Annotated in this window: 206 protein-coding genes and 5 pseudogenes (2 of these 211 cut by a window edge); 119 read left to right on the forward strand and 92 right to left on the reverse strand. The window is 70.9% G+C overall.

Translation table 11 applies throughout. The annotated features are described in order from the left end of the window. The 5 genes from BM362_RS27740 to BM362_RS27765 all read right to left on the reverse strand — a co-directional run. Positions 1-1543, reverse strand: partial view of a DUF885 family protein gene (locus tag BM362_RS27740; protein ID WP_093575140.1) — the 5' portion only. The gene continues 98 nt to the left of window position 1, outside the view; only the first 1543 of its 1641 coding nucleotides appear in the window; its start codon is at positions 1541-1543; the stop codon falls past the left edge of the window. Between the two features lie 58 nt (positions 1544-1601). Continuing rightward, positions 1602-2858, reverse strand: coding sequence for an ATP-grasp domain-containing protein (locus BM362_RS27745; RefSeq protein WP_093575141.1), 1257 nt, complete (start codon positions 2856-2858; stop codon positions 1602-1604). Between the two features lie 61 nt (positions 2859-2919). Further along, complete coding sequence (locus BM362_RS27750; RefSeq protein ID WP_067580042.1) at positions 2920-3189, reverse strand: hypothetical protein; 270 nt, start codon at positions 3187-3189, stop codon at positions 2920-2922. 920 nt (positions 3190-4109) lie between these two features. Next, a complete protein-coding gene (locus tag BM362_RS27760) occupies positions 4110-4862 on the reverse strand; it encodes a LuxR C-terminal-related transcriptional regulator (protein WP_067580038.1) in 753 nt (250 codons plus the stop codon). Between the two features lie 145 nt (positions 4863-5007). Continuing rightward, positions 5008-6219 (reverse strand): MFS transporter, encoded by a 1212-nt coding sequence (locus tag BM362_RS27765; RefSeq protein ID WP_167545462.1) that lies wholly within the window; start codon positions 6217-6219, stop codon positions 5008-5010. A gap of 1046 nt (positions 6220-7265) precedes the next feature. On the opposite strand from BM362_RS27765, the gene BM362_RS27770 reads away from it, so the two are divergent. After that, the gene (locus tag BM362_RS27770; protein WP_093575143.1) at positions 7266-8147 is read left to right on the forward strand and encodes a nitroreductase/quinone reductase family protein; all 882 of its coding nucleotides are present in this window, start codon (positions 7266-7268) and stop codon (positions 8145-8147) included. Positions 8148-8674: 527 nt separating this feature from the next. Here BM362_RS27770 and BM362_RS47660 read toward each other — a convergent pair. Then, positions 8675-8815, reverse strand: a complete 141-nt coding sequence (locus BM362_RS47660; protein ID WP_157904864.1) for a hypothetical protein — start codon at positions 8813-8815, stop codon at positions 8675-8677. A 486-nt stretch (positions 8816-9301) separates the two neighbouring features. Between BM362_RS47660 and BM362_RS27775 the strand changes: the two genes are divergently transcribed. The 10 genes from BM362_RS27775 to BM362_RS27820 all read left to right on the forward strand — a co-directional run bounded on the left by BM362_RS27775 (position 9302) and on the right by BM362_RS27820 (position 18699). Then, positions 9302-10852: a sugar transferase gene (locus tag BM362_RS27775; RefSeq protein ID WP_244287310.1), complete on the forward strand. Its 1551-nt coding sequence runs from the start codon at positions 9302-9304 to the stop codon at positions 10850-10852. Between the two features lie 122 nt (positions 10853-10974). Continuing rightward, complete coding sequence (locus tag BM362_RS27780) at positions 10975-11586, forward strand: malonic semialdehyde reductase (protein WP_093575144.1); 612 nt, start codon at positions 10975-10977, stop codon at positions 11584-11586. 155 nt (positions 11587-11741) lie between these two features. Continuing rightward, the gene (gene thrS / locus BM362_RS27785; protein ID WP_093575145.1) at positions 11742-13769 is read left to right on the forward strand and encodes a threonine--tRNA ligase; all 2028 of its coding nucleotides are present in this window, start codon (positions 11742-11744) and stop codon (positions 13767-13769) included. Further along, complete coding sequence (locus BM362_RS27790) at positions 13766-14308, forward strand: HIT family protein (protein WP_067580028.1); 543 nt, start codon at positions 13766-13768, stop codon at positions 14306-14308. Before thrS ends, BM362_RS27790 begins: the two co-directional genes overlap by 4 nt. 50 nt (positions 14309-14358) lie before the next feature. Then, positions 14359-14889, forward strand: a complete 531-nt coding sequence (locus BM362_RS27795; protein WP_067580026.1) for a MarR family winged helix-turn-helix transcriptional regulator — start codon at positions 14359-14361, stop codon at positions 14887-14889. A gap of 100 nt (positions 14890-14989) precedes the next feature. Then, positions 14990-15637 (forward strand): phosphatidylinositol phosphate synthase, encoded by a 648-nt coding sequence (gene pgsA / locus BM362_RS27800; RefSeq protein ID WP_067580024.1) that lies wholly within the window; start codon positions 14990-14992, stop codon positions 15635-15637. After that, on the forward strand, positions 15634-16536 hold the full coding sequence (locus BM362_RS27805; protein ID WP_067580022.1) for a phosphatidylinositol mannoside acyltransferase: 903 nt from the start codon (positions 15634-15636) through the stop codon (positions 16534-16536). Before pgsA ends, BM362_RS27805 begins: the two co-directional genes overlap by 4 nt. A gap of 16 nt (positions 16537-16552) precedes the next feature. Continuing rightward, complete coding sequence (locus tag BM362_RS27810) at positions 16553-17689, forward strand: glycosyltransferase family 4 protein (protein ID WP_067580243.1); 1137 nt, start codon at positions 16553-16555, stop codon at positions 17687-17689. After that, on the forward strand, positions 17686-18171 hold the full coding sequence (locus BM362_RS27815; protein ID WP_093575146.1) for a LemA family protein: 486 nt from the start codon (positions 17686-17688) through the stop codon (positions 18169-18171). The genes BM362_RS27810 and BM362_RS27815 overlap by 4 nt, the downstream gene beginning before the upstream one ends. Before the next feature lie 15 nt (positions 18172-18186). Then, positions 18187-18699 (forward strand): XdhC family protein, encoded by a 513-nt coding sequence (locus BM362_RS27820; protein WP_067580018.1) that lies wholly within the window; start codon positions 18187-18189, stop codon positions 18697-18699. A gap of 231 nt (positions 18700-18930) precedes the next feature. On the opposite strand, the gene BM362_RS27825 is transcribed toward BM362_RS27820, so the two are convergent. Further along, a complete protein-coding gene (locus BM362_RS27825) occupies positions 18931-21042 on the reverse strand; it encodes an elongation factor G-like protein EF-G2 (RefSeq protein ID WP_093575147.1) in 2112 nt (703 codons plus the stop codon). Positions 21043-21486: 444 nt separating this feature from the next. Between BM362_RS27825 and BM362_RS27830 the strand changes: the two genes are divergently transcribed. Continuing rightward, positions 21487-23079 (forward strand): M4 family metallopeptidase, encoded by a 1593-nt coding sequence (locus tag BM362_RS27830; protein ID WP_067580014.1) that lies wholly within the window; start codon positions 21487-21489, stop codon positions 23077-23079. A gap of 147 nt (positions 23080-23226) precedes the next feature. On the opposite strand, the gene BM362_RS27835 is transcribed toward BM362_RS27830, so the two are convergent. Beyond that, positions 23227-23547 carry an AzlD domain-containing protein gene (locus BM362_RS27835; RefSeq protein ID WP_067580012.1) on the reverse strand — a complete coding sequence of 107 codons (321 nt, stop codon included), beginning with the start codon at positions 23545-23547 and terminating at the stop codon, positions 23227-23229. Then, the gene (locus tag BM362_RS27840; protein ID WP_067580010.1) at positions 23547-24242 is read right to left on the reverse strand and encodes an AzlC family ABC transporter permease; all 696 of its coding nucleotides are present in this window, start codon (positions 24240-24242) and stop codon (positions 23547-23549) included. The genes BM362_RS27835 and BM362_RS27840 overlap by 1 nt, the downstream gene beginning before the upstream one ends. A 70-nt stretch (positions 24243-24312) precedes the next feature. On the opposite strand from BM362_RS27840, the gene BM362_RS27845 reads away from it, so the two are divergent. The 5 genes and pseudogenes from BM362_RS27845 (at position 24313) to BM362_RS27860 (ending at position 26240) form a co-directional block, all read left to right on the forward strand. Then, positions 24313-24876, forward strand: coding sequence for a helix-turn-helix domain-containing protein (locus BM362_RS27845; protein ID WP_067580008.1), 564 nt, complete (start codon positions 24313-24315; stop codon positions 24874-24876). A 14-nt stretch (positions 24877-24890) separates the two neighbouring features. After that, a complete protein-coding gene (locus BM362_RS49360) occupies positions 24891-25064 on the forward strand; it encodes a hypothetical protein (RefSeq protein WP_157904863.1) in 174 nt (57 codons plus the stop codon). Further along, positions 25064-25424: pseudogene (locus tag BM362_RS50700) on the forward strand (class I SAM-dependent methyltransferase); the annotation flags it as partial. The gene BM362_RS49360 and the pseudogene BM362_RS50700, both read left to right, overlap by 1 nt. Positions 25425-25494: 70 nt before the next feature. After that, complete coding sequence (locus BM362_RS49365; RefSeq protein ID WP_244287311.1) at positions 25495-25653, forward strand: hypothetical protein; 159 nt, start codon at positions 25495-25497, stop codon at positions 25651-25653. A 110-nt stretch (positions 25654-25763) separates the two neighbouring features. Continuing rightward, complete coding sequence (locus BM362_RS27860; RefSeq protein WP_093575149.1) at positions 25764-26240, forward strand: cupin domain-containing protein; 477 nt, start codon at positions 25764-25766, stop codon at positions 26238-26240. Between the two features lie 2 nt (positions 26241-26242). On the opposite strand, the gene BM362_RS27865 is transcribed toward BM362_RS27860, so the two are convergent. Together BM362_RS27865 and BM362_RS27870 are read right to left on the reverse strand one after the other, a co-directional pair. Further along, positions 26243-27484 (reverse strand): flavin-dependent oxidoreductase, encoded by a 1242-nt coding sequence (locus BM362_RS27865; RefSeq protein ID WP_067580004.1) that lies wholly within the window; start codon positions 27482-27484, stop codon positions 26243-26245. Positions 27485-27672: 188 nt separating this feature from the next. After that, a complete protein-coding gene (locus BM362_RS27870) occupies positions 27673-28287 on the reverse strand; it encodes a response regulator transcription factor (protein WP_093575150.1) in 615 nt (204 codons plus the stop codon). Between the two features lie 22 nt (positions 28288-28309). Here BM362_RS27870 and BM362_RS27875 point away from each other — a divergent pair, with 22 nt between their 5' ends. Further along, a complete protein-coding gene (locus tag BM362_RS27875) occupies positions 28310-29401 on the forward strand; it encodes a sensor histidine kinase (protein ID WP_143132497.1) in 1092 nt (363 codons plus the stop codon). On the opposite strand, the gene BM362_RS27880 is transcribed toward BM362_RS27875, so the two are convergent. Both BM362_RS27880 and BM362_RS27890 read right to left on the reverse strand, forming a co-directional pair. Then, positions 29361-30257: a polysaccharide deacetylase family protein gene (locus BM362_RS27880; RefSeq protein WP_244287325.1), complete on the reverse strand. Its 897-nt coding sequence runs from the start codon at positions 30255-30257 to the stop codon at positions 29361-29363. The two genes, BM362_RS27875 and BM362_RS27880, sit on opposite strands and share 41 nt — an antisense overlap. Positions 30258-30323: 66 nt before the next feature. Next, positions 30324-30755, reverse strand: coding sequence for an Hsp20/alpha crystallin family protein (locus BM362_RS27890; RefSeq protein ID WP_067580239.1), 432 nt, complete (start codon positions 30753-30755; stop codon positions 30324-30326). A gap of 881 nt (positions 30756-31636) precedes the next feature. Between BM362_RS27890 and BM362_RS27900 the strand changes: the two genes are divergently transcribed. Then, positions 31637-32527, forward strand: coding sequence for a phosphotransferase (locus BM362_RS27900; RefSeq protein WP_067580237.1), 891 nt, complete (start codon positions 31637-31639; stop codon positions 32525-32527). A gap of 4 nt (positions 32528-32531) precedes the next feature. Here the strand turns inward: BM362_RS27900 and BM362_RS47665 are convergent, their stop codons facing one another. From BM362_RS47665 to BM362_RS27940, 8 genes are all read right to left on the reverse strand, one after another. Next, positions 32532-33005: a hypothetical protein gene (locus tag BM362_RS47665; RefSeq protein ID WP_067579998.1), complete on the reverse strand. Its 474-nt coding sequence runs from the start codon at positions 33003-33005 to the stop codon at positions 32532-32534. A gap of 330 nt (positions 33006-33335) precedes the next feature. Then, the gene (locus BM362_RS27910; protein ID WP_244287312.1) at positions 33336-35303 is read right to left on the reverse strand and encodes a glycoside hydrolase family 31 protein; all 1968 of its coding nucleotides are present in this window, start codon (positions 35301-35303) and stop codon (positions 33336-33338) included. A 203-nt stretch (positions 35304-35506) separates the two neighbouring features. Next, on the reverse strand, positions 35507-36283 hold the full coding sequence (locus tag BM362_RS27915; RefSeq protein WP_067579994.1) for a DeoR/GlpR family DNA-binding transcription regulator: 777 nt from the start codon (positions 36281-36283) through the stop codon (positions 35507-35509). Between the two features lie 80 nt (positions 36284-36363). Then, positions 36364-38244, reverse strand: a complete 1881-nt coding sequence (locus BM362_RS27920) for a DUF5107 domain-containing protein (protein WP_093575153.1) — start codon at positions 38242-38244, stop codon at positions 36364-36366. Further along, complete coding sequence (locus tag BM362_RS27925) at positions 38241-39308, reverse strand: ABC transporter ATP-binding protein (RefSeq protein WP_067579990.1); 1068 nt, start codon at positions 39306-39308, stop codon at positions 38241-38243. The genes BM362_RS27920 and BM362_RS27925 overlap by 4 nt, the downstream gene beginning before the upstream one ends. A gap of 7 nt (positions 39309-39315) precedes the next feature. After that, positions 39316-40245 (reverse strand): carbohydrate ABC transporter permease, encoded by a 930-nt coding sequence (locus BM362_RS27930; protein ID WP_093575154.1) that lies wholly within the window; start codon positions 40243-40245, stop codon positions 39316-39318. Between the two features lie 10 nt (positions 40246-40255). Beyond that, positions 40256-41209: a carbohydrate ABC transporter permease gene (locus BM362_RS27935; protein WP_067579986.1), complete on the reverse strand. Its 954-nt coding sequence runs from the start codon at positions 41207-41209 to the stop codon at positions 40256-40258. Next, positions 41209-42603, reverse strand: coding sequence for an ABC transporter substrate-binding protein (locus BM362_RS27940; RefSeq protein WP_093575155.1), 1395 nt, complete (start codon positions 42601-42603; stop codon positions 41209-41211). Before BM362_RS27940 ends, BM362_RS27935 begins: the two co-directional genes overlap by 1 nt. A 252-nt stretch (positions 42604-42855) precedes the next feature. Between BM362_RS27940 and BM362_RS27945 the strand changes: the two genes are divergently transcribed. After that, on the forward strand, positions 42856-44610 hold the full coding sequence (locus BM362_RS27945; RefSeq protein ID WP_093575156.1) for an RICIN domain-containing protein: 1755 nt from the start codon (positions 42856-42858) through the stop codon (positions 44608-44610). Positions 44611-44677: 67 nt separating this feature from the next. Here BM362_RS27945 and BM362_RS27950 read toward each other — a convergent pair whose 3' ends face one another. From BM362_RS27950 to pdxS, 6 genes are all read right to left on the reverse strand, one after another. Beyond that, positions 44678-47815 carry a TIM-barrel domain-containing protein gene (locus BM362_RS27950; RefSeq protein WP_093575157.1) on the reverse strand — a complete coding sequence of 1046 codons (3138 nt, stop codon included), beginning with the start codon at positions 47813-47815 and terminating at the stop codon, positions 44678-44680. A gap of 269 nt (positions 47816-48084) precedes the next feature. Continuing rightward, positions 48085-48921 carry a class II fructose-bisphosphate aldolase gene (locus tag BM362_RS27955; protein ID WP_067579980.1) on the reverse strand — a complete coding sequence of 279 codons (837 nt, stop codon included), beginning with the start codon at positions 48919-48921 and terminating at the stop codon, positions 48085-48087. Continuing rightward, positions 48918-49805, reverse strand: coding sequence for a 1-phosphofructokinase family hexose kinase (locus tag BM362_RS27960; RefSeq protein ID WP_067579978.1), 888 nt, complete (start codon positions 49803-49805; stop codon positions 48918-48920). Before BM362_RS27960 ends, BM362_RS27955 begins: the two co-directional genes overlap by 4 nt. Continuing rightward, the gene (locus tag BM362_RS27965) at positions 49802-50623 is read right to left on the reverse strand and encodes an ROK family protein (RefSeq protein ID WP_067579976.1); all 822 of its coding nucleotides are present in this window, start codon (positions 50621-50623) and stop codon (positions 49802-49804) included. The genes BM362_RS27960 and BM362_RS27965 overlap by 4 nt, the downstream gene beginning before the upstream one ends. After that, positions 50623-51456, reverse strand: a complete 834-nt coding sequence (locus BM362_RS27970) for an SIS domain-containing protein (RefSeq protein WP_067580234.1) — start codon at positions 51454-51456, stop codon at positions 50623-50625. The genes BM362_RS27965 and BM362_RS27970 overlap by 1 nt, the downstream gene beginning before the upstream one ends. 609 nt (positions 51457-52065) lie before the next feature. Beyond that, positions 52066-52977, reverse strand: coding sequence for a pyridoxal 5'-phosphate synthase lyase subunit PdxS (gene pdxS / locus BM362_RS27975; protein ID WP_067579974.1), 912 nt, complete (start codon positions 52975-52977; stop codon positions 52066-52068). A gap of 415 nt (positions 52978-53392) precedes the next feature. Between pdxS and pdxT the strand changes: the two genes are divergently transcribed. The 3 genes from pdxT (at position 53393) to BM362_RS27990 (ending at position 55518) form a co-directional block, all read left to right on the forward strand. Continuing rightward, entirely contained in the window at positions 53393-54028 is a 636-nt protein-coding gene (pdxT, locus tag BM362_RS27980) for a pyridoxal 5'-phosphate synthase glutaminase subunit PdxT (RefSeq protein ID WP_067579972.1), read from the forward strand. A 59-nt stretch (positions 54029-54087) separates the two neighbouring features. Further along, the gene (locus BM362_RS27985) at positions 54088-54843 is read left to right on the forward strand and encodes a YebC/PmpR family DNA-binding transcriptional regulator (protein WP_067579970.1); all 756 of its coding nucleotides are present in this window, start codon (positions 54088-54090) and stop codon (positions 54841-54843) included. A gap of 153 nt (positions 54844-54996) precedes the next feature. Continuing rightward, positions 54997-55518: a DUF4262 domain-containing protein gene (locus BM362_RS27990; protein ID WP_067579967.1), complete on the forward strand. Its 522-nt coding sequence runs from the start codon at positions 54997-54999 to the stop codon at positions 55516-55518. A gap of 86 nt (positions 55519-55604) precedes the next feature. On the opposite strand, the gene BM362_RS27995 is transcribed toward BM362_RS27990, so the two are convergent. Then, positions 55605-56054, reverse strand: coding sequence for a cupin domain-containing protein (locus BM362_RS27995; protein WP_067579965.1), 450 nt, complete (start codon positions 56052-56054; stop codon positions 55605-55607). Between the two features lie 134 nt (positions 56055-56188). On the opposite strand from BM362_RS27995, the gene ruvC reads away from it, so the two are divergent. The 10 genes from ruvC to BM362_RS28050 all read left to right on the forward strand — a co-directional run bounded on the left by ruvC (position 56189) and on the right by BM362_RS28050 (position 67529). Beyond that, positions 56189-56791 carry a crossover junction endodeoxyribonuclease RuvC gene (gene ruvC, locus BM362_RS28000; protein ID WP_067579963.1) on the forward strand — a complete coding sequence of 201 codons (603 nt, stop codon included), beginning with the start codon at positions 56189-56191 and terminating at the stop codon, positions 56789-56791. Continuing rightward, positions 56788-57384: a Holliday junction branch migration protein RuvA gene (gene ruvA, locus BM362_RS28005; protein ID WP_067579961.1), complete on the forward strand. Its 597-nt coding sequence runs from the start codon at positions 56788-56790 to the stop codon at positions 57382-57384. The genes ruvC and ruvA overlap by 4 nt, the downstream gene beginning before the upstream one ends. A gap of 6 nt (positions 57385-57390) precedes the next feature. Next, a complete protein-coding gene (ruvB, locus tag BM362_RS28010; protein WP_067579959.1) occupies positions 57391-58479 on the forward strand; it encodes a Holliday junction branch migration DNA helicase RuvB in 1089 nt (362 codons plus the stop codon). 118 nt (positions 58480-58597) lie between these two features. Beyond that, a complete protein-coding gene (yajC, locus tag BM362_RS28015; RefSeq protein WP_093575158.1) occupies positions 58598-59026 on the forward strand; it encodes a preprotein translocase subunit YajC in 429 nt (142 codons plus the stop codon). A 218-nt stretch (positions 59027-59244) separates the two neighbouring features. After that, positions 59245-60954 carry a protein translocase subunit SecD gene (gene secD, locus BM362_RS28020; RefSeq protein ID WP_067579955.1) on the forward strand — a complete coding sequence of 570 codons (1710 nt, stop codon included), beginning with the start codon at positions 59245-59247 and terminating at the stop codon, positions 60952-60954. A 1-nt stretch (position 60955) separates the two neighbouring features. After that, a complete protein-coding gene (gene secF, locus BM362_RS28025; protein WP_067579953.1) occupies positions 60956-62191 on the forward strand; it encodes a protein translocase subunit SecF in 1236 nt (411 codons plus the stop codon). Between the two features lie 5 nt (positions 62192-62196). Beyond that, the gene (locus tag BM362_RS28030) at positions 62197-62715 is read left to right on the forward strand and encodes an adenine phosphoribosyltransferase (protein WP_093575159.1); all 519 of its coding nucleotides are present in this window, start codon (positions 62197-62199) and stop codon (positions 62713-62715) included. Positions 62716-63124: 409 nt separating this feature from the next. Then, positions 63125-65485 carry a RelA/SpoT family protein gene (locus BM362_RS28035; protein WP_067580232.1) on the forward strand — a complete coding sequence of 787 codons (2361 nt, stop codon included), beginning with the start codon at positions 63125-63127 and terminating at the stop codon, positions 65483-65485. 480 nt (positions 65486-65965) lie between these two features. After that, positions 65966-66745: an enoyl-CoA hydratase/isomerase family protein gene (locus BM362_RS28045; RefSeq protein ID WP_167545464.1), complete on the forward strand. Its 780-nt coding sequence runs from the start codon at positions 65966-65968 to the stop codon at positions 66743-66745. A gap of 37 nt (positions 66746-66782) precedes the next feature. Then, positions 66783-67529 carry a hypothetical protein gene (locus BM362_RS28050; RefSeq protein ID WP_093575161.1) on the forward strand — a complete coding sequence of 249 codons (747 nt, stop codon included), beginning with the start codon at positions 66783-66785 and terminating at the stop codon, positions 67527-67529. Between the two features lie 7 nt (positions 67530-67536). On the opposite strand, the gene BM362_RS28055 is transcribed toward BM362_RS28050, so the two are convergent. Together BM362_RS28055 and BM362_RS28060 are read right to left on the reverse strand one after the other, a co-directional pair. Further along, positions 67537-68322, reverse strand: a complete 786-nt coding sequence (locus BM362_RS28055; RefSeq protein ID WP_067579947.1) for an aminotransferase class IV — start codon at positions 68320-68322, stop codon at positions 67537-67539. Between the two features lies 1 nt (position 68323). After that, positions 68324-69208: a peptidylprolyl isomerase gene (locus BM362_RS28060; protein WP_067579946.1), complete on the reverse strand. Its 885-nt coding sequence runs from the start codon at positions 69206-69208 to the stop codon at positions 68324-68326. A gap of 136 nt (positions 69209-69344) precedes the next feature. Between BM362_RS28060 and BM362_RS28065 the strand changes: the two genes are divergently transcribed. Both BM362_RS28065 and BM362_RS28070 read left to right on the forward strand, forming a co-directional pair. Further along, the gene (locus BM362_RS28065) at positions 69345-69929 is read left to right on the forward strand and encodes an MBL fold metallo-hydrolase (protein WP_067580228.1); all 585 of its coding nucleotides are present in this window, start codon (positions 69345-69347) and stop codon (positions 69927-69929) included. Next, entirely contained in the window at positions 69926-70564 is a 639-nt protein-coding gene (locus BM362_RS28070; protein WP_067579944.1) for a hypothetical protein, read from the forward strand. The genes BM362_RS28065 and BM362_RS28070 overlap by 4 nt, the downstream gene beginning before the upstream one ends. A gap of 170 nt (positions 70565-70734) precedes the next feature. On the opposite strand, the gene BM362_RS28075 is transcribed toward BM362_RS28070, so the two are convergent. The 3 genes from BM362_RS28075 to BM362_RS28085 all read right to left on the reverse strand — a co-directional run bounded on the left by BM362_RS28075 (position 70735) and on the right by BM362_RS28085 (position 74010). Further along, positions 70735-70995: a hypothetical protein gene (locus tag BM362_RS28075; protein WP_067579942.1), complete on the reverse strand. Its 261-nt coding sequence runs from the start codon at positions 70993-70995 to the stop codon at positions 70735-70737. A gap of 81 nt (positions 70996-71076) precedes the next feature. After that, positions 71077-72648, reverse strand: a complete 1572-nt coding sequence (locus tag BM362_RS28080; RefSeq protein ID WP_244287326.1) for a YibE/F family protein — start codon at positions 72646-72648, stop codon at positions 71077-71079. A gap of 384 nt (positions 72649-73032) precedes the next feature. Further along, positions 73033-74010: a GlxA family transcriptional regulator gene (locus BM362_RS28085; protein WP_067579940.1), complete on the reverse strand. Its 978-nt coding sequence runs from the start codon at positions 74008-74010 to the stop codon at positions 73033-73035. Positions 74011-74108: 98 nt separating this feature from the next. On the opposite strand from BM362_RS28085, the gene BM362_RS28090 reads away from it, so the two are divergent. The 3 genes from BM362_RS28090 to BM362_RS28100 all read left to right on the forward strand — a co-directional run bounded on the left by BM362_RS28090 (position 74109) and on the right by BM362_RS28100 (position 75656). Next, positions 74109-74807 (forward strand): DJ-1/PfpI family protein, encoded by a 699-nt coding sequence (locus BM362_RS28090; RefSeq protein WP_067579938.1) that lies wholly within the window; start codon positions 74109-74111, stop codon positions 74805-74807. Between the two features lie 75 nt (positions 74808-74882). Further along, positions 74883-75227 carry an STAS domain-containing protein gene (locus BM362_RS28095; protein ID WP_067579936.1) on the forward strand — a complete coding sequence of 115 codons (345 nt, stop codon included), beginning with the start codon at positions 74883-74885 and terminating at the stop codon, positions 75225-75227. 60 nt (positions 75228-75287) lie between these two features. Then, positions 75288-75656 carry an SPW repeat protein gene (locus tag BM362_RS28100; RefSeq protein WP_067579933.1) on the forward strand — a complete coding sequence of 123 codons (369 nt, stop codon included), beginning with the start codon at positions 75288-75290 and terminating at the stop codon, positions 75654-75656. Between the two features lie 2 nt (positions 75657-75658). On the opposite strand, the gene BM362_RS28105 is transcribed toward BM362_RS28100, so the two are convergent. Next, positions 75659-76405, reverse strand: coding sequence for an SRPBCC family protein (locus BM362_RS28105; protein WP_093575163.1), 747 nt, complete (start codon positions 76403-76405; stop codon positions 75659-75661). A 121-nt stretch (positions 76406-76526) separates the two neighbouring features. On the opposite strand from BM362_RS28105, the gene BM362_RS28110 reads away from it, so the two are divergent. Next, positions 76527-78275 carry a pyruvate dehydrogenase gene (locus BM362_RS28110; protein WP_093575164.1) on the forward strand — a complete coding sequence of 583 codons (1749 nt, stop codon included), beginning with the start codon at positions 76527-76529 and terminating at the stop codon, positions 78273-78275. A gap of 345 nt (positions 78276-78620) precedes the next feature. Here BM362_RS28110 and BM362_RS28115 read toward each other — a convergent pair whose 3' ends face one another. From BM362_RS28115 to BM362_RS28125, 3 genes are all read right to left on the reverse strand, one after another. Continuing rightward, positions 78621-80525, reverse strand: coding sequence for an ABC transporter ATP-binding protein (locus tag BM362_RS28115; protein WP_198545288.1), 1905 nt, complete (start codon positions 80523-80525; stop codon positions 78621-78623). A gap of 95 nt (positions 80526-80620) precedes the next feature. Beyond that, on the reverse strand, positions 80621-82354 hold the full coding sequence (locus tag BM362_RS28120) for an ABC transporter ATP-binding protein (protein WP_067579925.1): 1734 nt from the start codon (positions 82352-82354) through the stop codon (positions 80621-80623). Positions 82355-82398: 44 nt separating this feature from the next. Beyond that, a complete protein-coding gene (locus BM362_RS28125) occupies positions 82399-83130 on the reverse strand; it encodes a TetR/AcrR family transcriptional regulator (protein ID WP_342029823.1) in 732 nt (243 codons plus the stop codon). 362 nt (positions 83131-83492) lie between these two features. Here BM362_RS28125 and BM362_RS28130 point away from each other — a divergent pair, with 362 nt between their 5' ends. From BM362_RS28130 to BM362_RS28145, 4 genes are all read left to right on the forward strand, one after another. Beyond that, positions 83493-84164, forward strand: coding sequence for a VOC family protein (locus BM362_RS28130; protein ID WP_093575336.1), 672 nt, complete (start codon positions 83493-83495; stop codon positions 84162-84164). 36 nt (positions 84165-84200) lie between these two features. Continuing rightward, positions 84201-84566, forward strand: coding sequence for a VOC family protein (locus BM362_RS28135; RefSeq protein ID WP_093575165.1), 366 nt, complete (start codon positions 84201-84203; stop codon positions 84564-84566). Positions 84567-85059: 493 nt separating this feature from the next. After that, a complete protein-coding gene (gene ku / locus BM362_RS28140) occupies positions 85060-85932 on the forward strand; it encodes a non-homologous end joining protein Ku (RefSeq protein ID WP_067580221.1) in 873 nt (290 codons plus the stop codon). Positions 85933-86185: 253 nt separating this feature from the next. After that, complete coding sequence (locus BM362_RS28145; RefSeq protein ID WP_067579917.1) at positions 86186-86392, forward strand: hypothetical protein; 207 nt, start codon at positions 86186-86188, stop codon at positions 86390-86392. A gap of 175 nt (positions 86393-86567) precedes the next feature. Here the strand turns inward: BM362_RS28145 and ahcY are convergent, their stop codons facing one another. Then, positions 86568-88028, reverse strand: coding sequence for an adenosylhomocysteinase (gene ahcY, locus BM362_RS28150; RefSeq protein ID WP_093575166.1), 1461 nt, complete (start codon positions 88026-88028; stop codon positions 86568-86570). A 105-nt stretch (positions 88029-88133) separates the two neighbouring features. Between ahcY and BM362_RS28155 the strand changes: the two genes are divergently transcribed. Further along, a complete protein-coding gene (locus BM362_RS28155) occupies positions 88134-88892 on the forward strand; it encodes a class I SAM-dependent methyltransferase (RefSeq protein ID WP_067580219.1) in 759 nt (252 codons plus the stop codon). 171 nt (positions 88893-89063) lie between these two features. On the opposite strand, the gene BM362_RS28160 is transcribed toward BM362_RS28155, so the two are convergent. The 3 genes from BM362_RS28160 to BM362_RS28170 form a co-directional block, all read right to left on the reverse strand. Continuing rightward, positions 89064-90125: a DNA polymerase IV gene (locus BM362_RS28160; protein ID WP_093575167.1), complete on the reverse strand. Its 1062-nt coding sequence runs from the start codon at positions 90123-90125 to the stop codon at positions 89064-89066. A gap of 107 nt (positions 90126-90232) precedes the next feature. Then, positions 90233-90496 carry a DUF3040 domain-containing protein gene (locus BM362_RS28165; protein WP_067579911.1) on the reverse strand — a complete coding sequence of 88 codons (264 nt, stop codon included), beginning with the start codon at positions 90494-90496 and terminating at the stop codon, positions 90233-90235. A 158-nt stretch (positions 90497-90654) separates the two neighbouring features. After that, a complete protein-coding gene (locus tag BM362_RS28170; RefSeq protein ID WP_067579909.1) occupies positions 90655-91419 on the reverse strand; it encodes a right-handed parallel beta-helix repeat-containing protein in 765 nt (254 codons plus the stop codon). A gap of 154 nt (positions 91420-91573) precedes the next feature. Between BM362_RS28170 and BM362_RS28175 the strand changes: the two genes are divergently transcribed. The 4 genes from BM362_RS28175 to BM362_RS28190 all read left to right on the forward strand — a co-directional run bounded on the left by BM362_RS28175 (position 91574) and on the right by BM362_RS28190 (position 96022). Beyond that, the gene (locus BM362_RS28175; protein ID WP_167545465.1) at positions 91574-93355 is read left to right on the forward strand and encodes a serine/threonine-protein kinase; all 1782 of its coding nucleotides are present in this window, start codon (positions 91574-91576) and stop codon (positions 93353-93355) included. Continuing rightward, positions 93352-94176, forward strand: coding sequence for a hypothetical protein (locus BM362_RS28180; RefSeq protein WP_093575169.1), 825 nt, complete (start codon positions 93352-93354; stop codon positions 94174-94176). The genes BM362_RS28175 and BM362_RS28180 overlap by 4 nt, the downstream gene beginning before the upstream one ends. Positions 94177-94283: 107 nt before the next feature. Continuing rightward, entirely contained in the window at positions 94284-95015 is a 732-nt protein-coding gene (locus BM362_RS28185; protein ID WP_067579905.1) for an FHA domain-containing protein, read from the forward strand. Between the two features lie 371 nt (positions 95016-95386). Continuing rightward, positions 95387-96022, forward strand: coding sequence for a GTP cyclohydrolase II (locus tag BM362_RS28190; protein ID WP_067579903.1), 636 nt, complete (start codon positions 95387-95389; stop codon positions 96020-96022). Here BM362_RS28190 and BM362_RS28195 read toward each other — a convergent pair. After that, positions 96006-99095, reverse strand: a complete 3090-nt coding sequence (locus BM362_RS28195; RefSeq protein ID WP_093575170.1) for a discoidin domain-containing protein — start codon at positions 99093-99095, stop codon at positions 96006-96008. The genes BM362_RS28190 and BM362_RS28195 overlap by 17 nt on opposite strands. 184 nt (positions 99096-99279) lie before the next feature. On the opposite strand from BM362_RS28195, the gene BM362_RS28200 reads away from it, so the two are divergent. The 10 genes and pseudogenes from BM362_RS28200 (at position 99280) to BM362_RS28245 (ending at position 109710) form a co-directional block, all read left to right on the forward strand. Beyond that, positions 99280-100044 (forward strand): sulfite exporter TauE/SafE family protein, encoded by a 765-nt coding sequence (locus BM362_RS28200; protein WP_067579899.1) that lies wholly within the window; start codon positions 99280-99282, stop codon positions 100042-100044. A 294-nt stretch (positions 100045-100338) separates the two neighbouring features. Beyond that, entirely contained in the window at positions 100339-102591 is a 2253-nt protein-coding gene (locus tag BM362_RS28205) for a xanthine dehydrogenase family protein molybdopterin-binding subunit (protein WP_093575171.1), read from the forward strand. A gap of 1 nt (position 102592) precedes the next feature. After that, positions 102593-103069, forward strand: coding sequence for a (2Fe-2S)-binding protein (locus BM362_RS28210; protein ID WP_067579895.1), 477 nt, complete (start codon positions 102593-102595; stop codon positions 103067-103069). Beyond that, a complete protein-coding gene (locus BM362_RS28215; protein WP_093575172.1) occupies positions 103066-103881 on the forward strand; it encodes an FAD binding domain-containing protein in 816 nt (271 codons plus the stop codon). Before BM362_RS28210 ends, BM362_RS28215 begins: the two co-directional genes overlap by 4 nt. Before the next feature lie 131 nt (positions 103882-104012). Further along, positions 104013-104699 carry a flavin reductase family protein gene (locus BM362_RS28220; protein WP_093575173.1) on the forward strand — a complete coding sequence of 229 codons (687 nt, stop codon included), beginning with the start codon at positions 104013-104015 and terminating at the stop codon, positions 104697-104699. Positions 104700-105071: 372 nt separating this feature from the next. After that, entirely contained in the window at positions 105072-105923 is an 852-nt protein-coding gene (locus tag BM362_RS28225; protein WP_067579891.1) for an ESX secretion-associated protein EspG, read from the forward strand. A 47-nt stretch (positions 105924-105970) separates the two neighbouring features. After that, positions 105971-106411, forward strand: a complete 441-nt coding sequence (locus tag BM362_RS28230; protein WP_067579888.1) for a hypothetical protein — start codon at positions 105971-105973, stop codon at positions 106409-106411. Positions 106412-106422: 11 nt separating this feature from the next. Continuing rightward, a complete protein-coding gene (locus tag BM362_RS28235; protein ID WP_093575174.1) occupies positions 106423-108522 on the forward strand; it encodes a WXG100 family type VII secretion target in 2100 nt (699 codons plus the stop codon). A gap of 7 nt (positions 108523-108529) precedes the next feature. Further along, a pseudogene (locus BM362_RS49370) lies at positions 108530-108829 on the forward strand (type VII secretion target); the annotation flags it as partial. A gap of 293 nt (positions 108830-109122) precedes the next feature. Beyond that, positions 109123-109710 (forward strand): YbaB/EbfC family nucleoid-associated protein, encoded by a 588-nt coding sequence (locus BM362_RS28245; RefSeq protein ID WP_093575175.1) that lies wholly within the window; start codon positions 109123-109125, stop codon positions 109708-109710. A 97-nt stretch (positions 109711-109807) separates the two neighbouring features. On the opposite strand, the gene BM362_RS28250 is transcribed toward BM362_RS28245, so the two are convergent. Beyond that, a complete protein-coding gene (locus BM362_RS28250) occupies positions 109808-109996 on the reverse strand; it encodes a hypothetical protein (protein WP_143132498.1) in 189 nt (62 codons plus the stop codon). 91 nt (positions 109997-110087) lie between these two features. Further along, positions 110088-110429, reverse strand: a complete 342-nt coding sequence (locus tag BM362_RS28255; protein WP_093575177.1) for an MmcQ/YjbR family DNA-binding protein — start codon at positions 110427-110429, stop codon at positions 110088-110090. 88 nt (positions 110430-110517) lie between these two features. Between BM362_RS28255 and ligD the strand changes: the two genes are divergently transcribed. Further along, positions 110518-111507, forward strand: a complete 990-nt coding sequence (ligD, locus tag BM362_RS28260) for a non-homologous end-joining DNA ligase (protein WP_093575178.1) — start codon at positions 110518-110520, stop codon at positions 111505-111507. Positions 111508-111594: 87 nt separating this feature from the next. On the opposite strand, the gene BM362_RS28265 is transcribed toward ligD, so the two are convergent. Next, on the reverse strand, positions 111595-112170 hold the full coding sequence (locus BM362_RS28265; protein ID WP_093575179.1) for a TetR/AcrR family transcriptional regulator: 576 nt from the start codon (positions 112168-112170) through the stop codon (positions 111595-111597). Between the two features lie 147 nt (positions 112171-112317). Between BM362_RS28265 and BM362_RS28270 the strand changes: the two genes are divergently transcribed. The 3 genes from BM362_RS28270 (at position 112318) to BM362_RS28280 (ending at position 115796) form a co-directional block, all read left to right on the forward strand. After that, complete coding sequence (locus tag BM362_RS28270; RefSeq protein ID WP_067579869.1) at positions 112318-113220, forward strand: alpha/beta hydrolase family protein; 903 nt, start codon at positions 112318-112320, stop codon at positions 113218-113220. Positions 113221-113234: 14 nt separating this feature from the next. After that, positions 113235-114104, forward strand: coding sequence for an LLM class flavin-dependent oxidoreductase (locus BM362_RS28275; RefSeq protein WP_067579867.1), 870 nt, complete (start codon positions 113235-113237; stop codon positions 114102-114104). Between the two features lie 393 nt (positions 114105-114497). Next, on the forward strand, positions 114498-115796 hold the full coding sequence (locus BM362_RS28280; protein ID WP_067579865.1) for an MFS transporter: 1299 nt from the start codon (positions 114498-114500) through the stop codon (positions 115794-115796). On the opposite strand, the gene BM362_RS28285 is transcribed toward BM362_RS28280, so the two are convergent. Beyond that, on the reverse strand, positions 115783-116973 hold the full coding sequence (locus BM362_RS28285) for an SGNH/GDSL hydrolase family protein (RefSeq protein ID WP_093575180.1): 1191 nt from the start codon (positions 116971-116973) through the stop codon (positions 115783-115785). The two genes, BM362_RS28280 and BM362_RS28285, sit on opposite strands and share 14 nt — an antisense overlap. A 138-nt stretch (positions 116974-117111) precedes the next feature. Between BM362_RS28285 and BM362_RS28290 the strand changes: the two genes are divergently transcribed. Next, positions 117112-118662, forward strand: a complete 1551-nt coding sequence (locus BM362_RS28290; RefSeq protein ID WP_167545466.1) for a S53 family peptidase — start codon at positions 117112-117114, stop codon at positions 118660-118662. A gap of 25 nt (positions 118663-118687) precedes the next feature. Here BM362_RS28290 and BM362_RS28295 read toward each other — a convergent pair whose 3' ends face one another. Next, positions 118688-118966 (reverse strand): hypothetical protein, encoded by a 279-nt coding sequence (locus BM362_RS28295; RefSeq protein ID WP_067579859.1) that lies wholly within the window; start codon positions 118964-118966, stop codon positions 118688-118690. Positions 118967-119105: 139 nt separating this feature from the next. Between BM362_RS28295 and BM362_RS28300 the strand changes: the two genes are divergently transcribed. Then, positions 119106-119600: a L,D-transpeptidase gene (locus tag BM362_RS28300; RefSeq protein ID WP_093575182.1), complete on the forward strand. Its 495-nt coding sequence runs from the start codon at positions 119106-119108 to the stop codon at positions 119598-119600. Positions 119601-119609: 9 nt separating this feature from the next. Here BM362_RS28300 and BM362_RS28305 read toward each other — a convergent pair whose 3' ends face one another. The 3 genes from BM362_RS28305 to BM362_RS28315 form a co-directional block, all read right to left on the reverse strand. Continuing rightward, complete coding sequence (locus BM362_RS28305; RefSeq protein ID WP_067579855.1) at positions 119610-120023, reverse strand: VOC family protein; 414 nt, start codon at positions 120021-120023, stop codon at positions 119610-119612. Between the two features lie 100 nt (positions 120024-120123). After that, complete coding sequence (locus tag BM362_RS28310; RefSeq protein WP_093575183.1) at positions 120124-120909, reverse strand: SigB/SigF/SigG family RNA polymerase sigma factor; 786 nt, start codon at positions 120907-120909, stop codon at positions 120124-120126. Continuing rightward, entirely contained in the window at positions 120906-121358 is a 453-nt protein-coding gene (locus BM362_RS28315; RefSeq protein WP_167545467.1) for an ATP-binding protein, read from the reverse strand. Before BM362_RS28315 ends, BM362_RS28310 begins: the two co-directional genes overlap by 4 nt. A gap of 207 nt (positions 121359-121565) precedes the next feature. On the opposite strand from BM362_RS28315, the gene BM362_RS28320 reads away from it, so the two are divergent. Beyond that, the gene (locus BM362_RS28320) at positions 121566-122099 is read left to right on the forward strand and encodes a bifunctional nuclease family protein (RefSeq protein ID WP_067579851.1); all 534 of its coding nucleotides are present in this window, start codon (positions 121566-121568) and stop codon (positions 122097-122099) included. Between the two features lie 55 nt (positions 122100-122154). Here the strand turns inward: BM362_RS28320 and BM362_RS28325 are convergent, their stop codons facing one another. Both BM362_RS28325 and BM362_RS28330 read right to left on the reverse strand, forming a co-directional pair. Further along, complete coding sequence (locus tag BM362_RS28325) at positions 122155-122571, reverse strand: STAS domain-containing protein (protein WP_232791591.1); 417 nt, start codon at positions 122569-122571, stop codon at positions 122155-122157. A 1020-nt stretch (positions 122572-123591) separates the two neighbouring features. Next, positions 123592-124419 (reverse strand): LLM class flavin-dependent oxidoreductase, encoded by an 828-nt coding sequence (locus tag BM362_RS28330; protein ID WP_067579847.1) that lies wholly within the window; start codon positions 124417-124419, stop codon positions 123592-123594. A gap of 123 nt (positions 124420-124542) precedes the next feature. Between BM362_RS28330 and BM362_RS28335 the strand changes: the two genes are divergently transcribed. Beyond that, entirely contained in the window at positions 124543-125052 is a 510-nt protein-coding gene (locus BM362_RS28335; RefSeq protein ID WP_093575184.1) for a PadR family transcriptional regulator, read from the forward strand. 17 nt (positions 125053-125069) lie between these two features. Further along, positions 125070-126260 (forward strand): cytochrome P450, encoded by a 1191-nt coding sequence (locus BM362_RS28340; RefSeq protein WP_067579845.1) that lies wholly within the window; start codon positions 125070-125072, stop codon positions 126258-126260. Between the two features lie 42 nt (positions 126261-126302). Here BM362_RS28340 and BM362_RS28345 read toward each other — a convergent pair whose 3' ends face one another. The 3 genes from BM362_RS28345 to BM362_RS28355 all read right to left on the reverse strand — a co-directional run bounded on the left by BM362_RS28345 (position 126303) and on the right by BM362_RS28355 (position 130694). Beyond that, positions 126303-128705 carry a glycoside hydrolase family 2 protein gene (locus tag BM362_RS28345; RefSeq protein ID WP_093575185.1) on the reverse strand — a complete coding sequence of 801 codons (2403 nt, stop codon included), beginning with the start codon at positions 128703-128705 and terminating at the stop codon, positions 126303-126305. A gap of 110 nt (positions 128706-128815) precedes the next feature. Beyond that, positions 128816-129661, reverse strand: coding sequence for an LLM class flavin-dependent oxidoreductase (locus BM362_RS28350; RefSeq protein ID WP_093575186.1), 846 nt, complete (start codon positions 129659-129661; stop codon positions 128816-128818). Positions 129662-129791: 130 nt separating this feature from the next. After that, the gene (locus BM362_RS28355; protein WP_093575187.1) at positions 129792-130694 is read right to left on the reverse strand and encodes an NAD-dependent protein deacetylase; all 903 of its coding nucleotides are present in this window, start codon (positions 130692-130694) and stop codon (positions 129792-129794) included. On the opposite strand from BM362_RS28355, the gene BM362_RS28360 reads away from it, so the two are divergent. Both BM362_RS28360 and BM362_RS28365 read left to right on the forward strand, forming a co-directional pair. Next, the gene (locus BM362_RS28360; RefSeq protein WP_232791590.1) at positions 130687-130956 is read left to right on the forward strand and encodes a hypothetical protein; all 270 of its coding nucleotides are present in this window, start codon (positions 130687-130689) and stop codon (positions 130954-130956) included. The two genes, BM362_RS28355 and BM362_RS28360, sit on opposite strands and share 8 nt — an antisense overlap. Positions 130957-131119: 163 nt before the next feature. Next, a complete protein-coding gene (locus BM362_RS28365) occupies positions 131120-131422 on the forward strand; it encodes a ribosomal protein L7/L12 (protein WP_198545269.1) in 303 nt (100 codons plus the stop codon). A gap of 13 nt (positions 131423-131435) precedes the next feature. On the opposite strand, the gene BM362_RS28370 is transcribed toward BM362_RS28365, so the two are convergent. Continuing rightward, positions 131436-132806: a PI-PLC domain-containing protein gene (locus tag BM362_RS28370; RefSeq protein WP_067579834.1), complete on the reverse strand. Its 1371-nt coding sequence runs from the start codon at positions 132804-132806 to the stop codon at positions 131436-131438. A 74-nt stretch (positions 132807-132880) separates the two neighbouring features. On the opposite strand from BM362_RS28370, the gene BM362_RS28375 reads away from it, so the two are divergent. From BM362_RS28375 to BM362_RS28385, 3 genes are all read left to right on the forward strand, one after another. Further along, positions 132881-133639: a nucleotidyltransferase domain-containing protein gene (locus BM362_RS28375; RefSeq protein ID WP_067579832.1), complete on the forward strand. Its 759-nt coding sequence runs from the start codon at positions 132881-132883 to the stop codon at positions 133637-133639. Between the two features lie 154 nt (positions 133640-133793). Continuing rightward, complete coding sequence (locus BM362_RS28380; RefSeq protein WP_067579830.1) at positions 133794-135035, forward strand: ATP-grasp domain-containing protein; 1242 nt, start codon at positions 133794-133796, stop codon at positions 135033-135035. 37 nt (positions 135036-135072) lie between these two features. Then, entirely contained in the window at positions 135073-137118 is a 2046-nt protein-coding gene (locus BM362_RS28385; protein WP_093575189.1) for a hypothetical protein, read from the forward strand. Between the two features lie 322 nt (positions 137119-137440). Here the strand turns inward: BM362_RS28385 and BM362_RS28390 are convergent, their stop codons facing one another. Beyond that, on the reverse strand, positions 137441-137836 hold the full coding sequence (locus tag BM362_RS28390) for an MBL fold metallo-hydrolase (protein WP_244287313.1): 396 nt from the start codon (positions 137834-137836) through the stop codon (positions 137441-137443). A 588-nt stretch (positions 137837-138424) separates the two neighbouring features. Here BM362_RS28390 and BM362_RS28395 point away from each other — a divergent pair. From BM362_RS28395 to BM362_RS28415, 5 genes are all read left to right on the forward strand, one after another. Further along, entirely contained in the window at positions 138425-141205 is a 2781-nt protein-coding gene (locus BM362_RS28395; protein ID WP_093575190.1) for a glycoside hydrolase family 2 protein, read from the forward strand. A 549-nt stretch (positions 141206-141754) separates the two neighbouring features. After that, entirely contained in the window at positions 141755-142456 is a 702-nt protein-coding gene (locus BM362_RS28400; RefSeq protein WP_232791589.1) for an IclR family transcriptional regulator, read from the forward strand. 95 nt (positions 142457-142551) lie between these two features. Further along, entirely contained in the window at positions 142552-144168 is a 1617-nt protein-coding gene (locus BM362_RS50040; RefSeq protein WP_093575192.1) for a thiamine pyrophosphate-dependent enzyme, read from the forward strand. Beyond that, positions 144165-145625, forward strand: a complete 1461-nt coding sequence (locus BM362_RS28410; protein WP_093575193.1) for an aldehyde dehydrogenase family protein — start codon at positions 144165-144167, stop codon at positions 145623-145625. The genes BM362_RS50040 and BM362_RS28410 overlap by 4 nt, the downstream gene beginning before the upstream one ends. Positions 145626-145667: 42 nt before the next feature. Then, the gene (locus BM362_RS28415; protein ID WP_093575194.1) at positions 145668-146924 is read left to right on the forward strand and encodes an MFS transporter; all 1257 of its coding nucleotides are present in this window, start codon (positions 145668-145670) and stop codon (positions 146922-146924) included. Position 146925: 1 nt separating this feature from the next. On the opposite strand, the gene BM362_RS28420 is transcribed toward BM362_RS28415, so the two are convergent. The 4 genes from BM362_RS28420 to mgtA form a co-directional block, all read right to left on the reverse strand. Continuing rightward, on the reverse strand, positions 146926-148206 hold the full coding sequence (locus BM362_RS28420; RefSeq protein ID WP_093575195.1) for an ABC transporter ATP-binding protein: 1281 nt from the start codon (positions 148204-148206) through the stop codon (positions 146926-146928). 11 nt (positions 148207-148217) lie between these two features. After that, complete coding sequence (locus tag BM362_RS28425) at positions 148218-149951, reverse strand: ABC transporter permease (protein WP_067579813.1); 1734 nt, start codon at positions 149949-149951, stop codon at positions 148218-148220. 3 nt (positions 149952-149954) lie between these two features. Further along, positions 149955-150674 (reverse strand): MgtC/SapB family protein, encoded by a 720-nt coding sequence (locus tag BM362_RS28430; protein ID WP_093575196.1) that lies wholly within the window; start codon positions 150672-150674, stop codon positions 149955-149957. 64 nt (positions 150675-150738) lie between these two features. After that, complete coding sequence (gene mgtA, locus BM362_RS28435) at positions 150739-153306, reverse strand: magnesium-translocating P-type ATPase (protein ID WP_093575197.1); 2568 nt, start codon at positions 153304-153306, stop codon at positions 150739-150741. A gap of 248 nt (positions 153307-153554) precedes the next feature. Here mgtA and BM362_RS28440 point away from each other — a divergent pair, with 248 nt between their 5' ends. The 4 genes from BM362_RS28440 (at position 153555) to BM362_RS28455 (ending at position 156231) form a co-directional block, all read left to right on the forward strand. Continuing rightward, a complete protein-coding gene (locus BM362_RS28440; RefSeq protein ID WP_093575198.1) occupies positions 153555-153914 on the forward strand; it encodes an ArsR/SmtB family transcription factor in 360 nt (119 codons plus the stop codon). A 52-nt stretch (positions 153915-153966) separates the two neighbouring features. Beyond that, positions 153967-154689 carry a DsbA family protein gene (locus tag BM362_RS28445; protein WP_093575199.1) on the forward strand — a complete coding sequence of 241 codons (723 nt, stop codon included), beginning with the start codon at positions 153967-153969 and terminating at the stop codon, positions 154687-154689. Positions 154690-154709: 20 nt separating this feature from the next. Next, positions 154710-155276, forward strand: a complete 567-nt coding sequence (locus BM362_RS28450; protein WP_093575200.1) for an NUDIX domain-containing protein — start codon at positions 154710-154712, stop codon at positions 155274-155276. A 139-nt stretch (positions 155277-155415) separates the two neighbouring features. Then, positions 155416-156231 (forward strand): alpha/beta hydrolase, encoded by an 816-nt coding sequence (locus BM362_RS28455; protein WP_067579801.1) that lies wholly within the window; start codon positions 155416-155418, stop codon positions 156229-156231. A 4-nt stretch (positions 156232-156235) separates the two neighbouring features. On the opposite strand, the gene BM362_RS28460 is transcribed toward BM362_RS28455, so the two are convergent. Further along, positions 156236-157621 carry a helix-turn-helix domain-containing protein gene (locus BM362_RS28460; protein ID WP_067579799.1) on the reverse strand — a complete coding sequence of 462 codons (1386 nt, stop codon included), beginning with the start codon at positions 157619-157621 and terminating at the stop codon, positions 156236-156238. Positions 157622-157805: 184 nt separating this feature from the next. On the opposite strand from BM362_RS28460, the gene BM362_RS28465 reads away from it, so the two are divergent. Beyond that, positions 157806-158165, forward strand: coding sequence for a hypothetical protein (locus BM362_RS28465; RefSeq protein ID WP_067579797.1), 360 nt, complete (start codon positions 157806-157808; stop codon positions 158163-158165). A gap of 956 nt (positions 158166-159121) precedes the next feature. On the opposite strand, the gene BM362_RS28470 is transcribed toward BM362_RS28465, so the two are convergent. Together BM362_RS28470 and BM362_RS28475 are read right to left on the reverse strand one after the other, a co-directional pair. After that, positions 159122-159310 (reverse strand): hypothetical protein, encoded by a 189-nt coding sequence (locus BM362_RS28470; RefSeq protein ID WP_093575202.1) that lies wholly within the window; start codon positions 159308-159310, stop codon positions 159122-159124. 92 nt (positions 159311-159402) lie between these two features. Beyond that, entirely contained in the window at positions 159403-159744 is a 342-nt protein-coding gene (locus BM362_RS28475) for a hypothetical protein (protein ID WP_067579793.1), read from the reverse strand. A gap of 509 nt (positions 159745-160253) precedes the next feature. Between BM362_RS28475 and BM362_RS28480 the strand changes: the two genes are divergently transcribed. Then, positions 160254-161249 (forward strand): AraC family transcriptional regulator, encoded by a 996-nt coding sequence (locus BM362_RS28480; RefSeq protein WP_167545469.1) that lies wholly within the window; start codon positions 160254-160256, stop codon positions 161247-161249. 40 nt (positions 161250-161289) lie between these two features. On the opposite strand, the gene BM362_RS28485 is transcribed toward BM362_RS28480, so the two are convergent. The 4 genes from BM362_RS28485 to BM362_RS28500 form a co-directional block, all read right to left on the reverse strand. Next, positions 161290-162255 (reverse strand): cyclase family protein, encoded by a 966-nt coding sequence (locus tag BM362_RS28485; protein ID WP_093575204.1) that lies wholly within the window; start codon positions 162253-162255, stop codon positions 161290-161292. Positions 162256-162268: 13 nt separating this feature from the next. Next, positions 162269-163810, reverse strand: coding sequence for a flavin-containing monooxygenase (locus BM362_RS28490; protein ID WP_067579788.1), 1542 nt, complete (start codon positions 163808-163810; stop codon positions 162269-162271). Positions 163811-163841: 31 nt separating this feature from the next. Then, positions 163842-164564, reverse strand: a complete 723-nt coding sequence (locus BM362_RS28495; RefSeq protein ID WP_143132499.1) for a maleate cis-trans isomerase family protein — start codon at positions 164562-164564, stop codon at positions 163842-163844. 273 nt (positions 164565-164837) lie between these two features. Beyond that, positions 164838-166229, reverse strand: coding sequence for an MFS transporter (locus BM362_RS28500; RefSeq protein ID WP_067579786.1), 1392 nt, complete (start codon positions 166227-166229; stop codon positions 164838-164840). Positions 166230-166381: 152 nt separating this feature from the next. Between BM362_RS28500 and BM362_RS28505 the strand changes: the two genes are divergently transcribed. Then, entirely contained in the window at positions 166382-167290 is a 909-nt protein-coding gene (locus tag BM362_RS28505) for a LysR family transcriptional regulator (protein WP_202507106.1), read from the forward strand. Here BM362_RS28505 and BM362_RS28510 read toward each other — a convergent pair. Further along, the gene (locus BM362_RS28510) at positions 167284-168039 is read right to left on the reverse strand and encodes an SDR family NAD(P)-dependent oxidoreductase (RefSeq protein ID WP_093575207.1); all 756 of its coding nucleotides are present in this window, start codon (positions 168037-168039) and stop codon (positions 167284-167286) included. The genes BM362_RS28505 and BM362_RS28510 overlap by 7 nt on opposite strands. A gap of 607 nt (positions 168040-168646) precedes the next feature. On the opposite strand from BM362_RS28510, the pseudogene BM362_RS28520 reads away from it, so the two are divergent. The 16 genes and pseudogenes from BM362_RS28520 to BM362_RS28590 all read left to right on the forward strand — a co-directional run. After that, positions 168647-168928 (forward strand): annotated as a pseudogene (locus BM362_RS28520) (ectoine synthase); the annotation flags it as partial. 109 nt (positions 168929-169037) lie between these two features. Then, the gene (locus BM362_RS28525; RefSeq protein ID WP_167545470.1) at positions 169038-170312 is read left to right on the forward strand and encodes a phthiocerol/phthiodiolone dimycocerosyl transferase family protein; all 1275 of its coding nucleotides are present in this window, start codon (positions 169038-169040) and stop codon (positions 170310-170312) included. 1097 nt (positions 170313-171409) lie between these two features. After that, positions 171410-171586 (forward strand): annotated as a pseudogene (locus BM362_RS50915) (hypothetical protein); the annotation flags it as partial. 931 nt (positions 171587-172517) lie between these two features. Continuing rightward, positions 172518-173459 (forward strand): alpha/beta hydrolase, encoded by a 942-nt coding sequence (locus BM362_RS28530; RefSeq protein ID WP_093575210.1) that lies wholly within the window; start codon positions 172518-172520, stop codon positions 173457-173459. Beyond that, positions 173456-174850 (forward strand): dihydroorotase, encoded by a 1395-nt coding sequence (locus BM362_RS28535; protein WP_093575211.1) that lies wholly within the window; start codon positions 173456-173458, stop codon positions 174848-174850. Before BM362_RS28530 ends, BM362_RS28535 begins: the two co-directional genes overlap by 4 nt. Further along, the gene (locus tag BM362_RS28540) at positions 174847-175821 is read left to right on the forward strand and encodes an LLM class flavin-dependent oxidoreductase (RefSeq protein WP_093575212.1); all 975 of its coding nucleotides are present in this window, start codon (positions 174847-174849) and stop codon (positions 175819-175821) included. Before BM362_RS28535 ends, BM362_RS28540 begins: the two co-directional genes overlap by 4 nt. A 6-nt stretch (positions 175822-175827) precedes the next feature. Further along, the gene (locus BM362_RS28545) at positions 175828-177321 is read left to right on the forward strand and encodes an aldehyde dehydrogenase family protein (protein ID WP_093575213.1); all 1494 of its coding nucleotides are present in this window, start codon (positions 175828-175830) and stop codon (positions 177319-177321) included. Next, complete coding sequence (locus tag BM362_RS28550) at positions 177314-179023, forward strand: thiamine pyrophosphate-binding protein (protein WP_167545471.1); 1710 nt, start codon at positions 177314-177316, stop codon at positions 179021-179023. The genes BM362_RS28545 and BM362_RS28550 overlap by 8 nt, the downstream gene beginning before the upstream one ends. Positions 179024-179063: 40 nt before the next feature. Continuing rightward, complete coding sequence (locus BM362_RS28555) at positions 179064-179879, forward strand: ABC transporter ATP-binding protein (protein WP_093575215.1); 816 nt, start codon at positions 179064-179066, stop codon at positions 179877-179879. A 25-nt stretch (positions 179880-179904) separates the two neighbouring features. Next, a complete protein-coding gene (locus BM362_RS28560) occupies positions 179905-180900 on the forward strand; it encodes an ABC transporter substrate-binding protein (protein WP_093575216.1) in 996 nt (331 codons plus the stop codon). A gap of 5 nt (positions 180901-180905) precedes the next feature. After that, positions 180906-181754: an ABC transporter permease gene (locus tag BM362_RS28565; protein WP_093575217.1), complete on the forward strand. Its 849-nt coding sequence runs from the start codon at positions 180906-180908 to the stop codon at positions 181752-181754. Next, positions 181751-182506, forward strand: coding sequence for an ABC transporter permease (locus BM362_RS28570; protein WP_093575218.1), 756 nt, complete (start codon positions 181751-181753; stop codon positions 182504-182506). The genes BM362_RS28565 and BM362_RS28570 overlap by 4 nt, the downstream gene beginning before the upstream one ends. Further along, complete coding sequence (locus tag BM362_RS28575; protein WP_167545472.1) at positions 182503-183228, forward strand: isochorismatase family protein; 726 nt, start codon at positions 182503-182505, stop codon at positions 183226-183228. The genes BM362_RS28570 and BM362_RS28575 overlap by 4 nt, the downstream gene beginning before the upstream one ends. Further along, on the forward strand, positions 183221-183931 hold the full coding sequence (locus BM362_RS28580) for a GntR family transcriptional regulator (RefSeq protein ID WP_093575220.1): 711 nt from the start codon (positions 183221-183223) through the stop codon (positions 183929-183931). Before BM362_RS28575 ends, BM362_RS28580 begins: the two co-directional genes overlap by 8 nt. Then, positions 183928-184926: a glucose-6-phosphate dehydrogenase (coenzyme-F420) gene (gene fgd, locus BM362_RS28585; RefSeq protein ID WP_067592760.1), complete on the forward strand. Its 999-nt coding sequence runs from the start codon at positions 183928-183930 to the stop codon at positions 184924-184926. The genes BM362_RS28580 and fgd overlap by 4 nt, the downstream gene beginning before the upstream one ends. 63 nt (positions 184927-184989) lie before the next feature. Further along, the gene (locus BM362_RS28590) at positions 184990-185676 is read left to right on the forward strand and encodes a GntR family transcriptional regulator (RefSeq protein WP_161269560.1); all 687 of its coding nucleotides are present in this window, start codon (positions 184990-184992) and stop codon (positions 185674-185676) included. A gap of 765 nt (positions 185677-186441) precedes the next feature. On the opposite strand, the gene BM362_RS28600 is transcribed toward BM362_RS28590, so the two are convergent. Beyond that, positions 186442-186714, reverse strand: coding sequence for a hypothetical protein (locus tag BM362_RS28600; protein WP_093575222.1), 273 nt, complete (start codon positions 186712-186714; stop codon positions 186442-186444). A 105-nt stretch (positions 186715-186819) separates the two neighbouring features. Then, positions 186820-187677: a sigma-70 family RNA polymerase sigma factor gene (locus BM362_RS28605; protein ID WP_093575223.1), complete on the reverse strand. Its 858-nt coding sequence runs from the start codon at positions 187675-187677 to the stop codon at positions 186820-186822. A 72-nt stretch (positions 187678-187749) separates the two neighbouring features. Between BM362_RS28605 and BM362_RS28610 the strand changes: the two genes are divergently transcribed. Beyond that, entirely contained in the window at positions 187750-188433 is a 684-nt protein-coding gene (locus BM362_RS28610) for an FMN-dependent NADH-azoreductase (RefSeq protein ID WP_244287314.1), read from the forward strand. On the opposite strand, the gene BM362_RS28615 is transcribed toward BM362_RS28610, so the two are convergent. After that, positions 188423-191062 (reverse strand): glycoside hydrolase family 3 protein, encoded by a 2640-nt coding sequence (locus BM362_RS28615; protein WP_093575224.1) that lies wholly within the window; start codon positions 191060-191062, stop codon positions 188423-188425. The two genes, BM362_RS28610 and BM362_RS28615, sit on opposite strands and share 11 nt — an antisense overlap. A 189-nt stretch (positions 191063-191251) precedes the next feature. Between BM362_RS28615 and BM362_RS28620 the strand changes: the two genes are divergently transcribed. From BM362_RS28620 to BM362_RS28630, 3 genes are all read left to right on the forward strand, one after another. Further along, positions 191252-191995 (forward strand): dienelactone hydrolase family protein, encoded by a 744-nt coding sequence (locus BM362_RS28620; protein ID WP_067592751.1) that lies wholly within the window; start codon positions 191252-191254, stop codon positions 191993-191995. An 88-nt stretch (positions 191996-192083) separates the two neighbouring features. Next, on the forward strand, positions 192084-192440 hold the full coding sequence (locus BM362_RS28625; RefSeq protein ID WP_093575225.1) for a hypothetical protein: 357 nt from the start codon (positions 192084-192086) through the stop codon (positions 192438-192440). A gap of 11 nt (positions 192441-192451) precedes the next feature. Beyond that, complete coding sequence (locus BM362_RS28630; RefSeq protein WP_067592743.1) at positions 192452-193096, forward strand: phosphate signaling complex PhoU family protein; 645 nt, start codon at positions 192452-192454, stop codon at positions 193094-193096. Here BM362_RS28630 and BM362_RS28635 read toward each other — a convergent pair. The 4 genes from BM362_RS28635 to BM362_RS28650 all read right to left on the reverse strand — a co-directional run bounded on the left by BM362_RS28635 (position 193008) and on the right by BM362_RS28650 (position 196530). Next, positions 193008-194198, reverse strand: a complete 1191-nt coding sequence (locus tag BM362_RS28635; RefSeq protein WP_093575226.1) for a phosphatase PAP2 family protein — start codon at positions 194196-194198, stop codon at positions 193008-193010. The two genes, BM362_RS28630 and BM362_RS28635, sit on opposite strands and share 89 nt — an antisense overlap. A gap of 128 nt (positions 194199-194326) precedes the next feature. Next, positions 194327-194713: a hypothetical protein gene (locus BM362_RS28640; protein ID WP_067592737.1), complete on the reverse strand. Its 387-nt coding sequence runs from the start codon at positions 194711-194713 to the stop codon at positions 194327-194329. Then, positions 194710-195918, reverse strand: coding sequence for a putative lipid II flippase FtsW (gene ftsW / locus BM362_RS28645; RefSeq protein ID WP_067592734.1), 1209 nt, complete (start codon positions 195916-195918; stop codon positions 194710-194712). Before ftsW ends, BM362_RS28640 begins: the two co-directional genes overlap by 4 nt. Positions 195919-196158: 240 nt before the next feature. Next, positions 196159-196530, reverse strand: a complete 372-nt coding sequence (locus BM362_RS28650; RefSeq protein ID WP_067592731.1) for a winged helix-turn-helix transcriptional regulator — start codon at positions 196528-196530, stop codon at positions 196159-196161. A gap of 96 nt (positions 196531-196626) precedes the next feature. Between BM362_RS28650 and BM362_RS28655 the strand changes: the two genes are divergently transcribed. Together BM362_RS28655 and BM362_RS28660 are read left to right on the forward strand one after the other, a co-directional pair. After that, complete coding sequence (locus tag BM362_RS28655) at positions 196627-197454, forward strand: alpha/beta fold hydrolase (RefSeq protein WP_093575227.1); 828 nt, start codon at positions 196627-196629, stop codon at positions 197452-197454. Further along, the gene (locus tag BM362_RS28660; protein WP_167545473.1) at positions 197445-198569 is read left to right on the forward strand and encodes a hypothetical protein; all 1125 of its coding nucleotides are present in this window, start codon (positions 197445-197447) and stop codon (positions 198567-198569) included. Before BM362_RS28655 ends, BM362_RS28660 begins: the two co-directional genes overlap by 10 nt. Here BM362_RS28660 and BM362_RS28665 read toward each other — a convergent pair. Then, positions 198494-199492: a DMT family transporter gene (locus BM362_RS28665; protein WP_093575228.1), complete on the reverse strand. Its 999-nt coding sequence runs from the start codon at positions 199490-199492 to the stop codon at positions 198494-198496. The two genes, BM362_RS28660 and BM362_RS28665, sit on opposite strands and share 76 nt — an antisense overlap. A 92-nt stretch (positions 199493-199584) precedes the next feature. Between BM362_RS28665 and BM362_RS28670 the strand changes: the two genes are divergently transcribed. The 4 genes and pseudogenes from BM362_RS28670 (at position 199585) to BM362_RS28685 (ending at position 203093) form a co-directional block, all read left to right on the forward strand. Beyond that, on the forward strand, positions 199585-200475 hold the full coding sequence (locus BM362_RS28670) for a LysR family transcriptional regulator (RefSeq protein ID WP_202505834.1): 891 nt from the start codon (positions 199585-199587) through the stop codon (positions 200473-200475). Between the two features lie 72 nt (positions 200476-200547). Continuing rightward, entirely contained in the window at positions 200548-201861 is a 1314-nt protein-coding gene (locus BM362_RS28675; RefSeq protein WP_093575229.1) for an FAD-binding oxidoreductase, read from the forward strand. A gap of 58 nt (positions 201862-201919) precedes the next feature. Beyond that, positions 201920-202207: pseudogene (locus tag BM362_RS28680) on the forward strand (indolepyruvate ferredoxin oxidoreductase subunit alpha); the annotation flags it as partial. 193 nt (positions 202208-202400) lie between these two features. Next, the gene (locus BM362_RS28685) at positions 202401-203093 is read left to right on the forward strand and encodes a helix-turn-helix transcriptional regulator (RefSeq protein WP_093575230.1); all 693 of its coding nucleotides are present in this window, start codon (positions 202401-202403) and stop codon (positions 203091-203093) included. A 104-nt stretch (positions 203094-203197) separates the two neighbouring features. On the opposite strand, the gene BM362_RS28690 is transcribed toward BM362_RS28685, so the two are convergent. Both BM362_RS28690 and BM362_RS47670 read right to left on the reverse strand, forming a co-directional pair. After that, the gene (locus BM362_RS28690; RefSeq protein ID WP_208865366.1) at positions 203198-203917 is read right to left on the reverse strand and encodes a DUF2249 domain-containing protein; all 720 of its coding nucleotides are present in this window, start codon (positions 203915-203917) and stop codon (positions 203198-203200) included. A 211-nt stretch (positions 203918-204128) separates the two neighbouring features. Next, positions 204129-204293 carry a hypothetical protein gene (locus BM362_RS47670; protein WP_167545474.1) on the reverse strand — a complete coding sequence of 55 codons (165 nt, stop codon included), beginning with the start codon at positions 204291-204293 and terminating at the stop codon, positions 204129-204131. Positions 204294-204666: 373 nt separating this feature from the next. On the opposite strand from BM362_RS47670, the gene BM362_RS28695 reads away from it, so the two are divergent. The 4 genes from BM362_RS28695 to BM362_RS28710 all read left to right on the forward strand — a co-directional run bounded on the left by BM362_RS28695 (position 204667) and on the right by BM362_RS28710 (position 207608). Then, on the forward strand, positions 204667-205665 hold the full coding sequence (locus BM362_RS28695; RefSeq protein ID WP_232791970.1) for a zinc-binding dehydrogenase: 999 nt from the start codon (positions 204667-204669) through the stop codon (positions 205663-205665). 70 nt (positions 205666-205735) lie between these two features. After that, entirely contained in the window at positions 205736-206143 is a 408-nt protein-coding gene (locus BM362_RS28700; RefSeq protein WP_067592699.1) for a RidA family protein, read from the forward strand. A 28-nt stretch (positions 206144-206171) separates the two neighbouring features. After that, positions 206172-207026, forward strand: coding sequence for an MBL fold metallo-hydrolase (locus BM362_RS28705; protein ID WP_093575232.1), 855 nt, complete (start codon positions 206172-206174; stop codon positions 207024-207026). A 54-nt stretch (positions 207027-207080) separates the two neighbouring features. After that, positions 207081-207608: a pyridoxamine 5'-phosphate oxidase family protein gene (locus BM362_RS28710; protein ID WP_093575233.1), complete on the forward strand. Its 528-nt coding sequence runs from the start codon at positions 207081-207083 to the stop codon at positions 207606-207608. Between the two features lie 670 nt (positions 207609-208278). On the opposite strand, the gene BM362_RS28715 is transcribed toward BM362_RS28710, so the two are convergent. Beyond that, positions 208279-208788, reverse strand: a complete 510-nt coding sequence (locus BM362_RS28715; protein WP_067592690.1) for a MarR family winged helix-turn-helix transcriptional regulator — start codon at positions 208786-208788, stop codon at positions 208279-208281. 55 nt (positions 208789-208843) lie between these two features. On the opposite strand from BM362_RS28715, the gene BM362_RS28720 reads away from it, so the two are divergent. Then, positions 208844-210793, forward strand: coding sequence for an MFS transporter (locus BM362_RS28720; protein ID WP_093575234.1), 1950 nt, complete (start codon positions 208844-208846; stop codon positions 210791-210793). Here BM362_RS28720 and BM362_RS28725 read toward each other — a convergent pair. From BM362_RS28725 to BM362_RS28775, 11 genes are all read right to left on the reverse strand, one after another. Continuing rightward, entirely contained in the window at positions 210790-211614 is an 825-nt protein-coding gene (locus BM362_RS28725; protein WP_093575235.1) for an HpcH/HpaI aldolase/citrate lyase family protein, read from the reverse strand. The genes BM362_RS28720 and BM362_RS28725 overlap by 4 nt on opposite strands. Beyond that, positions 211611-212819, reverse strand: coding sequence for a CaiB/BaiF CoA transferase family protein (locus BM362_RS28730; RefSeq protein WP_093575236.1), 1209 nt, complete (start codon positions 212817-212819; stop codon positions 211611-211613). Before BM362_RS28730 ends, BM362_RS28725 begins: the two co-directional genes overlap by 4 nt. Next, positions 212816-214765, reverse strand: coding sequence for an SUMF1/EgtB/PvdO family nonheme iron enzyme (locus BM362_RS28735; protein WP_093575237.1), 1950 nt, complete (start codon positions 214763-214765; stop codon positions 212816-212818). The genes BM362_RS28730 and BM362_RS28735 overlap by 4 nt, the downstream gene beginning before the upstream one ends. Then, positions 214765-215655, reverse strand: coding sequence for a ribokinase (locus BM362_RS28740; protein ID WP_093575238.1), 891 nt, complete (start codon positions 215653-215655; stop codon positions 214765-214767). The genes BM362_RS28735 and BM362_RS28740 overlap by 1 nt, the downstream gene beginning before the upstream one ends. Further along, positions 215652-216971, reverse strand: a complete 1320-nt coding sequence (locus tag BM362_RS28745) for an ADP-ribosylglycohydrolase family protein (protein WP_093575239.1) — start codon at positions 216969-216971, stop codon at positions 215652-215654. The genes BM362_RS28740 and BM362_RS28745 overlap by 4 nt, the downstream gene beginning before the upstream one ends. Further along, positions 216968-218128 carry an ADP-ribosylglycohydrolase family protein gene (locus BM362_RS28750; RefSeq protein WP_067592671.1) on the reverse strand — a complete coding sequence of 387 codons (1161 nt, stop codon included), beginning with the start codon at positions 218126-218128 and terminating at the stop codon, positions 216968-216970. The genes BM362_RS28745 and BM362_RS28750 overlap by 4 nt, the downstream gene beginning before the upstream one ends. 93 nt (positions 218129-218221) lie before the next feature. Continuing rightward, a complete protein-coding gene (locus BM362_RS28755) occupies positions 218222-219499 on the reverse strand; it encodes an ABC transporter substrate-binding protein (protein WP_067592668.1) in 1278 nt (425 codons plus the stop codon). Positions 219500-219537: 38 nt separating this feature from the next. Then, positions 219538-220365 (reverse strand): carbohydrate ABC transporter permease, encoded by an 828-nt coding sequence (locus BM362_RS28760; RefSeq protein WP_093575240.1) that lies wholly within the window; start codon positions 220363-220365, stop codon positions 219538-219540. Positions 220366-220368: 3 nt separating this feature from the next. Next, a complete protein-coding gene (locus tag BM362_RS28765; RefSeq protein ID WP_067592662.1) occupies positions 220369-221319 on the reverse strand; it encodes a carbohydrate ABC transporter permease in 951 nt (316 codons plus the stop codon). Continuing rightward, positions 221316-222353: a LacI family DNA-binding transcriptional regulator gene (locus tag BM362_RS28770; protein WP_067592659.1), complete on the reverse strand. Its 1038-nt coding sequence runs from the start codon at positions 222351-222353 to the stop codon at positions 221316-221318. Before BM362_RS28770 ends, BM362_RS28765 begins: the two co-directional genes overlap by 4 nt. Before the next feature lie 168 nt (positions 222354-222521). Beyond that, a complete protein-coding gene (locus BM362_RS28775) occupies positions 222522-223085 on the reverse strand; it encodes a TetR/AcrR family transcriptional regulator (RefSeq protein ID WP_093575241.1) in 564 nt (187 codons plus the stop codon). A 65-nt stretch (positions 223086-223150) separates the two neighbouring features. Here BM362_RS28775 and BM362_RS28780 point away from each other — a divergent pair, with 65 nt between their 5' ends. The 3 genes from BM362_RS28780 (at position 223151) to BM362_RS28790 (ending at position 225717) form a co-directional block, all read left to right on the forward strand. Next, positions 223151-223912, forward strand: a complete 762-nt coding sequence (locus BM362_RS28780; protein ID WP_093575242.1) for an ABC transporter ATP-binding protein — start codon at positions 223151-223153, stop codon at positions 223910-223912. Positions 223913-224014: 102 nt separating this feature from the next. Beyond that, positions 224015-225343 carry an FtsX-like permease family protein gene (locus BM362_RS28785; protein ID WP_093575243.1) on the forward strand — a complete coding sequence of 443 codons (1329 nt, stop codon included), beginning with the start codon at positions 224015-224017 and terminating at the stop codon, positions 225341-225343. A gap of 47 nt (positions 225344-225390) precedes the next feature. Continuing rightward, entirely contained in the window at positions 225391-225717 is a 327-nt protein-coding gene (locus BM362_RS28790) for a putative quinol monooxygenase (protein ID WP_067592646.1), read from the forward strand. Positions 225718-225787: 70 nt separating this feature from the next. Here BM362_RS28790 and BM362_RS28795 read toward each other — a convergent pair whose 3' ends face one another. Beyond that, a complete protein-coding gene (locus BM362_RS28795) occupies positions 225788-226840 on the reverse strand; it encodes a LacI family DNA-binding transcriptional regulator (RefSeq protein WP_067592643.1) in 1053 nt (350 codons plus the stop codon). 138 nt (positions 226841-226978) lie between these two features. Here BM362_RS28795 and BM362_RS28800 point away from each other — a divergent pair, with 138 nt between their 5' ends. Next, a protein-coding gene (locus BM362_RS28800; RefSeq protein ID WP_208865367.1) for an MFS transporter crosses the window boundary here: on the forward strand, positions 226979-227619 show its start. It continues 694 nt past the right edge of the window; 641 of the gene's 1335 nt are visible here — the first part of the coding sequence; it begins with the start codon at positions 226979-226981; its stop codon lies off the right edge, out of view.

Genomic DNA, 227619 nt, shown 5'->3' on the forward strand with positions numbered 1-227619 from the left:
GTTCGTGGAACGCGCGGAGATCGAAGCTTTCCGACCGGTGCGCGCACGCGGCGAGCAGGCTCAGGATCTGCGCCTTGCCCGCCAGATAGCTGAGGCCCTGGCCCGGAGTGCCCGCGAAGAAGGCAGCCTCCTGCCAGGCGGTCGGCCGGTCCATCGGCACGATGTCGGCGAGCCGGTCCGCGGCCTCGTCGATGGTGAGCGTGCCTTCGGCGAGCCGGATGTCCACCTCGACCCGCAGCGCTCGCAGCCGCATCGAGTTCGCGATGAACACGGCGCTGTCCGGCATGTCGTCGAGGAAACCTGCCTGCAGCAGCAGCTCTTCGTTGTAGAACGCGACGCCCTCGTTCGGGATGGAGTCGTAGAAATGGCGGCGCACCGGGTTGGGATGCCGCCACGACAGCGCCGACTGGAAAGCGTGGACGGCCTCGTGCGTGAGGCCGATGCGCGGATCTCGCGATTTGGCCTTGGCGAAGTAGGACATGCCCTCCCGGGGCGGGTTCAGATAGCAGATCGCGTCCTGGGCGGGACGATCCAGCGAACCGATGTCGTGCGTGACGCCGAGCCAGCTCAACGGCGCGAGGTAGGACGGCATCGCGGCGAAGGTGTAGCGGCGCAGGTCGTCCGGCAGCCTGAGCAGGTCGCGGTCGGCGTAGAAAGCGCGCACGGCGGTCTCGTCGGCCCGCAGCCGCTCGATGATCTCGTCGAGGTTCCCGGGCGGGACGCGTTCGCCGTGCGGCACGCGTTTCCCGAGGATCGCCTCGGCCGCGACCGCGCGGTTGAACTCCTCGCGGGCCAGGTCGCGGAGCTGGTCGCCGGAGTAGGGCAGCAGGGCGACGTTGTGCAGGAAGTACCGCATCGCGGCCGGTCCGACCACGGCGTCGCCGTCGAACGACTGCGAGCCGAGCCAGTCCCGGTACGCGTCGAGAGCGCGGGCGGCCTCTCCGGCCGCGGCGGGCAATTCGGCCGTCTCCGGTCCGGAATTTCCCGCCGCGGCAAGGAAAGCGGCGAGCTCGGCCATCGCGAGTTCGACCTCCGCCGCGGCCGTGGCCAGTCCGCGCAGCGTCTGCTCGGCGAAGGGAGCGGCGGCGTGTCCCGGCAGATTCTCCCGCCCCTGGCCGAGGACGACCGGGACGTGCCGGAGGTTCCGGACGATCTCGGCGACCCGCTCCCGGTCGAACGGCGGCGGCATCAGCAGCAGGTTGAAGATCTGCAGCAGCGCCTGCTCGACGTAGAACCCGGGGTTGCGCTGCCAGCCGCGCAGCAGGTCCAGTTCCCAGTGCACGCGGGCCAGCGCGGAGCCCAGCAGCCGCCCGTCGACCTGGACGGAAACCGGTTCGCCCGACACGTCGACGGCCTGGTGCCGTTCGACGTAGCCGGCCAGCGCCAGGCGGCGCTTGGCGACCGCGCCGGCCGACCAGTCGGCGAGCCAGCCCGCCGGCCGGTCCACGCGCGGGACGTCGTCGCCCGCGTCAGGCTGGGTCTGGGTGCGCCACCCCCGGAATTCCGCGGCCAGTTCCGCGAGCGCGTGGGCTGCCTCGGTCATCCGGTGCCTCCTTTCCGGGCGAGGGCGAACGGGTTTCGTGGCCGGCCGGCGGCGCCGGTCACCGGAGATCAGTTCCCGGAACGGGTTCGAAGCCCACCTTGATCGCGTCGGCCGCGTCCTTCGCGGCGGCCGCGGCGGCCGGTCCGTCCGGGGCGACCGCGATCGTGTAACCGAGGCGGTCGTAGCCCGCGGCCTCTTCCGGAAGGACGGCGCCGGGCTCGACGAACTTGTCCGCTTCCTTCACGTACGGCATCGAACGGGCGTCCTCGACCCCGTCCAGGGAAAGGATCCGGCCGCCGGGGCTCGCCACGAACACGACGGCCGCGCCGCGCTGCGGGGCGGGCGGTTCGCCGGGGTCCGCGCCGAGGTGGATGTCGAGCAGCGCCGCGTGCATGTCGTACCCCGTCGCCATCTTCACCAGCCGGGTGATCTGGTCGCCGGCGAGCCGGCAGTTCACCTCGATCAGCTTCGGCCCGTCGCCGGTGATCATCAGTTCCACGTGCGCCGCGCCGAAGTCGTAGCCGATGGCCTCGAGCGCCTGCACGGCGACCTCGCGGCAGGCGGCCTCCGCCTCGGGGTCGAGGGCCGCCGGGACGGTGTGCCCGATTTCGTAGAAAATGGGCGGGTCGAGCAGCACCTTGTCGGTCATCGCGACGATCCGGGCCCGCGAGTCGGCGACGACCACCTCGACGCTGATCTCCCGGCCGTGCAGGTACTCCTCGACCAGGACCGACGGGAGCTTCGGCTGCCCGACCTCGTTGTGGGTCCAGGCGAGCAGGGCCTTGGCGTGGTCGGCGACCTCGTGCGCGTTCGCGCACAGCTTGACGCCGTAGCTGCCCGAATCGTCCAAAGGCTTGACCACGCAAGGGAATCCGACGTCGGCCGCGGCCGCCTCCTCCGGCGTGGCGGCCAGCACGAACCGGGGGATCGGCACCCCGGCGGCCGCGCTCAGCTCCCGCCCCCGCGACTTGTCCCGGCACGCCCGGACCGCCTCGGGATCCTGTCCCCGCACCTTCAGCAGCCGCCCCGTCCGCGCGGTGGCGAGCATGTGGAACTCGCTCGCGGAGAGCAGCGCGTCCGGGCGGTGCTCGAGCCCGGACAAGGTCGCCGCCACCGCCTCCGGGTCGTCGGTGTCGCAGTTGACGACGTGGTCGAAGACGTCCATGGGGATCTGCTGCTGGCCGGGCTGCCGGTAGAAGTCGAGGTCTTTGGCGACGAGGGTGACCTGGTAGCCGCGCTCCTTGGCGACGCGCATCACCTCGTAGCCGCTGCCCGTCCTGTTGGTCTCAAGGAAGGCGACGTGGACGCTGGTCATTGAAAGTCCTCTCGTTCGGTGGCCTGGCGAGCGTTGCGCGGGCGGGGCGGCGGCATCGGGGTCAACGTCTGTTCCGGAAGCGCCGCGCCGGGCCCGCCGCCGACCGGATGGCTCCCGCCAGCCGCTGCTGCCAGGTGGAGCTCGCGTCGGACGCGGGCACCGTGATCCGGCAGGCCCGGACCAGTCCGTTCCGCTCGGCCGGGTCCAGCACGACGATCCCGATCCGCCGGTGCGTCCACATCAGGCTCAGGTATCCGGCCAGCAAGTCCGGTTCGGGCACCAGCAGTACGTCGACATCGGCGAGATCGGCTCCTTCGCACACGATCGTCATGTCCCGCCACTCTCCTGCAAGTCGCTCGACAATGTCGCGGTCAAGGGTCGCCATGCCGGCGACAAGGACTCGAATCGGGCTCATCGGCGTGCACCGCCTCAGCTATGGCCAGTCTGGTGGTGTTCCGGACCGACGGCATGAATCCCCGGGGTCAACATTGGGCCCAGACGGGATCTGGATCCCCGCCTGATCCCCGGACCGGGGCGCGAACAGGTCATGGTGTTTCGTGCGTCCGCTGTGGTCAGGAGGAAGCGGGACCACGCGGATTCGGCGCTGGGGAAACGGAACCGGCTCGCGGCAGGACGGAGACCGGTGCGTCCGGATCGCGAAGCTGCGCCCGCCGGTGCCGAAAACGGGCGGGGCTCGGGGAGTCTTCGCCCGCATCCGCCCGGCGGGTGCGCGCTCGCCGGCGGCACGGATGTGCGCTCGCCGCAACGGATCCTGGACCGGCGGAGGGCCGGGGAAAGGTCTGGGCCGATCCCGCGGGCACATCGCCGGCCGCGGAGACGGCAATGCCCGGCCCGGCGCGCGATCCTCGGCGGCGCCGGCCCGGTACTCGGTCGCTCTAGCGCGGCGGGCGACTCAAGGCGGCCCGGCGGGGGAGGGCAGGTCCGTGCGGCGGCACCAGTCCACGGCCGGTGCTCCGGCCCGCATCCCGTTGCAGGACATCATGATCGGCTGCACCTCCCGGCCGCTGCCGTCGTCGAAAGCGAACTGTCTCGTGCCGCGGAACGCAGTGACCGGAGGGCTCGCCCGTTGCTGGCCGCCTGCGGTGAAAAGGACGCATTCGTCCACTGTGGACGTACCTGCCCGCGGATGGCTTGCCGCGGCGAAGGCGTTGCCGCGCGCGCCTGTCCTGGGGTGCCTTGTGCGACGTGTGCGAACACCACGGCCTCCGCCTCAACCGGTATCGGTCACAGCTATTCTGCTGACACCCGCGTCGGCGGGCATGAACCTTCCCGATCTGAAATGGATCTCTTCGAGGATCCGGATCCTGTCTCGGCCAGCCGGTGCTCGCGGACCATGGCCGCCGCTTCGGCCCGTCCCCGGACGCCGAGCTTCTCCAGGATCTTGTGCACGTGGTTTTTCACCGTGGTGAGCTGGACGTGCAGCATGCCCGCGATCTGCTTGTTGGACAGGCCGGATTCCAGCAGCACCGCGATCTCCTGTTCGCGCGCGGTGAGCTGCGGCAGGGAAACGGCCCGGCGTTCCCTGGCCAGCGCCGCCAGCCGTTCCACGATCCCGGCGGCGACATTCCCCTTGCACGCGAACTCGCCGCGGGTCGCCGAGCGCAGGGTGTCGAGCAGATCGGTGAACGAGTTCTCCGTGGTGACGTAGCCCGCTATCCCCGCTTCGGCGAAGGACACCACGTCCGCCGTCCGTTCCGGGATTCCCATCACCACACAGGGAACGTCGCTGAGCCCGGCCAGCCGGTGCAGCGTTTCCAGGCCGTGGCTGCCCGCCATGTCGCCGGTCATGTCGAGCAGCAGGACGTCGATCCTGGCCTGCCCGGGCAGTGTCACCGCGGTGTCCGCCTCGGACGTCGCGGCGACCAGTTCGAACCCGTCCTCGACGTCGAGCAGGTGCGCCAGTCCCTGGCGGTAGATCCGTACCTGGGACACCACGACGACTCTGATCGCCTGCTCCGTGCCCGGACCCGCCGTGCCGCTCATCCGCCCCTCCCCGTGTCCAACGTATTCGTTGTACCGCAAACGTTTTCGACGATGAACCCCACTTCGCGCCGGTGGGCGCGTCCGGGCAGCCCGCGGGGCAGTGCGCGCGAGCACGCCACTGGGTGCGCCGCGCCGCCGGTGCGAATCAGCTGTCGAGCGGCTGCCGGTTCCGGTCCGCCGCGCCGGGCATCGACACGGAGGAACCGAAAACGGCGAGGACGGTCAGCGCTCCGCACAGCCACCAGACCCCGGCGGGCCACACGGCCCACAGGGCGACGCCCAGCGCCGGGCCCGCGGCGTAGCCGACCTGGGTCGCGAACTCCGACAGCGCGATGTAGCGCCCGCGCAGCCGCGGCGGTGCGATCCGGCCCGGATACGCCGTGATGGTAGGGGTTCCGACCATCTCGCCCGCGGTCCACACGAGCGTCGCGACCACGAGCACCGCCGCCGACGGCCCGGCCAGGTAGAGCATCATCCCGGCGCCCACCAGGATGTTGCCGAGCGCGACGGTCGCCCGGTCGGTCATCCGCTGGACGAACCTCGTGATCGGCAGTTCCAGGCAGGTGATCACGAACGCGTTGATCGAGAGCAGCGCGGCGTAGAAACCGGGTGCGTGCCCCGCCGCCGTCACTTGCAGCGCCAGCGTCGAAATGCTCTGGATGTACACCATCCCGCCGAGGATCATCGCGATGTTGAACACGATGAAGCGGGTGTCGGTCAGCACGGCCAGATAGGACGCCGGCCGGCCGGCCGTCTCCGGCGATTCCCGGGCGTCCGCGACCTCTTCGGAGTCTCCGGACGGGGACGCGTGCGCGACCTCCGAGTGCTTCGGCAGGCTGAACGCGAGCAGCCCGAACGCCACGAGCGCGATCGCGTTGCAGTAGAACATCGCTTCGTAGGAATAGGTGATCAGCAGCGCGCCGAGCAGCGGACCGGCCACGGTGCCCACGTTGTAGGCGAGCCGGTAGGCGGCGAACACCATGATGTGCCGCTCCGGCGGGGTCAGGTCGATGAGCAGCGCCGACGCGGCCGGGCGGTAGGCCTGCGAGGTGAGGCCGACGGCCCCGACGACGCCGACCACCGCCGCGATGTTCGTCAGATGCGGCAGGACGACCGTGAGCACGCCGGCGACCAGCATGGAGCCGACGATGGTGTGGCGGTAGCCGAGCCGGTCGCTCACCGAACCGCCGATGATGACGCCGACCACGGTGCCGACGCCGAACGCTCCCAGCGCGAATCCGGTGCTCGCCGTCGAGAACCCGCGGTCGGTCAGGTACAGCACCAGGTAGACCTGGAGGAAGCTGCCCAGCCGGTTGATCAGGGTGCCGATCAGGAGCAGCCAGACAGGCCTCGACATTCCCCGGAGCGTCTGAATGACGGAAGGGTGCTCCTCAACGGCCATCGTGGCTCGCGACCTCGCAGGTCACCGGGACCGGTGAGCGCCGAATGCGCACCGGGGCCGTTGCCGCCCTGGCACGGATCGCACGTCGCGGGCTCGCGGAATCATTCGGGTCAAGTGATTGATGCTGACGCATGGTCCCCCAATGGTTGCCTTGCAAGATGTTGCCATGCAAGCTGAGTACGGGTCAATGCTCGGGATTTTCCGCAACGCGCACGACTTTCAGAAGCAGATTTCGCTGATATGTGTCGCAAACAATCATGGTTTCGTGGTTTCCCGGGAGTAGGTGGCGGGTGCGGGCACCGTGGCGGGCCGCCCGTGAGGCAACGGGGGCTGATCGGTTCTGCCGCCGGCCCGGGGGCGCTCTTCCCGATCCGAGTATGTGGGCAGATGCATTGCGGCGCAACGATTTGTGTCCGGAGAGGAAGATGTCGTGCCCGGATTCGTCAGCGTGGAATCGCCAGGCGTCCGGTCTCGGGCAGAGAGAAGATCAAGCCAAGGGCGCGGCGTCGCGGGAACTGTCAGCAACCCCATTCCGGTGCGCCCCGGCAGGCGGCTCTCGAATGGCGAGGGGAGCAGGCTGCTGCGCCGAACGGTCCCGAATCCGCGCAGCCGGTCGTGAATTCGCCGATCGCGAAGTCCTTTTTGTGCCGATCGGTGCTCCAGGCGAAATACCGGGCCCGCCGAATGGCCCGCCGCACTGCGCCGCGTGCCGACGACCTGGCCGGCGCGTCGCGTTCATTTTCCGTTCGGCGGCGGTTGGCCCGGACTGCGGGGGGCTGGTCGAGGGGTTCCCGGCTTGTGCTAACTTGGCCGTGCGCCCCGTATGGGCCTACGCATGGAGGTAGCGGCTAACCAGCCAGCACGGAGATCGGGCTTTCCCCTCTCCCGCGGTTCCGCGGATCCGTCGACCGGATTTTCGCGCCATGCGTGTGCCTGCGGGGTGTTTTCGCGTCCTTTTTCCGTGCTCGACTCCTCCTTTCCGGAAAACCGAAAGGAATTGTGTGAGCGACGTCTTTTCCTCCCGCCTGATCGCCGAGTTCCGAGCGAACCGCGGCGCGCTGGGCGGCAGGTTCGAGGGCTGGCCGCTGGCCGTGCTGACGACGACCGGAGCGAGGACCGGCCTGCGCCGCGAGGTGCTCCTCGGCTGGCTGGAGATCGAGGGAAACGGAGTGGTCGTCGCCTCGGCGAACGGGGCGGACCGCCATCCGGCCTGGTACCACAACATCCGGCGGCACCCGATGGTGACTGTCGAGGCAGGCGGAGACGCCTACCAGGCGATGGCCGCCATTCCGCGGGGGGCCGCTTACGAGAGGCTTTTCGCGCAGGTGGTCGCGAAGGCTCCGGGTTACGGCGATTATCAGGCGAAGACGACCCGGGAAATCCCGGTGGTCGTGTTGCATCGGATCGACAAGCGCGGCAAAGGCATGGGCGATTGGCTTGTCGAGGTGCACCAGTGGTTTCGCGCCGAGTTGCGGGCGCTGCGCGAGCAGGCCGACGACCTGGCCGACGGCAGCGCGACGGCGCTCGTCCGGCCGGAACCGGACTTGGCTCACGAGATGCGGACGCACTGCCTCGGCTTCTGCACCGCGCTGCGCAGGCATCACCTCGGCGAGGACTCGGTGGTGTTCCCGTCGCTGGCCGAGCAGTTCCCCGCGCTCGCTCCGGCGATCGCGCAGCTCGCCGGACAGCACCAGGTGGTGGCGCGGCTGCAGGACGCGATCCGGCAACTGGTCGACGGCTTCGTCCCAGGCGAATCCGACCCGGTGCGGCTGCGTGCCGAACTGGAGCGGCTCGCCGGTGAGGTGGAGGCGCACTTCGAGTTCGAGGAGCAAACGGTGGTGACCGCGCTGAACGCGACGGCTGCCGCTCCGCCGACGGCCTGAGCCGGGGCGCCGGTTCCGCTCTGGGTGATGGCTGCTGTGCATTGAGCCGGGGGTGCCGGTTCCGTTTCGGGAGCTGGCGGCGCAGTGCGCCGAGCCGGGGCGTGCTTCGGTTTGGCGGGCAGGCTGGCGCCGGACGCAGCTGTGGTGCTGCAGACGGCTTGAGCCGGGGCGACGCCGGTTCCGTTTCGGGAGCTGGCTGCTGTGGGCTGAGCCGGGGCGTGCTTCGGTTTGGCGGGCAGGCTGGCGCTGGACGCGGCTGTGGTGCTGCCGACGGCTTGAGCCGGGGCGACGCCGGTTCCGTTTCGGGAGCTGGCTGCTGTGCGCTGAGCCGGGGCGTGCTTCGGTTTCGCGGGCAGGCTGGCACCGGACGTGGCTGTGGTGCCGCCGACGGCCTGAGCCGGGGCGACGCCGGTTCCGTTTCGGGAGCTGGCGGCGCAGTGCGATTTCGAGGGGCGGGTCCGCGCTGGACGCGGCGGCGGTGCCGTCGACGGACTGGCGGCGCTCCGATCTCGCGGGGCCAGCCGCGCTCAACGCGGCGGCTGCCGCTCCGCCGGGATGAGCCCGGACGTCGGCTGGGTGTCCAGTGTGGACTTGATCGCGGCGGGAACACGGCGCCAGTCCGGGAGAAATGTGCGGCGGGGCCCGGCCCCGGTGGCGAGGGTGCCCACGAATGGTTCAGACCACCAGAATAGCCGCAAACCGGGCCCTCCTGCGCATTCCGGCGCGGAGTGCGCAGGAGGGCAAGGGAAATCGGCGAGTCGGCGGAGAGCTTGTGCCCGAACGGCGGTTGGGGCGGGGTGCGGGCGCGGGCGCTGACCCGTGCGGGGGAGCTGATTCGGCTGCGGGCCTGCTGGGCCGTTCGGTGTAGGTAGTGGGAAACTTGACTACTGCGGGTAATTTCGGTTGCCGGGCCGACGTGACCCATCGTGACATTCCCGTTATCTCACCGGTGCTTCCTGACGGGAAAGACGTGCAGGCCGTGGCTGGAAAATCTCTGTAACGCCGCTCGCTGACCACCCGATACCTTGGCCAGTGGCACACCTTCGGCGACATCGGGCCGGACCGCCCCCTGATCACTGATCGTGATCATCGGTCCTGACTCAGCGTGCCGGTGGCGATCAGGTCCGGGGAGCTTGCGTAGCGCGGGAGGACTGATGGAAGAACCGGTGCGGCCATGGCCCGCGGACGGCGTCGCGCCGCCGCGGGTCGACCTGGGGGCGGTCTCCGCACCGCCGGTCGACGTGGCGGCACCGCCGCCCGGCCGTGCCGCCGACGCCCGGCTGGACCCCGCCACGGTCTGTCCGGCGGAGGGAGATCCGCCGAAAACGCACGCCGCGGAGTGGGAAAAGCGCTACCGCAGGACGGTGATCGCTTCGGATCTCGTCGCGGCCTGCGTGGTGATCGCGATCAGCGCGTTCGTCATCGACCGGCTCGCACCGCACGACATGCACGCGTTCGGCACCGCGTTCGCGATCCTCTGCGCGCTTCCGGTCAGCCGGGCCTGGAGCGCCCGCGTGCTGGGGGAGGGGCCCGAGGAGTACCGCACGCTCGGCCGCGCGCTGATCACCGCGGCGGTGCTGGTCGCGTTCGGCGGGCTGTTGTTCGGTGCGCTCGAAGTGCAGCCCTGGGTGTTTTACGTCGTGCCGGCCGTCGCGTCAGTACTGTTCCCCCAGCGATACGTGCTCCGGCAGATTCTGCACCGGAGACGGCGGCGCGGGTTGTGCCTGCTGCCGGTGATGGCGGCCGGCAGCGCGGAAACGGTCGCGGACCTGATCAAGCGGACCCGCGCCGAAGCGCACGTCGGATGGCGGGTCGAGGCGGTCTGCACGTCCACCGGGCACGGGGAGATCGAAGGCGTTCCGGTCGTCGGGCGGCTCGAAGAGCTTTCCCGGCACGTGCGCCGCGGCGGGTACCGGGTCGTGGCGATCACGGCCGACCAGTATTGGAATCCCGAGCGGCTGCAGCGGCTCGCCTGGGATCTCGAAGGCACCTCGTCGGAGATGGTCGTCGCGCCGGTGCTGATGGAGGTCGCCGGGCCGAGGCTGAACGTCAGCGGGGTCCTGGGCATGCCGCTGCTGCGGGTGACCGCGCCAGCGTTCACCGGCGGGCGCCGCCTGGTCAAAGAGGTCGTCGACCGCTGTGGCGCGGCCTTCCTGCTGGCGCTGTTCTCCCCGGTGCTGCTGGCGATCGCGGTAGCGGTGAAGGCGGGCGACCGCGGTCCGGTGATCTACCGGCAGCGGCGCATCGGCAAGGACGGCGAAGCGTTCACCATGCTCAAATTCCGCACCATGGTCGTGAACGCGCATGCGACCCGGCACGACCTGGAGAAGGCGAACGAAGGCGCGGGGCCGCTCTTCAAGATGAAGAAGGACCCCCGGGTCACGAAGGTCGGCGGATTGCTGCGCCGGTACTCGCTCGACGAACTGCCGCAGCTGTTCAACGTCGTCGCCGGGCGGATGTCGCTGGTCGGCCCCCGGCCGCCGCTGCCGGAGGAGACGGCGACCTACGCTCCGGCCGCGCGCCGCAGGCTGCTGGTGAAACCCGGGCTGACCGGGCTGTGGCAGGTGAGCGGGCGCAGCGATCTTTCCTGGGACGAGAGCATCCGGCTCGACCTGCGCTACGTCGAGGACTGGTCGCTGGCGCTGGACCTGGTGATCCTCTGGAAGACCTTGCGCGCTGTCCTCGCCGGGCAGGGCGCCTACTGAGCTGCGAGGATCCCGTCGCCCGCGTGCGCTGAGTCACAACGGCCGGGTTCGGGAAATAGTCAAGCGTTCAACCAGGTTGGTGCCGTGCGTAGGCGACAGCACGGGAAGGAACGCCGAATCCGATGACTACTTTCGCAGAGTCCCAGCAGCTGCAGGTGCCCGCTGAGGTGCAGGACCTGCTGTTCCGCGAGGCGCGCACGGCCAACAGCTTCAGCGCCGAGCCGGTGACCGACGAGCAGGTCCGCGCGATCTACGACCTCGTCAAGTGGGCTCCGACCTCGATGAACACCCAGCCGCTGCGCGCGCTGGTGATCCGCAGCGACGAGGCCAAGCAGCGCCTGCTGCCGCACCTGGCCGAGGGCAACCGCGCCAAGACCGAGGCCGCGCCGCTGACCGTGATCCTGGCCGCGGACGTCGACTTCCACGAGAACATCCCGCAGACCTTCCCGCACAACCCCGGCGTGAAGGACAACTTCGCCGACGAAGCGGGCCGCGTCGAGTTCTCCAAGCTGAACTCGCTGCTGCAGGTCGGCTACTTCATCATCGGCGTGCGCGCCGCCGGACTGGCCGCGGGCCCGATGACCGGCTTCGACGCCGCGGGCGTGGACAAGGAGTTCTTCTCCGGCAACAACTGGCGTTCGCTCGTCGCGGTGAACGTCGGCAAGCCGGGCGACAACCCGTGGTACGACCGCCTGCCGCGGCTCGACTTCGACCAGGTCGTCGACACCCTCTGACCCTTGCCGCGCCGCCGAGAGGCCGCCCCGCACGCCCGGGGCGGCCTCTCGGCGTCCGCGGGCAGGGTTGGCTGACGGCGGTCGAATCGGCGAACCCGCCGCCGACTAGCATCAGCGGGAGTCGTTTCAGTCACTTCTCCCAAAGGAGTCCGATCGTGTCCCAACCGTCGTCAGCTGCCGCCGTACCCGCCCCGCGCGTGGTGGTGCCGGCGGGCACTACGGCGGGCGCCGCGGTGCGCGAAGCCGGGCTGCCCACCAAGGGCCCGGACACGATCGTCGTCGTCCGCGACGCCGACGGGAAACTGCGCGACCTCGCCTGGGCCCCGGAAGCCGAGGCGCAGGTCGAAGCCGTCGCGGCGGACACCGAGGACGGCCGCAGCGTGATCCGGCACTCCGCCGCGCACGTGCTCGCCCAGGCCGTGCAGCAGGAATTCCCGGACGCCAAGCTCGGCATCGGCCCGCCGGTGCGCGACGGCTTCTACTACGACTTCGCCGTCGAAAAGCCGTTCACGCCCGAGGATCTGCAGAAGCTTGAGAAGCGGATGAAGCAGATCGTCAAGGGCGCGCAGCAGTTCTCGCGTCGCGTGTTCGCCTCCACCGGCGAGGCCAAGGAAGAACTGGCGAACGAGCCGTTCAAGCTCGAACTGGTGGACATCAAGTCTGATGTGGACACGACCGAGGTCATGGAGGTCGGCGGCGGAGAGCTGACCATCTACGACAACCTCGACCCGCGCACCAAGGAGCGCGTGTGGAGCGACCTCTGCCGCGGCCCGCACGTGCCCACCACCAAGTTCATCCCGGCCTTCAAGCTCACCCGGGTGGCCGCCGCGTACTGGCGCGGCAACGAGAAAAACCCGCAGCTGCAACGGATCTACGGCACCGCGTGGGAATCGGCCGAGGCGCAGGACGCCCACCTGGAGCGCATCGCCGAGGCCGAGCGCCGCGACCACCGCAAGCTCGGCGCCGAGCTGGACCTGTTCTCCTTCCCCGAGGAGATCGGCTCCGGGCTCCCGGTGTTCCACCCCAAGGGCGGCATCATCCGCCGCGAGCTGGAGAACTACTCGCGCCGCAGGCACGAGGAAGCCGGCTACGAGTTCGTGAACACGCCGCACATCTCCAAGGGCGACCTGTTCCACACCTCCGGGCACCTGCCGTACTACGCGGACACCATGTTCCCGCCGGTGCAGTTCGAGGAAGAGGACTACTACCTCAAGGCGATGAACTGCCCGATGCACAACCTGATCTTCCGCTCGCGCGGGCGGTCCTACCGCGAACTGCCCCTGCGGCTGTTCGAATTCGGCACCGTCTACCGCTACGAGAAGTCCGGCGTCGTGCACGGCCTCACCCGCGTGCGCGGCCTGACGATGGACGATTCGCACATCTACTGCACCAAGGAGCAGATGCCGGGCGAGCTGCGGTCGCTGCTCAAGTTCGTGCTGGACCTGCTGGCCGACTACGGCCTGTCCGACTTCTACCTGGAACTGTCCACCCGAGGGGACTCCGACAAGTTCATCGGCGAGGACTGGGAGTGGGAGGAGGCCACCGAGACGCTGCGCCAGGCCGCCGTCGACTCCGGCCTCGAACTGGTGCCCGACCCGGGCGGCGCGGCCTTCTACGGCCCGAAGATCTCGGTGCAGGCGAAGGACGCCATCGGCCGCACCTGGCAGATGTCGACCATCCAGCTCGACTTCAACCAGAACAAGCGGTTCGGTCTCGAATACACCGCCTCCGACGGCAGCCGCCAGCGGCCGATCATGATCCACCGCGCGCTGTTCGGGTCGATCGAGCGGTTCTTCGGCGTGCTGACCGAGCACTACGCGGGCGCGTTCCCGGCGTGGCTGTCGCCGGTGCAGACGGTCGCCATCCCGATCACCGCCGACCAGGTCGAGTACCTGCGCGGCGTCGAGAAGGCGTTGCGCGCCAAGGGGATCCGCGTCGAGGTCGACGCGAGCGACGACCGGATGCAGAAGAAGATCCGCACGCACACCACGCAGAAGGTGCCGTTCCTGCTGCTGGCGGGCGCGAAGGACGCGGAGGCGGGCGCGGTGTCGTTCCGGTTCCGCGACGGCGGGCAGATCAACGGCGTCCCGGTGGAGCAGGCGGTCGAAGCGATCGCGGAGTGGGTCGAGCGGCGGGAGAACGCGTCGCCCTCGGCCGAGGCCGTGGAGAAGATCCTGAAGTGACCGAGCCGGAACTCGCCGAACAGGACGGGGTCGGGGTCCCGGACGCGCTGCAGCGGCTGTGGACCCCGCACCGGATGGCCTACATCCGGGGCCAGGACAAGCCCGAGGGCGAGGAGTCCGACGGCTGCCCGTTCTGCCGCCTGCCCGGTCTCGGCGACGACAAGCGCGCGCTGATCGTCGCCCGCGGCGAGGCCGTGTTCGCGGTGCTGAACCTGTACCCGTACAACCCGGGGCATCTGATGGTGGTCCCGTACCGGCACGTCGCGGACTACCCCGACCTCACGCCGGAGGAGACGCGCGAGCTGGCGGAGTTCACCCAGCACGCGATGGGCGTGATCCGGGCGGTCTCGGCGGCACACGGGTTCAACATCGGGATGAACCAGGGCGTGATCGCCGGGGCGGGCATCGCCGCGCACCTGCACCAGCACCTGGTGCCGCGCTGGGGCGGCGACGCGAACTTCATGCCGGTGATCGGGCACACGAAGGTGCTGCCGCAATTGCTCGGCGAAACCCGCGACCTGCTCGCGGACGCGTGGTGAGGCCGGTCGCGGGGCGGTAATTGAGTGCTCAACCAGCGTATGATGACGATATGTCCGAACCACGCTGGCTGACCGACGACGAGCAGCGGACCTGGCGCGCTTACGCCCAGGCCAGCTCGCTGCTGCACGCCCACCTCGAAGGACAGCTGCAGCACGAGTCGGGCATGCCGCACACGTACTACGAGGTGCTCGTCTCGCTGTCGGAGGCCGAAGGCAGGCGGCTGCGGATGAGCGAGCTCGCGTCCGTGCGCGGGTCGTCGCGCAGCAGGCTGTCGCACGCGGTGGCGCGGCTGGAGGCGAAGGGCTGGGTCCAGCGCGAGTCGTGCCCCACGGACAAGCGCGGGTCCTGGGCGGTGCTCACCGACACCGGGTTCGCCGCGCTGGAGGAAGCCGCGCCCGGGCACGTCGAGGCGGTCCGCGAGACGCTGTTCGACCAGCTGAGCGCCGAGCAGGTGCGCCAGCTGGGCGAGATTTCCGAGGCGATCCTGGCCGGGCTGCGGCCCAAATGCCAGGCCGTCCGGGAGGCCGAGGAGGCGGCGGAATTCGCCGCGCCGGTCGCCGAACTGCCGAAATCCGGCTGACGTTCCGGCGGGTCGCGGGCGGGCGGGTCCGGTTCGGACAGCGGGGTCGATAGGCTTTCGTCGCCCACCCGCCCCCGAATCAGGTGCACAGACGAGGAAGATGCTCAACATTTTCGCCCGTGCCTCGGTCTCCCGTGTGACGGACCCGATCGGCGCCGCCCTGGTCCGCGCCGGACTGACCCCGAACGCGATGACCGTGCTCGGCACCGCGGGCGCCGTCGCGTGCGCGCTGGCGTTCTTCCCGCAGGGGATGCTGCTGTGGGGCACGTTCACCGTGTGGGGCTTCGCCATGCTCGACCTGCTCGACGGCGCGATGGCCCGCGCCCGCGGCTACGGCACGCCCTTCGGCGCGGTGCTCGACGCGACCTGCGACCGGCTGGTCGACGGCGCGCTGTTCGCGGCGATCGCGTGGTGGTGCTTCGTGCAGGACCACAACAACCGGGCCGCGGCCGCCGCGTTGATCTGCCTCGTGCTGGCCCAGGTCATTTCCTATGTGAAGGCGCGCGCCGAAGCCTCCGGCCTCGAAGCCGACGGCGGGCTGGTGGAACGCGCGGAGCGGCTCATCATCGCCCTCGTCGGCACCGGGCTGCACGGCTTGGGCGTGCCCTACACCGTCGAGATCGCGCTGTGGCTGCTCGCCGTGCTGTCGGTGGTCACGCTGCTGCAGCGGACGGCGGCGGTGGCGAGCGCGGCACGGGCGGCCGCGGCGGAACAGGCCGACTCACCGGCAGGCGGGGCGCAACCGTGAGCACACTGTCCCAGCGGCTCAGCGAGTTCGGCTACGCGACGGGCTGGCGGCTCGTCCGGCGGCTGCCGCGGTCGTTCGGGTCGGCGCTGTTCGCCTTCGGCGCCGACATGGCCGCGCGGCGGGGCGGCGGGGGAGTGCGGCAGCTGCGCGCCAATCTCGCCCGCGTCGTGCCGCAGGCAGGCGAAGCGGAGCTGGACGAGCTGGTCCGGCGCGCGATGCGGTCGTACGCGCGGTACTGGTTCGAGACGTTCCGGCTTCCGGCGATGGACCACGCGGCGGTCGCGAAGCGGGTGACGGTGACCGGCGCGGAGAACATCGACGCCGCGCTCGCCGAGGGCAACGGCGCGGTGATGACGCTGCCGCACAGCGGGAACTGGGACATCGCGGGAGTCTGGCTCGCCAGTTACGCGGGCACCTTCACCACGGTCGCGGAACGGCTCAAACCCGAATCGCTGTACCGCCGGTTCGTGTCGTTCCGGGAATCGCTCGGCTTCGAGATCGTGCCGCTGACCGGCGACAGCGCGGCGATGCGGCTGCTGCTGCGGCGGCTGCGCGAGAACAAGGTGGTGGTCCTGCTGGGGGACCGGGACCTGACCTCGTCCGGGATCCCGGTGCGCTTCTTCGGCGAGCAGACGCACCTGCCGCCCGGTCCCGCGCGGCTCGCCGCCACCACCGGCGCCGCGCTGCTGCCGACCGGCTGCTGGTTCACCGAGGACGGCTGGGAGATCCGGATCCATCCGCGCATCCGCGTCACGCAGCGGGCCGAGGTGCCCGCGGCGACGCAGGCGCTGGCCGACGTGTTCGCCGGCGACATCGCCGCGCATCCGGCCGACTGGCACATGCTGCAGCCGTTCTGGCCCGCCGATTCCGCGGCGACGGCGCTGGAAGAAGCGAGCTGACCCGGTGGCGCGCGGGTTGAAGATCGGGATCGTGTGCCCGTACTCGTTCGACGTTCCCGGCGGGGTCCAGGGGCACGTGAGCGATCTGGCCCGGGCGCTGATCGAGCGCGGGCACCGGGTGTCGGTGCTGGCTCCGGCGGACGAGGACGCGCGGCTGCCGGATTTCGTGCACCCGGCGGGCAAGGCGCTCGGGATTCCGTACAACGGCTCGGTCGCGCGGCTGCAGTTCGGGCCGGTCTCCTACGCCAGGGTGCGGCGGTGGATCCGGGACAACGGCTTCGACGTGCTGCACCTGCACGAGCCTGCCGCGCCGAGCCTGTCGCTGCTGGCGCTGAAGGTCGCGGACGGGCCGATCGTGGCCACCTTCCACACCGCGACGACGCGCTCGCGGACGCTGGCGGCGTTCCAGCCGGTGCTGCGTCCGCTGCTGGAGAAGATCACCGCCCGGATCGCGGTGTCGGCGCTGGCCCGGCGGGTGCAGGTGGAGCACGCGGGCGGTGACGCGGTCGAGATCCCGAACGGCGTGGACGTCGAGTTCTTTTCCCGTGCGCTGCCGCTGGAGGGCTATCCGCGCGCGGGCGGGACGATCGGGTTCGTCGGGCGGTTCACCGAGCCGCGCAAGGGCATGGACGTGCTGCTGGAGGCCGCGCGGCGGCTGCTCCCGGAGTTCGGGGACCTGCGGCTGCTCGTGGTCGGCCGAGGCGAACCGGACCAGCTGCGTCGGATGGCCGGGCCGAAGCTGTGGCCGCACATCGACCTGCTGGGCCAGGTCGACGACGAGACGAAGGCGCGTGCGCTGCGCAGCGTCGACGTCTACTGCGCGCCCAACACCGGCGGCGAGAGCTTCGGGATGATCCTCACCGAGGCGATGGCGGCGGGCACACCGGTGCTGGCCAGCGGCCTCGACTCGTTCCGCCGCGTCCTCGACGACGGCCGCGCCGGAATGCTCACCACGACCGGTGACCCGTCCTCCCTGGCTGACGGCCTGCGCGAACTTCTGGGCGACCCGGCGCACCGGGCGTCGCTCGCCGCCGCGGCAGGCGAGCGGGTGACGGCGTACGACTGGGCGGTCGTGGTGACCCAGGTGCTGCGGGTGTACGAAACGGCCATCGCGGCGGATCCCCGGCTGGTCGCGGCGGGGGAGCTGGCGTGACGGTGCTGGTGTGGCTGCTCGTGGCGGCGGCCGCGATCGTGGTGCTCGGCGGGCTGTTCCTGGTCGCCACCGCGAACCGCCTCGACCGCCTGCACGTCCGGACCGACGCGGGCTGGGCGGCTCTGGAAGCTGCCCTCGCGCGCCGAGCCGTGGTTGCCCGAGCCGTCGCCGCGGTCCTGCACGATGGTGCGGACCTGCACGCCGCGGCCGCGCGCGCCGAAGCTGCCGCGCGGCCGGACCGTGAGGCCGCGGAGAACGAGCTGACGCTGGTCCTGGCCCCGATCGACCGGTCCCGGCTGCCGGTCGTGCTCGCCGGGGAACTGACCGACGCCGAACACCGGGTCGTCATCGCCCGTCGCGTGCACAACGACGCTGTGCGGGACACGCTGGCGCTGCGGCGGCGGCGGAAGGTGCGCTACTTCAAGCTCGCCGGGACCGCGCCGCTGCCGGAGTACTTCGAATTCGCCGAGCCGGACCTCTGAGGCAGACTGAGCAGCATGACGACCGAACCCGATGCCTGCGCCGTCGCACACGGCGAGGTCGAAGAGCCGCCCGCGGAACGGACCCTGGTGGCCGTGTTCGCCTCGCCGGTGGCCCGGTACCTGCTGCGCTACGCGGCCGATCTGGGCTACCGTGCCGTGCTGTTCGAGCCGGACGAAGCGCGGGCCAGCGATGCGCCTGACGGCGTCGAAGTCCGCACCACCGCGCCGGCTCCGGGAGCGGACGCGGACGTCGTGGTGACCGACCACCACCGGCCGGAACTCGGGACGGTCCTGCGGGCCGCACTGGCGACGCCCACGCGGTGGGTGGGCGTGCTGGGCAACCCGCGGCATCCGGGGCCGCACGGGGAAGCCCTGCGGGGGCTGGGCGTTTCGGAACCGGACATCGCCAGGGTGCACCGGCCGGTCGGGCTGAACATCGGCTCGCGCACCCCGGCGGAAATCGCGATCGCGACGCTGGCCGGGCTGGTGGCGGACCGCAACGGGCGACCGGGCGGCTTCGAGTTCTGACCGCCGCGCCCACCGAGGTTCGGCCGTGAGGGGAGCTCTGAGGGACTCAGAGTCTCTCAGAGAGTGTTTCGAAACCCGCGTGGTCAGTCGCTGAATCCGTGTGTTACACGGCAGCTTGCACACAACCGCCCGATAAACGCCACGCCGCCCCGGTATCACAGCTAACGCCCGACCACGCCACCGGGTTTCGAAACACCCCTCTCCGGGTTCCCCTCACGGATTTCGCCCGGGTCAGGTCGGGACCGCCGCCCCCTCCGGCATCGGCTCGAACCGGGCGTGCCGCCGCGTGAACGTCGCCGTCCCCGAGGTCAGCGAGCGCAGGTCCACCGCGTACCGCAGCAGTTCCGCCGCGGGCACCTCGGCGTGCACCACGGCGTGCCCGCCCTCGCTGGATTCCGTGCCCAGCACCCGGCCGCGGCGGGAGGACAGGTCGCCCAGCACCGTGCCCAGGTGTTCGTCCGGCAGGCTCACCTCGACCGTGTCCAGCGGTTCCAGCAGCGAGATCCGGCTGGCCGCCGCGGCTTCCCGCAGGGCCAGCGCGCCCGCGGTCTGGAACGCCGCGTCCGACGAGTCGACGCTGTGCGCCTTCCCGTCGGTCAGGGTCACGCGCACGTCCACCACCGGACAGCCGTCCTGGACGCCGCGTTGCAGTTGCGCTCGCACGCCCTTCTCGACGCTCGGGATGAACTGGTGCGGCACCGCACCGCCGACCACCTTGTCCACGAACTCGAACCCGCCGCCGCGCGGCAGCGGCTCGACCTCGATGTCGCACACCGCGAACTGCCCGTGCCCGCCGGACTGCTTCACGTGCCGTCCGTGGCCGCGGGCGGGTTTCGCGAACGTGGAACGCAGGCTGATCCGCACCGGCTCGGTGCCGACGTCCGCACCGCCCGCGCGCAGCCGCGACAGGACGACCTCGGAATGCGCCTCGCCCATGCACCACAGCACCAGCTGCCCGGTTTCCGCGTTGCGTTCCAAGCGCAGGGTCGGGTCGCCCGCGACGAGCCGGGACAGGTTGCGGGACAACGTGTCCTCGTCGCTGCGGGACTTCGCGACGACGGCGACCGGCAGCAGCGGTTCGGGCATCCGCCACGGCTTGATCAGCAGCGGATCGTCCGGCGACGACACCGTGTCGCCGGTTTCGGCGGAACCCACTTTGGTGAGCGCGCACAGATCGCCCGCGACGCAGAACGGCACCTCGCGCAGGTTCGCGCCGAGCGGCGAGTAGAGGTGGGCGACGCGTTCGTCGGCGTCGTGGTCTTCGTGGCCGCGTTCGGCGAGGCCGTGGCCGGAGACGTGCACCGAATTCTCGGGCCGCAGGGTCCCGGAAAACACCCGGACGAGCGAAACTCGTCCCACATACGAATCGACCGCGGTGCGCACGACCTCGGCGGCGAGCGGCCCGTCCGGATCGGCCGACAGCGCGGTGTGCTCGGCGCCGTCGGGGCTGGTCACGCCGGGCGGGGTGTGCTCCAGCGGCGAGGGGAAGGCCCGCACGATGCCGTCGAGCACCTCGGCGAGCCCGATTCCGCTGGTCGCGCACACCGGGATGACCGGGTGGAACGAACCGCGCGCGACGGCCGTTTCGAGATCGGCGATCAGCACGTCCTCGGCGATCTCCTCGCCGCCGAGGTAGCGGTCCATGAGGGTCTCGTCCTCGCTCTCGGCGATGATGCCCTCGATCAGCTCGTTGCGGGCGGCGGCGAACTCCTCGGCCACGGCCGGGCCCGCGTCGCCCACGCGCGGCGGGTAGCCGGCGGAATAGTCGTAGCGGCGCTGGGTGACGAGCCCGGCCAGGCCGTCCGGCACGGGAAGGTACAGCGGCAGCACGCCCGCGCCGAAGGCGGCTTGGCAGGCGGCGATCTCGGCGAGCGCGTCGGCGCGATGGTGGTCGAGCCGCGACACGACGACGGCGCGCGGCATGCCCACCGACGCGCACTCTTCCCACACGGCGACGGTGGCGGCGTCCACGCCCTCGGCGGCGCAGACCACGAAGAGCGCGGCGTCCGCGGCCCGCAGCCCGGCGCGCAGTTCGCCCACGAAATCGGCGTATCCCGGGGTGTCGATGAGATTGATTTTGTGCCCGGCGTGCAGCACCGGGGCGACCGAAAGCCCGACCGAGCGCTGCTGGCGCACCGCCGCGGGGTCGTGGTCGCACACCGTGGTGCCCTCCACGACCGAACCGGCGCGCGGCACCGTGCCGGACGCGGCGAGCAAAGCCTCGGTGAGCGTGGTCTTCCCGGAACCGGAAGGCCCGACGAGGACGACGTTGCGCACCTTGGCGGGGTCGGCCACAGCGACGGCGGCCCCAGGGTCGGTACTCCTGTTCTGCTTGTCGGCCATGACGGCCTCCTCAGCGACGGCGGATGGTGCGACTGTGTCCCCGATCACACACCCGGGACCCGCCGGGAAGCAAGGCGATCGGCTCGGGACCAGCCGTTCGCTCAGCGCGGGGTCCCGGCGGCCCGGACCGGCCGATTCCACCGCGGACAGCTGTATTCGCACTTTCCACAAAGGATTCGATGGCGCATTCCCGCCGGATTCATCCGGAACGCCGGACTGCTGCCGAGGTGGGCGAGTGGCGATTCTTGGGCGGAAAGAGGAATTTCCGGAAATCGTGCACCGAGAATCGGGACGGAGGCGCCGAAGTTGACAACTTAGCGACCTTCGTCGGTTGTCCGGAGTGGGAAAAAACCCGACTCTTGGCGAGGTTCGATCCCATTCCACTTCCGAATCCGGCCCCCACCCCCGGGTCTGATCCGGCCTGTCCGGAGGAGAACACCGCCGATGAAATCGCGCCGACCGCTCGTGCTGCTCGCAGCCGGGGTCCTGGCCGGGGCCGTCACCACGGCCACCGCCGCCCACGCGCAACCGCTCGAACCGCAGAGCCCGCAGGCCGCCGAAGCCATGGCGGCCACCGCCGCGCAGGAGCTGGTCGCCTCCCGGCCCGCCGCGCTGCACGCAGGCAAGGACGACGTTTTCCAGCAGCACAAGGTGATCTCCTCGACCAACGGCCTGAAGTACGTGCCCTACGACCGCTCGTACCATGGCCTGCCGGTCATCGGCGGCGACTTCGTCGTGGCCACGAACTCCGCCGGGCAGGTGCTCGCCACCTCGGTCGCGCAGACCGCCGCGATCGACCTGCCCAGCACGTCGCCGAAGCTGACCGCCAAGCAGGCCGAAGCGATCGCCCGCACCCAAGTGCCCACTGTGGACAGCGTGCGGCCCGCGACGCTCGCCGCTTACGCTTTGGGCAGCCCGAAACTCGCCTGGACGACCCGGGTGAGCGGGCGGAACGCCGAGGGGCCGAGCAAGCTGGACGTCGTCGTCGACGCGACGACCGGGAAGATCCTGCACACGCAGGAGCACGTGGCCTACGGCGACGCGCAGGGCGTGTGGAACGGCCCGGAGCCGCTGCACCTCGACACGTCCTCGGACGGCGCGGGCGGTTACTCGATGACCGATCCGGCCATCGCGAACCTCAGCTGCCAGGACGCCGACACCCAGCAGACCTTCACCAAGCCGACCGACAGCTGGGGCAACGGCGACGAGACCGACCGGGAAACCGGCTGCGCCGACGCCCTCTACAGCATCCAGCAAGAGAACAAGATGCTGACGCAATGGCTGGGCCGCAACAGCTTCGACGGCAACGGCGGCGCCTGGCCGATCCGCGTCGGCCTCAACGAGCAGAACGCCTACTACGACGGCACCCAGGTCCAGATCGGGAGCAACACCGCGGGCCAGTGGATCGGCTCGCTCGACGTGGTCGGCCACGAGTTCGGCCACGGCATCGACGACCACACCCCGGGCAGCATGTCCGGCGCCGGCACCCAGGAATTCGTCGCGGACGTCTACGGCGCCGCGTCCGAATGGTTCGCCAACGAGCCCGCGCCGTACGCGGTCCCGGACTTCCTGGTCGGCAACCAGGTGAACCTCGTCGGCAGCGGGCCGATCCGCAACATGTACGACCCGTCCCAGCTCGGCCACAAGAACTGCTACGACGACTCGATTCCCGGCACCGAGGTGCACGCCGCGGCCGGCCCCGGCAACCACTGGTTCTACCTCCTCGCCGAGGGGTCGAACCCGGCCAACGGCCAGCCCGCCAGCCCGACGTGCGACAACTCGACGGTGACCGGGCTCGGCGTGCAGACCGCCGTGAAGATCTTCTACAACGCGATGCTGCTCAAGACCAGCGGCAGCTCCTACCAGAGCTACCGGACCTGGACGCTGACCGCGGCGAAGAGCCTCTTCCCGAACAGCTGCACCGAGTTCAACTCCGTGAAGGCGGCCTGGGACGCGGTGAGCGTGTCCGCCCAGCCGGACGAGCCGACCTGCGGCGCGGTCGGTGCGGCCAATTCGCACGCAATTTCCGCTCGATGAGCCAAAGCTGATTTCCCGCCGACGGGAGAGGGCGACGAGCACTCGTCTCCCTCTCCCGGTCGGTATTTTTCCTGCCGGAAGACGTGTCGTTCTTCGATCGCGGAAAATCCCGACCGGGAAATTCGCTGTGCGGTTTTCCCGGAACGGTTACGGCACCCCGGCGAGGCGGAGCAGGGCCGCCGTCGCCGCCGCGGCGAGCACGACCGCCACGAACGGGGCCTTCCGCCACGCGAGCACCCCGCCCACCAGTACTCCGGCCGGCCGGGCGATCCCGGCGAATTCCTGCCCCTGGGTCAACGCGCTGGTCGCGACCAGCGCGGCGAGCAGCACCACCGCCGACAGCGTCATCAGCCGCTCGGCTCGCGGCGACAACCGCACTTTCGCGCGCAGCAGCGGCCCGGCGAGCCGGAACGCGAACGTGCCCGCCGCGAGCACGAGTGTCGCGATGATCAGTTCCGCGCCGTCCATCAGTGCGCTCCTTCCAGGGACTTCGGCTCTTTCGCCGCGGCGCCGGCGACCACCCCGGCCAGCGCCAGCAGCACCGGCAGGCCCGCCGGGAGCAGGGGAGTGGCCGCGAGCGCGACCACCACGCCGATCAGCACCGGCAGCCGGGACGCCCGGTCCTTCAGCGACGGCAGCACGAGCGCCAGCAGCACCGCCGGGAAGGCGGCGTCCAGGCCGAACGCGTCGGTGTCGCTGATCGCGGACCCGGCGAACGCGCCGGCCACGACCCCGAGGTTCCAGCACACGAACAGCCCGGTGCCGCACGCCCAGTACGCCGCCCGCCGCCGGGCCGCGTCGCGCTGGGCGAGCGCGAACGCCACCGATTCGTCGATCATCAGGTGGCTGCCTGCCAGCCGCCCGAGCAGTCCGCGCCCGAGCGCGTCGCCGACCGCGAACCCGAACGGCACGTGCCGCGCGTTCACCAGCAGCCCGGCGGCGACCGCGGCGAGCGGATTGCCGCCCGAGGCGACGATGCCGACGAACATGAACTGCGACGCGCCGGCGAAAACCAGCAGGGACAGCAGCATCGGTGCCCACAGCGGGAAGCCGGAACCCACTGCGATGGCACCGTAGGACACGCCCACGAGGGCGTCGGCCAGGCATACGAGACCGATGTCGCGGGCGAGGCCGCGGTCGAGTGTTCGCCAAATCGAACGCATAGTGTCCTATGCTGAACACGTCGGGGCCTGTTCGTCAAGGCGAACGAGAAGACTGATGGAGCGAACACACATGCCGAACGAGAGCACAGGCGCGCCGCTGGACATCATCGCGGCGTCCCTGCGCCGCGAGCGGGCCCGCGCCGGCCTCTCGCTGACCGAGGTCGCGCGCCGGGCAGGCCTGGCGAAATCCACCCTGTCCCAGCTGGAATCGGGATCGGGCAACCCGAGCGTGGAGACGCTGTGGGCACTCGGCGTCGCGCTGGACGTGCCGTTCTCCCGGCTGGTCGAACCGGAGCGGCAGGAGGTGAAGGTGATCCGCGCGGGCAAGGGCCCGACGGTGTTCGCCGAACACGCCGACTACGCGTGCACGCTGCTGTCCGCGTGCCCGTCCGCCGCGCGCCGCGACATCTACCTGGTCAGCGCGGAGCCCGGCATCCCTCGGCGGTCGGACCCGCACATGAGCGGCGTGGTGGAGCACACCGTGCTGTGCGCGGGCCGCGCGCGGATCGGCATCATGGACGACCCGGTGGAGCTGCTGCCGGGGGACTATATCTGCTATCCGGGCGACGTGCCGCACATCTTCGAGGCGCTGGAGCCGGGGACGTTCGGGGTGGAGATCTCCGAATACAACTGACAGCGGGGCGCGCCATGGCAGGCAAGGCGACGGGAACCGCGGCCGGGCCGATGACGACCGCGGCCGTGGAACGGCACTTCCCGGCCGGGCGGCGGCTGACCGACGACGAACTCGCGGCGCGAATGCGGCCGGCCGGGATGCGTGCCGCGGCCAGGCCGGCCCGCTGGGCGCCGCTGCGGATCGGCTGATCGCCGTCGCGGAGAAGGACAGCTCCGGAATCTGCGCCGGGATCGCGTGCGGCAAACGCTATCTCGACGAGCGGCTTCGCGACGCGCTGCGAGCGGGCGCCGACAGCGTCGTGGTCCTCGGCGCCGGGCTGGACACCCGCCCGGCCCGCATCGCCGTTCCCTCGGGCGTCCCGGCGTTCGAGGTGGACCATCCGGGCCAAGCAGGCGCGGCTGCCCTCGTACCCGGTGACGCAGGTGCCGGTCGACACCGACGACCTCGGCAGCGTCCTGGCCGGGCATGGCTGGCGCCCCAGAGGCCGGACTGTGTTCCTCTGGGAAGGCGTCACCCAGTATCTGGCCGAGGCCGGAGTGCGGGCGACCTTCGACGCGCTGGCCACGGCGGGCGCCAGGAGCACGCTGTTGTCCACATTCGTTCCTCGACGGCACGGAGATGTACGACGCGCGGAAGCTGTACCGGCGGTTTGTGGCCAAGCGGCCGCCGCCGTGGCGCTGCGGGCGGTTTCCCGAAGCGGTCGCCGATATGTCGTTCCCACGGGGCGCGCTGCCGGTCCCGGAGATCGGGCGCTGCGTCGAGGCCGGGAAGGCCTGACCAGGCTTGTCCTGAAGGACTTCCGCTTCCCCGGTCCTGGGGGAGGCTGTACACCGGCGACCGGATAGCGCAGAGTCCCTGTCGGACGAAACCATCGGCCAGGAGGTGTGATGACCGGCGAGGAAATCGTGCTCGGTCCCCTGCCCCAGGGGATCACGCCCGCCCGCGAAGGCATGCGGAACAAGGTGTGGAACGTGCTCGGCCACACCTACTCGATGAAGGCGGCCAGCGAGTCGAGCTTCGCGTTCGAGACCCTCGACCCGCCCGGCACCGGGGTGCCGCCGCACGTCCATCCGACGCAGGACGAGCACATCTACATCCTGGAGGGCGTGTTCACCCTTTACCTCGACGGCCGATGGGAGACCGCCGGTCCCGGCGACACCGTGCGGATGCCGAAGGGGCTCCCGCACGCCTATTACAACCGCGGCGAGGGCATGACCCGGGGGCTGTTCTGGGTGAGCCCGGCCGGGAAGCTGGCGACGCTGTTCGACAAGCTGCACAACCTGACGGACCCGGCCGAGGTGGTCCGGGTGTCGGCGCTGCACGACGTCGACTTCCTGCCGCCCGGTTCGGTGGCGGGCGCCTGAACTCAGGTGCGGTTCACCTGCTGCTGGGACGCCCCGGAAACCTGCGCGTAGCCGCTGACGATCGCGTCGAGCGTCGCCGCGTCGATGACGTCCTCAAGACGGTCGAAGCCCTCCGGCGCGCGCCGTTCGACCTCGTCGATGACGTTTTCCGGGCCGCCCCGGCGGTTGCGCAGCACGATCTCGCCGGTGGCCGCCAGCCGGCCGGCATCGTAGGCGCGCAGCGCCTCGACGGGATCGGCGTGCCGCGTCAGCTGTGCGGCGAGGCTGGACGCGTCGAGAATCGCCTGGCCGGCGCCGTTGGACCCCATCGGGTACATCGGATGGGCGGCGTCGCCGAGCAGCGTCACGCGTCCGTGCGACCAGGCGGGCAGCGGGTCCCGGTCGCACATCGGGAACTCGAAGATCTCCTCGGTGGCCTCGGCCAGCGCGGCGTGGTCGACCTCCGGGCACCGGAACCGCCCGACGTGCCGAGCCAGTTCTGCCCGATCGCCGGGTTTGGCCCAGTCCTGCCGGTCCGGGGGAGGGTCGCCGGGCCGGCCGGTCCGGACGCAGACCGCCCAGTTGGTGAGCCGGGTGCCCGCGCTCCGGCCCGGTCCGATCGGGTAGAGCACCAGCTTGGCCTCGGTGCCGCCGGAGACGATCATCGAAGCGCCGCCGCCGAACTCGGGCCAGTCGGTGGCGCCGCGCCACATCAGGACCCCGTTCCAGCGCGGCGGACCCTCATCGGGAAACAGCAGGGACCGCGCGGCCGAGTGAATCCCGTCGGCCGCCACCAAGACGTCCCCGGCCACGGTCACCGCTTCGCCGCTTTCCCGCTCAGCGAAGTGCGCGCGCACGCCCCGCGTGTCCTGAGCAAACCCGGTCAGCCGGTGTCCGGTCCGCACCGCCTCGGGGCCCAGCCGGGCCTGGACCGCTCGCCGCAGCATGTTCTGCAGCCTGCCCCGGTGCAGGCAGTACTGGGGGAGCGTGAACCCGGCGTCCAGCCCGCACGGCTTGCGCAGGATCACCTGCCCGAGCCGATGGGTGTAGAACAGCTCGCGGGTGCGGATCCCGATTTCGTCCAGCTGGCCGAGCAGCCCGAGCGCGGCGAGTTCCTTGACCGCGTGCGGCAAGGCGTTGATCCCGACGCCGAGCTCGCCGATCCTGGTGCTCTGCTCGTACACCGTGCATTCGATGCCTTCGCGGTGCAGCCGCAGGGCCGCGGTCAGCCCGCCGATGCCCGCTCCGGCGATGACGACCTTCACGTGCTGCCTCCCGTCCTCGACTGCCCAGGGTGGCGGAGAGCGGGGTGGCGCGCTACCGCCGACCAGCGGCGCTGGGTCTGTTGGGCGGGGCCGCATCACCTCGCCGACGTCGCCACAGCACGACCTCCGCAACGCCTGCGAAGGCCGCGAAGCAGCGCCTGAACAGAGGATCGAGCGACGTTCCTTCCTCAGCCGGAAGGCACCGTCCCAGCAGGGTTCCCGAGAATCCCTTCGGCCAGCAACGCGGCCTGCGTCCGGCTCTCCACCTGAAGCTTCGCGAGCAGGTTGCCCACGTGCACCTTCACTGTGCGCTCGGCCAAGCCCAGCTCGGCGGCGATGTCGCGATTGGACAGTCCTCGCCCGAGCAGGAGCAGGACGTCGCGTTCCCTCGGGGTGACTCCCTCGGCCGCCGGCGCGCGGAGGGCCGCGGCGACCGCCGGGCTCATCGCCGTGATTCCCTCGTGCGCGGCGCGGACCGCGGCCGCGAGTTCCGCGCCGGTGCTGTCCTTGAGCACGAATCCGCTCGCTCCCGCGGCCAGGGCGCGGCGGATTTCGCTTGCGCGGCCGATCGTGGTGAGCATGACGACCTTCGGCCCCCGGACCCGGTGCAGGACTTCGATTCCGTCCGTTCCCGGGAGGTAGAGGTCCAGCAGGACGACGTCCGTGGCGGGATCCAGCGCGGAGAGCAGGCCGGCGCCGTCAGCGTGGGCGCCGAGGACGTCGATGTCCGGCTGGGCGCCGAGGATCAGCGCGAGGCCCTCCCGCACCAGCGCGTGGTCGTCGACGACCCGGACCCTGATCACCACGGCAGTCTACGCTCGCTTCGTGCGTTGGTTCCGCGACCGGAAATCGTTGCTCGACCTGGGAACCGCCGTGCTCGTCGCGGTCTTGCTCGCGGTGGGCGGGGCGTGGCCGCCCGCGACGGGGTGGGACGGCGTCGCCCTCGTGTCCGCGCAGGTCCTGCCGCTGGCCTTCCGCCGCCGGTTCCCGGGGTGGGTGCTCGCCCTCGTCACCGCGGCGACGCTTGCCCGGCTGCTGACGACCCAGCCGCACAACATCGACTACGTGCCGGTGCTGATCGCGTTGTACACAGTGCCGAGCGCACGCCGGGCGTCGGTGCGATGGGGGCTCGGCGGGCTTTCCGCCGCTGCTCTCGGCGCCGCCATGACCGTGTCGAGGGGTCCGGTGGACGGTGCGCTGCTTGCGGTCGCGGTCTGCGTCGTGGCGTGGCTGCTCGGGACCGAGCGGCAGCGGCATGCCGCCGAGCGCGCGGAGTTCGCGGCGCAGCGCACGCGGTTCCAGTTGGAGCGCCTGGCCGCCGAACGCCGGGAGCAGACCGCGCGACGGCTGCACGACACGCTCGCGCGCACCACCACGGTGATGCTCGTGCAGGCCGAGGCGCTCCTCGCGGTCGGCGAGCTGACCAGCACGGACCGCGCCAGGGTGGACGCGATGCTCGCCGCCGGACGGGACGCGCTGGGCCAGGTCCGCGAAACCCTGCGCGAACTGCGGGACGACGGGCAGCAGCAGCCAGGACCGGCGGTCGCTGCCGTGCTCGCCGAGCTGACCGCGGCCGGTCTCGTGATCGAAGAAGAGCCCGCGCTGCACCGGATTCCGGACCAGGTCCGGGATCTCGCCGACCGGATCGTCTCCGAAGCGGCCATCAACGCCTTGCGGCACAACGGTCCCGGCGTCCGGCTGCGGGTCGAGGTCGAGGTGGCCCTGGAGTCCGTCCGGATCGTGGTGCGCAACGACCGGATCGGGCATCCGACGACCGGCACCGGGTACGGACTGGACAGCCTGCGCATCCAGCTCGCCGCCCGGGGCGGTTCGCTCGCCGCGGGGCCCGAAGGGGAGGGCTGGTCGGTCACGGCGGTCATCCCTTGCCTCGCAGCGCCAGCAGTTCCGACACGGTGACGAACCGGTAGCCGAGCGCCCGCAACCGGTCGACAGCCGGTCCGATGGCCTGCCGGGTCTGCTCGCGCCCCGGGTACATGGCGTGGAACAACACGATCGACCCGGGGCGCACGTGCGTCACGGTGTAGTCGGCGATCGCCGCGGCGCTGCGGTCGATTTCGGGGAAGGAGTTCGGTTCGACGTCCCAGGTGATCGTCTTCCGGTCGTGCTCGTGCAGGTAGTACGGCAGCGCGAACAGCTTCTTGCCGTTCGGCGGGCGGACGGTGATTTCGCCGGGGTAGCCGGTGGCGCGGATCAGCGCGTCGGTGCGTTCGATCTCGCTCGCCGCGTACCCGGGCGTGATCAGCAGCATGCGTTCGTGCGAGTAGGTGTGGTTGCCGATCTCGTGGCCCGCCGCGGCGATCGCGCGGCCGAGATCCGGATGCGCCGCCAGCTCAGACCCGATGAGGTAGAACGTCGCGTGGACGTCGCGCGCGGCCAGGGTGTCGAGGACCGGTTTCACCCCGGCGGGGCTGGGACCGTCGTCGAAGGTCAGCGCGACCGCTTTCTCCGGCGTCTCCACGCGGGCGGTGAGGCCGCCGAAGAACTGGAACGTCCGGGAATCGGCGATCCGGAACAGGACGTAACCGCCGACGAGGATCAGCACCAGCACGACGGCCACGGCGATCAACCAGCGGCGAGCCCGTCTGGACAGGGAAAAGCGGATCATGCGGCGAGCTTGCCGACGGGGCTGTGGCGCGGGAAGCGGCGAAGGTACTAGTACTTCCAGCACCGGCACCGGCACCGGCACCGGCACCGGCACCGGCACCGGCACCGGCACCGGCACCGGCACCGGCACCGGCACCGGCACCGGCATCGGCACCGGCGCTGCCGGGGGAGCCGTGGCCCCGCCCGCCGCGGGGCGGGGCCGGCGACGAACCGGTCAGGCGCGGATCTGCCTGGCTTGGCCGCTGCCGCCGATGGCGATCTTGCGCGGCTTGGCCTGCTCGGCGATCGGCACCCGCAGGGTGAGCACGCCCGCGTCGTAGTCGGCTTTGATGCTGTCGGTGTCGAGGGTGTCGCCGAGGAACAGCTGCCGGGAGAACACCCCGCGCGGGCGCTCGGAGACCTGGACCTCCGCGTCCTCGCCGTAGCCGGGCCGGCGTTCGGCCTTGACGGTCAGCACGTTGCGCTCGACGTCCAGGTCGATCGACTCCGGTGCGACGCCCGGCAGGTCGAACTGCACCACGTAGTCGTTGCCGGACCGGTAGGCGTCCATCGGCATCACCGCCGGACGGGCCGCGGTGCCGGTGGCGCCGAAGAACTGCTGGGTCAGCCGATCGAGCTCCCGGAACGGGTCAGTTCGCATCAACATGACCATGCGCCTCCCTTTCTCCTTCCTTCGTGTCCCGCCGGCAGGGCGGGTCTTCGCTTTGGGGGTTGTCGCGGGGATCCGGTCCCGCCGGACGCGAACGGCGGGACCGGAACCAGTTCGGGTGAAAAGCAGCTGTGCCGGGCTGGGCGGCCGCGGGACCGCGTCGCGACACGCACTGCCGGGGCCGGGCGAGCCTCCTCGGCCAAGCGTCGTGGCAGACCGCCCCGGCCCGTCGCGCCGGGTTCTCACCTCCCCGGCGATGGCACGGCTTTCGTGCTGCCGCTTGGCCTCGGAGGAGAACGCTCTCGATGCTCCGGGGGCCACGCCCGGCACCAGCACGGCGCACCCGGCCCGGCTGGATCGGCCTGGCGGCTGGTGGTGTCCGGCATCGTCGATCACTCCCCGGCTACGTGGTTTCGGCACCCAGGTCAGCTGTCGCGGCTACTATTTCTATAGCGCTCACTGAAGATTGTGTCAAGCGGAGAGTTCACATAATCTTAAGCCGATCCCGGAGAGAAGGACTGCCCGGCTGGCACGACCGGGCAGGCTGCCGAAATGCCGGGCGTGCAGCGGGCCTTCCCGCGCAGCCTGGACACCGCGGCTGTCGTGCGCTCGGGCGTCGCCGCTGTTCCCGCCGCCAGCTGACCCGGCGGTGCGGCTGCGCGAACAACTGGACGAAGGCCGCTCTCTCGTGTCGGCCGCCCGGATCAGCGGCTTGCCGGACGAACTCGCCGCCGCCCACGACAGCATCGCAGGCCTCCGCGCCCGGCTTGGTGAACGCTGACCGCGCGGGACCTGATTCCCTTGTCCCGCAAAGCAATTACCGGCCGCGACGACCGTCCGCGCGGGCTCCGGCCGTCGCGCCGGTAGTATCGTTCCGCGTGACCGCCACCGAGATCACCGCTGACCTGGTCCGCGACCTGCTCCAGCAGCAGCACCCGGACCTCGCCGGTCTGCCGATCCGCGAGGTGGCGGGCGGCTGGGGCAACCAGATGTGGCGTCTCGGGGACGAACTGGCCGTCCGCATGCAGCGCATGGACCCCACCCCGCAGCCGCAGCTCAAGGAGCGCCGGTGGCTGCCGGTCCTGGCCCCGCGCCTGCCGCTTCCGGTGCCGGTGCCGGTGCGGTACGGCGAACCGTCCGGGCGTTTCCCCAAGTACTGGACCGTGCTGACGTGGGTCCCCGGAGAACCGCTCGACCGCGGCACGATCAGCCGCGGCACGCACGCGGCTGACACTCTGGCGGACTTCCTCCGGGCGCTCCACGCGGAAGCTCCCGCCGACGCGCCGATCGCCGCGGATCGCGGCGCCCATCCCCGGGAGTGCACGAGCGGCTTCGAGAAATTCCTCGGGGCCGTTGCCCTCGACGGCATGGAGGACGACGTCCGGGCAGTCTGGGACGACGCTGTCGCGGCCCGTGCGCGGGAGAGCCCTCCGGTGTGGGTACACGGCGACCTGCATCCGGCGAATGTCGTTGTCTCGGAAGGAACCCTCTCGGGAATCGTGGACTTCGGCGACCTGTCCGCCGGTGATCCGGCGTGGGATCTCGCCGCCGCCTGGGTGGTGCTGCCCGCGGGCACGGCCGCGCGGTTCTTCGAGAGCTACGCGCGGGCGGACGAGCCGGCGATCCGGCGCGCCCGCGGGCTGGCCGCGATGAAAAGCCTCTTCCTGATCCTCCTGGGGCAGAACGGGGAGCAGGGCCTTCCCGGCGGAAAACCGCACTGGGGACCGGCGGGCCGGGCGGCGCTGGATCGGGTGCTGAAGGGTCTGTGACGGGTCAGTCCCACCACCGCGCGACGGCCAGCTCCCGGCGTGCGGCTTCCACGTAGAATTCGCGCGGGACGGTGTGCTGCTCGGCCAGATGTTCAGCCGGATCCCCGAGCGCTTCCCGCGCGAGCGAGCCCAGCCTGGCCTCGATCTGCTCCGGGTCCGGCGGCACGACGGCGCGGACCGCGTCCGGGGTGATGCCGCACACCGCTTCGGCCACCGGATGTCCGTCGATCGAGTAGAGCACATCCCGGCAGGCCGGATTGACTTCCTCGTCGCCGTCGAAGCCCGCCGCGAGGGTCCGGTCATCGGCTCCGGTCAGCTGCCAAGCCGATTTCAGGACGACCGGCCACCAATCCAGGTCGCAGTAGTCCCTTTCCGGAATCGAGGTGAAGGAACACAGCCCGCCGAGCGTTTCCACCGACTGCCGGCAGGCGGCGAGGTGCGCCGCGGGGATGCGGGCGAGCTGCTGGGTCACGGCCATGCGGTGAGGAGGGTCCACGAAGGATCAGTCGCCGGCACCAGACGCCGCGAGGGCTTCGGCCGCGATGCGCAGGGGGCCTTGCCCGCTTCGAGATCCGGATGCGTTGTGCCGGAACCGTTCGCAGCGCAGCGCCTTCCTGACGATGCCGATGTATTCGCGCGTCCGCTGCACCGGTTTTCCGAAAGGGACGCTATGCCGACCTCCGCCACCTGCGGGCCGCGAACGCCGAGCCCGATTTCCCTCGTCGCCGACACCTGACAGGTTCCCGGTGCGCGGGAAGCTCCCTTTCGTCCATTGTGGAGGCAGGTCCCGCCGGACGCCGCCGGCGGCTCAGAGCTTCGCCGCGAGTTCCGTCCAGCCGGGAGCGCCGATCCGGACGAACATCGGCGTCGTGTCCAGCGGAGCCGAGTAGTCGCGCAGCGTCCGGCCGCCGATCTCGACCCGTTTGGTGTGCGGGTCGAACCACAGCCCCTGCGGCAGCGCGATGTCGCGGGAGGCGCCCGCCGTGATCATCGGAGCCGCCAGCAGGGCGGGGCCGAGCAGCCATTCGTCGTCGACGGTGTCGAAGCGGTGGTCGGCGGGGAAGTCGAAGTACACCGGCCGCATGATCGGCGTGCCGTCCGCGACTGCCTGCTGTACCTGGGTTTTCAGGTAGCCCGCCAGCTTCGCGTGGGTGCGGACCGCGTCGGCGTACAGCTTCGCGGTGTCGGCCGGGTAGGCGACCGGCTTGCCGGTCGTGGTGTCGACTGTCGTCACCGGGGACGTCGACGCGTACATCAGCGGCATCAGCGACGCGGCCTGCGCCCAGCGCACGAGCACCTCGCGCGACGGCGGCGGCATGCTGTTCGAGCCGCCGATCATGTCCGTCTCGACGAACGGATAGCCGTTGGCCGAGATCGCCGACGCCCGGCGCAGCGACGTGCGCAGGCCGTCCCACGTGGTGTCCGCGTCGACCGCCCGGATCACGAACCCGTAGCGCTGGTTGCCCCAGTGCGTGCGGATGCCCGCCCCCTGCTGGTCGAACGCGTCGGTCATGTCCGCGCCCAGCTTCTGGTAGTCCTGCGGGGTCAGGTTCCCGGTGGCGGCGCAGCGGTCGTCGAAGAAGCGGGTGTCGAACTTGAAGCCGTCGACGCCGTAGTCCGCCATCAGCTTCCGCAGGTTGCCGGTGTACCAGTCGCGGGCCTGCGGATTGCCGAGGTCGATGATGCCCGCGGTGCCGTTCCACCAGGTCACCGTGCACGGCTGGGCCGGGTTTCCCTTGGCGCGCACCAGATAGCCGTGGTCGCGGGCGTAGGCGTAGTTCGCCGAGTCCAGGTTGATCCAGAACGTGGTCCACAGGCCGAATTTCTGGCCCATGGCGTGGATGTCCTCGGCCAGCTTCTTCGGGTCCGGGAACGTCTTCGGGTCGAAGGTCAGGTTCCCGTAGCCGGATTCCCATTTGTCGTCGAGCTGCACGGTGTGCCCGGCGACGCCCGCCGCCTTCAGGTCCCGCGCCCACGAAAGCACCTTGTCCTGGTCGATGTCGCGGTAGTACTGCGCCCAGGAATTCCACAGTGGACTCGCGTACTCGGCGTCGGTCGCGTCGCTCTTGGCCGGTTTGCCGACCTCGCCGACGTAGTCGTCGTACACCGCGCGGCGGTTCGACTCCACGAACACCGTGCTCGAATATTCCGCGGAGTTCGTCACGGCCAGGTCGGCGCGCCCGCCTGCCATCGCGACCTTCATCGGCTGCGCGGTGCGGACGAAGAGCCCGACCGATTTCGAGGTGAAGAAATAGGGTTCCTGCATCATGTAGCTGGCGGGCGAGAACTCCGGCTCGTCCACCGTTCCGGCGGAAAGCGGGTACGGCTGGGCTTTCCCTTCGCTGGTTTCGCCGCCGCCGTACCAGTGCCCGGACGCCGCCAGGTCGAAGTGGGTCGCGCGCTGCCCGGCGGCCAGCCCGCCGACTGTCCACTTCAGATCGAACCGGTCCGGGTGCGGGGTGATCCGCAGGGTCACCGGGCGGCCCGCGGTGCTGTCGGCGGTGGCGACGACGGTCGCGCCGTCGCGCGAGATCGACCGCACGCGCGTGGCCACGCCGCCGTCGAAGGTGAAAGCGTCGGACGCGGTGCGCAGCAACTGTTCGCCGCCGCGCGAGAGGCTGATGCCCAGGCGGGTGGTGTCGATGCGCAGCTGGTAACCGGGCGAGCCGGGACCGCGCGGCACGGAGATCGACGAGAGCGGTTGCGCCGCGGCGGGAGTCGCGACGGAACCGGTGAGGATGAGCCCGGCCGCCGCGTACGCGAGTCGTCGAGGCACTGGAGCCTCCTATTCTGCGTGAAGATGCTCAAGGTGACGCTCGAACGTGCAGTAGTAAGCACGTTGCGCAGCGAATTTGTCAAGACCCCTCATGCTCGGGCGGGCTTGGGCGCGGCGTGCAGGTCCGTGCGGGGAGCCCTGGGGGAATCAGATTCCCCCAGGGCTCCCCGCACGGACTTCCGAGAGAGTGCAGCCGCGCGGCGTCAGGCGATCTGCACCGGGATCCCGGCGGCTTTGAGAGCGGCGGTGACGTCGGGATCGGCGTCGCTGTCCGTCACGACTTCGTGGACGTCGGAGATGTCGCAGATGCGCGCGAAGGCGCGGCGGCCGAGTTTCGAGCTGTCCGCCACCGCCACCACACGGGCGGCGTTGTTCACCATGAGCCGGTTGATGTCCGCCTCGCCCTCGTGGCAGGCGAACGCGCCCGCGGCGGGGTGCAGCGCGTCCACGCCGAGGAACAGCAGGTCCAGACTGAGCTGGCTGAGCACCAGGGTCGCCAGCGGCCCGCTCAGCTCGAAGGACTGCGGGCGGGCCACCCCTCCGGTGACGACGATCTTCATGTTCGGCCGCACCGCGAGCTCGTGGGCGATGTTGAGCGCGTTGGTCACGATGGTGAGGCCGGGGGCGTCGGCCAGGTCCGCGCGCATGGCCAGCGCCCGGGCCACGCCCGCGGTCGTGGTGCCGCCGTTGAGGCCGACCACCATGCCGTTGGACACCAGCGCCGCCGCCGCGGCGCTGATCCGCTGTTTTTCCGGGGCGTGGCGGGCGGTTTTGTACCGCAGCGGCAGATCGTAGGCCAGGTCGTTCGCGACGGCCCCGCCGTGGGTGCGGGTGAGCAGCTGCTGTTCGGCGAGGTGGTCCAGGTCGCGGCGGATCGTGGCGGCGGAGACGTTCAGCTCCGCGGCCACCTCTTCGACGTCGAGTTTCTCCCGCTTCGCCAAGAGGTCCAACAGTGTGCTCAACCGTTCGTGCCGAGCCATCGGCTGATGCTCCCTTCGAGCCGGTCCCGTCCCTGCGTGCCCGCCGCGGCGCCATTGTTCACCCCGCGGGCCCCTCGCGCTCATCCGGCCCCACCACCGGTTTTCATCCGGAAGTCGTACTCGGCGGGCAGCGGGCCGGCGGAGATCGCGTGCCACACATCGCCCAGCGACGTCTCGCCCTCGCGGATGCCGGGCACGGCGAAGCCGCGCTCGTACACCTCGCGCGCGCCGCCGGGATCGCCGAGCGCGAGCAAGGTCCGCGCTCGCAGCAACGCGAACCGGCCCTCGGCCGGCCACGGTTCGAGCAAGTGCCGTGCGGCGGCGGGATCTCCGGCGGCGAGGTGCGCGGCGACCGCCTCCAGCGCCAGCGGAGCCAGCTTCGGCAGCAAGCCGACCGCCCGCCGGTAGTGTTCCGCGGCACGCGCCGGATCGTCCTGGGCGACGGCGAGATTGCGCCAGGCCCAGCCGTTCGGCTCCGCATCGAGGGACCTGCGCCACGCGGCCGCCGCGCCGTCGCGGTCGCCTGCCGCCCAGCGCGCGATTCCCCGGTGGTACCAGGTGAGCCAGCCGGCGTCGGGCACCGCCTCCAGCAGTTCGGTCCAGTGCCGGTTGACCAGGGTGTCCGGTGGTTCGGCGGCGGGCTCGGCCCGGGGCGCCACGCCGTCGAGCAACTCCAGCCACGGCTGCTGGGCCGCGCCGAGACTGTGCTCGGGAAACGGCGTGCCGGGCAGTTCCGTCAGCATCCGGCGGGTTTCCAGCGCACCCCAGCCGGATCCGGCCGCCAGGAGTTCCCCGGGCGCGGCATCCGCGACCGCGCGCCATTCGCGCCACCGGCGGTCCAGTTCGTCGGCGGCAGGCAGCCCGGCGGCGACCGAAGCGAGCGCGGCGGGCCAGTCCGGTCCGTGCGCGATCTCCGGGTCGGCCGCGACCGGGCCGTAGCTTTCGAGCCAGTCCCACGAGGCGCCCGCGGGCAGCCGCAGGTGTTCGAGCTGCGTCCGGGCCAGCCCGGCCTGGATTTCGAGGTAGCCCTCCATGCCCGGGGCGAGCCAGTCCTGCCACCGCCGTCCGCCCGCGGATTCGCCCCACACGAACAGCTTCCGCCCGCGCAGCCGCGCCGTGGAAGCCTGGCCGAGCCCGTGCCCGCCGGAGTCGACGGCGGCGATCCACGGCGGCCCGTCGACCTCGAAGAAGTAGTCGGCCGCAGCGTCCGCCCGTGCGGGATAGGTGAGATCGCCCGCGACGTCGACGAGGTCGAGCCGCCCGGAGTAGCCGTAGTGCCACGCCTGCGCGGCCGGGGCCAGCACGCGGGTTCCGGCCGTCTGCGCCACCGCGGTGTTGGACCACCAGTACACCGGCACGTCGTGGGCGTGCGGATTGCGGATCCGCACGCCCACGAACAGCTGCCGCGATCCGCCGGGAAGCCAGAAATCCAGCTGGTACGGGAGATCGCGGGTGCGTTCCCACTCCCACAGCCGCAGCACCGGTTCGCCGCCGGGACCGGGCGCCGCGGCGGCGAACATCGGCGCGCAGGTCAGCGTGGTGTGCCCGGTGCTGCCGAGGTTCCACTCGACGCCGCCGGCGAACCACGCGTCGCGCAGCGCCAGGTTCGCCGGCTGGAACACCGGGTTGCGGTACACCAGGTCCCGGCCGGTTTCCTTGTCCAGCAACGAATACAGCCGCCCGCCGAGCCCCGGGAGAATGGTGGCGCGCAGCCGCTCGTTCTCCAGCACCAGCGCGGGCAGCCGCTGTTCGGTCCGGTCGCGGCCGTACCCGTCCTGCATCCGGCACGGCAGCACCGTGTCCAGCCTGCCGTAGGAAAGGTTCGCCGCCAGGTCCGCGGGCAGTTCGTCCACGTTGGACACCGAAGCCGCCGGTTCGGTCCGGAGCAACGGCGGCAACGGGTTCTCCGGGCCCAGTCCGGCCGCGGGGAGCACGAGTTCGGTGCGGGTGATCGTGCTCATGCGTCCGGCAGCCGTTCGCCGGTGGCGGCGTCGAACAAGTGCGCCGTGCCGGTCCGCGGGGCCAGCGAGATCTCCTCGCCGCGTTTCCACGGCGCCATGCCCGGGGTCCGGACGGTCAGCACCCGGTCCCCGGTCCGGCAGTAGAGATACTGGTCGCTGCCGAGTTCCTCGACCACTTCCACGACCGCGCGGTAGCCTGCGCCGCCGATGTCCCAGCCTTCCGGCCGCACGCCGACGACGATCCCCGGCCCGGTCAGCGCGGACCGCTGGGCCGGGGTGAGCGGGAGCGTGCCGTCGCCCGCCGCAGCGCCGGAACTGTCCGCTGTGGTCTCGATGAGGTTCATCGCGGGGGAGCCGATGAAACCCGCGACGAACACGTTGCGCGGCCGCTCGAACAGCCCGACCGGGGAGTCGCACTGCTGCAGCACGCCGTCGCGCAGCACGGCCACCCGGTCGCCCATGGTCATCGCCTCGATCTGGTCGTGCGTGACGTACAGCGTGGTGGTGCCGAGCCGCCGTTGCAGCGACGCGATCTGCGTGCGGGTCTGCACCCGCAGTTTGGCGTCCAGATTGGACAGCGGCTCGTCCATCAGGAACACGCTCGGCTCCCGCACGATCGCCCGGCCCATCGCCACCCGCTGCCGCTGCCCGCCGGAAAGCTTCGCCGGGCGGCGGTCGAGGAATTCGGTCAGGTCCAGGGTGGTCGCGGCTTCGCGAACGCGGCGTTCCCGTTCGTCCTTCGGCATGCGCGCGAGCTTGAGATGGAAGCCGATGTTCTCGGCGACGGTCATGTGCGGATAGAGCGCGTAGTTCTGGAACACCATCGCGATGTCCCGTTCCTTCGGCGGCAGTTCGGTGACGTCCTTCGCGCCGATGTGGATCGAGCCCTCGTCCACGCCCTCCAGCCCGGCGAGCATCCGCAGGGTCGTCGATTTGCCGCAGCCGGACGGGCCGACCAGCACGAGGAATTCGCCGTCGGCGACCTCCAGGTCGAGCCCGTCCACCGCGGGGCGCTCGACCCCGGCGTAGTAGCGGGTGGTGTCGGTGAAGCTCACGGTGGCCATCAGAGTCCTACTTTCCGGCGCCGAGGGTCAGGCCGGTGATGATCCGGCGGGCGAGCACGACGTAGAGCAGCAGCATCGGGAGCACGACGATCGCCACCCCGGCGATCAGCCCGCCGTACTCGGACTGGTAGCTCGCCGCGCCGTAGAAGGTGAACAGCGCGCGCGAGAGCGTGAAGTGGGCCTGGTCTTTGAGGAACACGATCGCCAGCAGGGTTTCGTTCCACAGCCCGATCGCGTTGAGCGTCAGCGCGGTGACCACGCCGCCGCGGGCCAGCGGGAGCACCACCGAGACGAACACCCGCGCCGGCGACGCGCCGTCGAGCACCGCGGCCTCTTCGATCTCCTCGGGCAGCGAGCGGAAGAACCCGGTCAGCAGGAACACCGTGAACGGGATCGACAGCGCGACGTAGAGCACGAACAGCCCGTACTGGTTGTCCAGGTGGATTTCGCTGAACGCCACGAACAGCGGGATGATCACGGTCTGGAACGGCACCCCCATCCCGATCGCGACGCCGTTGGTCAGCACGCCCGAACCGCGCACGCCGAGCCGGGTGAGCGCGTAAGCGCACGGCGCGGAGATCGCGACCGTGACGATCGTCGCCAGTCCCACCAGGACCACTGTGGACAGCACGGCGTCGCCGAATCCGGCGTTGTTCCAGGCGTAGACGAAATTCCGGAACGGCTTCCCGACATGGAACCATTGGTAGGGCAGGGCGAACGGCTTGGTGAAGATCTCCACCGGCGTCTTGAACGACGCGGTGATCAGCCAGTACAGCACCAGCAGGTTGCCCGCGGTGAACAGCCACACGAGCACTGAGCCGAGCAGCCGCAGCGGGCTGAGCCTGCGGCTGCCGGGAGCCGGGCGGGGACGGCGCGGCGGGGTGCGCCGGGGCTTGCCCGGGGCGGAGCCGCGCGACGGCGCTTCCGTGACGGTCACAGGGTCTCCTTCAGAACTGGATGGCGTCACGGCGCATCAACCGGCGCAGGAGCACGACGAGGATCGAGACGAGCGCGATCATCGCGACCGCGCAGGCGCAGGCCGCGCCGAAGTCCGGCGTGCCGTTCGAGCCGAAGGTCCGGTCGAACACGTAGATGCCGAGCGTCCACGCCCGGTTCGGCGGGGCGTAGGTGCCGGGCCCGGCGAGCACGAAGACGAGTTCGAAGATCTTGAGCGCGTTGATCGTCCACAGCACCCCGGCCACGCCCACCACGTCCCAGGTGAGCGGGAGCGTGATGGAGCGGAACTTCTGCCAGGGCGAGGCCCCGCCGAGGTCCGCGTCCTCGTAGAGGTAGGGCGGGATCTGGTCCACCGCGGCCATCAGGATGGTGATGTAGAAGCCGGAACTGGCCCAGATCAGCGACGCGGTCACGACGCCGGTCACGTTCTCCGGCGCGAGGAACTTCGCCGCGTCCGCGCCGAGGTGCTCCAGCACGTAGTTGGCGAGCCCCTGCTTGCCCGGCTGGTACTTGAACACGAAGCCGAGGAACATGCCGAGCGCGACCGGGGCGACGATGTTCGGGAAGAACAGGATCGCCCGCACGATCTTCCCGCCGCGCATGTCCCGCAGCACCATGGTGAACAGGAACGCGAGCAGGAAGGTGCCGACGCCGCCGAGGAAGACGTAGACCAGCGTGTTGCCGAAGGCGTAGCGAAACGTTTCGCTCTGCCACATCCGCACGTAGTTCCCGACCCCCTGCGGCCGCGGCGTGTCGCCCGCCCCGGACCAGCTGGTGAAGCTGAGCACCACGGTCGCGATCGTCGGCAGCACCAGGAACGCGAGGTAGAGCGCCAGCGCCGGGGCGGCGAAGGGCCAGAACAGCTTGCGTTTGCGGCTCAGGTGCGGCCCGAGCGCGGGCCGCCGCCCCGCCCGGGCCCCGGTGACCGTGGTGAGCGCGGCCATCAGTGCTGGTTCTTCCAGAAGGCGGCGGACTTCTGCGCGAGCTGCGCCACGAACGCCTCCGGGGTCAGCTGTCCCTTGAGCAGCGCGGTGTCGGCGGGGTCGAACACGTCGGTCTGCCATTTGCCGCCCGCGATCGCGTCGATGCCGTCGTACTGCAGCACGTGCTCCTTCTTCTGGTCGTCCAGGACGGTCTTGACCGGCTTCAGGTCGTCCGGCACCGCGAGGTCGGGCCGGGGCACCAGGTTGTCGGCCACCGCGGGGATGCCGGCGAGGTTGCCCTTGTTGAGGAAGTAGGCGATGAACGCCTTGGCCGCGGCGGCGTTCTTGGCCTTCTTGGGCACGGCGAAGCCGATCGACATCTGCTCCACGGTGTCGTGCGTGGCGCCGGGCGGCATCGGGAACTGGAACGAGCCGTAGTCGATCTTCGTGCCCGCGCCCTGCTTGTCGAGGTATTCGCGGGTTTCGCTGGGCGCCCAGGTGCCGACGTACAGGAAACGCGCGTCCCCGTCCGCCCAGCGCTGCTGGATCTGCGGGAATTTGGCCGCGTCCCAGCCGTCGATGAAGTACTTCGAGATCCGCGCGGTCTGCGCGGCCGCCTCGCGGAACCCCGGCACGTCGGTCCACGCGCGGCCGGTCGGGTCCTGCGCCGCCTTCGCCAGCCCGCCCGCGCCGACGTAGCGTTCGGCGAGCTGGGTGAAGTAGTACATGTTGTAGAACGGGATGTCGCCGTCCTGGCTGACCGCCGCCTTGCCGTCCGCCTTCGCCTTGTCGAACAGGCCGATCAGCTCGTCCACGGTCTTCGGCTGGCCGAGCGCGCCGCCGGCGGCCTTGTCGTACCACCAGGCGCTGGACTGGATCTCGTAGGGCACGAGGAAGCTGTGCCCCTCGCGGTCCTTGTTCTGCGGGAAGTCGTACGAGGTGGGGGAGAGGACGTCCTTGACCGTCTTGTCTCCTTCGCCGACCTTCATGCCGAACACGTCGTCGAGGCTCTGCGTGCCGCCCGGGGTCATGATCGCCGCGCCGACCTTGCTGACGTCCTGGTCGAACAGGTCGGGCACGGTGCCGGTGTTGAGCGCCGGGACCAGGTTCTGGGTGTAGGCCTTGCGGCCCAGCCACTGCACGTCGACCTTCACGCCGGTCTTGTCCTGGAAGCACTTCAGCGCTTTGTGCAGCACCTTGCCCTGCGGCTCGTCCGCGGTCCACATGGACCAGTAGACGAGCTGCCCGCCGCCGGCCGGTTTCGCCGCCGGTTCCGGACAGGGCGAGGAAAGGAATTCGGCCGCGCCGGGGAGCGCGTTCTCCCCAGTGCCGTCGCCCGCTGCGTCCCCGCTGCCGCACCCGGCGAGCAGCAGCGTCGCCGCTAAGGTCGAGCCCACGAGCTTGTGAAACCGCATCAGCCACCACCTGATCGAGGTCGAAGACCACACACTGAGTGCGTGTTGCTGCGCATTTTTAGCCCTTACCAATCACTTGTCAACATTTTCTCCGAGGTTCGCGGTGGCATCGTGGCCCACGGGCGGACCGGCCCTGTCCTGCGCGAAGGGGGTCGAATGGCGGGTTGACAGCGCAAAATCGAGCATCAAGACTGTGTGAACTTGTTCGTTCTTGTCGATTGTTGATGCCGATCGCCTGCGAGGAACCGAGCCATGTCACGCTTCCGCACTTCCCTGACCGCCGGTGCGGCCCTGGCCCTCACCGCCGGGACCTGCACCGCGCCCCTGGCCGCGCACGCCGACCCCGGCTACACCGTGTCGGTCGGGGCCGTCGCCGAATACCCGTTCCCGACCGACACCCCGGCCGCCCCGTTCCTCGACCGGGACGGCACCTTCCATTTCCAGCAGTCCGCCGCCCTCTACGGCAAGGACGGCCCGCGGGAATGGGAGTTCTACACCGGCGCGGACTTCGACTCGGCGAAGCGCGACGCGGGCCTGAGCGACGCGGTGAACCCGGCCGAGCCGCGCGACCGCAACAACGACACGACCTGGCGGTGCGACACCAGCCCGACCGGCCGCGAGGCGACCGATCCGCCCGCCGGGTCGAGCTACACCCAGAAGAACTTCTGCGATCTCGTCGGGACCTGGGTCGACCCGGACACCGGCGACTGGTACGGCCTGGTGCACAACGAGTTCACTCCCGAACCCTTCGGCGCCTATTCGTTCTCCCACTACGACGCGATCGACTGGGCGGTCTCGGCCGACCAGGGCCGCACCTGGCGGATCGGCGGGCACGCGATCACGTCGCCGTACTCGACGAAACGCGGCGACACGGCGGCGTTCCCGAACCAGACCTTCGACTACGGCGACGGCGATCCGCGGCTGTTCGCCGATCCGAAGTCCGGCTACTTCTACGTCTACTACGGCTCCCGCGTCGTGACGAAGGCCGGACAGGGCGGCGGCGGGTTCAGCGGCCTCGCCCATGTGGCCCGCGCGCCGATGTCCGGGAAGATGGGCACCGGGACGTGGCAGAAGTGGTACGACGGCCACTGGTCGCAGCCGGGCGTCGGCGGCAAGGAAAGCAACCTCGTGCCCACGGACGTCGACCCGAACGGCTACACCCCGCCGGAGAAGGACTACGACCCGGCGCACACCGGCACCGCCGCCCAGCAGGTGGCCGCGGGCACGCTGCCGCGCAAATCCGACCTGTTCGTCATGAACATCGCCTACGACGCGCACCTCGGGCTGTATATCGGCGAGCCGGAGGCAGTCGATTCCGTGGGCCCGCAGCGGTTCTACGCGACCGAGGACTTGGCGAACCCGAAATGGCGGTTGATCGGCGACACCGGCTCTTACCAGGACCAGTCGTGGTACCGCTGGTTCGTCGACTCGGCGACCCGGACCACCGGGACGATCGTGGGCAAGACGTTCCGGTCCTATTGCTCGATCTCGTGCACGGACGGCCGTGACGGCGTCTACGCGGACGTGACCGTCACGTCCGCCGCGCCGGCCGCGTCCCCGGTCGACCCGCGCCGCGCCTACCGGATCGGCTCCGGCCGCGTGCTCGCCCAGTCCGGCCGCACCGGCACCACGTCCGTGTCCTCGTGGCTGGCCGGCGATCGGGCCGGCTGGCGGTTCACCCCGTCCGGTGACGGCTCCTACCGCATCACCAACGCCGCGAGCGGTCTGGCACTGGGCGTTCCGGCGGTCCCCTCCGGCCGCGCCTGGGGGACCGCGCCGAACCTGAGCGCCGGATCCGGCGTTGCCCAGCAATGGTTCCTGGTCCCGGCGGACGGCGGGACCCGGCTGGTCAACCGCTACAGCGGACTGGTGCTGGCGCTGTCGGCGGAGCCGGGGCGGCAGGCTGAAACCACGCCGGTGCGCTCCTGGACCGACGGCAGCGGCAGCCGGATCGGGGACGGCCGTACCGCGGGCGAGCAGATCCTGCGGCTGACTCCGTGCCGCTGACCCCGATCTTCGCGTCGGTGAGGGGAACCCTGAAGATTCAGGGTTCCCCTCACCGACTGCGTGCCGGTCAGGCGATCGCGGCGGTGAAGACGTGCAGTGCCGAGTTCGCCGGCAGGGTGATCGCGACGACTCGTTTGCCCGGGTCGAGCGGGACGGAGTTCGCGAACACCCGGTAGGCCACCGTCGGATAGGCCGGACCGGACTTCGTGTTCTTGCCGGACACCGAGGCGACCGTCGTCGCGCCGTACTGGGCCGGGTCGGCGCAGCACCAGTTCGGGAAGCCGAGCGCGGCCTGGCTCGTGCTGCCGTCGGCGTACCGGACGACGACCTGGCCGTTCGCGGCGGAGCCGGTCCCGGTGCCGGTCAGGACCAGCTTGGCGCCGCTGCCCTGCACGGCGACAGTCTGGCCGCCTGCCACGACATTGTCCGGCTTCCCGGTGCCGGCGTCGGGCCAGGTCGCCTCGGCGCCGTCCGCGGTGAACTGCGCTCCCGGTTTCAAGCCCGCTTCGGCGAGGCCCTCCGCCCGGAAGCTGCTGCCGCTGCCGTCGAGGTCGCCGTTCGCGGCGTGTGCCGCGTCAGTGACACCGACGTTTCCGTATGCCGCGGCCACCGTCGCGTACGGCACCGTGATCATCGCTGACCCGGCCGCTTCGTGCGTACTCAGCCTGGCCTGGTACTTCGCGGTGGCGGTCACTTCATAGTCTGCCGGGTGCAGCCCAGGGTCGGGAGTGAGCCGCACCGGGACTCGCACCGTCTGACCCGGCCACACGAGCGCCGGAGCCTGCGGTACCTCCGCGTGGAAACCGTTGGCCTGCACCGACAATGCCACGTCACGCACGGGCAGCGGGGTGCTGTTGGCGAAGCTGACGGTAGCTGACACCGCTTGGCCCGGAGCCGCCGTCGCGGGGGCGGAAAGCTGCACCGAGGCGTTGTCGTCGGCGGGGAAGAACCCGCCGACCGCGCTCGCCCCGAGCAACCGGATGTCCTGAGCGGCGCCGGAGTCGATCGAGCCGGTCTTCACCCGCACCACGCCGCGTGCGGACGGGTCGTACCACCAGCCGGACGGAGCCTGGTCCAGCTCCGCCTTGCTGGCGTACTGCCGCAGCATGCCGTGGCCGCCCAGGACCGCCGCCGGTTTCGTTCCGGTGTGGACGGTCAGCTGGTAGTTCCGCGCCGCCGGTTTGCCGGGATAGGAACCGGTGCTCGCGCCGATCCCGACGGTCACCGTGCCCGGACCGGACCGCGGCGCGTCCACGGTGAACGTCTGCCGGGCCTGCTCGCCGCGCTGGTAGCCGCGCGTGACGCCGTCGTCCTCGGTGAGTGCGAAGCTGCTCTTGCCCTGCGGGTACACGTCGACGTCCAGCTGGCTCTTGTCACGGGTCTGCCAGGACGTCGTGCCCTCCGCCCACATCGGCACCACAGCGCCGCCGCGGACGAAAAGCGGCAGCTTGTCCAGCGGCGCGTCGTAACCGTCCACAGTGGTCGGACCGGTGTAGGTCTTGCCGCTCCAGTAGTCCGTCCAGGTGCCCTTGGGCAGGTAGATGCCGTTGCGCACGGACGAGTTGTCGTAGACCGGGGCGATCAGGAAGTCCGTGCCGGACAGGAATTCGTACTTCGCCTTGTCGGTCCACGCGTTCGGGTCGTCGGGGTATTCCAGGGCCAGCGGCCGGACCTGGCCGACACCGGTCTGGTGGGCCTGGACGGAGTAGCTGTAGGTGTAGGGCAGCAGCCGTTCCTTGAGCAGCAGGTACTTGCGGTTGATCGAGGTGAAGGGTTCGCCCTGGCGCCAGGGCTGCTTGTCCGCCTTCGCCCAGCCGTCCATGGTCATCGCGACCGGAAGGAAGGACTTCCACTGCAGGTCGCGGACGTAGGTCTGCGGGCTGCCGCCGAAGATGCCGTCGATGTCGCCGGTGTTGTAGGCGATGCCGGACAGCGTCGAGCCGGCGTAGGTCGGGATCTGCCACTTGATGTAGTCGTAGGAGCCGGACTGGTCTCCGCTCCAGAGCACGCCGCATCGTTGCGCGCCCGCCCAGCTCACCGGCTGCCAGACGAATCCGCGCGCGTCGCTGTTGTCCTCGATGCCCTTGTGCGCGGTGTCGCAGGCGTCGAGGGCGAACTGGTAACCGGGGCCGACCCAGGCGACGTCCAGTTTGCGCACGCGGACGCCCGCCTTGACCTCCTCGGCCTGGTTGGGCACGCCGTTCTCGGTCCACAGGCCCAGCTGCATCTTGTTGTCCCGCAAGCCTTCGCCGGTTTGCTGAAGGTTTTCGTAACCGCAGCCGTAGCCGTCGTTGACGAGCATCCAGCCGTTGGGCATGCCGTGTTCGGGATAGCCCTCGGCCACCTTCACCGCGTCGAGGGTGTGCCGTTCGCCGCGGTTCGCGTTGTGCAGGTAGCAGTCGGAATCGCCGGTCTCCAGGCCGTAAACGGGCGGGAGGAAAGGTTTGCCGACCAGGTCGGTGTAGCCGGAGATGACGTCCTTGAGCCCGTCTCCGACGACGTAGGTGGCGTCGAAGCGGCGCTCGTCGTGGGTCGTGCGGACCGGATCGGAGAACGAGTAGCTGCCGGGCGCGAAGGTATTGCGCAGCACGCCGTACCCGGCCGTCGAGGCGTAGAACGGCTGCGAGTTGGGCGCGCCGCCGTCGTTCCAGTTGTCGTCGGCGAAAATCTTGATGGTCTGGTCGCGGTGGCTGAATCGGCCGTTCTGCTCCCCGCCGCCGACGTACTGTTCGGCGCCGCCGCGCGCGAGCGTCTGCGTGGTGGTGTTCCCCGTCCAGGACAGCGGCGCGGACTCGGCCCAGAGCTGCTTGCGGTCCGCTCCGTCGTAGAGGGCGAACTTCAACGGGTGCTTGTAGGCGCGGAGCGTGGCCTTGCCGGTGCCGATGGCCCAGTAGGCGCCTCGGTCGGTGCGCTTCGGTGTCGCGGGCGGGTTTCCGTTCGGCAGCACGATCTTGCTGCCCGCCGGATCGGTGAAGGTCCCGTCCGGCGCGAGCCACACCCGGACCGCGGCCGCTGAGGGGAAGCTGACCCGGACGGCCGCGGTGCCCGCGGTCAGGGTGGTCACCGGACCGTCGGCGGAGACGCCGGTCAAGTCGCCGAGCTGCCCGGCCGGGGCAGCGGCGGCCTGGGCGACGGCGGGGGTCGCGACGGCCAGCAGGACGAGAGTTGTAGTCAGACAGCGAAGGCGTTGCAGATATTTGCTCATTGCATACCTTTCTTGCGCATTAAAATGCACAGCGCGCTCTTGTATAGCGCACTCAGGCAGCGAAGTCACCGGCTGAACCGGTGGAGCAGACTTCCGTCGGTATCGAGATTCCGGGGCGCGCGCCGGCTGCGGGCGTGCTGGACTCCGGGTACGGCGGGCGAGCCCCGGAGACGCGGTCTCCGGCACCTCGTCGCACCCGGATCTGTCCGGCGGCAGGCTGATTCGCGCGGAATCGTCGTCCGGACGCCGCGCTGGGTCAGCCTTGTTGTTTATCCGGCCAGCAGCCGGAGCAGCCGCGCCGTCTCAGCCGCCACCGCGGACCGGCCGAGCCGCACGTACTTGCGCGGGTCGACCGCCTCGGGCTGTTCGTCCAGGAACTGCCGCACCGCTCCGGTGAACAGCCCGTTGAGGTGCGTCGAGATGTTGATTTTCGCCATCCCGCCGGCCACCGCCCCGCGCAGCTCGTCGTCGGAAAGGCCGGAGGACCCGTGCAGCACCAAGGGAACCGGGACGGCGTCCCGCAGCCGCGTCACCAGTCCGCGGTCGACCCTGGCGGTGCGCGACAGCATCGCGTGCGACGTGCCCACCGCCACGGCCAGCGCGTCGACCCCGGTGGCGGCGACGAACTCCGCGGCCTCGGCCGGGTCGGTGCGGGCACCCGGCGCGTGCACGCCGTCCTTGCCGCCGACCTCGCCCAGTTCGGCTTCCACCGCGACTCCCGCCGCGTGGCAGAGGTCGGCCACCGCGCGGGTGCTGCGCACATTGTCCGCATAGGACAGTCGCGAGCCGTCGTACATCACGCTGTGCACGCCCAGCTCGATGCCTTCGCGGACCAGCTCGGTGTCCTCGATGTGGTCGAGATGCACGAGCACCTCGACCGACGCCCGGCGCGCGATCTCCAGCGAAGCCGCGGTGATCGGGGCCAGCCCGCCGTGGTAGGTCACGCAGTTCTCGCTGATCTGCAGGATCACCGGCAGCCGCGCCTGTTCGGCTCCGGAGACGATGGCCTCGGCGTGCTCCAGCAGGATCACGTTGAACGCGCCGGCCGCGCCGCCCCGGTCCTGGGCCGAGGCGAGCAACCGGGCGAAGGCGGGGCGGGTGATCATGTGGACGCTCCGTTCAGGAATCTGCGGTACGCGGACAGGTCGATCTCTCCGGCGACCGGGCGAAGCACGGCTGCCGCACCGGCTGCGGCGGCCTGGCGCAGCGCCTCCTCCAGCGGCAACCCGCGCACGAGTGCCGCGGCCAGGCCAGCGGTCGCCGCGTCCCCGGCGCCGGTGGGATTCCCCTGCACGCCAGGCACGACGGGAGCCGAGACGACTCCGGACGGGGCGTAAGCGGCGATGCCGTCCTCGCCCCGCGACACCACGACCAGCCCGGCTCCGAGCCTGGACAACTCCGCGGCGCCCGAGGTTTCGTCGGCGGCGCCGGTGGCGGAGAGGAGTTCCTCGCGGTTCGGTTTCACGTCGGCTCCGGCGCGGGCGGCGGCCAGCAACGCGGGCCCGGACGAATCGACCAGTGCCCGGACCCCGGCATCCCGGGCCAGCCGGACCCATTCGCCGACCAGTTCCGGTGCGGCGTTCCGGGGCAGGGAACCGGAAATCACGAGCAGATCCGCGTCCCGGATCCGGGTGGCGAGCAACGCCGAGAACCTTTCCCATTCCGCAGCGGACAGCTCAGGTCCCGGCTCGGCGTACACGGTCGGATGGCCGTCGCCGGTGACCGTGACCGTCGATCGGGTCTGGGCTTCGCACGCAGTCGCGTCGAACGGAACCGCCAGCGCCGAACCGAGCCAGCGGCCCGCGTCGCCGCCGAGCGGAAGCACCGCGCGCACGGGAACGTCCAGCGCCGCAAGGACATGGGCGACATTCACGCCTTTGCCGCCGGCGCGGCGCTGCACGTCGAGCACCCGGTTCGTGCCGCCGAGGGTATGGGTGCCGACCCGGTAGGTGAGGTCGACCGCGGGGTTGGGCGTGGCGACGACGATCATCGCAGCGCCAGCAGCGTCGCGCCCACCACGGCGGCCCGATCCCCGTGGTGCGCCTGGACAATCGCGGGCGCCCGCAGCGCGCCGAGCCGATGCGCGACCTCGCGGGCGAGCGGGTCGAGCAGCAGGGCACCAGCCTCGGCGAGGCCGCCGCCGACGACCACGGTGGAACAGCCTGCCACGGCGGTGGCCCAGGCGATCGGCTCCGCGAGCGCGCGGACGCACTCGTCCCACGCCTCGACCGCCGCCGGGTCTCCGTCGCGAACCCTCGCGGCGACGGCGGCCGCGTCCGGGGCTCCGGCGCGGCGCGCGAGCCCGGCCGCCGACGCGACCTCCTCGACGCGGCGGCCGCCGGGCAGCCGGATCTGCCCGACTTCGCCCGCCCACGGGCTCGCGTCGAGGACCTCGCCGCGCACCACCAGCGCGGTCGCGAAACCGGTGCCGACCGGAGCGAACAGCACCGGCCCCGAGGCGTCGGCCGCCGCGCCGGTGCGGGCTTCGGCGAGCGCGCCCGCGCGGACGTCCTGCCCGAACACGAGCGGCACGTCGAGGCGAGCGGAGACGAGGTCGTGGACGGGGACGTCGTCCCAGCCGAGGTTGACCGCCCGCACGCACCGCCCGGCGCGCTCGTCCACGATCCCCGGGACCACCAGCCCCGCGGCGTCGACCGGATAGCGCGCGGCGGCGCGGGCCACCAGGTCGGCGAGCGCCGCGGGATCGCCGAACGGGGTCGGTTCGCGCCATTCGGCGAACACGGCGCGGCCGTCGGTCACGCGCATCTTGACGGTCGTGCCGCCGACGTCGACGCCGAGGACGGCCATCAGGCGAGGATGACCGAGCGGGTCAGCGACCGCGGCCGGTCGGGATCGAGCCCGCGCCGCCGTGCGAGCGCCACCGCGAACCGCTGCGCCACGACCAGCCCGGCGAGCGGGTCGAGGTCGTGGTGCACGAACCGGGCTCCGGTGCGGGCGATGTCGCCGGCCAGCCCGTCCGGGGTCTCGCCGAACGACCACACGAGCCTGCCGGGCTGCGCGATCGCGATCGGGCCGTGCCGGTAGTCCATCGCGGGGTAGGCCTCGGCCCAGAACTGGGCCGCTTCACGGGTTTTGAGCGCGGCCTCGCAACTGATGCCGACCGCGGCCCCGCGCCCGATGAAGGTGACCTGTTCGGCGTCGAGCAGATCGTCGAGCGGTTCCAGCAGCGCACGCCCGGCCTGCCGCGCCAGCTCGCCGATGTCGTCGCCGAGGCCGGCGCGCAACAGCGCGAGCGTGCTCGTGGCGAAGCGGGTCTGCACCACCGAACGCTCGTCGGCGAACGGCAGCTCGACCACCTCCGCCGCGACCGAGGCCGCGGGCCCGTCGCCCACCGCGGTGATCAGCGTGGTGCGCTGCCCGGCCAGCGCGGACAGCAGCTCGATGATTTCGGTGGTGGTGCCGGACCGGGAGATCGCGACCACCCGGTCGTATTCGCGACCAGCCGGGTACTCGGACCCGGCGAACGCGTCGGTGACGCCGAGCCCCCGCTGCTCCCGCGCGGCGGCGTAGCTCATCGCGACGAACCAGCTGGTGCCGCACCCGACCACGGCCACCCGCTCGCCGGGGCGCGGCAGCGCTAAGGCGGCCGGCGCGGCACAGTCGGCCGCGGCGCGCCACATCTGCGGCTGCGAGGCCAGTTCGGCGGCCACGAAGGAACCATGCTCCGGCGCGGCAAGCGCACCGGACGCGTCGGCCGCACCGGACGCGGAGGTTTCGGGCGAGAACGACTCGGGGGAGGACGGCTCTGACATGAAGGCCCTTCGGTCCGTGAACTGAGCGCGGCCCTCAGTGTAGACGATCGTTTGTGATTGAAGTAAGCGATTTGCGTCATCTTCAATCATCACGGGTGGGCTGTTGTGACTGTCCGGCACGGATGGCGGGTGGCCCCCTGCCGCTGGGCTGGCCATCGTGAAGCCCGGCGACGAGGGCGGAGGCGGCCTCGGCGATCTCGCTGAGCGCAATGCTCAGGCGTGCGCCGCCAGAAGTGGGCAAGTGCGGCACGTCAGACGACCGGACAGTGCGGGGCAGATCGCCGAGGGAAGCCTGGTCAAACCTCGGCAGGGGCACACGGGTATCGCGCGGGGACGGGTGAGCCCGGGTCGGAAGCGCAGCCTTGCGAGCGCCCAGCCCGGGGCCGGCTGGCCGAGTGCGGAGCGTAAAAATGCGCGAACGGTGAGGGGCGGGTGCCCCTCACCGTTCGCGCGGGAAGATGAGATGAAGCTGGTACGTCACCAACCGCGCTCAGCGAGGCGGTGCGGCTCCGGCACGTCCTCGACGTTGATTCCCACCATGGCTTCCCCGAGCCCGCGCGAAACCTTCGCCAGCACATCAGGGTCGTCGTGGAACGTCGTAGCCTTCACGATCGCCTCCGCGCGCCGCGCCGGGTTGCCGGACTTGAAGATGCCCGAGCCCACGAACACGCCTTCCGCGCCCAGCTGCATCATCATCGCCGCGTCGGCCGGGGTCGCGATGCCGCCCGCGGTGAACAGGACCACGGGCAGCTTGCCGGCTTCGGCGACCTCGCGAACCAGCTCGTACGGCGCCTGCAGCTCCTTCGCCGCGACGAACAGCTCGTCCTCGGGAAGGGACTGGAGGCGGCGGATCTCGCCGCGGATCTTGCGCATGTGCGTGGTCGCGTTCGAGACGTCGCCGGTGCCCGCCTCGCCCTTCGAGCGGATCATCGCCGCGCCCTCGGTGATCCGGCGGAGCGCTTCGCCGAGGTTGGTCGCGCCGCAGACGAACGGCACGGTGAACGCCCACTTGTCGATGTGGTTGGCGTAGTCGGCGGGGGTGAGCACCTCGGACTCGTCGATGTAGTCGACGCCGAGCGACTGCAGCACCCGCGCCTCGACGAAGTGGCCGATCCGCGCCTTCGCCATGACCGGGATCGACACCGCTTCGATGATGCCGTCGATCAGGTCCGGGTCGCTCATCCGGGCGACGCCGCCCTGGGCGCGGATGTCCGCGGGGACGCGCTCCAGCGCCATGACCGCGACCGCGCCCGCGTCCTCGGCGATCTTCGCCTGGTCGGCGGTCACGACGTCCATGATCACGCCGCCCTTGAGCATCTCCGCCATGCCGCGCTTGACCTTCGCGGTGCCGGTGACGGTCTGGGGTTCGGCGTTCTGCTGCTGCGACACCTTGCGGGCCTTTCTCGGGGGAGCTGAACGGGGTCTTCCCCTCCAGCGTAAGACGACGGTGGACCGCTGAGGCAGGCCATTGCGCGGCTATCTCGGAAGTCCACTTCTCGCGCGGAGAGATCCACTTAGGGCTTGGCTGCTTTTCCGCCGGGAAGCGTTGACCTGGGGCTTCCGGAACGGCCTACCATGGGAGACGGGATCGGCCCGCGGCGGAAGGGCTGGCCCGGCACCAGTGGAGACCACCTTCGAGGTGGCCACTGGCGACAGATTTCAGCAGTCCACTTCACGTCGGCCCGGGACCGGCCGCCGGAGCGCTCCGCGAGTGGGCGGCGGCCCCGGTGCCGCCCGCCTGACCTGCCCGGTTGCGTTCCGGGCGGCCCCCCTAAGCTGATGCGAACGTCTCACGGGAGGTCGGGTGGCGACAGCTACGGGAGCACGGCCGGCGGTCGGCGTGCTCGCCCTGCAAGGCGCCGTGCGCGAGCACGTCGCGATGCTGGAGAGCGCGGGGGCCCGCGCGGTTCCGGTGCGCCGCCCCGCCGAGCTGTCCCGAGTGGACGGCCTGGTGCTGCCCGGCGGGGAGTCCACCGCGATGTCGCGGCTGCTGGAGACCTTCGAACTGCTCGAACCGCTGCGCGAGCGGATCGCCGGCGGCCTGCCGGCGTTCGGCTCGTGCGCCGGGATGATCCTGCTGGCCCGCCAGGTGCTCGACGGGCGCCCGGACCAGCGGCAGCTCGGCGGCCTCGACGTGGTCGTGCGGCGCAACGCGTTCGGCAGGCAGGTCGACTCCTTCGAGGCCGACCTCCCGTTCGCCGGGCTGCCCGGCGGGCCGCTGCACGCGGTGTTCATCCGGGCCCCGTGGGTCGAGAAGGCGGGAGACGGGGTCGAGGTGCTGGCCACCGTGGCGGACCCGGAGGACCCGCCGGACGGGACGCGGGCGGATAGGATCGTCGCCGTCCGGCAGGGGGCGGTGGTGGCCACGGCGTTCCACCCGGAGATCACCCGGGACGAGCGCGTGCACCGGCTGTTCGTCGAGCTCGTGCGGAAAGCCTGAGCAAGGATTGCGGCGGCCGCGCCGGGAGGCACGCGGCCGCGGGAACAGATGGAGGAAAGATGAGCGGCCACTCCAAGTGGGCCACGACGAAGCACAAGAAGGCGAACCTCGACGCCAAGCGGGGCAAGCTCTTCGCGCGGCTGATCAAGAACATCGAGGTCGCCGCCCGCACCGGGACCGGGGGAGGGGACCCGGACGGCAACCCCACGCTGTACGACGCCATCCAGAAGGCGAAGAAGAACTCCGTCCCGCAGGACAACATCGAGCGCGCGCGCAAGCGCGGCGCCGGCGAGGAAGCGGGCGGCGCCGACTGGCAGAACATCACGTACGAGGGCTACGGCCCGAACGGCGTGGCGGTGCTGATCGAGTGCCTCACCGACAACAAGAACCGCGCCGCGATGGAGGTCCGCACCGCGCTCACGCGCAACAACGGCTCGCTCGCCGACCCGGGTTCGGTCGCCTACATGTTCAACCGCAAGGGCGTCGTGCTCATGCCCAAGGCGGACGCGACCGAGGACGACGTCCTCATGGCGGTCCTCGACGCGGGCGCCGAGGAGGTCAACGACCTCGACGAGAGCTTCGAGATCGTCTCCGAGGGCGGCGACCTCGTCCCGGTGCGCAAGGCGCTGCAGGAAGCCGGGTTCGAGTACGAATCGGCCGAACTGACCTTCCTGCCGTCGGTGAGCGTGCCGCTCGACGTCGACGGCGCGAAGAAGGTCTTCAAGCTGATCGACGCACTCGAAGACTGCGACGACGTGCAGAACGTGTACGCGAACTTCGATGTCTCCGACGAGGTCATGGCCGAGGTGGACTGATCCCGGCGCGACACGGCCGCGCCCCGGCGCTCCGGGGACGCGGCCGTTTTCGTTTCGTTTTCCGTTGGCGCGCAACGGAAAACGCGAAAATCCTTGGGGCGGGCGGAAAATGACCGGCGCGGGGACTGGGCTCGGGCGCGCGGGTGGGGCAGAATGTCCGCCGTGACGACCTCCGCCCTCACCGAGCAAGAGCAGAGCCTTATCGCCTGGATCGAGACCCAGGCACGGGAACGGGGCAACGCGGTCATCGCCGTGGCCGCCGACGACCAGGGGGCCGGCTACTGCTTCACCGCGTGCGCGTGGGCGTTGCACAACGTGCCCGAGGCCGTCGTGATCGGCCTGCCCGACCACATGGCCCCGGTGCTGCTCGACGCGTACGTCGACCGCTCCGCCAACGGCGAGATCTTCGAGGTCGGCAAACGCTACGACGATTTCTTCGACGGCGCGCCGGTGATCTTCGAACGCGTCGCGAAAGGCCACTATCCGGAGTACTTCGGGTCCGCGTTCCTGGTCTACCCGGACGGAGACTTCCCGGCGCTGCAGATGATCGTCGCGACGCCGGACGGGCACTTCCCGTGGCACGCCGACGCACCCGAGGGCTTCGCCGCATGGCAGCCGGTGCTCACCGAGAGCGGGGACCCGGAGAGCTGGACGCCCGGGGTCGACGGCCCCTGACCCGCCCGAAGCCGATGCCGGCAGCTTGCGCCGGTGCCGCAAGCGCGTGTGCGGTCCTCACGGACCTGAAGACGTCGGTGACCCGGCTAATCCCGGTTGAGGGCGGCGAGGTCGGCGGCGGCGTCCGGGAAGCGCGCGGCCAGCGTCGCCGGATCCGCGAACTCCACGCAGTCGTCGGCATAAGGCGGCACCACCACGGTGCCGAGCAGGCTCCACGCGCCCAGCGGCACTGTCGCCTGCCACGTTCCCGGGGGCACCACCACCTGCGGGCGTTCCCCGGCCGCCACGTCGCTGCCCAGCACCGGGCGCGTCACCTCGCCATCGGGATGCAGCAGGAGCATCCGCGCGGGCGAGCCGGCGTGATGCACGAACACTTCGACGCGATCGAGCCGGTGGGGCGCGGAGATCTCGGGCGCGGCGAGCAGGTAATAGATCGCCGACCCCGCGTCCGCGCGCCAGCTCTCCGCGAACCGGCCGCCCTCCACCGGCAGCGGTTCCAATCCCAGGTGCTTGACGTAGTCCTCCGGTTCCGGCATGTCGCCAATCGTGCTCGCCGAGCGGATCCGGCGTCCACCTCGGCCGCCGTTAACGCGTGTCCATGCGCGGGGCCGCGCTCGGCGACCGTTAGCCTGCATCTCGAACTAATGTTCGCGCGGGCGAAGGAGAAACGGTGCGGGTGCTCGGGGTCGACCCCGGTCTGACCAGGTGCGGCCTCGGCGTGGTCGACGGCGGCAAGGGCCGGTCGGTGCGCCCGGTCGCGGTCGGGGTCGTGCGCACGCCCGCCGACCAGGATCTCGCGCGGCGGCTGCTCGGCATCGCCGACGAGGTGGAGCGCTGGCTCGACCGGTACCGGCCCGAAGCGGTGGCCGTCGAACGGGTGTTCGCGCAGCACAACGTCCGCACCGCGATGGGCACCGCGCAGGCGGGCGGGGTCGTGGCGTTGTCGGCGGCGCGGCGCGGGCTGCCGGTCGTCTTCCACACGCCCAGCGAGGTCAAGGCCGCCGTCACCGGGTCCGGCCGCGCGGACAAGGCGCAGGTCACCACCATGGTGATGCGGCTGCTCGGGCTTGAGGTCAAACCGCATCCGGCGGACGCGGCCGACGCGCTCGCGCTCGCCATCTGCCACCTCTGGCGCGAGCCGATGCGGGTCCGCCTCGCCGAGGCCGAGGCCCGCGCGGCCGAACTGGTCCGCGCCCACAAGGCCCGGCTCGCGGCCGCGGCCAAGGCGGCCGGAACCACCACGAAGCAGGACGAAACAGGAGCACGACGATGATCTCCTCGGTACGCGGCGAAGTGCTGTCCGTCGGGCTCGACCACGTGGTGGTCGAGGTCGGCGGCGTCGGCCTCGCCGTGCAGGCCACCCCGGCGACGCTGGCCACGCTGCGCCGCGGCGAGCAGACGCGGCTGCACACCGCGCTGGTCGTGCGCGAGGACTCGCTGACCCTCTTCGGATTCGCCGAGGAGGACGCGCGCGAGCTGTTCGGCCTGCTCCAGACGGTGTCCGGGATCGGGCCGCGGCTCGCGCTGGCGACGCTGGCCGTGCTGGAGCCGGACAAGCTGCGCGCGGCGCTCGTCGAAGGCAACATCACCGTGCTCACCCAGGTCCCCGGCATCGGCCGCAAGGGAGCCGAGCGGCTCAGCCTCGAACTGCGGGACAAGGTCACCGCGCTCGGCGGCCCCGCCGACGCCCCCGTGGTGACCGCGCCCGGCGCGCTGCGCGGCGAGGTGGTCGAAGCGCTGGCCGGACTGGGCTTCCCGGCCAAACAAGCCGAGCAGGCGGTGGACAAGGTGCTGTCCGAAGGCGACGGGCACACCACGGCGTCGGTGCTGCGCGCGGCGCTGGCCGCGCTGGGCCGCAAGCGGTAGCCGCCGATGAACCACGAAGTGACCGAGTTCGGCCCCGGCGGCGCCGAGGCGGACGACGAAACCCTCTCCGCGCTCGCGCAGACCGGCGAACGCGACCTGGAAACCTCGCTCCGGCCCCGGAAACTGGACGAGTTCGTCGGCCAGGAACGCGTCCGCGAGCAGCTGGAACTGGTGCTGGAGAGCGCCCGGCGGCGCGACGTCCCGCCGGACCACGTGCTGCTGTCCGGCCCGCCCGGCCTCGGCAAGACGAGCATGGCGATGATCGTCGCCGCCGAACTGGGCGCGGCCATCCGGATCACCTCCGGGCCCGCCCTGGAACGCGCGGGCGACCTCGCCGCGATGCTGTCCAACCTCGCGCCCGGCGACGTCCTGTTCATCGACGAGATCCACCGCATCGCCCGGCCCGCCGAGGAAATGCTGTACCTCGCGATGGAGGACTTCCGGGTCGACGTCGTCGTCGGCAAGGGGCCGGGGGCGACCAGCATCCCGCTGGAGATCGCGCCGTTCACGCTGGTCGGGGCCACCACCCGGTCCGGATCGCTGACCGGGCCGCTGCGCGACCGGTTCGGCTTCACCGGCCAGATGGAGTTCTACTCCGCGGCCGAGCTGGAGCTGGTCGTCCGCCGCGCCGCGACCATCCTCGGCATCGAGATCGACCGCGACGGCTGCGCCGAGATCGCCGGCCGTTCGCGCGGCACCCCGCGCATCGCCAACCGGCTGCTGCGCCGGGTCCGCGACTACGCCGAGGTGCGCGCCGACGGCAAGGTGACCCTGGAGGTCGCGCAGGCCGCACTGAAGGTCTACGACGTCGACGAGCTGGGGCTGGACCGGCTGGACCGGGCCGTGCTCGGCGCGCTGACCCGCTCGTTCGGCGGGGGACCGGTGGGCATTTCGACGCTCGCGGTCGCCGTCGGCGAGGAGGCAGGCACCGTCGAGGAGGTGTGCGAGCCCTACCTGGTCCGGGCCGGTATGCTCGCCCGCACTCCGCGCGGCCGGGTCGCGACCGCGGCCGCGTGGCACCACCTCGGACTCGTGCCGCCGCCGGAAGCGGGACGCCCCGAGGCGGGCGGTCCGACGCTGTTCGACCAGGCCTGACAAGGACCGACAGCGGCCCGGGTGGTGGCGTTTCCGCCGGTACCTGGCACACTCGAACACAGCACATCCGTCGAAACCGGACGCGGGCAGCCGAGAAAGGCGTCCGTCGAGGAGAGTCATGAACCAGTTACTGCTGCCGTTGCTGCTGCTGCTCGTAGTGGCCGTGCCGCTCGTCATGGGCACCCGCAAGCAGAAGAAGCAGCAGGCGGCTCAGCAGGAGATGCAGAACAGCATTTCCGCTGGCGACCGCGTGATGACCACGTCGGGCATGTACGGCACGGTCGCCGACACCAGCAGCGAGACCACGATCGACATCGAGATCGCGCCGGGCGTCGTCACCACCTGGCTGCGGCTCGCGGTGCGCGAGAAGGTCGAGCCTGCCGTCGAGACCGAGGAGAACGAGGACTCGGCCGGGACCGAGGTCGCGGGCATCGAGTCGGCCCCGGCCGCCTCGTCGGAAGCGCCTGCCCAGGAGTCGATCTCCGCCGAGGAGAAGCAGACCTCCGGTGCGCAGGTGGCGCCCCCGCTCGAGCACGGGAAGAAGTAGCCTCCGCGCTTCACCGGGCAGTGATCCGCCCACAGCCTACGAAAGTCGGTACGGGCGAACGCCGGGCTCACGCAGCACCGAGTACTGTCTCGGTGCTGCGTGCGTGTCCGCCGTCATAGTTCACGCCCAGCCGCGTCCGGGGGACCCCCTTCCGGCTCGCGCACCCGAACCACTTGGGGTCCATCCAGTCCGTGCCAGTTCGAGGAGACCGAAGCACCGTGGCACCATCGGCCGGGCATCTCCGCCCGGGACGCTATCTCGCCTTCTTCGCCCTGATCGTGGTCGTGCTGTACGCCTTGGTGTTCTTCACCGGCGGCGGCAAAGCGACGCCGAAGCTCGGCATCGACCTCCAGGGCGGCACCCGGGTCACGCTCACCGCGCGCACGCCCGACGGCGGCCAGCCCACCCGCGACTCGCTGAACCAGGCGCGCCAGATCATCGAGACCCGCGTCAACGGGATCGGCGTCGGCGGCACCGAGGTGGTGCTCGACGGCAACAACATCGTGATCACCGTGCCGGGCGAGCAGGGCGACGAGGCGAAGAACCTGGGCCGGACCGCCAAGCTCGGGATCCGCGAGGTGATCACCTCGGTCCCGAACACCCCGGCCGCGCCGCCCGCCTCGGGAGCCCCGAGCGCCCCGGCGACCGCGCCGGGCAAGCCCGCCGGCGGCGGGGGAGCGGAAGGCGCCCCGGCGCAGCAGCCGCCGAGTTCGGCCCCGCCGGCCCCGGGCGCGAGCAACGGCCAGGACGCGGGCAAGAACCCGATCGAGGAAGCCCGTGCCGTGCGCCAGGCTCCCGCGCTGATGCCGAAGGACCCGAAGAACCAGCAGGAGGCCGCCGCCGCGCAGGCCGCGCAGCAGAAGGCGCTCGCCGCGCTCGCCTGCGCGCCGAACGCCGCGGACCCGCTGGAGGGCAACGACCTGCCGAACCAGCCGCTGGTCACCTGCGGCGACAAGGACGCCACCAAGTACGTGCTCGGCCCGGAGATCATCCCCGGCACCGAGATCGCCAACGCCAACTCCGGCTACGACCAGCAGCGCGGCCAGTGGATCGTCGACCTGGGCTTCAAGAGCGCGGGCGGCAAGACCTGGGGCGACTTCACGTCGGCCAACATCGGCAAGCAGGCGGCGTTCGTGCTCGACACGGACGTGGTGTCCGCGCCGACCGTGCAGAACGCCATCCTCGGCGGCAACACGCAGATCACCGGCAAGTTCACCCAGACCGACGCGAAGAACCTGGCGGACATCCTCAAGTACGGTTCGCTGCCGCTGTCGTTCGACTCGTCCGACGCCACCACGGTCTCCGCGACGCTCGGTTACGCCTCGCTGCAGGCGGGCCTGATCGCCGGCGCCATCGGCCTCGCGGTCGTGTTCATCTACTGCCTGTTCTACTACCGGCTGCTCGGCATCCTCACGATCTGGTCGCTGGTGCTGTCCGGTCTGCTCGTCTACGCGGTGCTGGTGCTGCTCGGCCGCTGGATCGGGTACACGCTCGACCTCGCGGGCGTCGCCGGCCTGATCATCGCGATCGGCATCACCGCGGACTCGTTCGTCATCTACTTCGAACGGCTGAAGGACGAGATCCGCGAGGGCCGGACGTTCCGGTCCGCGGTGCCGCGCGGCTGGTCGAGGGCGCGGCGCACGATTCTGGCCTCGGACGCGGTCAGCTTCCTCGCCGCCGCGATCCTGTACATCATCGCGGTCGGCGACGTGCAGGGCTTCGCGTTCACCCTCGGCATGTCGACGGTGCTCGACCTGGTGGTCGTCTACCTGGTCACGCATCCGCTCGTGGCGATGGTGTCGACCTCGAAGTCGAAGTTCCTGTCCAACCCCCGGAATCTCGGCCTCGGCGCCGTCCAGAAGCTCGGCTCGCAGCGCAAGTCCACGCGCCCCGCTCCCGGCCGTCGCGCGAACGTGAAGGAGGCCTGACGTGAGCGACGAAACCGCAGGCGTCGCGTCGGACAGCCCCGACGGCTCGAACGGCCAGGGCAGCACGGCGGCCAAGCCCGGCAAGAAGGAAAGCTTCTTCCACCGGCTCTACGTCGGCACCGGCGCGGTCGACATCGTCGGCTCGCGCAAGCGCTGGTACCTGTTCTTCGCGCTGCTGCTGCTGGTGTGCATCGGCTCGATGATCTTCCGCGGCTTCAACGTCGGCATCGAGTTCGAGGGCGGCACCCAGATCCAGCTGCCCGCGCACGGTTCGCACGGCCAGATCGCCCAGGACCAGGTGATCAAGTCGTTCAACACCGCGCTCGGCGAGGCCCCGGCCGAGACCCAGACGGTCGGCACCGGCAACGCGGCGACCATCCAGACCCGGTCGGAGGCCCTCACCGCCGACCAGGTCGCGAAGGTCAAGAAGCAGATCTTCGAGGACCTGGGCCCGATCGGCGCCAACGGCACGTCGAGCGAGCAGGCGATCAGCGACAGCGCGGTGAGCGCGTCGTGGGGCAACGAGATCTCGCGGCAGGCCCTGATCGCGCTCGGCGTGTTCCTGGTCGCTGTCGTGATCTTCCTGGCGATCTACTTCGACACCAGGATGGCGTTCGCGGCGCTCATCTCGCTGCTGCACGACATCGTGGTCACCGCGGGCGTGTACTCGCTCGTGGGCTTCGAGGTCACGCCCGCGACGGTGATCGGCCTGCTGACGATTCTCGGGTTCTCGCTGTACGACACCGTGGTGGTCTTCGACAAGGTCCGGGAGAACACCCGCGGCCTGCTCGGCCTGTCGCGGCGGACGTACGCCGAAGCGGCGAACCTGGCGCTGAACCAGACCCTGATGCGGTCGTTCAACACCGCCTTCATCGCGCTGCTGCCGATCCTGGGCCTGCTGATCGTCGGCTACATCCTGCTCGGCTCGGGCACGCTGCAGGACCTGGCGCTGGTGCAGCTCACCGGTACCCTGGTCGGCGTCCTGTCGTCGGTCGCGCTGGCGACGCCGCTGCTGGTCGACTTCAAGATGCGCGACCCGCAGTACCGGCAGCAGGCCGACCGCGTCGCCGCCCGCCGGGCGAAGGCCGCGAAGCGCGAAGCCTCGGAGGACGACTTCGACGCGGGCGACGAGGACCAGCTGGCCGCCGAACTCCGCAAGGAAAAGGCGATGGCCGCCGCGGCCGGAGTCCCGGCGCGGCACCCGAAGCAGCGTCCGTCGGGGAAGAAGAAGCGCTGACCCCGATGAAGCTCGACGAGGCACTGGACCTGATCGCCGAGGTGCCGGATTTCCCGGAACCGGGCGTCCTGTTCCGCGATCTCAGCCCGCTGTTCGCCGACGGCCCCGGCTTCGCCGCCGTCGCCGACGCCCTGGCCGACACCCTCGACCCGGCCGCCGACCTGGTGGCCGGAGTCGAGGCCCGCGGCTTTCTCCTGGCCGCGGCGGTCGGCTACTCCCGAGGCATGGGCGTGGTGCTGGTCCGGAAACCCGGCAAGCTCCCGTCCGTGGCGGGCCGGGTGGACTACTCCCTGGAGTACGGCACCGCGAGCGTCGAACTGCCCGCAGGCGTCGTAAAACCAGGCCAGCGAATCGCCGTCATGGACGATGTCCTCGCCACCGGCGGCACCGTCGCCGCCACCGCGAAACTCCTGGAAGACGCAGGCGCGACAGTCACCGGCGTGTCGGTAGCGCTGGAACTGGCCGCCCTCAACGGCCGCGCCGCCTTGGGCGCCCGCACCGTACACACCCTCCGCACCGTCTGACCTCACGCCTCACGCCCGCCGCCGGCACCCCGTGGCCTTCGCCGAACGCCCCCCAGTGCCACATTGGGGCACTAGCCCCGCCGTCCGCGAGACCGTAAACCCACCACAGCTGCACCCAGCCGCACCAGCGCACCAACGATCCAGGCACCCAGCCCCTCCCGCACACCCCGATACGAAGCCTCCCTGCGGTTCGGGGGTGCTTGTCAAGGCATCTTTCCCGCCTTGACAAGCACCCCCGAACCGTCAGCACACTCAGGGCTTCGGGGTGCCCCACGCAACCCCCACAAGCAATGTCGCCCCCAGGCGACGAGCCGACCGCGACCCCCCGCAACGGCACGTCACCACCCCGCCAAAAGACCAACCGGTTACCCTGAAGGTTCGAGGCCGCACGAAGCAGCTGGAGGTGCGGGTGAGCCAAGAGCTCGACGCCAACGTCCCCGCCAAAGGCGGTGCGACTCCCGCCAAGAACGGGGCCGCCGCCGCGGACGCCGGGACCCGGCCCAACGGAGCCGCGCCGAACCCCTCCGCGACCCGCCGCGTCCGCGCCCGCCTGGCCCGGCGGATCACCGCCCAGCGCGCCGCCCCGGTCAAACAGGTCCTCGAACCGCTGGCGGTCATCCACCGCGAACTGCACCCCAACTCCGACCTTGCCCAGCTGCAACGCGCCTACGACGTCGCCGAAGAGCTCCACCGCGAGCAGCGCCGCAAATCCGGCGACCCGTACATCACCCACCCCCTCGCGGTAGCCACGATCCTCGCCGAACTGGGCATGGACACCACTACCCTCGTCGCGGCGCTCCTGCACGACACCGTCGAGGACACCGGCTATTCGCTGGAGCAGCTGAACGCCGATTTCGGCGACAAGGTGGGCGAGCTGGTCGACGGCGTCACGAAGCTGGACAAGGTCAAGCTCGGCACGTCGGCCGAGGCGGAGACCATCCGCAAAATGGTGATCGCGATGGCGAAGGACCCGCGTGTCCTGGTCATCAAGCTCGCCGACCGGCTGCACAACATGCGCACGATGCGCTTCCTGCCGCCGGAGAAGCAGGCCCGCAAGGCGCGCGAGACGCTGGAGGTGCTCGCCCCGCTGGCGCACCGGCTCGGCATGGCCACGGTGAAGTGGGAGCTGGAAGACCTCGCGTTCGCGATCCTGCAGCCGAAGAAGTACGACGAGATCGTGCGGCTGGTCGCCGACCGCGCGCCCTCGCGCGACACCTACCTGCGCAAGGTGATCGCGGACCTGACGAACAACCTGGTGTCGTCGCGGATCACCGCGAAGGTCGAGGGACGGCCGAAGCACTACTACTCGATCCACCAGAAGATGATCGTCCGCGGCCGCGACCTCGACGACATCCACGACCTGGTCGGCGTGCGGATCCTGGTCGAGGACGTGCGCGACTGCTACGCCGCGATGGGCGTGGTGCACGCGCTGTGGCAGCCGGTTCCCGGGCGGTTCAAGGACTACATCGCGCAGCCGCGGTTCGGCGTGTACCAGTCGCTGCACACCACGGTGATCGGGCCGGACGGCAAGCCGCTTGAGGTGCAGATCCGCACCTACGACATGCACCGCACCGCCGAGTACGGCATCGCCGCGCACTGGCGGTACAAGGAAACCAAGGGCACGCACGCCAGCAACAACGCGATGGAGCTGGACGAGATCGCGTGGATGCGGCAGCTGCTCGACTGGCAGCGCGAGGCCGCGGACCCGGGCGACTTCCTCGAATCTCTGCGCTACGAACTGGCCGCGCGCGAGATCTTCGTGTTCACGCCGAAGGGCGACGTGATCACGCTGCCCGCGGATTCGACGCCGGTGGACTTCGCGTACGCGGTGCACACCGAGGTCGGCCACCGCTGCATCGGCGCCCGGGTGAACGGCAGGCTGGTCGCGCTCGAACGGAAGCTCGAAAACGGCGAGGTCGTCGAGATCTTCACGTCCAAGGCGGAGAGCGCCGGGCCGAGCCGCGACTGGCTGCAGTTCGCCGGTTCGCCGAAGGCGCGCGCGAAGATCCGGCAGTGGTTCGCGAAGGAGCGCCGCGACGAGGCGATCGACGCGGGCAAGGAAGCGATCACCAAGGAGATCCGCAAGGTCGGGCTGCCGATCCAGCGGCTCGTGTCGGCGGAGTCGATGGGCTCGGTCGCCACCGAACTGCGGCATGGCGACATCTCGTCGCTGTACGCGGCCGTCGGCGAGGGCCACACCAGCGCGAAGCACGTGGTGCAGCGGCTGGTCGCGCTGCTCGGCGGGGTCGAAGAGGCCGAGGAGGAGCTGGCCGAACGGGCCACACCGTCCACGGTCACACGCCGCCGCGGCTCGAACGACGTCGGCGTCATCGTGAAGGGCGCGAGCGACGTCTGGGCGAAGCTGGCGCGCTGCTGCACGCCGGTGCCGGGCGACGAGATCCTCGGCTTCGTGACGCGCGGCGGCGGCGTGAGCGTGCACCGGACCGACTGCACGAACGCCGACGACCTGCGGACTCAGCCGGAGCGGCTGGTCGAGGTGGAGTGGGCGCCGTCGTCGTCCTCGGTGTTCCTGGTGGCGATCCAGGTCGAGGCCCTCGACCGGCACCGGCTGCTGTCGGACGTCACGAAGGTGCTGGCGGACGAGAAGGTGAACATCCTGTCGGCCTCGGTGACGACGTCGCGGGACCGGGTGGCGGTGAGCCGGTTCTCGTTCGAGATGGGCGATCCGAAGCACCTCGGGCACGTGCTGAAGGTCGTGCGCGGGGTCGAGGGCGTGTACGACGTGTACCGGGTGACGTCGGCGTCATAGCTGCTCCGGCGGTCGGCTTCGGTGTCCGCCGGACGCGGCGCCGCCGGTGTACTCGCTGAGGCCGGAGACCAGTCCGGCGCGTTCTCGAATCGGCGATCTTCTCGCCGATTTCCGGGGTCCGGGTCGTCGGTGCTGTCGCAGGACACGAATGTGCCGACCAGCGGCAGCCCGATCCGGTCCATGGCGAGGTGCGCCGGGTGGTCTAGGTACTTCTCGTAGCGGTCCTCGGGCGCGGTAGTCGAATTCTCCGCCGGACTCAGGGCCGACGACGCGTGCCCTGACGGACGGGACGGCAGTGAGGTGCTCGCTCATTCGCGCGAGACTGGCTGCCGCGCCGCCCGGTTGCTGCGCGGCGTTGATCGGCCCGCTGAGCAGTCCCCGGTGGCGGCGATCTGGGCGGTCCTGCCTGGACTGTCCACTTCGGACACCGTGAGCCGTCCCACAGCGGGATCGTCGTGCGAGCACATTAGGGTGCTGGGCATGACGGACGGACTCGAGTTCACCCGCGACGGCGCTGTGGCCCGGCTGACGTTCTCCCGCCCGGAGAAGATGAACGCGATCACCCGCGGCATGTGGGCGGCGATCCCGGGCGCGGCGGCCGAGGTCGAGGCCGATCCCGGGCTGAAGGTGCTCGTGCTGACCGGGGCCGGACGGCATTTCTCCGCGGGCGCGGACATCGGCGAGTTCCGCGAGCTGCGCTCGACCGCCGAGGCCGCCGCGAAGTACGACGAGGCCGTGGACAGCGCGGTGGCGGCGCTGACCGCGATGCGCAAGCCGACGGTCGCGATGGTCCAGGGCAACTGCATCGGCGGCGGCTGCCAGATCTCGGTCGCCTGCGACTTCCGCTTCGCGGCGGACGACGCGCGCTTCGGCATCACCCCGGCCAAGCTCGGCATCGTCTACCACTTCGCCTCGACGCGGCAGCTGGTGTCGCTGGTCGGCCCGGCGAACGCCAAGTACTTCCTGCTGTCCGGTGAACTCGTCGACGCGACCCGGGCCCGCGAGATCGGGCTGGTCAACGACGTTTTCCCGGCCGCGGACCTCGAATCCGCGACGGCCCGGTTCACCGAGACGCTGTGCGGACGGTCGCAGGCCTCGGTCCGCGGGATGAACCGGATCATCGAGAAAATCGTCGCGGGCCAGGAAAAGACCGACGACGAGGTCGAGGAGATCCGGCTCGCCGCGCTGCACGGGGAGGACTACGCCGAGGGTGTGGACGCGTTCCTGAACCGGCGCGCGCCGAAGTTCACTTATCGCTGACGGATAAAAAGTTGACTGGCCGGTGAGACTGGGTTCCGTGGCGCTGAAAATCCATCACCGCGGCCAGAACCGGGAGATCTTCCGGACGGTCGACCACGCCGGCTTCGACCGGTCGTGGCCGGTCTTCATGCAGCACAACCCGACCGGGCACCTGTACTACGGCGAACTCGACACGGTCGCCGACTACGTGCTGCTCGCGACCGACGGGGACGAGCCGGTCGCCAAGGCCTACTCGGCGCCGTTCGCGTTCGGCGGCCCCGGACGCGAGGCGCTGCCCGAGGCGGGGTGGGACGAGGTGATCCGGTGGCAGCACGCCGACCGGCTGGCCGGGCGCGAACGCACCGCGGCGACCGCGCTGGAGATCGTCGTCCGCAAGGAACGGCAAGGCAGCGGACTCGCCTCGGTGCTGGTGAACGCGTTGCGGGACAACGCTTTCCGCCTCGGACACGACGTGCTTTACGCCCCGGTGCGGCCGTCGCAGAAGGCGGACGAACCCGAGACCCCGATGAGCGAGTACGCCTTCCGGGTGCGCGACGACGGCCTGCCCTACGACGCGTGGCTGCGGGTGCACGTGCGCGCGGGCGGGCGGATCGTGAAGGTCTGCCCGGTGTCGATGACCATCCCCGGCACGCTCGCGCAGTGGCGGGAGTGGACCGGGCTGCCGTTCGACACGGACGGCCCGGTGAACGTGGAAGGTGCGCTGAGCCCGGTCCTGGTGTCGGTGGCGCAGGACTCCGCCGTTTACGTCGAACCCAACGTCTGGGTGGAGCACCGCCGACCCTGAGACCGGGTCAGATCTCGTCCCAGGGCGCGGCTTCGTAAGCCGCGGTCAGCAGTGCGCTCGCGGTGGGCGAGGTGCGCAGCCGCACGTCGTCCACCGAGGCGACCGGGCGGCCGATCGTCGCCGAATTGGTCAGGAACATCGCGTCGAATTCCGGGAGTTCCGCCGGATAGACCGGCCGCGTCTGCTGCGGCACTCCGGCCGCGCGCAACTGTTCCTCAAGCACCAGGTACGTGATTCCGGGCAGCACCTCGGCTTCCGGCCACACGATCGTCCCGTCGCGCAGGAAGCCGACGTTCCAGATCGTCGCCTCGCTGATCCGGCCGTCGCTGGCCAGGAACACGGCGTCGTCGTAACCGGCGAGGACGGCCGCACGCGAATGGTGCGTGAGACCGAAGCCGCCGAGATGCTTCACGTGCGGCAGATCCCGTTGGTACGCGACGGATCGCAGCCGCATCGGCGCGGGGACGTGGAAGCTGGGCGGTGCGGTGCGCACGAGGATTTCCGGCGCCATCGCGGGATCGTGCGGAGAGGACCGCGAGAAAATGATCACTCGCACCGACAGGTCGCCCTGACCGGCGACGAGCCGCCGGACGCAGCGGCGGACCAGATCGGTGTCCAGCTCGCTGCCGAACACCTCCCGGGTACTCGCCGCGAGCCGGTCGAGGTGGAAGCGGAGGCCGCGCACGCGTCCGTCGCGGACCTGCATCGCGGTGAAATGGCCGTAGCTGGTCGCCGCGGCGGCGAGATCGGCGGCGCTGGGAGCGGCACCGCCGATCTCGACTCGTCCGGTCACGTCAGGAGACCGTGACCGCGGTGAACTTGACCTGCTGCTTGGGCTCGCCGGTCGACCCGTCCGGGCCGACCGTGCCGATGCCGTTCTTCGCGATCTTGTCGAGCACCTTCAGGCCCTCGTCGGAGATGCTGCCGAAGATCGTGTACTGCGGCTGCAGCGGCGCGTTGCCGTAGACCATGAAGAACTGGCTGCCGCCGCTGTTCGGCTGGCCGGTGTTGGCCATCGCGAGGATGCCGCGGCCGTACTTGGAGGTGTCGATGACCTCGTCCGGCACGGTGAAGCCCGGGCCGCCGCGGCCGTCGGTCGTCGCGTCGCCCTTCGCGTCCGGGTCGCCGCACTGCAGCATCTGCAGGTCGGTGACGCCGAGGCGGTGGCAGATCGTGTCGGTGAAGAAACCCTGCTTCGCGAGCGCTTCGAACGCCTGCACGGTGCACGGCGCGAGCGCGCGGTCGAGCGTCATCGGGATGTCGCCCTGGGTGGTCTTCATGGTGATGTTCACGGTCCCGGACGAGGACACGTTCTTGCCCTCCGGCGCGGTCGCCTTCTTGCCCGACGGCGGCTTGCCGCTGGGGTCGGCCGGGTACGAGCACGTCGTCGGGTTCGGCAGCGCCTGGGGGCGCTTGGGGAGCGCGGTGCGCTCGGTGGGGATGTTCGTGACGCTCGGGACCGGCGGCGCGGAACTCGACGGCGGCGTCGCGGCCTGCTGGTCGCCGTCGCTGCCGCCGCTGTTCACGATCCACACCACGAGACCGGCGACGATGAGGACCACACCGCCGACCACTCCAGCGCCCACGATCTTGCGTCGCTTCGCCTGTTCCGCCCGGCGCACGAGCTGCCGCTCGAGTTTGCGCTTTGCGGCTTCTCGGCGCTGCTGGTTGGTCGCCACCCGCCCTCCAGTTTCCGCTCGAAGTCACACGTCTGAGGTAGCGGCAGTGTATGGGCACAGCCTGTGAGGACTCCGTACAGGGGCGGCTAGTCTTCACCGGGTCGTGATCAAGGCCGCTTCCGGGGAGGAGGGTTCGGTGCTCGTCGCCGGGTTCGCCGCGGGTCCGCTGCGCTCGAACTGCTATCTGCTGGCCCCTGCCGCCGGGGGTCCGTGTCTCGTTGTCGACCCGGGCGAGGGGTCCGCCGAGCCACTGGCCGAAGCGCTGGCGGAGCACGGCTTGACGCCGGTCGCGCTGCTCGCCACGCACGGCCATCCGGACCACGCCGGCGCCGCCGCCGAGCTGTCGCGGGCTTGGGCCGCGCCGGTCCGGCTCCATCCGGGCGACGCCGAGTGGTACGACGGGCCCTTCGAACCGCTCGCCCCGGGAGAGATCGAGACGGCCGGGCTGACGGTGGGGGTACTTCCGCTTCCCGGGCACACGCCGGGTTCGGTGGCGTTCACCGTCGAGACCGGCGAGGGTGGCAGGCTGGTGTTCACGGGGGACACGCTTTTCGCCGGATCGGTCGGGCGCGCCGGCGGATCCGGCTCCGACCTGGAGAATTCGTTGCGCACTCTGCTCACGCTCGCCGACGACACCGTCGTGCTGCCCGGCCACGGACCGGCCACGACCATCGGCCGCGAGCGCGCCGCCAACCCCTTCGTGCCGGGAGCCGCGCGGTGACCGACAAACCGGCGGAACGCCTGCCGCTGTTCGCCGACGAACCGAAGCTGCGCCGCCGCCGCGCGGGGTCGGGTGTCTTCGGCGTGCTGATCCTGGCCGCGGCGTTCGGCGGGATCGCCGGGCTGATCGGCGGGCAGCTGCCCGGGCTGATCGTGGCGGCGGTCGTCGCGCTGCCGCTGATCTACGTGGTGCTCTACGCGTATCGCCGCCGGATCTGGCTGGAGGGCACGACGCTGGTGGTGCGCACGTGGGGCGTCCGGCGAGTGGACCTGCTTTCGGCGCCGAGGCTCGACGTGGTGATCAGCGACGTGCGCGGCACCCGGACGGTGGCGCTGCTGGTGAACGCGGGGCACCGGCGGCGTGCGGTGAAGCTCGACCTGGCGGTGTTTTCCGGGACCGGCGGGCGGGAACTGGGAGCGCTGCAGTTGCGGCGGCTGGCGGACGCGGTGCTGAACAACACCGAGGCGAACGGGCTGGTGTTTTCGGAGCTGCTGGTGGCTGAGCTGCGGGCCGAGGCACGGGGGGACGCGGTGGCGGAACGGCCGTTGTACCGGCTGGCTTCGGCGGCTCCGTCAGGGAAGTACTTGCAGCGGTTTCCGATGGAAGCGATCAGCCGGTTCGTCGCCACGCTGTGATGTGGCGTCGGCTTCGCCGACGCGGCGGGATCGCCTTCAAGTCGGCGTCTGGAGGAGCGGTGCGACCGCCTGGGGGCGATCGCACCGCTCCTCCAGACGCCGACGCGATCCCGCGATCCCGCGGTGGGGTTGGGGTGGGGTTGGGTTTCGAGGCGCGTTTTTCTGGCGGGTTACTCGCGTCTGGCGGGGTCGCGGGTGCGTTCTTCCTGGGCGTCGACGCGGGCGCGGATGCGGTCCAGCTGGTCGGCCAGTTCGGGGAGTTCTGCGGCGACGTAGGAGAGCAGCCGTTCCAGGTGGCGCAGCGTCGCGCGGACCTCGTCGAGCGCGGTGGCGATCCGCGGGACCGTTTCGGCCGCTTCCAGCACCGACGCGAACAGGCGGCGGATCAGGTGCACGGTGACTCGGGGTCCGGCCAGGACGGCTGAGAACACAGCCCCTCCTCGGGGTGCGGGGTCGCGGTCTTCGTACCTCATCCGCGACGCCCGCGCCCGACCGGGGCGGCCGGGATGTGGCTAGTGTGATTCAGCGGGGTTGGTGGTGCTGATGAGGTGCTCGACCGGCTCCCGGGCGGCGATGAGCGCGGCCAGGACTGTCGTCACCGGCACCGCCGCGACGATGCCGACCGAACCGGCGAGCGTCCGGATGATCTCCGCGGCGATGTCCTCGCTGCCGAGCAGCGCGCCGAGGCCGACGCCGGAGATCGCGGAGTACAGCATCACCGGCAGCGCGGCCCCGGCGTAGGCCATCACCAGCGTGTTCACCGCGGAGCCGACGTGGTCGCGGCCGATCCGCAGGCCCGAGCTGTACAGCTCGCGCCAGCCGAGCGAGGGGTTCGCGCGCCGCAGTTCCCAGACCGCGCTGGTCTGGGTGATGGTCACGTCGTCGAGCACGCCCAGCGCGCCGATCACGATTCCGGCCAGCAGCAGGCCCCGGGCGTCGATGCCGTGGCCGAGCGAGGCGATCAGCGTCGTGGTGCTGTCGTCGAGGCCGGTGAGCGACGCGGCGGCGGAGAAGATCGCCGACAGGATCCCGATCAGCGCGAGGCTGACCAAGGTGCCCAATACGGCGACCGAGGTTCTCGCGGACAGGCCGTGCGTCAGATACAGCGCGAGAAACATGATCGCGCCCGCTCCGGCGATCGCCACCACGAGCGGGTTCTCCCCGGAGAGGATCGCCGGCAGCACGAACAGCACGATCACCACGAAACTCAGCACCAGCGCGACCAGCGCGGCCAGTCCCTGCCAGCGGCCGAGCACGAGCACGGCGACCGCGAACAGGGCGGCGAGCAGCACCAGCGGCGTGCCGCGCTGGAAATCGACGAGCGTGAACGACTGCGGGTCGAGCGGGCTGCCGCCGTTGTAGGCGAGCACGACCTTGTCGCCTGCGGTGAACCTCGGCGTGCTCGGCTCGATCGGGACGGTCAGCCGCACCGGTTTCCCCGCCGCCGGGCCGTCGGACATCCGCAGGTCGACGGTGAGGCACGGTTTCGCGTCCGGGTCCGGCTGCGAGCCGACCTGGACCTGGCCGGGCTGCAGGCAGGGGCCGGACGTCGCGGTCGTGATCGCCGCCTGGACCGGCGTGCCTTGCGGTACCGCGCTCTTCGGCAGCGAACTGCCCCACGGGTACAGGACGATCATGCCGACGACGGTCGCCAGCGCCAGCGGAGCGAGGAGCCAGACCAGGAGCTTGCGGACCCGGTGCGACGCGGGGGCGGCCGGGCCGTGTCCGTGTCCATGGCCGTGCCCGGTGTGCGGCGGGGTTTCCTTGACCGGCGCGGGATCGGGAGTGTCCTTTTCGGACTGCGGGGGCCGGGCCGGGGGACGGCGGCGGCCGCCGGGAGGCGGGGTGTCGCCGGAGCGGCGAGGCAGGCGCAGTTCGCCGGACGGGGCCCCGCCGCGGGCATCGGCGGAGCGCGGGGCGCCCGGTTGCGCCGAGCGTGCGGCGCCGGGCTGGGGAGGCCTTGGCGCGGCGGCACGCGGACGCCGGGGTTCGCCGGGCCGCTCGGCTCGCCGTCCCGGTTCGCCGGTGCGCCCGGGGTTGCCGGATCGCTCCACTGGTCGCTCGGGGTTGCCGGAGCGCTCCACTGGTCGCTCGGGGTTGCCGGAGCGCTCCACTGGTCGCTCGGGGTTGCCTGATCGCTCCACCGGCCATCCGGGCTCGCCGGAGCGCTCGGGGTTGCCGGACCGCTCGACGGGTCGTGCGGGCTCGGCCGATCGGCCGGTGCGCTCGGCCGGTCGCCCGGGTTCGGCACGGCGCGCCCGGCGCGGCCCGTCCGGCCGGGCGCGCGGCGGAGCGGCAGGGGGTGGCACGGCGGAGGACGGGGACGCGGATTCGCCCGGCACTCGCGGCAGCGGGCCGGTGTCGTCGGGGTCCTGATCGGGGTAGTCGTGCGGTGCCACGGCGGACATCCTGCCCTCCCGGCCCGCGGTTCGCGCGTACCGGGTGGGGGGAGGAAGCGGGCGTTTCGTTCAGGCGTGCGCAGAACGCAGGTGGACCCGCCGATACGCCGAAGGCGGGGTGTCGAAATGGTCCAGAAACGCTTGCCGGAGCGTCTCCGTGGAACCGAATCCGCAGCGTCGCGCGATCGCGGCGAGCGGGAGGTCGGTGCCGGACAGCAGCCGGGCGGCGTGTTCCGCGCGCACGGTTCGCACGTATTTCCCCGGGGTGGTGCCGAGATGGGCGTCGAACAGCCGGGTCAGCTGGCGGGTGCTGATGCCGGCCTGGTTCGCGAGCGCGTGGGTGCCGAGGTCGTCGGCGAGATGTTCGGCGACGTATGCGGTGAGGTCGCGGACCTGCCGGTGCTCCGGCGGCGGACCGGCGAGGAACATGCTGACCTGCGCCTGGTTTCCGGGCCGCTGCAGGTAGGTGACCAGCGACCGGGCGGCCTCGCGGGCGAGCGTCGGGCCGTGGTCCTCTTCGACGAAGGCGAGGGTGAGGTCGAGCCCGCTGGTGACGCCCGCGGAGGTGTAGACGTCGCCGTGCCGCACGAAAAGCGGCACCGGGTCCACGGTCACCGACGGGTATTGCTCGGCGAGCCGCGACGCGTGCGACCAGTGCGTGGTGGCGCGGCGGCCGCTCAGCAGCCCGGCGGCGGCGAGCACGGTCGCCCCGGTGCAGACCGACGCGGTGCGTCTGCTCCGCGGCGAAAGCCGCCGCACGTGAGCGAGCAGCCGCTCGTCCTTGGCGGCGGCGAGGTGGCCCAGCCCGCCCGCGACGACGAACGTGTCGAGCGGCCCGCGGATCTGGTCGATCCGGACGTGCGGGACGAGCGTGAGCCCGGACTGGCAGGCGAAGGGGAGCCCGTCGACGCTGGCGAGCCGGACCTCGTACGGCCGGGCCGCGCCGAGCCGGGTGGCGGCGTCGAAAACGTCGGACACGCAGGCGATGTCGAGCAGTTCGGCGTCGGGGTACCCGAGGATCACGACCTGCCGGGCGGTACTCGGCATGGCCGCACCGTAGCAGCTCGCCCGGCCGGATCAACCGGGTTCGCAGGATTCCGGACACGCGTGTCCCGTCCTGCCCGCGCGCCCGGGAGGGTGGCGGCATGACCCAGAAAACCTTCGCGTTCGTCGTCTACCCCGGCCTGACGCTGCTCGACCTGGCGGGACCGCTGCAGGTGATCACCGGTCACGCGGCGGCCGACCCCTCGGTCCGCGTGGCGGTCGTGGGCGAAACCCTGGAAACCACCGAAACCGACACGCCGTTGCGGATCGCGCCGAGCCACACCTTCGACCAGGTTCCGGACCCGTCCTGGGTGCTGGTCCCCGGCGGCGGCGCGCCGACGCTGCGCGCGCTCGGCGACGAGAAGCTCATCGGCTATCTCCGCCGCGCCGCGACCACCGCCGAGCTGATGACCTCTGTGTGCACCGGTTCGCTGCTGCTGGGCCAAGCTGGGCTGCTCGAAGGCCGCGAGGCGACGACGCACTGGACGTTCCTGGAGACGTTGCGCGCGTTCGGGGCCACGCCGGTCCGGCAGCGCTGGGCGGACACCGGTTCGGTGATCACCGCCGCCGGGGTCTCGGCGGGCATCGACCTCGCGTTGCACCTGGTGGAGCGGATGCGCGGGGAGGACGCCGCGCGGCTCGTCCAGTTCGGCATCGAATACGACCCGCGGCCGCCGCTCGGCCCGCTCGACTGGTCGCTCGCTCCTCGCGAGCGGATGCGGCCGTTCGTCGACCACACGGTCCGGGAAGGTCTCGCCGGCCGGCCGGAGCTGCGGGACAAGCTCCTCGCCCAGCGGTGACGTTCCGGTGAATTCCCCCACCCGGCTGAGGCGGGACGGTTTGCCAGGGCCGCGCGGGCGCGTACCGTTCCGCCAATGGGTTCTCGCGGGGCGGCCGGTCTCACCGTCTTCACCAGCCGGAGGGACGGGGACACGGTGCTGGTCACGGCCGCGGGGGAGATCGACATCGCGTCGGTGGGGCAGTTCCGCTCCGCGCTGACGGCCGCCTCCGGAGCCGGCGGCAAACTGGTGGTCGACCTGTCGCGGGTCGGCTATCTCAGCTGCGCCGGGCTCCGCGCGCTCGAAGAGACGAGCCGCGCCCGGCCCGCGCTTTCGATCGTGGCGACCGGGCCGCTCGTGCTGCGCGCTTTCGCGGTGTCCGGGATCGAGGCTCCGGTGCGCAGCGGCCTGCGCGAGGCGTGCGCCGCCGCGGGCGCGTGATCTCCGGCCGGAATCTGGGTACCCGTGGGGTGGAACCGAGATCTGCTGAGGTGATCCCAGATGTCCACCAGCACGATGTCCGGCAGGACCGCGGTCTCCGGGGGTGCGGCGGGCCTCGCTGTCCTGGCCGGGCTGTACCTGATCGCCGCGCCCTGGCTGCTGCGCTTCGGCGGGGCCGCCGAACTCGCGGTGAGCAACACGGTCGCCGGGCTGGCGATCGTCGTTTTCGCTGCCATGCGGGCGCGGGATTCCGGCGCGCAGGCGTTGACCTGGGTGCTGCCGGTGCTCGGGGCGTGGGCCGCGGTGTCGCCGTTCCTGTTGCGGTACGGCGACGAGACAGTGCCGTCGGCCGGTGCGGTGACCGGCAACGTGATCGCCGGGGTCGTCGTGGCGGCCGGCGGCGCGGCGTTGCTGCTGCGCCGCCGCTGACCTCAGCTGAGCGCGTGGGCGAGCCAGCGGCTCCAGGCCGCGCTTTCGGCGGTCTCGTCGACGTCCGGCCGGAACAGGTGATGTCCGGCCGCGACCGGCATGCCGAGCAGCGACCGTTCGTGGAACCGGTAGAGGGCGTCCTCGGTGCGGACTCCGGCGTAGTTCGGGGTCGAGTAGTCGAAGATGCCCTCTACCACTTCGTCGCCCACGGTGAACTGGACTTCTTGCCCCGCTGAGGGTTCGGCGGGCAGGCCGAGCGCCGCGAGCAGCTTCGGCCAGGCGTCCCGGCTCGCCGAGGAGGCCGGGCCGTCCGCGGTCACGTAGGTCGCGAACCGGCCGGGGAAGTGGGCCAGCAGCTGGGCGAGCGTGTGCAGGTACATCTCCCAGCCGACGGCGAAGGACTCGTGGTATTCGTCGTCCCAGCCGTCCTGGGCGAACCCGCGGTGGACGAACCGCAGTACAGAAGTGCCGCCTTCGGCCGCTTCCACGAGGAACTCCATCGCGTCGAACGTGCCGTCCTCGGCCGCTTCGCCCCGGTAGGCGAACCTGCGCGGGGGATCCCACGCGGTGATTTCCGCCTCGGTGCGCATTCCGCCGAGACTGAACCGGATCCGCTTCGCCGCGGCGTCGACCTCGTGGCGGCCCATGAACCACGAGTCGATGCCCGGCCCGGTCGCGACGGCCTCCCACACGGCGTCGGGTTCCGCGGGCAGCTGAACCTCTTTGCGCACCTCGAACTCGCGTGGCATCTGCGGCTTCCCTCCTCTGTCCCGATCACCGTGCCATTGACAACAATACCTGTCAATGCGGTGGCGGTTCGCCCGATCGGCGCCAGACTTGGAAGGGACTCTCACGAAGGGACGCAAGAGCATGGCGACGGTGGCCGACCAGTTGATCGACGTTCTGGTGCAATCCGGGGTGCGCCGGATCTACGGGGTGGTGGGCGACAGCCTCAACCCCGTGGTGGACGCGGTGCGCCGCACCGGGGGCTCGGAACGTGGCGGGATCGACTGGGTGCACGTGCGCAACGAGGAGGCCGGCGCGTTCGCCGCCGCGGCCGAGGCACAGCTCACCGGACGGCTCGCGGTGTGCGCGGGCAGCTGCGGGCCGGGCAACCTGCATCTGCTGCAAGGGGTCTACGACGCGCACCGGTCGGGGGCGCCGGTGCTCGCGATCGCGTCGCACATTCCGTCCGCGCAGACCGGGACCGGGTTCTTCCAGGAGACGCATCCGCAGCAGCTGTTCGCCGAGTGCTCGCACTACTGCGAGATGGTGAGTTCGCCGGAGCAGATGCCGCGACTCGGGCGGATCGCGGTGCAGAACGCGGTCGGGCGGCGCGGGGCCGCGGTGCTGGTGCTTCCTGGTGATGTGTCGCAGGAGCCTGCCGCGCACGCCACCGGGGAGTCGGCGTCGCTGGGGAGCCCGCCTGCCGTGGTGCCTGCCGAAGCCGACATCGCTCGTCTCGCCGACCGGATCGATCGGGCGGAGAAAGTGATGATCATGGCCGGTGCGGGGTGCCGGGACGCGCACGATGACGTGCTCGCGCTTGCCGAAGCGGTCGGAGCGCCGGTGGGGCATTCGTTGCGGGGCAAGGAGTTCGTGCAGTACTCGAATCCCTTCGATGTGGGGATGAGCGGGTTGCTCGGGTACGGGGCCTGCTACGAGGCGATGCACGAGGCCGATCTCGTGTTGCTGCTGGGCACGGACTTCCCGTACGACAACTTCCTGCCGCAGCGGAACACCGTGCAGGTCGACATCGATCCGTCGCGGATGGGGCGCCGGTCGGTGCTGGAGTTCGGGGTGCAGGGGGACGTCGGGGCGACGATCCGGGCCGTGGTGCCGCGGTTGCGCGAGCGTGCTGACCGGTCGTTCCTGCATGCCATGCTGCGCAAGCACGAGCGGGGGCTGCAGCGGGTGGTGGACGCCTATACCAACGAGGTGTCGAAGCACATTCCGTTGCATCCGGAGTATGTCGCCGACGTGCTCGACGAGGAAGCCGCTGAGGACGCGGTGTTCACTGTGGACACCGGGATGTGCAATGTCTGGGCGGCGCGGTACATCACGCCCAACGGGCGACGGCGGATTCTCGGTTCGTTCGTGCACGGGAGCATGGCTAACGCGTTGCCGCATGCGATCGGGGCGCAGGCCGCGGAGCCCGGGCGGCAGGTGATCGCCATGTGCGGGGACGGCGGGCTGGCCATGTTGATGGGGGAGTTGCTGACGCTCAAGACGCATGCCTTGCCGGTCAAGGCCGTGGTGTTCAACAACTCTTCGCTGGGGATGGTGAAGCTGGAGATGCTCGTGGACGGGCTGCCGGAGTTCGGTACCGACCACGATCAGGTGGATTTCGCCGGGATCGCCCGGGCGGCCGGGCTGTATGCGCGGCGGGTGGAGAAACCCGGGGAGGTCCGGGACGGGATTCGGGACATCCTGGGGCACGACGGGCCCGCGGTGCTGGATGTGGTCACGGATCCCAATGCGTTGTCTATTCCGCCCAGTATCACTGCGGCACAGGTCAAGGGGTTTGCGTTGGCGGCCAGCAAGACTGTGCTGAGCGGGGGAGTGGGGAAGATGCTGGAGTTGGCCAAGTCCAATTTGCGGAATATTCCTCGGCTGTGATCTTCGGGGGCGGCTCGTCGCCTGGGGGCGACATTGCGCCCGGTGGGTGCGTGGGGCACCCCGAAGGGTGAGTGTGACGACGGCGCGGGGGTGCTTGTCAAGGCGGGAAAGATGCCTTGACAAGCACCCCCGCGCCGTGTTTTTGGCTTTGTATCGGGGGCGGGGGGGAGTGTGGCTGCCTGGGCGGTTGGGTGCGGTGGCTGCGGTGGGGTGGTGGGTACGCGGCTTGGGCGGTTGGTCGCGGTGGGGTTCGCGGGTGGCGGTGCGGCGGCGGGCGTTGGTCGTGAGGGGAACCCTGAGGGAATCTGATTCCCCAGGGTTCCCCTCACGTACGTTTGGTTGCGGTTATTCGGTTTCCGCCATGGCTTCCGCGAATTGGGCCGCGTACAGGCGGGAGTAGGCGCCGCCCGCGTTGATGAGCGTTTCGTGGTTGCCTTGTTCTACGATGTTGCCGTTTTCCATCACCAGGATCACGTCCGCGTCCCTGATCGTGGACAGGCGGTGGGCGATCACGAAGCTCGTGCGGCCGGTGCGCAGGGAGTTCATGGCGTGCTGGATCAGGACCTCGGTGCGGGTGTCCACCGAGCTGGTGGCCTCGTCCAGGATCAGGATCGCCGGCCTCGCCAGGAAGGCGCGGGCGACGGTGATCAGCTGCTTCTCGCCTGCGCTGACGGTGCCGCCCTCGTCGTCCAGGACTGTGTCGTAGCCGTCGGGCAGCGTGCGGACGAAGCGGTCCACATAGGTTGCCTTCGCGGCTTCGATGACCTGTTCGCGGGTCACGTCGTCCGCGCCGTACGCGATGTTCTCCGCGATCGTGCCGCCGAACAGCCAGGCGTCTTGCAGGACCATGCCGGTCTTCGAGCGCAGTTCCTCGCGGTCCATCGCCTTGATGTCGACGCCGTCCAGGGTGATCCGGCCGCCGTCGATTTCGTAGAACCGCATCAGGAGGTTGACCAGCGTGGTTTTGCCCGCGCCGGTCGGGCCGACGATCGCGACGGTGTGGCCGGGGTCGACCGACAGCGACAGGTCTTCGATGAGGGGCGTGTCCTTCAGGTAGCGGAACGACACGTGCTCGAACTCGACCTGCCCGCGCACGACCTCGGGGCGCTGCGGGTGCTCCGGCTCCGGTTCCTGTTCCTTGGCGTCCAGCAGCGCGAACACCCGCTCGGCCGAGGCGACGCCGGACTGCAGCAGGTTCGCCATGCTCGCGATCTGGGTGACCGGCTGGCTGAACTGGCGCGAGTACTGGATGAACGCCTGCACGTCGCCCAGGGTCAGGGTGCCCGAGGCGACCCGCAGGGCGCCGACGACGGCGACCAGCACGTAGCTCAGGTTGCCGATGAACATCATGCCCGGCTGGATCGTGCCGGAGATGAACGACGCCTTGAAGCTCGCCTCGTACAGTGCCTCGTTCTGCTGCCGGAAGACCTCCTCGGCCTCCTTGCCGCGGCCGAAGACGCGCACCAGCGAGTGGCCCGAGTACATCTCCTCGATGTGCGCGTTGAGCTTCCCGGTCGTCGACCACTGCCGGATGAACTGCGGCTGCGCGCGTTTGCCGATCTTGGCCGCGACGAACACCGACACCGGCACCGTCAGCAGCACGATCGCGCCCAGCAGCGGCGAGATGACGAACATCATCACCAGCACGCCCAGCACGGTGAACAGCGACGTGACGATCTGCGACAGCGTCTGCTGCAGCGACTGCGCCAGGTTGTCGATGTCGTTGGTGACCCGGCTCAGCACCTCGCCGCGCGGCTGGCGGTCGAAGTAGCGCAGCGGCAGCCGCGCGAACTTCTCCTCGATGTCCTGGCGCAGCCGGAACACCGCGCCCTGCACGAGGTTCGTCGTGAGCCGCGCCTGGATGACGCCCAGGAACGACGCGAAGACGTACAGCGCCAGCACGATCATCAGCACCTGGCCGACCGCGGTGAAGTCGACGCCGTGGCCGGGCGTCAGGTCGACGCTGGTGAACATGTCGGCCAGGGTGTTCTGCCCCCGCGCCCGCAGGCCCTCGATCACCTGCTCCTTGGTCGCGCCCGCGGGCAGACTCCTGCTGTTCACGCCGGCGAAGATCAGGTCCGTCGCGCGGGCCAGCACCTTCGGCCCGATCACGGTCAGCGCGACGCCGACCGCGCCGAGCACCAGGACTCCGGTCAGCGCCGCTCGTTGCGGGCGCAGCAGCCGGAGCAACCGGGCGAGCGAGCCTGTGAAGTCGAGCGCCTTCTCGGCGGGCATGCCCGCGGACATCATCCGGCCGGGTCCCGCCGCCGGTTGCGGCCGGGTCTTGTCGCGCGCGGCGGCGGCGGGTTCGTCGTCGTGCGCGGCGGCGGGTTTCGTTTCCTCGCTCACGCCGCCTCCTGCTCGGTCAGCTGCGAAAGCACGATTTCCCGGTAGGTTGCGTTGGTGTCCATCAGCTCGTGGTGGGTTCCGGTGCCGACGACGCGGCCGTCGTCGAGCACGATGATCCGGTTCGCGCCGCGGATCGTGCTGACCCGCTGCGCGACGATGACGACGGTCGCGTCGCGGGTTTCGCCGGCGAGCGCGCGGCGCAGCGCGGCGTCGGTGGCGTAGTCGAGCGCGCTGAACGAGTCGTCGAACAGGTAGATCTCCGGCCGGTGCACCAGCATCCGCGCGATCGCGAGCCGCTGCCGCTGCCCGCCCGAGACGTTCGTGCCGCCCTGGGCGATGGGGGAGTCGAGGCCCTGCTCCATCCGTTCCACGAAGTCCTTGCCCTGCGCGACTTCCAGCGCGTGCCAGAGCTGTTCGTCCGTCGCGTCCGGATTGCCGTAGCGGAGGTTGCTGGCGACCGTTCCGGCGAACAGGTACGGCTTCTGCGGCACCATGCTGACCACCGACGAGAGCACCGCCGGGTCGAGCCTGCGCACGTCCACGCCGTCCACCCGGACCGAGCCCTCGGTGGCGTCCATCAGCCGCGGGATCAGGTTGAGCAGCGTCGTCTTCCCGCTGCCCGTGCTGCCGATGATCGCGGTGGTCTCCCCGGGCCGGGCGAACAGCGAAACGTCCTGCAGCACCGGTTTTTCCGCGCCGGGGTAGCGGAATTCGACGCCGGTCAGGTCGAGGTGCCCGTGCTCGGCTCCGGCCGCGACCGGCTCGTCCGGCGGGCGCACGCTCGACTCGGTGTCCAGCACCTCGGTGATCCGCTCGGCGCTGACCTCCGCGCGCGGCACCATCATGAACATGAAGGTGGCCATCATGACCGCCATCAGGATCTGCAGCAGATAGGCCAGGAACGCGGTGAGCGCGCCGATCTGCATGGCCCCGCTGTCGACCCGCTGCCCGCCGAACCACAGCACGGCGACGCTCGACACGTTCACCACCAGCATCACGGTGGGGAACATCAGCGCGATCAGCCTGCCGACCCGCAGCGACACGGTGAACAGCTCGTCGTTGGCGCGGCCGAAACGCTCGCGCTCGTGCTTGTCCCGCACGAACGCGCGGATCACCCGGATGCCCATGATCTGCTCGCGCATGACCTGGTTGATCCGGTCGAGGCGCACCTGCATGAGCCGGAAGGCCGAGCGCATCCGCATGACGATGAGCCCGATCGCGACGCCCAGCACCGGCACGATGACGACGAGCAGCGACGACAGCGGGACGTCCTGCTGCAGCGCGAGCAGGATGCCGCCGACGCACATGATCGGCGCGGACACCATCAGCGTGAAGGTGAGCCCGGCGAGCAGCTGGATCTGCTGGACGTCGTTGGTGGTGCGGGTGATCAGCGACGGCGTGCCGAAGGTGCCGATCTCGCGGGCGGAGAAATCCTGCACCCGGTGGAAGACTCCGGCGCGGATGTCACGGCCGACGGCGGCGGCGGTGCGGGAACCGTAGTAGACGGCCCCGATCGACCCGGCGATCTGCACCAGCGTGATCAGCAGCATCACGCCGCCGATCTTCACGATGTAGCCGGTGTCGCCTTTGACCAGGCCGCCGTCGATGATGTCGGCGTTGAGCGTGGGCAGGTACAGCGCGGCGATCGTCTGCACCAGTTGCAGCGCGACGACGAGCCACAGCACGGCCCGGTACGGGCGCAGGTAACTGCGCAACAGTTTGACCAGCACGGTCGGGTACTCCCCCAAAAAAAGTGAATGGCGTCGGTTCGGGTCTAGCGTGCCGCGCCGGACGCGGCCAGGGCCGGCATACCGGCGGCTGCCTCCCGCAGGAGGCCGGTGAAGGCCGATACGAACTCTTCGTCGTCGGAGTCCGAATTGAGCCAGGTTTCGAAGGCGATGCGCGAAGCGTTCTGCACAATGCTCGCCATCAGCCGGGCGTGCAACGGATTTGCGTGCTCGCCCGCTCGTTCGGCGATGGCGTCGGCCAGCACGCGCTCGACGGTGGCGAACGCGCGCAGCATTTCGGCGAACAGGGCGCCGTTCTCCAGCAACGCGCGCACCCGCCGCACATTTTCGCGATCCGGACGGTCGTCCTCGGCGAACCGGGTGATCGAGGCGTTGACGACCGCGTCCCACAGCGGCTCGTCGGCGGGCCTCGCCAGGAGTGCTTCGCGCACGCGCTCCTGCCGTTCGACGATGAACGCGCAGACAGCTTCCTCCTTGCTGGAAAAATAGTTGTTGAAGGTGCGCGGGGACACGCCCACCTCGTTGGCGATGTCCTCCACCCGCAACTGGTCGACACCCCGCTCGACCGCGAGCCGGAGCGCGGCTTCGGCGAGCGCCCTTCGCGCGGCTCGTTTCTTGCGCTCGCGCAGGCCCAGGGGTGCGGTGGAGGTCACCGGGACGAGAGTAGCAGCGAAAGTTGCGTGGCGCGAAAAATTATGCGGACCGCGAAAAGTTGCGTTCTCGCAGGGGGTGGTCCCGGTTAGAACCGGGATCAACACCCACGACCCCCTGTCCAGGCGAGCGAACGCACTGGCGCGTCGACCGGCTCTCCGCCCCGGGCGCATGCCGGAAGAGCCCCACGTCCGCGCATGCGCGGACGGTGGGGAGGGCGAGCTTTCGCGCACCCCGACGCGGACGCCGTGGCGGCGTTCGCCGACGAGTTCGGTTCGCTCGTTTTCGCCGGAAACGCAACGGCTTCTCCGGTTCGTCCTCCTCGTCGCGATCTTGATCAAGAGGGTGGACAGGCGCTTCCGGGGCTCCCTAATGTGTGTTCGGCACGTATCTGACCATTCGGTCGGCAACTTTCCGCACTGAGGGCGCACGAACTCGCCGCCCCGTGACGCATCCGGAAAGGATCGGCATGTTCCACCTTGACCATTTCTGCCTCGGCGTCCGCGATCTGGGCGAGGGCGTCCGCGGAGTGCGGGAGGAGACCGGGCTCGCCTGCTACGACGGGGGCGCCTTCGCGGCGGGCATCGCGAACACGATCTTCCCGCTCGGCGGGGACGTGTACCTGGAAGTCGAGGCGGTGACCGCCCCGGCGGCCGAGCGGGACGAGGGAGTCGCGTGGTTCGACCGCGTCGTCTCGGACGGCGACCGGTGGATGTTCTGGAGCCTGCGCGCCGACACCCTCGACGAGCTGGCCGAGGTCGCGCACCGGCTCGGCGGCGAGGTGGCCCGGCTTCCGGGGCGCGTTCAGCCCGACGGCACCCAGCGCGTCATCACCACCGCGCCCGGCCCCGGCCGCGCGCTCGACACGTGCTGGCGGCGGGGGCTGCCGAACTGGTTCTACCGCGAGGACCCGGCCACCAATCCGGATCGCGGTGCGGCGGGGGACGGTGAGCGCGGGGTGGCGGTGACCGGACTGGAGATCGGCGCGGACGCTGGGGAGCTGCGGGAGCACATCGGTGCCGAGACTTTCGACCGCTTGCCGCTGACGGTCGTGTCCGGACAGCCGGGCGTGCGGGCGGTCACGGTGCGCACCGCTTCCGGGCGCGAGGTCACGCTGCGCAGGCACCCGGCCGGCTTGTAGGGACGCGTTCCCGGGCAGCTGTGCCAGGATGAACACATGTTCGATGGATTGCGCACGATCGTGTATCCGGCCGCCGATCTGGCCGCGGCCAAGGGTTGGTGGACCCGGGTGCTCGGGGTGCCGCCGTACTTCGACGAGCCGTTCTATGTCGGGTACCGCGTGCACGGCTACGAACTGGCACTCGATCCGAACGGCCGCGCGGAGAACGGCGACGGGCCGGTGACCTACTGGGGAGTGCCCGACGTGGAAGCCGCGGTGGCGAAGCTGGTCGGGGAGGGCGCGGCCGAACACTCGGCGGTGACCGATTTCGGCGGCGGGATCCGCGCCGCGCTGGTGCGCGCGCCGGACGGGAACCTGGTCGGGGTGATCGAGAACCCGCATTTCCCGGGCGCTCCGGCTTGAGAAGAGCGCTGGCCGCGGTCGTCGTTCTGGTTCTGCTCGGCGCCGGACTGGTCGTGGTCCACCCTGTCCGGCGATCCAGGCGGTGATCTCCGAACTGGGCAGTCAGCACACCGAACTGCTCAGTTCCGGGCGAGCCAAGGCGCCGGGTCGAAGCACGGGCCTCGTGCGGATGGATCGTCGATCTCCGCGCCGACACGCGGCCGATGCTGACCGTGCTGGCCTCGTTGCCGGGAAACGGCGTCGCGGGTTCGTTCGCCGGGCCGGGGCTGGTTCCGGAGTTCTGGTCCGTCCGCCGGGCGAGAGCCCGGGCACGGACGAGGCCGATCCGGTCCGGCCGACCGCGCCCGGCACCGGACCCGGAGGCCGCCGCCGGTGAGCGGCTGCGCACGCGCGTAGCCCCCGGACCTGCGCGGACTGTCGGAATCGGACGATCGCGGCTACGGTGGTCACCGAGCGTGAATACGTACCGGGGAACTCGGCGGAGGTGCGCGGCATGCGGTCGATGTGGAAGGGCTCGGTGTCGTTCGGGCTGGTCAGCATCCCGATCCAGCTGTACGCGGCGACCGAGAACAAGAACGTGTCGCTGCGCCAGGTGCACGTCGCCGACGGCGGGCGGATCCAGTACAAGCGGTTCTGCTCGGTCGACGGCGAGGAGGTGCCCTACTCCGACATCGCCAAGGGCTACGAGCTGCCCGACGGCGAGATGGTGGTGATCACCGACGCCGACCTCGCCGAGCTGCCGCTGCCCACCCAGCATTCGATCGACGTGCTCGAATTCGTGCCGCTGGAGTCGATCGACCCGATCCGGTTCGACCGCACCTACTACCTGGAGCCGCAGAAGAACGCGGTGAAGCCGTACGTGGTGCTGCGCGACGCGCTGCAGAAGGCGAGCCACGTGGCGATCGCGAAGGTCGCGGTGCGCCAGCGGGAGAGCCTGGCGCTGCTGCGCGTCGTGGACGACGTGCTCGTGATGACCACGATGCTGTGGGCCGACGAGGTCCGGGTCCCGGATTTCCCGTTCCTGCACGAGGATCCGCCGCAGGTCCGCGCGCAGGAGGTGACCATGGCGGGGTCGCTGATCGACTCGCTGTCGGAGCCGGTGTTCGAACCGGAGAAATACTCGGACTCCTACCGGGAGGCGCTTGAGGCGATGATCGAGGCGAAGGCGGGCGGCGGCCGGACGGCCGGCGCGCCGAAACAGGGGGAGAAGGCCGAGGTCGTCGACCTGATGGCGGCGCTGGAGGCGAGCGTGTCGGCGGCGAAGAAGACCCGCGGGCCCGCCAAGGAGACGAAAAAAGCCGCCGGCGACGGCAAAGCGGCGGCGAAGAAACCGGCGTCGCGGGCTCGGCGGCCGAAGAGCGCCTGATCGGGGATTTCGCCGGTACGCGGCTGGCGCGGCGGATGTTCCGCGCCGCGGAACAGGGAAATTTCACTGCTGCCGTCCGGAAAACGCCGGTCGTCACGCCGGGTGAGCGAGTGCGGCGGACTTCACCGGACCGGGGCGCCGACACGCCGCCGGGTATCCTGCGACGGCGAGATTTCCAGTGGTACCAAAGAGGAGTCCGGCCCGGAGCAACCGGCGCCGGGGACTCGAATACCTGAGCGGAAGGCGGCTGAGCATGGAGTGCGCGTTCTGCACGAGCGGCATCGACCACTGTCACGGCACCCTGGTGGTCCACCCGGACCGCGGGTTCGCCGAGTGCACCGATCCGTCCTGCCTCGACCTGGACCGGGTCCGGCACGGCCTGATCATCGACTGTCACACCCTCGACGCCGGGTGCGCCTGCACCGGAGCCGAGAAACCCCTGCTGCGGCAGGCTTCCTGACCTCCGGCGGCGCCCCGGCCGGCACCCCGCGTGGCCGGGGCGGCTTTACCCGATCGGGTAGCTTGCCGTGTACAAGCTGCTTGGCGATGTGCTAACACTACCGGGGGTCCTTCGGCTCTCCCTCCCCCTCGGAGCCGGAGGACCCCTTCTCCCGCGGCCGTGCCCGGCGGCGCGGTCAGTAGCGGTAGTGGTCCAGTTTGTACGGCCCGTCCACGTCGACGCCGATGTACTCCGCCTGTTCCTTGCTCAGCTTGGTCAGCCGGACGCCGAGCGCGTCCAGGTGCAGCCGCGCGACCTTCTCGTCCAGGTGCTTCGGCAGCCGGTACACGTCGTTCGCGTAGTCGCCCGGCTTGCCGAACAGCTCGATCTGCGCGAGCACCTGGTTCGCGAACGACGCGGACATCACGAACGAGGGATGCCCGGTCGCGTTGCCGAGGTTCATCAGCCTGCCCTCCGACAGCACGATGATCGCGTGCCCGTCCGGGAAGCGCCATGTGTGCACCTGCGGTTTGACCTCGGTCTTGACGATGCCCGGGATCTTCGCCAGCCCGGCCATGTCGATCTCGTTGTCGAAGTGGCCGACGTTCGCGACGATCGCCTGGTGCTTCATCCGCGCCATCTGCGCCGCGGAAACGATGCCGAAGTTGCCGGTGGTGGTGAGGAAAATGTCGGCGCGCTCCACGACGTCGTCGAGTTCGACCACGTCGAGCCCGTCCATCGCGGCCTGCAGCGCGCAGATCGGGTCGACCTCGGTCACCACGACGCGCGCGCCCTGTCCGCGCAGCGCCTCGACCGCACCCTTGCCGACGTCGCCGTACCCGCACACGACGGCGTACTTTCCGCCGATCATCACGTCGGTGCCGCGGTTGAGGCCGTCCGGGAGCGAATGGCGGATTCCGTACCTGTTGTCGAACTTCGACTTCGTGACCGAGTCGTTGACATTCATCGCCGGGAACAGCAGCTCGCCGTTGGCCGCGAGCTGGTACAGCCGGTTCACGCCCGCCGTGGTCTCCTCGGTGACCCCGCGCATCGCGCCGGCGATCCGGGTGAACCGCCGCGGGTCCTGCGCGAGGCTGGCCGCGAGAGTGCGCAGCAGGATCCGGTAGTCCTCCGGGTCGTCCTCGTGCGCGGCGGGCACCGCGCCCGCCTTCTCGAACTCGGCTCCCTTGTGGACGAGCAGGGTCGCGTCGCCGCCGTCGTCCAGGATCATGTTCGGCAGCGCGCCGCCGGGAAAACGGAACAGCTGGTCGGTGCACCACCAGTATTCGTCGAGGGTTTCGCCCTTCCACGCGAATACCGCGGTGCCCTCGGGCCGCTCCGGCGTTCCGTCCGGGCCGACCACGACCGCCGCGGCCGCCTCGTCCTGGGTGGAGAAGATGTTGCAGGACACCCAGCGCACCTCGGCGCCGAGCGCGACGAGCGTTTCGATCAGCACCGCGGTCTGCACGGTCATGTGCAGCGAGCCCGCGATGCGCGCGCCCTTGAGCGGCTGGGAGTCCGCGAACTCGCGGCGCAGCGCCATCAGGCCGGGCATTTCGTGCTCGGCGAGGTCGAGCTGGATGCGTCCGGCCGCGGCGAGCGACAGGTCGGCGACCGCGAATTCCACGGCGCCGGCGGTGCGCAGGGTGGGCGACATTTTTTCCGTTCCTTTCGGGGTTTTCGGGCATAACGGAGCACCGGCGCCTGGCCGGTGCCGGAAAAGGGAGGCGCGCGCGGTGCGGATCAGGCCAGAATGGCGGGCATGGCAGAACGCGCGTTGAGTTTCGGGGCGGTGGCGGAGGCGTACGAGCGGTACCGTCCGGGATATCCCGCCGAGCTAGCGGAAAAGGTGCTGGACTACGCGGGCGCGCCGGTGGCCGAAGCCCTCGAAATCGGGGCTGGGACGGGGAAAGCGACCCGGCTCTTCGCGGGACGGGGGATCGCGGTCACCGCGACCGATCCGGATCCGGCGATGCTCGCCGAACTGCGCAAGCACCTGCCCGCCGGCGTCGAGACCCGCCGCGGCGCGCTGGAAGACCTGCGGCCGGACCGGCGGTACGGGCTGGTGTACTCGGCCGCGGCGCTGCACTGGACGGACCCGGCCGGGCGGTGGCCGCGGATCGCCGCCCTGCTCGCGCCGGGCGGGGTGTTCGCGTCGTTCGGCGGACCGGTCGACCTCGCGGATCCCGTTGTGCAGAAAGCGATCGACGAGGCTCAAGCGCCGTTTCTGGAGAGCGCGGAGTTCCCGTCGCCGGACGGCACGCCGCCGGGGAACGCACTGCAGTGGCCCGGCACGGAACTTGAGCAGTCCGAGTTGTTCGCCGACGTCCGGCAGGTCGTCGTCCGGCAGCGGACGAGGCTGAGCGCGGACGAGCTGATCGGGCTGCTGGCCACGGTCTCGGCGTACCTGATTCTGCCGGTTTCGGTGCGGGAGCGGGTTTTCCGGCGGATCCGGCAGGTGCTTCCGGAGACGGTCGAACTGGTCGCCGACCACACGGCCCACCTCGCGCGACGGCGCTGAGACGGCCGAAATCGCCAGTGGCACGCGGCACCTCCTGAACCAGGAGGCGCCCTTCGCTCGAAGTCCCGCGGGCCGAGCGTGGCGGGGAAACCCCGTCGCAGCGCCTCTCGGCCCGGAGCCGCGCCCCAGCGGGCGCGTCCGTTCCACCTTGGCAAGCCCGGCCGGGGCCTGTCAAGCGCGCGGGAATTCGGCGCGGACGCCGAGCAGCCGCACCGGTTTGCCGAAGGCGAAGCGGTCCAGCAGGTCTTGCGCCGCCGCGGCGAGCACGGCCGGATCCGAGGACGGTGCGGGCAGCGTCACGCTGTGGGTGTGGGTGTGGAACGGCGCGAACCGCACTTTGACCGCGACGCGCGCCGCGGGACGTCCCTCGTCGGCGACGTCCCGCGCGACGCGTCCGGCCAGGGTCGCGGTCTCCCTGGCGATGGCGTCGGGGTCGGTGAGGTCTTGCTGGAATGTCGTTTCCCTGCTTCGGGAACGCGCGACGTACGGGGTCGCGCTCACCTCGGCGTCGCCGATGCCGCCTGCCAGCAGGCGGTACCACGGACCCAGCTTCGGCCCGAACCGCGCGGCGAGTGCGTCCGGGTCGGCGGCGGCGAGGCCGAGAATGGTGGTGTACCCGGCTTCGGCGAGTTTCTTCGCGGTTTTCCGGCCGATTCCCCATAACGCGTCGGTGCGCCGTTCCGCCATGACCTCCCACCAGTTTTCCTGGGTGAGCCGGTAGATTCCGGCCGGTTTCGCGAACCCGGTGGCGAGTTTGGCGCGCAGCTTGTTGTCGCCGATTCCGACCGAGGACGAGAGCCCGGTTTCTTCCTCGACGCCGCGCCGGATTTCCGCGGCGAGCGCCTCGGGATCGTCGGCGGTCGCGCCGAGGAAAGCCTCGTCCCAGCCGAGCACCTCGACGACCACCGGGAATTCCCGCAGCCGGGCCATGACCCGGTCGGAGACCTCCTGATACGCCGGGGCGTCGACGGGGAGGAGGACCGCGTCCGGACACCGCTTGACGGCCAGCCGCAGCGGCAGGCCGGAATCGACGCCGAACTCGCGCGCCTCGTAGGACGCGGTCGCCACGACGGCGCGCTCGGCCGGATCGCCGTTCCCGCCGACGATCACCGGCCGCCCCCGCAACTCCGGCCGCCGCGCGACCTCGACGGCGGCGATGAACTGGTCGAGGTCGACGTGCAGCACCCAATCGGACACCGGACCAGTGTGCGGTGCGCGGGGCGGGCGGCGCATCCTGTGGAGAGTGCGTGCGGAGAACCCTGACGGAATCAGATTCCCGGAGGGCGGCCCTCACGGACCTGTGGCGTCGCGTGCAGGTGCGATGGGCGAGGTCTGTGCGCTCACCCGCGGCGGCGGGCGACGTGCGCCGCGACCCCGCCCGCCGCGGCGAAGAGGGCGCAGACCGTCAGCGCGGGGCTCGAAGCGGCGATCCCGGCGACCAGAAGGCCGCACGCGGCGACGTCCAGCAGGATCGCGAACGCGGTCAGCAGCGCGGCGGAACGGGCCGGTTTGCCGCGGCGCAGGGCGGCGGCCAGTTCCGGGTCGCTGGTTTCGAACCAGCGCTCGATCTTGTCCAGCTCGACGCGTTCGTGGTGACTGAGCATGGAGGTCTCCTTCGGCGGCCCGCGTGCCGTCCCGGAGGAAGTACCCGTCCCGTCCGCTGGTGAACCGCGTCACCCTCGATTCACCCGGCTGCCCGAACCCCGCGCGAAATCCGGCGGTTCCGGTCACCGTGCGCGGTCGGCCGGACCGTCCACAAAGGTCACGGAGCGCAAGCGGGTTCCGGTCCGGTGTAGCCCTTCCGTGACGAATCGTCGATGCCGACCTCGCACGGGATCGACGGGTCCACGCGGTTGCCTTCGACCTGGGCGCCGGTGGAGTGGATCGCCAGGCCGATCGCGTGGTCCGGGCCCGCCGCGAAGGTATTGCCGGTGACGACGGCCTGCTGGACGTCCTCGAACATCAGCGTCTGCGAGGCCGCGAGAGTTTCGCAGAAGTTGTCCTTGATCAGGAAATCCGTGGTGTGGCCCTTTCCGTCGCCCTCGCCGTCGTTCGGGCCTTCGGCCATCAGGCACATGTTGGCGATTTTCTCGCAGCGGTTTCCTTCGATCCGGACGTGGTTGCTCGGCGGGCTGTCGCTGGAGAAGGTCTGCATGCAGTCGGCGTGCGCGCCGTCGCGGTTCGAGGTCCGGCTGATCGTGTTGTGCTCGATGGCGAGGTAGTCGCCGAAGAACCGGATGCCGTCGCCGTCGCCGCCTTGCGGGGCGGTGATCCTGGTGTTCTTCAAGGTCACGTGATCGCCGCGGATTTCCACGCCGGGCGCCGGCGGTCTGTCGAGAGTGAATCCGTCGACGACGACCCAGTTGGCGTCGACGTCGATGCCGGGGACGGACCTCCCGCCGCCGGAATACACGCGCGGGTGGCCCGGGGTGCCGCCGGCGGTGATGTGCAGCCGGGAACCGGCGTGCGCGGGCGGGGCGAAGGCAACGGCCAGTACCGCGGCGCCGGCCAGGACGAGGGTGCGCAAGGGTCTCCTCTTTTTCGCTCGGACGGGGGTACGCGGCGAAGATAGGGCCGGACGGCGGGAGGGGTCCCCGGGCCGCTTTCTGCGGACGCGCGTGATGCAGTACCGTTACTGCGAGTTACCTCACAGGGGTCGGACCACGCCGAGGGGAGCGTCGGTGCACGCGGACCAGCTCATCGCGGATCGGTACCGGCTGCTGGAGCGCGTCGGCAGCGGCGGCATGGGAGTCGTCTGGCGGGCGCACGACGACCGGCTCGACCGCGAGGTGGCGCTCAAGCAGGCCCGGCTGTCCGACGTGGTGAGCGGGCGGACGCTGCGCCGCGAGGCCCGGCTGGCGGCAGGCGTGCTGCACCCGAACGTGGTCACCTTTTTCGACGTCGCCGCCGACGGGGACGAGCTGTGGCTGGTGATGGAGTACGTCCCGTCGCGCAGCCTCGCCGAAATCCTCGCGGCGGAAGGAAGGCTGCCCGCGCGCACGGTCGCCGAGATCGGCGTGCAGATCGCGGCGGCGCTCGGCGCGGTGCACGGGCACGGCATCGTGCACCGCGACGTCAAGCCGGGCAACGTCCTGATCGCCTCGGACGGTCGCGCGAAGCTCACCGATTTCGGCATCTCCCGTTCGGTCCGCACGGACGAGACGGTCACCGATTCGCCGCTCATCGGCGGCACGCCGGACTACCTCGCCCCGGAGGTCGCGCAAGGGCATCCGCCCACCGCGGCGTCGGATGTGTTCGCCTTGGGGGCAACGCTTTTCGCCGCCGTCGAGGGCACGCCGCCGTTCTCCGGCGGCAACGAGTACGCCACCATCCGCCGGGTCGCCGAGGGCGCGGTACCGCGTGCACGGCACGCGGACGGTCTCGCGCCGACGCTGGAACTGCTGATGCGGCGCGAACCCGCCGAACGCCCGACCGCGGTGTCGGCGGGGGAACTGCTGGCCGAGGGGATCGACGCGCTGCCGGTCGACGTGCCGTCGCGGCGGCGCAACCGGCGCGGACTGCTGATCGCCGGGGTGGCGGCCGCGGCGGTCGCGGTCGTGGTCGCCGCGTATTTCGTGACGCGTCCGGCCAGGACGGACGCGACTCCGCCGGTGGAACAGGCGAAGCTCGGAATCGGTCCCGACCCGCGGGCCGCCGACCCGTGCCGGCTGGTCGACCCCGCGCCGCTGAAGCCGTTCGGCGACCCGGAAGTGGTTTCGGACTACGGGAACTTCAACCGCTGCGACGTGCTCCTGCATCGCGGCGACCGCCAAGCGGACGTCCTGGTGGAGCTGAACGATCCGCCCGGTTCCGCGCTGGAAGGCACGCAGTCGAAATCCGGGCCGTTCCCGGTTTTCGCCGCTTCGTCGCCGGATCAGTGCGAGCGGACGATCCAGTTGCAGGACCGGTTCGCGGTGAAGGTGACGGCCAGGCAGGACGACGGCTACCAGCTCGACCTGTGCCAGGCCGCCGACACGGCGGTCGCTTCGGCGGCGAAAGCGATGACAGCGGCCGGGGTTCCTCCGCGCGCGCGGGCGTTCCCGGCGGGTTCGCTCGCGGATGTGGACGCGTGCTCGCTGCTGGACTCGATCGGGGTCTCCGCGACGGCCGGGGTCGCGGCGCCGGTCCGGATCGAGCGCGGCTTCGGCGGCTGGTGGTGCGACTGGACGAGCCCGGCGAGCGACCGTTCGGTCACCGTCATGTTCGACCGGGACCAGCCGCCGGGCAGCGAGACCGGCCAGCTCGTGCAGATCGGCGGGCACGACGCCTATGTCATGACCGACGATTTCGCCGAGAACACCTGCCAGGCGGTCCTCGTCTACCGTTCCTACACCGACGCGCACGGGGACCCGAGAGTGGAACAGCTGCGGGTCGTGGTGCGGGGAAAGCCGCCCTCGGACCGGCTGTGCGCGCCAGTGTCCACTTTGGCCGGTTCGCTGGCCGGAAAGCTGCCGAAGACATGACCGCGTTTCCCGGCGGCCCGCCGGAAGAGCTGGGCCCGGACCACGGCAGCCTCGCGCACGGCGTCCCGCCCTCCCCGCCGGGCACGATCTTCGCCCTCGCGGTGACCGGCGGCGTGCGGATGCCGCCGCGCGAAGGCAGGCAGCTGTTGTTCGGGCGCAACCGCGACGACGTGCACGTGTGCGTCGGCGAGGACGACCGGAAGGTCAGCCGGAAACAGGGATTCCTGGTGCGCCGCCGGGGTTCCTGGTGGATCCACAACACCGGGAAGCTGCCGATCCGGCTGCCCGGCTCGCGGCTGCTGTTCCCCGAAGAGGAGCCGGTGCCGCTGGCCGAGGGCTACACCGCGGCGTTCGTGCGCGGTTCGGCCGGGCGCGAGCATCTGCTGGAGGTGTACGTCGCGGGCGCGGACGGCCGCCGCCCGGATTCGCGGCCGCAGGACGTCACCGAACCGCCGCGGATGTGGCGGCTGACGCCGGACGAACGGCTCGTCCTCGTCTCGCTCGCGCAGCGGTATCTGCTGCAGGACCAGTATCCGCAGCCGCTCGCGTGGCGGCAGGTGGCGGAGCAGTTGTCCGAGCTGAAACCGGAGGCGCGCTGGAGCGGCAAGCGCGTCGAGCACCTCGTCGGCGCGGTGCGCGCCCGGCTGGCGCGCGCCGGGGTGGCCGGGCTGACCAGGGAAGAGGTCGGCGAACCGGTCGGGAACGCGCTCAACGACAACCTGATCAAGGAACTCCTGCTGTCGACGACGCTGATCCCGCCGGACCTGGCGCTGCTCGAACCCGGGGACGATCCGGGAGGGGTCCCGGCTCCTCCTGCTTGACTCGCGGTGCGCGGCGGATGCGCCCCCGCGCCCCCGGCGGGCCGTCGCGGCCGCCCGGCCGGGGTCCGGCAGCGGCTTCGCGGGGGGTGTCCGTGGCAGGGGAGGCGATGCGGACGCTGCCCGCGGGACACCCGAGCCTCGCGCTCGGGTTCGCGTCGCCGCCGGGCACGCTGGCGGTGCTGGGACGCGCGGGGGGCGTCCTGGTGCCGCCGGCGGCGCGGGAGCCGGTCACGTTCGGGCGGAACACCGCCGAGGTGACGGTGCCGCTCGGCGAGGACGACCGCCAGGTCAGCCGCCGCCACGGCGTGCTGGAGCGGCACGCGGGCCGGTGGTGGGTGCGGGCGACCGGCAAGGTGCCGCTGCGGCTGCCGCGGTCGCGGCTGGTGTTCGCCGGGGCCGCGCCGGTTCCGCTGCCGCCCGGCTATCTCCCGGTGTACGCGCGCGGTTCGGGGGACCGCGAGCACGTGCTGGAGATCCGGATCGCCGACGGGACGCCGTCGCCGGTCCCGGCCGGGCGGCTGCGGCCGGACGAACGGCTCGTGCTCGCGATGGTGGCGCGGGGGTTCCTGCGGCGGGAGGAGCGGCCGCGCCCGGTGCCGGTTCCGCTGGCCGCGCGCCGGTTGTCCGTGCTCGATCCGGACGGCGGGTGGACCGCGGAAGCGGTGGCGGGGGTGCTGGATTCGGTGCGGTTCCGGTTCCGGCCGGGGTCGCCGGACGAGGATCTGGTGGCGGCGCTGGTTTCGGCGGCGGTGCTGGTGCCGCCGGATCTGGCGTTGCTGTCGCCGGAGCTGCCGCCGGCGGGCGAGACCGGGCGGATGCCGTCCACGTGGGGGAGCTAGGCGGTCGCCGTATGCTTGCCGCGGCCGCGATCCCGGTGCGGCCAAGACGGGCGACCGGGTGCCGGGCACCGGGAGTTCCCGTCGCCCGCGCCCGTACCAGGCGTTGTCCCTCCCGGAGCGGGCGGAAGAAGTCGCGGAGTTCCCGGGCGTACCGCTCAGGCTCCTCGAACGGCGCGAAGTGCCCGCCGCCCTCCGGCTCGGTGGCGCGGACAGTCCGGCCGTGGTGCGGGCGGGATCGGTTCGGCGGCGAACAATTCCGGACGGCAGGCCATGCCCGCGAGCCTGCGTGAGCTTGGCCGCACTCCGGGACCGCGGTCGTGCCGGTGGTTCTGGGTAGGGTCGGAATCACCGAGGGGGAGAGGAGTTGCCCGATGACGACAGTTCCACAGGTGCGCACGCGAGTACGGATCCCGTTGCGGTTCGGCGACGGGCCCGCGGCCGAGTCCGAGGCGGTCACGTTCGCCGGGCTGTCCGACGGGCTCGAGCATCTTGCCTTCGTGCTGGGAAAACCCGGTCCGGTGCCGTTGGTGCGGCTGCATTCGGAATGCCTCACCGGCGACGTCTTCGGATCCGCTCGCTGCGATTGCGGCCCGCAGCTGGCGGAGTCGGTCGCGCGGATTTCCGAGGCGGGCGGGTACCTGCTCTACTTGCGCCAGGAGGGCCGCGGAATCGGGCTGTACAACAAGCTCGACGCGTACGCGCTGCAGGATTCCGGGTTGGACACCTACGCGGCGAATTCCGCGCTCGGCCTGCCCGAGGACGCGCGCGACTACACCGCGGCCGCGCAAATGCTCACCCTGTTCGGCGTTCAGCAGCTGGATCTGCTGTCGAACAACCCGGACAAGGCGGCGCAGCTGGCGCGGCACGGCATCGACGTGCGCGAACGCGTCCGTACCGGGGTTTTCGCGAACGAGGACAACGTGCGGTACCTGCGCGCGAAAGCCGAGCAGACCGGGCACACGCTCGCGTTGCCGTTCGAGGAGCGGCCGGCTAGTTCGGCGGTGTGAGGGCGGAGATCCGGGCGAGGCTGGCGTCGCCTCGTCGCCAGTCCAGGGTGCGGAGGGCGAGGTAGCGGACTGGCCGGGCGAGCGCGACGGAGGCGGTGCGTTTTCGGCCGGGGCGGGCAGCTTCGGCGTAGGTGACGCCGTCGGTGCTGGTCTCGACGGCGGTGGCGGGTACTCGTCCGGTGGTCCAGGCGAGCTCGACGGTCGCGATCTGCAGCGGTGCGCCGAGGTCCGCCACCAACCGGCCGCCGGGACCGGGTTGCCACGCTGTCGCCGGGTTGTCGTCGACGGCGGCGTCCGGGCTGGTCATCCCGGGTGGCAGCGGTTCGGCCGGGAAGGTCACGGCCCCGAGCGCGCGGTCGTTCAGCGGGTACGGCCGGGCGTCGGCGAAGACGACCGGCACGGTGCGGCGTGGCGGCAGCGCGACGGTGCGCGGGCGGCCGCTGGCCGGGGTCACGGTCACCACCGCCGGGAGCAGTCCAGACGGGGCGGTCAGGTCGACTCGGCTGGCGTCGTGCACTACCGCGGTCAGGCCGGGCGGGACGGCGCTGCCGAACAGGCCGCGCACGGTGAATCGGGGCGGTTCGATCCGGCCTTCGCCGGGGGCTAGTTCGCAGCCGAACGAGCTGCCGGACGGGGTGACTTTCTGCGTGCCTCGGTACAGGAGCAGCGCGGTGCGATCCTGGGGCAGGGAAGCGGTTCCGGTCGCGGTGCGGCCGGAAAGATTGGCCAGCACCAGGAAATCGTCGGTGACGCTCGCGTGGACTCCGGTGGCGGTGGCGCGAGCGCGCCGGGCGAGCTTCGGCAGGTCCGGGCGGCCGGGGTACAGCTCGGCCAGCAGCGGCGCGGGCGGACCGGCGGAGAGCGTGACGTGGTCGTTGGTGACGGTGAGCGGACGGGGGCTGGTGACGACGATTCCGGCCCGGCCGTCGATGTCGAGCCAGCCGCCGGTGCTGTGCAGCGCGGGCACCGGATAGGTCGCGACGGACGTCCAGGCGACGCCGTCGGGCGACGTTTCGATCCGGTACTTCCGTCCGGCGGCGGCCTCCCAGCTCAGGCGGACCCGATCAACCCGTTGCGGTGCGCCGAGATCGACGGCGAGCCAGCTGTCCGCGCGCGGACGGTCCGATGTGGACACTGCCCAGCGGGTGGCGGAATCGCCGTCGGTGGCGTACTTGGCCTCCTTGCCCGGCGCGGCCGACGACGCGGACGCAGTTCCGGCCGGGGCGAGATCGGGACCTTCGCCGTCGTGGACTTCGAAGGACCAGAGCGAGTAGCCGTACTGCGGATCCGGCTGGACGCCGAGCATCCGCACATGCCGCGCTGTCACCGGGGAGAAGGTCAGGTCGTCGGTGCGCGCGCCGACCGGCCCGGACTGTGCCGGGAGCGTCACCGATCCCTCGGCAGCGGTGTAGGTGCGTTTGCCGTCGAGGCCGGGAACGCCTGGCATGGCCAGGTTGTAGACGTTGAGCACGCCCTCGTCCGACGCGACACCGGTGCTGGCGTAGACCGCGGTGCCGGTGGGGAGCGTGGCGAGCGCGGCGTACCCGGCGTCGAACCGCAGGACGCCGACGGTACCGTCGAATCCGTCGCGGACCTTGCGGTAGGTCGTGGCGTGGCGTTCGCGCACGGCGATGTTCGTGGCGGGCAGCAGCATCGGGTTGGCTCCGCCGAGGACGAACAGCCAGTCGTCGTGGTTGGGCTGCCAGGCGAATTTCACGAAGCCGGGTTTGGTGACGGTCGCGGCCCACGCGGCGGGGGAGCGCTGCGCCAGGAGGCCCGGTCCGGTGCCGAAGTCGGCGGCGCGAGCGGCGCGGGCGTCGAACTCTTCCCTGCGCACCGCACGGATCGGGCCGCCGTGCCCGGCGCGCCATTCGTGCAGCAGGTAGCTGATGGCGAGTTCGGCGCGGGCTTCCGGCTCGTACTTGGGTTCGCCGGAGAACTTCGTGATCCGGTCGACCGGCGGGTAGGCCTGGTACGGCTCCAGCCGCGCGGCCAGCTGGGCCTCGGCGTAGGCGGCGTGGCGGTCGCCGAGCACTTGCGCGCGGAAGGCCAGCGGGATGACGTCCCGGCCGTAGAGGTGTTCGCGGTCGGCGACCATCGGCATCAGCGGTTCGCCCGCGTCGCTGGTCATCAGGAGCATGGTGCGCCACAGCAGTTCGCCGTTCGGCTGCGCGGTGAGGACCTCGGGCAGCGGGACGCCGGCGGCGAGGAAGTGCATCGCGTTGCGGCCGGACGTGCGCCAGAGTTCTTCCTGGTAGTGCGGGCCGAACGAACCGTGGTTCTCGACGAGGAACGTGTCGTACAGGTTGGTCGCGGTGTTGCCGCTGACCGGCTTTCCGTCGACGAGCCGGGGATTCGCCAGATCCGCCGCGGGCAGGCCGCCTTCGTTGCGGCTCCAGGAACCGAAGGCCGCGCGCCATTCCGGAGCGCGCGGATCGTTCGGCGCCCAGGCGAGCGCGGGGGCGAGCGACTGCGCGTAGACGCCCATCTCTTCCAGCTTCGTGTCGCCGACGTAGCCGCCGCGCAGGCCGTTGGGCGTCCAGTCGCCGGAGGCGGGATCGTTGCCGGTGCCGAGGCCGGCCGTGTAGGCGGCCTGTTCGGTGGCGATGCGCTCGACGTTGCGGCGCGTCGCCGCGTCCAGCTCTGTCCACAAGAGACGCGCGGCGAGCTGGAAGTAGGACTGGAAAGTGGTGTCGAAGAACAGTGTTCGGCCCCACTCGGTGCCGCCGGTGAGCCGGTTCGAGGCAGCGAAGTGCTTGATGGTGGCGAGGGTGTGCGCGCGGAGGGTTTCGCGGTCGGTTCCGGCGACGGCGGCGTCGTAGCCGTCGCGGGTCAGCAGCAGCGCGTTGCCGAGGACGACCGCGAAGGTGAAGTCGCGGGCCGGGTAGATCCCCGTAGCCTGGTCGAACTGCTGCTCGGCCCAGCGGGTGTGCCGGAGCAGGACCCGCAGATAGGTCGCGGCGACGGGATCCGGAGCGGGCCGGGACGCCGCTCGCGCTGGTCCCGAGGCCAGCAGGACCACGGCTCCGGCGCCCGCGAAACCGAGCGCCTGCCGCCGGGTGAACCCGTCCATCCCGTGTCCTCCCGAGTGCTGACAACCTTGTCAGCGCGGATTCTCTGCGGCGGCCGGGCGGCCGGGCAACCCTCCCGGCCGATCCCGTCCGGTTTCGGACAATGTCGTATAACGACCTATACGTTTCGCCGGCGGGCTTCGGCCCGGCCTGAAGACGCCGGGACCGGCGTGCTGAGATGACAACGTGATCACTGGCCCCGGCGGATTCCTGCTGCTCGTGCTGGCCGGGGCCGGGGCCGGGCTGACCGGCGCGACCGCGGGCCTCGCGTCGCTGGTGTCGTACCCGGCGCTGCTCGCCGCCGGGCTGCCGCCGGTCGTCGCCAACATGACCAACACCGTCGCGATGCTGGGCACGACCGCCGGCGCCGCGGTCGGCGCGCGTCCGGAGCTGAAGGGGCAAGGCCGCCGGCTGCTCCCGTTGTGCCTGATCACCACGGCAGGCGGGGCGTGCGGCGGGCTCGTGCTGCTGGTCAGCGCGCCGGACGCGTTCACCGTCGTCGTGCCGTGGCTGATCGGCGGCGCGTCGGTCGTGCTGATGGCCGGTCCGAGGCTGCGGAGGATGGCCGAGCACAGTGAACACCGCGGAATCGGCCCGCTCACCGGAATCGCCGCCTTCCTGACCGGGGTGTACGGCGGGTACTTCGGGGCCGCGGCCGGGGTGCTGATGCTCGCGCTGCTGACGACGGTGTGGAGCCAGTCGCTGGCTCGCACGAACGCGGCGAAGAACATCGCGACCGGCACCGCGAACCTGATCGCCGCGCTGGTGTTCGCCTTCACCGGGAAAGTCTTCTGGCCCGCGGCGATCGCGGTGTGCCTCGGCTCGGTGGCGGGCTCCTGGCTGGGCTCGGTCCTGGTGCGCTACCTGCCCGCGACCCCGCTGCGGATCGCGATCGGGCTGGGCGGGCTTTCGCTGGCGGTGGTGCTGGGTTGGCAGGCTTACTCGGGCTGAGGCGGGTTTTCTCCTCGACAGCGGAGCGATCGAGGTGCTCGTTCGGGTACGAGGCCTTGGCGCACCTCGCCGGTCAGGACATCGCGGGCATGCTGAAGTCGCTCCGGACATGGTTCGAGGAGCGAATCCCAGCGGCGGAGACGCCGAGAACTCGCCGGATCCCCCCTGCGCGCTGTCTTCGGCCGCGGCGCCGCAGGCTCTCCCGCGCCGGGTTCCGGCGTGGCAGAACCGTTCGGGCTGACGCGGGGCGGTACCTGCGGGCATAGTCGGCGAGGTACCCGAGCAGGAGGACAGATGAGCATTGTCGGCACCCGGGTGGTGCGCGTCGAAGACGAGAAGCTGATTACCACTGGCGGAACATACGTCGACGACCTCAAGGAAGAAGCGCTGGACGGCGCCGTGCACGCGGTCTTCGTGCGCAGCCCGATCGCGCACGCGCGGATCACCGGCATCGACGTGGCGCAAGCCCGCACGGCACCGGGCGTGGCCGGGGTCTACACCGCGGCCGATCTCGATCTCGATCCGGGCAAGGCCGGGCCCGTCGCCGAGCCGTTCCTGGCGGAAGACGTCGTGCGGTACGTCGGCGAGCCGGTCGCGCTGGTGCTCGCCGATCAGCGGTACCAGCTCGCCGACGCGGCCGAACTGGTCGACGTGGACTACGACCCGCTCGCCGCGGTCGCCGACTTCGACACCGCGCTCGCCGACGAGACGCTGGTGTTCCCGGACCACGGCACCAACGTGGTCCACACGCACGGCTCGGAGGAGTTCGACGACTCGGTGTTCGAGGACTGCGAAGTCGTCGTCACCGAGGAGATCCTCAACCAGCGCGTGGCCCCGGCCCCGGTCGAGCCGCGCGGGGCGGCCGTCGCGTGGGGCGAGGACGGGCGGGTCACGCTGTGGCTTTCCACGCAGAACGCGCAGACCGGCCGGCGCACGGTGGCTGGCGGCCTCGGCATCGGCGAGGACCTGGTGCGGGTGATCACGCCGGACGTCGGCGGCGGGTTCGGCGCGAAGATCGGCGCGGATCCGGAAGCGATCCTGCTCGCCTGGGCGGCGAAGCAAGCCGGGCGCGCGGTGCGGTGGGCCGAATCGCGCAGCGAGAACCTCACCTCGATGACGCACGGCCGCGCGCAGCGCAACATCGTCACCATCGGCGGCAAGCGCGACGGAACGGTGCTGGCCTACCGGCTCGACGTCCTCCAAGACACCGGTGCCTACCCGCGGGCGCTGTTCCTGCCGACGCTCACCGAGATGATGGCCCCGGGTGTCTACCGGTTCCCGGTCGTGCAGACGCGCAGCCGCGGCGTGGTCACCACGACCACGCCGATCGCGGCCTACCGCGGCGCGGGCCGTCCCGAGGCGACCGCCGCGGTCGAGCGGGCGATCGACCTGTTCGCCGCGGAAATCGGCATGGATCCGGCCGACGTCCGGCGGGTCAACTTCATCCGTCCCGGGGAATTCCCTTACCGGACGCCGACTGGCGGCTCCTACGACACCGGCGAGTACGCCGCGGCGCTCGACAAGGTCCTCGACGCGGCGGGATACGCGCAGCTGCGCGAGGAACAGCGGAAGCGCCGCGACGCCGGGGATCCGGTGGCGCTGGGCCTCGGCATCGCCGCTTACGTGGAGATCACCGGCGCCGACGCGTCGGGCGAGAGCGGACGGGTCGACGTGCACCCGGACGGTTCGGTCACCGCGTGGACCGGCAGTTCCCCGCACGGGCAGGGGCTCGGGACGTCGCTGGCGATGCTGCTGTCGGACCAGCTGGGCGTGCCGCTGGACAAGATCACCGTCCGGCACGGCGACACCGACGAGGTCCCGCGCGCGATCGGCACGTTCGGTTCGCGGTCGCTGCAGCTCGGCGGTTCGGCGATCCGGCAGGCGGCCGAGGAGGTCGTGGCGCAGGCCCGCCGGGTCGCGGCGGAACTGCTCGAAGCCGGGCCGGACGACCTGGAGCTGGACGTCCAACGCGGCGTCTGGCAGGTCCGCGGCGCGCCGTCCGCCGCGACGCTGGACTGGGCCCGCGTCGCCGCCGAGGCGGACGGGTTCACCGCGGACGTCTGGTTCGGCGACGGCGCGCCGACGTTCCCGTTCGGCGCGCACCTCGCGGTCGTCGAGGTCGACACCGAAACCGGCAAGGTCGAGGTCCGCAGGCTGGTCGCGCTCGACGACGCGGGCCCGATCGTGAACCCGCTGACCTTCCGCGGCCAGCGGCACGGCGGGCTCGGCCAGGGCATCGCGCAGGCGCTGCTCGAGGTGATGAGCTACGACGCGGACGGCAACCCGACCACGGCGACGCTGGCCGACTACTCGTTCGTCACCGCGCCCGAGCTGCCCGATTTCGAACTGGTGGACATGGAGACGCCGACGACCCGGAACCTGCTGGGGGTCAAGGGGATCGGCGAGGCGGCGACCATCGGGTCGACGCCCGCGGTGCACAACGCGGTGGTGGACGCGCTCGCCCACCTCGGCGTGACGCACCTGGACATGCCGACCACCCCGCTGCGGGTGTGGACGGCCCTGAACGACGCCAGGAAGGCGAACTGACGTGCGGGTCTCGATCGAGGTGAACGGGAAGACGATCGCGCGGGAGGTGCCCGACCGCACCCTGCTCGTGCACTACCTGCGGGACACCGCGGGCCTCACCGGCACGAACATCGGCTGCGACACCACGTCCTGCGGGGCGTGCACGGTGCTGCTCGACGGCGAATCGGTGAAATCCTGCACGGTGCTGGCCGCGCAGGCGGACGGGCACGAAGTGACCACTGTGGAGGGTCTGGCCTCCGGATCGGGCACAGACGGCCTGCACCCGGTGCAGCGCGCGTTCCGCGAGCAGCACGGCCTGCAGTGCGGGTTCTGCACGCCCGGCATGATGATGGCGACCGTGTCGCTGCTGAAGGAAAACCCGAAGCCGACGCGCGACGAGGTCCGCGCGGCGCTGGAGGGCAACCTCTGCCGCTGCACCGGGTACCACAACATCGTCAGCGCCGTGATCGACGCGTCCGGGCAGGAGGTGGCGCAGTGATCCCGGCCGGGTTCGCCTACCGGCGCGCGTCCACTGTGGACGAGGCGCTCGCACTGCTCGCCGAGCACGGCGAAGACGCGAAGCTGCTCGCGGGCGGGCATTCGCTGCTGCCGCTGATGAAACTCCGGTTCGCCGCGCCGGAGGTCGTGGTGGACATCGCGCCGCTGCGGGAGCTGAAGTTCGTCCGGGCCGAGGGCCGCGAGGTGGTGATCGGGGCGTTGTCCCGCTACCACGACCTCGAACACGACCCGGTGCTCGCCGAGCACGCGCCGCTGCTCGCGCACGTGTCCGGGTCGGTCGGCGACCCGCAGGTGCGCCATCGCGGGACCATCGGCGGGTCGCTGGTGCACGCGGACCCGGCGGCCGACCTGCCCGCGGCGGTCCTCGCGGCGGACGGGACGCTCGTCGCGCGCGGGCCGCGAGGGGAGCGGCGGATTCCGGCCGCGGAGTTCTTCCTCGGGCCGTTCACCACGCCGCTGGAGCCGGACGAACTGCTCACCGAGATCCGGCTGCCGAGCCAGGCCGGGCTGGGCTGGGGGTTCGAGAAGTTCACCCGCCGGGCCATCGACTGGGCGATCGTGGGCGTCGCGGTCACCGGGCGTTCGGTCGGCCTGATCACCATGGGCGGCACGCCGCTGCGCGCGTCGGCCACCGAACGCGCGCTGGCCGACGGGGCGACTGCGGCGGAGGCGGCGAAACTGGCCGCGGAGGACACTTCGCCGCCGGAGGAACCGCACGCCACAGCCGAGTACCGCCGGCATCTCGCCCGGGTCCTCACCGCCCGCGCCCTCACCGCCGCCGGCATCGCCTGACCGACCGTCCGTGAGGGGAACCCTCATTGACTCTGATTCCCCGAGGGTTCCCCTCACGGCGTTTCCGGGGCCGAGAGCGACGGCTGATTTCCGCCAGCGGGGCGCGGCCGGCGGTGGCCAGACTGGGCGGGGTGAACACGACTTTTCCCGCGCACACGGCAATCGAGCCCGGCATTCTCTACTTCGGCACCCCGGTGGTGCTGCTCTCGACGTCCAATGAGGACGGTTCGGCCAACCTGGCCCCGATGTCGTCGGCGTTCTGGCTCGGCTGGCGCGCGATGCTCGGCCTCGGCGCGCGCTCGAAGACCGCGCTCAACCTCCTGCGCACGCGCGAATGCGTGCTGAACCTGCCGTCCTCGGCGCTGGCCGCCGCGGTGGACCGGCTGGCGCTGACCACCGGATCCGATCCGGTGCCGCCGCGCAAGCAAGAGCGCGGCTACTTCCACGTCGCGGACAAGTTCGCCCGTGCGGGGCTCACGCCGGTGCCGTCCGAGACGGTCGCGCCGCCCCGGGTCGCCGAGTGCCCGGTCGCGATGGAAGCGGTGCTGGAATCCGTGCACCCGTTCGCCGAGGACGACGAGGCGCAGCGCGGCGGCGTCGTCGGGCTGGAAGTGCGCGTGCAGCGGGTGTTCGTGCACGACGACATCCGGCTGCCGGGCGCCGACGACCACGTCGACCCGGACGCGTGGCGGCCGCTGATCATGAGCTTCCAGAAGCTCTACGGGCTCGGGCCGCAGGTGCGCGAATCGACGCTCGCGCGCATCCCGGAGCGGATGTACCGCTCGCCGGACATCGAACGGGCGCGCGGCGTCTCCTGACCCCCTGTCCACTGTGGAGCGACAAACCGGCGAAACGACGGCGAAGGACAGGGGAACAACTCGGTAAAACCGGGCATCGCAAGGGGCCGCCGCGATCCGCGGCGGCCTTGTGCCAGTTTTCTCGCACCGAGGAATTTCCGCCGCTTCCGGGCCGCGCGTCAAGCGGCACGCGCGGCGAAACCGCAGGTCGTGTCTCTTCGGACACGGCCCTCGGTACATTGGGGCAGCTGTCCCCGTGGTGATCACCGGCCGCTGGCGGACTGATAGTCTTTCCCCATTGCGAATCCCTGGCACGGCAACGCAATTCGGTGTCACTCACACGGGTGTCGGAGCGACCGTGCCCGATCCGGCTGCGGGAAGGATGCCCTCGGGATGGCGGACAGGTTCGAGTTCGTTCTCGACGTCGTCGAAGCTTTGGTGATCGGGGAGGCGACCGGCGGGAACATCCGCCAGTTCCCGCTGCGGATCGGCTCCGTGCCCGCGGAACCGGACCGGTACGTCCAGGTCGCGAAGGTGGTCAACGACGCGATCGAGGCGCGCAGGCTCTCCAGCGGCGACGAGCTGAGCCCCTTCGTGCGCACCGCCTTCGAGCTGCTCGCGAAGCCGCGGGTGTCGGTCGCGGTCAGCGGGATCGACGGGCTCGGCGCGGACATCGCGGTGGTCGCGCTCACCGACGGCAGGCAGGCGCTCGGGATCACCCAGGACCCGAAGACCGACAAGCTGCTGTTCTCGCTCTTCGACGACGAGGATCTCGTCGAGGTGGTAGCCGGCGTGCTGCCCCAGGCGCGCCCGGCCAGCACCGGCGCGCACACGATCCGGCAGGCGGCCTCGCCGGAGGTGTCCGCGATGACCGCGCGCCGCAGGGCCGAGGCGGCCGAGGACGAGGAAGAGACCGACGCGTTCGGGATGATCGAGGTCAGCGGGCGCGTGCAGCCGCGCCGCCCGGACCCGCGGGTCTCCCGCGCCGCCCCCGGCGGGGTCGAGGTGCTCGAACGCGTGCTGGCGCAGCCCCGGCTCGGCGGCGGGCACATCGCGGTGAGCGGCTGGGGCCGCCACGGCGAGCGGCGCGGCGGCAACCCGATCGGGTGGCTCGACACCGCCGACGGCCGCTACCTGATCACCTCGACCGTCAGCGAGGCGGGCGACCTGACCGCGGAATACGTGCCCGCCGGGCGCCGCGAGCTCAAGCGCGCCGTGCAGCAGGCGGTTTCCGAGGTTTACTGATCATTGCACTGCAGGCGGCGACAGTTCACGAGGAGAACGAGGTCCCGATGACCGACGAGGCACCGATGACGCCGGTGGACGCCAAGAGGGCGACCGTGACCGCGGCGCGGACCGATTTCCTGCCCGCGAAGCAGCTGAAGACGCTGGCCGAGCGCGGATCGTTCGCGGTCGACGACAGCACCGGCGACAAAATGATCGCCGCGCTCCAGGGCGTGCTCGACGCCTTGGAGGCGCACGTGCGGCTGATCGAGAAGATCGCCGGGGTGCCGGCGATGTCGAAGAGCCCGGCCGGGATGTTCGTCAGCAAGCACATGGCCGAGACCGCGCGCGACCAGCAGGGCCTGGTCACCCAGCTGCAGGCGGCGAACCGGGAGTTCCCGACCTACGTCGAGGCGATCAAGCTCGCGAAGAAGAACTACAAGGAGCGGGAGCACAGCTCGCGGGAAGCCTTCGAGCGCATCCACCGCACCGCCGAAGAACAGGGCTGAAGGGGAGACCAGTGGCCGAGAAGAAAGCACCGACCGCCGAGTCCGTCTCCGATCCGTCCTCGACGGATTACGACCCGGGCAACACCGCGCTGTACAACCCGACGCTGGACCCCTCGTCGAAGTACTACATCGGGCCGGTGCGCCCGGACGACGTGGCCTCGGGCGACCAGTTGCGCGAGGACGCGACGACGAAGATCGACGCCGTTTTCAACGGCTGGCTGCTGCCGAACGTCCAGGGGAAGGCGCGCGACCAGCTGATCCAGGCGATGTACCAGCGGAACCTGGACGAATCGAAGAAGCATCTCGGCAAAGACCTCGAGATGCGCGATCCCGGCGCCGCCCCGCACACCGACTGGAAGAACGCGACGCACGAGCAGATGGTCGACGCCATCACCACGCACGCGGACCCGGCCGCGGTGGCCGAGTCGTCGGAGGCCTGGGTGAGCCTCGGCAACGAGCTGGCGACGCACCAGAAGAATCTCGGCGACGCGATCAACGCGAGCACCTCGAACTGGAAGGGCGACGCGGGCGACGCGGCGCGCGTGCACCTGGCCAACGTGGGCAAGTGGCTCGGCACCACCGCGCAGGGCGCGTCGCTCACCGGGCGCCAGCAGGAGGTCCACTCGCAGGCGCTCAACGAGACGCAGAAGGCGATGAACGCCAACCCGCCGGTGCAGTTCTCGGCGCAGGACGCGAACAAGGTCCTGATGACGATCAAGGATCCGGCCGCCTACGTCGTGGCCTACTCCTCGGCCATGAAGACCTTCACCGACCAGCAGGCCGCCCGTGAGCAGGCCGCGCAGATCATGACGCGGTACGACCAGACGATCGGCGGCGCGGTGGCGACGCCGCGGTTCGCCGAGCCGCCGAAGCTGCCCACCGAGACGGCCCGGTTGCAGCCCACGCTCAAGGGCACCCCGATGAACAAGGGCGGCGGCGCGGGCGCGCCGGGCGGGGTGCGGGTCGGCCCGGACGGCCGCCCGATCGGTCCCGACGGCAAGCCGATCGGCCCGCCCGGGACCACGGTCGGGCCGAACGGCCAGCTCATCGGCCCGGACGGACGGCCGCTGGGTCCCGACGGCAAGCCGATCGGCCCGGCGGGGACCACCGTGGGCCCGAACGGGCAGCCGATCGGTCCGGACGGACGGCCGCTGGGTCCCGACGGAAGGCCGATCGGCCCGGACGGCAAACCGTACGGCGACGGCCCGGGCGGCGTCACCGGCGGCCCCGGCGGGCAGCAGCCCGACCGCAGGTTCGACCCGGCGTCGCTGAAGATCCCGGACGGCGGGCCCGGCGGCGGCAACCCGGGCGGCGGAAGCCCGGGCGGTGGCGGGCCCGGCGGCTCGTTCCCGCCCATCCCGGGTTCGGGCGACCCGGGTTCGACGAAGGCGCAAGGCTTCACCCCGCCGACCATCCCGCCCATCCCGGGCGGCAACCCCGGCGGCAGCGGTCCGACCTTCACGCCGCCGAACATCCCGCCCGTCCCGGGCGGCAACCCCGGCGGCAGCGGTCCGACCTTCACCCCGCCGTCCATTCCGCCCATCCCCGGCGGCAAGAGCGGCGACCCGTACAAGTCGAACCCGTACAAGCCGCAGCCGTTCAAACCCTCGATCCCCGAGGGTCCCGGCGGGCTCAAGCCCTACGAGCCGAAGCCGTTCAACCCCGGCAAGATCGGCCCGGACGGCAAGCCGCTGTTCCCGGGCGGCGGCACCGGGCCGAGCGGGGAGAAGCTCGGCGGCATCGGCAAGGGCGGCGGCGTCAACGGCGAGAGCATCAGCAGCAGGCTCGGCGGCGGCGCGGGCGGCCTCGGCGGCGGCAAAGGCGGCACTGGCTCCGGCGGCGGGGGCGCGTTCAGCGGTGCGGGCGGTTCCGGCCCGGCCGAGGAGGGCGTCGCCGGGCGCGGCGGTTCCGGCTCGGGCGCGGGCGGCAAGGGCGCGGCCGGCGCTCCCGGCATGGGAGCCATGGGCGGCGGCAAGGGCGGCAAGGGCCCGGAGGACAAGGAACACAAGATCGCGAGCTTCGTCGAGTCGGACGATCCGTCGTTCTTCGCGCCGGACGAGGTCGTCGCCCCGCCGGTGATCGGCGACTGGAAGAACAAGGACTGGAAGTGAGGCGGCGATGAGCGGAGGCGCACAGGGGTTCCGAGTAGAACCCGACGACCTCGTGGCGCACGCGAGCCACCTGGACGGGTTGGTGGACCGGCTGAACACCGCGGCGCAGGCGGCGAACTACGCGATGTCCGACGACGCGTACGGGCTGCTGTGCGCCTTCCTCCCGCCGATCATCAACCCGACCGGCGAGAAGGCGAAGGAAGCGATCAGCGGCGCGATCGAGGGCGTCCAGGCGACCGCGGACAACGTGCGGACCGCCGCGAAGTCCTACCAGGAGGGCGACGAGGGACAGTCGGAGCCGTTCAAGAAGGTGGTGACCGAGGGGATGCTCAGCAAGACCGACAGCGGGGAGCTCAAGGAGCGGTTCCGGGTCGGCGGGGTGCAGGCCCCGACCGGGCAGAACGTGCCGTTCAACCGGGACGCCACGCCCGTGGAGCCCTTGCGGCCGACGGAGCGGGCCGAGGAGACGTAGCGAGGCGGCGCCGCCCTCGCGGCGCGGCGGCGGACGGGTACCGTCAACGGACGACGGCGCCCGTCGCGGCGAGGACTAGACCCGCCCGCAGGCGGCGCGGGTGACGGGATTCGAGGAGAACGAAAAGCATGACCAGCGCGGGTGGGCTGGGCGACCTGATCAGGGACCCCGACGACGCAATCCGGCGAATGGACGAATGGGCGGCCGGGTTCGCCCGCAAGGCGGAGCGCTACGCGGCGGCCCAGCAGGAAACCGAGCAGCTGCGGCTGACCGCGACGAGCCCGGACGGGACCGTCAAGGTCACCGTCGGGGCCGACGGGGTCGTGTCGGACCTGGTGTTCAGTTCCCGCACGCGCACCATCCCGCCGGAGGAGCTCTCCAGGATGGTGCTCGAGACGATGCGCAAGGCGCAGTCGGGCATCACCGACCGCGTGGCCGAGGTCATGGGCCGCAGCCTCGGCGACGAGGACCCGGACACGCGCGCGGTCATGCTCGATTCCCTCCGCAGCCGCTTCCCGGACCCCGACCCGGACCCCGCCGACCAGCCGGACGCCCCGGACGAGGAGCCGGAGCCGCCCGCCAAGACGCCGCCGCCGGCAGGCGGTGCGGCCCGTCCGCCCGCTTCGCCGCCCGCACCGGGCGGGCCCGCTGCGCCGCCGCCGGGCCGCCGTCCGGGCGGCATCGACCCGGACGAGCAGGACAACAACCCCTGGTGAGACCCGTCCGGGGTGGCTCCGCGCCCCGGCCTGCCTCGCTCGCACGGCGCCGGGCCGCGGCGCAGTCGTTTGTGGACTGTCCGATGTGGACGCCGGGTCAGCGAACCTGTGTGCGGTCGGCCAGATAGCGCAGGTGCAGCAGTGCCAGCAGCGCGCCGCCGACCAGCACCCTGCCCCACTCCGCCGGGTTGGCGCAGGCCGGGCCGCACGACGGGGGCGGGTCCGGGAAGCCCGCGCGACCGGGTCCGGCGGCGAACAGCGGCTGCCACCCGAGGGACACCCCCACGGCCAGCACCCCGAACGCCGCAGGCCTCCTCCGCCTGAACACGAAGAAGATCGCCGCGACCCGGCGCCTCCTTACCGGTTGTGCCGGATCGTCAGAGCTGCGGCAGCGGAACCTCGGCCGCCAGGTCCTCCGGGGCCGACAGCCGCCACGCCTCGTACACCAGCTCGGCCAGTTCGTCGGCCTCGATGCCGCCCAGCTGCACCACCACCCAGCCGAACCCGCCGGAGGTGAACTGTTCCTCGAACACGTCCGGCCGTTCCGCGACGAGCGCCTGCTGCTCCGCGATGGTCTGCTTGAGCCCGACCGTGTCGGTGCGCGGCCAGTGGTAACCGAAGCGTTTCCCGCGCACGCTGAACGACGTGTAGTCGCGGCCGCTGCCGCGTTCGACCTCGCGCAGCTTGCGGACGATCCGTTCGAAATCCTTGCTCGGCACCGGTCCTGGCCCCTTCGTCGTGGACCCGGCCATCTTACGGCGGCGGATCCGGCGGGTTCGGCTTACGGTGGTGCGCGGAGGTGCCCGAATGTCCGAAGTGGCCGGCGGCATGCCGCCCGCGATCGAGCCGATGCTGGCCTCGCCCGACGGCGGCGCGCTGCGCGACGATCCGGCGTACGCGTACGAGTTCAAATGGGACGGTTACCGGGCGACCATGCGCGTCGCACCGGACGGAAGCACCCTGCTGACCAGCCGCAACGACAACGACTTCACCGTCAGGTTCCCGCAGCTGTCCGGCGCGCTCGGCGGCGCGCTCGAAGGACGGCCTGCGGTGCTGGACGGCGAGATCGTCGCGCTCGACGAGCACGGCCGTCCCGACTTCGGGCTCCTGCAGAACCGCACCTGGCAGGCGGTCGCGTACTTCGCCTTCGACCTCCTGAGCCTGGGCGGCGAAAGCCTGCTCGACGCGCCGTACGAGGAACGCCGCGAGCGGCTCGCCGAAATCGAACCGCCGGACCGGCAGCTGGTCGCGATCACGCCCTGGTACCGGTACCGCGACCTCGCCGACGAGGGCATGACCCCGGCCGGTCTGCTGGACGTCGCGCGGAAAATGATGCTCGAAGGCTTGATGGTGAAGGCCCGCTCGTCGCGGTACCACCCGGGACGGCGCAGCCCGGAATGGCTCAAACACCCGCTGGTGCAGACGACCGAAGTGATCCTGGGCGGCTGGCGCCCGGGCCAGGGCAGGCGCGAGGGCACGATCGGCGCGCTGCTGCTGGGCGCGCACGACCTGGAGTCGGGGGAGCTGCGGTACCTGGGCGACGTCGGCACCGGCTTCACCGACGCGATGCTCAAAGACCTTCAGGCGCAGCTGGTTCCCTTGGAGCGCAAGACAAGCCCGTTCGCCGGCCAGGTGCCGCGCGAGCGGGCGCGCGGCGCGCACTGGCTGAACCCGGAGGTGGTCGGCGAGGTGGTGTACCGCCGCCTCACCCCGGGGGACGGGCGGCTGCGGCATACGGCTTGGCGGGGGTTGCGGCCGGAACGGCGTCCTGACGAGGTCATTGTTCCGGCGCGGTGAAGGATTCTCCTGGCAACGCCCGACGCGGACAGCTCGCGGCCGCTCCGTCCGGGAACGCGCGGTCGGAATCCCGGCGCCCAGGCGTCCTCAGCCAGTCTCCCGCAACCCGGTGATCAGCAGCCCGGCCAGCCGGCGCGCGTCGTAGCTGTCGTCGGCTTCCGCGCCGATGCAGAGGTTCCCGACGCCGCGCATCAGGTGCACCGCCTCCAGGTCAGTCCGGATTTCCCCGGCCTTCGCGGCGGCGTCGAGCAGGTCGGTGCACACCGGGACCAGCCGCTCAAGGAAGTACGCGTGCAGTGCCTCGAACCCGCTGTGGTCGGACTGCATGATCCCCGCCAGCCCGTGCTTCGTGACGAGGAAGTCGACGAACAGGTCGATCCACTGCGCGAGCGCGGCGTGCGGGGATTCGTTGTCCGCCAGCAGCTTCGGGCCCGCGTCGGCGCACGCTTCGACCTGGTGCCGGTACACCGCGATGATCAGGTCCGCGCGGGTGGGGAAGTGCCGGTAGATCGTGCCCACGCCGACGCCCGCCCTGGTCGCGACGTCGCGCACCGGCGCGTCCACCCCGGACTCGACGAACACCGCCGCCGCCGCGTCGAGCAGGGTTTTCTCGTTGCGCCGGGCGTCCGCTCGTTTCGTCCGGGCCCCCGCGTTCTCACCCACGTGCCACTCCCTCCGCGTGCCGCCGGTAGACAAGCGGAACCGTGTTCCGTATAGTTACCGGAGCAACGTTCCGTTTGCCTATGATGCCAGACCGGGCCGCCGGCCACCACACCCTCGCGCGCCCGGACGGCGAAAGAAGGTGCTCCTATGTCCGCAGGACAGCTCGCGGCTCCGGTCGTCTCGGTGAAGCCGGTGCGGCTCGACGCGCCGGGCCGCGGCGAGGACCTGCCGGTGCGCGTGTCCGCCCCGGCCGCCGGGCAGGACCTGCCGGTGATCGTGTTCTCGCACGGGTTCGGCTCGTCCCTGGACGGTTACGGCCCGCTCGCCGACTACTGGGCCGCGCACGGATTCGTTGTCGTGCAACCGACTCACCTCGATTCGCGGACCCGCGCCCTGCCCCAGCAGGACCCGCGCACGCCGAACATCTGGCGGTTGCGGGTCGAGGATCTGCGGCACGTCGTCGACCAGCTCGACGCTGTTGAGGCGGCTCTGCCCGGGCTGAGCGGGCGAGTCGGCCGCGGCCGGATCGCCGTCGCCGGGCACTCCTGGGGCGCGCAGTCGGCGAGCATGCTGCTGGGCGCGCGCATCGTCGAGGCGGACGGCAGCGTCGGCGAGGACCTGTCCGATTCGCGGGTGTCCGCCGGGGTGCTGTTCGCCGTCACCGGCATCGGCGGGGCCGGCCTGTCGCCGTTCGCTGCCGAGCATTTCCCGTTCATGAGCCCGAATTTCGCCGATCTGAAGACGCCTGCGCTGATCGTCGCGGGGGACCGGGACGACTCGATGCTGTCCGTGCGCGGCCCGGACTGGTTCACCGACGCGTACCGGCTCAGCCCGGGGGAGAAGAGCCTGCTGACGCTCTTCGGCGCGGAGCACTCGCTCGGCGGCATCTCGGGATACGAGGCCAAGGAAACCACCGATGAAAGCCCCGGACGCGTCGCGCTGCAACAACGGCTGTCCACGGCCTATCTCCGCAGTGCGCTCATTCCGGGCGACGACAGCTGGGCCGGGATCGAAGACAGCCCGTTCGGCCGCGTCGAATCGCACGAGTGAAAGGACTTCCCGCGATGACCACGAAACCGCGGTTCGGCATCATGACCGCGCCGATGCAGACCAGCTACGCCGCGCTGCGGCAGGTCTGGCACGAGGCGGACGCGATCCCGGCCATCGAGCACGCCTGGCTGTTCGACCATCTCCTGCCGATCGCCGGAGAACCGGACGGCCCGATTTTCGAAGGCTGGACGCTGCTGTCCGCCCTGGCCGCGCGAACCGAACGGCTCCGGCTCGGGCTTTTGGTGACCAGCAACCGGTTCCGCCCGCCTGCGATGCTGGCGAAGATCGCCGCGACCGTCGACGTCGTGTCCGGCGGACGGCTCGACTTCGGCATCGGAGTCGGCTCCCGGCCGAGTCATCCGCTGGCTCGCCGGGAGTACGAGGCGCACGGCCTGCCGTACCTGGAAACCGCCGACGCGGTGGGCCGGTTCGCCGAAGCGTGCACCGTGATCCGGAAGTTGTGGACCGAGGACGAGCCATTCGATTTCGCGGGCAGGCACGTCCAGTTGACCGGCGCGTCCGGCAACCCGAAGCCGGTGCAGCGCCCGCATCCGCCGTTCGTCATCGGCGGCCGGGCCCGCGCGACGCTGCGGGTGGTCGCCGAGCACGCCGACGTCTGGAACATCCCCGGCGGGGACATCGCGGACGCCGTCGAACGCAACGCGATCCTGGACGGGTACTGCGCGGAAATCGGCCGCGACCCGGAGGAGATCACGCGCTCGATCCACCTGCCGGTGTCCTGCGACCGGCCTGCTCTGACGCGGGCGGCGATCGGGGAGGCGCTGGAAGCCGGGTTCAGCCACGTCGTGCTCGGGCTGCCCGCGCCGTACCCGGCCGGGATCGCGCAGTGGGTCGCGGACGAGGTGATCGCCAAGGCGGGCTAGGCGGCTCCGGGTGCGGCTCGTTGCGGCCGAAGCCGCGAAGTGGCTTCGTTCCCGCGGTTCACGGCCGCAGATCTGGGCACTGGCGGCACCCCGCGACCCGCCGATTCGCCAGTTCGGCCAGGCGGCCGTGGACACCGGAACGGGCTCCCGGCCGTCCCTCGCGCACCGGAAGGCACGGGAGGAACCGAGTTTCCGCGGGAATGGCCCGGTGAGCGAAACCGGACCGAAGGCGATCGGCGATCTGCTGACCCTCGTCCCGGTCGCGGCCGGAAAGCTGGGCCACCACCCGGTGCTCACCGCCGCCGGGCGGCTGAAGCGCCCGCCTTCCGGTGGTCGACCGGAAGGGACCCGCCGTGCCAAGATGACGCGCCGGAACGAGAAGGGGGCTCGGCAGTGGTGCTTGAGCAGGAAACGAACACGGCGGGGCGGATCCGGCGGGTGGCGCTCGCCAGTGCGATCGGGACGACCATCGAGTGGTACGACTACTTCGCCTACAGCACGGCGACCGCCCTGGTCTTCAACAAGTTGTTCTTCCCGTCGCTTTCCCCGGCGTCCGGCACGCTCGCCGCGTTCGCGACGCTCGGGGTCGGGTTCGTCGCGCGGCCGCTGGGCGGAATCGTCTGGGGTCACTTCGGCGATCGCGTGGGGCGCAAGGCGATGCTGGTCGCCTCGCTGGTGCTGATGGGGCTCGCGACCGCGGGCGTCGGCGCGTTGCCGACCTACCACCAGGCCGGGGTGATCGCGCCGGTGCTGCTCGTCGTTCTCCGGGTGCTGCAAGGGATCTCGGCGGGCGGCGAATGGGGCGGCGCGGCGCTGATGGCGGTCGAGCACGCGCCGGAAGGCAAACGCGGCCGGTACGGCTCCTTCTCGCAGATCGGGGTCCCGGCCGGGCTCATCCTGGCGCAGCTGGTGTTCTTCGCGGTGAACAACTCGCTGTCGCCAGAGGACTTCCGGTCGTGGGGCTGGCGGATCCCGTTCCTGGTCAGCCTCGTGCTGGTGGCGGTCGGGCTGGTGATCCGGTTGCGCGTGGAGGAAAGCCCGGTGTTCGCGAAACTGCGCAGCACCGGCGAGCGCAGCCGGCTGCCGATCGTGGAGGTGCTGCGCGCGCGGCCGAAGCAGGTGCTCGCGGCGGCGGTCAGCTTCATCGCGAACACCGCGCTGGGCTACATCTTCTTCGCCTACCTGCTGTCGTACGGCACTTCGGTGCTGAAGCTGTCCAGCACGACGATGCTGGTCGTGGTGATCGTCGGCAGCGTCGTGTGGCTGGTGAGCATCGTCGCGGCGGCGATCTGGTCGGACTCGGCCGGGCGGAAACCCGTCTACCTCGCGGGTTCCGTGCTGCTGGTCGTGTGGTCGGTCCCGTTCTTCCTGCTCGTGGACACCGCGCAGCCGTGGCTGCTGATCGTCGCGGTGGTCGTGCTGAACATCGGCCTCGGCGCGACGTACGGACCGCAGTCGGCGCTGTTCTCGGAGCTGTTCGAATCCCGGTTCCGCTACAGCGGATCGTCGTTCGCCTACGCCGTGGGCGCGGTGCTGGGCGGCGGGTTCGCCCCGCTGATCGCAGCCGCGCTGCAGAGTTCGACCGGGACGTCGTTGTCGGTGTCGCTCTACATGGTGGGCGTCGGCGTGCTCAGTCTCCTTGCCGTGCTGGCGTTCCCGCGCAAGCCGCTCGTGGCGGTCACAGCAGCGTGAGCGGCACCGCGTCGGCCATCCGCTGGTATCCGGCGTCGTTCGGGTGCAGGTGGTCGCCCGAGTCGTAGGCGGGAAGCATCGCGAGCGGATCGGCGGGATCGCGCACGGCGGCGTCGAAGTCGACGACTCCGTCGTAGATTCCGCTGGTCCGGATGAAGGAGTTCACCGCCTGGCGGGTTTTCTCCAGCGTCGGGTCGTAGATCTTCCAGCCCTTGAACGGCGTCAGCGTGCCGCCGACGACCCGGATGCCCTGCGCCTTGGCCTGTGCGACGATCTGCCGCAGCGCGGAGACGATCATCGCCGGATCGGTCTGGTGCGGGTTCTGCTGGATGTCGTTGATGCCTTCGAGCACGATCAGCGTGCGGACGTCGCCGCTGGTCAGCACGTCGTCGGCGAGCCGGGCGAGCGCGTTGCGGCCCGAGGCGCCGCCGTCGAGGAGCAGCCGGTTGCCGCTGATCCCGGCGTTGAGCACGCCGAGCCGTCCGTGCAGCCGGTCGCTCAGCCGGTCCGGCCAGCGCCGGTTCGCGCCGGGCGTGGAGTGCGCTCCGTCGGTGATCGAATCGCCGAGCGTCACGACGGTGCCGCGCGCCGGCCCGCGGACATCGACCTCGCTGACGTAGTGCCACACCGCGGTTTGCTCGGTGAACGACGCGCCGGACTCCTCGCCCGCGAAATCGCCGGCGCGGGTGAAGAACGACGTCTGCCGGGCGAGCGGATGGTAGGTGACCGGGCCGGACGGCGTCGGCACGTACGTGGTCACGAGGAGGTCGGCGTCGGCCGGAACGCGCAGCCAAGCCGGGTCGCTCAGCACCTCGCCGCCTGCCGGAACGACCACAGTGGACTGTCCGCCGAACGTCAGCGTGCGCATCGTGCCGCCGGCCGCGCGCGGACCGTCGGCGGCGACGGCGAGCGTCACGTGGCCGAAGGTGAGCGGTGCGGTGCCGAAGGTGTTGGAAAGCCTTACCCTGGCCTGATTTCCGCCCGCGCTGGTGTGCACTACATTGCGGATCGAGTAGTTCGGATACCCCTGCGGCGTGTTCGCCACCGCGGCCGCGGGCGACGCCGCCCAGGTGCCGGCCCAGCCGTGCGCGGCCAGGTCGCCCTCGGCGCTGCCGGACGCGGTGACCGCGCCCAGCGTGAGCACGGCGGCCGTGCCCAGAGTCAGGATCCGTTTCATGGAGACACTGTGCGCGCGCCCGCACGGCACGGCATCCGCGGTCCCGGTCATCGGGCCGACAGAAAACCGGACAGGTTTTGCCGCCGGACGGGGGATACGACGGTGGTGGACCGGCGGCCCAGGGTTCACCATAGAGTGATGACGGAATCACAATGGGTATCACTGTCCGGAAGTCTGCGTCCGGCACTGGCCGAGGCCGAGGTGCTCGGCCCGCTCGACGCGGACGTCACTGTCACCGCGACCGTCGTCCTGCGGCGGCGCGCCGAACTGGATGTGGCCGCGCTGAGCGAGCCGCTCGCCCCGGAGGAATTCGCCGACCGCTACGGGGCCACCGCCGACGATCTCGACCTGGTGCGCACTGTCCTCACCGACGCCGGGCTCACCGTCACCGGCACGCACGCCGGATCGCGCCGCGTCTCGGTTCGTGGCCCGGCGCGGGCGATGACGGCCGCGTTCAAGACCGAGCTCAACCGGGTCCGCCACGGAGAAACCGGCGAATTCGCCGCACGCACCGGGGAACTGGAGCTGCCCGCCTCGCTCGGGGACGTCGTGGTCGCCGTGCTCGGTCTCGACGAACGGCCGCAGGCGCGGGCGATGTTCCGGCTGCACAAGGAAGCCGCCGGACAGGGCTACACCCCGGATCAAGTCGGCCGGCTGTACGGGTTCCCGGCCGGGGCCGACGGCGCCGGGCAGACCGTCGCGGTGATCGAACTCGGCGGCGGGTACCAGCCGGAAGATCTCCAGAAGTACTTCGCCGGCTTGAAGATCACCGAACCGAAGGTGACCGCGGCCGGGGTCGACGGCGGCAAGAACGCGCCGACCGGCGACCCGAATTCGGCCGACGGGGAAGTGCTGCTCGACATCGAGGTGATCGGCGCGCTGGCGCCGGGAGCCGCGCAGATCGTGTACTTCGCGCCGAACACCGACCAGGGCTTCCTGGACGCGGTGAGCACCGCGGTGCACGCCACGCCGGCCCCGGTCGCGGTCAGCATCAGCTGGGGCCAGTCCGAGGACCAGTGGACGCCGCAGGCCCGCACCGCGATGGACCAGGCGTTCGCCGACGCCGCGGCGCTCGGCGTGACGGTGTGCTGCGCGTCCGGCGACAACGGCAGTGCCGACGGGCAGAAAGACGGGGCGCAGCACGTCGATTTCCCCGCGTCGAGCCCGCACGCGCTCGCCTGCGGCGGCACCACACTCGACGGCACCCCACCGTCGACAGTGAACTCCGAGACGGTCTGGAACACCTCCGGCGGCGGGTCGACCGGCGGCGGGGTGAGCGACGCGTTCCCGGTGCCGGACTACCAGCAGTCCGCCGGGGTGCCCGCTCGGGCCGGGGAGGGAAAGCCCGGTCGCGGCGTCCCGGACGTCGCGGGCAACGCGGATCCGGCGACGGGGTACCAGGTCCTGGTCGACGGACAGCAGATCGTCGTCGGCGGCACGAGCGCGGTTTCGCCGCTGTGGGCGGCGTTGCTGGCCAGGCTGGCGCAGTCGGCCGGACGCGGATTCGGGCTGGTGCACAGCAAGCTGTACGCCGGAGCCGGCGCGGGCAGGGCGCAGCCGGGGTTCCGCGACATCACCGAGGGCGGCAACGGCGCGTACTCGGCCGCCGCCGGATGGGACGCGTGCACCGGGCTCGGGGTGCCCGACGGTGCGGCGCTGCAGAAGGTTCTCGGAGGTAAAGCGTCCTGAATGGACAGTCGAGGCCGGTCAGCCGCTACTGGCTGTCGCGGTCCAGGAGTTCGATGATCCGGCCGAGCGAGGCGTTCGCCGAGGCGAAGCCCGTTCGCATCTCCTCTCGGAGGTCGACCTGGTCTTCGCGGAGCGCGTTGAGCGTGCCCGTGTGAGCGCGCAGCTCGGCACGGACTTCCGCGACGTCCCGGTCGGCTCCGGCGGCGAGGACGCGTGCCGCCCCAGCGTCGGCCGAACGTGCACGGAGGTCGGCAACCTGGCGTTCGAGCCGGGCCACGCGCTCGCTCAGGTCTTCGTCAGGCATGTCGTCGATACTACGGGTCCGGCACCGGCGGCTCACCGTGGACCGGGGCAGGCGGTCCGGTGCCGTCCGGCGCGGGCTCGCAACCTTTCGCCCCGCTCGCCCGTAGAGGAAGGGGGGAGCGAGAGGCGGGAGCGGACGGATGCGCGGGAAGATCGTCGCGATGGTGCTGGCCGGGTTGGTCGCGGCCGGGTGCGGAGCGCCGGCGGAACCGGCGGCCGAGGCGGCCGGGATGCCGCTGGCCCCGTCGCCGGAACTGCCGGCGCCGCCGGTGCGGCACACTCCGCCGGGCCCGTCGTGCGCAGTGGTCACCGGCGCGTGTGCGAGCCTTTCGCTGCGGCGGGCGTGGCTGATGGAGAACGGCGTGGCGGTGCGGTCGGTCCCGATGGAGCCGGGCGGCCCTGGCCAGCCGACTCCGGTCGGGACGTTCCGGGTGGCGTGGAAGGACCGCGTCCACCGCAGCGACGAGTACGGCGACGAGATGCCGAACTCGGTGTTCTTCGCCCCGGGCGGCATCGCGTTCCACGCCGGGCCGCTCGACCGTCCGTCGCACGGCTGCATCCACCTGACCGAGGAGGATTCGGCGCTGGTGTTCGACCGGCTGCCGGTGGGGGCCGAGGTCGAGGTGGACCGCTGACGGACCGGCTCAGCCGGGCCGGCCGATGTTGACCATCCAGGAGACGCCGAACCGGTCGGTGCAGGCGCCGAATTCGTCGCCCCACATCTGCTTTTCCAGCGGAACCGCCACCGTTCCGCCGTCGGACAGCTTTTCCCAGCAGCGGCGCAGCAGGTCGCCGTCGTCGCCGCTGAGGCTGACCGAGATGGTCGTGCCCGGGTTGTGCTCCATGCCGGGCGGCACGTCGGAGGCCATGAGCGTGAAGCCGTTCTCGCCCTCCAGCATCGCGTGCATGACGTTGTCCGCGTTGCCTGCCTCCGCGGGTGCGCCTGCCTCCCCGTAGGTGTTCAGCGCGAGGTCCCCGCCGAACAGGTCGTGGTAGTACTCCATCGCCTCCCGGGCGTTGCCCGCGAAGCTGATGTACGGGTTGAGTTTCGAGGCCATCGGGCCCTCCTCAGCTGATGGACGGGCCCGAATCGTCGCAGATCCGCGGGGTGCGACAACGGGATCGAGCCCGGTCGGGCGACCCCCGTCGCGGGCCTGCTCAGGGGTCGCCGGTGAGTTTGCCGCGCAGTTGTTCGAGGGTCTGCGACAGCAGCCGGGACACGTGCATCTGCGAGATGCCGACCTGCTCGGCGATCTGGGTCTGGGTGAGACCGCCGAAGAACCGCATCACCAGGATCGCGCGCTCCCGTTTGGGCAGTTCGCGCAGCAGCGGCTGCAGGGCCTCGTGGTTCTCGATGTGCTCGATCTCCGGGTCGTCGCTGCCGAGCGTGTCGGCGAGCAGCAGCGGTTCGGCGTCGTCGTGGACCGGCTTGTCCACCGACAAGGTCTGGTACGCGTGGCCCGCGACCAGCCCTTCGTGGACCTCGGAGAGTTCGAGCCCGAGGTGCTCGGCGAGCTCGGTGGGCGTCGGCGCGCGGCCGAGCGTCTGCGACAGGGTGGCCGAACCGCGGCTGAGCGCGAGATGCAGTTCCTTGAGCCGCCGCGGCACGCGGACCGACCAGCCGGTGTCGCGGAAGTACCGGCGGATCTCGCCCATGATCGTGGGCACGGCGAAGGACAGGAAGTCCGGGCCGCGGTCGGGGGTGAACCGGTCGATCGCGTTGATCAGGCCGATCCGGGCGACCTGGACGAGGTCCTCGCGGGGTTCGCCGCGTCCGGTGAACCGGGTCGCGATGTGCTCGGCGACCGGCAGGAATTCGGTGACGAGCTGTTCGCGCAGCCGTGGCCGCTGCCCGTCGCCTGCGGGCAGCGCGGCGAGCTCTTCGAACAGCGGCGCGGTGTGCGCGTATTCGTCACGGTGGCGGGTGACGGGCTGCTGGTTCACCCGCTCGCCTCCCGGTGCAGGTCGAGGTCGAGGGTCAGCGCGTACCCGTCTTCGGCGGGGTCCGGCACGCTGCGCGCGGACACGTTCGCGGCCAGCGTGGTCAGCACGTGCCAGCCGAAACTTCGCTCGCTCGGCGGTTCCGGCTGCCCGGTGCGGGTCTTGACGGTGAACCGGATCCCCTCGGGCGAGACGGTGAACTGGCAGGTCATCGCCGCCCCGGGGGCGGCCGTCGAGACGACCTGGGCGCACGCCTCGTCGACGGCCATCTTGGCGTCGGCGATCGCGTCGAGCCCGTAATCGGCCCGCGCGGCGACAGCCTGCGCGAGCATGCGGACAAGCGGGATCTGGTAAGTCTCCGCCGGAAGCCGCAGCTCGATCACCTCGTCGAGCAAACGGTCCACGGCTGGCATGCCGCCGCTGGCGCGGCTGCCGGGGCCCTCGTCGTTCATGGCTCCCGCATACCCAGGCGGGGCCCGATCGACACGTGCGGCCGGGATCCCGGTTTGTGCGCAGCGGCACGTTTACCGCGGGCCCGGGCCGGTTCGCGGCGGCATCCCGGGTGAATCCGGCGGGCGGCGGGCGGCGATTTCGCGTGACAAATCGCCGGAGGTTGGGTAGTCAGCAGGGAGAACCTTTTCGGAAGCGGGGTGACCCCCATGGTGCAGGTGCGAGTGCAGGGGCTGGCCGTGGTGGCGCAGGAGTCGGCGCCGGTCGTGCTGCTGCGCGAGGAGTCCGGCTCGCGCCGGTGGCTCGCCATCACCATCGGCGCGCCGGAGGCGCAGGAACTGGCCGCCGCGCAGGAACACGTCGTGTCCGCGCGGCCGGGGACGGTCGAGCTGATCATCGAGGTGCTGGCGGCGCTGGGCCAGCGCGTGGAACGGGTCGAGATCACCCAGCTGCTGGACAGCATCTTCCACGCGGACCTCGTCCTGTCCGGCGGCGAGCGCGTGTCGGCCCGCCCGAGCGACGCGATCGCGATCGGGCTGCGCACGCAGGCCCCGCTGGAAGTCGCGGAGGCGGTGCTCGACGAGGCGGCGGTCGACGTGACGGTGGCGGCGGGCGACGAAACCGCTCTCGACGCCGCTGCCGACCTGGAGGAACCGGCCGAGGCGGCCGAGGACGAGATCCGCCGGTTCCGGGATCTGCTGGACGACGTGAGCCCGGAGGATTTCCGCGACCCGGACGCGTGAGCCTCGTGCCGGTTCGCTTTCCGGTCGCAGCGTTCTCAGTGTCCTCAGTGGAGGATCAAGCCTGTTCCGCGGGCCGGGGCAGCGGGATCTCGGTGAGCCCCTCGGCGGCGCCGGACCGTACGCAGTCCAGGGGGAAGAGCGAGAACAGCCGCCGGATCGCGGGCGCGGCGCCCGGGTCGACGTAGAAATCCGTGTCCGCTCCGGCGGCCAGCAGCTTCAACCGGATCAGGACGCGCAGCCCCGCGACGCCGAGGAAGGTCGTCCGGCGCAGGTCGACGATCACCAGGCTGACGGTGCTGCGCAGCCGCGCCTCGACGACCTCGGCCAGCCGGGGCGCGGTGGCCAGGTCGACCTCCCCGGAGACCTCGACGACGGCGGTGCCCGGGGCGGGGTGGCGGACGCGCAGCCGGAGCATCCCCGCCGGGTCCGGCGACGGCAGTGCGGGCAGTCGGGCACTGTGCGGGGCGGTCATCACGGCACTTTCTCTGAGCCGCGCACAGGGCTGCGGCGGAATGCCGGCCCGGCCGGGCACCGGGCATCCCGGCGCGCGGGACGAATCACACGGTGGCTGGAGGCTCAACCACTCTCCACCGTAGCTCTCCCGAGCCGCCCAGGGAAGCCGCCGAAGGGGGACGAACGGCGACCGGGTGGTTGTTGAACGATCAGGCGACCGCGGGGAGATCGCCGCCGCGCGCGCCGGAAACGGTGGCGGGAAAGACAATCCGGTGGCCGAGGGAGAGTTTCCCGCTGGCGGTGGCGGAGTTCGGGTGCGCGTGACGGCGGGGTGAGCGGATTTCGTTGCCGCAGGCGAGGACTCTCGCTGCCGGACTCGGACCTGCCCTGATCCGGTGGGGCAGGTGGAGTTGCGCCTCGGCAGGGCGGCGACCGCTGCCGCGTCCCCGCTGGCTCGGTGGCCTCGCTGGCTCGGTGGCCCCGAACTGGCGCGGCGGGCTCGGGCATTCCCAGGCGGCACGGATTCGCCTGCCGCGCGCCAGCCCGGTTGGCCCGGCCACGCCTCGATCCGGCAGTTGTGGACCGGCGGCGATGCTGCTGTTGCGCACAAGCCGCCGCCGGGTCGGCGATGCCTCGACCCGGCGGGATCTGGGCAAGTTGTCCCCGGCAGGGTGGAGGATGCCGGGCACGCAATGCCCCCACCATGACTCGGCCGCGCCTCGATTCGCGGTGGCCTGCGGAGGTGTTCCGGCCAGCGAGGATTCCGCCGTCGTGCGCAAACTGCCAGCTGGCTCGGCCGCGCCTCGATCCGACAGTCGTGCTCGGGCTGCGTGCGTGGGTCCTGCCGTCGTGCGCAAGCCCCCTCCTGGCTCGGCTACGCCTCGGCGTGGGGCTCGCGCAGTCGTCCCCGGCAGCGGGAACCCTGCCGCGCAAGCAACCTCCTCCCGCTGGGTTCGGCTGTGCCTCGATCCGAGGCGGCCCACGCAGGCGTCCCGGACAACACGGACTCTGCTGCAACAAACCCCCCCGACGAGTCCGGCTAACCCCCGATCCGAGGCGGTCCGGCGTCCACGACCGTCAGCGAAAGGTCCAGCGGATCGAAGTGGATCAGCGATTCCATCCACCACGTCATCCCCGCCTCGGCGAGCGCCGCGAGATCCACCGTGCCCGGGTCGTCCCACGCCGGGCTCGCGTTGCCCGACACCGCGACCTCGTACGGGCGATCCGGCGGCCGCACGCGAGCAACCAGGCTGGCCAGCTCCGCGGGCGGCAACGGCCGAGGCCCGGGCAGCGGGAAAATCCCGTCGCTCGCCGCGGCCCGCCGGAGAACCCGTTCATGCCGGGTCGTGCTGGCCGTCCACACCGGAAGGGGATACGGCTCCGGGCCGGCCGCGTCCAGGCTCACCCGATAGTGCGGCCCCTCGTGCCGCACCGCCTCCCCGGCCCACATCGCGCGGACGATCTCCAGCGCCTCGTCGGTCCGCGACGACAGTTCGGCAGGCGAGGACGGATCGCCGAACCGGCTGAAATCGCCGGTTTCGTCGGAGCCGATGCCGGTTCCCAGGATCAACCGGCCGCGGGACAGGCGGGAGAGCGTCGCGGCTTGCCGGGCCAGGAGCCACGGACGGCGGCGGCTCGGCGGCGTGACCATCGGGCCCAGCAGCACCGTGCTGGTCGCCTGTGCGATGGCGGCCAGCGTGGTCCAGGTGTCGGCGATCGGCGGCATCGCGGGCACCACGTGGTCCCACAGGAACACGCCGTCCCAGCCGGCGGCTTCGGCTCGGACTGCCAGGTCGGCCAGGGCGGCTGGATCGCCGAACGGGCCGAACGGCGGCAGGTAGAGGCCGTAGCGAACGTGGCCGGTCATGCGGGAACCCCCTCCGGATCGGTCGAACGGAACCGTATCGGGAGGGACCGACAAAAACGGGCCGAGATCTTTTCCCGGCATCCGCCGTCCGGACGTTGCCCCCTCACCGGACCCTAGGTTACGGTGACCTATGTGTGGACCGACGTGCTCCTGCTCGCCAAGCTCGCCGAGCGGCCGTGGCACGGCTACGAGCTGCGCAAGCAGGTCGAGGAATCCAGCGGCCGCGCGCTGTCGAACAACTCGCTCTACCCGGCGCTGCGGCGGTTCGCCGAGGCGGGCGCGGTGACCCGGACCGCCGAGCCGCAGGAAGGCCGCCCGCCGCGGCACGTGTACACGATCACCGACGTCGGGCGGGAGCTGCTGCACGATCTGCTCGCCGACCTGCCGCCGGAACTGGCCGGGGATCCGGCCGAGTTCCTGGCGCGGCTGGCGGGGTTCGGCAGGCTCACCCCGGAGGAACGGCTGCGCGTGCTGGACGCCCGCCAGACCGCCGTCGCGGCGCAGCGGGACCGGCTGGCCAAGCTCGGCGCCGGGCAGGCCGACCCGTGGAGCAGGCTCGTGCTGGCCGAGGTCCAGCGCCGCGCGGAGAACGAACAGGACTGGCTCGCGTCGTTGCGCACGCGGGCGGGCTGACCCGAGGAGGACCCGGAATGCCGACCCCCACCCAGCTGCCGTTCGCGAGGCCGAACGTGCTGGACATCGCGCCGCTGTACGAAGTGCTGCGCCGCGAAGGCCCGATCGTCCCGGTGACGACCCCGGCGGGCGACCCGGCCTGGCTCGTCACCGCGCACGAGCAGGCGCGGGAGGTGTTCGCGGACACCCGGTTCGGCCGTTCCCATCCGCACCCCGAGGACGCCTCGACGGTCTCCGACGCCGCGGTGCTGAACGGGCCGCAGGGCGATTTCGAGACCGAGCAGCAGGAGCACGCCCGGCTGCGCCGCCTGCTGGTCCCGGCGTTCTCGGCGAACCGGATGCGCCGCCTCGGCAGCCGGATCCAGGAACTCGCCGACCGGTGCCTCGACGGGATGGAAGCCGCGGGCTCGCCGGCGAATCTGCACGAGCACCTGTCGTTTCCCCTGCCCGTGCTGGTGATCTGCGAACTCCTCGGCGTCCCGTACGAGGACCGCGAGAAGTTCCGCGGCCTTTCCGACCGCATCGGCGTGCTCGACAGCGGCGGCGACGCCGAGGTGGCGATGACCGAGTTCACCGCCTACATGTCCGGCCTCGCCGACGCGAAACGCGCGACCCCGGGCCAGGACGTGGTCTCGGACCTGGTCGCCGCGCAGGCCGAGGACCCGACCTTCACCGACGACGACCTCGGCAGGCTCGCCGCCGGACTGCTGTTCGCCGGCCACGAGACCACGTCGAACCGGATCGACCTCGGCGTGCTGTTCCTGCTCGCCGACCTCGCCCGCCGCGACGCGCTGGCCGCCGACCCGGAAGGGCGCGTGCACGCCGCTGTCGAGGAGATCCTGCGGATGTCCGCGCCCGGCGGGCTCGGGCTGCTCCGGTACGCGCACGAGGACGTGGAGATCGGCGGCGTCCGGATCCCGCGCGGCGACGCGGTGATGATCTCGACCGCCTCGGCCAACCGCGATCCGTCGGTGTTCGCCGGCGCGCACGAGTTCGACGCGGACCGCAAACCCAACTCCCACCTCGCTTTCGGCTACGGCGGCTACTTCTGCATCGGAGCCAGCCTGGCGCGGACGGAGCTGCGCGTGGTGTTCACGACGTTGTTCCGCCGCTTCCCGGACCTCCGGCTGGCCGTGCCCGCCGACGAGCTGGAAGTGCGGGCGAATCGGCTGACGGGCGGGGTGTCGCGGGTGCCGGTCGTGTGGTGAGGGGGTCGTGAGCGGCGTTGCCGGGGAGAACCGGCGCGGCACTCACGAGGACTCGATCGTGGCGGTTCCGGTGTTGACGAACGGATGCGTGGCACTCACGGTGATCGTGCCGGGAGCGCCGCGCATCGAGCGGACCCACACCGCGGCCGCGCCGCCGAGCGCGCCGAAATCCAGGTAGGGATCGCCGATCAGCACGCCGGGCCCCTTCGCCGAGACGGCCAGCACCCCGCGGGCATGCGGCCGCGGAGCGCCGTACCGGTCGAGCAAGCGCAGCGCGACCCGGGTGGTGTCCGCGCCGTCGGCGATGATCTGGTCGTCGTCGGCGGTCACCGCGATCGTGTCGTAGGCCGGATCCGCGCTGAATCGCCTGCGCAGCACGGTTTGCCCGCCGATCCGGCCTTCGATGCTCAGCTCCGGGCGCGCTCGGCCGTTCACCCGCAGATCCACCGGGAACGGCGGATACGCCAGGTGCGGAAACCGTGCGCGATCAGGGCGCACGGTGACCGGGTGCTTGCCCGCGACAGTCACCACCAGCACCTCGCAGTTCGACCAGATGATCGCGTCGCGACCCGGCCCGCCCGGCGGGGAGCCGGGGCCGAAATCCCAGTAGAAAGCCGGTTCGATCACCGCGCCGCGGGACGGATCGCGCTGCGCCCGGTAGAACGCCGCGCCCAGTTTGGGGATGCGGAAGAAATCCATCACGCCGGGGTATTTCACGCCGCGATAGTGGTGATACCAGCCGGAGGGATAGTCGAAACCGCACCAGCCGAGCAGGCCGCTGTAGCGCGGATCGGACGCGGCGCGGTCGTGCACCCAGGCGTGCAGCATGCTCTGTTCCCGCTGCACCGCTAGGGAATCCGTCCGCCGGAAATACGGGGAGCCGACGAGCGTGCCGATCGCTTCGCTGACCAGGTACGGAACTCCGCGCCGCGGCGGGCGCAGCGGAGGCGGCGAGCCGGGCGGACGCGGGCGGCTGTAGTCGTTGAACGAGAACACTCCGCCGCCCGCTTTCACCGGGTACAGCGGGGAAACGTAACCGCGTTCGCCCGCGACGGCGCCGGTGCACGGCCGCATCGGGTCGAGTTCCGCGGCGAGCTGGTCGGTTCGCCCGTACAGCGTGTATTGGCCGAGCGTCTCGTTCACCCGGGTGCCCCACACGACGATCGACGGATGGTTGCGGTCGCGCACGATCATGTCGTGCACGTCTCGCACCGCCAGCTCCTGCCACGCGGTGTCGCCGACGTGGTCCCAGCCCGGCAGCTCCTCCCACACCAGGACGCCGAGTTCGTCGCAGGCGTCGAGGAACGCCGTCGCCTGCGGATAGTGCGAGCAGCGCACCATCGTGCAGTTCAGCTCTTCTTTCAGCAGCTGAGCGTCCCGGCGCTGCACCCGGTCCGGCATCGCGCCGCCGACGAACGGGTACCACTGGTGGCGGTTGAGCCCGAACAGCTTGAGCGGCCGCCCGTTCAGCCGGAAACCGTCCACAGTGAACTGAGCGTCGCGCAGTCCGGTGCGCAGCGGGTAGGTGTGCACTTTGCGGCCGTCGACCGCGAGGGTGACTAGGATGTCGCACAAGGCCGGGTCGTCCAGGTCCCACAGCTGCACCGTGTCGAGGCCCTGCAACGACACCGTGACCTGGGTGCCGCCCTTCGGCAGGCCGGTGAGATCAGTGTAGGAGGACGCGACCTCCGCATCGTGCTGGCTGAGCGTGGCGGTGAGCCGAACAGGGCCTTGCACGGCCTTCGCCGAGTCCACTGTGCAATGCAGCAGCACCTCGCGGTTCGGCGTCAGCACGGCGATCTGCTGCGCGTACACATCGGACAGATACGTCTGGGGCACGCCAGTCAGCCGGACTTCGCGGTACATCCCGGCGGGCTGGTAGAAGTCGATGGCCGTCGGGTTGGGGAATTCCGGCAGGTCCGGCGGCGTGTTCTGCTGCCAGCGGCCGTCGACGACCACCGCGAGCACGTTGTCCTTGCCGGTCAGCAGACCGGTGACCTCGCAGCGCAGCGGCAGGTAACCGCCGCTGCGCAGGGCGACGCGGCGGCCGTTGAGATACACGGTCGCCGCGCTGAGCACCCCGTCGAACTGGAGGAACGCCCGGTTCCGGCGCAGCTGCGCGGGCGCGAGGAAGTGCTGCCGGTACACCCAGACGCGCTGCCAGTCCGACGGGTCCCAGTCCCGCCAGGACAGCGGGACGACGCAGTGCGGCACCGAGACCAGCGCCATCCCGCTGTCGTCGAAGTCCGGATCGGTGCTGCCCGGGACGAACGGCCCGAAAAGCCAGTCCGCGCCGAACCCGTCCCGCGCCGCCGGGGGCGCGGGACGGGAAAGCGCGGCCGCGAGCGCGCCCGAACCGACGAGCACCGCGCCGGCGCCGAGCAGGAAACCTCGGCGGGGCTGCGCGGCGAGCCAGCGGACCCGCTCGGAAGGCTCGCCCGTCATCCTCGCCGGCGGGCGGTTCCGGGACGGGGCGCGGAAGATCCGCCGGAAAGCGTCGAGGACTGCATGAGCGAGAGCTTACTTCCAGCGTTGTTCAGCAGAGGTCAGCTGAATCAGCAGAGGTCGGCGAGCCGGTCGACCTGCCCGGGATCGCTGCCCCAGCAGTAGAGCATTACCTCGTCCGCGCCGAGATCGCGGTACGCGCGAATCGCGGCGCGGATGTCGCCGGGCGCGGTGAGCATTCCGCGCACCATGTGCTCCGCCATATCGGTGAACGCGTAGTACGCGCGCATGGCCGCTTTCGCTTCGTGCGCGACGGAATCCGGGCCGAGCGCGACGTTCACCTGCGCGACGAGCCGCGGCTCGCCCTTGCGGCCGTGTTCCCGCCAGTCGCGGCGCACGGTGTCGAACAGCCCGCCGACCCAGGACGGGGGAGCGGCGGCGAGCAGCCCGTCGCCCCAGCGGGCGACGCGGGCCAGCGCCTTGGGTTTGAACGCGCCGATCAGCAGCTCCGGACCGCCTTCGCGGGCCGGCGCCGGGCCGATCGGACCGGCTTCGGCGCTGTAGGGCTCGCCGGACCAGAGCCGGCACAGGTCGGCGAGCTGCTGGTCGAGACGGCGGCCGCGCTCGCGCAGCGGGGTTCCGGCGACGTGGTGGTCGTCCTCGCGGCCGCCGACGCCGACGCCGAGCACGAACCGGCCGCCGCTCATCCGGTCGAGGGTGGCGGCCTGCTTGGCGAGCAGCGCGGTCTCGCGCAGCGGAGCGAGCAGGACCTCGGTCTGCAGCCGGACGCGGGTGGTCGCGCCGGCCAGGACGGCGAGCGCGGTGAGCGGTTCGGGATTGTCGTAGACGAGGCGGTCGAGCAGCCCGAGCGTGCTGAACGGGCCGGCGTCCGCGCGCCGTGCCCAGCCGAGCAGGGCGGCGGGGTCGCTGATGGGCAGGCCAATGCCGATGGACATCGGAGAACCTCCGGGAAAAGGGGTCGGCAACTACGGGGTTGCCGCCCGCTCCTGGGCCTGGATGTCGTCAGGCTGGCCGGTCCGCTCTGCGGCGTGTTTCCGGGGACCGTTCCATCGGAGTGCCCGCAGCCTATCCGGCGGTGCTCGGGCTGAGCAACGCGTTTTCCAGCACAGCCAGCAGTTCGGTGAGCGCGGGGCCGAGCGGCAGGTCGGCGCGGACGGCCGCGTGCTCGTCGCCGCGGGTCTGGCCGCGGTTGACGATCGCCACGGGCTTGCCGGATTTCGCGGCCCGCCGGACGAACCGCAGGCCGGACATGACGGTGAGCGAAGATCCCAGCACCAGCACCGCGGAAGCCTCGTCGACCATCCGGTAGCACCGCTGCACGCGGGAGCGCGGCACGTTCTCGCCGAAGAACACCACATCCGGTTTCAGCACGCCGGAGCAGCTCGTGCAGGGCACGGTGCGGAAGGTCCGCACGACGTCCCCGGCCAGTTCGACGTCGCCGTCCGGGTTGATCCGCGTTGCCACGGCGGCGAAATCCGGGTTGGCCGCGCGCAGCCGGGCGTCGAGGTCCTCGCGCGCGGTGGTGCGGCGGCAGCCGAGGCAGACGACGCGGTCGAGGTTGCCGTGCAGTTCGACCACGCCGGGAGTGCCGGCCGCGCGGTGCAGGCCGTCGACGTTCTGGGTGATCACGCCGGAGACCCAGCCGCCCGCGCGCAGCGCGGAAACGGCGCGGTGCCCGTCGTTCGGCGCGGCCCGCGCGATGGTGCGCCAGCCGAGGTGGCTGCGGGCCCAGTAGTGCTGGCGGCCCGCCTCGCTGGCGACGAATTCGCCGTACGTCATGGGCTGGCGGGCGCGGAGGCTGCCGGTTTCGCCTCGGTAATCGGGTATGCCGGATTCGGTGGAGAGGCCCGCGCCGCTGAGCACGAGCACCCGCCGCCCGGCGACGATCTCGGCCACGTCGGGGACCGTGCCGGTGCGCGGCAGCGGTTCGCCGGGTCCGGCCCAGGTCAGCGTCGGTCGCGTGCGCACGCCGCCAGTCTACCGGCCACCCGCCGGGAAACCGGGCGATTGGTTTTCCGGGCGGCTGGGTACCAAAGGCCACATGTGGTTCGCGCTGGCTACGCCCTTGGTCGTGATGGTCGCCGCCGTGCTGATGGAATCCGTGGAGCGATATTGCCTGCGGAGTCCGAACGGGACGGTCCGGCGGCCGGTCGAACGGGCGGCGCTGCGGGAAGCGGCGATGCCGGTCGTAGCCGTCGGGGCGGCTCGGCTCAGGCGGCGGACCGCCTGAGGCGCCCACGGGCCGGAGGGGCCGGTGTTCTTGGGAGGAACACCGACCCTCCAGCCTGCGGGCGAGGCCCGCGCTCTCCCCGTCGGGGTGGGAGGGCGCGGGCCCTTTTTCCGGCCTGGCCCCGTGGATCCCGCGGCACCGCGCCGATGCCTAGGCTGGACGGGTGAACATCGAACTGTTGTGGGTGATCGTCGCGCTGCTGCTCCTGGGAATCCTGATGAGCACCGGCTGGGGTTCGAGCACCCGATCGCTCGAGCGCAGGCTGGGCCGGGTGGAGCGCAAGCTGGATCTGGTGCTCGGCCATCTCGGCGTCCGGGAGCCGGACGGCGCTCTCGTCGCGGAACTGGAGCCGTTGCTGCGGCAGGGCAAGAAGATCGCCGCGGTCAAACGCTACCGGGAAGTCACCGCGGCCGGTTTGAAGGAAGCCAAAGACGCGGTGGACCGGATGAGCGACAGCATCCGGTGAGCCGCCGCCGGACCTAGCGCGCGGCGTCCGTGGTGAGCTGCCGGTACCAGTCGTCGTAGGGATGGTTGGTCGCCGGGTAGTTGACCAGCGGATCGGTGGCCAGCCCGGCGTTGTCGAAGTCCCAGCCGCGGACCACGTGTCCGCTCTTGCGCGCAGCGACCAAAAACGCTGAATCCTTCGCCGGAGCACCGTAGAACAGCCCGTCCTTCAGTTCAGCCGGATCGCCCTGCTGGTATTCGTCGAACGCGACCTGCTGGTACTGCACGCGGCCGCCGGTGACGAGATCCGTGGAGTACCGCAGGGTTTGCACCGGCGTGGACCCGTCGGCGCCGGTGGCGACGGAGATTCGCCCCGCGTTTGCCTTGTCGTAACGCGGATCGGACGTCTTCGCGTTTCCGGTCCAGGTCACTGCCTCGCCGGAGAGCGTGCCGCGCCACTGCCAGTTCTGGTCGCTCGACTGGCTGCGGTGGATTTCGCGGAGCCCGGAACTGGTGAACGCGACCGTCGGCAGCACGCCGTTGTCGTACTGATGGCTTGCCGACCAGGCGATTTCGCCATCCGCGCCCCACTGTCCGGTGCGGTACCAGAGCGTGGCGGCGCTCGGCGACTGGTGCACCTCGACGATCCGGCCGGAGTCGTCGAGGGCGACCGCCGGGGTCTGGCCGCTGTCGTAACGGCCGTGGCGCTGCCAGGCGACGCGTCCGTCGGCGCCGAGCTGCCCGGTCCAGTACCAGAGCGCGCCGCCGCCGGAGTCGTGCACCTCCACGACCTGGCCGCGGCTGTTGACCGCGACCGCCGGGTGGTACCCGACGTCCCGGCGGTACGCGGCGCGTGTGCCGCCGTCGCCCGACAGCAGCGGGAGGACCTTGCCGCGCAGGGAATCCGTGGTCGCGCCGGTGCGGTAGGCGGCGGGGGAGAGCAGCCGCGGCCCGAACGCGGCGCTCAGCTCGGCGTTGACCGCGGCCAGGTTTCCGGCGGCGAACGAGTCGTTGTCGGCGAGGTCGTCCTTCAGATCGAGCATGACGACGATCGGCGCCGCGTCCGGGTGCGCGGCCGACCAGGTGTTCACCGCGGCGAGCCAGTCGCGGAGGCTGTCGGACGCGGGGTTGCCCGCGTGGTCGACCAGGTCGCCGGGCGAGCTGTGGCCGATTCCGTAGTCGTGGCGGGTGGCGTAACCGTTGTCGTGGATGTCGAATTCGATGAACCGGACACCGTGGTCGAGCTGGTAGGGGATGGACCCCTTCGCTCCGTCGACGTTGCCGGAGTAGCTGTTGTGCGTCGCGGCGAAGACGGTGCCGGAGAAGGGCTGCGCGGCGTTCGCGGGCGCGACGCCGAGCGCGGTGACGGCAGCGGCAGCGAGCGCGATGGTGCGGAATCGGTGCATTCGGACCCCCAGGTCGGCTGGACAACCGGCGAAATACTGGCGATCTTGGCAGAGATTCATGGCATGTTCTCCTGATGCGGGAAAACGACGAGGAAACGTTCGCCGGGCACGTCGCCGAGCTGCTGTCCGGTTTGCCCGGAGTCGAGGCGGTGGCACTGGGCGGTTCGCGGGCGCGCGGCACCCACCGTCCGGACAGCGACTGGGACTACGCGGTGTACTACCGGGGCGCGTTCGACCCGGACGACCTGCGCGCGCTCAACCTGCCGGGCGAGGTCTCCGGGCTGGGGGAGTGGGGCGGCGGGGTCTTCAACGGCGGTGCGTGGCTGACCGTCGAGGGACAGCCGGTGGACGTGCACTACCGGGATCTGGACGTGGTCGAGCACGAGCTGGCCGAGGCGGAGAAGGGCCGGTTCCATTGGGAGCCGCTGGCGTTCCACCTGGCCGGGATCCCGAGTTACCTGGTGGTGGCGGAGCTGGCGGTGAACCGGGTGCTGCGCGGGGAGCTGCCGCGGCCGGAGTATCCGGAGCTGTTGCGGGAGAACGCGCCCAGGTTCTGGCGCTCTTCGGCGGCGCGGACGATGCACTACGCGAAGTCGGCGTATGTGCGGCACGGGCGGGTGGCGGAGAGCGCGGCTTCGGCCGGGGTGGCGGCGATGCAGGCCGGGCACGCGGTGCTGGCCGCGCGGGGGGAGTGGGTGACGAACGAGAAAACCCTGCTGGAACGGGCGGGGTTGCGCGGGCTGGACGACGTGGTGGCGGGGATGGGGCACGATCTGCCGGGGGCGTTCGCCATGGCGTGCGCGCTGATCGGCCGGGCGGCCGGATCCGAGTAACCCGGAATCTCCGACGGCGCAACGGTTTCCGCTCGTCAAACCTCATCGGAGGGCACGGATCCGTTTCATTTCGCCGGTTTCGGGTATATGACCTCGGCACGGCTGTGGCCGCCGCGCCGTGGCGAGCCGCACGTGCTGAACGGAGGAACGCCCTATGCCACAGTCCGAGCCGGTCGCGAAGGATCCGGACAAGGGATACGTAGCGCTGCTCGGCTGGTCGCTCAACGCGGTCGAGGCGCTCGACCGGTTCGACCGGCGCTACGTCGTGGTCGCCCCGGATTGGGCGGAGAAGTACTGCGTCGAGCACGACATCCCTTACGTGTCGTGGAACTTCGAGCGGCTCAACGACCGGTCGATGGAGATCGCCGAGATGCTGCACGAGGAAGGCGTCGACGTCGCCATCCCGCTGTTCGAGGAGACCGTCGAGTGGGCCGGGGCGATCAACTCGGTGCTGATGGACAACCCGCGCCTGTTCGGCCAGGCGATGCTGCTGCGGGACAAGGCGCTGATGAAGCGGCGCGCGCAGCTCGGCGGCATCCGGGTCGGGATCTTCGAGGAGGCGCACGACCGCGACGACGTCGTCCGGTTCCTCAAGCGGGTCAACCAGACGCTGCTCAAGCTCGACGGCGACCCGAACGATCCCATCCACCTCAAGGCGTTCGACAAGGCCGGCTGCCTCGGCCACCGCGTCATCCGCACCCCGGACGAGATCGACTCGATCCCGGACGAGGAGTTCCCGGTCCTGATGGAATCGCATCTCGACGGCTGGGAGTTCGCCGTCGAGGCGTGGATCCACGGCGGCAAGGTCAAGTTCCTGAACATCTCGGAGTACGTCACGCTCGGGTACTCGGTGTTCGTCCCGGCCACCCCCGAACTGGAGCGGTACCGGCCGCAGATCACCGCGCAGATCGAAAAGCTCGTCAAGACCTTCGACATCGAGTTCGGCTTTGTGCACCCGGAGTATTTCGTCACCAGCGACGGCGAGATGTACTTCGGCGAGGTCGCCTACCGCCCGCCGGGCTTCAAGGTCTTCGAACTGCTCGAACGGGCCTACGGCTTCAACGCCTACCAGGCGCTGGTGCTGTCCTTCGACCCGAAGACGACCGAGGAGGAGATCGACGCGTTCTTCCCGAGGGAGGTCGTGGACGCGAACGGGGTCGCCGGCTGCTTCGGCGTCTATCCTCGACGCCGGGTGGTCAGCGAACTTCAGATCCCGCAGCAGACCGAGGACGACGACTACTACGAGTCACACGACCTGAGCGCGCCGCTGGAAGAGACGGTGACGAAGAGGACCGCGTTCGGCACGCACTGGGGTCTGCTGTACTTCTTCGGGGACGACCCCTACCGGATGCGTGACCTGCTGAAGGAACAGGAACAACTGGATTTCTACGTCTGAGCACGGACGTGTCCGCCACCCCGACCGAAGGACGCACTTGCAGCCGAACGCCGACGTCACAGGCGCGACCACGACGCTGGCCAAACGCGTGGCCTCGCTAGACGATGCCGTCCGGGCCATGGCCGAAGCCCGCGACTTCGGCAAGCACGCGAAGCTGCGGCGGGTGCTGGAGGCGCTGCGACGGGTGCTGCTCCAGCCGGACGGCGCGGCCGCGGTCCGGGCCAGGGCACGGGCGCTGGAGGAGGCCGGGGTCTTCCAGGGCACCGACTGGGACTCCCCGGAGATCCTGATCCCCGCGCTGGTCGGCCCCGGTCTGCACAGCGGGAACTCCGACACCGTGGTGATCGAGGCGACCAGCGAACTGCGGATGCTCGCGGTCGCGTGCGGCGACTACGAGCATCCGACGCTGCCCGCCGACGACGCCCGCGAGTTCCTGTCGCAGGTGCTCGGGGCGAACCTGGAGCTGCTGTTCACGCCGCCCAGCGAGGCCGAGCGGACGAGGCAGGGCCGCACCGCGCAGCTGATCCGGGACCTCCTGCGGTACCTCGCCGACCAGATCGGCTACGACAGCATCCTGGACAAGGTGGTCGAGGAGATCTGGCGGATCCTGCGCCAGCGCCCGATCCAGGTCGACCAGGTCAAATCGCTGATCACCCGGATCTCGATCTACCGCGGCGACCCGGACGTCGACCTGGGCGGTTCGTCGGTGCAGGGGCTGGACCGGCTGATCACCAGCCTGTTCGGGACCACCGAGGCCTGCCGCGAGGACCCGGGCGTCGACGTCTTCCGGGCCCGGCTCGAGGCGATGGACCCGGCGAGCCTGCAGTACGAGGCGGCCGGGTTCGCCCGGGCCATGCACGACACCGGCCTGGTGTCGCCGTACCACGCCGAATTGCTGCGGTACCTCGCGCACGAGAGCGACTACCTCCTCGGCGAGGCGCTCGGCCTGTCCGACGTGGGCCGGAACTGCCTCATGCGCTACCACGACCTGGTCCACCGGCTGATCGAAGAGGCCGTGCATCCGCAGACCGCGCAGTGCGTCTACGGGCTGGCGCTGCTGCTCGACCGCGGCATCCTGTACGAACCGCCGGTCGTGCCCGCGCTGTGGCGGCAGCTGGCGCTGGAGCTGTCCACCGCCTCCCGGGAACGGCTCGCGCTCGTGTTCGGCGACCAGCCGCGGCCCGAGGCGCGGCTGCTCGCGGGCGTGCTGTCGATGCTGGGCCAGCCGCTCGGCGTCGGGCAGGGCGACAACCCGACCTGCCAGTCGGCGCGGGCGCTGTCGATGTGGGCCTACAACGACCCGGACTACCTGCTGCAGGTCGTGGTCTGGGCGGCCCGCGACGACGAGGTCGTCATGCACTTCGAAGGACAGCCGGTCTCGTCGAAGGAGGTCGGCGCCGGGCTGTCCGCCCAGTTGCCCGTCGACCTGGACCCGGTGTCGTCGCTCGTCGTGCCCCATCTCGACCGGATCTACGCCGAGATGGGCCGCCGCTGCGCCGACCGGCCGGGCGACCCGCACCGCTGGGTCAACCCCGAGTTCCACGGCTGGTGGGCCTCGCGGGGTTTCCGGATCAACGTGGACGTCGCCACCGGGAAGCTGATCGACCTCGACGATTTCCTGCGGCAGTTCCACGCGAGCTACCACCCGTCCTACAACGGCGAGCAGCCGCTGATCCACCCGCAGCCGGCCGGGATCGCGGTCACCGACAGCGCCGCCCGCTACGTCGGCTGGCACGCGATCACGATCCTGCGCACCGCCCCGGATCCCGACGACGTCATGCGGGTGTACTTCTACAACCCGAACAACGACAGCGGCCAGGACTGGGGCGACGGCGTCGTGGTCTCCACCGCGGGCAACGGCGAGCGGTTCGGCGAGGCCTCGCTGCCGTTCGACCAGTTCGCGTCCCGGCTCTACATCTTCCACGTCGACCCGAACGAGCACGGCGAGCCGGAGAAGGTGCCCGCCGAGGACGTCGCGCGGATCATCGGCTACCTCGAGCGGAGCTGGGGCGCGGACCGGCTGCCTGCCGGAACGTTGCAGGCGGTGCCGCCGGTCGCCATGGCCGAACCCGAACAGCCGTGAGGGGGAACCCTGAGGGAATCAGATTCCCTGAGAGGGTGTTTCGAAACCCGGTGGCGTGGTCGGGCGTTAGCTGTGATACCGGGGCGGCGTGGCGTTTATCGGGCGGTTGTGTGCAAGCTGCCGTGTAACACACGGATTCAGCGACTGACCACGCGGGTTTCGAAACACTCTCTCAGGGTTCCCCTCACGACCGGCTCGCACGCGGAGCGTGCGGTCTCGGGTTGGAGGGCGAATTCCGTTCCGAGCGGCGGCAGTTCCGCTCCGGCCTGCAGCGCTGCGGCGTGTTCCGGGCCAGTGGGGTCCATGACGGGGTTCGTGTTGTTCAGGTGTGTGTGGGCCCAGCGGGTGGTGCCTGGGTGGTTGGTGAGTGTCGGCAGCGTCGTGGTGATCGGCGTGTGGCCCATCGCCTGCCGGTCGCGGTCGTGAATTCGCTGCCGTGGTAGAAGGTGCCGTCCAGCAGGACGAGGCTCGCGCCGCCCGCGAACTCGTCGAAGGCGGCGGCCAGGTGCGCAGGCAAGGCGCGTGGACGAGCGTGCTGCCGGGGGTCGTGGATGGGGAGGGAAGTGATCACCAGGCCGTCGAGGGTGGTTTCGGTGGAGGGGTGCCAGGTCCAGTCGTGGTACTCGCCGATGATGGAGCGGGCGGGGAAGTGGTCGGTCAGCGCGTGCAGAGCGGCAGCCGGGGCGTGGACGGTGAGCGCCGTCGCCTCGCGGAGCATGAGCAGGCCGAGGGTGTGGTCCAGTTCGGCGTCGGTGAGCAGGGACGTCTCTGGTGGAACGGATGGCTGCCCCCATGCCGGTGCGCGAGGCCCTGGTGAATTCCACCCGGCTCATCGGGTGCACAGTGGACATTCGCGTACTCCGGGATTCTCGCTCAGCGGTACCGTTTTCGGGAACGGACGGGACCGCGGCGGACCGGCCCGGTCCGGCGGGTCATTCCTCGGCGTTTCGTACTCGACGAAGCCGGGCACGGTCCAGATCTCGACGGGTTCGGGCATGGGGAACTCGCTTTCCTCGGGTGGCGCACCGGTGAGCGGGGCAGTCTTCCCGCCCCGACCGCCGTGACCCTCAACGCGCAAAGGCGGCCGGTCGCCAGAGGCGCGCCGAGTTCCCGCTCAGTTTGTAAAGATTCCTTCCGATGGCGCAGCGAGTGATCGCCCCGGGGAGCCGGACGCCGGTTGTCCGCCCGACAGAAACCTTGCGGGGGTGCGGAAACCTCCGGACGCCGCTTGACATCGGGACCGCGGGCGGCCGAATAATAGGGTTCAGGCGCGGTTGACAACGATGTCAGAGGCTATGGGGGCGACGTGACCCAGGTGAATCGCAGGCGGTTTCTGTCCGGCGGTATTGCGGTCGCGGGCGGTGGTGTGCTCGGTGCGTTCGGGGTTTCCGGCGCCGCCGAGGCAGCCCCCGGCGCACGTCCGACTCAGGTCGGCGGCGGCGAGATCGGCAGCGGCTGGACCTTTGTCGCGGCCGACGGCACGGCTGCGGACGGGAGTGTGCTGGCCAGCGCGGAGAACGTCGCTGGGCTCAAGCCCGCCGTGGTCCCGGGGACGTCGCTGACGAGCATGATCGCCAACGGCGAGTATCCCGATCCGTTGTACGGCCACATCGTGACGGACACCGTTCCGGACAGCCTCAAGGACACCGGCTACTGGTACCGGGTCGCGTTCCGGGTGCCGAGGCTGGTTCCGGGGCAGCGGTTCTGGCTGCAGTTCGACGGGATCAACTACCTCGGGACCGTGTGGCTCAACGGGACCAGGGCCGGCACGGTCGAGGGCGCGTTCAAGCGCGCGGTCTTCGAGGTCACCGACATCGTGGCCAAGGCGGACGGGGTGGCTTGGCTGGCGGTGCTGGTCGGGAAACTCGATTACACCGATCCGCCCGCGTTGCCGAGTTACGCCAGCGGGGTGACGCGGGGCGGGCGCAACGGCGGTCCGACCGGGATCACGCTGAAGAACGGGCCGACGTTCTTCTGCACCGCTGGGTGGGACTGGCTGCCTACCGTTCCGGACCGGGATCTGGGGATCTGGCAGCCGGTCACCTGGCGTACCACGGGGCCGGTCCGGGTGGCTGACGTGCAGGTCACTTCGACGCTGTCGCAGGATTTGCGGACCGCCGAGGTCTCGGTCACGCTCGCCCTGGACAGTGCTGCCGCGGAATCCGTCGTGGTGACGGGGTCCCTCGACGGGCGGCCGTTCCGGCGGACGGTCGGTGTTCCCGCTGGGGTGTCGTCGGTGAAGTTGACGTCGAAGGAGATCGCCTGTCTGCGGGTGGACCGGCCGAAGCTGTGGTGGCCCAACGGGTATGGGGAGCCGTACCGGTATCGGCTGGCTGTCGGGGCCGGGACCGGCGGCCAGGTCCACGACGAGCGGACGGTGGACTTCGGGATCCGGCGGATCGAGTACACGACGCCGATGCGGTCGCCGTCCGGGGCGGTGAGCCAGTGCCTGGCCATTACCGTCAACAATCAGCCGATTCTGGTGATGGGCGGGAACTGGGGGCTGGACGAGGCGCTGAAGCGGATTCCCCGGGAGCGGTTGCGGGCGCAGGTCCGGTTGCATCGGGACGCCAATCTCAATGTGATCCGCAATTGGAACGGGCAGAGCAGTACCGAGGACTTCTTCGCCGCCTGCGACGAGTACGGCATCCTGGTCTGGCAGGACTTCTTCTGCTCGACCGAAGGACCGCCCGCGGAGAACATCGCGCGGGATCTCGCCAACATCCGCGATTGCATCGTGCGGTTCCGCAATCATCCGTCGATCTTGCTGTGGTGCGGCGGGAACGAGGGGCCGCCGCCGCAGCCGTTGATCGACGGGCTGGACGCGCTGGTCGCCGAACTGGATCCGCAGCGGGTGGTGCTGACCAGTTCCGCCGGGGACACCGGGGCGAATCCGGTCGACGGGTACCGGTCCGGCGGGCCGTATCACTGGGTGCCGCCCGCTCAGCATTTCTCTCTGAATGACGGTACGCAGTGGCCGCCGTTCCATAACGAGGTCGGATCCTATTCGATTCCTACGCTGGAGTTCATGCGGAAGATGCTTCCGGAGGCTTCGTGGGAGCGGCCGGATGATTTCTGGGCTGATCGGGACGTGAACGGCAACGGCGGCAACGGGGGTGGTGCGGGGTATCTTCGGCTGACGGGCGAGCGGTACGGCGAGGTGCGGAATCTCGCGGATTTCGCACGTAAGTCGCAGTTGATGAATTACGAGTGCATCAGGGCGATTTACGAGGCTCCGGCGGCTCATATGCGGAGTGCGGGGCCTTATCCGCGCACGGGGGTCATCATGTGGATGACCAATCCCGCGCAGCCTAGTTTTGTGTGGCAGATGTACAGCCATGATTTGGAGGCGCATTCGTCGTTCTACGCGGTTCAGCATGCTTGCCGGCGGGTGAATGTGGTGCTGGATGCGCGGAGTTTCGAGGTGATTGTGGCGAATCATTCGCGGGCGATGGTGCGGGGGAGCGTTGAAGCCGCGTTCTACGGGCTGGACGGTGCGGAATTCGCCAGTGCCTCGATGCGGGTGGGCGGAGTGCCCGGTTCTGATCGTGCTGTGGCCGGGAGTGTCGCTTCGCAGGTCGGTGGCGCGCCGTCGGAGATCGCTTTTGTCCGGCTGGTGCTCAGGGATTCGCGTGGCTCGGAGGTGGTGCGGAGTTTTTACTGGGTGGAGAGTCCTGGCCGGGAGGCTGGGTTCTCCGGTTTGGACGGGATGCCCGGGGCGGCCGTTTCGGTGATCGCCGGAGTTTCGCGGGGGCGGGACGGGGCCGAGGTGGCGGTGGACGTGCGGAATATCGGCGAGTCCGTGGCGTTGATGCTGCACTTGCAGGTGTATGACGTGCGGACGGGGGAGCGGGTTCTCCCTGCGACGTTCAGTGACAATTATCTGAATCTGGTCGGCGGGGAAGGGACGAGTGTCCGGGTTCGGCTGGACGAGGGGCAGGTTCGGCGGCATCCGCGGGTCGGGGTTCGGGTGGATGGGTGGAAGCTTGATCAGGGGGCGTCCCGGGTGCGGGGGCGGGGGGTGGAGGTGACGTTCAATCGGGACGCGCTGGATGTGCGTCCGGTGGTTCGGACGTTTGGGGGGTGAGGGGTGGCTCGTCGCCTGGGGGCGACATCGCTTGTGGGGGTTGCGTGGGGCACCCCGAAGCTTGAGTGTGCTGACGGTTCGGGGGTGCTTGTCAAGGCGGGAAAGATGCCTTGACAAGCACCCCCGAACCGCAGGGAGGCTTCGTATCGGGGTTGGGGGAGGGCTGGGCGCCTCGATGGGTGGGTGCGTTGGCTGCGGTGGGTGTGCGGGGGTTCTCGTGCGCGGAGCGTGCTGGTGGCGGTGGGGATTCGCGGGGTGCGGGTGGCGCCCCGATGCGACATTGGGGCGCATCGCGGGCTGCGGCGGACCGGTGGAGGGTCGTGAGGGAATCAGAGTCAATGAGGGTGGCCCTCACGGACCTCGGGCGGGGGCGGGGCGGTGGGTGATCGTCCAGTGTGGACGGTCGGAGGGAGGGCGGGTTGCCGTGTTCGCGGGACTGGCGGATGATGGGCGGCCAGTCCCCGTCCTGTTCCACCGCAGCCCCGGAGGCACGCGATCGCCGGCAACGCCGCCGAACCCGGGCGCACGGTCCTGAGCCGCGCGTTCGCGGTGCTGGATTCCTTCCTGTCCGGCCGGCCCGAGCAGACTCACGGCGAGATCACCCGGGCGACCGGGCTCGCGCCTGCCACGGTGCATCGGCTGCTGGCCGAACTGACCGGCTGGGGCGCGTTGGAGCGCACCGGCAGAGGCCGGTACCGGATCGGGCTCCGGCTGTGGCAGCTCGGGGCGCAGGCGCCGGGCGGGCGCGAGCTGCGGGACGTCGCGTTGCCGTTTCTGCAGGATCTGCTGCAGGTGACGCACGAGGTCGTCCACCTGGTCGTGCTGGACGGGGACCGGGCGCTGTATCTGGAAAAGCTTGAGGCGCATCCGGATGTCGTGGTGACCTCGCGGGTCGGACTGCGGCTTCCGCTGCACGCGGCGGGACCGGGCAAGGTGCTGCTCGCGCACGCGCCGCCGGAATGCCTTGAGAAGATTCTGTCCGGCGGGCTGGAGCGCAGGGCCAGCGGGACGATCACGGATCCCGCGCGGCTGCGGCAGGTGCTGGCGGAGGTCCGGCTGCAAGGGTTCTGCATCTCCCGCAACGAGATGACCGAGGGCGCGTCGTCGGTCGCGGCTCCGGTGCGCGGGCCCGGCGATCAGGTCGTGGCGGCGATTTCCGTGGTGGTGCCCAGTTGCACGCCGAATCTGTCTCCGCTCGTGCCGGTGGTGCGGATGGCCGCGCTGGGGGTCACGCGGGCATTGCAAGGCTGAGGAACTTTTCCGCTGAGTGGAAGAGGGGCTGGGCGGCCGGGGATCGGGCAGGGAGACTCCGGACCGCCCGTTGCCGCGCTGCCGAGGAGAAGTCCGTGAGTCCTGCCCCGACCGTTCGCGACGCCGCGTTCGACGTGCTGCGCCGGTTCGGCGCCACGACGGTGTTCGCCAATCCAGGGTCGACCGAGATCGCGCTGCTCACCGACCTGCCCGACGACCTCGAGTTCGTGCTGGCGCTGCACGAGGGTTCGGTGGTCGGCATGGCGACCGGCTGGGCACTCGCGAACGACCGGCCCGCGGTCGCGATCCTGCACACCACCGCGGGGCTCGGGAACGCGGTCGGCGCGCTCGCGACCGCGCGGGTGAACCGCGCGCCGCTGGTCGTCCTCGTCGGGCAGCAGGACCGCCGCCACCTCGCGCTGGAGCCGTTCCTCACCGGCCACCGGCTCGACGACCTCGCCCGGCCCACGCCGGTGTGGATCGCGGAACCGCCGCGTCCGCAGGACGTTCCGGGCGCGCTCGCCCGCGCCTGGCACGAGGCCCGCGAACACCGCGGCCCGGCGCTGGTGATCGTGCCGATGGACGACTGGTCGGAGCCGGCGGCCACGGACGAGCCGCTGCCCGCCCCGGCCGCGCTGCTCCGCGCGAACGCCGCCGAGCCCGCGGTGCTGGTCGAGCTGGCGAAATTCCTGGGCACGGCAAGCAATCCGGTGCTGGTGGTGGGCGCCGGGGCCGACGACGCCGAATCGTGGCGCGGGCTGACCGCGCTGGCCGAGACGCTCGCGTGCCCGGTGTGGCAGGAGGCGTTCGGCGCCCGCGCCGGATTCCCGCAGGACCACCCGCAGTTCGCCGGACATCTGCCGCCGGGCCGGGAAGAGCTGCGGAAAGCGTTGTCCGGGCACGACGCGGTGCTCTCGGTCGGCGCACCGGTTTTCCGCCAGTACCCGCGGGAACCTGGGCAGCTGACCGAGCCCGGCACGCGCGTCGCGGTGGTCACCGACGATCCGGACGAGGCGCACCGCAGCCCGGCCGATCTCGCGGTGCTGGCGAAGCCGTCGGCGGTGTGCGGTCCGCTGGCGGAGCTGATTCCGGCGCTGGAGCCGGGCGGGGGAAAGATCGGCCGGACGGTCGAGTTGCCCGCGGCGCCGGAGGAGGGCGCGCCGCTCGGGCCGGAGCATGTGTTCGGTCTGCTCGCGCGCCAGCTGCCCAAGGACACGGTGCTGGTCGAGGAATCGCCGTCGAGCCGCCCGTTGCTGCACGCGCTCGTGCCGGCGCGCGAACCGCTCGGGTTCCTCAGCGCGGCCATGGGCGGGCTGGGCTTCGGCATTCCGGCGGCGATCGGGTTGCGGATGGGCGGGCTCAAACGTCCGGTGGTGGCGGTGATCGGGGACGGCTCGTCGCTGTACTCGATCCAGTCGCTGTGGAGCGCCGCGCATTACAGCGTCGGCGTCCTCGTGATCGTGTTGTCCAACGGCGGCTACGCGATCATGGACAAACTCGCCGTGCGGCACGGCGAACGCACGGCCATGGGCGGGAAAGCGCCGTGGCCCGGATTCGACGAGGTCAGCGTGAGCGGGCTCGCGAAATCGCTCGGCTGCCCGGCGCGGCGCGCGGAAACCTACGAAGAACTGGAGTCGGTGTTGAACGAAGTGCTGCCGACGTTGGCCGCGCGCACGGAGCCGCTGGTGCTGGAAGTGGCGGTGAGGGCATGACGCTGCTCGGAACCGGATGGCAGGGCCGGATCTTCTCCGGCGGCTGGATCCCCGGCGCGGGCGGAGAATACGACGCGGTCGAGCCTGCCACTGGGGCGACGCTCGCTCGGGTCGGCGCGGCGGCTCCGGAAGATGTCGCCAGTGCGGCCGCCGCTGCGCAGGAAGCGCAGCGGGCGTGGGCCGCTCTGCCCTACGACCAGCGGGCGCGGGTGTTGCGTCGCGCGGCGCGGCTTTTCGAGGACCACGGCGACGAGATCGACGAGTGGCTCATCCGGGAATCCGGTGCTACGCGGGGGTTCGCGCAGTTCCAGACCCGCGCGGTCGCGGCCGAGGAATGCCACGAAGCCGCGGCGCTCGCCGCCCATCCGTACGGGGAACTGTTGCGTTCCAGCCAGCCCCGGCTGTCGATGGCGCGCCGGGTTCCGGCCGGGGTGGTCGGGGTGATCTCGCCGTTCAACGCCCCGGTGATCCTCTCCATCCGCGCGATCGCGCCCGCCTTGGCGCTCGGCAACGCTGTTCTGGCGAAGCCCGACCCGCGCACGGCGGTGTGCGGCGGTGTCGTGCTGGCCAGGATCTTCGAGGAAGCCGGTCTGCCCGAAGGACTGTTCCACCTCTTGCCCGGCGGCGCGGAGGTCGGTGCGGCGCTGGTCGAGGACCCGCTGGTGCGCGTCATCGCGTTCACCGGTTCGACGAACGCGGGCCGCGCAATCGCCGCCGCGGCGGGGGAGCGGCTCAAGCGCGTGCATCTCGAACTCGGCGGCAACTCGGCGCTGGTCGTGCTCGCCGACGCGGACGTCGAGCAGGCCGCGTCGGTCGGCGCGTTCGGTTCGTTCAACCACTCCGGGCAGATCTGCATGGCGACCGGACGGCACCTGGTCGCGGCCGAAATCGCCGACGACTACGCGGCCGCGCTCGCCGAGCACGCGGCCAAGCTGACCGTCGGCGACCCGGCGAACGGCGACGTCGCGCTCGGCCCGCTGATCGACGCGGGACAGCGCGACCGGGTCCACTCGGTGGTCACCGGCAGCGCGGAGGCCGGCGCGAAGATCGCCACCGGCGGCACCTACGAGGACCTGTTCTACCGCCCGACCGTGCTCACCGACGTCCCGCTCGCCGCGCCCGCCTACGCCCAGGAGGTGTTCGGCCCGGTCGCGCCGGTCGTGCCGTTCTCCACAGTGGACGAAGCGGTGCGCCTGGCCGCTGGTACCGAGTACGGGCTGTCGCTGGGCATCCTGACCCGGGACGCCGCGCGGGGGCTGGCGCTGGCCGAGCGGATCCCGTCCGGTCTGGTGCACATCAACGACCAGACGGTGAACGACGAAGCCCTCGCGCCGTTCGGCGGGGTGGGGGATTCGGGAACCGGCTCCCGGCACGGCGGCGCGCAGGCCAACCTGGAGGCGTTCACCGAAACCCAGTGGGTCACCGTACGCGGGGACCTTCCGCAGTACCCGTTCTGAAAGCAATTCGGCCAGGTCCCCTCCGACGACGCAGGTGATGACATGACGGTCTCGACTGATCCCCGGGCGCGCCACGCCCGCTGGGTGGCCCCGCTGTGCTGGACGGCGGTGGCGCTCGAAGGGTTCGACCTGGTGGTGCTGGGCGTCGTGCTGCCCGCGCTGCTCAAGGACAAAGCGTGGGGGCTCGACCCCAACACGGCGTCGCTGATCTCCGCGGTCGGGCTGCTCGGCGTGGCGGTCGGCGCGTTCGCGATCGGCCCGCTCAGCGACCTGTTCGGCCGGCGCGGGATGATGCTGCTGACCGTGGCCAGCTTCTCGGTCTGCACGCTGCTGTGCGCGTTCGCGAACGGGCCGTGGCTGTTCGGCGTGCTGCGGTTCCTGGCCGGGCTTGGGCTCGGCGGCGTGCTCCCGACGGCGTTGGCGCTGATCACCGAGTACGCGCGGATCGGCCGCGGCGGCAGCGCGACCACCGTGCTGATGACCGGCTACCACGTCGGCGCGGTGCTCACCGCGCTGCTGGGAATCCTGGTGCTGCAACGGTTCGGCTGGCAGTGGATGTTCGTCATCGGGGCCGCGCCCGCGCTGATCCTGGTGCCGCTCATGCTGAAGTTCCTGCCCGAGTCGAAGGCGCTGGAACGGGCGAAGGAAGCGCGGCGGAACCGCAACCCGCTCGGTGTCCTGTTCCGGCACGGCTACGGCCGCGCGACGATCGCGTTCTGGGTGACGTCGTTCATGGGGCTGCTGCTGGTGTACGGCCTGAACACCTGGCTGCCGCAGATCATGCGCGCGGCGGGCTACGAACTCGGCGCGGCGCTGGCGCTGCTGCTGGTGCTGAACGTCGGCGCGGTCCTCGGCCTGCTGGTCGGCGGCCGGGTCGCGGACAAGATCGGCTACCGCCGTTCCACCATCCTGTGGTTCGCCGCGGCGGCGGTGTTCCTGGCGCTGCTGAGCATCAAGCTGCCCGGGGCGAGCGTGTACGCCGGCGTGCTGCTGGCGGGGATCTTCACCTTCAGTTCGCAGGTGCTGGTTTACGTGTACATCGCCCGCGTGTACCCCGCCGAGGCACGCGGCACCGGGCTGGGCGCGGCGAGCGGGATCGGCCGGTTCGGCGCGATGTCCGGGCCGCTGGTGACCGGGCTGCTGCTGTCGGCGGGGCTGGCGTATCCGTGGGGGTTCTATCTGTTCGCGGTGGTGGCGGTGATCGGGGCGCTCGCGATCGCGGCGGTGAACCGGGATCCGGCTCCGGACGCTCCGGCGGACAGCCCGGTGCCGGACGCGGTTCCGGCCCCGGAGAGCTGAGTCATTCGGCGGTCGTCTGGGCGATCCGGTCGCTGTCGGTGTCGTAGTCGAACAGTTCCGCGTACCGGCCCCAGTCGATCGCCGTGTCCAGCTGCTGGCGGGCGTCGGTGGTGGAGAAGCCGCGGCGGAGGAGGTCGAGGAAGAACTCCGCGCGCAGCGTGCCGTCCGAGCTGGCGGTGAGCGCGTTGACGATCGTGCGCACCAGCGGCGCCCGGTCGCGGACCTGACCGGCGAAGATCTTCTTGCTGGTCTGGATGTCCGCGGTGGTGAAGGCGGTGCCGACCGGGGTCAGGTGCAGGTCGCCGCCCGCCACGAAGAGAAGATCCAGCAGGGCGGCGGCGTCCACGAGCGGCAGCAGGTCGTCGACCTCGAAACTCAGCTCGGCGGCGAGATCCGGCAGGTCGGCGTGCCCGCCGCGGGCGTAGACGAGTTCGACCAGCCCGGCGAGCCCGCCGACCGACGCGGGCGGCAGCGGCCGGGCGGTGGGCGTGGCCTGCGCGGGTTCGACGGCGGCCGGGTCGCGTCCGGTCAGCAGGTCGTAGAGGCGATCGACCAGCGCGGCGAACGCGGGGGATGTGCGGTCGCGCGGCCGGGCGAGATCGACCTCCACTTCCGCGCGCAGGTTTCCGGGGTTGGAACCGAGGACCAGCACCCGGTCGGCGAGCAGCACGGCCTCCTCGATGTTGTGCGTGACGATGCAGACCGCCTTGGTCGGGAAATCTTCGCGCTGCCACAGGCTCATCAGCTCGGTGCGGAGGTTTTCCGCGGTCAGCACGTCGAGCGCGGAGAACGGTTCGTCCATCAGCAGGACGTCCGGTTCGAGCACGAGCGCGCGGGCGAAACCGACGCGCTGCCGCATCCCGCCGGAGAGTTCCTTGGGATAAGCGGATTCGAAGCCGTCGAGACCGATGAGGTCGATCGCTTGCAACGCACGGTCCCGGCGGGCTCTCGGCGGGATCCCGCGCGCGGCGAGGCCGAGTTCGACGTTGTCCTGCACGGTCAGCCACGGCATCAGGGCGAAGGTCTGGAACACCATCGCGGTGCCCGGGTTGGCCCCGTCGAGTTCGTCGCCGCGGTAGCGCACGATGCCGCGGGTCGGGCCGATCAGCCCGGCGATCGTGCGCAGCAGCGTCGACTTCCCGCTGCCGGACCGGCCGAGCAACGCGACGATCTCGCCGGCGCGCAGGTCGAGGGTGATGTCGTCGAGGACGCGCAGTTCGTCGCCCGCCGAACCGGGGAAGCTTTTGCTGACCTGCTCGACGGACACGAGGACTTCGGACATGAGAATACCTTTCAGGACAGGGAGAACCGGCGTTCGGCGAGGCGGTACAGCCGCCGCCAGAAGAGCCGGTTGAGACCGACGACGTACAGGCTCATCACCGCGACGCCGAGCAGGATCCGCCCGGAATCGCCGGAGCCGGTCGCGTCGGCGATGTAGGCGCCGAGGCCGGTCGCGGTGAGCGTGACCCCGTTGTAGGACACGATTTCCGCGACGATGGAGGCGTTCCACGCGCCGCCCGCCGCGGTGATCCCGCCGGTGACGTAGCCCGGGAAAATGGCGGGCAGCACGAGGCGGCGCCACCACAGCGCGCGCGGCAGCCGCAGGTTCGCGGCGGCCTCGCGCAGGTCGTGCGGGATGGCCGAGGCCCCCGCGATGACGTTGAACAGGATGTACCACTGCGCGCCGAGACTCATCAGCAGGATGCCGCCCCAGTCCAGGGAAATCCCGGTCGCCACGAGCACGGCGGTGATCAGCGGGAACAGGAAGTTCGCCGGGAACGACGCGAGCACCTGCACGACCGGCTGGGCGAGCCGCGACACCCGCGGGTTCATCCCGATCCACACGCCGATCGGCACCCACACTAGTGTCCCGGCGACCACCAGCGTCACCACCCGCGCGAACGTGATCAGGCCGAGCAGCAGCACGTGGCCGATCTCGCCGTATCCGGTGGTCTCGCCGATGAACAGCACCATGCGCACGGCACCGCAGAGGATCAGCCCGAAGACGACGACACTGAACACGATGTCCGCGGCGCGCCGGCGGGCGGGGGAGAACCGCAGCGGGTACTCGGCGAGCCCGAACACCGCCAGCGCCCGGTCGAGCGGGAACACCAGCTTGCCGAGCACCCGGCCGAGCAGCGCCGGGATCCGCGAGCGGCGCAGCAGATCGAGCACCAGGCTGCGGGGTGCTTCGGCGGCTTCGGAGTTCTCGATGCGGAACCGCTCCGACCACGCGGTGAGCGGACGCCAGAACAGCACATTCACTCCGACGACCAGGACCACCATCACGCCGACAGCCAGCAGCACCTTGCCGAGGTCGCCCTCTTCGGAAGCTGCCGCGACGTACGCGCCGATGCCGGGCAGCGCGAACTTCTGGTTGTTGACGCTGAGCGCTTCGGAGGCGGTGAGGAAGAACCAGCCGCCGCCGAAGCTCATCATCCCGTTCCAGACCAGCGGGATCATGCCGCTCGGCACGTCGACGCGCCAGAATCGCTGCCAGCGGGACAGCCGCAGCAACCGCGACGCCTCGTCGAGATCGCGCGGTTGCGACACCAGCGAGTGGTGGAACGCGAACGTCATGTTCCACGCCTGCGAGGTGAAGATCGCGAAGATCGACGCGCATTCCAGGCCGAGTTGCGAGCCGGGGAACAGCGCGATGAACCCGGTGATCGTCACCGACAGGAAGCCGAGCACCGGCACCGACTGGAGGATGTCGAGCGCGGGCAAGAGGATCTTTTCGGTGCGCCGCAGCCGGGCCGCCGCAGTCGCGTAGACGAAGGTGAACCCGACCGACAGCACGAGCGCGACGAACATCCGCAGCAGCGAGCGTCCGGCGTAGTAGGGGAGTTCGGCCGGATCAGTGGACACTGTGGACGGTGCGGTCGCCGGAGTCCACGCCGTGGCGGTGCCGTGCGCGAGCCGCACGATCAGCCACAACGCCGCGGCGGCGCCGAGGAACACCGCCACGTCGGCGGCCGTGCGGCGGGGCCGGACGAGCGCGCCGCGGGTGGGGAAGGTGGGAAGCATGGTCTAGTTCTCGCTGTCTCGCTCGGAGTAAGAGAGTTCGGCCTGCCAGCGCACGCTGGTCACCGACGGCTCCATGGACAGCCGGCTCACCGCCGACTCCATCTGCTTGTCGTCGCGCTGGTCGGCGCACAGTTCGGCGCGGACCTGCACCTGCCCGTCAGTGTCGGTATTGGTGCTGGTGACCGATTGCAGGGCGAAATCGGTACGCGCCAGCGCCTGCACGAGCAACGCGCGCACGTGTGCTTCGGAATCGTCCTTGGTCACCGCCAGGAAGGTGTAGGAGGTCGGGGTTTCGCGGCCGGTCGCCGGACGGCGGTCGACCGCCCGGCCGAGCGGCCGCAGCGCGATGTTCACCGCCATCACCACGGCAGTGCCCGCGCCCGCGGCCGTGTACAGCCCGGCTCCGGCGAGCGCGCCCACCGCGGCGGAACACCACAGCGTCGCTGCCGTGTTGAGCCCGCGCACGGTCAGTCCTTCGCGCAGAATCACGCCCGCGCCGAGGAAACCGATTCCGGAAACAATTTGCGCGGCGACCCGGGTGGGGTCGGCGCTCGCTCCGCTGAAACCGTGCGCGGACAGCAGCACGAACAGCGTCGACCCGGCCGCGACCAGCGCGTTCGTGCGCAGTCCTGCCATCCGGGCGCGGTATTGGCGTTCAAATCCGATCACCGTGCCGAGGCCCACTCCGGCGCCAAGGCGCAGCAACATCTCCGCAGTCGTCATCTGCGCTCCCACTGATTGGTGCGAAAAATTCAGAAATAGTCGGGAAAAGCCGGAAAAAGGACGGTTACCACCACGCCCGCCGGCGTGCGTAGCCGCGTTTCGCTATGTGGGCCGCCAGCGCGTACCCGGCCAGCACGAGCACCAGCCACAGCAGGTAGCCGGCGGGCAGCGCCTGCATCCGCAACGGTCCGGCGAGCGGCGACAGCGGCACCAGCAAACCGACGAGCGCGGCGGCTGCCGTGGCCAGCACGACCGGGCGGCTGGCGCGCGGGGAAGTGCCGCGCCCGCGCAGCACGAGCACGACCAGCAGCTGCGAGAGCAGACCCTCGACGAACCAGCCGGTCTGGAACAGCAACGGGTCCGCGCCCGCACCGAAGACGTGCCACAGCACAGCGAACGTCGCGAGGTCGAACAGCGACGACAACGGGCCGAAGACGAGCATGAAACCGGTCAGCCCGCGGGCGTCCCAGCGGCGCGGACGGCTGAGGTATTCGTCGTCCACCCGATCCCACGCCAGCGCGAGCTGGGCCAGGTCGTAGAGCAGGTTCGACACCACGAGCTGGATCGGCAGGATGGGCAGGAACGGCAGAAACGCGCTGGCCGCGAGCACCGACAGCACGTTGCCGAAGTTCGACGCGGCGGTGATGCTGACATACTTCAGCGTGTTGCCGAGCGCCCGCCGTCCTTCGGCCACGCCGCGAGCGAGCACGCCCAGGTCGCGGTCCAGCAGCACCAGGTCCGCCGCCTCCTTCGCCGCGTCGGTGGCGGTGTCCGGAGCGATCCCGACGTCGGCGGTGCGCAGCGCGGTGACGTCGTTGACGCCGTCGCCGACAAAGCCGACCGCACAGCCGTTCTCGCGCAACGCGGTGACCACGCGGGCCTTGTGCGCCGGTGTGAGCTTCGCGAAGACGGTGGTGTCCTTGACGATCTCGCGCAATTCAGCGTCGTCCGCCGCTTCGACCCGGCGGCCGAGCACGACCTCGCCGACCGGGATGCCCGCCGAATCCGCGACGCGCGCGGCGACATGCCGGTTGTCGCCGGTCAGCACTTTCAGCGCGACGCCTTGCTCGCCAAGGGCTTTCGCCGCGTTGACGACGCCGTCGCGGACCGGGTCGACGAATCCCACGAAACCGACGAGGATCATCTCGTTCTCGTCAGTTTCGTCGAATCCGCCGAGCCCGGCGCTGACTTCCCGGGCGGCTACCGCGAGCACCCGCATGCCGTGCTCGGCGTACGCGCGCACCAGTTCTTCCGCGCCGATCCGGGCCGCGTCGTCGAATTCGGTGACGACGCCGTCGCGGCGCGCGTGGCCGCAGCGCGGCAGGATCTCGTCCGGGTCGCCCTTGCTGATCAGCAGGTGTTCGCTCCCGCGCCGGACCACGACGCTGGCCCGGCGGCGCGCGTGGTCGAAACCGATCTCGGCGACGCCGGTGAACAGCGCGTCGGCGACCAGGTCGTCCTCGCCGTCGAACAGGGTCTCGATCGCCTCGTCCAGCCGGTCGTGCCGGTCGGTCTGGAACCGCACCGCCAGCCCGGCGTATTCGGCTGCTTCGCCGTCCGGGCTGCCGGAGTAGTCGACGCTGTGCGCGTAGGCGATCCGGTCCTCGGTGAGCGTGCCGGTCTTGTCGACGCACAGCACGTCCATCGCGGCGAGGTCCTGAATGGCGTTGAGCCGCTTGACAATCACCTGCCGCCGGGACAGCGCGGCCGCGCCCCGGGCGAGGTTCGTGGTGACGATGACCGGCAGCATTTCCGGCGTGAGACCGACCGCGACGGCGACCGCGAACATCCCGGCTTGCGCCCAGTCTCCGGTGACCGTGCCGTTGACGACGAGCACGATCGGGACCATCACCAGCATGAACCGCACGAGCGTCCAGCCGACGCGGCGTACCCCGGCGTCGAAGCTGGATTCCGCGCGCGGCTCGGCGGATTGCTTGGCCAGCGCGCCGAAGTAGGTCTCGCTGCCGGTCGCGGCTACTACCGCGGTAGCCGTTCCGCCGACCACCGAGGTCCCCGCGAAGCCGAGCGCGGGCGTCTCGACGAGTTCGTGCTCCTCGTGCTTGCCGGGCTGGGGCGCGCGCTTCGCGACCGGCAATGCCTCGCCCGACAGCGCGGACTGGTCGACCACGAAGTCTTTCGCGGCGACAATGCGCACATCAGCCGGGATCACGTCGCCGGGTCCGAGCAGCACGACGTCGCCGGGCACGAGGTCTGCCGTGGGCACTTCACGCTCGCTGCCGGGAAACTCCGCCGCCGCGCGCCGACGCACGGTGACAGTGGTGGTGATCTGGTCGCGGACCGCGCTGATCGCGCGCTCGGACCGGGATTGCTGCCAGAAGCGGAGGCCGATGCTGAGCGCGACCATCACGCCGACGGTCACCGCGCCGCGAATGTCGCCGACGCCGGCGAAGACCACGCCGAGCGCGGTCAGCAACGCGACGAACGGGCTTCGCGCGGCGGCCCAGACGCGGACGGGCGCACGGTCCGTTCCGTCGATGCGGTTGTCGCCGAAGCGGCGCAACCGTTCGGCCGCTTCGTTCTCGGTGAGGCCTTTGGGCGAGCTGCCGAGATTCCGGAAGAGAGTGAGCACCGGCGCGTCGCCGTGGGCGCGCAGGGCGGGAAAGCGGGTCATGGTCGTCCCCTCGAGGTCTGCTGGGCGGCAGCGGACCGCGCGGGGGCCCCGGCCCTACCTGGCGGCCCGGCTTCCCGCGCGGTCGCGGCACCTACTTCCTTCGCCGGTCACCCGGCTCACCTCCTCCGCAAGACTCATCGACCGGCGGTTCGCGCCGGCCGGGGACCAGTAGAGCGCAGATCACGGAAACAGTCAAACACTTGTGCAACTGATGGGGGCTAAGTCACCCTGGAGGCCCACCCGAGAGGATGTCCGTCGTGTCCACCCCACCCCAGCCCCCGCCGGAACCGCTCCCCGCCGACCTGCTGCAGGACGCGGCCGCGACGTTCGGCCTGCTGTCCGCGACCGTGCGGCTGCACCTGCTCTGGCTGCTGTCGCACGGGGAGCGCGACGTCGGCACGCTCGCCGAGGAGACCGGCCAGACCGTGCCGACCGCCAGCCACCACCTGGGCAAACTGAAACTCGCCGGGCTGGTGCGCGCCCGTCGCGAGGGAAAACGGCAGGTGTACGTGCTCGACGATCCGCACGTGCGCCACATCGTCCAGCTGGCGGTGCAGCATCACCAGGAACTGACCGGCGAGGTCGGGCGGCGCAGCAAGGGCGCTTGATCTCGGCCTCGTGGCGCGACGCGGAGGGGGTGTGGATCGTAGGCTCGCGGTCATGGCCGAGCTGAACTTCTACTTCGATCCGGTGTGCCCGTTCGCGTGGATGACCGGCAAGTGGGTCCGCCAGGTGGCCCGCCAGCGCTCGTACGAGGTGGACTGGCGGTTCATCTCGCTGCGGCTGCTGAACGCGCATCTGGACTACTCGGCGCACTTCCCGCCGGAGTACGACGCTTCGCACACGTCCGGACTCCGGCTGCTGCGCGTGGCGGCCGCGGTGCGCGCCTCACACGGCCGGGAGGCGGTCGGCCCGCTGTACGAGGCGCTGGGGGAGCAGAACTTCGAGAGCGCTCTGGTCGAGGACACTGCCGAGGCTCGGGCCGCGCAGGGCACTCGCTCGGCTGCTGCGACGGCGCTTTCGCGCGCCGGCCTTCCGGCGGACCTTGCCGACGCGGTCGACGATGCTCAGCGGGACGCGGAGATCCAGCGGGAGACTGATGAAGCCCTTTCGCTGACCGGCAAGGACGTCGGGACGCCGATCCTGCACTTCCAGCCGCCGGAGGGGGTCGCGTTCTTCGGCCCGGTGATCAGCCGGCTGCCCTCGGACGAGGAGGCGGTGGAGCTGTGGGATCACGTGGCGGGGTTGGCCGCGTTCCCGGGATTCGCCGAGCTGAAGCGGAGTGTGCGGGAGATGCCGCAGTTGCCGTCGTTCGGGGTCGGGGCGGGGGAGACCGGGCGGGAACAGGATTGGCACGGCGGGAGCCGGCGGCTGAAGAAGTAGGAGTCGGGCAGAGCCGCGTCATGGATCCCGATCGGCCGCCCGAGGCCACCAAGTGGACGATCCACGGCGAACGCGTAGTCGACGACACGCGACGCTTGCGGCTCAGCGTCGCCTCGGTCGAATTGCCGGATGGCGTGACCTTCGAGCAGTACGTCGTGCGGATGCCGAAGGCCGCGATGATGGTGGTCCTCGACGATTCCGGCAGGTCGGTGCTGATGCTGTGGCGGCATCGCTGGATCTTCGACCGGTGGGTGTGGGAACTGCCCGGGGGATACGTCGACCCGGACGAGAACCCGGCGATCACGGCGGCGCGCGAGGTCGAAGAGGAGACGGGGTGGCGGCACCGCACCAGCGAGCCGTTGGCTTCGCTTCAGCCGAACGTCGGCATCGCGGACAACGAAAACCTGCTTTTCCTGTCCAGGGGCGCGGAGTACATCGGCGGCGAGACCGACATCAACGAGGCGGAGCGGGTGGCGTGGGTGCCGTTGCCGGCTGTGCGCGAGCGGATCGCGAGAGGCGAGATTCTCGGCGCTTCGTCGCTGGTCGGTCTGCTTCATGTGATCGCGTTTCCACCGGACCCGCGCTGAAACGGAGGAACTGCTCCGGCCGCGTGGTCGTCGCATCTGGTCGCGGCGACTGTCGACTTCGTTACACCGTCGGAGAATTTCGTCCCCCGAACGCGCGAACCTGACACACTGGGAGTTGACGACGACTCCGGGAGTGTCCATGTCGCGCGACAGCTATCGGACAGTTCGCACACCGGACGGCCTCGATCTGGCCGGCACCCTGACCGAGCCGGACGGCAGAGCCCGCCGGGCGGTGCTGCTCGTGCAAGGGGCGAGCGTCACCCGTGAGGAAGGCGGCTTCTTCACCCGGCTCGCCGCAGGCCTGGCCGAGGCCGACATCGCCTCGCTGAGAGCCGACCTGCCCGGTCACGGCGAAAGCGAAGGCCGTCAGGAGGATCTGACGCTTTTCGCGCTGCTCAACGTGATCCGAGCCGGCATCGAGCAGCTGTCCGGCGCTGTCCCGGGCGTGCGCACGTCGCTCGCGGCGGCCAGTTTCTCCGGCGGCGTCGCGGCGTACTACGCGGCCAAGCGACCGGCGGACGTCGAGCGGCTTGTCCTGTTCAACCCCCTCATCGACTACCGCGGGCGGTTCATCGAAGAGAAGTCCGCGTGGTCGCCGGAGGGCTACCTCGACGACGAGGGCGCCGCCGACCTCAAGCGCCAGGGCTATCTCGGCCACGGGCCGGGCTTCCGGCTCGGCCGGGCGCTGCTCAACGAGGCGTTCTGGTTCGAGGCCCGCGAAAACCTGCCGCACATCGCCGCGCCGACGCTTGTCGTGCACGGCAGCGCGGACACGTTCGTCCCCGTCGAGTCGTCGCAGGCGGCTGATCGGGAGCTCGTCTGCGAACACCGGCTGCTTCAGCTCGACGGCGCACAGCACGGTTTCGCGGTTCACGACGATCCCGAGTACGCCGATCCGCGGACGCGAGCATGGCAACAGCAGGTGATCCGCGAGGTCCGGGAATGGCTTCGATAACGGGTCAGCCGTTCAGCGCCGCGCGCAGTTCCCGGACGTCCGGGCGGTTGTGCCATGGCTTGAGCACTTCGACGACCCGGCGGAGTTCTTCGTTGGTGCGGCGGGAGTTCGTTTCCGCGGCTCGACGGGCCGAGATGAGGCCGGTTCTGGCTGCCTGGTCCGGTTCGCCGGAGAGGGCCAGCGAGTTCGCCATGAGGGACAAGAAGAAGCCGTAGTCGCGACGGGAGAAGTGGGTTTCCTTCAACGTTTTCTCGTACAGCTCCACCGACCGGCGCGGTTCGCCCGCTTCGGTGTAGCAGATGGCTGTCTGCATGGTCAGGAGAGTCGCGTTGAAATGCGCGCCCAGCGGCGATTCGACCGGTCCGGCGTCGTCCAGCAGTTTCCAGGCGACGTCGAGTGTGCGGTTGACCTGATCGGGCGACGCGCCGAGCATCGCCTCCGCGCGGGCTTCCTGCTGGGCGGCCTCGGCCTGGAGCCGCTGGGGGAGCGACCAGGGGCCGTTGCGCACCGCCCGGGTGAGGACGAGCATTCGCCGCGGATCGCGTTCGTCGTAGGCGACCTGGGCTTTCTTGAGCAGAATGTAGCCCTGCATCGTGCTGTCGCCGGCCGCCTGCGCCCATTCCATCGCGCGGTCGTGCCAGTACAGCGAGTCTTCCCGCTGCCTGCGGTCCCGGTAAAGCCATCCGGCGAACTCCGCGCCCTCCGAACCGATTCGCAGCAGGTCCCGCTGATCGTCGGGAGCCGCGTCGCGGGCGATGCGGTCGATGATGTCCAGCACGCCGAGCGTCATCGGAAGCGTTTTGGCCGGACCGCGTTCGCCGTCCTCGTGTTTGTACTGGTCGAGCTGCCTGCGGAGATAGTGCGTGACGGTTTTGTCCATGTACCGCCGGGGATTCTCCAGCGCTCGCGCGACATGCTCGGCGCTGCCTATCCCCAGCGCGGGCAAAGCCGCGACCGGCAGGCCGTTTTTGAGCAGTGAGCGGCGACTGAGCGGGCTCATGGCGTCCCATTCTGTGGTCGGAACCGCTGGCTGGGCCGCGTCGCCGAGCGCGGGCACGAGCCGGGCGAGGACGCTGGCCGCGACGGTCGCCCGGTCCAGCGGCAGCGCGACCGGACGCCCGTCCACGACGACGGGCAGCAGGACGCTCGGCGCTCCCGGCGGCCTGCGGAGGTCCGCCGGGGTGCCTTCCCGGAGCAGTTCCTCGAGCCGGGCGGGGCTGATGCGCAGCAGCCGGGCGAGCCGGTCGCGCCGGTGCGGACGCGGCTCGGAGCGGCCGGATTCCCAGGCGCGGATGCTTTTTTCGTCGGCGGGCAGCAGCGCGGCGAGCTTTTCTTGCGTCAGGTTCGCCGCTTTGCGTGCCCGGACAAGTCCCTCTCGCCGTTCGCCCATGGGCGACACCCCTTCGCAACAACGCGGGGTCACTAGGTTACCGCAGGTCACCGTGTGCGAGGCAAGGCGATTCCCTCGGTTGCCGCCCGCTTTTCGCCCGGTTTGCTGGCTGGTCCAGGCCACTGGCCGGCCCCATGGTGGTGGGGCACCGCGAAGACACTTCCGAAGCCGAGAGGTGGATCGCATGAAGGCGGCAGCGACGCTCGGCGAGGCGACCCGCACCGGCCATCCGGCAGTGGTCATCGTGTGTTGCGCGCTCTTGCTGCTGGTACTGCTCTCGATGTGGCTCTGGCACGCACGCCGGCCGATCCCGCCCCCGCGCGGAAAGCTGACCGTCCGCGACCTCCAGGCGCGGCTGGACTACGAGGTCCAGGCCGAGATCGAACAAGCCCGGCTGGCCGAGTTCCGCCGGACGGCCGAGGAGGCCGCCGCCGAACGAGCCGGCGAGGACACCGAAGTCCTCCCGAAAGTCGAGGACACCGTCTTCCCGGAGGCCGAAAGCCCGCGAAAAGGGGAGAAGCCCGATAAGGCTCGGTGCGGTTAGGAGCGTCCCGCCCTTCGCTCACCGCACCGTTATGCCTGCCCCAGCCTGGCGCGGCACGCCACCTCCCCTGGGCTGGGGCAGGCCTCAAACTTGCCCGATCGGGACGAGCCCGTGAGTTTGCCGGTAAGAGCACGTCTCACGACGCGTGCAGCCGTTGCCTGATGTGCTGGACCAACGGTAGACCGCGTCGAAGGTGCGGCAGCCGTTGTCAGATTGTGGACATGCCTGAGCGTGCGGAGCCAGAAAGCCTCGCGGGTCAGGTCGGGGTGCAGGGGCCTGACAAGGCTCTCGCACTGGTCCGCGAGCCGATGGACAACAGCGGCCACGGTGCCTGAGCCGCGGCTTCGCGCAGGCCGAAAGGGGTTGCTGGTTCGCGCGGACGGACTCTGCGAGCTTGGTTCACTGGTCAACCACCGGATCGCCCGAGACACCTTGTTGAGCCACGTCGACGTGATCCCAGGTCTTTGCGAAGCGGCCGGCACTGTTACCGGGGACCTCGGCCAGCCTGGCGGCTTCCGTCGCCGCCTCCGCCGCGAGCGTTCGCTTGTTCGGTTGCCAGATCGGCCGGGAGCAGGGCGATACGGTGCAAGCTGCCGACCGGTTTCGTGTCGATATGCACTCAGAGAGGCGGCGACTGGCGGCTTCGCTGCTCCTGAACTTGATGCGGTCGGAATGGCTGGGGCCGCGAGCGCGCTGCCGTGAACAAAACAGTCGCAGACCATGCCCTCCGGCACTGCGGCAGTCGACTCGGTCTACGACTGCGAAACCTACTTGCGGCACCAGCATCACTTGGTCGGAGTAATCCTCTTGACGGGACGCAAAGCAGGCGAGGAGGGCAGATTTACCTCTTGCTTTAACATTATCGACGGTGCTATCCATAATGCTTCTCAGGCGCGGAAAGCGTGCAGGTGAGCAATGGTTCCTGTTTTGGGGCGGGGGTTCCCGCGCTATCTGCCCTAAAACCCCCGCCAATACTCGTCGGTTCCGGCGGCGACGTTCTCCGGCTTCGCGGCGGCGCTGCTGGCGTGGGTCCGCGTCGCGATCCAGAGCGTTTCCTCGACGAGGTCGCATCGGGGACCGTGCCGGCGCAGCACGTGGGCGAGGCCGACATCGGCCGTCTCCTCGCGCTTGTTCCAAGTCGGCAACCCGGTCGGTTCTCGCGGGCAGGAAACGCGAGTCCGGCAGGAGTTTCAGTCTGTCCGGGAATGACTGCGTGGTCAGCGCCGTTCGGGGATGATCACCGGGTTGTCGTCTGAATGTCGATCTCGCCGGCGAGCGTCCACTTCGCGTTGTCCTTGCGGCACAGGAAACTCAACCGCAGGACCGTGCCGCGCGCGCGTCGCCGGTCGTGCCTGGTCTGGCCTTCCGGCCAGGTCGGCGGCGTTGTGGGCTCAAGGACGAACGGCAGCATCTCGCCGACGGGCATTCCGCTGGTCGGCGTGGTGCGGCCGGTGGCGTCTGCGCAGGGCACGCCGGACGCTGGGTCGGCTCCGGGGCCGGCGCCCCGCACGAACTTCAGCGGGCTCCACAGGTGCGCGGCCGCCGCCTCCGGGGGACGGGCCGCCGGCGAGAGGAGCACCCTGACCTCGCCACGGGTTGTCGTTCCGAATGGCCACGACCGAGCTCGTCCAGTCCGCCGAGCTCGGGCGGGCCGCGGAGTTCCACCGTGAACTCGGAGTCCGGGGAGCCGGCGTTGGCCGGGGCGCGCCGAATCCGCAACTGCGGGGTGAGTTCGAAGTGCCGCCGGTCGCGCTCCAGCGCGGCGGTGGTCTAGTCGGCGACCGCCGAGCGCGTAGTTGCCCGCGCCGCCATCCGGGCGTGGCCGGCGCTGGCGAGCGAGACGAGCGCCACGATCAACGCTGCCTGGTCCATGCGCGCGGACTCTGGCCCTGCCGCGGCGACCTGCGGGGAGACAGCCTGCGCCGTGCTGTTCACATGTTCATTTCGCAGCACGGGATTCGGGCCCCGAATGGAGGTATCGTGCTCTCGCAGGGGACATAGAGAATGTGGCAAAGGCGTAACGGATCAGCTTCGATGTCGGGGGACGGTCGGCCGAGGGTTCAATGCCAGCGATGCCAAGGGACACCGATGACCAGAGGACTTGCACTCGAACCGTTGTCGCTCCTGAGGGGAAACGAACTGTTCCGTTCGGGCGACCTTGACTATGTGCGCGACCAAGTGGGGCGTGTCTTCTGTCCGCACCGCCTGGAGTTGGTCGGCCACGGCGCGCGCCTGGACGCGCGGATGCGTACGAAGTGGCTGCGCACCATCGGCATCAACCTCGTCGGCTATGGCGGCGAGGTGCTTGTCGGACCGGGGCTGCTCAACGATTTTCTCGTCATCATGATCCCGCTGACGGGCCACGCGCTGGTGCGATCCGGCAATGAGGATATCGAATCGCATCCCGGTCTCGCCACTATTCCGCACCCCGACCGGCCGCTGACCATGCGCTGGAGCGCAGACTGCGTGAAGCTGATCGTGCGGATCGAGCGCTCATGCTTGGAAGCCAACGTGCGAGAGCATTTCGGCCACGCTCTTGACGAGAGGCCGATAGATTTCCGCCCCGACATGGACGTTGCCTCGGGCTACGGGGCGGGGTGGGCCAACCTCGCGCTGACCATCGCGCACGACCTCGATGATGAGCCCAGCCTGTTCGACGACACGCTGTTGGCGCGTACCTGGGAGCAGATCCTCATGCTGAGTCTGTTCCGGGCGCAGTCCGGTTTCGGTGAGCCCGAGTCGCCCGCTCGGTCGCAGATCGCGTCGCGTCGCCATGTCAACGCCGCACTCGCGGCGATCCGGCACCGTGTGGACGAACCGTGGACGATCGAACGTCTCGCGCGTGAGGTCGGGACCGGCAAGCGCAGCCTCCAGTCCGCGTTCCAGGACGCTGGCAGCACCTTCACCGGCGAACTCCGTGACGCGCGGCTGCGCAAAGCGCGGGACATCCTTCGGGTTTCCGCGCCGGGCTCGGTGAATGTCGCGAGTGTTTTCGCCCGGTGCGGGCTGCAGCATCACGGGCGCGCATCGGGTCGGTACCGGGCGCTCTTCGGGGAACGCCCCACGGACACGCTGCAGCGATGACGAGCAATGCGTTCCGGGGCGGGGCATCCGGCGGCTGTGGCTAGGTGATGGCGAGGGCGTTCGCGGGTGAGCCGACGGTGGTGCCGTGGTGCCAGGGCGCGCTGGTGACGAATGCCTGGTGGCGGTCGATGCTTCGGCAGTGCGGGGCAAGGTCGGCCAGCCACCAGAGTTCGCCGATGGCGATGCCGAGGCCGGCGAGCAGGACTCGGTGCAGGTAGCCCCAGGGCCAGGCGGCGCGGGTTTTGTCGGGCGGCCAGACCTCGAGGGCAGGGGTGTCGGTGGCGACTGCAGCGCAGCCGGTGTTCCACAGATAGCGGGCCATGTCTTCGGTGTGCGCGAGTCCGATCCAACGCGGGAACGGCGACTCCGCCAGCGCGTGCCGTGTGCGGGCGGGTTGTCCGAGGTACCAGCGGAGGAAACCTGTGTGCAGCAGAAGGATGTCGCCGGTGGCGTAGTCGAGCCCGGTGTTCGCGCGGCAGCGTTCGAGGTCCTCGACGGTGATCGCACGAGAGGTCGTGGGGTCGAAGCCGGCGCCTGCAACGCCCCAGACGGGCTCGAGGTCGAGTACCAGGCCGCGGCCGGCGATGCCTCGCTGCGCCCAATGCCGGATGGTTCCCGACCGGCCGGCGTCGACGTCGCTGCGGGTCGCTCCGCCGTGGAAAAGGTCGGGCAGGATGCCGGCGTGCCCGAGGGCGTCCCAGTGGCTGCCCGCTTGGGGATGGCAGTCGTCGAGGACGTCGTCGAGGACGATGCCGTGGTCGAATTGCACCCGCCGGTGGCGTGCTGGGCGCCGTCCGAACAAGGGCGGGTCCAGCACAGCGGGGTCGATGCCGAGCGGGAAGACGTCCCCGGTTTCGACGAGGCGGGCGGCGTCGGCGACACCCGGGGGTGTCTGGTGGAGCGCTCGCCCGAGGACGGAGGCACCCGGCGCGTAGTCCCAGGCGGTGGGGACTCCGTGCTTTCGGGGCAGGTCGTCGAAGGCCGGGTAGCCGGTTGGCGGGATCACGGTTTCGCCGTGCCTAGGTCTCGGCCGGAACGTGGGGAGCGGCGGGCGGTTTCCGGGTTTGGTTCGGGCTTTCGAGCGGAGTGATGTCGTAGTCCTGCCATCGGGGGGTGGCGAGTTCCTGGGCGAATTCGGCGCGGGTGGAGGGGTTGTTCACGGGCACGCCGTGCCGGTCGAGGTACCAGCTGTGGCAGCCGCCGGTGCCCCAGACGGTGCGGCGCGCGCGGTCGCGGACCCGCTCGACCCAGTCGATGCTGACGTCGAGCCGCGGGGCGAGAGCGATGCGGTCTGCGCGGATGCGGTCGAGGCACTGCATGACGTAGCCGACGTCGATTTCGAGGATGGGGACGACGGAGCCGCTGGAGGCCGGGGTGTAGGGGCCGTTGAGCATGAAGAAGTTCGGCATGCACGGCAGGGCGACGGTGCGGTAGGTGGTGTAGCCCTCGCGCCAGAGCTCGTCGAGGGTGACCCCGTCCGCGCCGGTGAGGGAGAGGGGGCGCAGGAACGCGTGTGCTTGGAAGCCGGTGGCGAGCACGAGCACGTCGAGGGGATGGTGCCGGCCGTCGGTCGTGGTGATTCCGGTGGAGCTGACGCGGTCGAGGGGGCTGGTGACGACGGTGACGTTCCGGCGTTGCACGGTCCGGTAGAAGGCGGGCGAGTTGACCATGCGTTTGCACCCGGGTGCGTAGTCGGGGGTGAGCTGTCGTTTGAGGGCAGGGTCGGCGACGGCGTCGAGGCTGGCCTGTGCGCGCCGGTTGTAGGCGGTGCGGTCGCCGCTGGTGAGGACCCGGGTGGCTTTGGCGGTGGCGCGGGACAGGTGGCGGTAGTAGGCGCGCCCGGCGCAGGGGACGTGCGCCAGCGCCCAGCGAAGCCAGGTCGGCACGGGTTGGTTGGGCACGGTGAGAACCCATTGCGGGGTGCGCTGGAACAGGACGAGCTGGCGCGCGGCCGGGGCGAGGGCGGCGGTGATCTGGGTGGCGCTGGAGCCGGTGCCGACGATGCCGATGCGCCTGTCGGCGGTCGGGGTGTCGTGGCGCCATTCGGCGCTGTGGAACGCGGGACCGGCGAAGCTGGCGAGGCCTGGGATGTCGGGTGTGCGGGGGTGGTGGAGACGTCCGACGGCGGAGATCACGGCGTCGGTGTCGATGCTCGCGCCGTCGTCGAGATCGATCCGCCAGCGGTCCCCGAGCCAGCGCAGGCCGGTGACATGCGCGTGGTAGCGGATGTGGTGCGTGATGCCGTGCTTCTCGGCGACGCCGCGGTAGTAGGCGAGGATGTCGGCTCCGCTGGCGAAGCGATGCGTCCAGCCGGGGTTGGGCTCGAAACTGTAGGAGTACAGGTGGGCGGGGTCGTCGCAGGCGACGCCGGGATAGGTGTTGTCGCGCCAGGTTCCGCCCAGGGAAGCGGCTTTCTCCAGGACGGTGAACGCGATGCCGCGTTCGCGGAGCTTGATGGCGGCGAGAATGCCGGCGATCCCGGCGCCGATGACGACGACGCGGGGGGACGGTGTCTCGGTGCGGGCGGGTTCGGTGCGGTTGTGGGCAGCGTGCGGGGTCACGGGCGGCAAGGAACCTTTCGTGCGCGGACGGTCAGGACGCGAGCGGGGCGGCGGTCTGCCCGAGGCAGCCGATACCGGTGGAGGCGCGGGATCCGGCCAGGTGTGCGGCGTGCCAGACGGTGGCGTGGATCGCACTGATCACCGGTTTGCCCAGCGTGGCTTCCAGGTGCGGGATCGCGGTGCTGGTGTGGATGTTGGTTTCGGGGATCAGGACGGCCTGTGCGGCGCGCCGATCGCAGGCGAGGGCCATTCGGTGCAGGTCGGCCCCGGTGAGACGGTGGTCGTCGTCGGGCTGGCGGTCCCACCCTTCGCTGGTGTGGGCGGCAGTGCCGATGCCTGCCGCGTCGAGGAAGGCGACGAACCTGTCGGTGAGCTCGGCCCGGTAGACCGACGCGATCGAGACCCGGTCGACGCCGAGCGCATGGCAGGCGGCGACGAAGGCGGTGGCGGCGGTGGACACCGGGGCCGCGGTGCCGCGGCGGAGGGCGGCGAGCACAGGCTGGTCGCCGCCGGGGCCGCCGGCGAAGCTCACCGCGGTGCAGGCGTAGGCCACCGCGGCCGGGGCGATCTGCACGAACAGCCGTGCCGCGCTCGTGATGGCGGGATCGTTCGCGAGGCCGGCCGTCCGCTCGGCTCGGTCGGGCCGGAACCAGTCCGGATCGGGCCAGGGGAGCCGGGTGAGGTGCACGGACACGTCGGGAGGGGCGAAGCGGGCGAATTCTGCGTCGTAGACGCCGTTTTCGGGGTAGATCACGCCGATCCGCCGCGGTGCAGGGCGCCGGCGACCGTCTGGTTCGGGGGCCCGCGCGCCGGCGTCGGACGGCATGGCAGCTGCGCGTCTCGGGTGGTGGGAGTTCATGCTCTCAGCACAGCGCGGCTCTGCGTCGGTGTCCAAAACACAGTCTCCATCATGTGATTGGCGAGGCCTATGGCCGCTCGTCGCGGACCCGGCCCGGTTCGGAGCAGGTCTCGGCGCCGGTTCCCCGCCCCGAGGCGGAGACGAGGAACCGGCCGCAGGACGGGAGGTTCAGACGATTCCGGACTCGACGTGGGCGTGCCCGCTCCGAGCGTTGGGTTGGGGCTGGGCGGGGACGCCGGGCACGGAGCGGCCGCGGAGGGAGGATCCGACCGTTTCGGGGACGCGGAACAGCGCGATGCCGCCGACGACGCAGGCGGCCATCAGATAGAACGCGGGCATGAGGCTGTTCCCGGTGGCCTGTACGAGCGCGGAAGCGACGAACGGGGCGGTGCCGCCGAAAGCCGCAGTGGCCACGTTGTAGGAGGTGGCCATTCCGGCGTAGCGGACGTGCGTGGGGAACATGGCGGGGAAGGTCGCCGAGATGGTGCCCAGCTGCAGTACGTAGACCAGTCCCAGCACGGTGAATCCGACGACGGCGAGGCCGAATCCTTTGCCCATGAGCCAGAACATCGGCGTGGCGAGCACGAACATCCCGCCGAGGGAGATCCACCAGCTGGGTTTGCGGCCGATGCGGTCGGACAACGCGCCGGCGAAGGGGATGACGACCAGCATGCAGGCCTGGCCGATGGTCATGAGGGTCGAGGTCTGCCCGCTGGTCAGGCCGATGGTCTTGCGCAGGTAGGTGGGCATGTAGGAGATGTAGGTGTAGGCGGTGATGTTGAGCGCGATTACGATGCCGGCCATGCGCAGCATGGTTTTCCAGTGGTGGCGCAGCAGTCCGGGCAGGACCTGCCGCGCGTTCTCCTCGCGCTCGCCCGCCTCGGCCAGTTCCCGGAAGACCGGGGTGTCTTCGACGCGGCGGCGCAGATACAGCCCGACCAGGCCGAGGGGCAGGGCGAGGAAGAACGGGATCCGCCAGCCCCAGGCCAGCATCGCTGCGGACCCGAGCGTCTCGTTCAGGATCAGCGTGAACAGCACGCCGACGGTGATCCCGGACAGGGTGCCGAATTCGAGGAAGCTGCCCCAGAATCCGCGCTTTTTGTCGGGGGCGTACTCGGCCATGAAGGTGGCCGCGCCGCCGTATTCTCCGCCGGTCGAGAAGCCTTGGACCACGCGCAGCGCGACCAGCGCGATCGGCGCCCAGACGCCGGCGGTGGCGTGAGTGGGCAGCACCCCGATCAGGAATGTCGCAACGCTCATCAGCACGATCGTCGTCGACAGCACGCGATTGCGGCCGATCCGGTCGCCCAGCGGCCCCCAGATCATGCCCCCGAGGGGACGCAGCACGAACGACACCGCGAAGACCAGCAGCGTCGCCGCGGTGGCGTAGGGCCCGGGGAAGAAGTTCTTGCCGATTTCCACGGCGACGTAGCCGTAGACGGCGTAGTCGTACCATTCGGTGGCGTTGCCGATCGCTGCGGCGGCGACCGCGCGCCGCAGGGCTTTCCGGTCGACGGCGTCGGGATGCGGACCGGAGCGGGGGCCGGTGGCGTTGTCCATGGGAACCTCCTGTGACGACGGTGTCACGTGAGTGAGCGACGTAGGCTTGTGCCGGTGGTGACCAACGGTGATGGCTAAGCACAACAGGCGGGCGGGTCACAGGTCCAAGACAGCGGCTGCATCGCAGCATTGGTTTGTCCTATAGTCCCTGTATGCGTCCAGCCGTGGATCTCAGGCGATGGTGGTATTTCGCGGTTCTGGCCGAGGAAATGAACTTCACCCGGGCAGCCCAGCGGCTGTTCATTTCGCAGCCGTCGCTGAGCCAGCAGATACGGGTGCTGGAGCGGGAGTTCGACACCGCGCTGCTGGACCGCGACGGCCCGCGGTTCCGGCTGACGGAGGCCGGGCGGGTGGCCGCGGAGGAGGCACGGCGCCTGCTGGAGAAGGTTGACCGTGCGCAGGCGAAGGTCCGCGCCGCCGGGCGGGGCGAGACCGGCCGGTTGCGGGTGGCCCACACCCGCTCGGCGCCGGGGCCGCGGGCGAGTGCGCTGGTGGCGGCGTTCCGGCGGTGCCATCCCGAGGTCGCGATCGAGGCGGAGACCGGCTGGACCAGCCGCAACGTCGAACAGCTGGAGTCCGGTGAGATCGACGTGGCGTTCGTGCGCCCCCCGATCGACAGCGCGCTGCTGGAGGAGGTGATCGTCGACGAGGAGGAAATCCTCATCGCGCTGCCCGCCGCCCACCCGCTCGCGGAGTTCGAGCGGCTGGAGCGGCGGCAGCTCGCGGGCGAGCCGGTGGTGTTCTGGTCGCGTGACAACGGCCCCGGTTGGTACGACCAGATCCGCGAGCAGGTTTGGCCCGGGCATCAGCCCACGGTCGTGTGGGAGGAACCGGATGACGAGCAGTTGCTGCATTCCGTCGCCGCGGCGGCCGGAATCGCGGCGGTGCCCGAACACCGCGCCCGGGGCTTGAACGTGGCCGGGGTGGCCTTGCTGCGGCTGGCCGATCCGGTGCCGCGCACCCATCTGGCGCTGGCCTATCGACGCGGCGAGCACAACCCGCTGGTGGCCAACTTCGTCGCGCTGGCCCGTCGCGAGCCGGCCGTGCCGCCGGGTCAGTAGGTCGCGCGGCCGCCGGAGAAGTCGAAAACGAACCCGGCGGTGTAGGAGCAGGCGTCGGAGGCGACGAACGCGACCAGTTCCGCCAGTTCCGCCAGCTCTCCGGGCCGGCCCGCGGGGGTGCGGGCCAGCAGGGCCTCGACCAGAGCGGGGTCGGCGGCGCTCGTCCGCATGGGCGTGGCCATGATGCCGGGCGCGACCGCGTTGACCAGCACGCCGCTGGCCGCGGCTTCCTTGCCCAGCGCCTTGGTCAGCCCGATGACGCCGGCTTTGGCCGCCGAATAGGCCGTCTCCCCGGGGTTGCCTTCCTTGCCGGCCATCGAGGCGATGTTGACCACGCGGCCGCGGCCGCGGGAAATCATCCCCGGCAGGACCGCGCGGCAGCAGTGGAACGTCCCGCAGAGGTCGACCTGGACGACGTCGTGCCAGACCCGGAGGTCGTAGTCGGCGATCGCCATCGGCGGGCACGTGATGCCGGCGCTGTTGACCAGCACGTCGATCTCGCCTGCCCGATCGGCGGCGTCGCGGACCGCGGCCCAGTCGGTGACGTCGACGACGGCGATGGTCACGTTCCCGCGCGGCAGAAGGCGATCGAGCGCGTCCTTGAGCAGTTCCTCGGATCGGTCCCAGATCTCGACGCGCGCGCCGCCGGCCAAAAGCCGCGCGGCGACGGCGAAGCCGAGCCCGCTCGCCCCGCCGGTCACTACCGCGGCAGTGCCGCGCGGTCCGGTGCCGGACATTTTCCCGCTCATGTTGTTGCCTTCCGCACGGCCGCCTGATCGGGCAGGCGGCGACTACACGCATCGTGCGCGACGCGGCCGCGGCACGCCATGCCCTCGCAGGCGCTCGGCCAGAGCGATATCCGCTGATGCCATAGGAAGCGCTTATCGTGACCGGGACCCCGCTATCCGAAAAGTGCAAGACCCACCATTTTCGAAATGGTGCGAAAACCTAGTCGGACCCTCGCCGGGTTTTGCGGAATGCGATGGCTTTTCGCGGTTCTGCCGTCGATCCCGTGGCGCGAGCGGAGCTGTCTCGTCCACCTTGCGCAGACGTGGCACGGTCCTGCTCGCTTGCCGAAAGCGCAGGTGAAAGGCGGATTCCCGGCGAGCTGGATGCCTGAACCCAGGAAATGCAAATTGCAGATCGCAATTTTCACCCGGATGGAGGTGGGAGAGCGCGGGTTTCGCGGGCAGACTGCACTTATCTCGATTTAGGCAATGGATATCGAGTCGAAGTGTCTCCGGGATTACGACGTGGGAGTTTTCGGGTGAATCCTGCAATTGCTCAGGCCGACGTGATCGTCGACGAGCTCGTCCGATGCGGGGTCCGGCAGATGGTCCTGTGCCCGGGCGGGCGCACGCAAACCACATCGAGGCGGTCTTCATCACCTCGGGCGAGGGCGAGATCGAAGACCTCGCCACCGGTGAGGTGCACCAGCTCAAGCCGGGCACGCTGTACCTGCTGAACGACCACGACAAGCACCAGGTCCGCCCGAAGACCGAGATCAAGTGCGTGTGCGTGTTCAACCCGCCGGTCACCGGCCGCGAGGTGCACGACGAGAACGGGGCCTACCCGCTCGCTGCTGGATCCGGGTGGCACGACGCGGCCGCGCGGCAGCCAGTAGACCGGGGACTATAGGCAACTGTGATCGCCCGATCCGCGAGAGGTATTGGACACGGGACCGACCGACCTGATGCTCTTCCGAAGCTACGTCGACGCAACCACCACCTCCACTTGCGAGCGAGACATGAACCATGAGCGCCGCCTCGATCCGCGCGAGGTCAACCTTCGACACCTGGAACCGGCCTGCGCCGTCGAGTACGAGGGAGAACTGGACACCCGGCTGCTTCGCCAGGCGTTCCGGATCCTGAGCGGCCGCTACCTGGTCCTGCGCAGCTGCATACGTGACGACGGGCACGCTCACGCCATGCACGTTCCGGCGGGCCACTATCCCTCACTGGTCACGCTGACCGGATCGCGGGACGACCTGCTCGCGATGGTGCGTTATCCGAACAGGATCGAGCACGGCACGAGCCGCCTGATAGCGGCAGCCCGGCCAGGCGCCGAATCCACCGGATGGATCGCACTGCAGGTCAACCACGCGGTCATGGACGGCCGCACGGTCCAGAAATTCCTCGCCGAACTGTGGGAGATCTACTCCGCGCTGGCCGAAGGCCGGCACGTTCAGCCGGGCCCCGGCACAGGCCTTCCCCGCGCTCCCTCGGAATTTCTCGCGTCCCATCATGCAATCGTCAACGATTTGCTCAACGGGGCGCCGAACCCGTTCACGGCCCCGGAAGCACACCCCGAGGTCGGCGATTTCCCTCGTGAGAAATGGCTGATGTTGACGGAGGAGGAGACCGGGCAGCTGGTCGCCGCATCGCGGATATTCGGAACGTCGGTCCACGCGCTCGTCTGCGGGGCGATACTCGGCAGCACCCGCCGACGCATCCCCATCCCGGGGCTGGCGCCCATGACGTGCAGTTCCATCGTCGACCTCCGCACCCGAGCCAATCCGCCGCTGGACCCCGTCGACACGGCAAACTTCTCGCTGTGGACCGACGTTGCCGTCGGCGTGGCTCCCGACGACGACCCGGTCGCCGTCGGGAAGAGCATGAAGAAGACGCTCCAGTCGGCCCGCGCAAAGCCTCGCCACGGAGACGCGGTCGCGCATACTGGCCGGGACACAGCCTTCGGCCGTTATGCTCATCTGCTGACTGTGGCCATCACCAACCCGGGGGTGATCCCTCCGTACGCGACACCGCCCGGGCTGTCGTTTGTCCGGCTGCAGTGGCTCAACTCGGTGGCGAACCAGTTCCCGGTGAAATCTCCGCACGCGGTGTACGCCGCCTACACATTCAACGGCTGTATCACGGTCAACGGAATCTTTCCCCGCGAACTGTTCTCTGGAGAGGACATCGAATCCATCGACAACGACCTGCGGACCAATCTCCGTCGAATGTGTCAATCGGGACGTGACATCACGGAGTCGACCAATCGGGATTTCACGACGCAGCTCTGACGAGACTGCGCATGCATCGCGACCGAACGAATGCGATCGCTTGGCCCCGGCGATTACCGAAACTCTCGGTGCCGCCTCGCCGACTGCAACGGCGGACGAGGTCAGGTCAAGCCCGCTTTCGCGGGCGGCCTGGTCGGTCAGCAGGCGGGGCTCGGCGATCGAGCAGCAGGGCGTTGAGCTGGGCCGCGGCGCTGCCGAGGCGAGGCGGATCGCCGGCTGGATCGGACCAGCGATTCGACGGGGCCGCGAAGACGTCGCGGCGCGCCAGCGCGATGCGGTAGCTCCAGCACGCACACCACGTAGGCGTCGCGGTCCACCCGGCCTTCGGGCAACGCAGAGTTGGCGAACACTGCCGGGCGCCACGCCCTCGGTACCAGGCCACCGTCGATGTCGCGCGGCAGCAGCGGGCGACGGCTGGGTTTGCGCGCGGCCAGCGCAGGCAGTTTCCGCACCGCCGGGAGGATCCTCTTGCCGCCCTGAGCCGCGGACAGCGCGGAGGACTCGCCGAGCAGGGTGCGGAACGGGCGGACGGTGTTGTACCGGACGGCCGGCGCCTTGCGCAGCGCGGTGGTCGCTGAAGGGCGTCAGGCGCGGTGTCCGGTACGACTCGTTCTCGGCGGCGAGCTCGGTCGGGCCCTCGGCAGAACTGACGTGGGAATCAGCGGTCGGATCAACGCGGATCACGGTCACGGCTCCTCTGGCTTGTCGGGAGTGAGCAAAGCGATCTTGGCACTGCGGGACGATTCGATGAGACAGCGGTCGATCCTGCTTCCTTCGCGCAGAAACGCAGCAGTGCTCGGACATTCAGGTCATAAATCGGATTAGGGCATGAATGGCCTCTGCTGTCGACGAATCTTGATGCAAAACCGTTGTGGTACAACAGGATCCAGCACTTTTGGAACCTGTTGTAAACAAACGCGTGGAGGATTCTCGCGGCTCAAAAAGTGTTCGTTTCGCTAGTGGACGACCTCGCCGGCGCGGAGACTATCGCGGGACAGCTTGTACCAGTACCGCGAGAATGCCCGCAGGGTCAGCGGACGCAAATCCGAGCGCGGTCCTGGCGGACCGGTGGCTGATCGGCCGGGAATCGCGAGCGGGCCAAGGAGATCCGGGAGTGGGCTCGGGCCAACGGCTTCAACTCGGTGGCCGCCCGCGGGCGGAGGCCGTCGCGGCCTTCGATGAGCGCGTCGAGGAACAGTCGGAGCGGCCTGTTGCGAGGAAGGCCGTCGCGGCTGCGCCGACGGCGCGCTCCGCGCAAGAGCCGGACAAAGTAGCAGGCTGCGGCGCGTGCTCACGGAAGCGTGAGATGGCCGGGCGCCGAATATCCGTTTGGAACCAGGGCGGGTCTTCCGCGTCGCTTGTTCCCAGCGCCTCCCGGCTTTCGAGGGCTCGTGTTCAGACCCGCAGCGTGTCTGTGGGCGTGTGCAGGCGGGGCGACCAGGCCGCCCTGCCTGACGACTACCTGAAGTACTCCGATGAGCGTGCCGCGGCGACGAGCTCCAGTGCACCCCCGATACCTGTCCTGCCGACCGCATCCGCACGTAAGCGCGGATGCGGTCGTCGGAGAACACGCTCGCCGGCGTCTGGTCCAGGTCAATCCACGCTGGCTGCTGACCGCTTTCGCCGCCAGCGGCACACCGCGACCGGCGACGGCGGCGTAGGGCAGGCTCAAGGTCGGTGCCCACCTCGGCGGGGTGCTCGGCAAGCTCGTGGTCGTCGAATACGGCTGGCGTGTCACCCGCTGCGCGAATCCCGGTGCACTTGGGCGATCTTCACCTCCAGCAGCCGCGCCATCCGCCGGACCGAGAACTGGCTGCGCACGAGTGCGGTCGCCTTCACACACGGGCGGTCAGGCTCGATGCCGGGGACCAGGCAGTGCGGAAGGAGCGAACGGCGGCCCCGGGCATCCGATCCCCGGCGCTCGCACCTCCATCGGGAAGACCTCCGACATCGGCATGCCGCCCGAGGCGGCGGCTGGTCTCTTTTCGGCGGCGCACCGCGGCTGGACAGCGCGTGACCGAGATCGCGGCGGTGCTCCGCCCGCGGCCGGCGGGGAGCGGGGTCTTGACATCCCGCGAACAACCCATCAGATTGTAACCAGTATCCAATCTGGACCAAGTTTGAGGCATCGCGGTCGGCATAAGTGCAGTTAGAAACCTTTCTGTGTGGCCAACTTGTATCCATTATCCAACTTGAGGAGTGCCCGTGAGAACCGTCCCCGTCTCGTGGTACTGCGAAGGAGACGTCCTCGACGGTCTGTGGCGGACGCCCGGCACGCCCGGGCCCTACCGCGTGGTGGTGCAGGGGCCGGGCTGGCTGGGGCTCAAGGACGCGAAGCTCTACGTGCGCTATCACGAAGCACTCGTCGAAGCCGGTTTCGCGGTGCTCGTCTTCGATTACCGCGGCTTCGGCGGCTCGGGCGGCGATCCCGAACTGCTCTCGCCCCGGCGGCAGCTGGAAGACCTGCAGAGCGCGGTGACCTACCTGCTCAGCCGCGACGACGTCGTCCGCGACGGCATCGGCGTGTTCGGCAGCGGCGGCACCGGCGGCGGCAACGCCGTCCTGCTGGCGGCCACCGACCCTCGGGTCCGCGCCGTGGTGAGCCAGCTCCCGGTCGCCGACGGCGCCGACTGGCTGCACCGGATGCGCAGCGAGTACGAGTGGCTCGACTTCCTGGCGGCGCTGGAAGCCGACCGCCGGGACCAGGTGCGCACCGGCGTCGGCCGGCTGGTCGATCCCCGCGAAGAGATCATGGTCCCCACCGCCGAGCGGCGAGCCAGCAAGATGAAGGCCGACGTCGACGGGCGTACGCCCACCAAGGTCCGGCTGTCCGCCGCGGCTGAGATCCTCGGTTACCGCCCGGCCGAAGCCGCGGCCGGGCTCCGCACGCCGTTGCTGGTCATCGCGGTGGAGAACGACGCCACCACGCCGGCCGACCACGCCGAGCGGATCTACGAAGCGGCCCGCGGCCCCAAGGCGTTGCTGATCCAGCGGCACACCAGCCACTACGCGGCCTACGACCGTTACTGGGAACAGGTAACGCCAAGGATCGTCGCCTGGTTCGAAACCCACCTTCGCGGAGCCGATCTGGTTCTCCGCGCGAGTCACCCCACCGATCCCGAGGAGTCCTTCGAGGTGCAGGCATGAGTGTGCAGTTGCGAGTCACGGGCGGCCGGATCCACCTGCCGGGCGGAGCGGTGAGCGCCGACCTGCTGGTCGCCGGCGGCAAGGTCGCCGGGCTGGTCAGCCAGGACACCCCGGTGACCGGGGTGGACCAGGTCGTCGACGCCACGGGCAAGGTCGTGCTGCCGGGCATGGTCGACGTCCACGTCCACACGCGTGAACCCGGTGTCACGCACAAGGAAGACATCCACACCACCACCCTGCAGGCCGCGGCCGGCGGCGTGACGACGATCTTCGGGATGCCCAACCTGATCCCGCCCACCACGTCGGTGGCCACGCTGCGGCAGGTGTTCGGCCTCTACGCGGAGAAGTCCATTGTGGACTGGAACCACAACCCGGCGGCGACCGAGGCGGACCAGATCGCGCCGATGGCCGCGATGGGCGTCAACGCGTACAAGATCTACATGGTCGTCGACACCGGGCGCACCTACCCGCACCCCGCGGGAACCGGGATGCACGGCCACGGCGACCTGCTCCGCATGATGGAGCTGATCCGCGACACCGGCAAACGGTTCATCATCCACCCGCACGACCAGTCGCTGATGGACTACATCGAAGGCGAGTACCTGGCCCGCGGCGAGAACACCCCGGCCGGTTACGCCTCCGCCTACGCCTCGCGCGACGGGGTCATCTGGGACACCGCCATCGACGTCGTACTCCGGCTCGCCGAAGCCTCGGGCTGTCCCGTGCACCTGGCCCACATGCAGACCCGCCGGTCCGTCGAAGCGGTCCGCCGCGCCAAGGCCAACGGCGTCGACGTCACCTGCGAGGTCAACCACTGGCTGCCTTTTCTGTCCACTTGGGAGGATGTCGAAAAGCTGGGCCCGTACGCCCTTTCCTACTGGGTGCCGGACGAAGGACGCGAAGCGGTCTGGCAGGGCCTGCGCGACGGCACGATCGACATGTTCTCCTCGGACCACGCACCGCACACGCGGGAAGAGAAGGACATCGGCTGGACGAAGATGTGGAGCGCGCACACCGGCACGCCCGGCATCCAGTACTTCTACCCGCTCGCGCTCGACGCCGTGAACAAAGGGCAGCTGACCCTCGACCGTGTCGTCGAGCTGATGGCCTGGGCGCCCGCGCAGAAGTTCGGCCTGGCCGGCAAGAAGGGCGCGCTGACCCCCGGGCACGACGCGGACTTCGTAGTGGCGGACATGGATTCGCCGTGGACCATCCGCGAGGCCGACGTGCTCTCGCGCTCCGGCTGGACCTGCTACGAGGGCCGCGAACTGAGCGCGGCCATCGAACGGACCCACGTGCGCGGGACCGAGGTCTTCGCGCACGGCGTGGTCACCGGCAAGCCCGGCCACGGGAAGCTCGCGGCCGTGACGGAAAAGGCGGTCTCCGCATGAAGTTCGGACTGCTGCTGCCTCATTTCGGCGAACACGCCTCGCGCGAGAACGTCATCGAGGGCGCCAAGCTCGCGGAACGGGCCGGGTTCGATTCGGTCTGGGTCCGCGACCACCTGGTCTTCGAACCGCACGGCGAGATGGAGAAGCCGAACCGCACGTTCTACGACGCGCTGACCGTGCTGACCGCCGTCGGCGCGGTCACCGAACGCCTCGAACTCGGCACCGGTTCGCTGATCCCGTTCCGCCATCCGCTGGTCACCGCGCTGATGGCGGGCACGATCACGCAACTGGTCGGACCGCGGCTCGTGCTCGGCTTCGGGGCGGGAACCTTCGACCACGAATTCGAGGCGATCGAATGGGGCGGGCGCGACCGCGTGGAACTGGTGCGCTCCAACGCCGAAATCCTCCGCCGCGTCTTCGCCGAGAACGACGTCTCCTACCGGGACGCGAACTTCGCCTTCGAGAACGTGACCATCGAACCGAAGCCGGCCGGCGGCGCGGTGCCGTTCTGGTACTGCGGTGCGACCCCCCGTTCGGCGCGGCTGGCCGTCGAGTTCTGCGACGGCTGGATGCCGGGCCGGATCTCGATGGACACGCTGGCCAAACGGGTGTCCACTATGGACGATCTGGCGGCCGCCGCGGGGCGGAAACGGCCCACCGTCGCGGTGATCCCGCCGACCTCGATCGAGCGCACCCGCGAGGAGGCGCTGCGGCAGGTGAACGTGCCGGGGCTGCTCGCGTGGGCGAACAAGGCCAAGTTCGCGGTGAAACCGCCGTCCGGCCGGTTCGAAACCGTCGAGGATCTCTCCGGTCAGCTGATCGCCGGCACTCCCGGGGACGCGATCGCCGAGATCGAACGGTTCGCGAGCGTGGGGGTCGAGCACCTGGTGTTCGACTTCCGCTTCAAGTTCGACCGCTGGTTCGAGCAGATCGAACTGCTCGGCGGCGACGTCATCGGAAACTTCCGGTAGGCCGCGGTGACCACGACCTCCGCCGACGTCGCGCTCTTGGCCGACGTCCGGAACGAAAGCACGGCCGTACCGGCGCGGATGCTGATCGGGGGAAACCTGGTCGAAGCCGGCGGAGGTCGTCGTTACGACGTCAGAGCACCGGCGGACGGCAAGGTGCTCGCTTCGGCCCCCGACGCGACCGGATCCGACGTCGAGTCCGCCATCGGCGCCCAGCTCCGGGCCGGGCCGGAGTGGGCGGCGCTGGCTCCGGCCGACCGGGCCGAGACGGTGCGGCGGCTGGCCGCCACGGCCGAACGGCACGCCGGCGAACTGGCGGCGCTGGACAGCCTGGACACCGGCGTGCCCCTGTGGATGACGCGGGCCGACGTCCGCACCGGGATCCAGCGGATGCGGATGTTCGCGGACTGGGCGCTGCGGCTGACCGGGGAGACCGTTCCCGCGAGCGGCACCCACCTCAGCTATACCGAGCAGGTGCCGTTCGGGGCGGTGGCCCGGATCATCGCCTACAACCATCCCGCGATGTTCGCGCTCTCGAAGGTCGCGGCACCGCTCGTGGCCGGAAACACGGTGATCCTGAAGCCTTCGGAGCTCACGCCGCTGTCCGCGCTCCGGCTCGGCGCGCTGTGGGCGGACTCGGTGCCGCCCGGCGTCTTCTCGGTCCTCAGCGGTGCCACGCCCGCACCGAGCATCCAGCTGGTCGAGGACCCGCGGGTGCGACGGATCGCGTTCACCGGCAGCCCGCGGACCGGGCGCGCGATCCAGCGGGCCGCGGCCGAACACGCGGTCAAGTCCGTTTCGCTGGAGCTCGGCGGGAAAAACGCCTTGGTGGTGCTGCCCGACGCCGATCTCGACGCGGTGGTGGCCGGCGCGGTCCGCGGGATGAACCTGGCGTTCGCCGGGCAGTCCTGCGGATCGACCTCGCGGCTGCTGGTGCCGCGGCGGCTGGCCGGAGGGCTGGTCGACGCGCTGGCCGCGGAGTTCGCCGCCGTCCGGCTCGGCCCGCCCGAACTGCCCGGAGCCGGAATGGGCCCGCTGATCACCCGGCAGCACCGCGACCGGGTGCTGGACCGGATCGCGCACTCCCGGTCCCGCGCGGCCCGGGTGGTGACCGGTGGCGGCGTGCCCGGGCGCCTCGCCGACGGGTTCTTCGCGGAGCCGACGCTGGTGCTGGAGCCCGATCCGGCCTCGGCGCTCGCGACCGAGGAGATCTTCGGCCCGGTGCTCACCGTCATCCCGGTCGAGGACACCGCGCAGGCCGTGACCGTCGCCAACTCCGTGCGGTTCGGCCTCAGCGCGAGCGTCTACGGCCGTGATCTCGCCAGGACGCTGGGGGTGGCCAGGCAGATGGAGGCGGGGTATGTGTGGGTCAACGACACCTCGACCCACTTTCCCGGCGTCCCGTTCGGCGGCCAGAAGGACTCCGGTGTCGGCCGCGAGGAATCCTTCGAGGAACTGCTGGGCTACACCCAGCCCCGGGCGACGAGCGTGCGCCGTGGGTGAGCCGGAGTACGGCTCCGACGTCGTCGCCGATCTGCTGGCCGGACTGGGCATCGAGTACCTGGCCTGCAATCCCGGCGCGACCTTCCGCGGGCTGCACGACTCGCTGGTCAACTACCGGGCCGAGCCGCGTCTCGTCGAGTGCGCGCACGAGGAGATCGCCGTCGCCATCGCGCACGGCTACGCCAAGGCGTCGGGCCGGATGATGGCCGTGGCGCTGCACGACGTCGTCGGCCTCCAGCACGCGTCCATGGCCGTCTACAACGCCTGGTGCGACCGGGTCCCGGTGCTGCTGCTCGGCGGCACCGGCCCGGTCGACGCGGCCCGGCGGCGGCCGTGGATCGACTGGATCCACACCGCGCTCCCGCAGGCCGCGCAGATCCGCGACTACACCAAGTGGGACGATCAGCCCGCCTCGATCGAGGCGGTCCCCGAATCCCTGGTGCGCGCGCACCGCATCGCGGCGGCGGCACCGGCCGGACCGGTGTACGTGTGCTTGGACAGCGACGTCCAGGAACAGCCGGTCGGCCCGGATTTCCGCTACCGGCCGGCGGCGGACTACGCGGTACCGCGGCCGCTCGTGCCCGAACCCGCCGCGATCACCACGGCGGTGGACTGGCTGGCCGAAGCCGTCCGGCCCGTGATCGCCGTCGAGTCCGTGGACTTCTCCGCGCAGGCGACGGCCGACCTGGCCGTCATCGCCGAGACGCTCGGCACCGCCGTGGTCGAGCCGGCGCGGGACTACGGCCGGCCGGCCCTCTGCCTGCCCTTCGCCCACCCGATGAACGCGACCGGCGCGCTGGACGGTCTCGGCCCCGCGGACGTGGTGGTCTCGCTCGAAGTCCGGGACCTGGCGACCACCCCGGTCGCGATCGGGCCCGGCGCGCGGATCGCCCAGTTCGGCACCGCGCCGCTGGGCGCCCGGGCCTGGGCCGCGGACCTGCAGCGCATCCAGCACAGCGCGCTGACCGTGCACGCCTCGCCCGCCCCGACCCTGGCCGCCCTGCGCGCGGAGATCGAGCGCCGCGCGCTTCCGCGCGACGATCGCGCGGCGCGGCTCGCGGCCCACACCCGGGCGGCCCGGACACGCTGGGCCACCACCGCCCGGACCCCGGGTCCCGGCGGAGCGATCACCCAGGCCAACCTGGCCGCCGCCGTGTGGGCCGCCGTTCGCGAGCACGAACCGGTCCTCGCGAACGGGTCGCTGTCGGACTGGGCCCACCGCACGTGGGAGCTGAGCGCGCCGCGGGACTACCTCGGCAGTTCCGGCGGCGCGGGCCTCGGCTACGGACTGGGCGCCTCGATCGGCGCGGCGCTGGCCCACCGCGACGACGACCGGCTGGTGGTGGACCTGCAGTCCGACGGCGATCTGCTGATGACGCCGGGGGCACTGTGGACCGCGGCCCACGAGAAGCTGCCGCTGCTGATCGTGACCGATAACAACCGGGCCTACCAGAACTCGGTGCACCACGCGCGGATCGTCGCCGGCCACCGCGACCGCGATCCGGCCAACGCGGTGGCCGGGACCACCCTCACCGACCCCCCGGTCGACATCGCCGCGCTGGCCCGCTCACTGGGGGTGCGCGCACTGGGCCCGATCAGCCGGGCCGAGGACCTCGCCACCGCGCTCGGCGAAGCCGTCACCACCGTGATCCGCGAACGCCGGACCGTGCTCGTCGACGTCCTCACCGCCACCGGAACCTGAACCCGGTCCCCTTCCGCACCGGAACCACGGGAGAACAGAAATGTCCCCTTCGCCCTCGCCCGCCGACCGCGCCGACCCCGCCGACCCCGTAGCCCTCCGGCTGGCCGGGGTCTCGCTCACCTTCCCCGGCCGGGACGAGCCGGTCGTCGACGGCCTCGACCTCGACGTCCGCACCGGCGAGTTCCTCGCGGTGATCGGTCCCAGCGGCAGCGGGAAGACCACTCTGCTGCGGCTGGCGCACGGCCTGCTCCGGCCGGATCGCGGGCTCATCACCGCCGGTGCCGAGCACATCGTGAAACCCAGCACCAGCCGGGGTTTCGTGTTCCAGAGCGATTGCCTGCTGCCCTGGCGGCGGATCGTGGACAACGTCGCGTTCCCGCTCGAACTCGCCGGCGCCGCGCGCGCCGCGGCGCGGACGAAGGCGATGGAACTGCTGGAACTGACCGGGCTCGCCGCTTCCGCGAACCAGTACCCCGCCCAGCTTTCCGGGGGCATGCGCCAGCGGGTGAACCTCGCCCGTGCCCTCGCGATCGATCCCGAGGTGCTGCTCATGGACGAGCCGTTCGCCGCGCTCGACGCCCAGACCCGGGAAGTCCTGCAGACCGAGTTGCTCACGATCTGGGCCCGCGACCGCAAAACCGTCCTGTTCGTCACGCACCAGCTCGACGAGGCGGTGTTCCTCGCCGACCGCGTCGTGGTCCTGCAGCCCAACCCGGGCCGGGTCCGCGAGATCGTGCCGATCGCCCTGCCCCGGCCCCGTGCCCTCGAGATCAAGCGCACCGCCGAATTCAACGGGCTCGTCGACCGCCTGTGGCACCTGATCAAGTCCGACGTCCTCGCCGAACAGCTCATCTGAGCCGCTCCCCGCCCCGGAGGCTGCCATGCGACGCTCCACCCCGATCGCGACCCGCCTGCTCGCCCTGCTCGCCGTCCCGGCGGTGCTCGCCGGGTGTTCGCCGTCCCCGGGCGGCGAAGGCAAGACGACCCTGAACTTCTCCTACTCCAACGCCGTGCAGCAGACGGAGAAAGTCCCGCTCCACTTCGCGCTGGAGAACCTCAAATCCCAGGGCATCGCCACCACCGAGGCGTTCCACCAGTCCGGGGACGACGCGGTGCAGGCTGTCGTGCGCGGCGAGTCGGACTTCGGCACGGCGAACGCCAGCACCGTGTTCGCGGCCGTCCGCAAGGGGGTGCCGATCAAGGCGGTGATGACCGCCTACCGGCCGGCCTACCTCCTGGTCGCTCCCGCCTCCGTCGCCGATCCGGGCGGCCTCGGCGGCAAGCGGGTGGGGCTGCAGTCGAAGATCTCCTCCACCACGCTCTACACCAACCTCGCGCTCAAGGACTTCCCGGCCGCGAAGCCGCAGCTGCTGATCATTCCCGGCTCGGCGAACCGGGTCCAGGCGATGATCGCCGGCCAGCTCGACGCCTCGGTGGTGCAGTTCAGCGACTGGCTGACGCTGCGGAAGAAGGCCCCTGGCCAGTTCCACGTCATCTACGACGTGGCCGAACGCAACCCCGACATCATCGACTCGGTCATCTTCACCACGAGCCAGACCGCGGACTCGGCGCCGGAGTACGTGAAGAAGTTCCTCGCCGCGGTGCAGACGGAGTACGCGAGCACCTACCGGGACGCCGGCAAGCTCGCGGCCTCGATCGCGAGCACTGTGCCCAAGACCGATCCCGCCGCCGCCAAGGAGCTGGCCGAGGAGTCGCTCAAGGCGAAGATCTGGCCCGCGGACGGCGGATTCTCGCCCGTTGCCGTCAAGGCCACCCTCGACGCCCTGCGCACCTCGGGCATCCTCGACGCCGGCTCCCTGCCGGACGCGGACCAGTGCTGCCGGGCGGACCTGCTCACCGCCGGGATCGGGGGCTGAGGCGCATGGTGTCGTCACCGCGCACGCCGGCGGTGCTGGACCGGGAACGGACCCCCGCGACCCCGCCGGCCGAACCGGCCCGGCGGCGGGCGACGCGTCCGCGCGTGCTCGTCTGGACCTTCCGGCTCGCGATCCTGGCCGTCGCGCTGGGCGGATGGCAGTGGTACGGCGCGACCAGCGGCGGCGTCTTCGTGCCGTCGATGACCCAGACCCTCGCGCAACTGCCGGAGCTGGCCTCGTCGGGAGTGCTCGCCCCCGCGCTCTGGTCGAGCAACACCTCCCTGCTCGTCGGCTACCCCCTCTCGGCGGTCTTCGGCCTGGCCATCGGATTCCTCGTGGGACGGCGGCGAACGGCGGACCGCGCGCTCTCCTACTGGCTCGACGTCGCGATGGTCGTGCCGATCATCGCGACCGTGCCGGTGGTGATCGTCGCGCTGGGACTGACCTTCACCGCGCGGGTCGCGGTGGTCGTGCTGTTCGCGCTGCCGGTCATCGCGATGAACGCGCGCGCCGCGGTCCGGGTCCTCGACCCGCACCTGATCGAGATGGCCCGCGGCTTCGGCGCCACGAACCGGCAGCTCTGGACCGGCGTGATCCTCCCGGCGGCGGCCCCGCACCTGTTCACCGCGCTGCGGATCGGCCTCGGCCGGGCGATCTCCGGGATGGTCGTCGTCGAACTGACCCTGGTGCCGGTCGGCCTCGGCGGGCTGCTGCTGGACTACAAGTCCTCGTTCGCCGGTCCCTCGCTCTACGCCGTGACCCTGGTGATCATCGCCGAAGGGGTGCTGCTGGTGAGCCTGAGCCAGGCCGGGGAACGGTGGCTGATCCGCCGGATGCGGGGTGAGCGGCGATGAAGGCCCGGTCCAGGAGATTCCCCGGCATCCGGGCCGACGTGGCCAGCGGGGTGGCCGTGCTCGCCGCCTGGCAGATCGTGGCGGTCACGGTGCGGCCGCAGTGGCTGCCGGAACTGCCCGCGGTGCTGACGCAGGTGTGGGCGCTCGTGACCTCCGGCGCGCTCTCCGTGCTCGGCACGACCGCCGTGACGCTGCTGCTCGGCCTGCTGGTCACCTTCGTGCTCGCGGGTGCCGCCGCGGGCCTGATGGCGGCCGGGGACGTCGCGGAGCGGTCGCTGATGCCCTACGTCACCGGTTTCCTGTCGGTGCCGCACATCGCGCTCGTCCCGCTGTTCACCTTCCTGTGGGGCAACGGCGAACTGACCCGCGTGGTCACGACGGTCGCGTTCGCGGTGTCACCGGTGGCCCTCACCTGGACCAGCGCGCTGAAGCAGTCGCCGCGCGAGCTGGTCGAGATGGCCGCGTCCTTCGGCGCCGGGCCCAGCGCGGTCGCCCGCCACGTGCGGCTGCCCGCGGCGGCGGCGCCGCTGGTGGCCGGTGTCCGGATCGGCGTGGTGCAAGGCATCAAGGGCACGGTCAGCGCGGAGATCCTGATCGGCATCGTCGGCGTCGGAAAGCTCGTCACGACCGCGTCCCAGACCTTCGACATCGCCCGGCTGTACGCGATCGTCCTGGTGATCATCGCCTTGTCGATCGTGTTCTACCTGCTGCTCAACTTCGTGGAGGACCGGATGACCAGGTGGACCTCGTGACCGCGCCGCAGCCGTGGGACCGGTACCTCACCGCGCGGGACCACCGGGTGCGGGAGCTGGCCGGGCTCGGCCGCCGCCAGGGCCTCGGCCGGCGTCCCGCGCTTCTCGTCATCGACGTGACCACCAACTTCTGCGGCGAGAAGCGCGAGCCCCTGCTCGATTCGATCCGCCGCTGGCGCAACAGCTGCGGCGAAGCCGCCTGGGACGCCGTCGACCGGATCGCCGGCCTGCTCGCGCTCGCCAGGACGCTGGAGGTGCCCGTGCTGTATTCGGCAGGACTGGACACCGGCGGCAACCCGGTCCTGTCCGGCCGCTGGCGGGACAAGAACAGCCGGCGGGACGAGGACTCGGATCCCGGCCGCGCGGGCGGCCACGACATCGTCGCGCCGATCGCCCCGCGACCGGGCGAGATCGTCGTGCGCAAGACGAAGCCGAGCGTCTTCCACGGCACGCCGCTGGCCTCGTTCCTCGTCGATCTCGGCGTCGACTCGCTGGTCGTGTGCGGCGGCTCGACCAGCGGGTGCGTCCGCGCGACCGTGGTCGACGCCTTCTCCGCCAACTACCGGGTGACCGTCGCCGGGGACGCCTGCTTCGACCGCTTCGATGCCTCGCACGCGATGACGCTGTTCGACCTCGACCAGAAATACGCGGACGTGACGACCGCGGCGCGAGCGGGCGAAGCCCTGCAGTCCGTCCACGGCGGGGCCCCGGCCGATGACTGAGCTGCCCGGCGGGTCCTCGGCGGCCCTGGAGGAGCTGGCCCAGCGCATGCGCGGCCAGTACCGGACGGTGGGGGAGACGGTGCTTCAGGTGCTGCGCCAGAGCATCCTCAACGGGGTCTTCGAGCCTGGAGAACACCTTCGCCAGGAGGAGCTGTCCCGGCACATCGGCGTCTCGCGGATCCCGGTGCGCACCGCACTGATGCGACTGGAGGCCGAAGGGCTGGTCACCGTGCAGCCGCACCGCGGCGCCACGGTGCGCACGCTCACCGCGGAACGGATCCACGAGATCTACCGCCTGCGCCTGCTGCTGGAGACCCACGCGTTGCGCGCGGCGGCGAAATCCCTTTCGCCCGGGGAAAAAACCGCGCTGGTGGCCGAGGCCCGGCGGCTTGACCAGGCTCACGAGGGCGCGGATTTCCTCGACGAACGAATCGCCTTCTACCGGCGTCTCTACGACGCCGGAGGGAATCCCGTGACCATCGGGGTCATCGAACAGCTGCGGGTCTCGCTGGGACGGCACCGGCTCGGCATCCGCTTGGTCGTCACGGACTTCAGCCACGAGGCGCTCGCGCAGGCGGTGCGCCGGGACGACGTGGACACGGCCGAACGGATGCTGCGCGAGCACCTGATCCAGGTCCGCGACGGCATGGTCGCGACGGCACTGCCGCCGCGGGAAACGACGAGAGGGAGCAGGCAAAAGTGAAAATCGGCTACAAGGCATCGGCGGAGCAGTTCGGCCCGCGCGACCTCGTCGAGTACGCGGTCCGCGCGGAGGAACTGGGGCTCGACAGCGTGTGGGTGTCCGACCATTTCCTCCCGTGGCGCCACCGGGGCGGGCACGCGCCCTCGGCGCTGACCTGGATGGCGGCCGTCGGCGAGCGCACCCGCCGGGTCCTGATCGGCACCAGCGTGACCACCCCGACCTTCCGCTACCACCCGGCGGTCATGGCGCAGACCTTCGCGACGCTCGCCCTGCTCACCGGGAACCGCGTCGTCCTCGGCGTGGGCACGGGCGAAGCGCTCAACGAGATCGCGGTGTCCGGCAGGCAGTGGCCCGGGTTCAAGGAGCGGTTCGCGCGCCTGCGCGAGGCCGTCCGCCTGATGCGGGCGCTCTGGACCGAGGACGAGGTCTCGTTCGAGGGGGAGTACTACACGCTCGTCGGCGCGAAGATCTACGACCGGCCCGGCACCCCCGTCCCGGTGTACATCGCGGCCGGCGGCCCGGTGGTCGCCAAGTACGCCGGCCGCGAGGGCGACGGGTTCATCTGCACCTCGGGCAAGGGCATGGAACTCTACACCGGCAAGCTGATGCCCGCGGTGGCCGAGGGCGCGGCCGGTGCGGGCAAGGATCCGGCGACGGTCGGCCGCACCATCGAAATCAAGCTCGCCTACGACCGCGATCCCGCCGCGGCGCTGGAAAGCACCCGGTTCTGGGCGCCTCTTTCGCTCAGCGCGGAGCAGAAGCACACTGTCGGGTCCGCGGCGGAGATGGAGCGGCTGGCCGACGAGCTGCCGCTCGATCAGGTCGCCCGGCGCTGGATCGTGGCCTCCGGCCCGGACGAGGCCCTCGCCGGGATCAAACCCTATCTCGACGCCGGGTTCGACCACCTGGTGTTCCACGGTCCCGGGCACGACCAGGACCGTTTCCTCGCCCAGTTCACCGAGGACGTCGTGCCGCGGCTGCGCGAACTCGGCTGAACGGCAGTGCCCGCGCCGGCTCCGGGTTTCGGATCCAGGATCCCGCCGGTTACGCTGCTCGACGTGACCCGTCCCGCCGCCGCGCGGCTGCCCGCCCCGTCGCTGAACGATATCGTGGACCGCTTGTCGGGCGGCTACAAGTCCGTCGGCGAGCTGGTCTACACCATCCTCCGGGAGGCGATCCTCTCCGGCGCCCTCGCGCCGGGCGAGAAGCTCCGGCAGGAGGCGATCGCCGAGACGATCGGCGTCTCCCGGATTCCCGTCCGCAGCGCGCTGATGCAGCTGGAGGCCGAAGGTCTGGTCACGGTCGTGCCGCACCGCGGCGCGATGGTCACGATGCTGAGCGCGGCCAAGGTCCGGGAGACCTTCGCGATCCGCTCGCTGCTCGAAAGCCAGGCCATCAAACTCGCGATCAAATCCCTGACCCCGCAGCGCGCGCGGCAACTGGCCGAACTCGCCGACCGGCTCGACGACCCCGGGCGGACCGGCGATTTCCTCACCGAACGGGTGGCCTTCTACCGGCTGCTCTACGCCGCGGACGAGAACCCGGTGCTGGTCGACCTGATCGAGCAGCTGCGCAGCAGCGTCGGGCGCGACCTGCTGGGCCTGCGGGTGCGCGACCACGACCACCGCCACCGCGGCCTGGTCGATCTCGTCGTGGCGAAGGATCTTCCCGGTGCGCGCCGGTGGATCAAGTCCCACCTCGACACCGTGTGCACGGCTCTGCTCGCCGAACTCAAGCCCGGCTGAGCGACCGCGGAGTAGTGGCGGCCCTCCGCGGGGCCTGTCCCGGCAGGACGCGGTCCTCGGCCAGCCAGACCAGCTGGCGCGCTCCACGACCCCGCGGTCGGTCCCGCGCTCGCGCTCGTGCACGACGACCCCGGAAGACCCTGGACCGTGGAGGCGCTCGCGCACGCCGTCGCCGTCCCGCGTGCCCGGTTCGGCCGCCGGTTCACGTCGACGACCGGGCACACCCCGATGGAGTGCCTCGGCATCTGGCGGATGACCGTGGCCGCCCGCCTGCTGCGCGAGAGCCAACGCCCCCGCGGCAGATCGCCCGGAAGGTCGGTTACGAGGCGGAATTCGCGTTCGCCCGCGCCTTCAACCAGGTCGCCGGGCACGCTCCCGGTCGCTATCGCGCGATGCATTGCCGCGACGAGGGCGCCGCTGATCCGCGGCGATGACTCGTGGCGTTTTGCCGGAGCGGCTGCTTTGCCATCAGATCCCGCCCGGCGGCACTTCGCTGGCCAGGGTCAGCGGCCGCCGGGAGCGGCAGCGGGACACCGGCGAGAGCCCTCTCGGGGAATGCCGCGTCCTTCACGGACGGGCAAGCCTTTCGTGCCGGCCCTGGCCTGGGGCAGGCGCACATCGCACCGCGCCCGAGACGCCAGCTTAAGTGTCCTGGTGCGCTGCTGATCGCCAGTGTCGTATGCCGGAGGAGTTCGCGAGCGTGCTTGCTTATTCGCTTGGCAGGGCGACGCGCGGTCACATCCGCGGTTCCACCTGTAGCCAGAGCTAGCCGGGTCGCTTCGGCAGCGTCCTTGCCAGCCGCTCGTCCAGTTGCTGTCGGATCCGGCGGCTGTCGTCGACGAGCCGCCAACCGCGGTCGGTGAGCTGGGCGCGCCGACTCGGCTGCCGGCGGGGTCCGACACCCCGTGGGGCGCAGCCGGGCCGCTCCAGTTCGAAAAGGTGCTTCGAAGCTGCCTGCCGGGTGATGCCGAGAAGGTCGGAGACCGTGGGCACCCGGTCGATCAGGTGCTGGACCACGTACCCGTGGGAGTTGCGCACGCCGGTGATCGCGCGTGACGCAGGCCTTCCCCGCGGCGACGAACTCGTCGCGCACAGCGCCCAGTTCGCCGAGACCTCCGACGGCCGGCCAAGATGTATAACGTCCTATACGTCACCGTGGGAAAGCGTCGCGATCTCCGTCCTCGCCAGCCGCTCGGCGCTCACCACTACCTCATACGCCTGGAGCAACCCCCCGCGAACCTCGATCCTGAGCACCCCCGCCAGCCGTCCGGCCGGAGCGAGCACCAGCCCGGCATCCCCGTCGACCAGCGCGAGTTCGGCCAGCCGCGCGTTCCCCGCGAACAGTTTCGTCCCCTGCGCGACCTCGTCCGCCCCGCGCAACACCGCAGCAGCCCCGGGCGGCAGCATCGCCGGATCGGTGTGCCGGACGACATCCGGAGCCAGCACGGTTAGCAACGTCGCCATGTCCCCGCCGCGGGCCGCCGACAAGAACGCCGTCACCACTTCCCGGTGCTCAGCCAGTTCCGCGACCGGCACGGCCGGTTCCCCGCGTACCCGCGACCGCGCGCGGCTGGCGAGTTTCTTGGCGGTCGCGGGCGTCCGGTCGAGGATCGGGCCGACCGCGTCGAACGGCACCGCGAACAGGTCGTGCAGCACGAATGCCACTCGTTCGGGCGGGGCCAGCCGGTCCAGGACCACCAGCAGCGCGCGGCCGACCTCGCCGGCCAGCAGGATCTCGTCCTCGGGAACAGCGCCGCCGGCGGCGTCGGGTACCGCGGAGACCGGCGTTTCGCGGCGGGCGCGCAGGGCGTCCAGGCAGAGCCGGGACACCGCAGTCGTGAGCCAGCCGCCGAGGTTGTCGACGCCGGACGTGCGATTCAGCCGCAGCCACGATTCCTGCACGACGTCCTCGGCCTCGGCCGCGGAACCCAGCATGCGGTAGGCCAGCGCGTGCAGCCGCGGGCGTTCGTCCTCGAAGCGCCGCGCGAGTGCGTCGTCCATCGGTCACCTTTTCCCGTCTCGATCCGTCATGGGAGTGCCGGCCCGAGGACCAAGGACGAGAAGAGGAACCGGATGACTGTCATGCTAGCGCCTCTGCTGCACGTCGATTCGAGCGCCGATCGCGAGGCGTCGGCAAGCAGGCAGCTGGGCACGCTGTTCGCCGACGAGTGGCGGAGAGGCGGCGGGACCGTGCGGCACCGCGACGTGTCCGCCGAACCGGTGCCGCCGCTGCGCGAGGCGTACGCGCGGCTCGGCCGCCGGGTGGAACGCAAGGGGGCGCTGTCGCTGGACGACATCGCGGCGCTGATCGCGGACGACGACGAACAGCGCGAGTGGGACCTGACCCGGCCGCTGGTGAACGAGGTGCGGGAAGCCCGCGCCGTGCTGCTCGGGGTGCCGATGTACAACTTCGGCGTGCCCGCGACGCTCAAGGCGTGGATCGACCGGATCAGCTTTCCGGGCGTCTTCGCCGACCCGGCGACTGGCCGGAAACTGCTGGCGGACAAGGACTTCGTGATCGTCAACGCCCGCGGCGGCGGATACGGCCCCGGCACGCCGCGCGAGACGTTCGAGTTCCAGGAGTCGTATCTGCGCGCCTATCTCGGCGACAAAGGCGTGGAGCGGCTGACGTTCGTGTCCCAGGAGTTCACCCGGGTCGGCGACGTCCCGGCGCTGGACGGGCTCGGGGACCTGGCCGCCGCGTCGCGCGAGGCGGCCAGGTCCCGGGTCGTCGAGCTGGCGCGGGCTATCCGGTGAGGTCGGAGCACTTCCGCGCGTCCGGATCCTTCGCGCCGCCGGGCGACCACCGCACGTTCGCGAACGACGCGGAGAACGGGCCGTCGGTGTAGACGAGGAACGGCGTGTCGATGCTTTCGAAGTCCAGCCCGCTCGCGAAGCAGGACAACGGGATCTTGACCGTCGACTTCTGCCCGGCGGGCAGGTCGCCGAACAGCTTCGTCGCGTTGACCTCCGACGAGCACGGGTAGACGCAGTGCAGGCTCACGACCGTCCGGTTCGCCGGCGGCGAATGCACGATCACGTCGAACTCGAGCGCGCCGTCGGCGTTGGGGTATCCGCGCAGGTCGTCAGTGCCGCCGGGGTGCTGCGAGTACAGCTGTGCCGCGCCGGTGCCGGTCCACGTCGCTTTCAGGCCGTCGCCCTGGACGTTGACGTCGGCCGGCGCCACGGTGATCTCCGGATGCGAAGCGGTGCCGTCCGGGCCGATTTCGGTGCCGCCCCAGTTCGACGCCGAGCCGATGAAGCTCTTGTACGGCGCGACGTCCGTGCGGTCGTAGATCGGCAGGTCCTCGGTGGCGGTACCGCCTCCGTCGGTCGCCCCGCAGCGGGCCGGGCCTTCGGCCTCGTCGAGTTCGCCGACGGTGGTCCGCTGGTTCGAGGTGAGCCCGTAGCCGAGCTTGAACAGCGGGTCGTAGCCGGGACTCCACGGGTTGAGCGGCGTCTGGCAGGCGCTCTTCGGCCACGAATAGGACAGCTTGCCGCGGTATCCGCCGTGGTCCTTGCCGCGCACCAGCATGTCGGCGACGCCGCCGCCTTCGGTGCCGGGCAGCCAAGCGGCGACGAACGCGTCGGAACGGTTGAGTTCCTTGTTGACGTACAGCGGGCGGCCGCTGACGTACACCGTCACCACCGGAGTTCCCTTGCCGCTCACTTTGTCCAGCAGCGCAAGGTCTTCCGGATACAGCTTCGCGGCTTCGAGGCTCTTACGTTGCAGATCGCCGACGCCTTCGGCGTACGGAGTCTCGCCGACAACTGCGACGACGGCGTCGTAACCCTTCGGATCGGCGGTGCCAGTGGGGTCGAAGGTGACGTTGGCGAGATCCTCCTTGAGCCCGGCGAGGATCGAGGTCGCGCCGGGGAAGTCCGCGTTGGTGTTCCCGGTGCCCTGCCAGGTCAGCGTCCAGCCGCCGGTCTGGTTCGAGATGCTGTCCGCGCTCTTGCCGACCACGAGCACCTTCGCCTTGCGCGCCAGGGGAAGCACGTTGCCGTTGTTCTTCAGCAGGGTCTGCGACCTGCGCACCGCTTCGCGCGCGAGTGCCTTGGCCGTCAGCGCGTCCGGCGAACCGGCGTACCAACGCTGCGAAGGTTTGCGCTCCTCGAACAGCCCGGCACGCATCTTGACCCGCAGGATCCGGGTGACCGCGTCGTCGATCCGGGACATCGGGATCTCGCCGCCGCGCACCTGCGCGACCGTGTTGGCGATGAAGGCTTTCCAGTCGTTGGGGACCATCACGACGTCGATGCCCGCGTTGATCGCGCGCGGGCAGCTGGAGTTGGTGCAGCCGGTCACCTGGCCGATGCCGTTCCAGTCCGACACGACCAGTCCGTCGAAGCCCATCTTGCCCTTGAGGATCTGGTCGAGGACCTTGTCGCTGCCGTGGATCTTGCCCTCGTTGATGCCGAGGTCCGGGTTGGTCCAGCTGTTGAACGACGCCATGACCGTCTGCGCGCCCGCGGCGAGCGCGCCGTAATACCCCTGGCCGTGCAGGTTGATCAGGTCCGCTTCGGACGAGGCGTTGACGCCCTGGTCCTGGCCGTCGGTCGTGCCGCCGTCGCCGATGAAGTGCTTGGCGGTGCCGATCACGCCGTTCGGCCCGATGCGCAGCCGCGCGCCGGCTTGCAGACCGTTCATGGCCTCGTAGCCGTAGGCGCGGGTGATGCGCGGGTCCTCGGAGAAGCCTTCGTAGGTGCGGCCCCAGCGGTCGTCCTGCACGACGGCGAGAGTCGGCGCGAAGGCCCAGTCCTGGCCGGTCGCCCGGATCTGCCGTGCGGTGGAGTTCTCGACATCGCGCACCAGGCACGGGTCGTGCGCCGCGCCGAGCGCGATGTTCTGCGGGAACACAGTGGAGCCGTACACATTGTTGTTCCCGTGCACGGCATCTATGCCCCAAATCACCGGAATCTTTGTCCTCGTGGCCCTGGCCGCGTCCCAATAGGAATCCGCGAGCTTCAGCCAGTCCTGCTGGCCGGCGTGCTTGTTCCCGCCCGGCCACGAGCCGCCGCCGTTGAGCACCGACCCGATCGAGTACCGGGTCACCTCGGCCGGCGTGATCGCGGCGATCTCGGGCTGGGTCATCTGCCCGACTTTCTCCTCCAGCGACATGCCGGAGACGAGCTGTGTGATCCGCCGTTCGTCGGCCGGGTTCTTCGGCATCGCGCTGCGCACCTTCGGCCAGTCCGGCAGCGTGGGCAGCGAGTTTTCGACGCGGGCGCAACCGTTCCGGTCGAGCGCGGGACGGCCGATCTCCGGCTGGCGCGGGGGAGCGGCGGCCTGAGCGGCTTGGGCGGGGACGAGCCCGCCAAGCAGGACGAGCGCGGCGAGCGCGACCCGGTTCCGGGCGCGCGGGGAACGTGGAGGTCTGGCCATCGACAGTCCGTTCTGCGGAGGGCGGCCCGGAGCGGGCCCGGTGATCCTGACCGGGCAAACCGGACTCCGTCAATCCGCCGACCGCAGTGGTTCAGTCCATTAACCGGACAAGAAACACGACATCCGACCGGTGCGGGGACGGGGATAGATTGATCTCCTACGCACTGAATTCACGGGAGGACAAAGCGGATGCGCAAGGAAAAGCCAGACGTTCCGGCCGCTGACGGGACCGCGGACGCGTACTTGGCCGTGCCGGACGGCGGGCCGCATCCCGGGGTGCTGCTCTTCCCGGACGCGTTCGGGCTGCGGCCGCGGATCGAGGAGATGGCCGACCGCGTCGCCGAGCGGGGCTACGCCGTGCTGGCGCCGAACCTGCTCTACCGCGGCGGCCGGACGCCGCTGGTGGACTTCGCCGCGCTGGAGGACCCGGAGCGGCGCGGCGAGGTCTTCGGCAAGCTGATGCCGCTGATCGAGGCCCTGGACACCGAGGCGATGACCCGCGACGCGGAGAAGTACCTCGACTGGTTCGCCGCGCAGGACGGCGTCGCCGAAGGCCCGGTCGTGATCACCGGCTACTGCATGGGCGGCACGAACGCGCTGCGCGTGATCGAGGCGTTCCCGGACCGGGTCAAGGCGATCGCGTCGTTCCACGGCGGACGTCTCGCGACCGACCAGCCGGACAGCCCGCACCTGCGGGTCGGCTCGATCACCGGCGAGGTGTACTTCGGGCACGCCGACCAGGACCCGTCGGCCACCGCCGAGCAGATCAGGACGCTGGAAGACGCCCTCGACGAGGCCGGGGTGACCTACCGGTCGGAGGTCTACGAGGGCGCGGGCCACGGTTACACCATGTCGGACACGGCCGCGTATCACGAGGAGGCCGAGAAGCGGCACTGGGAGAACCTGTTCGCGCTCCTGGAGCGGGTGCGCTGACCTGCGAAAACCCGGGGGTCGGCACGCGGGACGCGCTCGCGGCCGGGCCCTGCGCGCGGAATCGGCGGCGGCCGTTTACGCTGGCCGCATGGCCGAAGGTGCGCTGTGCCGCGAACCGGTGGAGCTGACCGGGCGCGAGCGCTCGGTCCTGCGGAGCGTCGCGGTCCGTGGGACGGAGCCCGAGCTGTTCTGCGAGCTGGAGGCCGGGCACGGCCACGAGCACGCGACCCCGGTCGGCGGACGCGGCGAGGAGCCGCTGATGTGGCTGCGCTGGTGGCCCGGCCGCCGCGTGCTGGAGACCCGCGCGTGCTGCGGTGCGGAGTCCGACGACGGCGTTTTCTGCCGGGTGCCCGGCGGGCACGAGGGCAGCCACAGCTACGAGCTGGCCGAGCCCGGACAGGCCTGGCCGCTGGCCGGCGCTGGGCTGTTCGCCGGCCGCCGGTAAAGTCGCCCGACATGCGCGAAGGCTTCCAGGACGACCTGAAACAGCTCGACGGGCGTCTGGCGGCGATGGCCGAGGCGGCGGCGGAGGCGATGCGCCGGGCCACCCGGGCGCTGCTGACCATGGACCTGCCGCTGGCCGAGCAGGTGCTCAGCGGCGACGCCGATCTCGACGACGAGCGCGCCACCTGCGAGGACGAGGCGTATTCGCTGCTCGCCCTGCAAGCCCCGGTGGCCGGCGACCTGCGCGCCGTGCTGGCCGCGGTGTACTGCGCGGAGAAGCTTGAGCGGATGGGCGACCTCGCCGCGCACATCGCGGGCACCGCGCGCCGCGGCCACCCGGAGCCGACCGTTCCCGCCGACCTCGAGCCGGTGTTCGCCGAACTCGGCGAGGTCACCTCGGCGATGGCGGAACGGCTCGCCGACCTCGTGCACGGAGAGGCCCGCGGCGGCTATGCCGAACTGAGCCGCGCCGACGAGCGCGTGGACGAGCTGCACGCCCGCGTGATGGCGACTGTGACCGCTTCGGGCTGGACGCAGGACCAGCGGATCGCGGTCGCGCTGAGCCTGCTCACGCGTTTCTACGAGCGTTTCGCCGACCAGGCGGTGTCGGTCGCGAAGCGCCTGGAGTTCGCCGCGACGGGCGATCTCCCGGGCTGACCTCCGGCGGCGGACCGGCCTGCGCCTGGTTCGACGGACGCGGCGACGGCGAACCCGCGGTGCGGCCTTGCGGCGGACCGGCCGGACGCGGCTGCGGGGAGCGCGCCGGACGGGCTGGCGGCTGCGCGGGCGGACGGCCCGGGTTCGGCGGCGGCGCGTCGGCGGGACGGGGCTGGGGTTCCGCGGTGCGCATCGGCTGCGAATTCTGCCGCGGGCGTGCCGGACGGGGCTGAGGCTCGGCGGTGGGGAGCGGTTGCGAACTCTGCCTCCGCGGCGGCGGACCGCCTGCGGCCCGGCCGTCCGGCTGCGGGTTCCGCGGACGGACCGGGCGGCCGCTGGCGTCCCGAGGCGCTGAGTCGGCGGGACGAACCGGCCGCGGCCCACGCGGCGGCAGAGAACCGGCGGGCGCGTCCTCGGCGCGAACCGGCGCGGCTCCGCGAGGCCGCCGCGGCTTCTCCTCGGCCGGGGCAAGCACAGTCGTAGCCGCCGCCCCTCCCGGCGCGGCACCCAGCAGCCCGAACGGCACCTTCCCCGCGAACCGCCGCACGAGCCCGGCAGCCGGACCCAGCGCGTACCGCTGCGACAGCAACGCCATTCCGGCCCCGAGTGCGAGCCCGATCAGCACGTCGTGCGGATAGTGCGCGCCCACGAACACCCGCGAGAAGCCCATCGTCGCCGCGAAGGCCGTGAGCCACGGCGCGCTCTTGCGCCAAGCGAAAGCCCCGCCGAGTGCGACGGCGGCCGCGATGGTGGAGTGGTTGCTCGGGAACGACCAGTCGCCCGGCGGCGGGCAGGCGCCGACGATCGCCTCCGGCGGGAGTCCACGGCAGGGCCGCTGCTCGTGGACGAACGCTTTGATGATCTCGCTGAGCACGTAGGCGACCACTGTGGCCGCCGGGACGAGCAGCGCCGCGGCCATCCGCTCGGGCGAGCCGGTCCCGCGGGCCCGCCACCAGAGCCAGGCGAAGAACGGGGCCACGAGGACCAGGCCGTAGTGCGTGTACGCCAGCACGAGAGACTGCACCCAGCCCGGCATCGCCAGGCCGAAATGGGTGATCGCGTCGTACGTCTCGCTGCTGGACGCTCCGGCCGTGGTCGCCATACAACCCCTCTCCGGTCCGCCGGTTCGCCTGGCGGCCATCTCGCGTTCACCCGAAGGTCACGAGCGTACCGAGCGGCGGAGAGGAGTCCGCGACGCCCCGCGAGTCCGCGGGGACTCGCCGGAACGGGTCAGGAGTCGGTGGTGTGCTTGCAGGTCACCGGCTTGCCGGGGCCGGGAGCGCTCGCCTTGGCGAGTTCCTTCGTCTTGTCCAGCAGGATCCGGCAGCGCAGCGTCGCGGCGGTCGAGGGCGTGGCGGTGACCGAGGCGTCCTGTCCGGCGCTGACCACGACGTCCTGTTTCCACGGCAGCCCGAGCGGGCCGGTGAGCTGGTGCGCCGCGACCTTGTCCTCGTAGCGGTTGCCGGACTCGCCGTAGGTGACGCCGGTGGCCGTGGTCTGCTGGTCGGAGGTGACCTCGTAGGTGATCGCCCACGACTTGCCGGTCGGGTTGGAGCACGCGGCCAGGCCGGCGAGCGCGACAGCGGCGCAGGTAGCGGAGAGTGCCTTCTTGATCACGCTGGGACTGTACCGGAGCCCGTCCTCCGCAGCCCGGCGAGGAACGTCCGCGCGGCCGGTTCCTCCCGCGCGGCCTGGGCGAGGATGCCGAACTGCAGCATGGTGACCACGAGCGACGTCCCGCCCGCGGACACCAGCGGCAGCGTCACTCCGGTCACCGGCAGTGCGCCCGCCACGTAGCCGATGTTGATCAGCGCCTGCGCCACCAGCAGCAGGGTGGTCGCCCCGGCGACCAGCCGCACCCACGGATCGGCGACCCGCGCCGCGGTGCGCAGGCCGATCACCGCGAGGCAGCCGAACAGCCCCAGCACCACGAGACAGCCGGCGAACCCGAGTTCCTCGCCGACGAGCGCGAAGACGAAGTCGTTCTGGACGTCCGGGAGGTAGCTCCACTTCGCCGCGCCGCGGCCGAGCCCGACTCCGAACCACCCGCCGTCGGCGAGGGCGTACTGCGCCTGCTGCGCCTGGTAGCCGTTGCCGCTCGCGTCGGGATTCGGCGAAAGAAAAGAAAGGATGCGCGCGAGACGATAACTGGCGAAGGGGGCGAGCACGACGATTCCGGCGACCCCGCCGGCGAGAACGGCGGCGAACAACCGCTTCGGCGCGTCGGCGAACCACAGCAGGCCCAAGGTGATCAGCGCGAGCGTGACCGTGCCGCTGAGATTCGGCTGGGCCAGCAGCAGCGCGCACAACGCGAGCGTCACCGGGATCAGCGGCACCAGCAGATGCCGCCAATGGTGCAGCACCTTCTGTTTCGACACCAGCAGATGCGCGCCCCAGAACACGAGGGCGACCTTCGCGATTTCCACTGGCTGCAAGGTGAACGGCCCGGCCGGCAGCCAGCGTTGCGCGCCGCCGTGGTCGGAACCCAGCGGGGTCAGCACCAGAAGCAGCAGCACGACAGCGGCGGCGAGGGCCGGGGTGGCGGCCTTGCGCAGCCGGGAAAACGGGATGCGCAGGCCGAGCACGAAGGCGGCCGAGCCGAGTGCGACGAACGTCAAATGCCGGAAAAAGGCTTGGTACACCCCGGTTCCGGCGGCCGGGTCGGCCGCGGCGGCCGAGGACGACAGCGCCATCACCGCGCCGAGCAGCGTCAGCAGCGCCCAAATCGCGACGATGATCCGGAACGACGCGAGCGGATGCGCGAAGAACTGCCCGATTGCGTGCCGTGCGGGTTTGCTGTCCCGTTCGGTTGGCGACTCCACAGGGGAAGAGTGTGTGCTGTTTTCGCTTCGCGGTGGCTGACCGACTCGCCCGTGCGCGGGATTTTCTCGGCGGCGCGGCGGCGTCGCAGGTGCTCGGGTGAGATGTCACAGACGACGGGCCCGCCGCTCCGGCCTGGGCGGGCAGGTCTCACCGGGTTGCCTCGCGGGCGGCGTCGCCTGCCGGGCGGAACCCGCGCACCGGGCAGCCTGGCCGCCGCCGGGAGATCCCGAGCGCGGAAATTACCGCTCGGATTTCTGATTGGCCTCGTCGACCTCGGCCATGTGCTCTTCCGCCCAGGTGCGCAATACCGCGAGCGCGGATTCCAGCGACGTGCCCAGGCCGGTGAGCCGGTAATGCACCCGCGGCGGCACCGTGTCCTCGACCCGCCGCGTGACGAGGCCGTCCCGGACGAGGCTTTGCAGCGTCACCGAGAGCATTTTCTGCGACACCCCGGGGATGCGGCGGCGAAGATCGGCGAACCGCACCTCGTCCGGCGCGGCCTCGGCGAGGATCTTGACCGTCATCGAGGTCCACTTCGTCCCTATCCGGTCGAGCAGCCGCCGCGTCGGGCAGGCCGGGTCGAACAGATCGCCGCGGGCGGAGGGGGTCACCTCGGGCTCACCACCTGTCTGGAAAGTGCCGTCTTGGCGGCACCCCTGGAGTTACCTACCGTGTGCTGGTAACCAATGGTAACCACGGGAGGTCCGATGAACGCGGTGCGGCAGGTCGAAGCGAACGGGGTCCGGCTGGCCATCGCCGTCGCCGGGAGCGGTCCGGCGCTGGTGCTGCTGCACGGATTCCCGCACACCTGGCAGCTGTGGAGCAAGGTCGTCCCGACGCTCGCCGAGCGGTACCGGGTGCTCGCGCCGGACCTTCGCGGGCTGGGCGCGAGCAGCCGTCCGGAGACCGGCTTCGACGCTGGGACGATCGCCGCGGACATCGCGGGCCTGCTCGACGTGCTGGAGGAGCCGGACGCCGAGGTGGTGGCCATCGATCTGGCGGTGTCGAGTGCGTTGCTGCTGGCGTTGCGGCAGCCGGAGCGAGTACGCCGCCTGGTGCTGATGGAGTCGCTGCCCTGGGGGTTCCCGGCCAGCCCGCCGTGGTGGTTCGGCTTCCACGCGGTGCCGGGACTGGCCGAGACTGTCCTCAACGGACACGAGGCGGAGTACGTCGGCTGGTTCCTCGACCAGGGCACGCTCGGCCGCGGCGTTCCGGAGGAGATCCAAGCGGCCTTCGCCGGGGCGTATACCGGCACCGACACGCTCCGTTGCGCCTTCGAGTACTACCGGGCGATGCCGGAAAGCGCCCGGCAGCTGACCGAAGCGGCGGAGAAGCGGCTGACCGTCCCGACGATGGCGATCGGCGCGAACCCCGTGGGCGACGCGCTGGAGCGGCAACTGCGCCCGATCGCCGACGACCTGACCGGCCACGTGCTGCCGGACTGCGGGCACCTGATCCCGCTGGACCGTCCGCGCGAGTTCCTCGATCTCCTGCTGCCGTTCCTGTCCCGGGAGATACTGGCCGGGTGTCGTTGACGTCCGAGCTGGCTGACCCGCGCGGGAAGCTCGCGCGCTGGTGCGCCCGGGTCTTCACCGGCACGACCGCGGCCGCGCGCCGGATCGAGGAGGCGACGAACGGCGTCCGCCCGATCCGCCCGGCGCTCGCGCGGCCGCCGCGGCAGCACTGGGCCGAGATCGGCGGTGCGTTCGGCCAGCGGATCGCGGACCTCGTGCAGCCCGCGCCGCCGTACTACGCGCTGCTCGGCATGGTGCGGGCGCAGTGGGGCAGCGGCCCGTGGGCGCACGCGCAAGCCGCCGGGTACCCGACGCACGACGAGCTTCCGCCGGAGTACCGGGCGCGGGCGCTCGGCATCCGCCCGGCGGCGGCGACCTGGCTCGACCTCGGCGACGGGCTGCCGGACGACGGGGCGATCCCGGGCGCCGAGGAGCTGTGGGGCGAATTGCTGGGACGGGCTCGCCGCTACCAGGCGCGCCACGCTCCGCCCGGCGCGCTCGGCGGACCGGGCGCGGAAGCCGGACTGGCACGGACGAACTGGGTGCTGTCGGCGTGCGAGGACATCTACCGCTCCGGCCGCATCGACCCCCGGCTCGCCCGGGTCGTCGACGGCGGCGGCACGATCGCGGAGCTGCGCGCGCTGCCCGCCGACGCACAGGTGACCGAGTTGGCGGAACTCGCGAAACGCTTGCACGACAACGGTGCGCTGTGGGAACTGCGGCGGCTCGGCGGTACTCCGCCGGAAGGCTGCCCGCTCGGGATCGCCGGGCCGACCATCGTGCCCGGCTGGGCGGACGGCGACCTCCTGCTCGGGAAGCTCGACCCCGAAGCGGGGATCGCCGAGGGCACGCTGCTGGACGTGAAGACCGTGCTGACCGCCGGCGATCCGGACCGGGCCGGGCGCTGGCTGTGGCAGATCCTGCTGTACGCCTGGCTCGACGTCGCCGACCTGTACCGGATCCGGGAGGTCGGGCTGCTGCTCGGGCGGCACGGCACGCTGGTCTGCTGGCCGGTCGGCGAGCTGGCCGCGGACCTGCTCGGCGGGGACGGCCTGGTCGATCATCGCCGCGACGAGTTCAGGGATATCGCGCGCGGGCTGCTCGACGCGGCCGGGCTGAGCTTGGCCGACGGCTGAACCGCGGGCTTCTTCCCCGCGCCGCGGCCGGCGAAGCACACCGCGCCGAGCACGATCACGCAGCCGGCGAGCTGCAGCGCGCCCGGCCGTTCGCTCAGCAGCAGGACGCCGAAGGCGACCGCGCCGACCGGCTGCAGCAGCATCATCGTCGCGCCGGTCGAGGCCGCCAGCCGGGGCAGCGCCCCGGCGATCAGCAGCCACCCGATGACCTGGCCGACGAGGGCCAGTGCGGCGAACCAGCCGAGCGAGGGCAGGCTCGGCGCCAGGTCGAGGCGGCCGGACGGCAGTCCGAGCACGACGGAGACGAAGCCCGCCGACACGGTGGCCAGCGACAGCGAGCGGACCTGCGTCGCCGGGGTGCTGCTGAGCCGGAGCAACAGCAGGTACCCCGAGTAGCCCGCTCCGGCGGCGAGCGCGAAAACCATGCCCAGCACCGGGTTCGAGCCGGTCATCGACGAACCGAACACGCCGCCGGCGAGCACGATGCCCCCGACGAGCGTCGGCGCGACGAACTTGAACCGCGGGTCCGGCCGCTCCTTGAGGAAGACGAACGCCAGCAGCGGCACGATCACCACCTGTACCGAAAGCAGCATGGTCGCGACGCCCGCGCCGACGCGCGGAATCGCCTCGCCCCACAGGACGAAGTCGAGACCGAGGCCGAGCCCGGCCAGCAACGGCAGCAGGATCTTCGCGCGCACGCGGGTCCGCCGCGCCTCGCTGAAGGCCAGGATCGCGAGCAGCGGCAGCGCGAGGGCGCAGCGCCAGAACGCGCTGGTCGCCCCGCTGGCCCCGGAAACCTTGATGAGCACCGAGGTCAGCGCGATGCAGAGGCAGCCCGCCGCGGCCAGCAGCCGGGGGTCGGCGCGGCCGGTGAGCGCGGCGATCGGGCCGGCGGCGGGCAACGGGGCGGATTCGCTGGTCATGCCCTCAATGGTGGGGGCGCTAACTATCAAGGACAAGTGAATGTTCCTGCGGGAAATCCGGTAGCATCACTACCGTGTTCAGTGTGGATCGGATGCGCGCCCTGCACGCGGTCGCGCAGCACGGCTCGGTCGCTCGCGCGGCGGCTGCGCTGCACGTCACGCCGTCCGGGGTGTCGCAGCAACTGGCGAAACTGGAACGGGAAGCGGGGCTTGCGCTGTTGGAGCCGCGCGGGCGGACTGTGCGGCTCACGCGCGCCGGGCAGGTGCTGGTCGGGCATGCCGAACGCGTGCTGGCTCAGCTGGCCGAAGCGCGCACGGATCTCGAACGGCTGCGCGAGGACGTCTTCGGGCCGTTGCGGATCGGGTCGATCGCGACGTGCGTGCACGCCCTGCTGCCGCCCGCGCTCGCCGTGCTCACCGAACAACACCCGCGGCTGAACGTGACGCTGGGCGAGGGCGAAGCCGAACAGACGTTGCCGAAGGTGCTCGCCGGGGACCTCGACGTGGCGGTGTTCGAAAGCTGGGCCGACCGGCCGACCGTGGTGCCCGCGGGGATCACGCAGGTCACGCTGTTCTCCGACGTCGCCGATCTCGCGCTGCCCGCCGGGCACCGGCTCGCGCACCGCCGCACGGTCGATCTCTCCGAGGTGGACGACGTGTCGTGGATCAGCTGGACCGGCCGTTCCGGCTGCTACGAATGGCTCGTGCACGTGCTCCGTTCGCAGGACCTGGAGCCGCGGATCAGTTGCACCATCGGGAGTTACGTGACGCAGCTGGCGCTCGTCGCCGGCAACGTCGGAGCCGCGCTCGTCCCGCGGCTCGCCCGCGGACCGGTGCCGGACGGCGTCCGGATGCTCGCGACGCGGCCGGTCCTGAACCGCACGATCATCGCCGCGTGCCGATCCGGGGAAGAGGCGCACGGCGGGGTGCGGGCGGCGCTGGAGGCGCTCGGCGAGGCATCGGCGGCTTATCTGAATCACTGAATCTTGTTGCGCGGCTGCCTTTTCCGGCTGGTTCGGCCCTAGAGTCGGAATCGACGAGCAGGGGAGCCGCCCATGACTGCCGAGGATGCCGCCCGCGCGTTGCGGGCTCGACTGCCTGCCGGGCAGGTGCACACGTCCGGCCCCCAGTACGCGTCGGCGGCGGCGGTCTGGAACGCCGCCGTCCTCGCGCGTCCGGCGGTGGTGGTCGAATGCCGGAGCACGGCGGATGTCCAGGCTTCGGTGCGTGCCGCGCGCGAGCTGGGTTTGCCGCTGTCGGTGCGCAGCGGCGGGCACGACTGGGCCGGACGCGCGATCGCGGACGGCGGGATCACGCTCGATCTGCGTCCGCTGAACCGGGTCGCGGTCGATTCCGGGCGGCGCGCCGCGGTGGTCGGCGGCGGCGCCCGGGCCAACGCTGTGCTTGCGGGAGCGGAGGCGCACGGCCTGACCGCCGCGGTCGGGACGATCGGCACGGTCGGGTTCGCCGGGCTCGCGCTCGGCGGCGGATACGGTCCGTTCCTGGGCGAATACGGGCTCGCCGCGGACAATCTGCTCGGTGCCGAGATCGTCCTCGCGGACGGCGAGGTCGTGCTCGCCAACGCTGCCCGGCTGCCGGACCTGTGGTGGGCGCTGCGGGGCGGCGGCGGGAATTTCGGCGTGGTGACCGCGCTCGGCGTGCGCCTGCACGAGGCACGGCCGATCACGACTGGCCCGGCCTGGTATCCGGCGTCGGAGGCGGCCCGGGTTTTCGCTGCGGTAGCCGAAATCCAGGCCGACGCGCCGGACGAACTCACCGTGCAGACCGGTGTACTCGCCGGCGCCGGCGGTTCGCTGTGCGTGCTGGTCTGGCCGACCTGGTGCGGCCCCGCTGATCCCGACGGCTTCCTCGCCCGCGTCGGGCACCCTCTCGCTTCACAAATCGAGACCGTCTCGTCTTACGCGGCGGAGATCGCCCGCCGGGACGCGATGTTCCCCAGCGGCCGCTCGGTCGCCATCCGCACGCGGTCGCTTCCGTCGTTCACTCCGGAGGCCGTGTCGGTGCTGGCTTCGGCCGCGGAAACCCGGACCTCGCCGTTGTCCGGCCTGTCGATCCACCACTTCCACGGCTCGGCCGCACGGGTTTCGGCCACGGCGACGGCGTTTCCGCTGCGGGAGGACCATCTGATGGTCGAGATCCTCGGACTGGGGGAGGGCAACGACGACCGAGCCTGGGCGGAGACCACCTCGGCGGCGCTGGTGCCCCATGCCTTGCCCGGCGCGTACGCGAACCTGCTGGGGCCGGATGTCCCCGAGGCGGACCCTTTCGGCCGCAACACCGGACGGTTGCGGGACATCAAACACCGCTACGACCCGGATGGGGTTTTCCGCGCCATTCCGCTGGGATGACCTTTTTGCCGAGTACATTGGTGAAAAAGACGGCGGAAGGAGGCGGGCCGTGGCGTAGGTGATCGCGGAGCCGTGCGTGGACGAATGCCCGGTGGACTGCATCTACGTCGGCGAACGCTCGCTCTGCATTCATCCGGACGACTGCGGCGCGTGCGAACCGGTGTGCCCGGTCGAGGCGATCTATTACGAGGACGACCTCCCGGACCGCTGGCGGATCCACGCCGAGGACAACGCCCGGTTCTTCAGCGAAACCCTGCCCCGCCGCGACGCGCCCCTCGACACTCCCGCCGGCGCGGCGAAACTCGGCGACCTCGGGGTGGACACGCCGCTGGTCGCCGAGCAGCCGCGGCCGGACATTCCCGCGCAGCGGCAGTGTGCCCCAGCCGGGGGCCCGTCGCGCGATGCCGAAGTGCGTGAGGGCCACCCTGAGGGAATCAGATTGGCCCGCACGTACTTCCACCGGAGCGGGGTCGCGCCGCGAACCCGCCGCGCAGCGCACTGCGGAGAAAACCTCATCCGGCTCGGTTAAACTGGCCGGCATGAGCGAGCAGACGCTGACCGATCCGCCGGCCTCCCGCGCGCTGGGCGAAAGCCGGGCCCGCGTGCTGGCCGCGCTGCGGTCGGCGGGCGGCCCGGTCGCGGTGCGGGACGTCGCCGGGCAGGTCGGCTTGCATGCCAACACCGCGCGATTCCACCTGGACGGCCTCGTCGAATCCGGCCTCGCCGAACGTCGCGCGGAAGACCGCACCCGCCCCGGCCGCCCGCGGACGGTCTACGTCGCGATCGCCGAGGAAGTCGCCGAGGGACGGCGAAGCTACCGGCTGCTCGCGGAAATGCTGACCGGCTTGATCGCGGAAAACGTGGCCGAGCCCGGGAAAGCCGCGGAATCCGCCGGAGAAGCGTGGGGGCGGTACCTGACCGACCGCCCGCCGCCGACCCGGTGCGTCGACGAGGCCGAGGGGATCCGCCGACTGTCCACTGTGCTGAGCGACGCCGGATTCGCCCCGGATCCGTCCGGTTCTCCGGAGCGGCCGGTCATCCGGGTGCGGCACTGCCCCTTCCGCGAGATCGCGGAGGAACGCCGGGATGTGGTGTGCGGCCTGCATCTCGGGCTGATGCGCGGGGTGCTGGACGAGGTGCGCGCACCGTTGACGGCGGAGCGGCTGGAGGCGTTTGTCGAGCCGTCGTTGTGTTTGGCGCACTTGAGGCGGACTGGCAACCGCCGCCGCTGACGGTCGTTTTCGTGGCCCTGGCGGCCATGCTCGCCGCTTGCCGGTCCGATCGGGATTTTCGCGGTGCCGTGCCGGATCGGCGCGAGGGCGCGGATTCGCGGCGTCTAGCGGAGTTTCGTCCGCGGAACGCGGTGGTGGGGCAGCGTTTCCGGCGGCCGGATCAGGCGCGGCGGCGCTGATTTGCGGTGCCCGACGGAGTTCCCCCGCGAAGTGCAGTGGCTGTGTGAGCGTTCCTGCTGCACGGCAAGCCGGTCCGCGGCGGCCGGGGCGGGGCGGCTAGCCGCCGCGGTATCGGGGTCAGGCCGGGACTGCGGCGCGGCCGATCCGGGCCCGCCACTTCTCCGCCCGGATTCCACGTACTCCCAGGTGAAATCCTCGCCGTGCGCGGCGGTGAACTCGCGGCGCAGCGGCTTCGGATCGTGGTTGTTGACGAGCACGAACGATTCCCCGGGGGCGAGCCGCGCGGAGCGGCCGAAAATGCGCGGATGCCGGGTGCCGTGCGGGATTGGGCGGACGTCGAGGACTTCCGCGCGGTCCAATTCGCCGCTGTCGAGGAGCGTGCGGAGGTCGTTGACCAGGACGGGACGTCGGCACCGCGCGGGCGGCAGGACGCTGGGTTCGGTGTCCAGACAGGCGCCGAGGAGCACGTCCAATGCCTGCGCGGCGTGGCTGACCTGGGCCGAGGTGTCGGATTCCCGCAGTTCCTCGACGGTGCGAAGCACGGCGTCCTGGATCCGCCGCAGGGCGCGGACCTGCAGGCGCGTAGCGGGGGTGCCGGCGGCGGTCGTGTTGAGGACGCGGTCGGCGGACAGGTACTCGGTCAACCGGCCCGACGCGAACTCGATCAGCCGGGCGTTGGCCTCCTCGCGGGAGCTGCCATCGAGCTGGAGGTTCCGTGACCACGGCGGCTTTGTCCCGGTACTCGGCCGGATTCGGCGCGGAACGCGGGGTCGGTGCTGGGAACCTTTCGGAAAGAGTAGTTACGATAGTAATAGTGCAAAAGAGCAAGCTGGCGCGCGTGGCGTCGGACTCGGGTCAGGCCAGTCCGCGCGAGGACGAGCCCGCCGGGATGCTGACGAGCAGCACGACGAGTGCCTGAAAGCCGTGTCGCGCTCCACGTCCGCGACCGTCCGGCGAGCTGTCGCGCACTGCGAGAACCAACAGCGCCGAGCCGACGATCAGAATCGCGCCGCCGCCCATCGCGGGGATCGTCGCGGAAAGTGTTCCGCCTGGCACGGCCGCATTTCCGAGATTCCCAGCCGCGTCCTGAGCGACGACCAGCCGGCGGGCAGGCAGTGCCGGGGAGAGCAATGCCTTTCCGATCCCGAGGCCGGCCGGGACGAGTTACGCGACCGCTCGCGCGCCATGCGGGTCGGCCGCGGGGCGATGACCGCGGACGCCCCCCCGCCTGCGGCGAACGAGGCCGCGGCGGCGGGGCGAGGAGTCATATATACAATTAGATTAGTGAAAAAGATCGGACGGCGTGACGGTGTCCCGGAGCGGAAAATTCCCTGCTGTGACGGGATTCGCGCCAGGTCGGCAAGGGACCGGCGCGGCTGTTAGGTTCGCGGACGTGACAACAAAAGCGATGCGGGCAGTGGTTCACGAAGGCACGGCGGGAGTCGGCGGGGTGCGGGTCGCGGAGGTTCCGGCCCCGCGGCCCGGCCCGGGCGAAGTGCTGGTCCGGCTGAAGGCGGCCGGGCTGAACCACCGGGACCTGTTCATCGTGGACAGTCGCGGTCCGGCCGACCCCTGGACGGTGCTGGGCTCGGACGGTGCCGGAGTGGTCGCAGCGGCGGGAGCGGACGCCGCCGTCGAGGTCGGTGCCGAGGTCGTCGTCAACCCGTCCCTCGACTGGGCCGAGCCGGGCGCGGTGCCGGAGGTTCCCGCCATTCTCGGGGTGCCGGCGAACGGCACGCTGGCCGAGTACGTCGTCGTTCCGGCGGGCAACGTCGTGCCGAAACCGGCGCACCTGAGCTGGACCGAAGCCGCCGCGCTCCCGTTGGCCGCGCTCACCGCGTACCGGGCGCTGTTCACTCGCGGCGGCCTCGCCGCAGGGGAACACGTGCTGCTGCCGGGCATCGGCAGCGGAGTCGCGACGTTCGCCCTCGCCATGGCGAAAGCCGTCGGCGCGACGGTCAGCGTCACTTCGCGCAGCCCCGAAAAGCTCGCGAGGGCAACGGAACTGGGCGCCGACCGTGCGATCGGCAGCGGCGGCGACTGGGCCGCCGAACTCGGCGAGCCGGTGGACCTGGTCGTGGACAGCATCGGCTCGGCGACCTTCGACGCCTGTCTCTCCGTACTCCGCTCCGGCGGCCGGATGGTGACGCTCGGCGCGACCGCCGGCCCGGATGTCGAGCTGTCGCTGCGCGATCTTTTCTTCCGGCAGATCAGCCTGCTGGGCACGTCGATGGGCAGCGCGCGGGAGTTCTCGCAGATGGTCGCGCTGGTGACGGAACACCGTGTGCGGTCGGTGGTGCACGAGGTCTACGACCTGGCCGACGGGCCTCGCGCGCTGGCCGAACTGGCGTCGGGGGACCAGTTCGGCAAGCTGGTGGTCGCGATCGGCTGACCCGGCCTTGATTTTTTTGTCGGTGCCTCGTGGTGAACTGTGGGCACGAACCCAAGGAGGGGAACACCTGATGAGCAAGCGCTGGAATCCCGGGACGGTCGCGGGGCCGGTCGGCCGCTACAGCCACCTCGCGCAGATTCCCGCTGATCACGAGCTGGTCGTGGTGGCCGGGCAGATCGGCGCACGACCGGACGGCACGCTCGCCGGGCCGGACGCGGAAGCACAGACCCGGGAGGCACTGGCCAACATCGAACGCCTGCTCGCCGCGGCCGGTGCCGGGCCGGAGCACCTGGTGAAGGTGTTCAGCATGGTCGCGGGCACCGAGCACCTGGCCGGTTTCCGCGCCGCGAGCGGCGACGTGCTCAGCCGGTGGTTCCCGGAGAGCGACTGGCCGCCGCAGTCGTTGATCGTGGTGTCCGCGCTCGCGAAACCGGAGCTGGCCGTGGAAATCGAGGCGATGGCCGCGGTGCCGCGATGATCCAGTTCCCCGAACGGCAGGAAGCCCGATGACCGTCACGCTCGGGCCGCTGCGGATCGACCCGGTGACCGAACTGGAGCACTGGCCCTTCGCCCCCGCCGACCTGTTCCCCGCGGTCACGCCCGCGCAACTGGGGGACCACCGCGGCGAGCTCGACCTGTCGATCACCACGTACCTGGTGCGCACGCCGGACCAGACCGTGCTGCTCGACGCCGGGAACGGCAACGCGAAGGAACGTCCGGTCCTGCTGGCACACCACCAGTTCGACACGCCGTACCTGGACCGCCTGGCCGCGGCGGGCGTCGTGCCGGAGGACGTCGACATCGTCGTGGCGACCCACCTGCACCCGGACCACTGCGGCGGCTTCACCCAACTGGTCGACGGTTCGTGGGACCCGACTTTCCCGCGCGCCCGGTACCTGATCCCGGCCGAGGAATACGCCTGGCTTCAAGAGGTGCACGCCGCGGCACCCGAAGGCGGGGCGGCGGCCGACCTGGCGAGGACATTCGAAGACAGCGTCCTCCCAGTCGTCGAGGCGGGCCTGGTCGAACTCATCGACCTCCCGTACGAGGTAACGGACGGCATCACCCTGCGCGCCCTGCCCGGCCACACCACCGCCCACCTGATCGCCGAACTCGCCGGCGGCGGTCAACACGCGTTGGTGAGCGGAGATGTGCTGCACCACCCGTTCCAGTTCGCGGACCTGACACTCGCCCAAGGCGGCGACGCAGACCCCGCCACCGCCGCGGAGTCCCGGCGGATTCTGTGCGAACTAGCCGTCGAACGGGACGCCCTACTCCTGCCCGCGCACTTCGGAGCCGGACGAATCGACCGAGACGGCGACGGTTTCCGCTACCGCCCCGTCTCGTTAGGAGCCGCCTGACCCTCTGCCCGCGGGGCCGTGTCGATTCGACGTCGCCCCGTTCGAGGCAGAGGCATGACTGATGACGAACCGACCTCGACCCGGAACCTCGACCGCTACGGGAACGCCCCGCTGCCGTGGAGCCGCGCCCGCGATGTCCTGGCTGCCGACACCCCGACCGCCGATCTGACGTTCTTCGTCGCGACCGTCCGCCCAGACGGCCGCCCCCACTCGGCGGGCGCAGGCGCGGTCTGGGTGGCCAACGCCCTGTATGTCGTCGGCGGCCCGGGTACGCGCCGTTCACGGAACCTCGCGGCGAACCCGGCATGCAGCATTTCGGTGCGCCTGCGCGGCCTGGACCTGATCCTGGAGGGCGACGCCCGCCGAGTCGCGGACAGCGGCACAGCGGCGCGCCTAGCCGAGGTGTACCGCTCCGGCGGCTGGCCAGCGACGGCGTCCGGTGCCGCGCTCACGGCACCCTTCAGCGCCCCGAGCGCGGGCCCGCCGCCGTGGCACCTGTACCGGCTTGCCCTGCGACGCGCGGCGGGAGTCGCTTCGGCGGAACCGCATGGGGCGACTTGCTGGGAGTTCGCCGAGGCTTAAACACGTGGCCTGATTCCGGCGCGGGGGCCGAGCTGGCTGCCGGGAATGCGCGAGCGCCGACGCGGCCTGCCGGGGGACGAGCGGTGGCGGATTTGGCTCTTGCCGCGTGCGGGGAGTCGGGCGGGCGGGGAGGTGTGCCGTGACGGGGTTGGCTGCCGTTGCGTGTGGGGGAGTCCGCCGGGCGGCGAAGTGCGCTGTGGCGGGGTTGACTGCTGCGGCGTGCGGAAGGCTGCCGGGTGTCGAGGTTTGCCGTGGCGGAGCTGGCTGCCGGGAATGCGTGAGCGCCGACGCGGTCTGCCGGGGGACGAGCGGTGGCGGATTTGGCTCTTGCCGCGTGCGGGGAGTCGGGCGGGCGGGGAGGTGTGCCGTGGCGGTGTGGGCTGGTGCTGTGCGGGGAGTCCGCGGGGCGGGAAGTGCGCCGTGGCGGTGTGGGCTGGTGCCGTGCGGGGAGTCCGCCGGGCGGCGAAGTGCGCTGTGGCGGCGTTGGCTGCTGCGGCGCGCGGAAGTCTTCCGAGTGCCGGGTTCTGCCGAGTGCCGGGGTCTGCCGAGTGCCGGGGTCTGCCGTGGCGGAGCTGCCGGGCAGCCGCGGCCGGGAGTTCGCGGGGCGTAGCGCGGGGCGGTCCGATTTGCCGCGGGAGCGGGCGTGGCGGAATTGCCGCCCGCCGTGCGGTCAAGCCCGTCTGTCCGGCCCTTCCCAGTCCAGCAGCAGCTCCCGCAGATCGGCGTTCATCCGGTCCTGTTCCGCGTGCGACAAAACTCCCAGCAGCCGGGCCTCGGTCTGGGTCTTCATCCCGAACACCTCCTGCGCCCGTGCCAGCCCCTCGTCGGTGAGGCTCACCAGGATCTGGCGCCGGTCGCCGGGGGCGATGTCGCGGCGGACCCAGCCTTTGCGTTCCAGTCCGGCGACGCGTTTGGTCACCCCGCCGGAGGTCAGGCGCATGCTGTCCAGCAGCTGCCCGGCCGAAAGCCGGTGCGGGGGACCGGCTCGTTTGAGCGCGCCCAGCAGTTCCACTTCCCACAGGCCGACCCCGAAGGCGTCGAATTCGCGGCGCAGTTCCGTTTCCAGCAGCCGGGCGGCGCGCAGCAGGCGGAAGCTCAGCGCCTTGCTGACCCGGTCTTCCGCGCGCACGCCGGTGATCTGCGCCATGACTCCGTCGACGTGGTCCCGCTCCGCTGGCATGGGCGAGTATTCTAACACCAGTAATTATCTTACCGGTCTCGAATCAGGACGGTCCGTGCACTCTTCCCCTTCAGCCGAGCCCGATCCGCAGCGCTGGCGCGCCTTGTGGGTGTGCCTCATCGCGGGGTTCATGACGCTGCTCGACGTCAGCATCGTCAACGTCGCGCTGCCCTCGATGGAGCACGGGATCGGCGCGACGCCCGCGGACGTCTCGTGGGTCGTCTCCGGCTACGCGCTCACGTTCGGGCTCGCGCTGGTGCCGTCGGGGCGGCTCGGCGACGACTACGGGCGCCGCCGGATGTTCCTGCTCGGGCTGGCGTTGTTCGTGGCGGCCAGCGTGCTGTGCGGCGCGGCGCCGAACGCGACGTGGCTCGTCGTCGCGCGGCTGGGCCAGGGCGTCGCGGGCGGGTTGCTGAACCCGCAGATCATCGGCCTGATGCAGCAGCTGTTCTCCGGCCGCGAGCGGGGCAAGGCATTCGGCGCGTTCGGGGCGACGGTCGGGCTGTCCACCGCGATCGGGCCGGTGCTGGGCGGGTTGCTGATCCAGGGCATCGGCGTCGACCAGGGGTGGCGCTGGGTGTTCTACGTCAACCTGCCGATCGGCATCCTCGCGATCCTGTTCGGGCTGCGCCTGCTGCCGAAGGACGCGCGCAGCGGCCGGAAGCGGACGCCGGACCTGGTCGGCAGCGTGCTGCTCGGCGTGGCGGTCGTGCTGGTGATGCTGCCGTTGATCGAGGAAGAAGAGCAGGCGACGGCGCCGCGCTGGTGGCTGATGGGCGTCGCGGCCGGGTTGCTCGTGCTGTTCGTGCTGTGGGAGCGCTGGCTCGGCAACCGCGGCAAGCAGCCGCTGGTGAACCTGAAGCTGCTGACCGTGCGCAGCTACTCGATGGGTTCCGCGCTCGGCATGGTCTATTTCGCCGGATTCACCGGGATTTTCCTGGTCCTGACGCTCTTCTTCCAGCAGGGCCTCGGCTACACGGCGCTGCAGGCCGGCGCGGCGATGCTCGCGTTCGCGATCGGTTCGGCGATCTCGCCGACCATCGGCGGGCGGCTCGTGCACCGGTTCGGCAGGCCGATGGTCGTGCTCGGGACGCTGCTCGTGGCGATCGGGCTCGCCGCGACCGCGTGGCTCGTCCGCGAGTACTCCGGCGCGAACACCGCGTTCGTGCTGGCCGGGCCGTTGTTCGTCGGCGGGTTCGGCAGCGGGCTGGTGATTTCGCCGAACTCGACGCTCGCCTTGGAAGAAGTCCCGCCCGCGGAAGGCGGCACCGCGGCCGGCGTGCTGCAGACCGGTCAGCGGATCGGCTCGGCGGTCGGCACCGCGCTCGGCGGGTCGCTGTTCTTCGGCGAACTCGGGCGTTCGCACGGGGATTACCACTCCGCGACCGCCCTCGGGCTGATCGGGTCGACCGCGCTGGTCGTGCTCGCGTTGCTGTTCGGCGTCGTCGATGTGCTGCTGTCGCGGACACGCAAACGCCGCAGCACAACGCAAAGCGCGCCACCCGCGGCGGTTTCCGGCTCGGTGAGCGGCCTCGCTCCCGCGGAAACCGCGTCTGTCTCGTTGACGTCTCTGGAGACCCACGAAGTACGCCGCACCACCACCGGCGCGGACAACACGTTCGCCCTGGACGCCCCGGCGGGCACCTATCTGCTGCTGGTCCAGGCGGGCGGCCGGGAGCCGGTGGCCCGTCATGTCCAGGTGGGCGCCGAGCCGGTGCGCGAGGACGTCGGACTGGCGCGGTCGGTCCGGCTCACCGGCACCGTGCACGCGATCCGGGGTCCGTTCCCCGGCGCGCAGGTCGCGGTGCTGGACGCGAAGGGCCAGGTCCAGCGGGTGACGGTCACGGACGAGGCGGGCCATTACACCGTCGACGATCTGTTCCCCGGCGAGTACACCGTCGTCGTGACGGGATACCAGCCGGTCGCGGAACCGGTGCAGCTGACGGCCGAAGGACCGGCCCGCTTCGACCCGTTGCTGCGCTTGGTTTCCGCGGACAAGGCCTAGTCGGAGACGAGCGCCAGCACCGCCAGGGCCTGGTCCCGCATCGCGACGTCCAGGAACGTCCCGTCGGCGAGCGCGAGCGCGCCCACCCCGGCCTGAGTGGCACCGTCCATTCGGGACAGGACCTCCCGCGCCCGCGCGATCTCCTCCGCCGTCGGCAGGAACGCCGCGCGGATCGTCGGCAGCTGCGTCGGGTGGATCGCGCTCCGGCCGCGGAAGCCGAGCGCCCGCCCGGCCCGGCAGCTCTCCGCCAGGCCGTCGAGGTCGCGGACGTTCGCGTACACCGACATCGCGGGCGGGGGCAGCCGCGCGGCGCGGGCGGCGTTCACGATCCGGCTGCGCGCCCAGGTGAGTCCGGCTTCGTCGGCGAGCCGCAGGTCAGAACGCAGATCCGCCTCGCCGAGCCCGAGCGACGCCGTCCGCGGAGACGCGAGTGCGATCTCCAACGCCCGCTCCACCCCGAGTGCCGACTCGATCAGCGGGTGCAATTCCCGCCCCGGCAAGGCATCGGCGTGCGATCGGACGTCGAGCGAACTCTCGACCTTCGGCAGCCGTGCGCCCACCCAGGCCGGGAGCGCGGCCAGCGCGGCCAGGTCGGCCGCGTGCCACGGCGTGTCCGGGTGGTTGATCCGCACCTGCACCGGCCGCGCCGCGGGCACGTCGGCCAACAGCCGCATCGCGTTGTCTCGTGCGGCATCCTTGTGTGCGGGCGCGACGGCGTCTTCGAGGTCGACCAGCACGACGTCGGCGTCCGAGGCGAGCGCTTTGCCCACGCGGTCGGGTCGGTCGGCCGGGACGTAGAGCAGGGTCAGCGCGGGCGTCATACCGCTCCCTCCGCCCGAAGCTCCGCGATCCGCGACGCCGTGAAGCCCAGCGAACCGAGCACCTCGTCGGTGTCCGCGCCGTGCGGGCGTCCGGTGAAGCCGATGACGCCGTCGTTGTCCGACAACCGGAACAGCGGTCCTTGCATCAATGTCGTGCCCAGCTCCGGGTCCTCGATCTCGTGGATCGTGCCCAGCGCACGGAACTGCGGGTCCGCGACGATGTCGGCCGCGTCGTAAATCGGCGCGACCGCCGCCTGCGCCTCCTCGAAGGCCGCCACGACCTCGTCCCGTGTGTGCCGCGCGATCCAACCGCCGACGGCCTCGTCCAGTTCGTCCGCGTGCACCGCCCGGTCCGCGCCGGTCGCGAACCACGGCTCGGCAGCGAGTTCTGGCCGTCCGACCAGCCGCACCACGCGTTCCGCGATCGACTGGGCCGACGTCGACACCGCCACCCATTGTCCGTCGCTCGTGCGGTAGGTGTTGCGCGGCGCGTTGTTCGTGGAGCGGTTGCCGGTGCGCGGCTGGACCGTGCCGAGCTGGTCCCATCGCGTGATCTGCGGTCCGAGCATGGCGAGAATCGGCTCGATGATCGCGACGTCCACGACCTGGCCGCGCCCGCGGGCAGCGCGCCCGGCGAGCGCGACCATGATCGCGTACGCGGTGGCCAGCGACGCGACCCCGTCGGCGAGCCCGAACGGCGGCAGCGTCGGCGGGCCGTCCGGTTCGCCGGTGGCCGCGGCGAATCCGCTCATCGCCTCGGCGAGCGTGCCGAAACCGGGCCGCGGGGAGTACGGCCCGAACTGGCCGAATCCGGTTACCCGCGCGAGAACGAGACCCGGGTTCCGTGCGGACAGTTCCGGGTAACCGAGCCCCCAGCGTTCCAGGGTGCCCGGCCGGAAGTTCTCGATCACCACGTCCGCGGTTTCGGCGAGCGCCAGGAACACCTCGCGCCCGCCGTCGCTGCCCAGATTCGCCGTGACGGTGCGCTTGTTGCGCCCCAACGTCTTCCACCACAGGTTGACGTCGCCCTTGGCCACCCCGTGCGTGCGCGACGGGTCCGGTCGCGCCGGATGCTCGACCTTGATCACCTCGGCGCCCATGTCGCCGAGGTGCATCGCGGCCATCGGCCCGGCGAACAAGGTCGACGCGTCCACGACCCGCAGCCCGGCCAGTGCGCCCGCGGAAGCTTCCCTCGACACGGTCATCGCGTCACGTCCCACGCACAGCGGAACCCGACGGTCGCCCCGCGCGCCAGCCCGAACCCGGGCAGCAGCAGCTTCACGCTGTAGTCCGGCGCGTGCCGGCCGCCCTCGACGTACCACTCGGAACCCTCGGCGCGGTAGTCGCTGCCGCCCTTGAGCATCACGAACCGGGTCCTCCCGTCGGAGTGTTCGCTTTCGGTCCAGTTCCACACCGCGGGTGTGCCGCGCCGCAGACCGCCGGTCTCCCCGGCGAGCTGCCATTCGTCCTCGGTCGGCAACCGGCCGCCGCGCCACGCGCAGTACGCCCGGGCGTCGTCGAGGTCCACGAAGGTCACCGGCTCGTCCTCGGCAGCAGGCTGACCGTCGGCCCAGTGCGCGAGGAACCGATGCGCCTCGACCGGCTCATATCCCGTAGTGGCAAGGAATTCCGCGAACTCGCCGTTCGTCACCTCGGCTGCGGCGACCGCGACCGGCGACGCCAGCGAACCGTCGCGTTGCAGCGTCCGGGCGTCGTGCAGCCGAGGCGGCAGCGGCTTCCACTCGTCCACATACGGCGCGCCCTGGTACATCCCGGTCTCGCGCCCGCGGTACCGGACTGTCAGCACATACGGCCCGGCAGGCACCATGACCGCGTCGTCCTCGGGCGTACCGCTCGTCGGCTGAGGCTGGACCCGCGTCGCGAGCCGATGCGGGAAACGAGCGTCCGGATCATGCGGCAGAGTCGCCACCTGGGACAGCCACGACGGTTCCGCCGCGCCGTCGGCGACCCGCAGCAACGCCGAAATCCCGCGCGCGGGCACCCGCCCGTCGGCGAACAGATCGATCACCGGCCCGTCCACGACCGGCCCGAGATAGTCCGAATCGCCCCGGTTCACGACTGTCCACAGTGTCCAGTCGCCGAGTTCCCAGCGCGACGCGTAGACCCCGGCGGCTTCGGCTTCCGGCGTCAGCGGAGCCAACGGCGTCCACTCGCCCTCGCGCAGCAGCTCACCCGCCGCACGCTGCACAGACACCATCCGGCGCACCGTCGCCGCGTCCCGCTGCGACCAGCCGACCCACACGCCGAACACGACTTCCCACACCATCACGCCGACGCCGTTCAGCCACGCCGAATGCAGTTCCTCGGTGTGGTCGCGGTGCCATCGCCGCACGTGGTGCTGCATGTGCCGCCGCTCGTACCAGTGCGAACGCAGCACGCCCGGCACCGGCGAATCGGCGAAGAACTGCGCCCACGACGCCGAGTGGTCCTCGATCCGCTCCACCGGCAGCTTCGATTCGCCCTCCAGCACGACCCCGGGCCGCGCGCGTTCGAGTTGCTCGACCAGCGCCGGGTCGGCCTTCTTCAGGGTGTCCAGGAAGACGCCGTCCGCGCCGGAATCGGCCAGTACCGCGGACAGCTCCGCAGCGTCGTCCTCGCCCCGGCGCGTGCCGACGTCCCACGGGTTGTAGTCCACGAACACCCGCGTGCCTGCCGAATGGAATGTCTCGGCCAGCTCGCGGAGACCGGGCACATCGCGGTAGAAATCCCACTGGTTGCGGTCGTCGAGGCCGATCACCGGGTACGCGTGCCACAGCACGACCGCGTCGAGGCCGCCGAACCGCTGGTGCGCGTCGGCGAGGAACCGCTCCGGCGTGAACCGGTGCTCCTCGAACGAATACAGCAACTCGTCCCACAGCCAGACCTGCGCGACCGTGTGGCATCCGGCGGCCCACGCGGCTTCCGTCCGGTCGTAGGCGCGACCGTGGTAGCCGTGCCGTTCGTGCGCGTCGGCACGCCATTGCCGCAGCCGAGCCCGCCATTCCGGACGGTCGGCGGGGTCCGCCGGGCCGACGAAGATCTTGGCCTCGTCCAGCGCCGCGAGCTGCTCGGGGGAGAGGGGCGCGCCGAGCGGGACCTCGGTGGGCTGGTCGATCGGGCGCGGGACGAGCGGGTCGAACACGTAGGTCATCAGGTGTTTCCTCCGGCCGCGAACTCGGCGACCTCTGCGACGGTCGGGACAGCGGATTGCGCACCGGGCCGGGTGACGGCGAGCGCCGCGGCGGCCCCAGCGCGTTCGGCGGCCTCGCGGAGCGGACGGCCCTCGGCCAACGCCGCCGCGAGCACGCCGCAGAACGTGTCCCCGGCACCGGTGGTGTCCACTGGGGACACCCGGAAGCCGGGCAGGTGCGCGACTTCCCGCTCCGCGACGACACAACCGGCCGCCCCGAGCGTGATCACCACCGCGGGTGCGCGCCGCTGCAGAATCCGGGCCAATTCCTCCGGCGCGGCGGACGCGCCCGCCAGGTCGGCCGCCTCGTGCTCGTTGACGATCAGCACGTCCGCATCGATCTCCGGCAGCGGCCGGGACGGCGCGGCATTGAGCACCATCCGGGCCCCGGGCCGCCGGGCCGCGGCGGCAGCGGTCACCGCTTCGAGCGGAATCTCCAGCTGCGCGAGCACGACGTCCGCCGCGGCGATCCGCTCCAGCTGCTCCCCGGCGAGCGAGAGCCGCGAGTTGGCCCCGGGCGCGACCACGATGGAGTTCTCGCCGTCCGGCGACACCATGATGAACGCGGTCCCGGTCGCACTGTCCACTCGCGACACCAGATCCGTCCGCACCCCGGCCTTCGCCAGCGACGCCAGCAGAAAGCCCGCGCCGTCGCCGGGACCGAACGCGCCGAGGAACGTCGTCTCCGCGCCGCCCGCGAGCGCCGCGGCGACTGCCTGGTTGGCTCCCTTGCCGCCGGGACTGCGCCGCAGGTCGCCGCCGAGGACGGTCTCGCCCGCGCCCGGGTGCCGCGGAACGCCGACCACCAGATCGACATTCGCCGAGCCGACGACGACAACTCGCCCGGTCATCGCGCCACCCTGGCCGTCCGCGCGGCGAGATCGGTGATCCGCTGCTCGCCGCCGGGCAACGAGGTCGCGATCCGGTTGTCGAGCGGTTTCGTCCACTGCTCGCCGATCCCGTCCGCCCCTGCCAGCGCACCGACCACGCCGCCGACCGTCGCGGCCGCCGAGTCCGTGTCCCAGCCAGCCGTGACGGCGAGCGAGATGCTCTGCCCGAAGTCGCCATCGCCGCGGGCCAGCGCGTACGCGATCACCGCCGCGTTGTTCAGCACATGCACCCAATGCAGGTCGCCGTAGCGGGCGTGCAATCGGTCCAGCCCGTCGTCGTAAGCAGCGGCCGCCCGCCCGAATCGCACCGCCGAGGCCAGCCGGCTGCTAGGCGGAAGAACGGTTTCCGCCGCGTCGAGGACACTGTGGACGGAATCGCACACCATCGCCGCCGACGCGAGCGCAGCCGCCCACATCGCGCCGTAAATGCCGTTCCGGGTGTGGCTGAGCCGCGCGTCGACCCACGCGAGGCGCGCGGCGGCGCGGACGTCGCCGGGGGAGACCCAGCCGAAGACGTCGGTCCGGATCAGCGCGCCGATCCATTCGCGGAACGGGTTGAGGTGCGTCGCCGTTTCCGGCACCGGGCGCGCGTCCAGCAGGTTCCGGTACGCGGCGCGCTCGGCGGTGAACACCCGCCCGGCAGGCAGCTGTTCCAGCCAGAGCTGCGCGACATCGTCGGCGGTGAACTCGCGGTCGTGCCGTTCCAGCAGCGTGAGCGCGAGGATCGGGTAGTTGAGATCGTCGTCCTCCGGCATCCCGGAGATGTTCTCCTCCAGGGAAGCCGGTGCCGACCGGCGGTTCCACGGCCACCGCGCCGCGACGTCGTCCGGCAGCCCGACCGCGGTGAACCAGCGGTCCAGCGGCCAGCGTCCGGTCGCGCGCAGGATCTCCTCGATGCCCTCGCGCGGGATCTTCTCGACCGGCTTTCCGAGCAGGCATCCCGCCGCCCGGCCGGTCCACGCGCCGAGCGTGCGGTCCGCGCCGGGCCGGGGGAGGACCGGCGCGGCCGGGAGCAGCGCGGCGATCTCGTCCCATCCGTCCGGCTCGTGCGGCGCGGCCGGGCAGGGGAGCGCGGCCAGTTCGTCCAGCAGCGTCCGGGCCAGCGCCCGCAACGCTGGGGGCGCCGGCCGCGGTCCTGCCCCGCTCACGGCGGGTGCCGGATCGCCGCCGGCGGCGATCCAGCGCTCCCGCACCGAGGTCACGTCCTTGCCCTCCGCAGCGGACTGGACGAACTCGTGCGCGAGCAGGTCTTCGGGCTGAGCCCAGGTGAGCCTCATGCCGCGTCCAGCGCGTCGAGCGCGGCGAGGCGTGCCTTCGCCCGCGCGCGGTCGGCCTTCACGATGTCGGTTGCGGCCGACGCGAGCAGCCACCCGGTCTCGCGCAGGTCCGTCTTGCTGGCCTCGCCGACCGGATCGATCCACTCGTCCGGCACCGAGGCCGCCCCGCCGAGACCGGCGCAGAGCGCACCCGCCATCGACGCGATCGAGTCGGCGTCCCGGCCGTAGTTCACCGAGGCCAGCACGGCACCGCGGTAATCGCCCTGATGGCCCAGCACAAACCCCAGCGCGGCAGGCAATTCCTCGATCGCCTTGGTCCGCGACGGCCGCCGCGCGTCCATCGACATCTGCCGGTACTCCGGCCCGACCGAATCGAACGGCGCGACCACTTCGCGGATCTTCCGCGCGAGCGCACGCTCCGCGTCGTCGGTCTCGGGCGCGGCGTTCCATCCCTGGAAGGCGTCGACCACAGCCTGCATCGCCGCCAAAGTCCCGTCGTGCGACACCGCGAGCGCCGCCTGCACGACGTCGTCGATCGAGGCACCCGGCGCGACCGAAGCGGCGACCATCGCGGCCAGCACCCCGGCGGCCTCCCGGCCGTAGCTCGACTGGTGCGGCGCGGTCAGGTCGATCGCCTCGGCATACGCTGCCTGCGGATCACCTGGGTTCACGACGCCGACCGGCGCGATGTACATCGCCGCGCCGCAGTTCACGATGTTGCCGACGCCTGCCTCCCGCGGGTCCACATGCCCGTAGTGCAGCTTCGCGACGATCCACTTCTCGGCGAGGAACACCCGCTGCAGCAACAGCGCCGTCGACTCCAGCTCCGGCACCCAGCGCGGTTCGCCGATCATCAGCGGAACCAGGTCCTCGGCCATCGAGTACGCGTCGAGGTGCGTGCGGCGCTTCGCGTACACCTCCACGATCGCGCGGGTCATCAAGGTGTCGTCGGTGATGTGCCCGTCGCCCTTGTGGTACGGCGCGATCGGGCGCGCGTCCCGCCAGTTCGGGTACCACGGCGGAACGATCCCGGTCACCCGGCCGCCGTGCCGCTCCTCGATCTGCTCGGGCGTCCACCCTTCGGTCGCGCCGCCGAGCGCGTCCCCCACTGCCGCGCCGGTGATCACTGCCACCGCGCGGTCCTCCAGCCAGGTCACCGGCTTGCGTCCCTTCGTTCCCCGGCGCGGGCAGGCCGCCCGCGCCTGTTGTGCGCGCCGGGACCGGACGTGTGCCCGGCCCCGGCGCGGCGGTCACTTGCCGACGCTCGTCCAGCCGTCCTTCAGCTGCTGCGCCAGCGTGTTCGCGTCGATCTGGTTCGCCAGGAAGCGCTGGTAGGCGGGCGTCGCGACAGTGTCCTTCCACTGCGCGTACTTGCCGGCGAACAGATACGGCGCCGAGGTCAGGTACTTGCCCGAGGCCAGGATCGTGCTCCAGCCCTTCTTGGCGCTGAGCTTCTTGTCGAGCGCTTCCCGAGCGGAGTTGCTCGCCGGGATCAGCGTGTCGGCCTCGTTGAGCGCGGCGAGGTTCTCCGTGTTGGTGAAGAAGTCCAGGAACTTCGCGGCCTGCTCGACGTGCTTGGAGTCCTTGTTGACCGACAGCGTCTGCGGGTTCGCCGCCTGCGCCGGTCCGGCCGGGCCGGCGATCGGCGGCAGCGCGATCCAGTCGAGGTCCTTCGGCGCGTCCTTCTCGATGTTCGCCGCCTGATACGAGCCCTGCACGGTCATCGCGACCTGGCCCGCGTAGAACGGGGCCAGCGCCTTGCCGCCGGACTGGGTCAGCGTCACCGGCAGGATCGAGTGGTCGGTCGCGTTCATGTCGCGCACCAGCTGCGGCAGCGCCATTTCGCCCTGGCCGACGGTGATCTGCGCCTGGTCGCCGGTGCCCTCGAAGTACTTGCCGCCGAACGCCGGGGCCATCGCCACGAACGTCGCGGCCGGGCTCGACAGGCCCCAGCCGAGACCGTACTTGCCGTCCTTCGTGGCGGTCTTGGCCAGCTGGCGCAGCTGGTCCCAGGTCATCGTTTCGCCGGTCGGGATCTGCGCGCCGGACTGCTCAAGCAGCTTCTTGTTCGCGAAGACCACATAGGACTGCAGTTCGGTCGGGTAGGCGACGACCTTGCTGTCGACCGTCACTGAGTCGAGCACGCCCTTCGGGATGTCCGCGCGCTTCTGCTCGGACAGGTAGGGGGAGAGGTCGGCGAGGTAGCCGTCGGTCGCGAACGGACCGATCCCGGCCGCCTCGTAGTGCACGATGTCCGGCGCGGTGCCCGCGTTGAACTGGGTGATCAGCTTGTCGTAGGCGCTGTCCCAGCCGGCCTGGACGACCTTCACCTGAGTGTCGGGATGCGCCTGGTTCCACGCTCCGACGATCTTGTTCGTGGCCGCGATCGCGGCGGGCTGGTCCGACAGGGACTGGAACGTGAGGGTGACCGGACCGCCGTCCCCGCTGTCACCGCCGCTGCCGCACGCGGCGGCGAGCAGGCTGGTGAGAGCGAGGCTGGCGGCGACGGCCGCGCGTCGTGTCTTCATCGACCGACCTTTCGAAGGTGTTTCCGATGGGGTGGGGCTCATCCCTTCACCGCCCCGGCCATGAGGCCGCCGGTGAGTTTCTTCCGCAGGAGGCTGAAGAAGGCGATGCTCGGGATCGCCGCGAGCACCGCGCCCGCGGCCAGCGGGCCGAGGGCGACTTTGCCCTCGCCGCCGATGAACATGGTGAGCGTGATCGGCAGCGTGTAGTTCTCCGGCGACTGCAGCAGCACCAGCGCGAAGAAGAACTCGTTCCACGAGGACACGAAGCTGAACATCGCCGTCGCGACCACGCCGGGGGCCAGCAGCGGGAACACGATGGTGCGCAGCACGGTGAACCGGTTCGCGCCGTCCATCGCCCCGGCCTCCTCCAGCTCGACCGGGATCGCCGCGACGTAGCCCTGCAGCATCCACAACGCGAACGGGAGGATGTAGGTGGTGTGCACGAGCGTCAGCCCGACGAGGCTGTCGGCGAGGCCGAGCGTCCGCAGCACGAGGAACAGCGGCAGGATCACCAGCACCACCGGGAACACCTGGCTGACCAGGATCCAGGTGACGCCCGCGACGCGCAGCTTGCCCTTGAGCCGGGCCAGCACGTAGGCCGCCGGCACCGAGATCAGGACCGCCAGCACGGTGCTGGCCAGCGCGACCAGCAGGCTGTTGACCGCCGAATGCAGCAGGCCCTGGCGGGAGAGCGCTTCGCCGTAGTTGTCCCAGTGCCATTCGCCCGGGACCAGGTTGACCGACAGCGAGTTCAGCTCCGCCGACGACTTCACCGACGCGGAAATCAGCCACAGCAGCGGAAAACCGAGGAACAGCAGGTACAGCACGAGAGCCAGGTACTGCGCGGGGCGCACGGACCAGCGCATGGATCACCGCCCCCTTTCCGGGCGGTCGCCGCGGAACTGCGACCGCAGGTAGATCGCGAGCAGCGCGACGACCACGATCACGAGGACCAGCCCCATCGCGGCGGCGTAGCCGATTTCGCGGTTCTTGAACGCTTCGAGGTAGACGAACAGCACCGGGACCATGGTTTTGCCGCCCGGTCCGCCCGCGGTGAGCACGTAGACGAGCGAGAAGGAATTGAAATTCCAGATGAAGTTCAGGGAGGTGATGGAACTGACGATCGGGCGCATGCTCGGCCAGGTCACCGCGGCGAACCGCCGCCACGCACCGGCGCCGTCCACCGCTGCCGCCTCGTGCAGTTCGGCCGGGATCTGTTGCAGGCCGGCCAGAAGCGTCACCGTGGTTTGCGGCATGCCGACCCAGACGCCGACCACGATCACCGCGGGCAAGGCGGTGGTGAAATCGCCGAGCCAGTTGATTCCGTCCGGCAATCCGATACTGCCGAGGAACGCGTTGAGCGGACCGCCGTTGGCCGAGTAGATCATTTGCCACATAATCGCGACGACCACCGGTGGCATCGCCCACGGGATCAGCGCGAGCACCCGCGTGAGGCCCTGGAGTTTGAGTCCGGAGTTGAGCAGCAGCGCGAGCCCCATCGCGGCGGCCAGCTGCAGGACGGTCACCCCGACCGTCCAGATCAGACCGATCCGGAGCGAGTCCCAGAACAGCGAGTTCCCGCCGAGGCGGACGAAGTTGTCGATCCCGGCGAAGCCGAAGTCCGGATGCCGCACCAGCCGGGTGTCGGTGAAGGCCAGCACGACGGCGATCACCAGCGGGGCGACCGACAGCACCAGGATCGGGATCAGCGACGGCATCACCAGCGCGATCGCCTCGCGCCGGCGGGTGCGGGCCTGAGTGGTCTTCTTCGGGCGCGGCGGGGGAGCGGGAGCGACCCGCGGCCGCGTCGCGGTGGTCATTCTGCGTCCTCCGCGGTCTGGTCCGGAGTGGAGTCCCGGGTGGATTCCCGGACGAACAGCTCGGTCCCGACCGAGATCTGCCGCGCCGGAGCCTCCGCGTCGTCGGTCAGCCCGAGCATGAGCCGGGCGGCGGCGCGCCCGCGCTCGGCCGAACCGAGGGACACGCTGGTCAGCCGGGGCAGGAAAACCTGCCCGAGTTCGGTGTCGTCCATCCCGGTCACGGCGACGTCGTGCGGGATGCTCAGCCCGAGCTCCCGGGCGGCGCGGATGGCGCCGATGGCGAGCAGGTCGTTGGCCGCCACGATCGCGTCCGGCCGGTGCGGACGGTCGAGCAGCTTCCGTGCCGCCTCGATCCCCGCCGCGACGGTGAAATCGGCCGCGACCTCGACGTCGGTCTGCGCGGCGAAGTCCTTCGCGGACACCGCCTCGTCGAATCCGCGCTGGCGCGAGGAGCCCGGCGTGGTGTCGAGCGGCCCGTTGAGGAACCCGATCCGGCGGCGGCCCAGCGAAACCACGTGCTGCACCGCCGCGCCGATCCCGGCCGCGGAATCGGTGGAGACCGAACTGATCCCGCGGTCGCTCATCGCCCGGCCGATCACCACGACCGGCACCGGGGCCCGGCCGATCTGCTCGATCAGCTCGTCGTCGGTGCGCAGCGGGATCACGATCATCCCGTCGGCGAACCCGCCGTGCAGGCTGTGCAAGAGTTCGGCGGTCGACGCCGCGGTGTCCCCGGTGGACATCACCACGACCCGGTACCCGTGCGGCGCGAGGACTTCGTGGATGCCGCGCATGATCTCGACGTAGACCGGGTTGCCGATGTCCGCCACCGCGAACGCGATCTGCGACGTCTTCTTCAGCCGCAGCGACCGCCCGATCGCGTCCGCGCTGTACCCGAGTTCCGCCGCGGCGGCCCGCACGCGCTCGACCATCGCCTTGCTCGCGCCGGTCCCGTGCAGCGCGCGCGAGGTCGAAGCCAGCGACACGCCGGCGCGCTCGGCCACCTGGATCAGCGTGGCTCGGGTTGACGTCATCGTCCCTCCCAGTCGGACACAGCACCAAGCGGTGCGGAAACCGTGCGTGGAAACGTTTCCAATCGACGTTCCAGCAGATCTGGAAACGTTTCCAAGCGGTGTCCGAATAATGTCACCCGGATGGCGGACGTGTCAACGGAGCTGCCGCGGGGCCGGGGATCCGTGACGTCAGCGTGATGTGTGCCGAGTTAGCCGGTCCGCGCGGACGACGTCCGCGGCCGAGGGAGCCTCGTCCGGGTCGGTCAGCCACTGCAGTGCGGTCCCGACCAGCAGCGAGTAGTAGTGCGCGCCGACCGCGTGGACGTCCTTCGGGTCGGCGTCCGGTCCGAGGTCGCCGAAGGCGTTCGCGAGCGCGACGCGCGCCTGCCGCTGGCCTTCCGCGTTGATCTTCCGGATCGTCTCGTCGTGCTGTAAGTAGCTGACGCTCTCGAAGTTCACGAACCACAGTTCGCGGTGCTCCTGGATCGACTCGATGATCCGCGCCCAGCGCCGCTCCGGCCCGGCTTTCTCGTCGGCGGGATCGGCGAGAACGGCGAACAACATGTCGCCCCACTCCGTGTTGAGGTCGAACAACGCCTGGGTGAGCAGCTGTTCTTTCGAGCCGAAGTGGTAGTTGATCGACGCCTGGTTCGCTCCGGACGCGGCGACGAGGTCCCGCACTGTAGTGCGCGCGTAACCGGCCTTGAGGAGGCATTCCCGGGCGGCGGTGATCAGGTTCTCGCGGTGTCCCACACGTGCTACCGTATCATGTAAACGTTCGTTTTAAACGATCGTTCATGACCCTGGGAGGACTTGAGATGACCGCACCCGCGATCCGCACCCGGCGGCTGTGTTGCCGCTTCGACGGCGAAGGCGGTCCGGTCGACGCACTGCGGGGCGTGGACCTGGACGTTCCGCGCGGTGCTTTCGCCGCGATCATGGGCCCGTCGGGCTCGGGGAAAACCACGTTGCTGCATTGCGCGGCCGGTCTGCGCGCCCCGGCCGAGGGGACCGTCGAACTGGACGGCACCGATCTGTCCGCTTTGGATGAACCACGGCTGGCCGGACTGCGCCGGCAGCGGATCGGTTTCGTGTTCCAGCAGTTCAACCTGCTGCCCGCGCTGACCGCGCGGGAGAACATCGAACTGCCGTTGCGCTTGGACGGTCGAGACCCGGACCCGCGGCGCACCGCGGCCTTGCTGGCGCAGGTCGGTCTCGCGCAGCGCGGGGGACACCGGCCGGGCCAGCTTTCCGGCGGCCAGCAGCAGCGGGTGGCGGTGGCCCGGGCGCTGGTGACGGACCCGGAGGTCGTGTTCGCCGACGAACCGACCGGCGCGCTGGACATCCGCAGCGCGCGGGAAGTGCTGGGCTTGCTGCGGCAATTGGCGGACCGAGGCCAGACGATCGTGATGGTGACCCACGACCCGGTGGCCGCGTCTTACGCCGACGCGGTCCTGTTCCTGGCCGACGGCCTGGTGGTCGATCAGCTGACCCGGCCGGCCGCGGCGGCGGTGGCGAACCGGATGGCTGTGCTGGTCGAGTCGGCCGAGCGGGCGGCGAATGCCGTGGGCGCCCGATGAGGTGGCGTGGCCGGGAGCCCGAAGCGGACCTCCTGCCTGGCCAATCGCGGAGCGGCAGACAGGTTCTGTGTGCCTGGCAAGTGAATCCGACGGGAGACTGACATGCTGAGACTGGCTCTGCGGCTCTTCGGCCACCACCGCGCCGCCGCGGTGGCCACCGGGCTGGTCGCGCTCGCCGGAATGGCACTGGTGGTCGCGATGACCGCCCTGCTCGGAACCGGCCTCTCCGGCGGCGCCGCCCCGGCCGACCGGGGATTCCTCACCCAGTTCCCGCTCATCCTGGGCGGCTGGGTGGTGGCGATCGTCGTGTTCGCGATGGTGTCGACCATCGGCGTCACGCTCGCCGCGCGGTCCGGCGAGATCGGCGGGTTGCGGCTGATCGGTGCGGCGCCGCGGCACATCCGCGTGCTCGTTTCGGCCGAAACCCTCGCGATCGCCGCCGTGGCCGCGCTGCCCGGCCTGGGGCTCGGCTACCTGCTCGGGCTCCTGCTCCTGACCGGCGTGCGGTCGACCGGCCTCACCTCGCCGAGCACGTCGTACGCGCCCGGCATCGTGCTGCCGATGATCGGCGTCGCGGTGGTGCTGCTGGCCGGAGTTCTCGCGGCGTGGATCGGGAGTCGCGGTCCGGCTCGGCGAAGTCCGGTGGAAGAAGCGTCGTCCGGTCCGCGCCGGGCCGGGTCGGCGCGGCCGCGACGGATTGCCGCGAGTGTGTTGCTGGCAACGGGTTTCGGGTCGGCAAGCGCGGTGCTCGCCCTGCCTGCCGACGCCATCGCGACCACCGGCCTGACTGGTCCCGCCGTGGTGCTGTGCTCGATCGGGTTCGCGATTCTGGCACCGGAACTGCTCGCGGCGGCCAACCGGATCGTCGGCCGGCTTTCGCGCGGTGCGAAGAGCGCCGAGGCGCATCTGGCGGGCGTGAACCTGCGCGCCGCTCCGGAACGCGCCCGTCCGATCGTCACCTTCCTGACGCTGCTGGTCGGCGTTTCCGCGGGCACGCTGGCCATGCAGGGCATCGAAAACCAGCACAGCGTCCCGGGCAGCACCGCCGAGGTGCTGGCGTCGATCAACTACCTGGTGGTCGCCCTGATCTCGCTCTTCATGGCGATCGCGCTGACCAACAACCTGGTGGCCGCGATCGGCGACCGCCGGACGGAGTTCGCGACGCTGTCGCTGATCGGCTCGACCGTCCGGCAGGTCCGCGGCATGCTCCTGTGCGAGACCGCCGCCGCCACCCTGCTGGCGATTGCCGTCGCGATCGTGGGCTCGGTGCTGTGCGTGCTGCCGTTCTCGATCGGCAAAACGGGCAGTCCGGCGGCCGCGTTCAGCATCTGGCCGTTCGCGGCGAGCGCGGTTTTCGGGGGAGGAGTGGCGCTGCTCGTGACGGCTTTGGCCGGGGCACGGGTGATCCGCGCCGCGGCGGTGGCCGCCTAGCGGTCGCGGCTCTGCGGAATCGGGGAGGTTCCTGCGATACTCGGCGCATGATCTTGATTGTCCTCAAAGCACAGATCCGCCCCGGCAAGCGCGCCGAATGGCTCGAAGGAATCCAGCGCTACACCGAGCAGGTGCGCGGCGAACCGGGCAATGTGTCGTTCGACTATTACCAGAACGGCGGCGACGAGAACGAGTTCGTCCTCGTCGAGGTCTTCGCCGACAGCGCCGCCGGGGACGCGCACGTCGCCACCGCGCACGCGCGGGAGTTCTTCCCGTTCATGTCGACGGTCGTGGCGAAGAAGCCCGAGATCAACTACCAGAACCTCGACGGCGCGGCCTGGTCGGAAATGGCCGAGGTCACGCCGGTGGAATAGCGGCTTGGCTCCGCACTCCGGATGTAGGTGAGGGGAGCCCTGAGGGAATCTGATTCCCTCAGGGCTCCCCTCACGTACTTTTCGGTCGTGTGGTGCGCGGGACTGTTCGCTGAGTCGACTCCCGCAGCCGCAGCTCCGGAGTCAAGAACACCGGACCCGCCGGCGTCTCAGCACCGGACAGCCGCGCCAGCATCAAGTCCACCGCGCGCTCGGCCAGCGCTTCGTGCGTCAGGTCCATCGCGGTGATCGGCGGGGTGCTCGTGCGGGCGTGTTCGCTGTCGGTCAGCGCGGCGAGCAGCAGATCGTCCGGGATGCGCAGGCCCTGTGCGGCGGCGGCTTCGACGATGAGCGGGGCGAAATCGCTGGTCGCGACCACGATCGCGGCGGGCCGGTCCGGGCCGGACAGCAGGGGCTGCACCAGTTCGGGTACGTCGCCTGGGGTCAGGCCCTCGCTGAGCAAGGCGGTCCGCGGCGGCAGCGCGCGCCGTTCGCACCACGCGAGATAGGTTTCGCGCGGTCGCCGGTTCCAGGCGTTGTCCTCGGTGCCGGACAGCAGCAGCACGTCGCGCGCGCCCTGGTCGTAGAGGTGGTCCAGCAGCGCCTCGACCACCGGCGGATAGTCCAGCCGCACCGACCACGGCAGGTCCGGCTGCTCGGGGTCCTCCTCGACGGTCACCACTGGCAGGCCGCGGCCGAGCAGTTCGGCCAGCGCGGTGTCGCCGCCGTAGGGGTGGGCCACGATGCAGCCGTCCATCGGCACGCTCGCCACCGCCGGGTCGTGCAGGTCGGGCACGTGGATCAGGCCGGTTTTGTGCCGCAGCATCTCGGTCGCGATCGACCCGACGAGCCGGTTGAACGTCTCGGCGCGGTCGGGCGTGCCCGCCACCGCGTAGCGCGGCCGCAGGATGAGCCCGACCAGCCCGGACCGGCCGGTGCGCAGCGAGCGCGCGTTCGGGTTCGGGTCGTAGCCCAGCTCCGCCGCGGCCTCGCGCACCCGCGCCTTGGTCGCCGCCGAAATGGGCCTGCGCCCGGAAAGCGCGTGCGAAACCGTGCTGATCGAAACCCCGGCGCGCTCGGCGACCTCTCGGATCGTCACCGGCCGTTTGCCGCCCTCCGTGTCCACCGTCGTTCCCCTTCGCCCTGCCTCCGGACGGCCCAGTATCGCCCACCGGCCGGCCCTGGAGGTCTTGACACCGCACCGGCGCGCGGGTTTGATGCCGCGAAAGCTCATCAAAACGTTTTGATGATGATAGGAGCCGCCATGGCCGCCGCGCACGAGCCCGCCCCGCCCACCGCCGCCGCGCCGACTGTCGGCGACGTCTGCACCGGGATGGGGCTGACCCGACGGCATTGGCTCGCCGGCTCGGTGCTGTTTTTCGCGTTCGTCGTCGAAGCCTGGGAACAGGTCGGGCTCGTCTACGTTTCGAACGGGATCTCGGGCGAATTCGGGGTGGACAACACGAAACTGGGCTGGGCCTTGTCCGCGGTCGCGTTCGGCATGGTGCCCGGCGCGCTGCTGTGGGGCGGGCTGATCGACCGGCTCGGCCGCCGTCGCGTGACGGTCGCGAGCCTGCTGATCTACGCGGTGCTCGCGCTGGCCGCGGGGCTTTCGCCGGCGTTCTGGCCGTTTGTCGCGCTGCGGTTCCTCTCCGGCGTCGCGTTCGGCGGGGTTTACGCGGTCACGTTCCCGTACTTCCTCGAACTGCTGCCCACCGCTCGCCGCGGCCAGGGCGCGGTCGCGCTCAGCATCGGGTTTCCGATCGGCACGCTTCTGTGCATCGGCGTGAGCCAGTCGCTCGGGACGATCAGCTGGCGTGCGGTCGCCGTTGTCGCCGCGCTGGCCGGGCTGTGGGCGTTCGCCGTGCTGCGCTGGGTGCCCGAATCGCCGTACTGGCTCGCGCG

The sequence above is a fragment of the Amycolatopsis rubida genome, assembly GCF_900115345.1.
Lineage (GTDB): Bacteria > Actinomycetota > Actinomycetes > Mycobacteriales > Pseudonocardiaceae > Amycolatopsis > Amycolatopsis rubida.

What these genes read in the sequence shown, in the direction of transcription:
- BM362_RS28320 (WP_067579851.1), top strand. Translation starts at nt 121,566, where the DNA reads ATGGTGCAGGTGCGAGTGCAGGGGCTGGCCGTGGTGGCGCAGGAGTCG.
- BM362_RS49365 (WP_244287311.1), top strand. Translation starts at nt 25,495, where the DNA reads ATGTACGACGCGCGGAAGCTGTACCGGCGGTTTGTGGCCAAGCGGCCG.
- BM362_RS27960 (WP_067579978.1), bottom strand. Translation starts at nt 49,805, where the DNA reads ATGATCGTCGTCGCCACGCCCAACCCCGCGGTCGACCTCACCTACCGG.
- BM362_RS28460 (WP_067579799.1), bottom strand. Translation starts at nt 157,621, where the DNA reads ATGGGCGAACGGCGAGAGGGACTTGTCCGGGCACGCAAAGCGGCGAAC.
- BM362_RS28525 (WP_167545470.1), top strand. Translation starts at nt 169,038, where the DNA reads ATGAACCATGAGCGCCGCCTCGATCCGCGCGAGGTCAACCTTCGACAC.
- BM362_RS28705 (WP_093575232.1), top strand. Translation starts at nt 206,172, where the DNA reads ATGACCGTCACGCTCGGGCCGCTGCGGATCGACCCGGTGACCGAACTG.
- BM362_RS28755 (WP_067592668.1), bottom strand. Translation starts at nt 219,499, where the DNA reads ATGAAGACACGACGCGCGGCCGTCGCCGCCAGCCTCGCTCTCACCAGC.
- yajC (WP_093575158.1), top strand. Translation starts at nt 58,598, where the DNA reads ATGAACCAGTTACTGCTGCCGTTGCTGCTGCTGCTCGTAGTGGCCGTG.
- BM362_RS28315 (WP_167545467.1), bottom strand. Translation starts at nt 121,358, where the DNA reads ATGAACGACGAGGGCCCCGGCAGCCGCGCCAGCGGCGGCATGCCAGCC.
- BM362_RS28345 (WP_093575185.1), bottom strand. Translation starts at nt 128,705, where the DNA reads ATGACGGGCGAGCCTTCCGAGCGGGTCCGCTGGCTCGCCGCGCAGCCC.
- BM362_RS28225 (WP_067579891.1), top strand. Translation starts at nt 105,072, where the DNA reads ATGGCGGACAGGTTCGAGTTCGTTCTCGACGTCGTCGAAGCTTTGGTG.
- BM362_RS28110 (WP_093575164.1), top strand. Translation starts at nt 76,527, where the DNA reads ATGGCGACGGTGGCCGACCAGTTGATCGACGTTCTGGTGCAATCCGGG.
- BM362_RS27890 (WP_067580239.1), bottom strand. Translation starts at nt 30,755, where the DNA reads ATGTTGATGCGAACTGACCCGTTCCGGGAGCTCGATCGGCTGACCCAG.
- BM362_RS28095 (WP_067579936.1), top strand. Translation starts at nt 74,883, where the DNA reads ATGGGTTCTCGCGGGGCGGCCGGTCTCACCGTCTTCACCAGCCGGAGG.
- BM362_RS28085 (WP_067579940.1), bottom strand. Translation starts at nt 74,010, where the DNA reads ATGCCGAGTACCGCCCGGCAGGTCGTGATCCTCGGGTACCCCGACGCC.
- BM362_RS28565 (WP_093575217.1), top strand. Translation starts at nt 180,906, where the DNA reads ATGGTGTCGTCACCGCGCACGCCGGCGGTGCTGGACCGGGAACGGACC.
- BM362_RS27970 (WP_067580234.1), bottom strand. Translation starts at nt 51,456, where the DNA reads ATGTGGCGCGCCGCGGCCGACTGTGCCGCGCCGGCCGCCTTAGCGCTG.
- BM362_RS27990 (WP_067579967.1), top strand. Translation starts at nt 54,997, where the DNA reads ATGTCCGCCGTGACGACCTCCGCCCTCACCGAGCAAGAGCAGAGCCTT.
- mgtA (WP_093575197.1), bottom strand. Translation starts at nt 153,306, where the DNA reads ATGACCCGCTTTCCCGCCCTGCGCGCCCACGGCGACGCGCCGGTGCTC.
- BM362_RS28555 (WP_093575215.1), top strand. Translation starts at nt 179,064, where the DNA reads ATGTCCCCTTCGCCCTCGCCCGCCGACCGCGCCGACCCCGCCGACCCC.
- BM362_RS28430 (WP_093575196.1), bottom strand. Translation starts at nt 150,674, where the DNA reads ATGACGACTGCGGAGATGTTGCTGCGCCTTGGCGCCGGAGTGGGCCTC.
- BM362_RS27825 (WP_093575147.1), bottom strand. Translation starts at nt 21,042, where the DNA reads ATGGCCGACAAGCAGAACAGGAGTACCGACCCTGGGGCCGCCGTCGCT.
- BM362_RS28115 (WP_198545288.1), bottom strand. Translation starts at nt 80,525, where the DNA reads ATGATGTCCGCGGGCATGCCCGCCGAGAAGGCGCTCGACTTCACAGGC.
- BM362_RS28330 (WP_067579847.1), bottom strand. Translation starts at nt 124,419, where the DNA reads ATGACCGGCCACGTTCGCTACGGCCTCTACCTGCCGCCGTTCGGCCCG.
- BM362_RS28295 (WP_067579859.1), bottom strand. Translation starts at nt 118,966, where the DNA reads ATGCCTGACGAAGACCTGAGCGAGCGCGTGGCCCGGCTCGAACGCCAG.
- BM362_RS28380 (WP_067579830.1), top strand. Translation starts at nt 133,794, where the DNA reads ATGCCACAGTCCGAGCCGGTCGCGAAGGATCCGGACAAGGGATACGTA.
- BM362_RS28535 (WP_093575211.1), top strand. Translation starts at nt 173,456, where the DNA reads ATGAGTGTGCAGTTGCGAGTCACGGGCGGCCGGATCCACCTGCCGGGC.
- BM362_RS27780 (WP_093575144.1), top strand. Translation starts at nt 10,975, where the DNA reads ATGACTACTTTCGCAGAGTCCCAGCAGCTGCAGGTGCCCGCTGAGGTG.
- BM362_RS28325 (WP_232791591.1), bottom strand. Translation starts at nt 122,571, where the DNA reads ATGACCGCCCCGCACAGTGCCCGACTGCCCGCACTGCCGTCGCCGGAC.
- BM362_RS28130 (WP_093575336.1), top strand. Translation starts at nt 83,493, where the DNA reads ATGTTCCACCTTGACCATTTCTGCCTCGGCGTCCGCGATCTGGGCGAG.
- BM362_RS27745 (WP_093575141.1), bottom strand. Translation starts at nt 2,858, where the DNA reads ATGACCAGCGTCCACGTCGCCTTCCTTGAGACCAACAGGACGGGCAGC.
- BM362_RS27965 (WP_067579976.1), bottom strand. Translation starts at nt 50,623, where the DNA reads ATGGCCGTCCTCGGCGTCGACGTCGGCGGCACGACCGTCAAGATGCGC.
- BM362_RS28710 (WP_093575233.1), top strand. Translation starts at nt 207,081, where the DNA reads ATGACTGATGACGAACCGACCTCGACCCGGAACCTCGACCGCTACGGG.
- ligD (WP_093575178.1), top strand. Translation starts at nt 110,518, where the DNA reads ATGTCCGAAGTGGCCGGCGGCATGCCGCCCGCGATCGAGCCGATGCTG.
- BM362_RS27835 (WP_067580012.1), bottom strand. Translation starts at nt 23,547, where the DNA reads ATGGACGGCGCGGAACTGATCATCGCGACACTCGTGCTCGCGGCGGGC.
- BM362_RS28415 (WP_093575194.1), top strand. Translation starts at nt 145,668, where the DNA reads ATGACGGTCTCGACTGATCCCCGGGCGCGCCACGCCCGCTGGGTGGCC.
- BM362_RS28725 (WP_093575235.1), bottom strand. Translation starts at nt 211,614, where the DNA reads ATGACGCCCGCGCTGACCCTGCTCTACGTCCCGGCCGACCGACCCGAC.
- BM362_RS28540 (WP_093575212.1), top strand. Translation starts at nt 174,847, where the DNA reads ATGAAGTTCGGACTGCTGCTGCCTCATTTCGGCGAACACGCCTCGCGC.
- BM362_RS28745 (WP_093575239.1), bottom strand. Translation starts at nt 216,971, where the DNA reads ATGAGGCTCACCTGGGCTCAGCCCGAAGACCTGCTCGCGCACGAGTTC.
- BM362_RS28440 (WP_093575198.1), top strand. Translation starts at nt 153,555, where the DNA reads ATGTCCGTCGTGTCCACCCCACCCCAGCCCCCGCCGGAACCGCTCCCC.
- BM362_RS28630 (WP_067592743.1), top strand. Translation starts at nt 192,452, where the DNA reads ATGCGCGAAGGCTTCCAGGACGACCTGAAACAGCTCGACGGGCGTCTG.
- BM362_RS28655 (WP_093575227.1), top strand. Translation starts at nt 196,627, where the DNA reads ATGAACGCGGTGCGGCAGGTCGAAGCGAACGGGGTCCGGCTGGCCATC.
- BM362_RS28390 (WP_244287313.1), bottom strand. Translation starts at nt 137,836, where the DNA reads ATGCTCCGCGAGGCGACGGCGCTCACCGTCCACGCCCCGGCTGCCGCT.
- BM362_RS28625 (WP_093575225.1), top strand. Translation starts at nt 192,084, where the DNA reads ATGGCCGAAGGTGCGCTGTGCCGCGAACCGGTGGAGCTGACCGGGCGC.
- BM362_RS47665 (WP_067579998.1), bottom strand. Translation starts at nt 33,005, where the DNA reads ATGGCCGTGACCCAGCAGCTCGCCCGCATCCCCGCGGCGCACCTCGCC.
- BM362_RS28245 (WP_093575175.1), top strand. Translation starts at nt 109,123, where the DNA reads ATGACCAGCGCGGGTGGGCTGGGCGACCTGATCAGGGACCCCGACGAC.
- BM362_RS27860 (WP_093575149.1), top strand. Translation starts at nt 25,764, where the DNA reads ATGACCGGCGAGGAAATCGTGCTCGGTCCCCTGCCCCAGGGGATCACG.
- BM362_RS28185 (WP_067579905.1), top strand. Translation starts at nt 94,284, where the DNA reads ATGCGGACGCTGCCCGCGGGACACCCGAGCCTCGCGCTCGGGTTCGCG.
- BM362_RS47670 (WP_167545474.1), bottom strand. Translation starts at nt 204,293, where the DNA reads ATGGGCGGCGGCGCGATTCTGATCGTCGGCTCGGCGCTGTTGGTTCTC.
- BM362_RS28300 (WP_093575182.1), top strand. Translation starts at nt 119,106, where the DNA reads ATGCGCGGGAAGATCGTCGCGATGGTGCTGGCCGGGTTGGTCGCGGCC.
- BM362_RS28230 (WP_067579888.1), top strand. Translation starts at nt 105,971, where the DNA reads ATGACCGACGAGGCACCGATGACGCCGGTGGACGCCAAGAGGGCGACC.
- BM362_RS27845 (WP_067580008.1), top strand. Translation starts at nt 24,313, where the DNA reads ATGCCGAACGAGAGCACAGGCGCGCCGCTGGACATCATCGCGGCGTCC.
- pgsA (WP_067580024.1), top strand. Translation starts at nt 14,990, where the DNA reads ATGCTCAACATTTTCGCCCGTGCCTCGGTCTCCCGTGTGACGGACCCG.
- BM362_RS28190 (WP_067579903.1), top strand. Translation starts at nt 95,387, where the DNA reads ATGACGACAGTTCCACAGGTGCGCACGCGAGTACGGATCCCGTTGCGG.
- BM362_RS28165 (WP_067579911.1), bottom strand. Translation starts at nt 90,496, where the DNA reads ATGCTCAGTCACCACGAACGCGTCGAGCTGGACAAGATCGAGCGCTGG.
- BM362_RS28195 (WP_093575170.1), bottom strand. Translation starts at nt 99,095, where the DNA reads ATGGACGGGTTCACCCGGCGGCAGGCGCTCGGTTTCGCGGGCGCCGGA.
- BM362_RS28100 (WP_067579933.1), top strand. Translation starts at nt 75,288, where the DNA reads ATGTCCACCAGCACGATGTCCGGCAGGACCGCGGTCTCCGGGGGTGCG.
- ruvA (WP_067579961.1), top strand. Translation starts at nt 56,788, where the DNA reads ATGATCTCCTCGGTACGCGGCGAAGTGCTGTCCGTCGGGCTCGACCAC.
- BM362_RS28290 (WP_167545466.1), top strand. Translation starts at nt 117,112, where the DNA reads ATGACGGAATCACAATGGGTATCACTGTCCGGAAGTCTGCGTCCGGCA.
- BM362_RS27880 (WP_244287325.1), bottom strand. Translation starts at nt 30,257, where the DNA reads ATGCCGGTGCCGGTGCCGGTGCCGGTGCCGGTGCCGGTGCCGGTGCCG.
- BM362_RS27830 (WP_067580014.1), top strand. Translation starts at nt 21,487, where the DNA reads ATGAAATCGCGCCGACCGCTCGTGCTGCTCGCAGCCGGGGTCCTGGCC.
- BM362_RS27985 (WP_067579970.1), top strand. Translation starts at nt 54,088, where the DNA reads ATGAGCGGCCACTCCAAGTGGGCCACGACGAAGCACAAGAAGGCGAAC.
- BM362_RS28605 (WP_093575223.1), bottom strand. Translation starts at nt 187,677, where the DNA reads ATGGACGACGCACTCGCGCGGCGCTTCGAGGACGAACGCCCGCGGCTG.
- ku (WP_067580221.1), top strand. Translation starts at nt 85,060, where the DNA reads ATGCGGTCGATGTGGAAGGGCTCGGTGTCGTTCGGGCTGGTCAGCATC.
- BM362_RS28740 (WP_093575238.1), bottom strand. Translation starts at nt 215,655, where the DNA reads ATGACCGGGCGAGTTGTCGTCGTCGGCTCGGCGAATGTCGATCTGGTG.
- BM362_RS28045 (WP_167545464.1), top strand. Translation starts at nt 65,966, where the DNA reads ATGACGGACGGACTCGAGTTCACCCGCGACGGCGCTGTGGCCCGGCTG.
- BM362_RS27820 (WP_067580018.1), top strand. Translation starts at nt 18,187, where the DNA reads ATGACGACCGAACCCGATGCCTGCGCCGTCGCACACGGCGAGGTCGAA.
- BM362_RS27795 (WP_067580026.1), top strand. Translation starts at nt 14,359, where the DNA reads ATGTCCGAACCACGCTGGCTGACCGACGACGAGCAGCGGACCTGGCGC.
- BM362_RS28030 (WP_093575159.1), top strand. Translation starts at nt 62,197, where the DNA reads ATGAAGCTCGACGAGGCACTGGACCTGATCGCCGAGGTGCCGGATTTC.
- BM362_RS28160 (WP_093575167.1), bottom strand. Translation starts at nt 90,125, where the DNA reads ATGCGCCGCCCGCCCCGCGCACCGCACACTGGTCCGGTGTCCGATTGG.
- BM362_RS28765 (WP_067592662.1), bottom strand. Translation starts at nt 221,319, where the DNA reads ATGACCACCGCGACGCGGCCGCGGGTCGCTCCCGCTCCCCCGCCGCGC.
- BM362_RS28780 (WP_093575242.1), top strand. Translation starts at nt 223,151, where the DNA reads ATGACCGCACCCGCGATCCGCACCCGGCGGCTGTGTTGCCGCTTCGAC.
- BM362_RS27750 (WP_067580042.1), bottom strand. Translation starts at nt 3,189, where the DNA reads ATGACGATCGTGTGCGAAGGAGCCGATCTCGCCGATGTCGACGTACTG.
- BM362_RS27945 (WP_093575156.1), top strand. Translation starts at nt 42,856, where the DNA reads ATGTCACGCTTCCGCACTTCCCTGACCGCCGGTGCGGCCCTGGCCCTC.
- BM362_RS28450 (WP_093575200.1), top strand. Translation starts at nt 154,710, where the DNA reads ATGGATCCCGATCGGCCGCCCGAGGCCACCAAGTGGACGATCCACGGC.
- BM362_RS27765 (WP_167545462.1), bottom strand. Translation starts at nt 6,219, where the DNA reads ATGTCGAGGCCTGTCTGGCTGCTCCTGATCGGCACCCTGATCAACCGG.
- BM362_RS27935 (WP_067579986.1), bottom strand. Translation starts at nt 41,209, where the DNA reads ATGGCCGCGCTCACCACGGTCACCGGGGCCCGGGCGGGGCGGCGGCCC.
- BM362_RS28445 (WP_093575199.1), top strand. Translation starts at nt 153,967, where the DNA reads ATGGCCGAGCTGAACTTCTACTTCGATCCGGTGTGCCCGTTCGCGTGG.
- BM362_RS49360 (WP_157904863.1), top strand. Translation starts at nt 24,891, where the DNA reads ATGGCAGGCAAGGCGACGGGAACCGCGGCCGGGCCGATGACGACCGCG.
- BM362_RS28205 (WP_093575171.1), top strand. Translation starts at nt 100,339, where the DNA reads ATGAGCATTGTCGGCACCCGGGTGGTGCGCGTCGAAGACGAGAAGCTG.
- BM362_RS27915 (WP_067579994.1), bottom strand. Translation starts at nt 36,283, where the DNA reads ATGGCTCGGCACGAACGGTTGAGCACACTGTTGGACCTCTTGGCGAAG.
- BM362_RS28570 (WP_093575218.1), top strand. Translation starts at nt 181,751, where the DNA reads ATGAAGGCCCGGTCCAGGAGATTCCCCGGCATCCGGGCCGACGTGGCC.
- BM362_RS28730 (WP_093575236.1), bottom strand. Translation starts at nt 212,819, where the DNA reads ATGACCGTGTCGAGGGAAGCTTCCGCGGGCGCACTGGCCGGGCTGCGG.
- BM362_RS28180 (WP_093575169.1), top strand. Translation starts at nt 93,352, where the DNA reads ATGACCGCGTTTCCCGGCGGCCCGCCGGAAGAGCTGGGCCCGGACCAC.
- BM362_RS28735 (WP_093575237.1), bottom strand. Translation starts at nt 214,765, where the DNA reads ATGACCTACGTGTTCGACCCGCTCGTCCCGCGCCCGATCGACCAGCCC.
- BM362_RS28135 (WP_093575165.1), top strand. Translation starts at nt 84,201, where the DNA reads ATGTTCGATGGATTGCGCACGATCGTGTATCCGGCCGCCGATCTGGCC.
- BM362_RS28155 (WP_067580219.1), top strand. Translation starts at nt 88,134, where the DNA reads ATGGCAGAACGCGCGTTGAGTTTCGGGGCGGTGGCGGAGGCGTACGAG.
- BM362_RS27840 (WP_067580010.1), bottom strand. Translation starts at nt 24,242, where the DNA reads ATGCGTTCGATTTGGCGAACACTCGACCGCGGCCTCGCCCGCGACATC.
- BM362_RS28350 (WP_093575186.1), bottom strand. Translation starts at nt 129,661, where the DNA reads ATGTCCATCGGCATTGGCCTGCCCATCAGCGACCCCGCCGCCCTGCTC.
- BM362_RS28670 (WP_202505834.1), top strand. Translation starts at nt 199,585, where the DNA reads ATGCGCGCCCTGCACGCGGTCGCGCAGCACGGCTCGGTCGCTCGCGCG.
- BM362_RS28270 (WP_067579869.1), top strand. Translation starts at nt 112,318, where the DNA reads ATGTCCGCAGGACAGCTCGCGGCTCCGGTCGTCTCGGTGAAGCCGGTG.
- BM362_RS28510 (WP_093575207.1), bottom strand. Translation starts at nt 168,039, where the DNA reads ATGAGCGGGAAAATGTCCGGCACCGGACCGCGCGGCACTGCCGCGGTA.
- BM362_RS28610 (WP_244287314.1), top strand. Translation starts at nt 187,750, where the DNA reads ATGACTGTCATGCTAGCGCCTCTGCTGCACGTCGATTCGAGCGCCGAT.
- BM362_RS27920 (WP_093575153.1), bottom strand. Translation starts at nt 38,244, where the DNA reads ATGAGCACGATCACCCGCACCGAACTCGTGCTCCCCGCGGCCGGACTG.
- BM362_RS28340 (WP_067579845.1), top strand. Translation starts at nt 125,070, where the DNA reads ATGCCGACCCCCACCCAGCTGCCGTTCGCGAGGCCGAACGTGCTGGAC.
- BM362_RS28285 (WP_093575180.1), bottom strand. Translation starts at nt 116,973, where the DNA reads ATGAAACGGATCCTGACTCTGGGCACGGCCGCCGTGCTCACGCTGGGC.
- BM362_RS28090 (WP_067579938.1), top strand. Translation starts at nt 74,109, where the DNA reads ATGACCCAGAAAACCTTCGCGTTCGTCGTCTACCCCGGCCTGACGCTG.
- BM362_RS28500 (WP_067579786.1), bottom strand. Translation starts at nt 166,229, where the DNA reads ATGGACAACGCCACCGGCCCCCGCTCCGGTCCGCATCCCGACGCCGTC.
- BM362_RS27995 (WP_067579965.1), bottom strand. Translation starts at nt 56,054, where the DNA reads ATGCCGGAACCGGAGGACTACGTCAAGCACCTGGGATTGGAACCGCTG.
- BM362_RS27925 (WP_067579990.1), bottom strand. Translation starts at nt 39,308, where the DNA reads ATGGCCACCGTGAGCTTCACCGACACCACCCGCTACTACGCCGGGGTC.
- BM362_RS28675 (WP_093575229.1), top strand. Translation starts at nt 200,548, where the DNA reads ATGACTGCCGAGGATGCCGCCCGCGCGTTGCGGGCTCGACTGCCTGCC.
- BM362_RS28715 (WP_067592690.1), bottom strand. Translation starts at nt 208,788, where the DNA reads ATGCCAGCGGAGCGGGACCACGTCGACGGAGTCATGGCGCAGATCACC.
- BM362_RS28620 (WP_067592751.1), top strand. Translation starts at nt 191,252, where the DNA reads ATGCGCAAGGAAAAGCCAGACGTTCCGGCCGCTGACGGGACCGCGGAC.
- BM362_RS28480 (WP_167545469.1), top strand. Translation starts at nt 160,254, where the DNA reads ATGACCAGAGGACTTGCACTCGAACCGTTGTCGCTCCTGAGGGGAAAC.
- BM362_RS28105 (WP_093575163.1), bottom strand. Translation starts at nt 76,405, where the DNA reads ATGCCACGCGAGTTCGAGGTGCGCAAAGAGGTTCAGCTGCCCGCGGAA.
- BM362_RS28790 (WP_067592646.1), top strand. Translation starts at nt 225,391, where the DNA reads ATGATCTTGATTGTCCTCAAAGCACAGATCCGCCCCGGCAAGCGCGCC.
- BM362_RS28785 (WP_093575243.1), top strand. Translation starts at nt 224,015, where the DNA reads ATGCTGAGACTGGCTCTGCGGCTCTTCGGCCACCACCGCGCCGCCGCG.
- BM362_RS28700 (WP_067592699.1), top strand. Translation starts at nt 205,736, where the DNA reads ATGAGCAAGCGCTGGAATCCCGGGACGGTCGCGGGGCCGGTCGGCCGC.
- BM362_RS27950 (WP_093575157.1), bottom strand. Translation starts at nt 47,815, where the DNA reads ATGAGCAAATATCTGCAACGCCTTCGCTGTCTGACTACAACTCTCGTC.
- BM362_RS27775 (WP_244287310.1), top strand. Translation starts at nt 9,302, where the DNA reads ATGGAAGAACCGGTGCGGCCATGGCCCGCGGACGGCGTCGCGCCGCCG.
- BM362_RS28580 (WP_093575220.1), top strand. Translation starts at nt 183,221, where the DNA reads ATGACTGAGCTGCCCGGCGGGTCCTCGGCGGCCCTGGAGGAGCTGGCC.
- BM362_RS28275 (WP_067579867.1), top strand. Translation starts at nt 113,235, where the DNA reads ATGACCACGAAACCGCGGTTCGGCATCATGACCGCGCCGATGCAGACC.
- BM362_RS28375 (WP_067579832.1), top strand. Translation starts at nt 132,881, where the DNA reads ATGCGGGAAAACGACGAGGAAACGTTCGCCGGGCACGTCGCCGAGCTG.
- ruvB (WP_067579959.1), top strand. Translation starts at nt 57,391, where the DNA reads ATGAACCACGAAGTGACCGAGTTCGGCCCCGGCGGCGCCGAGGCGGAC.
- BM362_RS28465 (WP_067579797.1), top strand. Translation starts at nt 157,806, where the DNA reads ATGAAGGCGGCAGCGACGCTCGGCGAGGCGACCCGCACCGGCCATCCG.
- BM362_RS28420 (WP_093575195.1), bottom strand. Translation starts at nt 148,206, where the DNA reads ATGTCCGAAGTCCTCGTGTCCGTCGAGCAGGTCAGCAAAAGCTTCCCC.
- BM362_RS27940 (WP_093575155.1), bottom strand. Translation starts at nt 42,603, where the DNA reads ATGCGGTTTCACAAGCTCGTGGGCTCGACCTTAGCGGCGACGCTGCTG.
- BM362_RS28370 (WP_067579834.1), bottom strand. Translation starts at nt 132,806, where the DNA reads ATGCACCGATTCCGCACCATCGCGCTCGCTGCCGCTGCCGTCACCGCG.
- BM362_RS27760 (WP_067580038.1), bottom strand. Translation starts at nt 4,862, where the DNA reads ATGAGCGGCACGGCGGGTCCGGGCACGGAGCAGGCGATCAGAGTCGTC.
- BM362_RS28770 (WP_067592659.1), bottom strand. Translation starts at nt 222,353, where the DNA reads ATGACGTCAACCCGAGCCACGCTGATCCAGGTGGCCGAGCGCGCCGGC.
- BM362_RS28560 (WP_093575216.1), top strand. Translation starts at nt 179,905, where the DNA reads ATGCGACGCTCCACCCCGATCGCGACCCGCCTGCTCGCCCTGCTCGCC.
- BM362_RS28410 (WP_093575193.1), top strand. Translation starts at nt 144,165, where the DNA reads ATGACGCTGCTCGGAACCGGATGGCAGGGCCGGATCTTCTCCGGCGGC.
- BM362_RS28665 (WP_093575228.1), bottom strand. Translation starts at nt 199,492, where the DNA reads ATGACCAGCGAATCCGCCCCGTTGCCCGCCGCCGGCCCGATCGCCGCG.
- BM362_RS28685 (WP_093575230.1), top strand. Translation starts at nt 202,401, where the DNA reads ATGAGCGAGCAGACGCTGACCGATCCGCCGGCCTCCCGCGCGCTGGGC.
- BM362_RS28425 (WP_067579813.1), bottom strand. Translation starts at nt 149,951, where the DNA reads ATGCTTCCCACCTTCCCCACCCGCGGCGCGCTCGTCCGGCCCCGCCGC.
- BM362_RS27955 (WP_067579980.1), bottom strand. Translation starts at nt 48,921, where the DNA reads ATGATCACCCGCCCCGCCTTCGCCCGGTTGCTCGCCTCGGCCCAGGAC.
- BM362_RS28505 (WP_202507106.1), top strand. Translation starts at nt 166,382, where the DNA reads ATGCGTCCAGCCGTGGATCTCAGGCGATGGTGGTATTTCGCGGTTCTG.
- BM362_RS28455 (WP_067579801.1), top strand. Translation starts at nt 155,416, where the DNA reads ATGTCGCGCGACAGCTATCGGACAGTTCGCACACCGGACGGCCTCGAT.
- BM362_RS28145 (WP_067579917.1), top strand. Translation starts at nt 86,186, where the DNA reads ATGGAGTGCGCGTTCTGCACGAGCGGCATCGACCACTGTCACGGCACC.
- BM362_RS28635 (WP_093575226.1), bottom strand. Translation starts at nt 194,198, where the DNA reads ATGGCGACCACGGCCGGAGCGTCCAGCAGCGAGACGTACGACGCGATC.
- ahcY (WP_093575166.1), bottom strand. Translation starts at nt 88,028, where the DNA reads ATGTCGCCCACCCTGCGCACCGCCGGCGCCGTGGAATTCGCGGTCGCC.
- BM362_RS28615 (WP_093575224.1), bottom strand. Translation starts at nt 191,062, where the DNA reads ATGGCCAGACCTCCACGTTCCCCGCGCGCCCGGAACCGGGTCGCGCTC.
- BM362_RS28305 (WP_067579855.1), bottom strand. Translation starts at nt 120,023, where the DNA reads ATGGCCTCGAAACTCAACCCGTACATCAGCTTCGCGGGCAACGCCCGG.
- BM362_RS28760 (WP_093575240.1), bottom strand. Translation starts at nt 220,365, where the DNA reads ATGCGCTGGTCCGTGCGCCCCGCGCAGTACCTGGCTCTCGTGCTGTAC.